Source organism: Pseudoalteromonas sp. MSK9-3, assembly GCF_003590335.1.
Taxonomy (GTDB): domain Bacteria; phylum Pseudomonadota; class Gammaproteobacteria; order Enterobacterales; family Alteromonadaceae; genus Pseudoalteromonas.
The window spans coordinates 1-230,686 of record NZ_MIET01000009.1 but is presented as its reverse complement, the minus strand read 5'-3'; the positions used below and the strand labels follow the sequence as shown (position 1 = coordinate 230,686).

The following is a 230,686-nucleotide window of genomic DNA, read 5'->3' as shown; positions in this document are numbered from 1 at the left end:
CGGATATATCGTAAAAAGAGGAGCGTATCATGGTATTGACACCCCCTATAACCGCGAGATGTTTAATCAGCTATTGAAACTTCACCGCTGACATATCGCTGAGTCCGATAGACCCAGCGGTAAAGAATGTACAGCTAATTTACTCTGGTTTATACACTTTAACGTTCATAAAGCCATTCTCATGAAGGATAAGCGCTTGTAATTGACTCATCACCCCTTTTTTACAGTATAAATAGTACTCTTTGTCTTGCGGTAAATCGGCAAACTTAGTGCTTAAGCGGAAAAAAGGTAAATGCTCTACATCAACACCCTCAACCTCTAATGGGTCCGCATCTTCCTCATCAGGTGAACGAATATCAAGGATCACACCATTCTCAGGCAGTTGGCTTGCCGTTTCGGCTTCTTTAACTTCTTCTTTGGCTTCTGTCTCAATCTCTCTAATGTCTTTAACCGTTGCGTTCTTAATCACGGTATCTAACACATCAAAATCAAACTTGGCTTCTTCAGCGATAATAGTCTCAAGCTTTGCTTTAACTGTGGGCTTTTTCGAAATAACCCCACAATATTCAGGCATCGCCTCAGCCATTTCAATGGTACCAATATCACGCGCAATATTAATAATTTCAGCTTTGTCATGTTGGATCAGTGGGCGAATGATCAGCGTCTCTGTTACTCGGTCAATCACGTTCAAGTTTGCCAATGTCTGGCTTGATACTTGACCAATACTTTCACCAGTAACCAAAGCCGGAATATTTAATCGTTCGGCCACTTGGCTGCCTGCACGCATCATCATACGCTTGAGCACCACACCCATTTGCCCGTTTTCTACATTCTCCAAAATCTCAGCAACCACGGGCTCAAAATCGACCGTAATAAACTTTACTTTATGGGTAGAACTAAAACGATTCCATAAGAAATGGCTCACTTGCTTCACACCAATTTCATGTGCAGCGCCACCTAAATTGAAGAATAAGAAGTGCGTACGCGCCCCTTTTCTCATCATTTGATAGGTTGCAACACCAGAATCAAAGCCACCTGAAATAAGTGACAAAACATCTTCTTGTGTAGGTAATGGGAAGCCTGCAATGCCATAATGAGTGTGCGTTACAATATAAGCTAAGTCGCCTTTTATCTCGATTTTAACGGTCACTTCGGGTTTGCTTAGCTTGACGCGTGCGCCTTCTACATGCTGATTTAACCCACCTCCGACGTAACGCTCTACATCCGAGGAGGTAAATTCGTGGTCACCTCTACGTTTTACACGTACACAGAACGTTTTGTTTTCAATGGTGTGCCCAGCTAACTCAAGCGTGCGCTGATAAATATCATCTAAGCCCTCAAATGCCGTTTCTTGTACTTCAATAAATTGCACGATACCTGGCACGCGCTTTAAATTATCAACAAACTGACACCGTACATTTTCATCAGCACTTTGACTTTCAACCGAGATATTGTCCCAATTGTTTTTTACTTTTACATTTTCATCAATCCGACGCAAAATGATTTTGATATTTCTTTCAAGCACTTGTGTAAAGCGCTTACGAACGGACTTGCTCTTGATTGCAATCTCAGGATGCAATTTGACGATAAATTTAAGCATAGAAACAACTCTTTAGACTAGGCGAACGCGCGCCGGGACAACAGGCGCGCGATTATAGCAAACTTCTCTGCGACTAGGAAATAACCAGCTACATAAAACGATGCTATCAAGCAATACTCGGGAGTGACTCATCAGCAAGCTGCTGGTAGTGCGCCTGCAACACGCTAATCTTTTGTACACTTAAGTCGGTGCAGTAGGGTTTAAACAGCATAAGGACTTTAACAATGCCATTATAAATATCTTGTTGTTCAAGCACGCCGGTCAATCGCCTCGCTTTAACATATGGTGTCCAGAAGCTTACTGTCATTTTCAGCATATGCGCCACTTCAACAGCATCTTCATCACTAATATCAATGACCTTACTGGTTCGTAAACCAATAACAACAGAACGTACTTGCTCAAAGAGATCAGCCTGAAATGAAATATAGTCTTTTTTCAACACCTCATCTTTGGCCAAAATGTCGGTCAAGTTATCGTAAAAGAAATGGTATCGCCACATCAGTTCAAACAAGGAGTCTAAATATTTAGTCAACTGCTCTAACGGCTCAAACTCGGTATTCAAAGGTTTAAAATGCGTACTTAGATGCTCGCGATATAACGTAAAAATATTGCGAATTATGTCCTCTTTGTTTTTAAAGTGATAATACAAATTTCCTGGGCTTATCCCCAAATTGGAAGCAATATGATTGGTGGTGATCGCCCGTTCCCCATGTAAATTAAACAAAGCAATACTGGTACGAATAATTTTTTCCTTGGTATTCATATCCTGTTCTCTCTAACACGCAAATTTTTATAATGTAAGTGAATTACTACTAGCTGAGTATAGCTAAATAGAATAACTGAAAATAGCATTAATCAGTTTTAGATATAAGCAATATTACATCTAAGCAGACCAGTGAAATTTACATGGAACACTGCTACCATAGCGAAAATTCCACTGACTACACTGATTTTATGAAAGTGACCGCCTTATACCCTGGTACATTTGATCCATTAACCAATGGCCATGCTGATCTTATTAAACGCGCTGCCAAAATGTTTGATGTTGTCATCCTTGCGATTGCACATAACCCAAATAAAAAGCCGTGTTTCACATTAGATGAAAGAGTGGAGTTAGCTAAGCAAGTACTTGCTCAGCATAAGAACGTTAAAATTATTGGTTTCTCTGGGCTATTGGTCGATTTGGCTAAAGAGCAAAATGCCGAAGTATTGATCCGCGGGATCAGAGCGGTCTCTGATTTTGATTACGAATTCCAGTTGGCTAATATGAACCGTCGGTTAAACCCAAATTTAGAAAGTGTGTTTTTAACCCCTTCAGAAAGAAACTCCTTTATCTCGTCAACGCTGGTTAAAGAAGTCGCATTACATGGCGGTGATGTCAGTGAATTTGTCAGCCCCCTAGTATCCAACGCATTAAAGGAAAAATTACACGGATGAAGTACATTCCGCACGCTATTGCACTGAGTCTTGCTGCAACCACACAGGCCATCGCAAGCCCTTGGATAACCCATGATCAAGCAGCTCTCAAGCACTCTATTGATTTATTAGTAAGTCATAACATAATAAACCGCCCTGTAAATCAGTACCCCTTACTATGGCAAGGTATAGTGCAAGATTTAGCAACCATTGATGAAGCAAACCTAACACCGCAATCCCACTTTGCTTTGCAGCACTTAAAACATGCTTTACAACAAGCAAAACGGGCACAATATTCAAGTATCAAAGCACAGTATAATAGTGAGTCAGACTTACCCAATGGGTTTGGAGCACGCCATGCTTCGCGTTCTGGTTTAAATACCTATGGCATTATTACTGGCGCAAACGTGAGTGCCAAACTGAATATGAATTACACTCACGATGCACAAGACAAAAAACATGTGAATCATCATGGCAGCCACCTTGCGATACTTTACGGTAACTGGGCGCTTAGTGCTGAGAGATTAAGTTATTGGTGGGGGCCAGCCAATGAAAACGCACTGCTCCTGTCAAACAATGCGGCCCCAATGAAAGCACTGCGCTTGAGTCGGGCTAATAGCAATTATGAAGGTCCCAACTTTTTATCTTTTATTGGCCCTTGGCAAGTAACGGCAATAGCCGCTAAACAAAAACCATTACTAACACGCACCGAGGAAGGTGACTTTTGGGGAATTCGTTTATCAAGCACCCCAATTGCAGGCCTAGAGCTGGCATTTAATAGCACCCACAGTGATTTTGTATATACCCAGTTAGACCCAGTTAATAACCCTGAGCAGACAACAAAAACACGCCTAACGAGTATCGATTTTAAGTATTCAACGACTCTGAAAAACCAACCTATCTCAGTTTATGGTGAACTGGCAGGAAACAATGACAATGGTATTTCATCAAAGCATAACAGCGTCACATTGGGTACAGAAACCTTTTTTGGCGACGTTGAATCCCGCACTAAAGCCTATCTAGAATACAGTGATAGCACCACAAACTGCCAAGCTCAGCAGGTCAGCTTTCAATGTAATTTTGACAATATAGATAGCGGTTCTGATTATACTGAACGAGATCTCTGGTTAGGCGCGGCAATGGGCCCTCAAGCTAAAAGCATTACCCTTGCTGCGGATCACTATCAAATGTCAGGTGTTGGGGGATACGTAAAGCTAAAGCATATCGACTTTGAACACACACAAACCAAACGTATATTGCTGGAAGGCGGCTATCAACAAGGTTTACTCAACGGGCTCGCTAAATTAGGGGTGACTGTTTGGCAAGACGATAATGCGCAAAAAGAGAGTGACATAGAAAGTGCGGTAAAAATAAGCTGGGAGTTTCAGTTTTAGTAGCTATGTTTTAGTAGCTATATAGATAAATATCTACAGTAGCGATCCACATAATTAGAGGTACAGTGGCAGTACCTCTAATTTAAATAAACTCTGCATAAAGCAAACTTGGGCAAGATTCAACAACAATCTTTCATACCCACCAACTTTCTTCTCAGCTGATAAATACCTAAAAAATCCCTTTTCAATAAAAGTACGGCTATCATTATTCCATCCAACGTATTTACCGTATAAAAATGAATGGTCCAAAGCAACCAAGGTCCATACTCATTAGTACCCCATTTAATTACTACATCAACATGCAATATAAGAAAAAAAATGGCATTTAAGCTTAGACAGAGCACCAGGTAAAATCGACAAAAATGGCCTGCGTAACTCGTTACTCTAACAAAACGGCATAAAATTAAAATTGTAACAATATCAAAAAGGAAGTAGATTAAATTAATAGAACGATAAAATCCTGCTGGTATACTAACACTAAGGTTATGTATATTAATCGAGGATAAATATGACAAAAACATGACTAAAGACAGAAAAAAAACATCTTTACACTCAGCACGATTTACATTTGTCATTCTCACCATATTAACTAACGCAGAAAATAAGAACAAGAAAATAACAATATTGTTCATCATTTCATTTGTTAAATTATTCACATCTATAACCAGTGCAGCCAAACTAGGTATTAACATTACAGTTATCAAGTGCACCTCTTAATTTACACAAGCCCAGAAAGTCCTTACGAAGGATAAGGGATAAAACCATCATAAAATCTACTAAATTTATAATTATTGTATAAAAATCAAAAAACCACATCGGAATAGATTTAAAGTCGTAGCTAAACCAAATTTGTAATAATAAAAAAACCGACGCATTAATTGCCATACCCATTAAAAGATAAAATCGACATACCCTCCCTTCATTAGTTCTAAAATTTAAAACCTTTCCAATCAGAAACATCGTTAGGATATCAAAAACAAAGTAGACCGTAAGAAAGGTAAGTACAACACCAAAAACCACCTGATTATCTAACTGATTCAAAGGTGCTGATAATAAGTAAGATATAAACATCACAAATGATAATAGTGTGACTTCTTTTCTTCCTAAATGCCAATCACTAAAACTGCCAGAAGAGATAGAGCTTGCGAAATTAATAAGTGTGGAAATAAGAAAAAGCCATACAATCAAATAATTTAATATAAAGCTAAACATATAGTTAATTTCATCAGTTATGACATTTTGCATACAATTAACCTTACACCCACCATTTCAATAAATAAAAATTAAAAAGGCTCAATTTTGAAAAATGGAAGTAAAACGCTAAATCTTATCAAAAAAACTTTACTCTCTATTCCTTAAAATAAAATTCGTACTGAAGAAGTAAATGAAAAAAGTATAATTCAACTAAAAAACTTTTTTTTCAAAATACCACTTCCTTTAACAAGGAAAATAAAATCTTTATTTACAATCAAAACAGCAACCATCATTACATCAACAACATTAACAGCGATAGTATAAAAGCTCCAAAACCACCAGCGCTCTGTTGTTTTCATAAAGTAAAAATCAGAAAATATAAGAATATACAAAAAAGTATTAATGACAAGACCAAAAAAGACATAATAAGCTGCCACACAGAATTTTTTAGAGAAAAAATAGTGACAGAAAAGAATAGAAGAAATCGTCAGTAAATCATAAATTGCCCATTCAATATAAACCCAGACACCAATATCACTCAATGAAATAAAATGATTACTAATAAAATAAGAAACTGCCATCGCACCTGAAGTTAGCAATAAAGATAACTCTTTGCTAACTCCTGATATAAAGAAAAATAGATTTAGGAGAAACCCTAGAACCATACCAATCAGAATGATCGTGTCGAAGTGTAAACCTAGCTCTGTTAGTGTAAAAATATTGTCTTCCTAAAATACATTGTTTATCTAGGGCTTACAGTTATCCGTACAGTGCAGACCGCCGCCGCCTCGAGCCCCCGATACTGTGCGTAAAATATTGATATCTAAAACCTTACCAGAAAACGTTTTATTTTTACTAGTGCTTTGCGATGAGTTTCTACTTTTTAATAACGCTTTAATTACTTTTATCATGATCTTTCCTCAGTTTCGATGCCCGTTTCATGGCACTCCATGCCCGAAGTGTCAAAAAACCAATACCATTGAAATTAAGCAAAGACCAAGCCAAAATGTTAAAAAAATTAACACTTTGGTTAAAAAGCAAAAAACAATACCGATAAATGGTATAATACTATATAACTTACAATTACTTTAGCTACGCAACATACCGACAAGATATGAAATTACTAGCTTTAGAGGTTAACATATACTCCATTGCCACCTCATCACAATTGTCTTTTCTTAAACACAATTCACAATCTTTCATTACCTTTTCAGGTAAACTCTCTTTAGTGCAGTCAGTAAACCCCTGCTTTGTAAAAAAACCTGGCACTCTAGTTAACACTATGATCCGATGAAGCGCTAACCTTTTCGCTTTACACAACAAATAATCAACCAGTTGCTGCCCTTGCCCCTTTGCACTCACCTCAGGATTTATCCCTAATGAACGGATCTCCGCTAACCCTGTATCATAAATATACAAAGAGGCACAGCCTGTGACTTTGCCGTCGACTTCTGTGACTGCAAACTCATTAATAGAGTGCACCATGTCACTTTTTGCCCGAGGTAAATTCTCACCCACTTTGGCCCAATACTGCACTAGACCCGCGATTGCCTCGACATCATTTAAGGTTGCGTCCCTTACCGTAATTTGGCGTTTTTTTTTCGCTGTCTTAATCGCACCACTTACTTGCGGCAAAGATGTGCCACCTAATGCTTGCCGGGCGGCAATACATGCGTCAATTTCTAAAACAGGATATACATCTTCTTCTATCACACTGCATACAGCTTTAAACTCATCTAGCGCCAGTTGCTCTAGATTTACTTGCTTTTCAATCGCAATCTGTACTAACTGGCCAACAATGTGGTGTCCTTCTCGAAAAGGGATCCCCTTCGCAACTAAATAATCAGCAAGCTCGGTTGCATTAGCGTGTCCACCTTGGGCTGCAGATAAAGTACGTTCAGCGTTCACCTTTAAGCCTTTTAAACACGCTTGCGCCATATGAATGCATGCTAACCACGTTGGCATGGCATCAAACAGCCCTTCTTTGTCTTCTTGCATATCTTTATTATAAGCAAGAGGTAACGCTTTTAGGGTCATCATCATGGCACTAAATGCACCAAACACACGCCCTGTTTTACCTCGGATCAATTCAAGGGCATCTGGGTTTTTCTTCTGCGGCATTAATGAAGAACCCGATGTAACATTATCTGCAAGCTCTATGAACCCTGCTTCGCCGGAGTTATAAAAAATTAAATCCTCGGCAAAACGAGATAAATGGATCATAGAAATACTCGCACAGCTTAATAATTCAACCACAAAATCCCTGTCAGAAACTGCATCCAGGCTATTGCGTGATGCCTCACTGAAGCCGAGTTCGCTCGCAAGCGCATTGCGATCAATTGGGTACGCGGTACCTGCTAACGCACCACTGCCAAGAGGGCAAACATTTAAACGTTTGATTGCATCTGTCAAACGCGATTCATCGCGCTCTAACATCTCTACGTAGGCCATGCACCAATGACTAAAGAGTACCGGTTGAGCTCGCTGTAAATGCGTGTAGCCTGGTAAAATGGTTCCTAACTCACGCTCAGCAGTGGCAATAAATTCCGCTTTCAATTCGCCAATAGCACTTAAAATCTGTTCTGCGGTTTGGCGGCTCCATAACCGAAAATCAGTTGCGACCTGATCATTACGACTGCGACCTGTATGCAACTTTTTGGCAAGAGCACCCACTTTCTCAATCAGCATTGCTTCCACATACGAATGAATATCTTCATACCCCGCAGTCGCGACACTTTGTGGACTTTCCTCCACCTCAATAAGTAACTGTTGCAGCGCAACTACCAATTCATGGTGCTCTATATCAGATAAAACATCTACTTGCTTCAGTGCCCCAGCCCATGCAATCGAACCAATAATATCTTGCTCTGCCATTTGATAATCAAATGGCAGAGAATCATTAAATTGTTTAAATGCAGCGTCAGGGCCTGTTGAAAACCGGCCACCCCATAATGCCATCTCTACTCTCCGAACTCAGTACTATTAACTCAACTACTTAGACTTCTTGTTTAAAGTTGCGATTCTGCTAGATAACGAAAACAATCGAATAAACCCTTCTGCATGCGATTGGTCATAAACGTCATCATCACCAAATGTGGCAAAATCTTCACTGTATAAACTATTGACCGATTGTTTTTGCACGGCGTGTACTTGACCTTTATAAAGCTTCAATACCACCTCGCCCGTTGCCAATTCGCAAAGCGCTTCAGCACCGGCTAAAATAGACGCTTTTAGTGGTGTAAACCAACGTCCGTCATAAACTAAATGTGCAAACTCATTCCCCAGTGTCTCTTTCCATTTACGACTTGATTTATCTAAAATGAGTTCATCAATCGCCTGTAATGCAGCCATCATGACCGTACCACCTGGGGTTTCATAACAACCACGAGACTTCATACCAACCAAACGATTCTCGACAATATCTACGCGCCCAACACCATGAGGGGCTGCAATATTATTAAGCTGGACCAGACAGTTGTAGGGGCTATAACGCTCGCCATTTACAGCTACTATTTGGCCTTTTTCGACAGAAACAGAAACAAACTCAGGGGTATCCGGCGCTTCTTCAGGAGAATTTGTCATAGTCCATACTTGATCACTCGGTTGATTCCAAGGATCTTCAAGCTCGCCACCTTCATGAGAAATATGCCATGCATTGGCATCACGACTATAAATCTTTGTGGCTGATGCAGCACATGGAATATCACGCTCAGCGAGGTAGTCGAGTAAAGACTCTCTGCTGGTCAAATCCCACTCTCGCCATGGTGCAATCACCTCAAGATCAGGTGCTAAAGCAGCAAAACAGGCTTCAAAACGAACTTGATCATTCCCTTTACCAGTACAACCATGCGACAGTGCATCAGCACCCACTTTGCGCGCAATTTCAACTTGTGCTTTGGCAATGATAGGTCTTGCCATCGAAGTACCGAGTAAATAAGTGCCTTCATAAATAGCACCCGTTTGTAAGGTAGGGTAAATATAATCGCTGACCATTTCTTCTTTAAGGTCGACGATGTGACACTCAGATGCGCCAGATGTAATGGCTTTTTCTTCCACACCCGCAAGCTCATCGTCGCCCTGACCTACATCAGCAACAAATGCGACGACTTCACACCCGTAAGTTTCTTTTAGCCATGGTACAATTGCTGAAGTGTCTAACCCGCCAGAGTATGCCAGTACGATTTTTTTAAATTTATTCATGATTTTCCTTACACATAATTTGGATTTAACAACGATACCAATAGTGCATTTTGTGCATGCATCCGGTTTTCGGCTTGTTGAATTATTTTTGAATACTTTCCATCCATCACTTCAGACGTGATCTCGTATTCACGGTGAGCGGGTTGGCAATGTAAAACACTGTTCGCGCCAGTTTGCTCAACTAACGCTTTATTAATTTGATAGGGCATAAAAGTCTGTTTTACTTGTTCAAGCGGTGTGCTATCCCCCATAGACACCCACGTATCGGCATATAACACATTAGAGCCCGCAGCAGCCTCCACACGGTCACTGATCAATACTGACGCACCATTAACTGCAGCAATTTGTTCTGCCTGCTTAACAATTTGCGCATCAGGTGAATACCCTTTGGGGCACACAACCACAAAGTCAGTGCCAAGTGTGGCAGCCAATAACATCAATGAATGCGTTACATTATTACCGGCACCTATAAAAGCGAGTTTAAGCTGACTCACATCACCATACACTTCTTTGAGTGTTAAAAAGTCAGCCAATGCCTGACAGGGGTGATATAAGTCACATAAACTATTCACGATTGGGATCGAGGCGTTTTCAGACAGTGTCTTCAGTGTACTGTGTTGATTTACACGCGCCACCAAGCAATCAGCCCAAGTTGATATGTTTAGTGCGAAATCTTGCACCGACTCACGATTACCCATTGCGCCATTTTGTTGGTCTAAATAAACAGCATGTCCGCCCAATTTATTTATGCCAATATCAAATGATAAGCGGGTCCGTAAACTTGGCTTTTCAAATAAAGTCACCACAGATTGGCCAGCTAAGGCTTGGCTGTATTCTTGCGGCTGCTGTTTTATGTTCAGTGCTAAATCAAGCAAAGTTAATGCTTGACTCTTATCTAGCTCAAGGCCAGTTAAAAAATGTGTCATCGTCATCACTATTCCTAAGGTGTAATTTTTGTTCCAACATGTTCCCCATTAACTAGGGCTGCTAGGTTTTGTGGCTTTTGCCAACTTGAGATATACACCCCTCGTCGTAAATGTTGGGCTGCGCGAAGGCTGGTCTTCACTTTGACCTCCATTCCGCCCACGATGACTCCTGTTGCTATAAGTTGTTCAATTTCATGTTCATCTAATTGATGCAGCGATTTTTTTTCAGCATCTAGTACGGCTTCTACATCTGTCATAAAAATCAGTTCAGCGTTTAGTTCACTAGCAATGGCTGCTGCCGCTTCATCAGCATTTACATTAAACAACTGCCCGTCATTTCCAATACCAATGGAGCTAACAACAGGTAACTTCCCCATTGACAGTAGTTCTGGTAGAACGCTGTAACCACCAGTGCCACACTCGCCAACCTGTGCCAAAGCTTTCAGTTTTTGCGTGGTGGTTATGCCTGCTTCATATAAACTACAACCGAAAGGTTGCAAATTTGCGACAATCGCTTGCGCCATAAGCTGCTTATTAGCACACCCTGCAAGTGCACCAATAATATAAGGCATTTGCTCTTTAGGACTTATCCGTAATCCCTGATGTTTTGCACTCGCAAAACCAGCATCGCTAAGCCAGCGATCAACTAAGGCACCACCGCCATGTACCAGCACAAATTGATTTTCTTCCGAATCGGATATGATCTCGGCCATTTTTAAAAACAACTCGCTCGCAGCTTCCTCGGTATTTAAAACGGCGCCCCCCACTTTGATAACCCAGGTTTTCATCAACACACTCCTTTTAAGCCAACGTAGCTGGGCTTTTTATTGACAATATTCATACATTGTAAAGCTTGTCCTGCTGCGCCTTTGAGTAAATTGTCGATAGCAACAACCACAATGAGCTGCTCACCTTGCTGCTGCCAACCAATATCAACATAAGGCTGCTTAACCACACCTTTAATCGTCGGGATCGTGCTGCCTTTTAAGCGAATTAACGGCTCATCCGCTAACACTTGATAAGCCTTCTCTATATCTTCACTACGTGTGCCCGGCTTCAAAGTAAGATAGATGGTTTCTAAAATCCCGCGAGGAAAGTTACCTAAGTGAGGTGTAAACAACACGGGGTGATCTAAATATTGCGCTATTTCAGGGGTATGACGATGTGTAAATAAGCCATAGGGGGCCAACGATACTTCACAAAAGTGCGTCGCAATATTGGCTTTCCTGCCCGCCCCTGTAACACCCGATACGGCATTAATGATCACTTGTTCGTCGGTGAGTAAATTGGCATCTTTTAAAGGTTTGAGAGCATTCAGTGCTGCTGTAGGATAACAGCCAGCCACAGCGATTAACTGTGCATTAGCGATATCTTGAGCATACCATTCAGCCAAGCCATATTGCGCCTGTTCGAGCCACTGCGCATAGGGATGCTCAAAGCCATAATATGTATCGTAGTCACTGGTTTTTGCCAAACGATATCCACCTGACAAATCAAAGACCTTTTTGCCCAAAGCTAAAAATTTTGGGGCTAATTCTACGCTTACTTTATGATCGGTACACAAGCAGACATAATCCGCTTGTTGTTCAATAACTGAAAAAGCCTCTTCAGTTAACGGTAATAAAAGGGTGTCGAGCAAACCCGTGTGTTCTGGATACAACTCGCTCAATAACTTGTCTTTATCCAGACTTTGCTCCGACACATAACAACCCTCTAGGGAGAAATGGGGGTGTTTGGCGACTAAACTGGCAAGCTCTGCGCCACTATATCCACTGGCGCCAATAATCACTACATTCATCATTTTGCTACTTACTCTTAATTATCAATTGCATTTTTATACTTACTGTGGAATTAAATAGTGAATGTATATCGTCGCATGCCAGCCTCTGAAATATATTTATGCTAAAAAAGTGAATTGATATTCATCTTAAACACCTTTACATTGTTATGCAATTACTTTGAATAAATATTTTGGAAAAAATAATGCAAAACCCCAGTTTTTTATCTATGTACACACAATTGATCGCAAGTCCTTCCATTAGTGCATTAGATGAGTCGCTGAATATGAGCAACCTCAGCACCATCAACTTATTGGCAAGCTGGTGCGAAAATTTAGGGTTTACCATAGAGATAACAGAATTAGTGAGTGCACCTGGGAAATACAACTTACTGGCTAAACGTGGCGCCGGTGAAGGCGGGCTTATGTTAGCGGGGCACACTGACACTGTGCCATTTGATGATAGCCAATGGAGCCAAGACCCTTTTAGTCTTGAAATCAAAGATAATAAGTTTTATGGGCTAGGTACTATTGATATGAAAGGCTTTTTTGCCTTTGTAATTGATGCAATAAGTGAGTTCGATCTCAGTAAGCAAACCCAACCTATCTTAATTCTTGCAACTGCGGATGAAGAAACCACGATGGCGGGGGCACAAGAAATAGCCAAACACCCGACCCTAAAGCCTGCGCGCTGTATCATAGGAGAACCGACCGATATGACACCGGTTTTTATGCATAAAGGCCATATGACATCAGCAATTCGTATTGTAGGACGCTCTGGCCATAGCTCAGATCCTGAGCGGGGGTTGAATGCCATAGAGATCATGCACACTGTGATTGCAAAATTGTTGCAACTAAAAGAAGAACTAAAGAATAAATATTCAATCGAGCATTTTGCAATACCTTACCCAACACTCAACTTAGGTCATATTCATGGCGGTGATAACGCCAACAGAATTTGTGGCTGTTGTGAGTTACATATAGACATCCGGCCACTGCCAGGACTTAGTATTCAAGAGCTGCAGCTCTTACTGCTCAATGCAATTAAACCCATTAACGATGAGTTTCCTAACAGTGTATCTGTTGTTGATATGCATGAGCCTATACCCGCTTTTAGTGGTTCAAATGATAATGCACTCGTCAAACTCGCAGAAAAAATATCAGAAGAACAAGCTGTCGCTGTCAATTATTGCACTGAAGCACCTTTTATACAGCAACTTGGTTGCGAAACCATAGTCATGGGGCCCGGCTCAATTAAACAAGCGCATCAGCCTGATGAATACCTCGCAATGGAAAAAATAGAACCGTCGAAAAAAATCATCAGCCAACTTATTCAAAGTTGTTGCTTTGCATAAAGGCGCTAAAACAGCGCTTGTATTTGACGAAATACAAGCGCTTTAAATTGAGGAAGTTACCTCTTAATGGCGCCTTAAATAGGAGAGCCCGGTGGGGTTTTTATTGCTTTGTAATTCACTGGCCACTGCCCAGATACTAAGAAGTACTGCACTTGTTCAGATAAAAACTGCTTAAATGCACTCTCCCCTTTAGAAACATCATTAAATAACCCTGATTGCGTGTAATCCCCCACTAATTGAGTTAAGTAAAAGCGTAGCTGCGCCTGCACTTCTGGGTCTACTTGGTCGCTAATGCTCAAGTCTGCCAGCTTTTTCGCGGTTAAAAACTGCACACGTTGCGCTAGCTTCTTACCCATTACCTGCTGTTCTTTATTATCAAATACGTGGCTGTACGTTTGGCTAAGTAAATCATCTAGACTGAAGGCACTCGGTGATCTCGCACCTTGCTGCGAAATTCGATTCAGTCGTTGTGAATTGAAAAGTAATTTTAAAGTATGGTTGACTGACACTTCAGGCAATGCCATTGCATCAAATGTTAAACCTGTGCGCCCGTATACACTTTCACGTGTCTTTGACTCACCGTACGCCTTAGGCGGCAAGATTGCTAATATTGATTCTGGTATCTGTAATGCACTGACCTCTAAGGTTGCTAGCATGGCAGCTAATGCTTGCTGCTGCTGCGCTTTTGGTACTACCTGTGCACCTTTTACAGGCTGCTCACCACGCACTTCATAGTCATAATCAACCCCACCAATTAGTTTAACCGCAGACTCAACCTGAAAACGATGGAATAAGTACAATGGTACTAACTTTTCTTCAAGCTGAGACAACGCTTCTCCACGTTTTAAATTAGTGATCCCAAACGTACTCAAAGCCTGCTTTCGTACATCGAGTACGCGTAATAGCTCCGCGGATGGATCGTTACCGTTGTCCCACAAGTGTGCCGTTGGATGCGCACCACCTTGTGCTCTTGCATCTCTATCGGAAATAAACTCCAGCCCTTGCGCTCGATTATCTGCCAATATCGCTGCTAATGCTTGCGCTTCATCGCTGGCACCAAAGTCACTATATCCATACTTTACGACTTGCTTATCCCAATCTCCCATACCCTTGGCATAGCCTTGGGTAATATCGAGTTTGCCTTGGCCATCGAAGCCAACCAATGGGTGAGGGTAATCCATCACTGATGCACGTTCTTTTGCTGAAGCAGAGAAATTATGCGCAATCCCCAATGTATGACCAATCTCATGCGCGCTTAATTGACGAATGCGATCAAGTGCCATGGCATGCAAGTTTTTAGTCACTTCGTCCCCTTTGACAAAGGGCGCAGCCAAAGCTTGGGCAATAAGAATATCTTGACGAACACGCAACGAGCCTAACGTAACGTGACCTTTAATGATCTCCCCAGTTCGCGGATCAATAACAGAAGCACCATATGACCAGCCACGCGTTGCTCGATGCACCCATTGGATCACGTTATAACGAATATCCATAGGATCAGCATGCGCTGGCAACATTTTTACTTGAAACGCATTCTTATAGCCTGCCGCCACAAACGCCTCATCCCACCACTGCGCACCTTCTAATAAGGCTGTTTTAACCGGCTCAGGAACACCAGGGTCTAAATAATAAATAATCGGTTTAACTGGCTCACTTACGGCCTGTGTCGGATCTTTTTTCGCTAAACGGTGGCGAGGAATATAGCGCACAAACATCGACTCACTCAAAGGGGCAGAGTAATCTTTATGTTCAATGCTCCAAAAACCTGACTGTGGGTGGAACTTGCGAGGCGTGTAATTACTATCCGGCAGCCTCACTAAAGAGTGATGCTGATGCACCGTTAAGACATGAGGGTCTGCGCTGACTTGACGTACATACTCGCCAGGGTTTTTGCCTTTAAATGTGAGTAATGCTTCTAACTCGGTATTATCAACAAATGCTTTTGAACGCGGCATAAACACCGCACTTCTTGCGCTATCTAAGCTAAAGTTACCTTGCTTTCGCGCCGCTAATGTACGGCTTACACCATGTACATCCGTCAATAAATAAGGGGTGTAATCGACAAGCACACTGTCATTGTCTTCTGCCACTACCTTAAAACCATGCAATACACTCGACGCAAACGCCTCTTTTACGCTTTGCTGTTCGGCCGCGTTGTTTGAGCTTGCTTGATAATACGTATTTAGCGCTCGCAGCATCACTTTGTCACCAAAGCGTTCAAACTGCACCATGTACGTACCGCCTAATTGCCCACGATCTAGGCCAATATCATTTGAACCAACCCCGTATGGCAAGCTATGCTGTAATAAGAATGGCTGTTTAAACTTATCTACATCTAAGTAAATTTTGCCACTGTGGTTATCGGCAAAAAATGAATAATAGCCGGGAAAGTGATTAAGTTTGTCAGTAAACTCATCAATAGACTTAATTGCTGCGTGCGCTTGAGTTATCATAGCGCCTAGCAAAGTGCAGAGAATATAAGGGAGTAACCTAGACTTTTGCATATTCTTACCTTTGTTATTAGAGGTTTTAATGGTCGTAATGCACCTAGTATATAAAATTGTATACAAAGTTCAGCCATTTTAAGACGAAATTCAGCGCGGTTGTTGTTGTCTCTCACATAAATAAGCAACAACCAAAACGTTATCAGGATCAAAAATTATGCGTAGACTGCCCCCGGTGTTAATTGAAGATGGTTGCTCTAGAGAATTACTTTCACTTATTCGTACTATCTTAGCGGCATGTAAAGAAATTTCTTTTCGTGTTGGTCAAGGCGCACTCTCTGGCGTATTGGGCTCAACACTGGATGAGAATATCCAGGGTGAGACTCAAAAGAAGTTAGATGTTTTATCAAATCAACTGCTAAAAGACATTTTACTGGAGTCTGGATACGTCAAAGCCATCGCATCCGAAGAAGAAGATTATACGGTCGCCGGTAACCCTGATGCCGATTATATCGTGGCTTTTGATCCCCTAGATGGCTCATCAAATACCGATATTAACTCTTTAGTTGGCACCATTTTCTCAATTATGGCCGCGCCCAAAGAGGCTGACCCTGCCGACCCTGCTATTTTCATGCAGCCTGGCCACCAGCAAGTTGCTGCCGGCTATGTTTTATATGGCCCGTGCACTACACTTGCACTGACGATTGGTAAGGGTACCCGCATCTTTACCCTTGATAAAACACATGGCAGTTTCTTACTGACAGAAGAGTTTGCCAAAATTCCTGAAGACACACAGGAGTACGCAATTAACGCGTCAAATCAGCGCCATTGGCAACCGGCAATGCAAAACTACATCAATGATTTACAGGCTGGAAGTACTGGCCCGCGAGCAAAAGACTTCAATATGCGCTGGATCGCCGCCATGGTAGGTGATGTGCATAGGGTATTATGCCGCGGTGGTATTTTCACTTATCCTACAGATACGAAAAACCCTGAAAAGCCATACAAATTGCGTTTACTTTATGAAGCTAACCCAATGGCAATGCTCGTCGAGCAGGCCGGTGGCATCGCCCATACTGGTGAGCAACGTATTATGGATATTGCACCAGATGCAATCCACCAACGTGTTGCGGTGATTTTAGGTTCTAAGAATGAAGTAGAAACCTGCCTAAATTACCACAAGTAATTCAGTCTGTTAAAGCTAGTTGAACCGTAGTGTGTGCTGCTATTCAACTAGCTAAGATATGCTTAACTCTGAGCTTTTATATCCATTAACCAATCTGACAATGCTATTTCCCTCCCCACCAAGGCGACTCTTGATAAACCCCAGTCTTGTTGTAACCAATCACATAATGTGTTCGCCAATTGTTGCTCAAGCTGTAACTCTTTTTCATCAAGCCAAAAGTAAAGCTCGCAATCAAATTCAATACTGCGACTCGCATCGACATAAACACTGCCAATACAGGCTCCAGAGAGTATTTTGAACACACTAAATGCAAACGCCTCCCGTTGCTCAAACTCACTTTGATGGTGGGCCAAAGACGCCGTGTTTTCTGCTAATGTCATGTCTGCTTTTGGCCAATTCATTATACCCTTAAAAAAAGCTCGCAGCCTAACCTGGTTGCGCATCACGACCTCGTAGTCCTGTAACGCCACACTTGGCTCTAGCATTACCAGCTTAAAGGTCGCATCCTCGTACTCATCGAACACCGCTCTAGGGCGTAACACACTCATTATCACCGCTTTATGTATCCCTCTATTTAGTTGTCAATCAAGGCTAACAGCTTGCTCACTTTATCCATTGTGAGTACTCCCATTTGCTCTGGGTTGGCTAACGCATAAAGCGCCCCTTCAACCTGTGTATGATCAATATCACCTCTAATTTCTAATAAGTTTGCCCATAACTCTAAATCATCACAGTCTATTTCTAATGATAAAACACGTTGTAATACCGAGCTTAAATCGGCATTCGTTACCGTATAAACTATCTGGCTTTGCTCAAATTGCAACAAAGCTGAAAAGGCATCATTTCGCTGTTCGCTAAAGCCAACCACGGCTTTAATAGCCTCAATATGGGTGAATGTGTTAGTCATTATTAAGTTACCGATATTATTAGATCAAAAAAATCCATCTTCTTTGAACATTAAAACCATTTACGTAAAAACCTAAAAAGCGAGATGTGTTAGTATGCTTCACTTTTGTTTGTTCAGCCTCAGGATATCACCGTATGCTCTGTCATCACTGCCAGCAAATACTCACTTGTAGCAATAGTGAACAATGCTGGTGCATGGACATTCCTAATATTATGCCATTACAAACAGATAAAGGCTGCCTTTGCCGCACCTGTTTAATATCATCTATTCGCCAAAAAATTGAAAACATGGCAAACCAGCCGATCCGCCAGCAGTTAAAGTTGGCAAAACAATACGCCCACTCAAACTCTTTTATTGAAGGGCTTGATTACGACATGGAAGAAGGCTTTATGGTGATGACTCGATGGGCTCATTTAAAACGTGGAAAATGCTGTGGTAATAATTGCCGGCATTGCCCTTACTCAGCACGCTAACTGGCTCGTAAAAGCGCATTGAGAGAATTATCCGGTTCTTTGATATGGCCACATCCCATCATGTAACTGTACAATTCCTCCTCTGAGGTGCAAGCAATATTAATATTGGCCACCAAGCGCCCTTTCGATAACACCATTGCGCGATCACAGACTTCACGAATAAAGGGCATATCATGACTGACCAATAACACAGTTACTCCCTGTGCGCTTATAGTACGAATCACCTCTTGTAATTGCGCCATTTGACTCATACCCAATGCACTACTAGGCTCATCCATCACCACTACTTGAGCGCCAAAATGAATGGCTCGAGCAACCGCAATTAACTGGCGTTCTCCCGCAGATAAATGCTTAACTAAACGGTCTAATTCACGAAATTCACACCCTAGTCGCTCCAATGCACGCCCCGTCAAAAAACGCATTAACCTTTTATCTAACCAGCCCAACATTTTTAAAATTAAATTATCATGATGTAACTCACGACCTAGAAAAAAGTTACTCACCACATCCAATTCATCAATGAGGCCAAAGTTTTGGTGAACTGCTTCAATACCAAGCTTTCTGGCATCTAAAGGACTTAATATTTGCATGGTTTGGTTTTGCCTAACAATATACCCACTATCCATCGTCAGCATACCCGTCAAACATTTAACTAAAGTCGACTTCCCTGCACCGTTGTGCCCTAAAACGGCAATGACCTCCCCTTCATTGGCACTAAATGAAATATCATCAAGCACTTTACAGCCATGTAAGGACTTACTTAATCCAGTAACTGAAATAGCATGTTGCGCAAGTATGTCACTTAGCATTATTTAGCTCCTTATGCACTAAAGTGATAACCATAACCAATACCAGTCCTTTGACGATTAATTGTGTGTTAATAGTAAAACCCAGTAATATTAGGCCATTATTCAGTAAGCCAATTAATAAGGCACCACAGATCACACCCATTACTCGCATTTGGCTTCCTACTAAATGCGTACTACCAATAGCCACCGCGATAAATACATTCAATAAATCAAATTCACCTAACGCATAACGCGCACTTTGCATCCTACCTGCATACAATAACCCTGCAAATGCAGCAAACAACGAGCACATGACTAACGCTAATATACGAATTTTCACCGGACTTATAGTCAGTTGAAGGGCATTTTCTGGTGATTTACCAACGGCTAAAAGATGCCGCCCTAATGTCAAACAATGGACAATTAACCAAGCAACTAACGCCAAAATTGCCACCCAATATAATGAAGTGGGAATGCCCATAAACAGCTCAGAGCCAAACAACATAACAAAGTGCTCATTGGTAATAGGGATAGACTCTAAGCCACTAATTGAACGCGCTATACCTATCATGATACTCATCGTACCTAATGTTACTAACAAGGATGATGTTTTAAGGTACTCAATTAATAGTCCATTGATAACCCCAGCAAAAAGGCCAACACTGAGCGCACCAAAAATAGCAAATACCATGTGAACTTCACGCAATAACAGCCCACAAACAACCGCAGACAAGGACACCACAGCCCCTATAGATACATCAATATGGCGCACTGATAACGCAAAAGATAACCCCAATGCCATCACCATCACCGGAGCTGTTTGACGAATTATGTTGATAAAATTGGCACTGCTAAAAAACCCGGTGTCACGTAACAGAACAGCAAAAATCATCGTCATAACAAATAATAGATAATAAACGAACCACTCTTTTTTTCGTAATAAAGGGTTGAGTGTTCGCCAAGATAAATTTCGTTTCATTCGCAGACCTGCTTTACACTCACAATACACTGTAAGTCATAAGGTAAATTACTGTGAAACGCCAAAGGCCAAACAGTTGCCAGATTGTCTTTAGTCACTAAATCATACTCTGTTGAATTGGCTAGTAGGCCTACATTTCCTTGTTGCTCGTTAATTGCGGTCATAGCCATCGCCACCCCAATGTCATATGGCCTATCAGATACAACGGCATACATATTTCCGCCTTGTGCCATGTCCAATAAAGTGCTTATTCCCAAATCATGACTCACGACTTTTACATTCTTACGGCCCATCAAACGTAATGCTTCAATAACACCTTCAGCCGCTTTTTCCCATGAAACATAAATCGCATCAATGTTTGGCTGCTTAAGTAACATAGCCATGGCAACTGCGCTGGTATCTTGCTCTTGAACAAACCCCTGTTTGGCAACCACTGTAATACCTTGATACGCGTCCAGCGTATCTAAGAATGCACTGTCTCTGTGATTCGTAATAAAGTACTCAGCCTCATGAAAAATCACCCCAACATTGCCTTTATGCGCCACAGCCATATCTATCAACTGCGCAGCCGCACGTCCCATTGCTTGCGTATCCACAGAAATAAACCCGGCAAAATTTTTATGCGCTTTGAGTGACTCGATGGGATTACTCAACAACACTAATTTAGTTCCCGCATCGAGTAACTGCCGATAACCAGAATAGGTTGCAACACTATCAACACTTAAAGACAACACCATCGTAGGACTCAAAGCATCGATGCTTTCTAAGTCAGCCAATTGCTTAACTGGATCGTACTGTGCATCAGTGATGGCAACCACTTCTATGTTGAACCGCGCAAACGTCGCTAACGCACCCCGTGTCACAGCGTCAGTCCATGGGCTACTACTGTGCCATGCCAACGCCGCGGTCTGTTTATTCTGTAGCACAGGTATCACTTGCGCATTCACACTATTAACGACCACCGATATAACGGCTAAACAAGCATAGAACCCTGCCTGAATTAACTTTCTAACACTATGCTGCATATGAAAAAAATATGTATAAAATTTGATACCTAGTGTTATGTATTCAGTCACTTAAATCAATCTGTTTTACTTATTAATTTTTTATTATATTTTTCTGTGCTTTAAAATAGAATATCGTAGTAAACTTTTAGACTATTAAATTCGATATCGATACACAACTCAATGACAGGTTCAGGCTCTTGAAAGGTTCTAATGCAAAACAAAGCAAATTACTAAATTTACGGTTAGTACTCTCACAAATTGTAACGTTAGGGCCACTTTCACGCGCTGATATCGCACGTAACACCCAGCTGACTAAACAAACCATTACCAATATTGTTGATGCACTACTGACTCACAACCTCGTGTCTGAAACTGGTATTAAAAAAGTAGCTGGCGCAGGAAAGCCTTCAACCATGTTGTGCTTAAATCCAAATGCGGGCTATACCTTGGCCATTAGAGTCATAGAGAATGACTATGAAATCGGGCTGTTTAAACTAAATGGCCACTGTATAAATAAGTCCAGCCATACGTCACAGGCAATGACATTAATACAAGACATATGCGCATATTCTGAACAGTTACTACATGACTCATCAATAGATAAGTCCTCTATTTTGGGTGCCGGACTGATTGTGCAAAACAATCAATTAGCCCCTCTCGATGCGCATCAGTTTGCAAAAGACATTCAGACAACCTTAGCCAGTAAAATACGCTTACCTGTTGCACTGAGTAACTGCGCCTCTGCATGCGCCTCATACCAATTATTATTCGGTGAAGCCCGAGAGCTAGACAGTTTCGTATATGCTCACATTGGCGAGCGTATTGAGGCCGCCACTGTGTATGAAAGAAAAGTACTACTTGGGCAAAATGGGATCACGGGTGCATTGGGTGAGCTGTTCATTACTCCGGATCTCACCGCAAAAAAATCGACTCCAGGTCGATTAAATGACTTTTCGTCACTCGGGGCTTTACGCAAAGTATTAAAACAGCCACAGTGCAGCCATCAGGCATTAATCGCACAGCAAAACAGCGATAATAAAAAAATACCTCTTTGGTTAACTCAAGCACAAGAACCGTTGAGAGTCGCTATTCATACTATTGAGTCGCTGCTGAATCCGCAAACAATCATTATTGGCGGTGACACATCTGATTGGTTGTTAGACTCGCTGCTTTCACAATTACGGCCTTTTATTCCGTCTATCTCGCAGCACGGAGAGCGTAAAGTTATTCGTGTGATCAAAGCTCCTGATGTCGCCAATATCGCTTTAAAGGGGTGTTCAACTCTGCCATTGCAAGCTGCGCTAGACCCGAATAGTACAAACACATTAGAAATTACACCGCAACTTGCCTTATCAGAATTACAAACTCTGATCTACCCTTCATAACAGTGAATGGGGAGTTCGCCACTGAGTGCCGAATTCCCCCACTCACTCCATGAGCCATCGTAAACGGATAAATCACGGTACCCACATTCATCCGCAGCAAGCGCCAATATGCATGCCGTCACACCTGAACCACAGCTAAACTGTAAGCTTTTGTCTGTGCACTCCAATCGATTAAAAATAATGTGTAATTCAGCTAAAGGTCGAACTAACCCCCTTTCCGATAATAAAGCGCTGTAATGTAAATTTTTGCTGTTAGGAATGTGACCACCACGCATATCTATTCTAGGCTCGGGCTCACGTCCAGAGAAACGTAGCGGGCTGCGTGCATCAAGTAACAAACAATCACTGTCAGATATAGAGTTAAGCACCTTTTCTTTGTCAATAAAATACGTTCTGGTTATATCAGGTTGCGCTATAAAGTCACCAATTTCGTTTATTTTGCTATATGCTTGCTGAGTTGCATAGCCGCACCGTATCCACTCTGGTAAGCCCCCATCCATAATAAAAACCTGTTCAAACCCCATGCTTTTTAACATCCACCAAGCCCTCGCTGCTGAAAAAAGCCCTCTATCGTCATACACCACTATGGTATCAGTTTGGTTCACACCTAATTGACGCATGTGAGACTGAAATTGGTATTGATCACACATCATATTAGACAGTGCCGTATTCTCTTCAGACAAAGCGTAACTTATATCAAAGCGTTGCGCCCCTTTAACAATTGTAAAAGGCTTATAAGGCTCATCTTGTCCTGGTTTCACAATCCCCGCATCAAACACCATAACACTCTCTAAATGCTTTGCTACCCATGCACAACTTTTCAAGTTTTTCATAAAAGCTCTATGTTATAATTTAACTTCAGATATCATGTACTGTAATATTAAATCGAATAAAAACAGTAATAAACTTACTCATTGCTATGAAAATAATAAACCCGAATCACATTACAGGCCCACTATTAGTCGTGTTACCTAAATTTATTGGGGATGTTATTAATACCCTCCCTGCACTTGAGTTACTGAGTAAGTTATACCCCGAGCAACATATTTATTTACTCGCTCGTCCCCATTTAATCGAATTATTGCAAAAGACAACCATCCCAAATATAAAAATTATTGAAGACAATCGATATAAAAAAGGTCAAAAACAGTCGTTATGGCACTTAGCCAGCCTACTTAAAGGTTATCGTTTTTCATTTGCATTACTGATGAGGGGCTCCCTACGAGAAGCTATTTTATGTAAGCTTACAGGTATTCAGCATGTCATAGGATATGCGCAAAATTTACGTTCAGGTTTTCTCAGTCATGCACTCAAACTCAACCCATGCCATCATTATATTCATCGCTACTGTAGGTTAGTGAATGACACACATGGGCAACCGTTCGATACTTATTCAGCACCGAAATTGCGTTCTAGTCCTCTAAAGAGTCCTTTGCCTGACAACTCGACATTAAAGATCGGGTTATATTTTGGTGGTCAAAATAAAGGGAGCCGTCATTATCCAAAAGAACTTGCTCAACAAGTAATTACACAGCTTACCAAACAACTTCAGTGCCAATTTTATGTTTTTGGAGATCAGAGCGAAAGTCAAGATAACGCATGTTTACAACATGCTCACTACCATCATGAGATCCAAGTAACAGACCTCAGTGGTAAAACAACCTTACCCATACTTATTGATAGCATTGCGGTAATGGATTTAATGATAAGCATTGATTCTGGGCCTATGCATATGGCCTGTGCCGTCGGTACTCCATGTATTGCATTGATCGGTTTTGGTACATCACCTTGGTCTATTGTTGAACCTAAAAATGATAATTTCATTGCCATTAGAAATAATAGTACCAGTCTCATTGAGTCAAACATTATTACCTCAATTACGCCACATAGTATTGTTAAAGCAGGGCAAGCGTTACTAAAGCGTTAACATTCCCAATCTTCCATCCTTTTTGGTATTATCTATCAAATTTATTTTACGTAGTATCGATATGTCACTACCAATTTTTGTTATTAATATGAAGAGCAGCGCCGAGCGTTGGCAGAAAACTCATAGCAGACTGCATAGCTTAGGCTTAGAGTGTGTGAGATTTGAAGCAACCGTAGGAAAATCACTGAGCGAAGCTGAAATCTCAACATGGTATGATGCTGACGCTAATTTACGTAAACACCATAGAAATATGACTCCAGGCGAAATAGGTTGCTACATTAGCCATATGCGTGTGTGGCAGCATATACACAATAAAAATATTCCAGCGGCTATCATTTTAGAAGATGACCTAATCATTGAGGAACATCTCAGTAAAACAATCGACCAATTAAACATGCTCAACAACTGGGATATGATCAAGTTATCTGATAATCGAGCAAACCCTTTTATTGAAAGTTTCACTTTAGCCACACCACTAACACTAGGCAATTACTTTAAGGTCCCCAATGGGACCCAAGGCTATGCTATTAGCTTATCTGGCGCTAAAAAGCTTTTACAACGTAAACCTTTTTTCAGACCTGTAGACGTTGATATCCAATTTCATAGTGAAGTAAATCTAAATTTAGTCGGAATTAAGCCATACCCTCTCAGTGAAGACCTCTCTTTTATAAGCGAAATTGCAAACGCGAATGCTGGGGCTCATTCTAATAGAAGCACCTTTTTACGAAATGCTAAACACCGAATAGCCATGTATTTACAACGTAAAAAAATCTCTGGAGATTTGAGCAAAGTCATTAAATCTCGATGATTTTACTGCGTAATGGGGCGAGTTTAGCGAGTACTTTATTTTGTATTTGATAAGGGATATGTGCATCAGTCATCACATTGATGAATAATTCAACCACCAGATTGAAATCTCGTTCATTAATATTCATCCCTGTGTGTATTTGCACCATTGAATCGCCGTTATATTCACAGGGTCCCTCTAATAAAGCACACATATGATTAATAAAGCCAGCTCTAAAGTGCGATATATTACTGTCTGAAAAGTAATGAATAATTTGTGAGTTAGCCCCGATCCGTAGAATAAACGCATCTATAACGTGTTCAATTTTGGCCTGACCACCAAATTGTTGGTATAACGAATTACGCTTATGAAGCGTCTGACACCCAAATAGACTTATGAGAGTAATGCATAAGGTCACGCTTCTAAAAAAACGTTGCATCAGCTTAAAAGTACCCCGTAATTGACACATACACCCCTTTTTGTGATTTAGACCTAGCGATTGAGCCAAAATTTAACCAAGCAGCGGTCACTGTCATCGATTTATTAGGAAACCAAGCCAAAAAAGCAGTACGCCAATGTGATTCCCCAAGCCCAAGGTTTTGAGATTTTTCTTTAAATTCATAGCCAACGGCCATATGTGGAGTCAGGAAAATTGCAGAACTTGCTTCAAAGTGCCAACGGCTCGAGTGCTCAGGCCCTCCATAACCTAACAAACCATTTTGATTCGCTTCACTATATCGCGTAGTCACATTCCAAAACCAGTGATACCCTGCGATCGCGCCTAATTGTAACTTACTTACTGCGAAATAAAGATCATTGCCTTGCGATTCAGATGCGCCCAGCTGCTGGGCAACTGCATCATCAGACAATGACTTGTGCATAACTCCCACGCTCATTTGCGGCCAACGGCTATAAACAACATCACCATACAATCGTACTTTCATACCCAATACAGACTGCTTGATCATCGTATCCGTCGCGACTACCGGAAAAGCTTGTTCAGCAACACTGAGTTCTAACCTATCGAATAAATTAAGCTGCGCTCCGCATACATTCAGACGATAATCACTGAGCGCCGCGCCACTACAAAACGCACTCCCTCCCCACTCATCGTCACTTGCATAATTCGATAATTGCGCCCAAGGCACTATTCCGCCACCAGCACTGCCATCAATTGATGAAGTGCCCGGTGTGGCCAATAGCTTACCTTCAGCAGCCTTCGCTTCTATAAAAAGCCCAAACAGTAAGGTAACGTATTTAGCCCACCTCATGATAACGGCCCAACCACTTGGAAAAATCCGCGGCAGCTAAAGGACGGCTCAAATGATAACCTTGGGCATAATCACATTTCATCTGCTCTAATAAATCCAGTGATGGTTGATTTTCTACGCCTTCAGCAACCACACAAAACCCTAATTGATGCCCTAAAGTGATTGTAGAGTGAACAATACACTGATCTTGATGAGACTCGTCCAATTTTAAAATAAAGACTTTATCCAGTTTCAATTCGTCAATAGGTAACATTTTCAAACGCCCTAACGAAGTTTGGCCCACACCATAATCATCTAAAGAAATCATCACTCCTAACGATTTAAGTGCTTTTAACACCGCAATGCCTTTCGCCTCATTCTCAATCATATCTCGCTCGGTTAGCTCAATGGTGATGAGATTCGCTGGCACATTATTATCAGCTAATATCCGCTTCAAATGCGGTAAAAAACCATCGTCGGCAATATCTTGTGCAGATACATTAATGGCTGCTTTCATTGTCAAACCTTGTGATAACCATTCACTCACTTGCATCACAACAGTGCCGACTACCCATTGAGTTAATTCAACGATTAACCCTGACTGCTCCGCTAAATCAATGAATAACTCGGGCGAGACCCAATCCCCGTTACTGCGTTTCCAACGAATGAGTGACTCTACTTTATCGATTTGTTGATTATTTAAATTGAGCTTAGGCTGGTACGTCATAAATAATTGCCCATCATCGGCAATCAAGGCTTGTTTAAGTTCATCAATGATCTGTAATCGTTCTAGGTGTTCTTCATCTTCGCCATCTTGATAATAGTAAACTTCATCACCCGCATGCGCTGCAGTATCGACCGCTATTAATGCTCTACGGATCAAATCATCAGGGGTCTGTGCTTGTTCAGGATAGCAAACCACACCGACGCTAAAACGCAGGGTAATATCAAGCCCTTGAATGGTATAGCAATCAGTCAGCAAGCTCAGTAATTGAGTTACACACGCCTGCTTCGTGCTGCCAGGCTTTGCTGATAACACCGTTAAAAATTCATCCCCTCCCAAGCGTGCATTAAACCCTTTCATTGCTTCTGTGACACTTTTCATCCGCTCAGCTACAGCCTGAATACAACTGTCACCAACTCGCGGTCCTAACTTATCATTGATATGACGCAAACCTTTAATATCAATGGCCACTAAGTAAAATTGTTCAGAACCAGATAAATGCTTGCTTAATAAATCCAACGCAGCAGAACGGTTATAAAATCCAGTAAGGTTATCGTGACGTGCTTGAAAACGAATTTGCTTCTCACGCGTTTGAATGTCTTCACCCATCTCGTGGAATGCATCCACCAGTTCACAAATTTCTTTACTGGGTTTGGTCTCAGTAAGCGTGGCCAAATAATTACCTTGTGCGAACTGCTTCGCCATCACCGTAAGTTGTTGAAGCGGTGTCGTTAAGTTATTTGCCAATATACCGCTGGCAATAAAACCTAAAACAATCGTACCGCAAGATAACAGAATAATGGTGAGAACCAATTGGTCAAACTCTTGGTAATGACGACTCAAATCAGCACTTAATACCACACTGATCGGGTTACTTTCTAACGCGGCTAAAGGTACCTCTGCACTAATAAATACCGGATGTTCTTTAAACCAACGGTTAATTCTTTGGCCATGAATGTACCCCAATAAATCTTGCTCAGACGGATATTCCATTATAGAGCTGGCTTTCAAACCACTGGCATGGCCAATAAAGCTCATTTCCATACTGGTGAGGTCTTTTAGTTCCAATGCAACGGTTTCATCAATAGCAAAACCGACAATGCTAAATGCAATTGTTCTAGGTGCTTTTATAGGTAGAATAATGGCTTGATAGAGTTTGCCGCTGATCACAATGAAAGTCGAACGTTCACCATTTGCCAGTAAGTCTTTCATCAACGCACGGCTATCATCAGGGAGCACAATATCAGCTTGATTTGCCGATATCATCTTGCCACGTACATCAAGCAACAGCATTAAATCTGCGTCAATACGCTGACTGTGGTTGTATAACACACTGCGAATGGTATCAGCATCTCGGGTTGCAACAGCTTGTTTAAACCCAAAATCAGCCGTCAATACAGTGGCCGCGGTCACCAATAAACGTTCTTTGGCTTTTAAATACTGCTGGTAAACATTCTGTGCCACTTTTAAATCTTGCTGAACCTGTCTTTCGTTAAAATGGCTAGTCGACCACCAAAAGCTCACTAAACTTGCCATTGAGGTCAGTAAAACCAAGCCCACACACAATAAAATGATACGGTTTTTTAAACTAGTGCCCATGATGTTCCTTAAATACTTCACCAAAGGTGTTACGCGGTAAAGGTACTGACGTTGTAATTATTATTTTTTGATGTCGCTGCCGAATAGGCCAGTTGAACTCAATACGCTCACTAATATCTCGCGCTTGCCTTTCATGCCATACAGTATAACGCTGTGTAAAATCAGGCAGTTCTATATTACCCAGCGCATTACTCACATAAACTGATTGACTATCAGCCACATAAATATAGCCAACCATCGAATCATGAATATTGCAACCTAACACAACTATCCCACTTTGTTCAAAATTGATGGGGGCTTTAGGCGTACCTGCATATAATTTTAGCTCAAAGGGCTTTGTTTTTGAAAAAGAGTAAACATGATGACGAATATCATCACTATTGGGAAACCGCACAGCTTGCCCTTTATTAATGGTTAATAACCGAGGAGAAAAACGCTTACCCACTTGATCCATAACGGCAATTGTAGTGTCTGCGGCCATGGCAATGTCATGCTCTATCTCCACCACAGCACCTTGTAATGGTTGACCGTTTTGATCTGTTATCTGTAGTGTTTTTGCACACACATGCGCAGCCGTAAGACTGATAAAACACAAAATAATAACAGTACGAGTAACAAACATGAAAGGCTGACCTTGCCATCAGAGTTTTACTTTATAACCCTAAGTAAAAGTGACAGGTAGCTTAATTGCAAGGTATTTGCGAGATAACGCCCAATAAACAACTTAAATTACTGTTTATTGGGCAAATACCATACGTTTGACTGGCTTTATTTCTCGGTAATTAATCCGTAATCACGGTCTAGGATCGCAATCACTTCAGCACGGGGATCAGCAGGAATAGTCAATTGATTACCCACTATTTTACTGGCAATACCGACATAGGTATCAGATACCGACATCAACACATCTACAGGCAGTTTATAGCCATGAGCAAGCGCTTCACGCTCAGTCATGCGATCTTTATTAAGTAGCACATCGCTGTCTGGCACGTTATTAATTAATAATTGTCGGAAACCTTCTTTTGAATTTTCAACAATCTTACCATCACGGTACGCTGGGCCATCCCAGATCCGACTTGAATCTGGCGTGCCAACCTCGTCGATATAAATCAACTTTTGGCTGCCATCTTGCTGCTCGACATAACCAAACTCAAACTTGGTATCCACAAAGATTTGATCGAGCTTAGCCAATTCCTTGCTAATAAGTGCAAAGCCTTCGCTAAGTAGCTGCTCATATTTAGCAACATCTTGCTCAGAATTAAAATTGAATGCAGCTAAGTTATCAGTAATATTTTTACGGGTAATATTCACATCATCAACGGCTGGTACATCTGCAACACCCGTAATGATCCCCTTAGTTGAAGGCGTGATCAAAACATCATCTAGCTTTTGATTCGCTTCTAGACCTTCAGGTAAACCAATACCACAGAAATTACGCACACCTTTGCTATAGTCACGCCACATACTACCCGTAATGTACTGACGAGCGATCGCTTCGACTTTAACTGTACTGGCTTTTCTTACGATCCACACATATGGGTGTGGAATATCAACAATATGATTGCCAGCAAGGCCTGCGTCATCGAATAACTTAAACCAATGCGCTGCCACACTGTTTAAGGCAATACCTTTTCCTGGTACACCATTTAAACCATTCTCACCTTGCCAAATGCAATCAAAAGCAGAGATACGATCTGAAATAACCATAATCGCTAATTCAGTTCCATGGGGTACATCGTACTTTTTATCTGCAATTAAACGGGCGCTGTCTGCATCAGTTAACCAATATACTGAACGCACCTTACCGCTATGTACTGCACCTTTGGTGCGAATTGGCAGATCATCATTTACATCTAAAACTTTGTAGCTACTCATTATTACTCCAAGGCCGGATGCACCTTGCTAAAGGGCACAAAAATATGAGGGGGTTAGGAGGCGCTATAATAAGCTTTTAGGGCTTAAATCACAATCTATAGCCGAAAAGTTCGTACGAAAATACAGCCACTAAACAGAATTCCATCAGGTTGGTGTTTCATCGCCAAAAGTCGGCATTTAAACCAAACTCGGTGTTGCTAAGATGAAAACTGTAATACTATCTCATTGACATTAGCCCGCTTGGTTTCATTATGATCACAATCACAGACCTTATTCATACTTGGCCTACCCAGTCTCACCCAACGCTCAACATTAAAGCGTTGCATATCGACAAAGGGGAGCGCGTTTTCTTGCATGGCCCAAGCGGTTGCGGAAAATCGACTTTACTCGGCTTGCTCGCCGGTATCAATGCGCTGCAATCAGGCCAAATAAAAATCTTAAATACCGATTTATCCACAATAAAAAATGCCCATAAAGACCGCTTCAGAGCTGATCACATTGGCACTATATTTCAAAGTTTTAACTTGCTTCCTTACTTAAACCCCCTCGAAAATGTGACGCTAGGGTGTGAGTTTTCTAAACAACGACGTAAACGTTTGACTGACAAAAAAACCGATATGACAACCGAAGCCACCCGGCTTTTAAAAGCGCTCGGATTAAATGACTCTCAGCTCACGCAACACGTGTCAAAGCTCAGTATAGGTCAACAACAGCGTGTTGCCGCCGCCAGAGCACTTATCGGCGAACCTGAACTTATCATTGCCGATGAACCCACATCATCACTGGATGAAGATAGCCGTCATGCCTTCATCGAAACACTATTTAATCAAGCTGGTGATTATCAAGCCAGCGTGTTGTTTGTAAGCCATGATAAGAGCCTTGCTTCATTATTTGATCGTCAGATCAGTTTGTTAGATATTAATGGGGTATGACATGACATTGCTTAAACTCGCTATAAAAAGTACCTTAAACCGTAAAGCCAGCGTGTTACTTACACTTTGCACCATCGCAATCAGCGTCATGTTATTGTTAAGCATCGAACGTGTCAGACACGATGCAAAAAGCAGTTTTAGTAATACAATTTCAGGCACAGATTTAATTGTTGGCGCCCGCACAGGAGATATTCAACTACTGCTATCTAGTGTTTTTCGCATTGGACATACCAACAATGCCGTTTCATGGAAAAGTTACCTAGATATCAAAGAAAGAAAAGGAGTTGCCTGGACCATCCCTATCAGTCTAGGTGATAGTCATAAAGGGCATGCTGTACTTGGCACTGATGCAACGTACTTCACACACTATCGCTACGGAAAAAAGCAACACTTGGCGTTTCAAAACGGTCGAGCTTTTCATAACGCTCAAGAGGTGGTACTTGGCAGCGACGTAGCCAACAAGCTGCATTATCATATCGGGCAGCAAATTGTCATATCTCATGGTATGGGCAATACCAGTTTTCATCATCATGATGATAACCCAATGACCATTGTCGGTATATTAGCGCCAACTGGAACCCCTGTAGACAAAACACTGCATATTCCTTTAATTGCTGTCGATGCAATGCATAAGCCAAGCCATACACAACCGATGATGATTGGCAAAAAACCACAACAAAACGACCACGCACAACATCAACATGCGGAGGATCACAACTCGCATCATAACGAACATGATGAACATGATGAACATGATGAACATGATGAACATGGCCACCCTCATGGCACGCTTGACTCCGAGCCTAGCGATTTAGTCGGTTCTCCAAACCAAATAACCGCCTTTTTAATGGGCTTTGACTCTCCGTTATATACATTGCAAGTCAGACGTAATATCAACATGTATAAAGCTGAGCCTTTGCTGGCCATTATGCCGGGTCTTACTCTTCGAGAGTTATGGGAAATGCTCGATATTGTAGAAAAAATCCTACTCTTATTTTCTATCGTCGTGGTACTCGTAAGCTTATTGGGTATGTTAACAACGTTACTTGCCACACTCAGTCAGCGCCGCAGAGAATTGGCTATTTTGCGCTCCGTAGGTGCACGACCCATTCATATATTCGCCTTAATGAGCAGTGAAGCCATTCTCATCACCTTTATGGGTTGTTTAGCTGGGTGCTTCTTATTTTATGGACTACTGTTCACCGCCAACCCGCTATTGCAAAGCCAATTTGGCATCAGCTTAACCATTGGCTGGCTGTCAAACTATGAACTCACGCTGTTAGGCGTTATTATGTCCGCCGGTACGTTAATGGGGTTGCTCCCCGCTGCCAGAGCCTATTTTTATTCACTGGCTGATGGCATGAGCATTAAAATTTAGGAGTACAATAAATAACATGCGATTTTTTACCTTAATACTGCTCGCTGCAATGAGCTTTTTTGGCCATACCGCAGCCCCAAAAGAGATTTTTTGGGACGATTTAGTGCCTAAAGGACACGTACAGATCAGTAACCAAGATGCTGCCAGTCATGATGGCGCAGATCAAAACTGGGTGCAGCCTGATTTGAATGCCCCCGTCGTAAAAAGTTTAGACGGGCAGTCCGTCAGCCTACCCGGGTTTGTCGTACCGCTCGAAGGTGATAACGAGATCATCACTGAGTTCTTATTAGTACCTTACTTTGGCGCTTGTATTCATGTGCCGCCACCACCACCGAATCAAATTGTGCATGTAAAAATTAAAAATGGCGTCCCTATTGATAGCCTTTATGATGCCATAACAGTTACTGGCACAATTAAAGTAGAAACATGGAAAGGTGAATTAGCGCAAACAGGCTACACCATGCAGGCCGTCGGCGTGGCGCCTTTCGAGCTATAAACCAAACATGTCATAAATAGTTTAATAAACAGTGCAGTAAAAATAACGTATTACTGCACTGTTTTATCATTCTGGACGAGTGATTTTAAAAACATCCCCCAAACTTGCATACTCACCACCACCCAATCGTGCGATCGGATCTAGCGCGAGTGCATCCACCTTACTACGTCCTTTACTGTCCATTTCCACAATATCATCGTCAATGTACGCATGTGTCACTTGTACAAACATCAGCTTCATGGGTAGTTCGCCCATTTCAACCACTTTATGTAGCTTGCATGCAAACGCCACTTTACATTGCGCAACTCTGGGTAAAGCTGAACCTGAAAAATCGGTAAGCGTTAAATCCAGTGAGTCCAATTCAGATTGGTCGTTAGGTAAAGTTGCTGCTGATAAGGTAACTTCATCCGCTAAACGACTGTCCGCAATATGAATAACCACCTCTTCTGTGGCTTCAACATTTAATGCAGAATCTTTATATTCACCACAGGGCTTTACCCCAACCGCATACATCAACAAAGCAGGATCGGAACTGACTGCTGTGAAATACGAAAATGGCGCTAAATTCAATGTACCTTTTTTATTTTTAGATAATACCCATGCAACAGGGCGAGGTACCACAGTTTGCGTTAATGTATGGTATACCCTATTTGCAGACAAACTCTCGAAATCAAGGATCATAAAACACTCTGAATAGACATTTAAAATAACAATTTAATATAACAATCACGAATATACTTTACCTACGCAACTTACATCACACTAGGTCGCGAACCCATCAGGCATGGTTGTTTGATGGCCATTTACTGATAGTTTTTTAATGATTTTCTCTTCATTTGGATAGGCTTCAATCAGTGCATCAGCCACCCCTGCAGTAAAACAACTGCCGGTAAAACCAGGTGCCATTGTGCAACCAAATAATGCATACTGGCCGCCTTCAACTAAACAGCCCCCCTGCCACACTCCCGCAGGAATGCGATATTGGCAAACCTGTCCATTGGCAAAATCAGCACCCAGCACCACTTGCTCAGAGCGACCATCAGGGTATAAAAGGGTCAATTCGAGTGGGTCGCCACCGTAAAAGTGCCACACTTCGTCAAAGGTCAGCTTATGAAAACACGACACGCTGGTTAAGCTGTCACAATATAGTCCAATCATTGCCGTACCAACGGGTTCACCAAGTATATTATTGCAACTAGAACGCCATGTACTTTTAAATAACGTACTTTCAACAGGCAAACGTTCAAACCGATAATGCCGTAATACCGCCATTACCTGTGGCGTAATAGGTTGATGTTTAAAATGCACCAGTTCACACACATCGACAATTGCATCACGATTTAACACACCATAAATATGTGCAAACAGATCTGTTGAATTCATACTGAGTGACGGTGCTTCATAACGCACCTCAGCATCAAGTAAAGTTGGGTCAATCACCAATAAAGATAACGCGCTCTGATCAGTAAAAAATTGGCTAACAACGTCATCAACTTGGTGATATTCACAAGCATGAATAAAGCCTTCTTGTGTTAACGATGCTGGCGCATAGCTTTCATTCGACACAATGGCTGGCGTGTCAGCCGATGGTACAATCACAAATAGCGCATTAATGTGTGCCATGACTTTTCCTTCATTAGACATCAATAAAGGCCATATCATGGCATTAAATCACTCAGTAGAATATGGTTTTTTCTACCGAGTGATAAACTACATACCCTTCTTACTTTTAAGTAAGTTCCCGCTAGCTTGAGTTATTTACTGTCTTTACCTGGGTAATGGATGACGACAGGCTCAGAGTAATTCGGCGCATGGTCGTAGCTAAATACACCATAGTACTTACTCAAATCTGCATTACCAAAGTTATCCAATGTATACGTATCAGGCCCACCATACAGCTTCACGCCATCAAATGGAGAGCGAGGTGGATGAAAGCGATTTCTAACCACAAAACACCCCACTAAATCACCGCTATCAGGATTATCCCACATGAGTTTTACCACCCCATTTTCGACTTGAGTTTGCAAGTTAGTCGGCGCTGGTAATGGCTCATTACGCCGTTCAATATAGTTAATATTGAGCGTTGCAGCCTGCTCTGCATGACAGTCAGCCCAATTCACTAAAGCATTACTTGCTTGAGACTCTGCCGTCGCACGAATAATAAAGTAATAAGGCGTTTGTGCTTTATGCAAACGTGCTAATTCTTGTAAAGAATAACTATCAAAAATAAAGTTGTGCGCGCTGCGCTCTTTGAGTTGCTCATTGCTGACTTCATAGCCAATATATTCGATTTTTTGCCGCTGCTTTACATGTTTAAAGTCAACATCTTTAAGCTCAACCAACTCAACAGTAAAGCGGACATCTTTCGCTGACGACAAACTATTGCGGCTATACAAGGTTAAACAGGCCTGAGTAAACACGGTTCTCAGCGGGTCGAGCTGCTGTAAATGCTCAAATGCTAATTGTCCATAAACAATATTACCTTGAGTATCAAACCCTGAGGCCAATTTATCATTCACGACTTTGTCTTGATAAATGGTATTACATGAAGAAACCGCCAGCGCCACCGTTTGTTCTGGCAGCTGATAAATCAATTCTAAATTAGGACGGTAATGCAAGCCGCTGCCAAACGGGCCATAGCCGATGTCAAACTGCATGACTTGAGAGTCATTGCCCAATGGTAGCGTGTTTGGCCCTTGTAAGCGCAGTAGTAAAGTTTTGTCACTGAGTAACTTATTTAACAATGCACGTTCTACACCGTTAAATACCCACTTCAGCCAAATACCTTGAGTCATCTTGTCTGATTCGATAGTTTGACCCAAAGTATGTAGCGGTGTCGCGTCAATAATCTTATTAAAGTCGTAAATATCATCAATTTGAGATGAATCTAAAATTGAGATTGACCACTCGCCATATTTTTCTATTTTGGTGGCAACCCGATTCATTGGGTATAAAAAAAACTGCGCGGTTTCAATACTTGAGCCCTCAGGAATGGTGCTTAAATCATACGCAACGACTCCCAAGCTGACTCCTCGGTTTTTATCAACACCAATAAACATTGAATTATAACCAAAATGCTCTTTGTTCTTCGCACTAAAATTTTGCGACAAGTAACCAACTTGTTCCCTCGCAGGAAACAGCGTACGCCCACATTGATGCGTTGCTAATGTGGTTTTTAAACGCAGTTCAGGCCGAAAAGGTGATTTAATTTTAGTGACTTTGTCTACGGCGCGAATATTATAAAAATAAAAATGACCACTGTTTAACTGAGTATCAATAAAGGTCTGTGACTTAGTGATCGCCACTAAGTTTTCTTCCGTGCATGGACTTTTATTGTGCTCACTACGATAGACTTCAAAATAAATATCATCACGCTGCTCATACTGCCACTGTAATTCAACCGTGTCATGAGTCACTTTTCCAATGGTAAAATCTAACACCCTACTAGGCGCCAGTGGAGAGTAGTTTATCGCTTCACTTAATGCATGCACAACTGCAGGAATGTTCTCTGCCACACTTTGCGACATATTCTTCATATAATCAGGAATATTGCGGGTGCCTACTTCGACTACTGTAGCGATAATCCCCTTGCGATAGTAATATTCCCTGCCACTGCCATGGATCAACTGAGCAGGCGGCTTACCGCGATGAATACCATATTGTCGCCCTGTAACTTTGCGAATTTCATTATTCATATTGGCACACAGTACATTTAAATCCGTGCCTTCAATTTCTACTTCATGATTAAACTTATGCGCCGGAAAAAACACATTACCTTGTGAATGGTAATCTAACGCGATACGAATGTTGTCATGTGATTCAACAAAGTCTCTAATCGCACACGTTTCTGGTTCAGAAAACGCATGTGGGCCGCCATAGGTATTCATATGCGTGTTCTGATTACGCATAAACTTCGCATCAAAATTTCGGTTTAAATCCACACCAAAAGTACCATCACCATTATTGCGACGGTTTTTACGCCAAAACGAAAAGTGATTACGAGAATATTCAAACCCATCAGGGTTCAAACACGGCACCATATAGAGGGTATTTCGCGTAAGTGCAGTTTGTAACTTAGGATTAAAGCGGTAGTTGTCGATCACATACTCTATAAACTTAATCGCCAACTCATTGCCTATCCATTCTCGGGCATGAATTGATCCTGTGTAAAGTAAAGCAGGCTTATCATCAGCATATGTCACATCTAGTGAGACAGTCACAAGCATTATTGGCCGCTCTTCCCAAGTTTGACCAATACTTTGTAAGCGAATCAAATGCGGATGTTCACTCATGGCTCGCTGCAAAAAATCAATGGTATCTTGATATGAAGCGTATTGAATTTTCATAGTGTTCCCTAAAAACTAAAAGAAGCAGTAAGACAAAAAAGCCCTGTCTAATGACACGACTTTTCTGTGGCAACTTGCTGCCAATGCGACACAATTTTTTGTAGCTTTTTGTCTTTTAGATTTTTCACCACACACAGTTTTTCTGGCTCGGTATTCAATACATCCACCACGCCATGCGCACCAAATGTTTGCATGATCTCATCGATCATTTTGCCGCCAATCCCCTTTACTTGACCTAATATTGTCCGGATCTGTCCATCTGAGTAATCATGTAACGACTGCGAATTATCGTTGGCCGCTTCATCGCCACCAGCAACGCTTTGCAATATTGGTTTTGCCATATTTTCTGAACCTTTGAGTATAAAATTGTCTTGTAAATTCCATACTTCACTTGGCCACTCTTCCTGAGATAAATATTCAGTATCTAGGATAGGGTATTGCTGTTCATTCAACTGAGTAAACATTTCCCCACAATCTTGACTCGGTGTATAACGAGAAAAACCAATATGGCGCATTGTACGCAATAAACTAGGGTTAATTTTGCCTAGCTCTTCCCAGTTATAGAGTGGAATATGAGGTAATGCAAAACGACCGTCCCCCAGTAACCACATCAAATATTGCCCGATCCAATCACGAATATACGGGAAAGCAGCAAATGCCGTTGCACATTCTAAAATACGTAACTTACCATCTTTACCCAGTGCAATATCGCATGCCCAATACTCTGCATTTGCAGCCTTAGAAGTACGAATTGCCAACTCTAATACCGAATGTGGGATAGCTTGATAATCCATACTGCCACCTTGACTCGTATTAGTTAGCCACTCTCCCTCTGGAGGTCTGCGCCAAAATGCGCATACTGGTTTATGACCAATCAACATTACCCGAATATCGGCTTCCATCGGCACAAAATCTTGTACATACACCGGGTAATAACGCTTTTCACCTAATAATTGCTGAGCTTGCTCTGCGTTATCAACTTTATGGACGAAATAGCCACCGTAGTTAGATGGCCCATAAGATCGTTTAATGATCTTTGGATACTTGGCTTTAGCCAAATAGTTTTGCGCCTTTTCTGGAATATAAAAAATCTCGGTATGAGGGGTCGGCAAATCGTATTTTCGACAAAAGTGGGTGACATTTTCTTTTGATTTATTAGAAAACTGACTGTCTACTGATGGCAAAAAACGCACTTCAGGTAATGCCCGTGCTATTTCACGAAATGCTTCATAGGCAGTCGCGGGGATATTACCAATTAACACATCGATTTTCTTCTTTTTTACTTCCCTGATAAAACGCGCTTTATCATCGCCCCAGTGATAGGTTACTTGTTCGATTTTATCAGGCCAACCCTTAAAGTTAGACTTATCAAAAAAGCGCAGTACGTAATCTAAGTATAATAATCCAATTTTGGGTAATGGTGATTTTACAGTCATTTTTAGGCCACCTTGGCTGAATGAAGTGCGAGTTTGCGTTGTACCGTGCTGTCGATTAAATCGACCATGGCATCGAGTTTGCTCTGATTAAAATTGATCCCCAACGCCTCTTGCTCTGGCGTTGCAAATGCTGGAATGGTATTCACTTCTAGTACCACATATTCTTCTTTGTCTCGGTCATAGATGAGATCGACCCCTGCGATTTCCAGTCCCAGTAATTGCGTTGCTTTAATCGCTAAATCAATCACCTCCTGACCTGGCTCACGAATAAATACCGAGCCACCACTGGTAATATTCGTTTTCCAATCATCCTTTGGCGCTTTGCGGCCATAACAGCCCACACATTTACCATCGACAATATCAATACGGTAATCCGTATTGTCATAATTAATAAAACGTTCTACATAAAAATATCTCAGATCGGTGCGACTCAAAAATGGCAGCAACATATCAAGTGCCTGTTCACTATCAATTTTGACAATGCCGACCCCGCCCCACCCATCGGTTGGTTTGTATACTAACTTGCCGCCAAAGTCTCTAATCGCCGCTTTGAGTCCATCGATATCATTTTTATGGCATAAACGGTAATCCGCAGTGGCAATGCCGTGACTACTCAATAAATGTGCAGTGCGAAATTTATCTTCCGCCAATGAAAAAGCATTAAAATTATTTAAGGTAGGAATAGTTTGGCTAAGCACTTGATATAAATACAACTGATATTGAGTCTGCTGCCCTGCGTTGTAACTTAAGAATGCATCGAGTTGCTCCATAGCCACACCATTACACACAATCTCACCCCCTTGTGCGCGTGCATCACGTAAATTTAACCCGGTACTGGTTTGGATCCCGCGTTCAGCCAATGCATGAACCAGTTTGCGTTCGATGGCTGAGCCACCGCCATTTTCATACATCCAAATACCAACATGAGGTGCTGTCACAATTTTCTCCTTGGTGAGCTGCATAGTTTTTAAACTGAGCGCTAATTTAAAAGGATCTGTATGACATATTTTTGACCAAAAGCCACAGACAAAATTTGTTCATAAAAGCTTCACTTAAATGCAACTGGATCTAGCGAGGATCGGTAATAACAAAACTCAGGGAATCGATAATGACACAGTTAAATTTTGACGAGTTAGCAGCACTGATCCGCTGCAACTCACACAGTAAGAATAAAGTGAATGTTGACCAACATGGTGAGCAGATGATTGAGTTATTAGCGCCCCTTGGTTTTTCATTAACGCGCTACCAAAGAGATGACATTGGCGATCATTTACTCTTTCACACGCCCAAACAAGCCGGTCGAAAAGTCCTGTTACTCGGTCACCTAGATACCGTATTCCCTGAAGGTACATTCACTCAGTTTCAACAGGACAGTGAATGGGTATATGGGCCTGGAGTATGCGATATGAAAGGAGGGAACTTTGTTGCACTCAATGCCTTGAGAGAACTCCGTAAGCAATGTGGCCCCTTATATAATGTTGATTTTTTACTGGTTAGTGATGAGGAAATTGGCAGTGATGACAGCCAAGCTTTAACCAGTGAATTGGCCAAAAATTACGATGCCTGCTTAGTCTTTGAGGCCGCAGGGAAAGACCATGAAGTCGTCGTAGCCAGAAAAGGCATAGCAACATTTGATATTACAGTGACAGGCAAAGCCGCCCATGCGGGAAATCATTACAGTGACGGTATTGATGCCAATTTTGCCCTTGCCAATTTACTTCTGGAAATGACGAGCCTAACAAACCTTAAACTGGGCAGTACCGTGAATGTCGGCAAAATTTCTGGCGGTCTGGGTGCTAATACCATTTCGCCTAAGGCTAATATGCTAGTCGAGGCACGTTTTACAACACAAACAGAACAACAACGCTTGCTAAAAGGCATCGAAAATATCTGCTTGGCGATTGAGATCACCGGTGTTGAAATTACCATCAGTGGTGGATTACAACGTCCAGTGATGGCACCTACGCCACCGCAAGCGCAATTACTTGAAGAGATAGCTGAGATTTTACAGCATGATCTGCCCGTCGAACATCGTGGCGGCGTCTCTGATGCGAATACCGTATCAGCTGCAGGTATACCTACTCTGGATGGTTTTGGCCCTTATGGAGACGGCGACCATACTATGCATGAGCGCGCACTTAAATCTAGCTTTGAGCTGAGAGTGGCACAGGTCACTCGTATTCTTGCTGCGTGGTGCCATGACAAAGACGTGGCAACAAACACCCACGCCGCCTCGGCGCTTGCGCCTTCAACTTAACAGCCCCTAAGCATCATTTTTGGCATTGACTGCAAAATATGGTGCTGCGCTGCCCTAATCGCACTTCTTGTAAAATCGTTTCACAGCTCATACACGGCTGACCTTTGCGACCATAAACCAATAATTGCTGTGCAAAATAACCCGGCTTGCCATCTGATTGCGAAAAGTCTTTTAGCGTAGTGCCCCCCTGCTCTATTGCTGCTGCTAAGGTGTCTTTAATGATAGGAGTCAAAAGTTGGAAACGTTTCAATGATACCTTGCCTGACTCTTTCTGCGGATGGATCCCCGCTTTAAACAGTGACTCATTAGCATAAATATTCCCTACGCCTACCACGACATGGTTATCCATAATAAACTGCTTTATTGCGACCTTTTTACCACGTGAACGTTCATACAAGTGCACAGCAGTAAAGTCATCGGTTAATGGTTCAGGCCCAAGTTTACTAAACAATGTATGATCACAGTCAGGTGCTTGCCACAAACATGCGCCAAACCGACGCGCATCATTTAATCGCAGCGCCTTACCATTGGCAAAATGAAACTCCACATGGTCATGCTTTTTTAATGGCTCTTCAATGGGCACAATTCGTAAATGACCTGACATCCCCAAATGTAAAATAACGCTGCCTATTTCGGTATCTAACAATAAATATTTAGCTCGACGACGCACATTCGTGATTTTGAGCGTTTCAATGGTTTTAACCTCATCAGGTACAGGCCAGCGGAGTCGCGTATTATGAATAAGCACCTTATCCACAACTTGCTCAGTAATATGGGGTTTTATGCCTAAACGGCTCACTTCTACTTCTGGTAATTCAGGCATTGTGTTCTCTGTAATATATTGTTAGACCTATCACTGTTGTGACTGGCCAATATCTAAAGGTAAAAATAGTGTTTGGGCTAATTCCTTGGGCACATGCAACCAAAGCTGCTGCTGCTTATCAAACAGATAGTATTGCCCTTGTTCGAGATATAGCTGATAACTGACGGGTAATTCCTGCCCTGCCAGCCAAAAGCGCGCAACGGTAAGGGCTTTGTCCGCATTTAAAGTCACATCAGCCACCTCTAACTTTACTGCTAACCAATCATTGACCAGCGCCTGCACTTGCTCTGGTTTTGCTTGCCAAGGTCCATCTATACGCCACGATGTGCCAATTCGCTCAATTTTATAGCCAGGGAATGCCAATGTAAGCACAAAGCTTTGCTCTGGCAGTAATTGCTGAGGCCCACTGACTTCGTTGCTAGGGTTTAATTTATGATGCACCCCATTGAGAAAAAAAATCATTAGTAGCATCGAAAAAATGACGACGTTATTCCACGCTTTACGACTAAGGCCCATTAACTTTCCTTTAAAAAATGATGTCTGCAGTGTAGCCATATTTAACCACACAAACAAACATCACAGACTCAATCGAGCACACCTTAATACGTTAATGTACTACCGTCACAATAGCTCAGCGCCTGCCAAGCATCATAAGGACCGGCCTCATCAGGCTGAAAATTGTAACTCCAATGTTTGGCTTGATAAATAATGCCTTGAAACGATACGCGCTCCCCTACTTGTGCGTAAGCATGCTCACTTTGCCATGGTGACGCAGCGCACCTACCAAGCCGATAGCCCACAGTAAATGGTAGACGCAATTGCCGGCCGAAATCCGCCGGTAATTGGTGAATATCATCGATATCATGGATAGCAATACTCCCTTTTCCTTTGCGCTGATTTAAAAAAGGAAAAGCCAGCCCATCTTTCGCTGAATCATTCACTTCTAATGTATAGCAGCCCACTGGCATATCTAAATCTAACATGTGCTCAGCTGAAGCATTAAATTGTGACCACTGCCTTAGCGCTTCGCCTTTGCTGTTTTTAATCGTCACACTTGTTTCATCAGCAAACTTACCACTCAGCAAATGTAATTGCGCAGAGTCACTGATCGATAACGGCGCTTCAATGCGACTATAAATAACGTTATTACTGTCAATTTCATCTTGTGCTATTGTTGCGCGTACCATCATGTTCGCTTTCTCTGGTGAGAAAATCCCCCAAAAACGAGCTGGTAACTGCACCACTTGTCGTTCGTTTGGGTGTAATACGCCTTGCCAAGTAAATTGGTGTTGTTGAGTGACACCATAGGTGAATTCAATGTGATTAATGACCGTCTGACCTTGGTTTCGTACCGCAACAGTAACATCTGCACAACTTTGATTAAGGCGACTATCAATATCACTATTTGGGGTAAGGATCTGCTCAACAGCCAAATCAGTATCAACTGTAATAGCATCATATGTGGTCAACACTGCACTCACAATATATCTTGGCGCATCTGAGCCGTACTGAGAAGGTTGCCAACTAAAATTTTGCCAATCAATATCTAACGTCGATTGAGGTTGCTGGGTATCAAGGCTATAGGTGAAAGGTTCAACGATTTCACCTGGGCACCAATTCGCCCGCGCATAAATATAAGTACCACCTTGAGGAAAAGTCGCACTCTGGTCACAATCCGTGCGCCATAAGGCCGTACGTTCAACTAAATGCGCATTGTATACCACATCAAAATAACGCTCACACCACTCACCACATAGCTGCGCTTGCTGAGCTGGATTATCATACGACAACGCATGACCATGGGCCGAGACAATGACCTTTAACTCAGCCTCCATATCATCAACGGTAAACGTGAGATCCTTTTTAGGCAAGTAGTGAGCAAATTCATTGGTCGTTTTATAAGGCCAACCAGCTGGCTGAGAATAATAGACTGGGATAACGCGATGCACCTTGCGCGTTACTGCACCTCGCGCTAGCAACTTAGCACTAAAGCCAAACGCGGATTTTTTTGCGCCCCACCCACCATAATGAGCATTGAGCACTCCTTCACCTTTTAACACCGGTGCTAAATGCGAAATATCAAAAAGATATTTTCGACTCCAAGTGCGATCAAACCCATGCATCCCTCTTTGCATATACCCAGCATACGGTGTAATTAAACGCCCTAGTTCATAGCGTTCACCCTCTTTTAACCATTCAAAACGAACGGTGTAGTCCCAATCGCTGCACCCTTGGGCAGCGCAACCGAGTTCTACTTCTAAGAACTGCTGTTGTTCAAGGTTTGCCTCACTGGGCAACGCGATGGCGTAGCTATGATCACCATGTTGTGTAAATGATTGATAAGATATGAGTTCTGTTTGTGAGGCTGCATGTAACGCAAGCACCTTGTGCGAGCACATTGCCAGTATGCTGTAAAACAGGGCATATTTAATTAATGTCATCCTTTATCCTTGTTAACAAAAAGTAACAAGGATACCCTCAAATCATAAAAATACCATTAAAGTCACGCCACTAAAAAGGCGCAAAACGGCGCTCCATACTCGCTATATGTCTATTAGCTAGCACTTATGTCTAATTTAACGATACAAAGCTATTTTATTACCAACATAGTTTGATAGAATATTGGCCAAAATTTAAGGAGCTCCGTCCATGGCAATGTATGTAGTGGGTCATAAGATCCCAGATTCAGATTCTATTTGTGGCGCAATTGCACTTGCGTATTTAAAAAACCAAATTGGCGAAGCCGCCGTTCCAACACGTCTTGGTGATGTTTCTCCTGAAACACAATTTATCCTTGACCGTTTTGGCTTTGACGCGCCGGAGTTAAAACTGAGCTACGCGGGCGAAGAAGTTTATATTGTTGATCATACTGAAAAGACACAAGCGCCAGATGATATTGACGAAGCAACTATCGTTGGCGTAGTTGATCACCACAAACTTGGTGACTTAACGACGTCAACACCATTAGAGTGTTGGATCCGTCCAGTAGGCTGTAGTAACACCATTATCAAGATGATGTACGACTTTTACAGCGTCGAAATCCCTAAAGATATCGCAGGCTTAATGTTATGTGCAATCTTAAGCGACACCGTTATTTTTAAATCACCAACCTGTACGACGGCTGACATTAAATGTGTTGAAGCATTGGCTGAAATAGCAGGTGTTGCTGATGTAAAAGAACTTGGCATGGATATGTTTAAAGTAAAGTCTGCGGTTGAGGGCACACCCGCTCGTGACCTAGTAATGCGTGACTTTAAAGACTTCAATATGAATGGCAAACTCGTTGGTATTGGCCAATTAGAAGTTATCGACTTGTCTGTATTTGACGATATTAAAGCTGATTTAGAAGCCGATATTGCGAAATTGAAAGAAGAAGGTGGCCGCCACTCTGTATTGTTACTGCTTACCGATATCATGAAAGAAGGGTCACAAATGTTGATCGCATCTGATGATGAAAGCATTATTGAAACAGCGTACAAAGTAACGCCAGAGCAAAGTCGTATATGGCTAGATGGCGTGCTAAGCCGTAAAAAGCAAGTAGTACCGCCTCTACAAGATGCATTTGCTTAAATAGCCCATGTACCATAAAAAACCGAAGCGATTGCTTCGGTTTTTTGTTAGTGTCATTAAATGCCTATAATTTTGATTGAGCCAGGTATTCTTGCTGTACATACTCAAGTACTCGATACCGCAAACCACCAACACGCTTTACAGCAGCTCACCTTACCAACAGGGTCAGCTCACCTGAGCACGCCTACCACTGAAGGTATACGAAGTTACCGCGATACCGCAATCATACTCAAAGAAAATGTGCCTCACCAACTCACCATGCACTCAGGTTGGGTCATACTTATCGAGCCTACAAGTCGGGTGGGTTTACAAGTGAGCGCTATGCTTGCTGGGCGAGAAACACGCTCGCTGAGCATACCTGATACGCCCGACGAATTTAGTCATCTGCCGACCCTACTTGGGCTATTTAACTTACGCTACCAGCAGAAAATTCATCACTATGACCCACGGATCAGCCAACTGCTTAAACACCTCGATCAATGCTTCGCTGGTACCTGTATTAAGCCTGATCACTGGTTAGCCAAAGACATTGCTCAACAACTTAGTCTCTCGCAAAGTCGGTTTTTACATTTATTCAAAGAAAATATGGGGTTACCATGGCGCGCATATCTCCTATGGCGCCGACTCATTTGCGCTATCACGGCATTGAAGGCAGGCCACAATGCAACACAAGCCGCCTATATAGCTGGGTTTTCCGATAGCGCCCATTTAAGCCGCACGTTTAAAAACCACTTTGGTATTACATTACAAAAATTGACCTCATTAAATAACAAGTAATATTTGTCAGACCCATTTGAGTTCCACCTTAGATTAAAGACATACACTTTAATCGCCTGTATTGAGCAGCCCATATCTTCTCCTGCGATAGCCAGTTTATTCAATTATTGAATTTAAAGTTCAGGCAAAGTACCTCTATTAACTCAGAGGAAAAATACCATGCAACAGTATTTACTAAATACCCGTTTATTAAACTATACCCATCATCACGTTCAAACATTGATCACACAAAAACAGTGGTTGTCACTTAACCCACAGCAAGCGCTCACAGCAATTTATAATTTCGTGATGGATGATATAAAATTTGCTTACAGCAGCGAAGATACGCTCAACGCATCAACAGTTTTGCGCCAAGGCTATGGTCAGTGTAATACCAAAGGTACATTACTTATGGCGCTATTAAGAGGCGTCGGGATCCCTTGTCGATTACAAGGGTTCACCATCAGTAATGACTTAAAACGGGGTGTTATGCCGAGATGGGTTCTTGCGTTAGCACCGGCTCAGATCATTCACAGTTGGGTCGAAGTATACCTCGATGGTACTTGGTTAGAATTAGAAGGCTATATTATTGATAATGCGTATTTAAGTGCAGTTCAATCCCGGTTTAAAACACACCATGGTCGCTTTATTGGGTATGGGATAGCCACTCCCTGCTTACAAAAACCCAAAAATCAATTTCACGGGCAAAGTACATATATTCAGCGTGAGAGCATTATTGCCTCCCTTGGGTACTTTGCGGATCCTGATAGCTTCTACCAGCAGCATCGCAATCTATCCGGTGCTAAAAAGTGGTTATATAAATATCTACTACGCCATATAATTAACCAGCGAATCGTTAAGATCAGACATTCAATGACGTAACTTGCAAAATTGAAGTCATTAAATAACCTCAGCTCTGGATAAGCGAATTTGCCCAATAAAGCTATTTTTCTCACTCTCGGCGTTGCTTTCATTTGTAATAGCTCGCTATTACTGCATAAAAGCGCCTTGATATTGAGCAAAATATCATCATTGGATGGTACGAAGTTTGTTTTCAAAACATTTTCTATTCCAAAACCCTTATCCAAACCTGAGGTTAAATATAAGGAAATACAGAATGTCACATACAATAAAAATGCAAAGGTTAGCAATATTCTTCGCAACAATAGCCATATTACCTTTACTCATTTTGCTCTGTGCAGAGCTCACGTCAACCATACTACAGTGTACCGTCAAGGAGGTTTTACCTACTGATTGCAGACTGTTTAATTATGATATAGGCATGATACTCGCAGTCGCTTATACAGCAGGGTGGGCGATATTATTAACACTACCAACAGCAGGTTTAGGTGCGTATATCCGTTACATTAGATCGCTTAACTCGAATGACTCCTAAGTAAATCACACTCTCTAACTTTGATACACATAGTCATGCACGCTACGCTCACTCATAAAAAATGGCGCTCAATGGCGCCATTTTATCAGTAAGAAAAACGCGCTTATTTATTACGGTTTTCTTTTGTAAATGCTCTTAGCTTGCGTTTTTGCGACAGCGTCATCTTATTCGTACGACCTGAGAATGGGTTATCCCCTTCTCTGAATTCAATCTTAATCGGTGTACCCATGATATTCAGCGCTTTACGATAATAATTCATCAAATAACGCTTATAGCTATCAGGTAAATCGTGTACTTGGTTACCGTGTATCACGATCCTTGGTGGGTTATAACCCCCAGCGTGAGCATACTTGAGCTTCACGCGGCGACCACGTACCAAGGGGGGTTGGTGATCGGCTTGTGCCATATCCATAATACGGCGCAGCATCGCAGTACTGATCCGCTTAGTCGCAGAAGCATAGGCTTCATCCACTGACTCAAACAAATGACCAACACCAGTGCCATGCAATGCTGAAATAAAATGCAAGCGTGCAAAATCAATGAAGCCCAAACGGCGGTCAAGTTCGGTCTTAATACGATCTTTTACGTAATCATCAAGACCATCCCACTTATTAACCGCAATCACCAATGAACGACCCGCGTTTAATGCAAAGCCTAGTAAACTTAAGTCTTGATCAGAGATCCCTTCACGGGCATCCACCACAATCAACACGACGTTGGCATCTTCAATGGCCTTCAATGTTTTGATTACAGAAAACTTCTCAACAACATCACTGACTTTCTTGCGTTTACGAACACCTGCAGTGTCAATTAAGACATATTCACGTTCATTACGCGTCATTGGAATATAAACTGAATCTCGGGTTGTACCAGGCATGTCATACACAATCACCCGCTCTTCACCCAAAATACGGTTGGTTAATGTCGATTTACCCACATTTGGACGCCCAATAATGGCAAGTTTAACTGGCTTGTCTTCAAACCCAGTCTTACCATCTTCGTGCGCGCCCTCTTCACCTTCTAGGTAAAGTTCAGCTAAGTCTGCATCATCTTGTGCAAGTTCATCTTCTTCAGCGGCTAATTCAGCAATAACAGGCTGTAACGTCAGGTCTAACAGCTGGGTAATACCACGACCATGCGCAGCGGCGATTTGATACACCTCACCGATGGCCAGTTGATAAAACTCAGCACAGTTCGAGTCTGCATCGATACCATCTGTTTTATTCGCAACAAGAAAACACTTCTTTTGTTGTTTACGAAGGTGCTGTGCAATAGCCTGATCCGCGGCGTTCATACCCGCTCTGGCATCCACCAAAAACAAGACGATATCAGCTTCTTCAATCGCTAACAGCGACTGTTCAGCCATCTCGGTTTCAATGCCTTCTTCAGAGCCATCAATACCGCCAGTATCCACTACGATAAACTCATATCCATCGTAACTGGCTTGGCCATATTTACGGTCACGTGTAAGACCTGGGAAATCCGCTACCAACGCGTCACGAGTACGTGTTAAACGGTTAAATAGCGTGGATTTACCCACATTAGGTCGCCCGACAAGAGCGATCACAGGAAGCATAGACTACCTCTTTAATAAACAACAAAAGGCTTCGCAAAGCGAAGCCTTAACAAACTTAATAATAACTAAGTGTTATGGAATTTTAACGGCGCTAACTTCACCATCTCGGGTGTATAAAATTAGCTTGTCGCCAGCAACCACAGGTTCTACAAAGAAACCTGAACTATCAAAACTCTCTCTTGATACCAGCTGACCACTTTGTTTATCTAACCAATGTAAGTTACCTTCTTGGTCCCCTACCACTAAATAATCCCCAGCGACTGTTGGCGTGGTTAAATACCATCCGCGCAATGCTGGTTGGCTCCAACGCTCAATACCTGAGTCTTTATCTAGTGCATAAACAACACCTTCGCTATCTACAATATAGATGGAATTCAATTCAATGCTAAAATCTCGGTAACTGCTATATTCGCGTTTCCAAATAACATTACCATTTCGTACATCTACAGCGGCTAAATTACCATTGTAAGCAATAGCATATACGTTCGAGCCACTGACAATCGGCTTGGTATCAACATCCACTAATCGCTCAAATTCTGACGCACCTTTTGCTAGCGCAACATCAGCACTCCAAGCAGAATAACCATTTTCAGCAATTAAGACCGACAGTTTACCACTTTCTTCACCGAACAGCACACCACCATTTGCACTTGTTGGCGAGCTTAACCCACGCAGTGTTAACGCTGGTACTTCTTGCTCGTGACGCCAACGCTCTTCACCTGTATCTGGGTGTAATGCTAATAATTTACCTGAGCCTAAGTTCACGTAAATCAAACCATCCCCAGCAGCCGGAGAAGATAACGCTTCACCAGGCACTGATTTACGCCAAACAATCTCACCAGATTCACGATCTAACGCAATGACTTCACCATGCTCAGAGCCAATATATACCTTGCCGAATGCTTGTAAAATACCGCCAGAAAGCTTTGCACCATCACTGTCTTCCCAAGGCCAAAATGCTTGGTTTTCCCGTGTTTCAGTTTCCCACAATGTGTTACCCGTATTAATGTCTAGGGCTCTTACTTCACCATTGCGTTCAGCGACAAACACTTTGTCTTCATACACAGTTGGTGTTAAGCGAGAAAAGTAATGCTCAACGCCACTTCCTATACTTTCTTGCCATGCAATCTGAGTCTCAAATTGATTATTGATTTCAGGCAGAACTAAAACATCTTCATCGTCGTCACTCGACGAACACCCACTCAACAACGACGCCATACATAACGCCAAAGTGGCTAAACTAAGCTGTTTCATGTTAGCTCCTTATGCTGCAGGCTGTGCAGTGGCTAAATCATCTAGCTTGTTTTGCAATAACGTATTATTTGCATCTTCACTGGCGCTAACCGCCGCTTGATAATGTGTACGAGCTGACTGTTTATCACCTTTTTCGAGGTACACGTCACCTTTAATTTCAGAGACTTGTGCATTAAAACTGGCCGGCATTGGTGTATTTAACGTTGCTAATGCTTCGTCTAACTTCTTTTCTGTTAGTTGAATGCGCGCCAAACGTGTTAACGCTGTTGCTTTAAGTTCAGGGTTTTTAACTGTATCCGCAGCAAAACGTAGTTTTTCCGTCGCAACACTATACTGCTGCTTATCAACCGCTTCTTTTGCGGCAACAAATGCTGCTAATACCGCATAATTTGAATCACTATTATTGGCAATGAACGACTCAGCACTGGCTAACACTTCTTCGCCTTCTACAATTTCACTATAAGCGTTAGAAGCAGCCTCTGCGTTAGTGATCTGACTTTGGTTATACGCTTTCCAACCATATAAACCACCTAACCCAAGCACAATACCTAAAGCCAATGAGACACCATTGTCTCGGAAAAACTGCTTGATTGCTTCTGCTTGTTGTTCTTCTGTTGAATAAATTTCCATTGTTACCTCTTATTCAGCCAAGTCTGCAAGTAAGGTTTTCACCTCTGCAATAGACAAGGTCACTTGTTCTTTTTGTTCGCGAAGATACTTAACGGTTACTTTACCTTCAGCCAATTCATCTTCACCTAAGATTAAAGCAACTAAAGCATCACTTTTATCAGCACGTTTTAATTGTTTTTTGAAATTGCCGCCACCAGCATGCACCATAACACGTAATCCAGTTACGTCGCTACGTAGTTCCTCAGCAATCACCGGGGCTTGAATACTGGCTTTTTCACCCATAGCAGCCACATATACATCGGCATTACGGCGAATATCACCCACGCGGTCTAACTCTTGCAACATAAGCACTAAACGCTCTAGCCCCATTGCAAAACCAACGGCTGGGGTTGCTTTGCCGCCGAGTTGCTCAACTAAGCCATCATAACGACCACCAGCACAGACAGTGCCTTGTGCACCTAAGCTGTCTGTAACCCATTCAAATACGGTGCGGTTATAATAATCTAAGCCACGTACCAGCTTTTCATTAACCTGGTATTCGACGCCAGCGGCATCTAAACGTTCACATAAATTTGCAAAATGTGCTTGAGACTCTTCATCTAAGTGTTCCGATAGCTTCGGTGCATTCACCAAAATTGCTTGAACATCAGGGTTTTTACTGTCTAATACACGCAATGGATTTGAATGCATACGGCGCTTACTGTCTTCATCTAAGTGTTCAATATGCTGCTCTAAAAACGCCACCAGTGCATCTCGGTATTCAGCACGCGCTTCATTTGAACCCAGAGAGTTAAGCTCCAAGCGCACGTGATCCATAATACCAAATGCTTGCCACAAACGTGCGGTTAATAAAATAACTTCTGCATCAATGTCTGCACTCGCCATGCCAAAGGTTTCAACACCAAACTGATGGAATTGACGGTAACGGCCTTTTTGTGGACGCTCATGACGGAACATAGGACCCATGTACCATAAACGCTGTTCTTGGTTGTAAAGCAAACCATTTTGGTTGCCCGCTCGCACACATACGGCGGTGCCTTCAGGTCGTAATGTAAGACTATCACCACTACGATCTTCAAAAGTGTACATTTCTTTTTCAACGATATCGGTTACTTCACCAATAGAGCGCTTAAATAAATCAGTAGATTCAACAACAGGAAAACGGATCTCTTGATATCCATAAGACGCCACCGTTTGACGTAATGTTTGCTCTACTTTCTGCCAAATCTGTGTAGTACCTGGCAGACAATCGTTCATTCCACGAACTGCCTGAATTTGTTTCGCCACTGAAAATCCTAACTAATAATTATTAAAACTGATACGAGCACGATAAACGCACAATAATGCGTTGAAAATTAATCGCTCATTATACCGTGCTCGCTTAAAACGTAAACGACTCTAAACCGATAATCCGTGTATGAACCGTTTCACTACTGTATTTATTCGACTATTTTGATATCTATCGCTGGCTGCGCTTCTTTTTTAGCGACAAAGTCACGCACTTGCGCTTCCAATTGCTCAACAATATTATCATTGTCGATACGCATTTTTTGACGTTCGCCATTAATATAAAGCCCAGAACGACGATTTGCACCGGCCAGTCCGATATCACTAATCAAAGCTTCACCAGGCCCATTCACAACACACCCAATGACTGAAACAGACATCGGTGTCACGATGTCTTCTAAGCGCTCTTCAAGTTGGTTCATAGTATTTACAACATCAAACTCTTGACGTGAACAACTTGGACACGCAATAAAGTTTATGCCTCGCGAACGAATACGCAGTGATTTTAAAATATCAAAGCCCACTTTAATTTCTTGGACGGGATCAGCTGCCAAAGACACACGCAATGTATCTCCAATCCCTTCGGCTAGCAGCATGCCAAGGCCAACAGCTGACTTCACTGAGCCCGACCTAAAACCACCGGCTTCCGTGATCCCTAAATGCAATGGCTGATCAATTTCTTTCGCTAACAAGCGATAAGCACCCACAGCAAGAAATACATCAGACGCTTTCACTGACACTTTAAACTGATCAAACTTCAAACGCTGTAATATTTCAACGTGGCGCATCGCAGACTCGAGTAACGCTTCAGGTGTCGGCTCGCCGTACTTTTCTTGTAAATCACGCTCTAGCGATCCGCCATTAACCCCAATACGAATAGGAATATCACGTTCACCCGCCGCATCAACCACTGCGCGTATTCTGTCTTCACTGCCAATATTTCCCGGATTAATACGCAGACAATCCGCACCATACTCCGCCACCTTAAGCGCAATGCGGTAGTCAAAATGAATGTCTGTTACCAATGGAATATCAACTTGCTCTTTTATACTCTTAAAGGCTTCAGCTGCGTCCATCGTCGGCACAGAGACACGTACAATATCGGCCCCCGCATCTTGTATCGCTTGAATTTGTGCGACCGTTGCGTCAATGTCCATGGTATTGGTGTTCGTCATTGATTGCACCGCAATCGGCGCACCATCACCAATAGGCACATTGCCTACATTAATTCGGGTCGATTTTCTGCGTTTAATAGGAGATTCTGAAAACATGACGGTTACTCTACTAACGGTAATTTAAATTTTGCTAATCGGTTTTTCGGTAGGGCGGTCAAATCAATTAATTTGCCATCTAACTCAACCTCTACCATCAAATGCTTGTTAAGTACGACTGAAAATGGCGCTTCCCCTTGTACAGTCATAGTATATCCAGCTTTTTTAACACCAAACGCAACACGCTCTTGCGTCGCATCAAAAATCTCAACCCAACTGTCATCGCTAAAGCGCATCACTATGGTACTTAAGCCAGTTGCGTTGTCGGCCTCACTGACGGTATTTACCGGCTCAATCGTAACAGTCTGTGGTATTGACTCAATTGTCGCAGGGGCCTCAACTGTCACCTGCTCAGTTTGCCCAAGTTCAGCGGACTCAGTCACAACCGCGTCCGACGTACCTTGCTCTGCAACTATGGTTTCTAAGACTGGTTTTTCTGCTGTACTCGCCACTAACGTATTCGCTACCTCAGGCGTTGACACGGTTGTACTTGACTGCCACCACCAAATCCCCGGTGCACCAAGGATGATCACTAAAATAACGTAACTGATGATCATTAAACGGTTATCACTGGCTTCTTTTTCTGTGCGACGCGAGAAGCTTTGCATATGCTTGGTTGTCACTTGTACTTCTGGTGTTTTAAATAAAGTCAGCGTATCTTCCACTGGTAAACCCAGTACGGCACAATAACTTTTTAAATAGCCACGCACAAAAGTCAGCGGCCCGAGTTTATTATAATCATCTTGCTCCAACTGACGGATCTGCTGCGGGCTGAGCTTTAAGCGCTCCGCCACTTCATCAACAGATAATTCAGCAGCTTCACGCGCTACTTGTAATGCACGTCCTAAAGACGGGGATATTTCTTCTGTTTCGATTGATTCTTGATTCATAAAACGTAACTATTAGGATCTACAATAAGTAAACTGTGGCCTTCAGTTAAGGCCACATCAGGTGTCAATTTGTTCCATCGCATTAAATCATCGATCTGCAATCCATGCTGAGTCGCTATATTCAGTAAAGTATCATCAGATCGTATGTTGTGCGTGATCTGAGGATTATTTAAAAAGACCTTTTGCCCCGCTGACACTTTGTCAGACGCTTTAAGGTTATTCCAAACTAACAATTTAGCCATTTTAATGTCATAACGAACCGACAAGCTAAATAAGTTTTCGGCTACCTTCACAATGTGAAAAGGCACATTAGGGGGGATTACTTCACCATTGAGTAATGGCATGTGTCGTTGTGCTATATTATTTTGTTCAGTCGAGAGCTCCGTATTAAAGGTCGGAGTATTAAACGTGCTCGGCTCTGAAAACACGACCTCGGTTGGATCTGTCTTATAAAACTGTACGACACTCTCTGAAGGTCCACTTTTGTCCACACTGTCACCAAATGATATCACTCTCACTTCATCATCGACTACGTTATTACTTACCGTGTCACTTACATCTACAGCCTCCACATTACGCACCTCATCATCAGGTTCTACTGCTTTTTTGGGTTGCGGTATTGTAATCGTGGCAGGTGAACTCGATGTGAACTGTGTTGGCTCTTGACGTAAAGAAACACTATCAGTATTCGCGGTTAACGCGGCTTTTTTAAAAGTTGCTGGCTTTGCTAAACTGGGCGCTTTTTTACGCGTAATTTTTATCTTTGGCTGGCTCACCACATGTGTTGTGTCAGTTTGCGTAATTTGTTTGATTTGTGCCTGACGGTATTGCTCTTTTAACTTTTCAAACTCAGAGCGCTTCAACTCATCTCGCAACACCAAAGATGCCTGACGTGAACTCGGGTAGTTCTGTATCAGGGTATCTGATAACGTTTGTGCTTGTTGTAAATGCCCCATGCGCTGATGCAATAAATGTTCTAGCAACAAGGCACGCGCCGACATAAAGCCGCGCTCTTTATATACCTTTAAAACACCTTCAGCTTGATGTAAGTCACTTTTTGCATAAAACAAAGCAGCCAAAGCAATCAGTGCTGAAGGCCGTCTGCCATTATGTTGCACTGCACTTTCTAAATACTCTAATGCGAGGGCAAATTTATCTTGTTTTACCGCACACAGCGCCAAGTTTTCGTAACTTTGAGCAACACGCAGGTAACTGGGAATACTAATCGCTTTTAAAAGCTGCTCTGACGCCCCATCGAAGTCCTCAATGCGGCACAAAAACGTACCATAATTATTCAACGCATTGGGATCGTTAGGGTTAAGAGAAAGTGCGGTTAAATAGGCCTTTTTTGCCCATTGCGGTTCACCTACTTGTTCATAATAATAAGCTAGCGCATAGTGGACTTCTGGTAACTCTGGCGCAAAAGAAGCGGCTCGTTCTAAATTGAATTTTGCTTGTGTGGTGTTACCGGCATTAAGGTATTGCAACGCTAATGCGATTCGAGTTTTCGCTGCGTCTTGATTATTAACTGTATTTTTAGCACTGGGGTTATTACGTGTAACAGAGCTCGTTTCAGTCACACACCCTGAAAGAAAAAGCAAAACCACAGATAATATTAAGCAAGAACGCATGCACCACCCATTATGTAAGAACATCGAGCCTCTATATTACCTAAAAGCCCTTATGTTTCATCTGTTTTTTAGACAAAAGGGCTTTTATAAACTGATTTACTTAACTGGCCTTAACAGAAACCGCAATGGCGTTATCTTCACGCATTTGCTTTTTAGCTAAACGTTTCGTTCTATCAACAACGTCACCGACTAATTGACCACATGCTGCATCAATATCATCACCACGAGTACGGCGTACAATACAGGTTAACCCTGCTGCTTGTAATACTTTAGAAAAGCGATCAATACGGCTGTTACTTGAACGACCATACTCATTGCCTGGGAATGGGTTAAATGGGATCAGATTAATTTTTGACGGTGTCCCTTTTAATACTTTCACGAGCTCATGGGCTTGATCTGTACTGTCGTTAATACCTTGCAACATAACATATTCAATGGTGACATCTTTATTCGCTTTAGAGCCATCAATATAACGACGACACGCAGCTAAAAACTCTTCAATTGGGTACTTTTTATTAATCGGTACCAACACATCACGTAAATCATTTGTTGGCGCGTGCAGCGAAATGGCCAACGCAACATCAATACGCTCTTTCAAAATATCGAGAGCAGGCACCACCCCAGATGTGCTCAATGTAACTCGGCGCTTAGATAAACCAAATGCCCAATCATCCATCATCAATTCCATCGCAGGAACAACATTGTTCACGTTAAGTAGCGGTTCACCCATCCCCATCATTACTACGTTCGTCACCGGACGTTTAGTGCTGTCACCGTCATGCAAACCAATATCTTTTGCCACTCGCCATACTTGACCAATAATTTCAGATACTTTTAAGTTACGGTTAAAGCCCTGCTGAGCTGTCGAACAAAATGTACACTCTAGCGCACAGCCAACTTGTGAAGAGACACATAATGTGGCTCGGTCTTTATCTGGGATCCAGACAGTTTCAACTTCTTGACCGCCTTCGAGTACCAAAGCGTACTTAATAGTGCCATCACTGGCTTCTTGTCGAACTGAGATCTCTGGCGCAACAATCTCACAATCAGCAGATAATTTTGCTTTAAGCTTTTTATTGATATTGCTCATTTGCTCAAAATCATCAATACCAAAGTGATAAATCCATTTCATCACCTGATCTGCACGAAACGGTTTCTCTCCGTACGATGCAAAAAGTTCGCGCATCCCCTCGCGATTTAGATCAAGTAAGTTAATTTTTTTCTCAGTAGTGGCCATGAAACAACCTCAATTCAGGTGACGGTATAACAACGATAAGGTAGCCGTGCATTGTACAAAAAACAGGCAAACTTAACAATCATTGTTGATTGCTTTGCAAAAGGTTCATACCTAAGACTGACTAAACATTTTGCAAAACAGACTTTAAATAGAGACAAAAAAAGGGCTCGAAAGCCCTTCTTTCCTTTGCTTACGCTCGATATTAACGAGTACGTGGGCAAAGCTCTTCTTCAGCGAAGAAGTAAGCGATTTCACGTGCAGCAGACTCTGGAGCATCTGAACCGTGTACCGCATTTTCATCGATGCTGTCTGCGTAGTCAGCACGTAAAGTACCAGCTAGTGCTTCAGCAGGGTTAGTAGCACCCATGATTTCACGGTTTTTAAGTACTGCGTTCTCACCTTCAAGAACCTGAACCATTACTGGACCAGACGTCATGAAAGAAACAAGTGCGCCAAAGAAAGGACGTTCTTTGTGCTCTGCGTAGAAACCTTCAGCTTTCTCTTGAGAAAGGTGAACCATTTTAGAAGCAACGATCTTAAGACCAGCTGATTCGAAACGGTTATAGATTGCACCGATGTGGTTTTTAGCTACCGCATCAGGCTTGATGATTGAAAAAGTACGCTCTAAAGCCATCTTTTTTGCTCCAAAATAGTTTATGAATATTAACGGCCGCGAATTATACGCTTTTTGCCAGAAAAAGCCTACTAGATTCGCCCGCTATCTTGACAAGGAAAAAGAGAGACAAAGTAAATCAACAGTCAATGAAATAATGATCTGCGTCAACGAAGAACAACCAAACGCCCATTATACTGCGCCGCTTTTCACTTTCACGTCAATTTTTGACCCCAACAGCTGGCTTGAACCCAGTTCAATGATGAGGTTTATTTACTATGTTTATACCAGAACTCCTTTCACCTGCCGGTAGTATAAAGAATATGCGTTACGCTTTTGCATACGGTGCCGATGCAGTTTATGCCGGGCAACCCCGCTACAGTTTAAGAGTACGCAATAACGAGTTTGATTTAGACAATTTAGCACTGGGGATCCATGAAGCACACCAACAAAATAAAAAGCTGTATGTCGTATCCAATATTGCACCACACAATAGTAAAGTAAAAACCTACCTAAGAGACATTGAACCTGTCATTGCAATGCAGCCTGATGCATTGATCATGTCAGATCCTGGATTGATCATGCTGGTGCGAGAAAAGTGGCCTGATATGCCGATCCATTTATCTGTACAGGCCAATGCCGTCAATTTTGCGAGTGTGAAGTTTTGGGCACAACAAGGGATAGAACGGGTCATTTTGTCTCGAGAATTGTCGCTTGATGAAATTGACGAAATTCGCACTCACTGCCCAGGTACTGAACTAGAAGTATTTGTACATGGCGCATTGTGCATGGCTTACTCAGGCCGCTGTTTGCTATCGGGATACATCAATAAACGCGATCCAAATCAAGGAACTTGCACCAATGCGTGCCGCTGGGAATATGATGCAAAGCCTGCCAAAGAAAACGAAACGGGCGATCTTGTACATCAAATTGACCCCAGCGAGGTACTCCCAACACTTGGCTCTGGTGCCCCTACCAACGCTACATTTATGCTAGAAGAACCTGGCCGCCCAGGCGAATACATGCCCGCTTTTGAAGACGAGCATGGTACCTATATTATGAATTCCAAAGATTTACGTGCAGTACAATATGTGGAACAACTGACCAAAATGGGTGTGCATAGCCTTAAAATTGAGGGCAGAACCAAGTCTTTTTACTATGTTGCGCGCACGGCACAAGTCTATAGAAAAGCAATAGATGATGCCGTGGCTGGTAAACCTTTTGATCCTACATTAATGCGTACACTCGAAAATCTGGCACATCGAGGCTACACCGAAGGCTTTTTAAAACGACATGCACATCAAGATTATCAAAATTATGAGTACGGGCATTCAATCAGTGATAAACAGCAATTTGTGGGGGAAATACTGGGTAGACACGCCAACGGATTAGTTGAAATTGACGTTAAAAATAAATTTTGTACAGGCCACAGCCTTGAACTGATGACACCAAAAGGCAATATTGCCTTTAATTTGGCGCATATGGAAAACCAAAAGGGGCAGCGTATTACAGATGCAAAAGGGTCTGGTCATATTGTACAGATCCCATTACCGGAAGATATTAACTTAGAGCATGCTATTTTGATGCGTAATTTAGGTGAAAACCAAGATACGCGTAACCCATTTAAATAGGATTGAGTATGGCTTTGTTGATCAATAATAAATGCATTAACTGTGACATGTGTGATCCGGAATGTCCGAATCAAGCCATTTATTTTGGCCAAACAATATATGAGATAGACCCAGACAAGTGCACCGAGTGTGTCGGCCATTATGATTCACCTACTTGTGTAAGCGTGTGTCCCATTGATTGTATTAAACCAGATCCCAATAAACGAGAAAGCTTAGATACATTAGCTGAAAAGTATCTAGTACTCACTCAGCAGGGCTAGTGAAGTAAAGACGCTTCGTATAACTCATATAGGATATCGGTTATACGAAGCGCTCAGCATGTTAGAACTTATATTCAAAGCCTACTGCTAAATAGTCACGCTCAACTTGGTTATCACCGTCGAATGAGGTGTAAAAACCATATATCTTCGTTACTTTATTTAATTTATGGTCAATCCCCACAGAGACACCATCAATTTTATCTCCTTGATCAAAATCCATAACTTGATATTGCGCTTTAAGTGTATTGGCGCCCATCTTATAAGAAGCGCTTAATACGTAACCATCGGCTTTGTCTGAACCATCAACACGTTCTTGGGTTTGATATATTGCACCTAGCTTTACATCAGCCACTTTACCTTGCACGGTTAAACGTACTGCATCATAGCCTTTTACATCGCTGTCAGCAGATATTGCGCCATAAATGTTACTTTTCTTCAGTTTGCTGTCGCCATAAGATAATGCTGCTGAGTAACCATTCTCACCCTCAGCGTCATCCTCAGCTATAAAAGTTCCATGAACCTTAAAACCATTGAAACTGTTAGAGTTATAAGTAATTGAGTTACCTAAACGATTCTCACCTTTAAGGTGGTTTTTGATATCACCTTCAACATCGTTAAATAAATCCACTCGGCCTTGAGACAGTTTAAATACAGTGTCCTTTCGACCAATTAGGACTTCACCAAAATTACCTTTCACACCAACATATTGATTACGTGCTGTGATATTGTCTTTGTCACCTTTTGAGTCAGCGTCTGTAATATCAACTTGAAACTCAAAACGGTAGAAAACTTCTAAATTATTATCGAGCTTTTCGCCACCTTTAAACCCAAAACGTGAAGTATTACTCTTTAATTCAGTAACAGAACCTTCACCTTCATCACTCGATTGCACAGAAACGTTTGCTTTACCATACACTGTTACATCAGCTTGAGCGTTGAAAGATAGAGCACTTAATACTGATAATAAAAGCGTTGATTTAACTGGTTTCATGTTTATATTCCTCAATATCGTAACACGTAATTTTTTAGACAGGCGCAGTGTGCCAGCCCATAATGACAGAAATATTACACTCCCATTATTACGGTCAATATTTTGCCTTAAAAATGAAACCAAAATGAAACCAAAATTAAACCAAAATTAAAAAATAAATTAAAAACAAAAACTTAAATAAAAAACAAAGCATAGAAAACAACATGGTTAATTCATAAAAAAGACATTTAAGTGAAATCACATAGCGTGTTAGAGATATTTTCAACTTGTTCTGTATTTTTATGGTAAACAGCATAAATAGCGACTGGGCACTGAGCGCCCTGCGTCACATGATGTAATATGCCAGTGTCTAATTTGTGAGTGACATGCGATTTATCCATAAACATACTTCCGCCTAACGTTAATATTAAATCAAGTGCAGCCCCCCCAGTATTGGTGCTGATACGCGGTATTCCTACCTCCTTAAATTGCTTAGCATGCCACTGAGAAAATGCTGTCCCCCAGTCCACAAAGACATACTGCTCATTAAAAAAAGTTGCCATATTTTGACGGGCAACCGTACTCACAGCAATAATGGATAATGTCTGAACTTGCTTAACAACCAGCTCATCGACATCAGGTGGATCAAACATAAACGCCAAATCTAGCGAGTGATCAAGTAGTCGCTTTATGCTTTCTTGCCGTCCCTTCACCTCAGCTAATAACGCGGTATCAGGAAGCGACCTGACGATTTGATGCATTTCATTATGTAAAAAAACTTCCCACACATTGGCGGTCGCCGCCAATGTGAATTGCATAGGCTGATCACTCGTGAGCGCAACATCCGCTTTTGCACGCTGCATATCAGCTAATATTGTTTGTGCATGAGGCAATAAGCACTCACCCGATACTGTTAACTGAATATTGTTTCGCTGTCTAGAGAACAAACTCACGCCTAAACTTTGCTCTAGCTGCCGCACTCTGCAACTGACCGCTGATTGCGTGATATACAAATTATTTGCGGCACGGCCAAAATGCCGTGTTTTGACCACTTCTAAAAAAGTTTTTAGTAGCTCAATATCCACATTACCCCCTCAATAGGTGTCAAAGACGCATATAGAAACGCAGCAAAGAAACCACAGCACACATACTGTATGTAAGGGATAGATCATGAACAATCGTTTAGCGAATTTACCAAGTGCAGAGATGACGGCGTATGTACTCAAATTACCGAAAGCGAGACCAACGACTTATACCCAAATAATCGCAGGGTGAGACAAAAGGTATTCTGTAATTCAACACACTAATTACGCAAAGAATATACTTTAATACTCAGCTGTACGTGAGCAAGGCACATAAACGATAAAAATGTAGCATAACTTGCCACGACATCTCATTACCTACTTGTCATCGTATATATTTAGACTAGTATTATTACAATATAACGAAAAACAATTAGTTATAAACTTATACCTGATATTAAGCATTGCTTTTTTAACCAGATAGGTTTACAACTAGGATGTGCGTATTAGCGAATATACTAGGCTTATTTAAGTGACTCGACGAATACTTATCATTGAAGATACACCCACAATTGCCAAAGTTCAGAAGCACATCGCTGTGTCTTCTGGGTATGCTGCGGATATTGCGGGCTCACTCGCGGAAGCAAAAGCACTCGTTAGTCAAAATCAATACTTTTGCGCTGTGGTTGATTTTATCTTGCCTGACGCCCCGAATGGAGAGGCGATCCCTTGTACTATTAAGGCTGAAATACCGACGATTGTTATGACGGGTAATTTAGACAGTAAAACCCGGGAAACAGTCGAAAAATACCCTATCATTGACTACATCACCAAAGAGAATAAGCAAGCTTACCAGTATCTAAAAAGGCAGCTGCAACGTTTGCCACGTAATGAAAGCGTCCAAGTTTTAGTGGTAGACGATTCTCGCCAAACTAGGCGCTACGTAAGTGCCTTGCTAGAACGGCATAAGTATCAAGTGCTCGAAGCTGGAGATGGCCAAGAAGGTTTAGATGTATTGCAAAAACATCCAGATATCTCGGTGATAATTACAGATAATGAAATGCCCATAATGAGCGGAGTTGAGTTATGTGGAGAAATTCGTCGACTGTACAGCAACGATGATAAAGCAATTATTGGTATTTCAGGGTCTAATACGTCGCATTTATCTGCTCGATTTTTGAAAAATGGTGCCAATGACTACCTGAGAAAACCCTTTAACGCCGAGGAGTTTTATTGTCGATTAAGCCAAAACGTCGATATGCTCGACAATATCGCCACCATTAGATTACAAGCAAACACGGACTACTTGACGAAATTACCAAACCGCCGGTATTTCTTCGAACAAACGACAAAAACGCTAAAGTCACGAGCTGTGAAACAACAAAATAGTACGCTCGCGATGATTGATATTGATCACTTCAAAAGTATCAATGACCAATATGGCCACGATGCAGGGGATGACGTACTCAGCGCCCTTGCATTAACGTTTAATAAGTTTTTTGAGCATGATTTGGAAGCTAGATTAGGCGGCGAAGAATTTGCAATTTTCTTTCAACAAGGTTCTATTGAAGACAATCTAGAGCAATTAGAGCTATTTAGGCAGTATTTAGACTCAAATAGTGAGTCGTTAACTCCACATAAAATTCACTTCACCATCTCCATCGGCTTTGTTTCTATGGTAGAGCAAAAAATTGATGCGTTACTCAAGGCTGCAGATGTAAAACTGTATGATGCAAAAGAGCAAGGCAGAAACAGAATTATAAATTAAAGGCCACTTGTTTGGCCCTTAATTTATAAGCTATTCCATACCCACTACTTTGAAGCGCGATAAGTGTCCCAGCTAAACAAAGCAAGTGCAGTCCAAATACACGCAAACGTTAAAATTCGCTCAGTTGTAAATGTTTCGCCATAAAGCACAACGGCCAAAACAAACATAATACTGGGACCAATATATTGAAATAAGCCTAACGTTGAATAAGGTAACCGTTTCGCTGCCGCAATAAAACACAACAAAGGTAACGTCGTCACAATACCGGCACTTATCAATAATACATTAATTAAGTCCGTATTATTCACCATGTTGGTTGTGGCTGAGGGTTCACTCACCGACCAATAAATCAATGCTGCTGGTAACAAAATAGCCGCTTCAAGTAATAAACCAGGGATCGACTCCACAGGCATTTTTTTACGTAGCAATCCGTAAATTGCAAACGAGGTGGCTAGTGAAAACGCAATCACAGGGAATGAACCAAAACTAAGCACCTGTAAAGTAACACCAACAAATGCCATGCCTACTGCCACTTTTTGCCATAGACGTAAACGCTCAGATAAAAACAGCACACCCAAAAGCACATTCAATAGAGGATTAATATAATATCCTAAACTTGCATCAAGCATATGCCCATTGTTAACGGCCCAAATAAACAGTCCCCAATTAAAACCTAACAAGCTAGAGCTTAAGCACAGCAATAAAATTAATTTTGGCTGTTTAATGACAGGTGCGATTTTATGCCACTGTTGAGTTACCGCTATGATCAAAGCCAGAAATAGCACTGACCACACAATACGATGCGTTAAAATTTCGAGGGCATTTATCTGGTCGAGCTGTTTGAAATAAATAGGGGCAAGTCCCCACATTAAGAAGGCAAGTACTGCATAAAGATAGCCTTGGTTATTATTACTATTTGGCATATTCAATGATACCGGATGCAAAGAGGCCAGCATTATACGTGCTAATTATGAAATAATGCACTGGCAAACGGTAAATTCACTAGCCAACTAAGTAAGTACCTGTTCCAAAAGCAATTTGAGTGCCTTGGTCATTATGTAATTCCATTCTACATACGCACACTTTATTGCCTGAACGGATCAAGCTCGCACTCGCAACAAAATAATCACCTCGGCCAGGCCTTAAAAAGTCTGTTCTAATATCAATGGTTCCCAAGGTTGCTAGTTTTTTTGGGACGCCTTGCAGTTCACTTTCAGCCAGTTTATTAACAATAGATGCAGCTGCTAACATTCCCCCAACATTATCGAGCACAGCTGAAATAACACCACCATGCAAAATTTTCTGTGATGGGTTACCAATAAAATTATCTTGCCATGGCATTTCAATTTCGGCGCGCTCGGCATCTAAATGGCGAACCGTGATACCGAGAAATTGATTAAATGGCATTTGTTTAACAAATATGTTGGCTACGGTACTAATTACTTGTGATTTATCCATACTCACCTCAAACTCATCTGACCAGATAAAGCTACGCTGGTTCGCTACTTTTTTCAAGTCAGGAAAGTTACAGACAAGGCGCTAAAAAACCTCTAAAATGCCCCTCGATGGATACTCTTGCACATACTCAACACAACGCGGACTCTGTACTAAAAAATATTTTTGGTTACAGTGAATTTCGAGATGGTCAAAAAGCGGTGATCGATGCTGCTTTAGCGCGCCAAGACAGCTTAGTACTACTGCCTACAGGCGGTGGTAAATCACTGTGTTATCAAGTCCCTGCATTGGTACTTGATGGGATCACTGTGGTGGTATCTCCGCTCATTTCACTCATGCAAGACCAGGTAGCGCAATTACAAGCATTAGGGGTCAGTGCTGAGTTTATAAATAACAGCGTACCTCGAGAACAACAGCATGCTATATATCAACGAGTCCATGATGGCGATGTAAAGCTACTCTATGTTGCCCCAGAAAAAATACTGCAGTACGAATTTATTGAGCGCCTGCATCATTTGCCGGTCAGTTTGTTCGCGATAGACGAAGCGCACTGCGTATCGCACTGGGGACATGACTTTAGACCACATTATTGCCGCTTGAGCGAATTAAAACAGCACTTTCCAGCGATCCCCATGATGGCATTAACTGCGACAGCAGATACTGCCACTCGCTATGATATCGTCAACCAGCTGAGTTTACAGAACCCATATATCCATACTGGTAGTTTTGATAGACCGAATATTCGCTACACTATTGAAGAAAAGTTTAAACCCCTATCGCAATTAATGCGGTATTTAAAAGAGCAACAGAATCAAAGCGGTATTATTTATTGCACCAGCCGTAAACGCGTTGATGAAATATCAGAAAAACTCGCTGATGCAGGCTTTAATGCCGCGGCCTATCATGCAGGCATGAGTAATGAACAAAGGCAATTTGTGCAAAGCGCCTTTGCGCGTGATGATATTCATATTGTCGTCGCCACCGTAGCGTTTGGTATGGGGATCAACAAACCCAATGTGCGCTTTGTATTACATTATGATATTCCAAAAAGTATTGAAGCTTACTATCAAGAAACCGGCAGAGCAGGCCGTGATGGTTTAGCCGCTGAAGCCATCATGTACTTCGACCCTGCAGACATAGGCAGAGTGAAACGCTTTTTTGAAGACATCGAAGACGAGCAGCGCCGACGTGTTGAAGAACAGCGCTTTAATGCGATGGCCAGTTTTGCAGAAGCGCAGACTTGCCGACGTCAAATATTACTCAACTATTTTAGTGAATATCAACGAGAGCCTTGCGGCAACTGTGATATTTGTCTCAACCCGCCAAAACGATTTGATGGCACTTTAGTCGCACAGCAGGCACTTTCTTGCGTCTATCGCGCCGAACAACGGTTTGGCTTAGGCTATATTGTTGATGTGTTAAGAGGGGCAAACACCAGTCGCATTCGAGATAATCAACATCACGAATTGAGCACCTATGGACTCGGCAAAGACAAAAGTAATGAATTTTGGTTAAGTGTCTTACGACAATTGATCCATCATGGTCTCTTAACCCAAGACATCACGCAAGGTGCAAGTTTAAAGCTCACCGAAGCAGCCCGTTCGGTTTTAAAAGGTGAATATGCACTGCAATTAGCAGAGCCGCGTTTACAAGCTAAGCACGTATATCAGGATAAATTAGCCCAATTTAATTATGATAAGAAACTCTTCGCCAAATTACGTAGCCTGCGTAAGCAGCTCGCTGATGAAGATGATGTACCTCCTTATGTAGTATTTAACGATAAAACCCTTGCAGAAATGGCCCAATTAACACCAACAACCGATGGCGAATTTCTTTCTGTATCTGGTGTTGGCTTTACCAAACTCAGTAAATACGGCGCGCCTTTTATGCAACTGATCCGCAACTACCTAGCCACAAGTTAAATATATCCAGAGCTACTTATGACCAACATAACACTAGATCCAATCCATCATGTCTTATTAATTACGCCTACTGAGCTCCCTGAGGCAGACGAGTTTTTATTCTGGGCTAAACTATTTTTACACCAACCTGATATTGCTATCGTAGAAGAGCTTGAAGGTGCAGATCGCCACCAAACCCGCTTCAGTTATGAAAATAGTACATTTAATATTAACTTTGAACACTATACAGACAGTATATGGATAGCCCCTGAAGGCGCAGGATCACAAGAGCAACTCATTAATTTATCTAAATATTTACTAACAAGTTTCCAATAATCAGATAGACTTAAATAATCAACTGTCGTATATATCTCGATAGTACTATTTATTGCTGATCATTTTGGAGTGCTATAAACGTGAGTATAAAAACACAAATAACGCTCATATTATGCTGTTTTTGCTCTTTCTTAAGTTATAGCGCCCCCTCAGTGCTTGACCACCCTCATACAGAAGCGTGTGCAAATCAAACACAGGTTACCAATAATGATATCACCCTCACTCGGCAGCTTGACGCCAATACAGATTTACCTAAAGAGGGACAAGACAAAACAATTTCACACATTAAACTAGCGCAATTAAATGTGTTTGATACCAGTATTCCCGCAGAAAATAACCCGGTATTTCGCTTTGCCAATCGAGCGCATATAACCACTGAACCGACGGTCATAATGACATTGTTGTTATTCTCAGAAGGGGATGAATACTCAATCAAAAAAATTATAGAGTCTGAGCGTCTACTGCGAAAACAAAGCTATTTGTATGATGCACGCGTCTATGCAGATGAAAACTGCGAAGGCAATATCACAGTCACGGTGGTGACCCGAGATTTGTGGACGCTGCTACCAGATTTAAGCTTTAGCCGCAGCGGCGGAGAAAATTCATCACGAATTGGCTTTCGTGAAAGTAATTTATTCGGTTGGGGTAAGCGCCTTTCTCTCACTCATACAAAAGATCAAGACCGCTCTGGTTATCTCTTTGTCTATGATGATCCTAATATTATGTCTACCCGTTATCGAAGCCGACTCGAATACGCTGATAATGATGATGGTGAGCGTCACTATGTAGGCGTGAGTTATCCTTTTTTCTCTACTGATACACCTTATAGCTATGGTTTTTTAAACTTTAACGACAAACGCACAGAATCACTTTATGAAGATGGCGAAACAGTTTCTGAGTTTTCCCAACAAACTGAAGTCAGTAAAGTCTATTTTGGCCATGCTCAACAGCTCACTAATAACTGGACACAGCGACTCACGGTGGGTTATCACTATGAGCAACAAACATTTAATCCACTTCTAAAAACAACTTTGCCATTGGCACATAATCGCACCTTGAGTTACCCCTATATCCAAACTCAGTGGTTAGAAGATAAATTTATAAAAGTACGTAACTTTGACTCCATATATCGTACTGAAGATTTAAATTTAGGTTGGGATATTAATGCCCTATTGGGCTACTCAGATAAAAGCCTAAGCGATGATGATAACCACCTTATTTATCAGTTCTCGGCTAATAAAGCACACTATACCTCAGATCATAGCTTGTGGCGTATTAACCTCTCTTTTTCAGGCCAATGGAATAGCCAAGACAACACAGCGAGAAACCTCATTACGCAACTTGGCGCACAATATTATTTAAATACCAGTATTCAAGACTCATGGTATGCCAATGTACAACTCAGGTTTGCTAAAAACCTTACGGCGGATCAACAACTGACCTTAGGTGGCGAAACTGGCCTAAGAGGCTTTCCTGTTAACTACCAGCATGGCAGTAAAAGCGTTTTAGTTAATATCGAACGCAGATACTATTGGGAGTATGACCTCTTACAATTATTCAAAGTAGGCGGCGCGGTGTATTTTGATATTGGCCGAATTAGAGGCAATACATTAGTACACAGTGACCCTAATTATTTAAAGAACATTGGCGCAGGCCTGAGACTTGCTCCCAGCAGGGCAAATGCAGGGTTAGTCTTACACTTAGATGTAGCAGCCCCCATTAATGGCCCTGATAATATAGATAACGTACAATGGTTGTTTACCGTCAAAAATCGTTTTTAAATTTCATCCCCTTTACTAAAATAGAGTGCATTACTTGAATTATATCGTGTCGATAGTCGATTTCATCTCAGCCCAATACCGCCTTGTGATCACTCTGGTTGTGATATTACTTTTTCCTATTTCAATACGCTTATGCAAGCAGTTACTCTCTCACTTAACAAAAGGAAAAATTGATAGTCACCGTCAACAACGTGCTGAACTACTCATACGCATTATTGTGGCCTTATTACTCACCTGCTTGCTACTGGTATTTTGGGGCATTGAACTTAAAGGACTACTCGTACTTGGCTCTTCATTATTTGCGATGTTAGGTGTCGCGTTATTTGCTGGCTGGTCATTGCTAAGTAATTTGACCTCATTTTTAATTATGTTCATTCAGAATGATTGCCGTATTGGATCATGGGTGCGCATTATTGATGGAGCAAACCATATCGAGGGGCGTATTACTGAAATGGGGTTGATGCATGTTGCATTACAGCACCTTGATGGTCACAAAGTCATTTACCCCAATAACTTGTTTGTTACTCGGCCTGTAATGATATTAGAGAAGGCCCCTGTAAAAGTAAAAGAAATGCCTATTAAACGGCCTTTAGGTCCAAAAGTACCAAAGTGATCCAAGCCCTCTTCATATAAACCAGTTAAAAACTTAGCCTGAGTAGAATAACGAAGTGCAGAGACAGTACACATCTAAAATTATGATACTGTTAAAAACAAAAAACCCAGCCGAAGCTGGGTTTTTGATATTCTTTCAAAAGCAAAATTACTTGATTTTTGCTTCTTTGAAAATCACGTGTTTACGAACCTTAGGATCGAACTTTTTGATTTCCATTTTTTCAGGCATGTTACGCTTGTTCTTGTCGGTAGTGTAGAAATAACCAGTACCAGCAGTAGAAACTAAACGGATCTTATCACGCATATCCCAGCTCCTTAAACTTTTTCGCCGCGAGCACGGATTTCAGTAAGAACCGCGTCGATGCCTTTTTTATCGATAATACGCATACCTTTAGTAGTAGTACGTAATGAAACGAAACGTTTTTCGCTTTCAACCCAGAAACGGTGTGTTTGTAGGTTAGGTAGGAAGCGACGCTTAGTAGCGTTGCGCGCGTGTGAACGGTGATTACCAACCACTGGACGCTTACCTGTAACTTGACAGACTTTAGACATGTCTATGTATCTCCAATAACTTCGCTCGAGCTTAATTTTCCCTTGGACATTACTGTGGCCCCAGGGTAAATCAGAGGGCGCTCTTTATACAGCATATACAGGTAGAGATCAAGGATCTGATCCTATCTAATCAGCTCATGTGTAAATTTGATAGCGGCCAATTATAATGATCGAATGCCCTTAGGGAAAGTAAAAACTGCATTTAAATTAAACTATTTTGTAAAAATGCGCGCAAAGCGATGTTTTTTACAACTTTACCTAGGTAAACACGCTAAATTAGCCCTCGTTGTGCAAAAGACACGCACCGCTCAGCTGCAACAATGAGGTGATCAAGTACATTTATATCAACCAAAGCTAAAGCATTTTGTAATTTTTTCGTAATTATTTTGTCTGCTTGACTTGGTTCAGCCAACCCACTGGGGTGATTATGTGCAAAGATGACAGCAGCGGCATTGTGTTTGAGTGCTGCTTTGACAACTTCTCTGGGGTAAACCGAAGCACTATTAATAGTACCTGTAAACAACACTTCATCTGTGATCAATCGATTTTGATTATCTAAATACAACACCATGAACACCTCATGCCCTAAACCCCTCAACTGAATTGTCAAATAATCATTGACTGCATCGGGCGATGTAAAAATAGTATCGCGGTGACATTGCTCTTTTAAATAGCGCTTACTTAATTCTAAAACAGCCTGTAATTGAACATATTTTGCTTCACCTAATCCCTTATAAGCTGAGAACTCTGTAAGACTTGCATTGAACAAGTTATGAAGAGAGTGATTTTGTTTCAGTAGTGAGTCCGCCAGCTCTACCGCATTCATCCCCGTCACACCCGTACGAAGAAAAATCGCTAGCAACTCAGCATCTGTGAGCATACTTGGCCCTTGTTTAAGTAACTTTTCTCGTGGCCGACTCTGTTTAGGTAACACATTTAGCTGCATTTTCTATCCTTAGTGGTGCATCCATGTAGTTATTAAAGTGTAGTCACTCATTGTGCGTTTTTAAAATCTGTATTTACCCTATCTAAACAGGGTGGCTTTGGTGTGGTATCTTTAGCACCAAACAAACTTTCTTCATCAATGGTGTGTCTAAATATGAGCCAACCTGTCAAAAATATTGTGTTAGGTATAAGCGGTGGCATTGCAGCCTATAAATGTGCAGAACTGGTAAGGCGACTGACAGAACGCGGTTGTAAAGTGAAAGTTGTCATGACTGAATCAGCTAAACACTTTATCACCCCGCTCACCATGCAAGCTGTTTCCGGTGAAATGGTCGCAGACTCTTTACTAGACCCAAGTGCTGAAGCTGCCATGGGCCATATAGAATTTGCAAAATGGGCTGATTTAATTTTAGTGGCTCCGGCCAGCTGCAACATCCTCGCCAAAATGGCACACGGAATAGCGGACGACCTACTCACCACTTTATTGTTAGCAACGCCTGCTAAAGTTGCTGTCGCCCCCGCTATGAACCAACAAATGTATGCCCACCCAGCGACACAAGCAAACATCGCGACGTTACGTGCCCGTGATATTGCCATTTGGGGCCCAGGTAAAGGCGAGCAAGCATGTGGTGATGTGGGTGCAGGCAGAATGTTAGAACCTCTTGAGCTTGTAGAGCGATGTTTAGCACCAGTACAAGCCCCTATTCTACATGGAAAAACAGTCACAATCACAGCGGGGCCAACTCGAGAACCTTTAGATCCTGTTCGCTACATAAGTAATCACAGCTCAGGGAAAATGGGTTTTGCATTAGCAAAAGCCGCGCTTGAACTCGGCGCAACCGTCAACCTGATAAGTGGCCCAGTTTCACTCTCTGCACCCGAAGGGGCAACGCTATTCCCTATTGAAAGTGCAAGAGACATGTTAAATGCGGCACTACAACTAGCACCCCAATCAGATGTATTTATTGGCTGTGCAGCCGTCGCTGATTACAGAGCCGCGACCATTGCAGAACACAAAATCAAAAAGCAAGGCGATGAAATAACCCTCACGATGGTAAAAAACCCAGACGTGATTGCACACGTTGCCGAGCTTAAAAAAAATAGGCCATACACAGTCGGCTTTGCAGCTGAAACACAAGATATCCAACAGTACGCACAAGCCAAACTCAAAAACAAGAATTTGGATATGATCTGCGCCAATGATGTGTCCGTAGAAGGATTAGGTTTCAACGCAAATGATAATGCCTTGTCCCTTTTTTGGTCTGATGATTGCCTGAATTTACCCACAACGAGCAAGCAACAATTAGCAATGCAAGTCATGCACGCGTTATCTAAACGTCTTAATTAACCGCGCGGGAAAAAGCTAGCACCAAACTGAATAAAACATTAACATAAGACCCCGAGTACTGGTGTAAGCAGCTTGGGGTTTGCACTGACCATAATAATGATAAATAAAGGAAGGTACATGCCAGCGACTAAACGTAGTAACCGCAAAGAGCAAATTTTGCAGTCTCTTGCACAGATGTTAGAAACAAGCCCGGGGCAACGTATCACAACGGCAAAGTTGGCAGCTGAAGTTGGCGTATCAGAAGCAGCGCTATATCGACACTTTCCAAGTAAGGCCCGTATGTTTGAAGGCTTGATAGAGTTCATCGAAAATACCCTACTTTCACGTATTAACCTGATTTTAGATAATGAAAAAGAAACACAAAATCGTATCTATAACATTTTGGTTTTATTACTCACTTTTGCTCAAAAGAACCCAGGTATCACACGAATTTTAACAGGCGATGCGCTTCAAGGTGAACAAGAAAGACTCAGAGAGCGCGTGCAAGGTCTATTCGAAAAATTAGAAACGCAATTTAAGCAAGTTTTACGAGAGCGAAAACTCCGTGAAGGGAAAGCTTTTTCAACCGATGAAGCAGCATTGGCTAATTTTTTCTTAGCCTATGTCGAAGGGAAAATGAACCAATTTGTACGCAGTGACTTCACCGCTTTACCTAGCCAACAATTTGAAATGCAATGGAAAGAGCTACAAAAGGTTTGGTTGATTTAAAGAAGCATTCACGCTCAGCAGAGTGAGTATTGCTCACTCCAATACACTAAATTGTCGTCTAATAAAAATTTGCTGAGGTATAACGCCTATCATCTACTGTAATGTTGTTTATCCGTTTAACACATGCACTAAACGCACAACACTTCTTTACCCTCGCTAAAAGTGCTAAAACTCTCTTAAAGCTTCACACTCTAAGAACAATCAACATGATCAAATTAACATCATTGGCCATGACCAGCTTACTGCTGAGTAACGCGGTACATAGCCAACAGTCACTTGAATTTAAAGACGTATTCGATTTTAGCTATGCGAATAACACGCAGCTTTCAGAAAATGGCGCGATATTATCGTTTTCAGCTGCACCATACAGAGGCGACCCCGTAGGTCACGTTTATACGCTTGATAATAATACATTACTTGCCCAGGTCGAGCGCGGTATCAAACCAGCAATTGCCAAAAATGCCACTTGGGTTGCTTTTACACAAAGCCCCAGTTTATTAAAAAAAGAAACGGCAACCAAAAAAGAAAAAAAGCAACTGACCAATAATTTAGTACTGGTTAATACTAAGACGCAAAAGCAGCTATCGTTTTCAAATGTCAAAGATTATCAGCTCTCCAATGATGGCAGTTGGCTAACTTACCGAGAGCAACTTGAGCCAGAAAAAAAGACCAACGCCAATGAGTCAAAATCTCATATTGGCGCAGATAAGAAAGACAAGCATTATCCGCTCGTCATTGTTAATTTAGCGAACAACCAAACTCACCGCATTGAACAAGTAGGTGAATATGCACTAAGCCCAAACAATCATGGGGTTATTTTTGCGCAAAGTAGCGACGATGGCAGCAAAAACCAAATAGGGTTTTTCGACCTCGATTCACAGATAAAAAGTAGCCTTTTTGAAGAACCTGGGGTTACTCTCAGCCAAGCGCTCTGGCATCCCACAAGCCCAACAGTCGCATTTAATATGGGTAATTATATCAATGATGATGTTAGGCGCAGAGATTATAAAGTGACGCTTTGGGATGCACACGACAATAAGCTGACCTATATAGATAACCCCAAAGGGTGGTTTAGCGCAAAAACCGCTAAACTCGTCTGGTCAGAAAGCGGAGAACGTTTATATTTTCAAAACCGTCCGTTGCTTGAAAACAAAGCCCCTGAACTAAAATACTCAGACAAAAAATCCCTGTCCGATTACGATACTATTCGCGCCCAAAAAGGCTTAAAAGTATGGCACAACGCAGACCCAGAGATTAAACCAAGAGAAATTAAAACATGGAAAGAGACTAACAAGCATCGTCATTATCACGCTGTTTACCATATAAATAGTCAACATGTTGCACAGCTTTCGACCCCTCAAGTCAAAAATTTAACGTTACATACCGAAGCACAATACTTACTTGGCAGTGATAATACAGCACATTTAAAAGAGGTAATGTATAACGGTTTTTTCCAAGATTATTATGCAATCAATGTACAAAATGGTAATAAGACAACCATTACCACACATACTCGTTTTAAACCGACCCTATCACCTACAGGTAACCATGCAGCTTATTTTGAAGATAAGCAGATCTGGTTAAAAGATTTAGCAACCCAACAGCAAGTTTCACTCACCAACAAAATTGATACTGCGATTTTTGCTGATGATAAACATGATTACCCCAAAGAGCAAAGCAGTTACCGATTTGCTGGTTGGCAAGTCGATGGCAGTACCTTATATGCTTATAGCAAACACGACATTTGGGCATTTGATGTAACCACAGCACAAGCAACACGGTTAACCAATGGTCAAGCTACCAACACGCAATATCGCGTACGCAAGCTAAACAAAACAGCGACGGGTTATACACCAGAGCAAACCCTCGTACTCAGCGCCCACAATTTAAATAATAAACAAACCCATATTGCGACCTTATCCTTAAAAGACAATACAGTACGCACCGTACTCAAAGATGCAGCGCGATTTGATGTAGTAAAACGCGCAAAACACAGCGATAAGCTACTATTTACAAAGCAAAGTTATCATGAATTTCCCGATTTTTGGCAAGTGAGCAGTGATTTTAAAAACCCACAGAAAATTACGGATCTTAACCCCCAAGTAAGCCAATTTGCATGGGGTCAAAAGCCTGAATTAGTACAATATAAAGGTCATGATGGGGAAGACTTACAAGGCGTATTGATTAAGCCAGCTGGATACAAAAAAGGCGACAAGTTACCAGTGGTTATATACTTCTACCGTTATATGAGCCAGCGTATGTATGACTTTCCTAAAATGGAATTAAATCATCGCCCTAACTTCCCTATGTTTACGTCAAATGGCTATGCACTATTTTTACCTGACATTCGATTTGAAATCGGTAAACCAGGACCATCTTCAACACAAACAATGATTAATGCGGCACAAAAACTCATCGATATTGGCGTTGCACATCCAGATAAAATTGGCTTACAGGGCCATTCATGGGCTGGCTACCAAAGTGCCTACATGATCACACAAACTGATATGTTCAAAGCCATTGTTTCTGGCGCGCCAGTAACTAATATGACGTCAGCTTACAGTGGAATTCGTTTGAAATCGGGCCTCGCACGACAGTTTCAGTATGAAACCGGACAAAGTCGTATCGGTAAGCCTTTGCATAAAGCACTCGACCTTTATATTGAAAACTCTCCGGTATTTTTTGCCGATAAAGTAAATACGCCTATTTTAATGATGTTTGGTGATAAAGACGGTGCCGTGCCTTGGCAAGAAGGCATTCAATATTATTTGGCATTAAGACGATTAGATAAGGATGCGATCTTATTACAATACGAAGGCGAGCCTCATCATCTTAAAAAATTCCCTAATCAACTCGATTTTTCAATTCGCATGATGGAATATTTTGATTTTCATTTAAAAGGCGAACAACCAAAAGAGTGGATCACCAAAGGACAAGCTTACACAAAAGAATAAACAGTAAGGGCTTAGCTCGGCCAAAGTCGAGAAAAGCAACTAGTTTAAGCTTATGTAATCCAAAAAGTACTTTAGCTAACGCTAAGGTACTTTTTTATTTCCTGCATCTGTAATTCTGGCTTCTATGTGCCTGAAGGTTTAAAATACGCGCTTACATTCATTTTCATCAGTAGGTAAGCACGCCTACTCTTTCATTTGGCGGTTTAGTATGACTGAAACAGCACGCGGTAATTTATTTATATTATCAGCACCTTCCGGTGCGGGTAAGTCTAGTCTCATCAATGCATTACTCAATATTCATGATGATATAAAAGTCTCCGTTTCTCATACCACCAGAAATCCTAGACCAGGCGAGCAAAATGCTGAGCATTATCACTTTGTCGATGTTGAGCAGTTTAAAAGCCTAATTGAAAAAAATGACTTTTTCGAGTGGGCACAAGTTTTTGATAACTATTACGGTACATCGAAAGCGGCTATTGAGAACCAACTAGCTCAAGGTATTGATGTATTTTTAGATATCGATTGGCAAGGTGCACAGCAAGTACGAAAACTTGTACCTGATGTTAAAACTATCTTTATTTTACCGCCATCTCGTGCTGAATTAGAGCAGCGTTTAAATAACCGAGGGCAAGACTCGCAAGAGGTGATTGCAGATAGAATGGCACAAGCCAAATCTGAAAGCTCACACTATGCTGAGTTTGACTATGTGCTGGTCAATGATGACTTTGATACCACGTTAAAACAGCTTGAGAGTATTGTACTTGCAGCTAGATTGGAACTCCGTGCACAGAAAGTACGTCATCATCCCCTCATTTGCGATCTTTTAAACTAAAATCGAGATAAATTTTAACCACCCACTTGGCGAAATGGCTCGTGTGCAGTAAACTAGCCTTTTGGAAATGAATAACTTTGGAGTGCTTCGATGGCTCGCGTAACTGTAGAAGATGCAGTAGATGCAATTGGTAACCGTTTTGATTTAATCTTGGTAGCAGCGCGTCGCGCTCGTCAAATCGCTGTAGGTGGTAAAGATCCTATGGTTGATCCTGAAAACGACAAACCAACGGTTATTGCTTTGCGTGAAATTGAAAAAGGCTTGGTAGACAGCTCATCTCTTGATCTAATCGATCGTGAAGAGCAACAAAACCAAGAAGCAGCTGAACTTGCAGCTGTAGCAGCAATTGTTGGCGGAAACAGCTAATAAACTGCAAATAAAATACGACAATGCCAGCACCTTTTGCTGGCATTGCTGTTTTTAACAGCGTTAAATTACGCATGTTACTTTGGATCCCTCATACTTTTATTTATGTAATCGCCATAAAGTCCCAACTAGCCGTTGGTTTATCTTGAAATTCATCGTATATTCGTAACATATCTATTACTTCACTGGAACATCGGAGTGTGAATGTACCTTTTTGAAGGCCTAAAAAAGAAAATCTCTGAGTACTTACCGCCTGCCGACGTTGAGCTAGTACAAAAAGCATATGTCGTTGCGCGCGAAGCTCATGAAGGACAGACGCGCTCAAGTGGCGAACCTTATATCACCCACCCTGTTGAAGTGACGCAGATATTAGCAGGTATGAAGCTTGACCATGAAACACTCATGGCAGCGCTAATGCACGACGTGATTGAAGACACTGACTTTAGCCAACAAGATTTAGCAGAGATCTTTGGTAGTACCGTTGCTGAACTGGTTGAAGGGGTTAGTAAGCTAGATAAATTAAGCTTTAAAGATAAAAAAGAATTCCAAGCTGAAAACTATCGAAAAATGATCATGGCGATGACACAAGATATTCGTGTGATCTTAATCAAGCTGGCAGATAGAACCCATAACATGCGAACACTGGGTGCGCTGCGCCCAGACAAACGACGCCGCATTGCCCGTGAGACACTAGAAATATTCGCACCGATCGCCAATCGTTTAGGTATTCACGATATAAAAAACGAATTAGAAGATTTGGGTTTTCAAGCACTCTACCCAATGCGACACCGCGCGCTAAAATCTGAAGTCGCCAAAGCCCGCGGCAACCGCAAAGAAGTGATCAGCAATATACAAACAGAAATTGAATCCCGCCTAAGGGAATCTGGCATAGAAGCCTCTGTCAGCGGACGCGAGAAGCACCTTTATAGTATTTACCGAAAAATGCTCAATAAAGAACTTTTATTCACAGAAGTCATGGATATTTATGCATTTCGGATCAATGTAAATAGCATGGATACGTGCTACCGCGTGCTTGGGGTCGCTCATAACCTTTATAAACCCATTGAAACACGCTTTAAAGACTATATTGCTGTGCCTAAGACGAATGGCTATCAATCGCTGCATACCTCATTAGTCGGCCCACACGGGATCCCCGTAGAGATCCAAATTCGTACACTCGATATGGATCAAATGGCTGATATGGGTGTTGCTGCGCATTGGATGTATAAGAAATCAGGTGACAGTGCAGGCAACACAGCACAACAACGAGCTCGTCAATGGATGCAAAGCTTGCTTGAGCTGCAACAAAGCGCAGGGTCTTCGTTTGAATTTGTAGAAAACGTTAAAACAGAACTGTTTCCAGAAGAGATTTATGTCTTCACGCCTGACGGCCGTATTGTTGAACTCCCAATGGGTGCAACCGCCGTCGACTTTGCCTATGCGGTTCATACTGATGTGGGTGATACCTGTGTCGGTGCGCGCGTTAACCGCAAGCCATATCCATTGAGCAAAGCACTCGATACAGGCCAAACAGTAGAAGTTATTACCAGCTCTGGCGCACATCCGAACGCGACATGGTTAAACTTCATCGTGACCGGTAAAGCACGTTTAGGCGTGCGAAACTACCTGAAGAGCCAACATCAAGAAGAAGCCATATTACTTGGTCGTCGACTTCTAGATTCCGCTCTCGGCGAACAAAAGCTCGATGATATAGCCACTGAACAAGTCGATTTAGTGCTCGAAGAACAGAACTTATCAACATTACTTGAATTACTTGTCGAGATCGGCAGCGGTAATATCATGAGCGTACTGGTGGCAAAACGACTATTACAAGCGGATGAAGGATTAGAAAACATAGCACAACAAGCCAAAGCTGCCATAATTGGTACAGAAGGCATGTTGGTTAATTACTCAAAATGCTGCCGACCTGTGCCTGGCGATGCAATCACAGCTTATGTGAGCCAAGGTAAAGGCCTAACTGTTCATCGTCAAGAGTGTAAAAACATTAAAGGTTGGCAGAATGAACGTTCAAAATATGTCATTGTAAAATGGGAAGATAACCCAGAAAAAGAATATATCGCCGCCTTACGAGTCGAAATTATTAATCACCAAGGTGCGCTCGCGAAACTTACTAACGTAGTTGCAACTACCAACGCGAATATTGTTGAAATTGCGACTGATGAAAAAGAAAGTAATTTATACATAATAGACTTAGGCGTTACAGTAAAAGATAGGGTGCATGTTGCCAACATCATGCGCCGCATCCGTGTTATGCCTGATGTACAACGTGTATACCGAAAAAAGTAGGACACTCAATAAAATGAATAAAGTTATTATCTCAACAGATCAAGCACCCGCTGCAATTGGTACGTACAACCAAGCAGTTAAAGTAGGCACCGCGGTGTATTTATCAGGCCAAATACCACTTGTACCTGAAACAATGGAAGTTATTTCAGAAGACTTTGCAGCACAAGCACAGCAAGTGTTTAAAAATCTCACCGCTGTGTGTGAAGCAGCAGGTGGCCAATTGCAAGATATGGTGAAAGTAAATATTTTCCTCACCGATTTAAGTAATTTTGCAACGGTAAACGACATTATGAGTCAGCACTTTGCCACTCCTTACCCTGCGAGAGCCGCAATTGGTGTCCGTGAGTTGCCAAAAGGCGTACAAATTGAAATTGATGGGATCATGGAATTACCCTCAACCAATTAATCGTTAGATTAACGAAAAGCCCACCTTTTGGTGGGTTTTTTATTGTTGGAACTTTGACCTTAAGCACTTGACTACATACTATTAATTAAGCACTCTGTGAATATCATGTGATTTGTTCAAAGTTTGAACGTATTGTCACAAAAATAATAGTAAAGGAAGATACTCGTGTTTAAATTGGCACATAATGGCAATATCCTTCTTAATGTTGCGGAGCTTAATCCGCCAAGCGCTGCTTTTATTGTAGAAGCACTCGAGCGCTCGCCTTATGCCGACTGTGAAATAAACCATGAATCAATCAAAGCACATTTTACCAACGACTTCCCTGAACAACAGCTTGTCGTAGCAAAACAGCACGATGCGACATTTACTGTTGAAGTATCAGAGGACCAAATGCAAGCCATTGGCAAGCTCACTTGCGCAAGAGGTGGCAAGGCAATCAGTATTGAAGATGCGAAAAAAGAAATTGTAAAAGCAGGTGTCAGTCGTGGTTACAAGCAGATATATCTCGAACAAGTCTTAAAAAAACAGCTTGAGCTTGAAGCTGGAACGGAAACCTCCGGTGTCGTAGCTCAGGGCCGCCCGCCAGTAGATGGGCAACCCGCTAAACTATTACAGCATGTGCAAACAGTTAAAGAGCGCCTGAAGCAACCCAAATTACGAGAAGATGGCACTGTGGATATGCGTGACTTTGGCGCTTTATCGAGTGTCGCACCAGGTACAGTGCTTATCACGCAACGCCCCGCGACACCTGGAAAAGAAGGCTTTACTGTCGTAGGTGATTCTCTTATTCCTATTCCCGGAGAATCATTCCAGCTGATTGCTGGAGAAGGCACGCAAATATCTCCTGCTAACCCGTTAGAATTAGTAGCAACCATCGCAGGCTGCCCATCGACTATTCAAAATGGCATGCGAGTAGATGATGTCTTTACCATAGGTGAAGTTAATGTACGCAGTGGCCATGTAGACTTTAACGGCAGTGTTATTGTAACGCACAGTGTGGCACCCGGCATGAAAGTAAAAGCCAAAGGCGATATAACCGTCATGGGCTCTGTCGAATCCGGAGAGTTAATTAGCGGGGGTAATATTGAAGTCAAGCAAGCAGTTATTGGACACTTAGATCATAAAAATAATGATGAAGGCCTCACTTGTCGTTTAGTTGCCGCGGGTGATATTCACCTTTCTCATGGCCAATACACTTACCTAGAAGCAAACAACGTGTTTATTGACCGACAAAGCAACCATTGTGATATAAAAGCAAATCAACTGATCCAAGTAGGCATTGATGAGCAACCCAAAGGCAAGCTTATTGGCGGAGAAATACTCGACGCACAAATGGTCATTGCAGGGGTAATAGGCAGTGATTCTGGCGCAAAAATGTGTATTTACCTTGCGCGTAGCGGCATGAAGATCACACAAGAATCAGACAGCTGTTTAAAAGCATTGAGTCAGACTGACGACCAACTAGGGACATTACAGCAAGCGATTGAAAAAGCAGATATGCTTAAAGACTTAGACAAGAAAAAGCAATTGATGGCAAAAATTGGCGCAACGCAGCAACACTACTGTCAACAAGCGGAAGAGTTAGAGCAACAACTCTCTCAACTAGAGCTAAACTTACATGACTTATTAGAACGCACTAAGCTCACCGCTAACCAAACATTAAATCCTGGGGTCGAAATTCATATTTTCGATCGTGTTTACAAAACTCAACGCAGTTACCCGCCCTGTCATGCAAGTTTACAAGATGGAAAAATAGAAATCGACTTCAAAACAAGCTAATTAATTTATCCAGCAAAGAAAATGTAAGGCATTGTCTATAGTGCCTTTATTTATTTTTACATATATTCACTTAACTGTTTAGTTAGAAAAAATGCGCTTTTATCTTCGATACAACTCAAACCAATATTCAAAAGAACCATCGGTAATACCACCCTACTCGAGAGAATAAAATATTTAAAAACAAAACATTAAAATGCATAGAGCAATCATTTACACACTGCGATTTATACATTACTCAGAAGCCAAATTGACATCTAGATAACACTCTCTCCCAACGACCCAAGTAAAATGTTAAATTTAAATTAACCACTTGTAATATACATGTGGTGCAGGTATGTTCAATTTCGCCAGAGCGGTTGTTACCAATTTAGCAGCATGAGTGACATTCTTGGCAACGCTTTTCGTACCGTAAAAACAATGAAATAGACCAAATTTAGTTAAGGGTGTATTTCATCGCTAATCGGTATTAATCGCGCTTGCAGTATAAGCGTTTAACTTATTACATAAGGACAATGTCAGATCATGAAAACTTTTTTACTTTCAAAAATAGCTGTATCCGTAATTGCATTATCAGCATTTTCAGCGAATGCAGCACCAATGGCTCATGAAGAAAAAGATATCACAAGCCATTTCAGCACCGATACTCAACTTAAATACAATCTGTATGCAGATAACCAAGATTCAAAACTTGTATGGTATGTGCCCAAGGAAGGCCAAATTGCCATAAATGGCGCAAGTACAGCGACCCCTAGACCTCGTTTTTCTGTGGTTTCTCGTATGAGCCCTTATGGTATTTGGGCTGGTCAAGAACAAGCTGTTATTGGTGGTGCATTTGATACGACGGGTAACCGTGGTGCATTACTAAAACTAGAGCAAGAAGCTCGTTCATTAGGCTGGAGAGTGTCTCCTGCACCAGCATCAAAATCTAAAACTCGCTTTATGTTAAGTGATATATACTTTACTGGGCAAGGTCGCGCACAAGTTCAATGTGAGAACAAAACAGGTGAGTTCAATGGTATTCCATTCACTATTCCTGAGTGTTCAGCGCTTAACGATGATGGTGAGTGGATAAAAACAGATGTAATCGCAAGCTTCCAAGCAACATCACCGTCAGGTAGAAGTTCAGTATCTACATATATTCCTTTTCAGGCAGTAACAACCCCAACTGTTACATATGAAATCCGTCAATTAATGGACTCGGGCTCTAACTGGGATGCGCATATTCAAGCAACCACTGAGTGGGAACTAACAACACACGCTAAAACACAAGTTGCCCGTATTAACATTGAATGGGCACGTGTATTTGAGCAAGCCAGCACGTACTTTGCTGTTCACTTTAATTCGTGTGTTGAAGCTGAAGTTCAAACATTCTTCCGCCGCTTACTAGACAACCAAAATGGCGAAAGTGGTATTACTATTCAGTACCGCCAACCTAATGGTACTTACTCAGATAACCCAACGAACATTGAACAATTTGATATGGCTGTACAATCACTGTATCAATCAGTTCGTGATGAGCTATTTGTTGAGCTACGTGACTTTGGACAATCTCAACTAGGTAATGTCAGCACTGAGCCAAGTGGTGCTGTATTTACGATGCGCGCAAACTATGAAAAGTTAATCTTCCGCCGTAATGAATCTCGTTACCTGACATGGAACCCAGGTTCAAAAATCAGCAATGCATTAACTAACATGACTATCCAATGTACAAAAGGTGGCTTCGGACTACCTGTATCTTGGGACATGGATGATGCTGCATGCCGTGACATCGTAGGTCAGTAAGACTGATATTACCGGCTTAATTTAGGTTAAGCCGGTATTCTAGGAGTGTATTATGAACATATTAACTAAACTATCTGCGGCTGCACTATTGGTGTCTAGTTTTACATCCTCAGCAGTCACGCTAGGTGATCTTGATTTCAGCAAGTTGCAAAATACCAATCAGGGCCTAGTGTTCGTTCCCGTTAAAAATACAACCATTAATTCTGGGGTATTTTGGTATACAGAATTAGCACAAACGGTATCCCCTATTATCAAGCTTAACCCTTATTTTAATAAAATAACGTTAAGAGCATTCCCAGAAGCACATCAAAACGGTGCTTACAATGGGTTTGTAAATACCGAAAATGCACGCGATCTCAGACAAAACTTATTGCCGAGCGATGCTCAGGTATGTGCACCCAATTCAGCACTTATCGCCAAACTTTCTGAACTTGAAATTAGCTATGAATTTACACCACGCGTTGGCAGCTACCCAGGTCTATGCTGGTTAGACATAAAATACTTTACCGGTGATCAAGCACCTAGAGAGCAGGAGTTACTCAGCTTTTTAAATAATAATCAAGCAATTGAGCATTATTACCAAATAGGTGGCAGTGCAAAACCAGCTGTATATATTGATACACCACAGATTATTGCTGATTTAGTCGCCGAGGGATTACTCACACAACAACCCTCTAAGGTTGATCATCTAACCAACGAATATACAGGGAACTTCTACTCTGTGGCATTTGCATCCAGCCACTTACCAGCCACTTACTTTAGAAGCGATTACACAAATCAGTCTCAACTTACTGCAACTGACTGGACCAAGTTCATGGAGTTAGTTTCTATAGACTTAGACGGCTCACTGTCTCTGCCAGAAAGCGCAGCTGCGACTGTCGTTGAAATTGAACCTGCTATTCCAGGTACAGCTTTAATTGAAGTAGACACAAGAGCTACACATACAGGTCTATAATGTCTATTCGAATATTATTAACGCTTGTGCTGTTGTATTGCACTCGCGTTTTTTCTGAAACAGGTGCCGTTCAAGAGTGTATAGGTTGCCATACTGAACAACGGCATGAACCGATAGCAAGATTTAGCAACGGATTTGGACAGTGGTCTGACTTGCAATGTGTTGGATGCCACACAGAAATTGATGAAGTCAGTCAGACGTTTACTTCTGGAGTACATGACTCTAGATATTTAAGCCTACCTGTTACCGACAAACGATTGAAGTCAATGAAGAAGTACCCCCTCCCCTATCTAAAAGCCCCGCTGAATATTAGCAAGGAACCGCAACGCTTAAATCAAATCGGATTAATCCGTTTTCTACGTCGCCCACCAGGGCACTGTAAAGCACCGAATAGCTGTGCACCGCCGATGATGATGGTCTATCCAGAAATTTCACTTAGTGATCTAGCGCCATTAAAATTGAACCTCAGTAAAGAGCCTATATCTTCTAAACTAATTGATATAAAAGCAGGTGAAGCATTATTCACACAACGTTGTAGTACCTGTCACAGTAATGACAAAGCTCCATATGATGACGTTGCTTTATCATTATTTTCCCATAAGAACATTGCCTCTTTTCATGTAAAGAAGCCACAAGAAGTCAATGAAAAAGTATTGGACCTGACTCTTAGTTCTCTCGAAGCAACACAGTTGCAGGCTTACTTTATGCGTCAACGAAATCAACGAGAACAACAGCTAGAGCGCGCTATACCTCTCATTCAAAAGGACTGGCAGGCCATTGCAAAAAAAACGGTCAGTTATCGAGAAAGAATCTACCTTTGGAATGACTTTTGGCGTGATGGTGGGTGCGTGCACTGCCATGGTATTGAAGGAAGAGCAAAAAATAAGTTTGATGTCTCACATGCTGGTTTAACAAAATACTTGAGTAAATACAAAGGCCAGCAGATCTATACTCGCTTAAAAATAAAACATTTAGAAACTAAATTTGGTGTCAGTGCAGGCACACCGGGAATGCCAATGACAGGCTCCCCTATGCCAACGCCACTCATTCAACTCATAGGAAGTTGGCTAAAAAGTGGGTGCCAAAACATACAAGGAACTCAGTTATGTCCAGAAAAACCTTAATATGCATACTGTGCATTTTTTACAGCATCGTATTTAGTAATACAGTGCTATCAACTCCCGTCAACCCACAAGTCAAAGACATTGCGGGGCACTTCTCGGTTGACATACAAACGCAATTCTCTTTATTTGCTGACTCCCGTGACCGTCGGCTTGTTTGGTATATACCTAAGTCAGCAACAATCAAAAATAATGGTGGTCGCCCTGCACTCAATGTCACTTCAGATATCATTACCAGCGGACCTTTTAAAGACTTAACATCCATTAATTTTGCCGGTACTTTTACTACAATGAGCTCAATATCAGGCTACACGCGCTTAAAATTTGAAGCGTCTGCAAAAGGCTTTTATGTTCGCCCAGCCATCGCCACATCTGCAAATACACAAGTGCTTCTTTCTGGGTTTATGCTCGATAATAATGGTGATCTCAATGTGGAATGCAGCGAGGTTACATGGAATACACCTTCGGGGCCTGTCGTGATCCCAGTCTGTAAAGCACAAGACAGCCATGGACAATGGCATGAAATTGACTTTGTTAGCCAGTTTAATAGCACGCTTGCACAGCATGGTAGTGTCATACAATCACTGCCATTTTCTGGCACAACCCTACCTGGCTGGGAATTTTATATTAGTTCACTACTGCAAACGGGTTCTAACTGGGATGGGATATTACAAATGGCCATTGACTGGGAGCTCCCGACTCATACGACCGTAACAGATGCTAAATATGCAGTTAATTGGCGTACTCTCACCAATTATATTCGCTCACAAATTCGTGCTTATCGCTGGCGTTTAACCTTACCACAAGTACTCAACATCCTAAAAAATGCCGTACGTTATAGAAAAGGGATCTATACCTCTTATAACAACAATGGCCAATGGAGCAGCGTTCCTGCTTCTGATTTTCAAAAGTACTGGATAGAAAATAGAATCATACACAAATTACGCCGTCATTTATTCGTGGCAATAACCCCTCGTCATTTAACCTATAAAGAAAAAATGAAAATATTTGATGTGCCCAGAGACATTTATTTACCCACTCAAGTCGAATTCAATAGTAAATGGGGCCACGAAGCGACACGAGACTTTCGCAGCATTGAAGACAGATATACAGAAATGGACGCTCGCATGAAGCTTATTTGCCCTGAGCCACGCGTAGGTGGAAAAGTACTACCTGAGTGTAATTACGAACCAACACCTAGACCAATTATCACTCCTCCCATTTTTAATGGCGCTTATTATATACTAAAGAGTAATTACTTTTGGTTGATGCAAAATGTAACTTCTCATTTTACATTGAGTCATACTGACATTGAACATGTATCCGCAACAACCTTGTTAGGCATTGATTGCATCATGGGTGATATTGATATGCCACTTATTTATCTCAATGACCCTGCCTGTAATTAAAACTCAATCATTAAGGAAAAATGATGAAAAATAGAGTGCGCTGTTTATTATCTATACCAGTTACGCTGTGTCTGGGTTGCGGAGGAGGGAGTAGCTCAAATCAACCGACTCCTACCACGCCACCACAAAACAACACTTATACGCTCAATATTGCCGTATCTGGAAGTGAAGGTGTATTTGACGTTAAATGGTTTGAAAAAGAATATCAAGTGACGCATGGCGATACGTTAACAGCCTCGTCAACACAATATCAACCTCCGATACTGTTGAATAAACCTGACAATACTCACTGTGATATGACTCATACTCAAGATTCTAATTCACGTTATTCTTGGGCATTTGAGTGCAGCAAGCAATATGTATGGACATTAAACGTTATTTTAAACAACCTCGAAGACGCCATCACATTTGACTGGCTTAATGAAGAGCGCACACTCAATCAGTCCACAACACTCACTGGCACAAGTACTGAATTTAGCGCGCCCAAAAATATTCAACTCACTAATAACCAATGCACAACCTCTACCAATCTTATCAGTGAGTTAAAATACAATTTCATTGTTGATTGCCCTAGTCATTCTCCGACATTAACGATAGATCAAAGGCTACCTTACCCTGTGACTATTAAGCTCGGTAATGAGGAATTCACTGTGCAAAATACCGGAGGATATGCACTGCCCAATCTCAATCATATTGATGATGTGCAACTAAGTCATATCGCTGGGCCTGCTCACTGTGATATTGATACAGTCGGCAACTCACTTAATCTAACATTGGTCTGTGATGAGTTCTCATTAGTTAACCACCAAAACTCTATTCAGCTCATAAGTAACAGCACAGAGACGCAGCACCTCCAAGCCACGACTGGCGTGAATTCTCAAGTATTCTATACCGACCATTCACTCTTCATTTTGTCTGATACAACACTATATGAAGTAATATTAGACAACGGCAAAGTCACTGAATTAACCCCCAAATTAGCAGACATCATTGCTATTAAAACCCACCAAGGTGTATTACACGCACTTAAAGATGATGGTTTGTATCAATATCAACAAGCTGCGTGGTCTAAGCTGCAACCTTTTACCACTCCTCTGCTCCCTATGCTGCATGACTCTGGCGAACTACTCTCTGTTGTTAGTGAAGTACAATCTGGACAATATGCAGTGTTTCAACGCAAAAATAACCGCCCCTCAGGTGCCGTCCCATTACCTGAGACACTGTCTAAGCACACAGGCTTGGGCACCATTTATGCACAAGATATCGCTCTATTAACGTTTTGGGATCAACAAAACCGATTAGGATATCTACCAAACTTTATAACAACATTGCCAGTTGTAGACTACCTCGCGGTGGATACGCCAGTGACTGCATGGCAGCAAACAGCGCAAAGCCAAAGACTGGTCGCTATTTTAGATGGCCAACTTAAACTCTTTAAGGAAATAACAGCAGGAAACATGGGCTGGGAAAGTCAGTTTAATACCTCTGCTGACGCTCTGTTTAGTTTAGGTCGCTCGTTGTGGCTGGGTACACAGCATCAATCTAATATCATTGAAATAAGTGAGGTATTACTCGACGGTAGCGCATTAACCGATTTAATAGCACTAAGCGGTGTTACTCATCCATTTTACGCACGACCAATACTATCTACTGATGAGCAGATGATCTCTTTGTTACCTATTCAAGAAAAGTTTGGTTGGATACTACTTTGGCAACCTAATCAAGCTCACTCAGCTGACGGTACTATTTGGTTAAGTAATGGTATTGAACTTGTAAAAGTAAATACTAACCAACCTCTGACAGCTCTTGAGAGTTTAACTGTAAAAGCGATTGGTGATAGCATCGCAGTCATAGCTGAAGAGAACGGTGTACTTAGACTTGTCAAAAAATAACTGAGTGTGCGCTGTTAAGTATTATTAACAGCGCACGCTATTCTTTTACTTCAAGAGTCCATCTACTTCATCAATAATGCTTTTCGGCCACACTCCCACTTGCACTTGCGCAATATGTTGCTTTTGTAATAACAGCATCACTAAACGAGACTGACCAATGCCGCCACCTATTGTTTGCGGCATGTCACCTGCAAGTAATTGCTGATGCCAATCATGCTCTAAGCGTGCGCTGTCATCGGTTATTTTTAATTGGCGCTGCAATGCCTCAGGGCATACGCGAATACCCATCGAGGAAATCTCGAAAGCATCTTCCAAAACAGGGTTCCATACCAAAATATCTCCATTTAACCCCTTGTATTGATCACAGGTTGGCGTCGACCAATCATCGTAATCTGGCGCACGAACATCATGAATTTTTCCATCACCTAGCTCACCACCAATGCCAATTAAAAATACCGCGCCATACTCCTGAGCAATGGCTTTTTCTCGCTGTTTGGCAGTAAAATCAGGGTACATCTGACGTAATTCTTCACTGTGAATAAACGTGATCGATTCAGGTAAAAACGGCGTCAATCCAAACTCACTCGCAACGCCCTGCTCTGTATGTTTAATAGCTTGATATAACTGCCTCACCGTTTGCTTTAAACCCGCTAGAGAGCGCTCAGCTTGAGTACAAATTACTTTTTCCCAATCCCATTGGTCAACATAAACAGAGTGAATCGGGGACAGACTATCTTCATCTGGACGCAATGCTTTCATATGCGTGTATAAACCTTCACCAACAGTAAAGTCATAATCAGCCAGTGTTTTACGTTTCCACTTAGCCAATGAATGCACCACTTCAAACTCAGCACCTGCAATCGCTTTGACCTTTACTGACACCGCTTTTTCAGTGCCACTTAAATTGTCTTGGATACCGTCGCCCACTTTTGCCAAAATCGGCGCTTGTACTTCCATCAGTCCCAAGCGCTGCTCTAGTTGTTCTGAAAATAGGCGTTTAACGCTGCTAATTTGTTGCTGTGTCTGTTGATAAGTTGCTTTCATAATCGGACCTCGTTCCCAATGTAAACCTGTTGAATTTTATTGCCTTGCGCTTCAAGGCTTAAACTCATCGTCAACAAAAACAAACAATAAATCAATATGCATCAACAAAAATAACAAAAGGCTATATTTTTATCTAAAAAAAGACGGTATATTTTAACGAATCAATAAAACATCATGGAAAACACCTTGGATAATTATCAAATCGATAATCTCGATAAATCCATTTTGAATGCCTTAATGGAAAATGCCAGAGCCCCCTATGCAGAATTGGCCAAACGCTTCAATGTCAGTGCAGGAACTATTCATGTACGTGTCGAAAAAATGAAACAAGCTGGGATCATGCAAGGCACTCGTGTCACCATTGATGCGAAAAAATTAGGCTATGATGTATGCTGCTTTATTGGGGTTAACTTAAAACATGCCCGAGATTACCCCGACACCATTGCACAACTAGAAAACTTTGAAGAAGTAGTTGAAGCCTACTACACCACGGGGAACTACAGTATTTTTATCAAAGTAATGACCCGTTCAATCGAGCACTTACAAGATGTATTGATCAATAAAATTCAAACAATTGAGGCCATTCAATCCACCGAAACATTGATCTCATTGCAAAATCCTATCGCCCGTGAAGTTACCCCATAATTTCGGTATAATCGGCAAAATTTTGATTCTGTGAGCAGTATAACGATGGACAATAAACGCTACCATCGCGTGAAGCGCGTCTTAGATAGGCGACAAACTGATTTAACCGTCTGTTTAGATGAGGTACATAAACATCATAACCTATCAGCAATCGTGCGCACTGCTGATGCAGTCGGGTGTCACCATGTTCATGCTGTTTGGCCACAAGAGCAACGTCGCTTAACCAACAATACCTCTGGTGGCAGTAAAAACTGGGTAGAAACCCATATGCACGATGACATTCATGATGCCGTCGGCGCCATTAGAGCACAAAACCCAGACATTCAAATACTGGCTACTAACCTCAGCGACAGTGCGGTCGATTTCAGGGAAATTGATTACACCAAGCCTACCGCAATTATCGTCGGTCAAGAGCGTACGGGTATATCAGATGATGCTTTGGCACATGCCGATCAACATATCGTGATCCCGATGGAAGGCATGGTGCAATCGTTAAATGTATCGGTGGCTGCTGCACTCATTTTATATGAAGCACAAAGACAACGAGAAGCCGCTGGCTGTTATCAACGTAATGATATGCTTGATGAAAGCATTAAACATCGCTTATTGTTTGAAGGCTGTCACCCAATTATCGCAGAGCGCTGTGTGGAAAAAGGTTTACCTTACCCTGAGCTAGATGACGATGGCGAAATTGTCGCAGATGAGATCTTTTGGAACACGCTTAAGTTTAGCACCCCCAAATAAAGAACAAGGAAAAGTATGTCGAGCCCTACTCTATCAAGTTACCCAATCACTGAGTTAAAAGGTGTCGGCCCTAAAGTGGCTGAAAAACTGGCTAAGTTAGGTATTCGTAGTGTCCAAGACATGCTTTTTCATTTACCGCTACGCTACGAAGACCGTGCCAGAACCTACTCAATCGCACAATTGAGTGCCCATAGCCATGTGAGCATCGAAGCGGAAATAGAACATGCACAAATTACCATTGGCAAACGTCGCATGTTGGTTTGCCAAGTCAATGATGGTACGGGTCGTTTAACGCTGCGGTTTTTTAACTTTAACGCCGCACAAAAAAATGCCATGGCGACGGGAAAAATCATTCGGTGTTTTGGTGAAGTACGCAGGGGCCGCACAGGCTTTGAAATGGCACACCCTGAATACAGTATTAGAGAGTGTCAAAGTGAACCATTAGACCCAGAACTAAGCACCTTAACAGCGGTTTACCCGACCACTGAAGGGTTGAAGCAACTCAGTATTCGCTCTATCGCTAATAAAGCTCTGGCCCTATTAGAAAAGTATCAAATAGAAGAGTACTTACCCAGTCAATATCGCCCCTCACAGCTGAGTGTCACTGAGGCGGTACTTCTGCTACATAGGCCGCCGCAAGACATTAACCTCACCGAACTTGAACTAGGGCAACATCCTGCCCAGCAGCGTCTAGCATTTGAAGAGTTGCTGGCACAAAACCTCAGTTTGTTACAGTTAAGGCAAAAAGGCCAAGCCGTTAAAGCAGTGCCTTTACCACCAACGAATACATTCGAACCCCTATTTTTAGCTGAGTTGCCTTTTTCACCTACCAATGCACAAAGCCGTGTTGTGGCAGAAATTAAACAAGATTTACAACAGCCATTTCCGATGATGCGACTCGTGCAAGGCGATGTTGGTTCTGGTAAAACCTTGGTTGCAGCACTCGCAGCACTCACCGCGATTGCCAAAGGGTATCAAGTGGCCTTAATGGCCCCCACCGAGATACTGTCAGAGCAACATGGTATTAACTTTACCGCCTGGTTTACTCAACTTGGTATTGAAGTGGTTTGGCTCGGCGGTAAAACCAAGGGTAAAGAGCGTGAAAGAGTACTTGAGCAAATTAGTTCTGGTAAAGCGCAAATGGTCATTGGTACCCATGCATTATTTCAAGAACAAGTGCAATTTTATAACCTTGCATTGATCATCATTGATGAACAACATCGTTTTGGTGTTCATCAACGACTCTCATTACGAGAGAAAGGGAAATTTAATGACTGTTACCCCCACCAGCTGGTCATGACTGCGACGCCAATTCCTCGTACCTTGGCAATGACCGCGTATGCCGACTTAGAAACCTCAGTTATTGATGAACTGCCCCCAGGGCGAACCCCTATCATGACGGTCGCAGTGCCTGATACACGCCGAGAGCAAGTCATCGAGCGTGTTAAAAAAGCCTGTGTAGACGATAACCGCCAAGTATATTGGGTCTGCACACTCATTGATGAATCAGAAGCATTACAATGCCAAGCTGCTGAAGATACCGCACAACAGCTCACTGAGTTATTGCCTGAACTCAAAATTGCCTTAGTGCACGGCAGAATGAAAGCCAAAGAAAAACAAGAGATCATGGCAGCCTTTAAACGCGGTGACACACACGTTTTAGTGGCGACCACGGTTATAGAGGTCGGTGTAGATGTCCCAAACGCCAGCCTAATTATAATCGAAAACCCAGAAAGGCTAGGGTTAGCACAGTTGCACCAATTACGTGGTCGAGTTGGCCGAGGGGCCATCGCATCCCACTGCCTACTTTTGTATCATGCTCCTTTGTCTGTCACGGCACAAAAGCGCTTAGGCGTGTTACGTGATAGTAATGACGGGTTTGTTATTGCTGAGCGTGATTTAGAAATTCGCGGCCCAGGAGAAGTACTTGGGACTAAACAAACTGGCCTTGCTGAATTTAAAATTGCCGATTTAAACCGCGACAAAGCCTTGTTGAATCAGGTACGCCCACTGGCATTTACGCTGATGAAAAGCCACCCTGATATGATTGAGCCCTTAGTCAGACGTTGGCTTGGTGCCAAATCTGAACTGGCCATGGCATAACCACGTTACTTAAAATGAAACCATCAAAAATGAAAGCCCCAACATGGGGCTTTGTTTGAACTGTCTACCTACAAAAATACGCTTATGCGCTATAGCCTTGTGGATTGCCACTTTGCCAGCGCCAAGTATCTTGCATCATCACGTCAATACCACGCTCAGCTTGCCAGTTAAGTTCTTTACGAGCCTTCTCTGGTGCTGCATAGCATGCCGCGATATCACCTTCTCTGCGCGGTGAAATCGTATAAGGCACCGCTTTATCTGACGCGGTTTCAAATGCCTGCACCATTTGTAACACGGAATAGCCATTGCCAGTGCCTAAATTATAAATATGCACGCCACTATGACGGCTTATGTGTGTCAGCGCTTTTAAATGCCCTAAAGCCAAATCAACTACGTGAATGTAATCGCGCACGCCCGTGCCATCCACCGTGTCATAGTCGTTGCCAAACACCCCTAAGCTTTCTAGCTTACCTACGGCAACTTGTGCAATATACGGCAGCAAATTATTTGGGATCCCATTCGGGTCTTCACCAATGCGTCCAGATTCATGTGCCCCAACGGGGTTAAAGTAACGCAATATAGCAAAGGCCCAGCGCGGGTCTGACTTCGCTACATCTTGTAAAACCATTTCAACCATTAATTTAGACGTACCATAGGGGTTAGTCGTGCCCCCCACGGGGAAATCTTCGCGAATTGGTAAACTCGCAGGATCGCCATATACCGTTGCCGACGAACTAAACACCAACTTAAATACGCCAGCATCACGCATCGCATTTAGTAACGTTAATGTGCCCTGTACGTTGGTTTGATAATACTCAACAGGCTTACGAACAGACTCACCTACCGCCTTTAAACCTGCAAAATGAATAACCTGATCAATCGTATGCTGTTGAAAAACGTTATCTAGAAAGGCTTTATCTAAAATATCGCCTTGATGAAATACCACGTCTTTACCCGTAATATCTTTAACGCGGGTGAGCGACTCTGAAGATGAATTACACAGGTTATCTACCACCACAACCTGCTCACCTTCATTCAAAAGCTCTAAAACAGTATGTGATCCAATATATCCTGCACCACCTGTCACTAAAATAGCCATACCTTGCCTTATCTTTATCATTCATGATACTTGCTGCGTATTTTAGACAACAAGCCAGCTTTTTTCAGCAATAATTAACGCGTACTGCAAACAAATGCCAACTTCCCTGCATGGTAACTCAGCCGCGATATCTGTGTGTTGCAATATTGGGTTAAATTCATCCACTGTGATACCGCTTTAGGAGAAGTGATAGAACGCGTATAAATACGATTATTCACCGCGTAGGCAACGGTGTCATCATCTAACCAGGTGTAATCTCGCACAGGTTTTGGTAACACAAACTGTGATGTCACCAATTCTGTTTTTGGTGAATAAGTTGCCAGCCATAGCTGATTGTTTTTATTGTAAGTAAATGAATAAACCTGCTTGGCTTTATTAAACGCTAAGCTTCTATCAATGTCTTTGGCAACTAACTTAGGTAAATGGCCATTGGTATCTGTGAAGTGCAGTTCATGTGGCGTGCCCAACACAAATAACATCACATCTTGCTGTTCACCCCACACGTGATAACCCACAGGATCTATATGTGCCAATAAAGGCGCTGCTTTGCGAGTGCTATCAAATGGATAAAACCAAAGCCGCTGCTTACCTGTACTTTCAACCACAATGGTTGATAGGCCGTCATCGTGAGGGTATAAAGTCGGTGAATATTCCGAGACGGGGGAATTGGTCAGGTTACGCGTTTGCTGCGTGGTAAAGTCATAGAAAAACAAATCTGTTTGACTGCCCTCTTGAGTGCTTAACTCTTTGGTAAAATACACGCCGCCATCGGTTGTAAGTGGCTGATTATGGTAACTATCATCCGATGTAATGGCTTTCACTTTAACACCTTGCGGCGTTTTTTCAGCCACAAACAATTGACTACTTGGCATGGCTGAAATGGCATGAATACTGGTAAATGTACACCACAGCGTGCTGATAAAAACTAGAACCTTCATAATATTCCCTGTCTTTTTTTGCCTATGATAACCACTTGCTAAACAAAGCACAAAGCTTGCTATCTTGCCGGCATCAGGTAACATCAATTTCACAAACGTTCCCAATTACTGAGATCATGAGGCGAATATGTCGCAAAAACATCCGATAATAGCCATTACAGGTAGCTCTGGTGCAGGAACAACGACCACCACCAATGCTATCAAACATATCTTTCGTAGTCTTGACGCCAATGCTGCATTGATTGAAGGGGACAGCTTTCATCGTTATACCCGCCCAGAAATGGATAAGCTCAAACGTGAAGCATTACAAGAAGGCAAACACATCAGCTACTTTGGCAAAGAAGCCAATGACTTTTGTGCGCTAGAGGAGCTCTTTGACAATTATGGTCAGCTCGGTGAAGGCCGTGTTCGCCGGTATTTGCATACTTTTGATGATGCCGTTCCGTATAATCAGCTACCCGGCACATTTACTCCCTACCAGCAGCTTGATAAAAATACCGATGTGCTTTTTTATGAGGGCCTTCATGGAGGGGTAGTAACACAAGAGCATGACGTTGCTAAACACGTCGATTTACTTATCGGTATGGTGCCAATTATCAATCTTGAATGGATCCAAAAAATGATCCGTGACACCAACGAACGCGGTCATTCACGCGAAGCCGTGATGAGCTCGATTGTACGCAGTATGGATGATTACATTACCCACATCACCCCCCAATTCTCACGTACCCATATCAACTTTCAACGAGTGCCGACAGTCGACACGTCAAACCCATTTAGCGCTAAAGATATTCCCTCTTTAGATGAAAGCTTTGTGGTGATCCGCTTTCGCGGTATCGACGACGTTAACTTCCCCTATTACCTGCAAATGATAGAAGGCAGCTTTATGTCAAGAATGAATACCCTTGTCGTACCGGGTGGGAAAATGGGCTTAGCAATGGAGCTGGTATTAACCCCGCTTATCAAAGATCTATTACTCAAAAAACGCGCTTTAGAAAGCATGATGCAGGTCGACTTACCTATTTAACCTCAGCTCTGGATAAGCGAATTTGCCCAATAAAGCTATTTTTCTCACTCTCGGCGTTGCTTTCATTTGTAATAGCCCGCTATTACTGCATAAAATCGCCTTGATATTGAGCAAAATATCATCATTGGATTGTAGTTAAGTTTGTTTTCAAAACACTTTCTATTCCAAAACCCTTATCCAAACCGGAGGTTATTTAACTTGCGGGCAAATAACACCAAGCTTACACTGTTTGCTCTTTTGTACAGCACGAGATTTCAATGACACAGTTAAGCATCTTAGTCGGCTCGCAAAACCCAATAAAAATAAATGCTGCAAAGCAGGTTTTTAGCAATTACTTTCCTGATAAGACTATCCATTGCGAAGGGCTGCATGCGCCTTCTTTGGTGCCTGAGCAACCTTTAGGGGAAGAACAAACACGACTTGGCGCACAAAATAGAGTCGAGTATTTAATGCAACACCACAACGCAGACTATTATTGTGCAATGGAGGGCGGCGCGCATCAGTTTAGCTATGGCCCAGCAACATTTGCCTATGTCGTAATAGCAAATTCACAACACACCAGTGTAAACCGCAGCAGTAACCTGCCGCTCCCTCAAGTTATTTTCGATGCACTGATCGCAGGAGAGGAGCTTGGGCCGGTAATGGACAAAACTTTTAACACCACCAACATAAAGCAAAAAGGCGGTGCGATTGGTTTACTTACCAACAACTTAGCAACCAGAGAAAGCACCTACACACAAGCCTTGACCCTTGCTATGGCACCTTTCATTCATGCAGAACTGTTCAACAATCAATAAAGGGTACTATGAAATACACACATATTTTATTTGATGCCGATGAAACCCTGTTTAGCTTTAATGCATGCGCGGGGTTGCAAGTCATGTTCGCACAATATGGGGTCACATTTACTGCTGAGCACTTTACAGAGTATCAACAGGTCAACGCCCCACTGTGGCTAGATTATCAGGCAGGCCTTATCGATGCTAAAACATTACAAGTTACCCGCTTTTCATCGTGGGCCAACAAGCTTAATGTACCTGCGGAGCAACTCAACGAAGGGTTTTTAACGGCAATGGCTGCAATTTGTGAACCTTTACCCGGTGCACGCGAATTATTAACCCAGTTACAGGGTAAAGCCAAGCTGGGGATCATTACCAATGGGTTTGCCGCATTGCAGCAACGCAGGTTAGATCACACCGGCCTTACAGCACACTTTGAGCATTTGGTTATCTCTGAGCTGGTCGGCATTGCCAAGCCCGATCCCAAAATTTTCCAACACACTTTATCGCTGTTTGGTGAGCCAGATAAATCTAAAGTACTGATGGTCGGTGATACCCCAAGTAGCGACATTTTGGGCGCTAATCTGTTTGGTATTGACAGCTGCTGGTTGCAGCACCAGAATCAATCATGTCCAGTTGATATAAAGCCTACTTATACTGTGCGCTCATTGACTGAATTAGCCCGTTTGCTGGCTGAGGAATAGTTAGGTAACAAAAGAGAAGGAAGACGATGAGGTTAGAGTGTTCTCTAACCTCGGTATGACAACATCGATGAGTTATACCGCGTTACGTTGACGCAACACTTCAAACAAACACACTCCAGTTGCCACTGACACGTTCAAACTTGACACCGTGCCAACCATAGGAATTTTCACTAAAATATCGCAATGTTCACGGGTTAAACGGCGCATGCCATCTCCTTCCGCCCCCATGATGATTGCAATTGGACCCGTTAAGCTTGCATCAAACACATGAGTGTCTGTTTCACCCGCCGTACCAGCAACCCAAACTCCCGCCTCTTTAATATCACGCAGAGTACGAGCAAGGTTGGTAACTTGGATCAACGGTACTGTTTCTGCTGCCCCACAGGCAACTTTACGAGCCGTACCGGTTAATTTAGCTGACTTGTCTTTTGGTACGATCACACCATGGACACCCGCAGCATCAGCACTACGTAAACAAGCACCTAGGTTATGCGGATCAGTGACGCCATCTAATACTAAAAAGAAGGGGTTTTCTTCTCTGGCAATGATGTCATCTAAATCACGTTCGCTGTAAGTACGCGCCGCTTTCACATTGGCAATAATACCTTGATGTTGCTCGCCTTTTGATTTGTTATCTAATGCTTTACGCTGCATAAACTGCACCGAAATGCCAAATCTACGTGCTTCATTAATGATTGGATTTAAGCGTTTATCTTCACGCCCTTTTAATACGTAGATCTCTAAAAAGCGCTCAGGCTCTTTGTTTAAAATGGCTTCAATAGAATGAAAACCATAAATTAATTCATTACTCACTGCGTTTATGCTCCAGTGCTTTTACGTTTACGGGCGTTTTTACCAGGGCGCTTTGCTTTGGCTTTTTTGGCTTTAGGTTTTGCTTTGCCTTTAGTCACTTCAGCACTCGACGATTTCGCTTTTTTCAGCTTACCTTTCGGCGTGGTCTTTTTACCCTTACTCGGCTTTTTAGACGGCTTACTCTGCTCATCTTGCTGGTCTTTGCTGGGGATTTTACCTGCTTTTAGCTGTGAACGCACACTACTTGGCGCATGTTGTTTTGATTTAGTCTGTGGTTTTGCACGTCGACGTGCGTATCTATCAGGTACCGCCTCTCCCGCCAATACCAAGTTAACTCGACGCTCGTCTAAGCTCACAGACGCAACGGTCACAGTAAGCTTATCACCCAAACGGTAAACGGAGTGGGAGTGCTCACCAATGAGGGTATGCTTGGCCCCATCATATTGGTAGTACTCTTGCCCCAAGTTAGAAACATGAATTAAGCCATCAATTTGCAAGTCATCTAAGCGAACAAATAACCCAAAGTTGGTCACTGACGACACCACACCAGAGAATTCATCGCCTACATGATCTTGCATGTATTCACATTTGAGCCAGTCAGCCACTTCTCGGGTTGCATCATCAGCACGACGTTCAGTGGTCGAGCATTGCTCGCCTAACCTATCAACTTCATCATTTTCGTAAACATAGGCACCCGATGTTTGCTGGCCTTGGCTTGCTAATATGCCTTTAATCGCTCGATGAACCACTAAATCAGGGTAACGGCGGATAGGCGATGTAAAATGCGCATATGCAGACAACGCTAATCCATAGTGTCCAATGTTATCAGCCTGATATACGGCTTGCTTCATAGAGCGTAATAACATGGTCTGGATCAATTCTTTTTCTGGGCGATCTCCCAATTGTGCCAGTGCCGCCGTTAATTCTTTTGGCTCAGGGTCGTTAGGCAATAAACTTTCAATGCCTAAGTCATTTAAAAATTGTCTAAAGTGACTGAGTTTTTCTTGATCCGGCTCATCATGAATACGATATAGCGCGGGTGCTTCATGTTTTTCTAATAACTTAGCCGCTGACACATTGGCTAAAATCATACATTCTTCAATCAACTTATGCGCATCATTACGCACTAAGGGCACGATAGATTCAATTTTACGATGAGCGTTAAACACAAAGCGTGTTTCAACGGTTTCAAACTCTATGGCACCTCGTGTCTGACGTGCCGACTTCAATGCCATATACATTTGCTGTAAATCAATCAAATGCGGCACAACCGCGGCATATTGTTCGCGCAGTATTTCATCACCTTGCAAAATCGCATGTACTTTGGTGTAAGTGAGGCGTGCATGTGAGTTCATGATCGCTTCGCAAAAACGATAACCAGATAACTTACCCGCTTCAGAGACTGTCATCTCTGCCACCATACACAAGCGATCAACTTCTGGATTCAGTGAACACAATCCATTCGACAATACTTTAGGAAGCATCGGGATCACTTGCTCTGGAAAATACACTGAGTTACCGCGTTCAATGGCTTCTTTATCCAGTGCACTGCCTTTTGGTACATAATGAGACACATCGGCAATGGCGACCCATAGACGCCATCCACCCGACTTTTTACGTTCGCAATAAACGGCATCATCAAAGTCGCGGGCATCTTCACCATCAATGGTGACTAACGGCAGCTCGCGCAAATCAACCCGCCCGGCTTTATCTGCTTCTTCAACAAACTCACCATGTTTCGCTACTTGCTCTAACACCGCTTCTGGCCATACATGCGGAATGTCGTGATTACGCAACGCCACTTCAATTTCCATTCCTGGCGCCATGTGGTCGCCGAGCACTTCAAGTACTTTACCCACTGCATTCATTTGTCGGCTTGGACTTTGTGTGATCTCAACCTGCACCATTTGATTATGACGCGCCCCATTTTCGCTACCAGGCAATATAATAATGTCTTGGGTAAGACGCGGATCTTCTGGCACCACAACGGCCGTACCATGCTCAACGAAATAGCGCCCAACAATTGGTGCACGCTCACCCGCGAGTACTTTTATAATGCGCGCTTCTACTTTACCGCCAGAACCACGGCTTGCTGCTTTGGCTAAAACAATGTCACCGTGCAAAACCATATTCATTTGATGTTTTGCAACAAACCAGTCTTTAGGTTCGCCTTCCACCACCAAAAATCCAAAGCCATCACGATGCCCGATCACTCGACCTTTAACCAATCCATCATCGGTTGGGATCACATAACGTTTGAACTTATTGAAATGTAATTGACCGTCACGTTCCATGGCGCGCAAACGACGCTTAAAGGCTATTTGCCGCTCTGATTCGAATACATTCAAATCACTACAGAGGTGACTAAAGGTGGCCGCTTTTGCTGACACTTTTTTAATGTGCTCTAAAATAAATTCACGGCTGGGAACTGGGTTTTCGTATTTATCTTGCTCTCGGCTAAGGTAAGGATCCTGTTTTGACATTCACTATCTTGTTAATGGAGTTATGTCGTTATTTTAACCCAAAATCGAACAATGAGACAGCCGCAGACAATGAAAGTTTTATGTAGCCCAGTAGCACTGCTAACATACCGACTGGGCCAGTGCGTTTATTTGTTAAAATTTACCCGTTAAATTGATAAACCAACCTTTTGAGTCATAATCAAAATCAGTTAAATCATCTGAAAATTCAGTAAAGTTATAACCAATACCCACTTTCATATGCTCTCCCACGTGGCGATGAATGGCTGCAAGTGCGCCGCTGCGCTCGTCTTGTGCGCGTTCTACTGATAAATTACGCCATTCTAACGTCGCGTCCCAGCTATGTGCTAAATGATAATCGGCTCTAAGGACATGCAGCTGGGCAGTAGAGTCAAACCAAGGTCCCGCATCACGCCCTAATCGCACCTCTCCTGTACGCTGAGCAAACTTAGCCCCCACTCGCCAGCGCGAAGTTAATCGGTAATTCACATCAACAGACCAAACGGTACTGCGTTGCTGTGGGGTGTTATCTAAGCCAATGCCATTGAGTTGCTGTGCGGGTGCTAAATCTTCTAAATAGGTCACACTTGCCATGCCTGACCAAGGGCTTACCTCTATCGGACGATAAGCAAACCCTAGCTGAAACTCTGTAAAATCGCTGTTTAAACCGCTATTGTCGCTCTCAACATTGCTCTCGCTTATCGCTGTATCAAGACGTAGCTGCGCACGCCAATCGGGCGACAGTTTCGCAGTAAAGTTATGACGCATTAGCCAGTTTGTACGCTGCTCATCATCGGTGCTATCTTGACGATACTCTAACGCACCTGACCAGCGTAGACCTTGGTGCAAATACCCTAACCCTAACGTGACACTGTCTCGCGCCAATTGACCTTGCTCAAATAAATCTATGTCGCCATTTTCAAAGCCAACCTGCACTTGCCAACGTTCGTTAATGCTATGATCAACGCCATAAGCGTGCGTGATACCCGTTTGACGATCATCTTTTTGGAATTGTTGCTCACCATACACACTGGTTGAATCACTAAAACGATGCCGAGCGCCCGTTACCCATTGACGCTGTTGACGAGAATTGAATAAGTCATCTCCATCAGGGTCTAATTGATAATTGAGATATACATTGCCTGACGCACTGTAAGCATAATCAACCCCAGCAACAGCGGCAAAGCCTTGCTTTCCTTGAGATGTTTCGCCTTTGAGTGTGATCGCTTCAGAAATCTGAACCTCTCCCCCAAAGCCAATTCGATCATTGGCCTTTCGCGTTACTTCTTTATCGAGTGTACCTTGCACAAACCCATACGCTAACCAGTCTGTTTTAGGATTATATTGCAGTTGTAAAGCCACATCAGTGCGCTGACCTTCATCTGCTTGCCCTACCACAAGTGCATTTTCAGATGATATAGCATGTAGCTGCTCACGCTTATCCATACGGATCCCTGCGCTCACTTGCCATTGCTCAGTCAATTCATGTGCAATGTCTAGCTCAGCCGCTTGGCGATGATAACGTGCTTTCACCTTATTTTCGTCAGCTTTAAGTTTAACCTGCGTATCTTCTGTTGCTTGCCAAGTTAATAAAACCCCTGCGGTTTGTGCTTCATCAGCGTTGACTTGACCAAGTCCCGCAAAGCCTTGTTGTAGCTTTTGCCAATACACATTGACCTTGCCATCGTTATTTAACCCTAATTCGTGCCATGTAGAGGCCGCTTCAACACGTACTCCTTGTGCATTCGTTGGCGTGTCAGCAGACTGCGTATTATCAAAACTAAAGCCACCATTAAAAGTGCTTAACGCACTTGCGATACCTTGTGTTTCAGCCGCTTCAACTTTCACATAACTGTGTTCACTGTGCCGATATATCGCATCCAAACCATATAAGTTATCATCATATTCATCGAGCTTTTGCTGACGTACTGTTGCGCCGATTTGCACTTTGCCGTTTAACCATTGGCTAATACGGCCACCATAGGTCAAATTATTCAGCTGCGAAAATCCTGCGCTGTATTCATAATTGGCGATTAAATAGGTGGGGTTATTATCTAAGCTTGCGGCACGAACCAATAAATCATCAAATTCAAATGACGACAAAGGTTTGGTGAGTAATATACGCCCTTGCAAGGCATCAATATCATAGTCTTGCCCAGCCACTAATGCTCGACGTACTAACACTAACCCTGAGATTTTATCTCGTACTTCAACGGCTATTTGCTCAGAGCCAATGACAATATCTTGATGTTGAAGGTAATAAAGCGAGCCTCCAGTGGCCCTATGCGTTTCATAGGCTGGTAAGGTTTCAGCTTCAGCGACAAATAACTCGGCACCCGCGGTACTTTCACCAAACTGTGTTACATCAGCACTCACATACTTTGCCTGTAGACCGTATAAACCACGCTCTACTCGGCTTAACTCTGTATCGCTTATTTGCGTATTAAAGTTACCCCATAAAACCTGATTATCATCTTTGGCAATTTTTAAATATAGCTTACCATTACTGGGCGCATCATCTCGTGTGGTTGAGTCATCACCAAATTCACTCGGATGGGCTTGCTCTTCCAAACGCCTGAATAAGCTTTTTGGATCTTTTTGATGAATGTTCGAAAATAGCGCATTAAGGGGAGCTTCACGGGTGTCTAATCGCGCTGTGACTTGATACTCGTCTTGCCATTTTCCTGTAATGTAGCCAGCCAAACGCCCGTCAGCAAATAACTCACCATCTTTATGTTGAGTTTTATTCAGTAAATCAACCGGTCCATTATGGCTATTTTGTCCAACCGTTAAGTCAGCCATCGCTACATAAAACCAATCACTTTTTGGTAGCGCTAAATCACGGTGGATCAAAGTGCCATTACCATCATCATCCAAAACAGCCACTTCAGCACGATGAAAGCCGGAACGAACTATTTGCTGATGGACAAATTTACGCTCGCGGGTGATCGCCACCACACGACCTAAAAAGAACACATGGTGTTGCTCTGGCACTTGCTCACCATATAACGTCAGCGTGCCTCCTGCTACTTTGATACTTTGCTTTTCTAACTGAGACTTGCCGTAGCTTGTCAGTAAGTAGCCTGTTACTTTTACTGGCGCTACCGCAAATTTCGGCCGAAAGTCGGCGCTATTAAGTATTGTTTCATCAAAACGGCCGCTGTTGTCATATACTCTCAACCGGTACGCTAAGCTCATCCCTAATAAGTTACCAGGTAAACGCCACTTGCCCTCTAAATTATCATTGAGTGACACCTTACTGAGTACCTGCTGATCATCTGGGGCCATAACCAAGACTTCTGCATATTTTATAAAGCTGCTGTAGTTACTGTAACCCTTCAAATGCATCATCAAGGTATTACCCGATTGGGTTAATGCATGTTGAATACTGAGCTTAGGCAGTGCCTCAAGTGGATCGTATTTCAATTGCAGCTGCATTTTTTTAAGCGCCACATCTGCACAGCGCTGTTGATCAGCATTATTGGCGCTATCACCAGACGCAAACGGTTGCCCATCCAGCGTAATGGCCATTGCGGGCTGTGGTAACATGGGGTTGTCACATATCAACTGTCGTTGTGGCCCAGCTTGTATCACTGTTTTGGTTGTGATTTTTTCTTCAACATACACCGCTATTACTTCAACACGGCGATTTCGCGCCATGCCCGCTAAAGTGGCATTACTGGCAACTGGTTCTCGATTTGAACGCCCAACAGTGGTAGTCGCATCACTTTTTAGCCCCAATTGCTGGCGAAAGTAGGCCGCCACAATATCTGCTCGATGCTCTGACAAGCCCTGATTGGTTTTATAAATTTTCTTCGCATTCGGGCTGAGTCGTTGGCTATCGGCATGGCCAATAAAATGGAGCTTTAATTGCTTTTTACCGCGAAGCTGACCAATGATAAAGTCCATTTCTTGTTTTGTTGAACCAGTGAGAAAATGCTTACCTGATACAAAACGAATCGCAGAATCTTTCACATAATTCGCTTCTTTTGCCACTTGCTCAGTGTGTGATTGTTCCACCTCTGTTGCGCTCACTGGCGCTAATGCATGTAACACAAAATGCTTTTGCACCAATTGCTGCTCAGTATTACTGGCAACATCCGGATTACGTGCAGTGTTATTTTCTAAGCTTGCGGCATAAGCCAAATTATTTATATTGCAGCTTAACGCAATCAAAACTGAAACCGATACAGGGTTTAAAGCACTTAATTTAATCATGGGTAACCCCTTTTTTCGCGCTCTGGGGCTGCGAAAATACCGATTCGACAATTTCTTCTTCCACAGTCAAGGTGTGATCCTTATTGCTGTTTTGCCATTGCTCAACAAGCCATTCTTTTAGATGCGCAACACGCTGTTGCGCTATCTCATAACCTTCTTTTTTAGCATCACGGTATGCCAGTCTTATCACCACATCTGTTGATGCAACGGCATTCAGTAGTTGATTTAACTGCGCCCGATAGTTTGCTTTGATCTGTCCATTTTCAAATGCTTCAGCACTTAATTGAATACGTGCCACACGATGAATACTGGCAGCAAAATTAGCTTCCACATTTTTACCTCGCGTAAGACGCACTACTCGAGGGTTTTCTGTCGTCACCCGATACCCTGACGGTAAGCTGCGCGTATCAACTTTAATGATAAAGTTGCTACCACGACTTTGATGTGGCACATCAGCACACGCAAGGTGGTAACGACCATATTGATCGGTGGTGATCCAAAGCCCTTGTGCAGTGGCTAATTTAACGGCTGGTAAGCCGGGTTCTTGGGGATCATGAATGCCATTACGGTTCATATCATCAAATACTTGCCCAGTTAAATCACTACAGTCCATGATTGAATCTGGGATCACACGCACGGTGGCATTAGCTATATTTGAAATGCGCTTGGTATTTAAACCATTAAATTGACCACCACTAAACTCAGCCCATGCTTGGTTTACAAACTTGCCTTCACTCACACCAGCACCAACCACAACCAGTAAATCAATCAACACACTTTGCTGAGGTGACAAGGTGCGCCCATTCCAACGCAACTGACGTCCCATTTGTTGTGGTTCCATGAATTGCCCGTCAATGCGAGCACTTCCTGCGACATACTTAAACCCAGCAGGAAGCTGATCAATAAAATCAACTGGGTTAATGCTTATTTCTGCACGATTATGAATGGCAATGTGATACGGGATCAGCTCACCAATCACCACATCTTGTTTCAGTGCTTTTTTACTCACTTGCACCATACTTTCATCATAAGGATCTAATGGAATATGGTTGTTTACCACATTACCTGATGGCAGTTTTGGCTGGATGAAAAAACGGGTATAGTACTGCGTAGAGTCCATTGAGGCATAGATGCCTTGTGAATCGCTAGGACATGCCAAAGGATCATGTTTTACCGCCGCTAATGTCGGCGCGGTATTTACTTTATGTACCGTCACAGGTAATTCATGAGCACCGACTTTAAGCTGCACATCACATACCGGTAATTGCTTTGACAGGCCGCTGTAATAACCACTTGGTGAAGTCACCTCTAAACGGTATTCTCCAGCGGGCGCTTGTGCAAATAATAAAAATTGATAGAAACCATCATCCCCAGTGGTTTGTTCCACATTCGGCTGCCCCCCCACCAAATGTAAATCAGGATCAAACCCAACTGGACCTATGATCTCAATTTTTGCACCTTGTATTGGCGTACGTGAATTAACATCGTAAATCACCCCCGATGGGTCAACCGGCAGTGACTGTTCTGGCACATGCTCTCCGGCGCTGAGCACAATGTTTAAAATAGTGCCTTTGTCTGTATTGGTATCAGGATCTCCAGATACAGGAATACCGTAAATCACGCCCCCTTGAGGATGACGAAAACGTACTTCGTATACGCCAACCGGTAAACCTTCAAATTGATATTTGCCGTTTTGATCTGACTCAACCACAGCCAAAGGTTCAGAGTCTAATTCGTTAGCTTCACCATTTAATTGATCAGGTAATAACTCAACTAACCAACCAGCTTGGCCGTTACCATCATCATCAGAACGGTTATGGTTGTTGTCTTGCCACACGGCACCACTGATCGCAGCCGGATCCATTAACTGCTCGCCAAAGTTATACGCTGTTGCATCGGTAATATGACGCTCTATGATGATTTCACTGATTTGGTCATCACCAATTCTCAGCGCAACCACTCCCCCAATACTGCCAGCGGCTTCTTTACCATCCTGGGTATTGTCTGGTTGTGTTTCTGTCAACTCAAAGCCATTTTGATCTGACAGGGGTAAATTACGGATCTGATAACGACCATAACGATCTGTGGTTGCGGTACGTGACACACTTTGATTGTTTAAATCAATACCTGAAATATGAATCGCAACATCACTTAAGCCAATTTCTGAACGCTGTTGTTCACCATCATCGTTTAAATCAACATACACCGTACCGGCAATATGACTGCCACGCTCAGCAAAGTTGTACCCAATGCCATGCTCTCCCAGTCCTAGGGTTATATTTAAAAAACCATCATTTTGTACATCGCCGCCAAGAGAACCCACTTGCTCTTTTCCATCCAGCCAAGCTGTTGGATGTGTTTGAATTACCTGATAAACACCTGGGCGTAAATAGTCGAACAAAAAGACCCCTTGTTCATTACTGGTCGAGACTAATTCTACCGCTTCATTATCCGTTGTTACTCCTGACAGTGTCAGGGTAACACCACTAATACCGATAGTTTCACTGTCATCAAGCAGGCCATTTTCATCACTGTCTACCCAAACGGTGCCGCCAATTGACGCCTTTGGTAATTCAGCAAAATCGAAATACGCATAGTTTTTTGTGCCTAACAACGGAGGTGTGGTGATAATATCTTGGCCTTTAGAGTTGGCAACCAATTGTGCCATCGCCATTTCTTGGCCATCCACGTACTGCTCAGGTTGTAGCTGTTCAATCACATACCCTTGTGCTGAGCTCGGGGCTAAATCAGTAAATTGATATTCACCCAATTCATTGGTTCGTGTTTCTTGCTTAACTGCTTCACCGCGATAATCATTCCCTGATAAAGTGATCAACACCTCACTAATGGCAAGCGCTTGATATTCATTTTTATTTAATAGAGCTGGTAGTTTGGCATCATCATCCATATCAACGAATACTCTCCCTTGCAATTCAATTGCATAACGCTCAGTAAAGTTATTGTTGATTAAATTGCTGCCAGGCCATACCTGACCAAGTAAAATCACGTCAGTTTGATCACTTTGGGCAATACGCACCCCATTGACTGCGTCAAAGCTATCAGCATAATTATTAGGCTGAAGCTGACTCAATTGATAACCTTGTTCATCACTTGGCGGCAATGTATTAAATTGGTAAAAACCGCTTTCATCGGTTTGCACTGATGACTCAATAAGCTCATTACTAATGGTGAAGCCGCTTAAAGTCACTGTGACGTTCGAAATACTGCGCTCGGCTGCACTAAGCAGTGAATTATCGTCTGCATCAACAAACACAGAGCCACTCAGTTTGGACAGGGCTAATTCAGCAAATACCAAACTATCAATATCTTGTGATGCGTCGAGTGCAACAATAAACACGTCATTTTCACCGGTTTGAATTTGACCTGCAAAAGACTCAAGCCCGTCATACCAACCACTAGGCTGTACTTGCTTAATGTGATAACCACGCGCATCGCTGGCTGGCAAGCGTTCAAACATAAACTCGCCATTTTCATCGCTGGTCAAATTGCGGCTCACAACCTGTCCGTAGCGTGATGTACCTGTCAGTTTAATCTCAACATTGGCGATACCAAGTTCACCATTCTGTACCAAGCCGTCATGATTCAAATCACTTATCACCACACCACTGATGCTTGAATTAGCCTGTTCTAACTCGGTAAAAAAATAGCCATCTTGCTGAGCACTTTGTGCAACCACAATATTTACAATACGGTCGCTCTCTATGCTTGTTACACCTTGCTTGTAATCAAGGCCATCTAAATAATCCGCTGGTTGAGATTGAAGCAAGCTATAACCTGCAGAGTTCGATGCGTATAACTGCTCAAACTTAAAGTCACCCTCGCTGTTGGTAACGGCCGTTGCTTGGACAGAACGGTCAAATATATCTGCCCCTTGCAAAGTCACAGTTATATTCGCTAACCCACTGTCTGTTGCCTCAAATTGGCCATTTTGTTGTTGGTCAACAAAGACGCGCCCAGTTATTAGCGCATCATTGACAGGTGCTAACTCCGTAAACTCTGCCGTTAATACATTGCTGCCCGTTACACGCAACTGAGCAATAATATCGGTATTGTCACTGTTGCTTATTAAGCTGTCTTGCGCATAATCTTTACCATCAAAGTGATATGCAGGTTGTACTTGGGTAAGTGAATAACCCTGTGCATCAGACGCATAAAGTTGTGTAAATGACGTTCTGCCTTGACTATCTGTTAGCGCACTGAGATTTACATTTTCACCCAGTATATTCTTACCCGATAAAGAGACTTTTGTATTCGCCAAAGCGGAATCTATCGTATCCAACTGCCCATTTTGATTTTGATCTGCAAATACAATGACATTGATAGCACTGTCGTTAGCAGGTAATTGTTCGGTTAAATCAACATGTGTCGTACTTGAAGTGGCAACACTGACTGTAACGACATCGTCAGGGTTGGTTTGTTTGCTATTATTCAGGTAATCTGCACCATCAACATATACATCAGACTGTGTATGAGTAAGTCGGTATCCCGCCGTATTCGCCGCATATAGCTGTGAAAACTCAAACTGACCCTGACTATCTGATGTCGTACTCAATGATACTTCATTATCAAATAAATCTTTGCCAGCCAATTTAATTGCATAGCCAGAAAGCGCTTTATCATTCGTATTCAATTGACCATCTTGCGCAGCATCAACAAAAATAGTACCTGTGATTTTGGCATCATTGGCTGGTAACTGCTCAGTAAAATCTAACCGTATATGTGCTGAGTTCACCAATGCCATGTTATCGACAACATCACTTTTTTGACTATTGCTAATCGCCTTAGATGCTAAGTAGTCGATACCATCATTGTACAAGGCAGGGTGAACCTGTTTTACAGTATACCCTTGGCTATTCGAGGCAAATAAGTTATCAAATGCATAATTCCCCAACTGATCGGTAGTGGTTTTTAAATTCACCTCACGACCTAAAACATCTTGCCCTGAAAGGATCAGTTCAACGCCAGAAATATGTCTATCTAGTGACTGCTCAGTCCCATCTTGCGCGACATCAACATAAACTCGGCCACTGATCTTTGCCTCATTCTTAGGATGCTTTTCAGTAAATAAAACTGCGCCTTTCGCTAACGCAACCTGATGTAATTTAATTCCATCTTGCTCTTTAACCACAGCGCCCGATAGGTAATCTCGCCCATCTAAATAGACATCGACCTTTCCTTGCGACAGCCAATAACCGTCAGGTGAGGGCTGGCGTAACCCTGTAAATACAAACTCACCATTATTATTTGACGTTGTACTTAATTTAATATCAAAGCCAAATTCATCTTTCCCTGACAACTCGAATGTAATATTTGCTAGGCCTTTATCACCGTTACCAAATACTTTGTCTTGATTAACATCTAAAATCACTCGCCCTTCAAGCTGTAAACTTCCAGCATTGGCTTGCTCGGTAAAGAGCACCTTACTTGGTTTACCAATCTTGATGATCTTAACAACGTTTTTACCCGCATAGGTATTCTTTGTACCATCAAGGTAATCTTGGCCGTCTTCGTAACTGGGTGTATCACCTCGTGTCACCACATACCCGTCTGCATCGGGTTGGCGCAGCTTAGTAAAACTAAATGCACCATTGCTATCTGTGTTAGTGGTCAGTGACACTGCGTTGCCAAATTCGTCTTTACCGATCAGCGTGACTGTAAGGCTGGTGATCGCCAGATCTTGTGGTTCTTTAACACCATTTTGATTGCCATCAACAAACACAGCGCCTTCAACACGGGCTTCGCCTGCATTAGGTAGTTCGGTAAAGATCACCTTGCTTGGTTTACCTACCGTAGTGATCTTCACCACATTTTTACCCGCATGAGTATTCTTTATGCCATCAAGGTAATCTTGACCATCTTCATAGCTTGGCGTATCGCTTCGTGTCACCACATACCCATCAGCATTCGGTTGGCGCCAGTGCCGTAAAACTAAATGCACCATTGCTATCTGTGTTAGTGGTCAGTGACACGCCGTTGCCGAATTCATCTTTACCGCTCAGCGTGACAGCAAGGCTTATGATCGCGAGATCTTTACCTTCCTTGATGCCATTTTGATTGCCATCAACAAACACAGCGCCTTCAACACGGGCTTCGCCTGCATTAGGTAGCTCGGTAAAAATCACCTTGCTTGGTTTACCTACTGTAGCTACCTTGACTGCGTTTTTGCCCGCATAGGTGTTCTTTATACCATCAAGATAATCTTGACCGTCTTCATAGCTTGGCGTATCGCCTCGTGTCACCACATACCCATCAGCATTCGGTTGGCGCAGTGCGTCAAATTTGAATGCGCCATTACTATCGGTGTTGGTGGTCAATGACACTGCGTTGCCAAATTCATCTTTACCGCTCAGCGTGACTGCTAGGCTGGTGATCGCCAGATCTTTGCTTTCCTTGATGCCATTTTGATTGCCATCAACAAACACAGCGCCCTCAACACGGGCTTCGCCTGCATTAGGCAGTTCGGTAAAGATCACCTTGCTTGGTTTACCTACTGTAGCTACCTTGACTGCGTTTTTTCCCGCATGGGTATTCTTTATGCCATCAAGGTAATCTTGGCCGTCTTCATAGCTGGGTGTGTCTGCGCGCGTAACAAGGTAACCATCTGAATCGGGTTGGCGCAGCGCGTCAAATTTGAATGCACCATTGCTGTCGGTGTTGGTGTTCAATGACACAGCGTTGCCGAATTCATCTTTACCGCTCAGCGTGACTGCTAGGCTGGTGATCGCCAGATCTTTACCTTCCTTAACACCATTTTGATTGCCATCAACAAACACCGCGCCCTCAACACGGGCTTCGCCTGCATTAGGCAGTTCGGTAAAGATCACCTTGCTTGGTTTACCCACCTTAATGACCTTCACCGCGTTCTTACCCGCATGGGTATTCTTTATGCCATCAAGGTAATCTTGACCGTCTTCGTAACTTGGTGTGTCTGAACGCGTCACCACATACCCGTCTGCATCGGGTTGGCGCAATGCGTCAAATTTGAATGCACCATTGCTGTCGGTATTGGTGCTCAATGACACAGCATTGCCGAACTTATCTTTACCGCTCAGTGTGATTGCAAGATTGGTGATCGCCAGATCTTTACCTTCCTTTACGCCATTTTGATTGCCATCAACAAACACCGCGCCTTCAACACGGGCTTCGCCTACATTAGGCTGTTCGGTAAAGATCACCTTACTTGGTTTACCCACCGTGCTGATCTGAACTGTGTTCTTACCAGCATAGGTATTCTTGATGCCATCAAGATAATCTTGGCCGTCTTCATAACTGGGTGTGTCTGCGCGCGTCACCACATACCCGTCTGCATCGGGTTGGCGCAGCGCGTCAAATTTGAATGCACCATTGCTGTCGGTATTGGTGCTCAATGACACAGCATTGCCGAATTCGTCTTTACCGCTCAGAGTGACGGCAAGGTTGGTGATCGCCAGATCTTTACCTTCCTTAATGCCATTTTGATTGCCATCAACAAACACAGCGCCTTCAACACGGGCTTCGCCTGCATTAGGCAATTCAGTAAAGATCACTTTGCTTGGTTTACCCACCGTGGCTACCTTGACTACATTTTTCCCTGCGTACGTATTTTTCACACTATCAAGGTAATCTTGACCATCTTTATAACTGGGTGTATCTGAGCGTGTCACCACATACCCGTCGGCATCGGGTTGGCGCAGCGCCGCAAAACTAAAAGCGCCATTACTGTCGGTATTGGTGGTCAATGACACAGCATTGCCGAATTCGTCTTTACCCGTCAGTGTGACTACAAGGTTGGTGATCGCCAGATCTTGTGGTTCTTTAACACCATTTTGATTACCATCAACAAACACCGCGCCTTCAACACGGGCTTCACCAACATTAGGTAATTCAGTAAAGATCACCTTGCTTGGTTTACCCACCGTGCTGATCTGAACTGTGTTCTTACCCGCATAGGTATTCTTGATGCCATCAAGGTAATCTTGGCCGTCTTCATAGCTGGGTGTATCGCCTCGTGTCACCACATACCCGTCTGCATCCGGTTGGCGAAGCGTAGTAAAACTAAATACACCATTGCTGTCGGTGTTAGTGGTCAGTGACACGCTGTTGCCGAATTCGTCTTTACCCGTCAGTGTGACTGCAAGGTTGGTGATCGCCAGATCTTGTGATTCCTTTATGCCATTTTGATTACCATCAACAAACACAGCGCCTTCAACACGGGCTTCGCCTGCATTAGGTAGCTCGGTAAAAATCACCTTGCTTGGTTTACCTACTGTAGCTACCTTGACTGCATTTTTGCCCGCATGGGTATTCTTGATGCCATCAAGGTAATCTTGACCATCTTCATAACTGGGTGTGTCTGCGCGCGTCACCACATATCCGTCTGGATCGGGTTGGCGCAGCTTAGTAAAACTAAAGGCACCATTACTATCAGTGTTGGTGCTCAATGACACGCCGTTGCCGAACTCGTCTTTACCGCTCAGCGTGACAGCAAGGTTGGTGATCGCCAGATCTTGTGATTCCTTTATACCATTTTGGTTACCATCAACAAACACAGCGCCTTCAACACGGGCTTCGCCAACATTAGGTAATTCAGTAAAGATCACCTTGCTTGGTTTACCCACCGTGCTGATCTTAACTGTGTTCTTACCTGCGTATGTATTCTTTACACCATCAAGGTAATCTTGACCGTCTTTATAACTGGGTGTGTCTGAGCGTGTCACCACATACCCGTCGGCATCGGGTTGGCGCAGCGCCGTAAAACTAAAGGCACCATTACTATCAGTGTTGGTGCTCAATGACACTGCATTGCCGAATTCATCTTTACCGCTCAGCGTTACCGTTAGGTTGGTGATCGCCAGATCTTGTGATTCTTTAACACCATTTTGATTGCCATCGACAAACACAGCGCCTTCAACACGGGCTTCGCCAGCATTAGGTAGCTCGGTAAAGATCACCTTGCTTGGTTTAACTACTGTAGCTACCTTGACTGCGTTTTTACCCGCATGGGTATTCTTGATGCCATCAAGGTAATCTTGGCCGTCTTCATAGCTGGGTGTGTCTGCGCGTGTCACCACATACCCGTCGGCATCGGGTTTCACTGCAAGGTTGGTGATCGCCAGATCTTTGCTTTCCTTGATGCCATTTTGATTGCCATCGACAAACACAGCGCCTTCAACACGGGCTTCGCCAGCATTAGGTAGCTCGGTAAAGATCACCTTGCTTGGTTTACCTACCGTAGTGATCTTCACCACGTTCTTACCCGCATGGGTATTCTTGATGCCATCAAGGTAATCTTGGCCGTCTTCATAGCTGGGTGTGTCTGCGCGTGTCAACACATACCCGTCGGCATCGGGTTGGCGCAGCGCCGTAAAACTAAAGGCACCATTACTATCAGTGTTGGTGCTCAATGACACGCTGTTGCCGAATTCGTCTTTACCGGTAAGCTTCACTGCAAGGTTGGTGATCGCCAGATCTTGTGATTCTTTAACACCATTTTGATTGCCATCGACAAACACAGCGCCTTCAACACGGGCTTCACCAACATTAGGTAATTCAGTAAAGATCACCTTACTCGGTTTACCTACCGTAGTGATCTTCACCACATTTTTACCCGCATGGGTATTCTTTATGCCATCAAGGTAATCTTGACCGTCTTCATAGCTGGGTGTGTCTGCGCGCGTCACCACATACCCGTCTGCATCGGGTTGGCGCAGCGCGTCAAATTTGAATGCACCATTGCTGTCGGTATTGGTGGTCAATGACACAGCATTGCCGAACTTATCTTTACCGGTAAGCGTTACCGCTAGGTTGGTGATCGCCAGATCTTGTGATTCCTTTACGCCATTTTGATTGCCATCAACAAACACAGAACCTTCAACACTTGCGTCACCTGCAAGTAACGTTTCAGCAAATAAGTTTCCAGACGATGATTGATTTGCAGTAAGCGTAATATTACTGATCACATCACTGTTGTTGCTTCCAGATATAATGCTGTTATTGCGACTATCAAACCCATCTTGATAACCCGATAATTGACTTTGCTTAGACTGTTTTAACTGATAAGTGCCTGCTGATAAATCTTCAAATACAAATTCGCCGCTAGTGCCGGTATTTTTTAACAGCGGGCCAATGTTTTTACCTGTGCTCTCGGTACCACTTAATTCAATAGTGATACCTGAAATCCCTGAGTCTGTTGCCGCTTGCAATACACCATCATTATTCGCATCGAAGAACACCTGCCCAGAAATATTTCCTTTACTCAATGGAAGTGTGAGGTCATCTCGGTTATTGCTAGAATTAACATCAAACCCTTTGGTTTCAATCCATGCATCGTTGTATAAAGTGTTACCGGCAGGCACTGATATTAGTTTAACGGGGATGGTCGCTGTTAAAGATTGCCCTTTTGCGATGGTATCGACAGTACACCTCACCCGGGTTTTCGCACTCGATTCGCCCGATTTAATCGCTTGGTCAGTCACACAACGTCCACCAGCAATTGAAGGTGTGCCAGCCAATTCAAGATCATGGCTTAAATAATCATAAATGATATTATCTGCGGCATCACCAGGACCCGCATTTCCCACATCAAGAAAGTAATTAAAGACGCTGCCCACAGCGACTTTGCTCAGTGAAGCCCGTTTTATTAAAGATAAATCAACAGCAACTCGAATAGAGGTTTGCTCTGCTTCACTATTGTTTGCAGCAATGGGATCATTTTCATTAGAGAAAATACGTGCTGTGGTCGCACTCACTTCACCGGTTGTTTTTGGTCGAGATAACACTTTAAAATAAAGATATCGCGTATAAATATTATCCTCAGAGCCATATCTATTTTCGCGTAATTCAAACTCAGCCAAATCATTCCCTGAGTTTTCAGGTCCTTTACAGGTAATGGTATGAGCAGAAGAAATCACTGTATTTATACTATTACATCGCGCTTGTGCCACCGTACAACCAGTTTTTGCACTCCCATCACATAAAAACTGTAGCTGTTTATCAGCACCTGATGGTGTCATGGTAAAATCGTAACCTACACCACTGGCAACCGATAAGTCGCCGGTATTATCAAATAAATATTCAAGATCAACTTTATACACGAGTACATTATCTAATGAACCCGGAAACGCACGAGGAGCCGGATACCATGCCACAGGATCCGTAACATCGTTATTTTCAATTTTTAAGTTCGCGTTTCGCACATTAACTTGTAATGAACTTAACTGGGTGTTGTTATCCTTATTTATATCATTATCAATATTGGCAGCGGTAATGTTAGAAGTACTGGCTAATATCCAACTTTTTCTGTCATGGTAACTTTTTGGTCGCAGCTTAATCGTGACTGTTTGAACTTCATTCCCACTCAAAGTGCCAATCGAACAACTCAGTACATTACTGGCATTAAAGGTACATATATTCGCTTGTCCTGCCCGCGAGAATACACTACTTATAAATTGAAACGTTCTCCCAGATGGCGGCGTAAAGGTATGCTTTAGCACCACGTCAGTTGCTGTAGTGGCACTCATATTTGACACTTCAAGTGTTAATAGAGCCTCATCGCCACTTAAAATAGGTGCAGTTGCGTAAGAAGCGAGGGTAACACCAACATCAAACTTCGGTACAACCGATACAGATACATTGCTTTTATTATTACTGGTATCTGTATCAACATGAGTGGAAGAACTGACCTCAACGAGGTTATTTAAATTGCCATTGACGGTAACGACGGGTCGACTCACCTGCATGGTTAAAATTAACTTGTCGCCGACTTTAAACTGTTGGCTACTACCTAGCCGACAAGTTATGGTGCTTACGGTATCTTGGTACTGACCCGCATCACTCCTTGCACAACTAAATGTTGCGCCAAGCTGGCTACTGGCGCTCGCTGCAAAGCGAATACCGGTTTCAACGTTGCCCTTTTTTGCCTTAAATGTACCCGCAAAAGTATCTTTAATTAATAACGCACTAAGCCCATCACCAGTGACAGTGTCACCACTGACATTCTCTACCACAATTTGATAACTTAGCTCACTCTGCGCCGCAGATAATTGACTAAGATTGGCTGTTTTAGTGACTTTTAAATCTGCAGACACCGCTGAGCGGATTGTTGCTGACTGCTGAGCACTGCCCGGCAGCCCATTATGATCCGTCACGGTTGCGGTATTCTTCAAATCCCCTAGCTGTTTTGCATTAGTGGTAATGGTAAGCAATGAGGGCGGACTGGCTTTGGTGACTGGGATCCCTTGCCAACTACCAGAGCTCGACTTTTGATACAAACACGTAACTGTCCCCCCAAGCCCCTCTCCTGAATGACTACAATGCCAGTTTTCACCATAACTTCCGGTTGCGACAAAAGACTCTCCACTGGCGAGTACATCAACAACTTTCAATGTGCCTTGTGTGGGTTTATCAGCATCATTAGACACCGTCACTGTGATTGCACTACTAATATTCTCTCCTCGACTAACCAAACTGGTATTGTTTGTAGTCGATGCAAATTTATGCTTAGAAATTGTAAGCGTCATAGGGTTTACAGGCGCGTTACCCCACCCTTCATAGGTTGCAGTTAAATCCGTTGCTAATGCGCTATGCTTCACCACAGCAATATTTCTGGGTCGTTCTGTTGTATAAGGGCTACGAGCCGTGATCACCACTTCAGCATTTGAACTAACACTGATATCCCCTATACATTTCACCTCATCAGGACCTTGTTGTGGACACGTCCAACTATCGCTATTATTACTTTTGATCACAGTCACTGATTCAGCTTTATAGCCATTAAGCAATGTATCAGACACTTCTACACCGACTGCCTTCGCACCGCCTGAGTTGGTTACTTTGATCTTAAATTCAAAGCGTTTCCCCATGTAGTTTTTATTGTCCCATTGCAAATTACTCGACTTAGTGACACTCAGTGCGGGTTGCGCTCCAACCGTTTTAAACACGGCAGAAGCTGCCACCGACTCATTACTACTGTCGTTTGAATCAAAAACAATATTGGCACGATTGGTAACACTGGCATTAGAGACCGACGCCTTTACCTTGGCTACGATCGTGGCACTTATACTATTGTTAGCCGCTAACTGCGCTGTGTTTGGCGTACACACAACCTGACTGCCTGCAGCCTGGTAATTACAATTAAAAGCTGTTGAAGAGTAACTGACAAAATCGACACTATCAGGTAATGCATCAGTCAATGTTTTTACCGTCAAAGTTTGTGCTGAAGCATTGCGTGCAGTTAATAAAAAAGTGAGGGTGTCATTAGCATAATATTCTGATTTTGCTGAACTAATAGACTTAGTCAAGGTCATCTTTGCGGCAGTGCTTTTGACAATTTTGATTTGTGCACTGGCGGTGTTATTCGCTTGATTGCGATCAGTAAGATTCGCCGATATCAACGCACTGTTTGTGTACGTTGCCTCGGTATTAGGTGCTTTAGCAGTAACTTTGAGCGTATCGCTCACTCCTGAGGCAACTGCCGTTTTATCACAGGTGATTTTAGGTTGAGCTCCAGCCATATTAACAGAGCAACTCCAACCACTGGCTTGCGACACTGCCACATCACTGACTCCTGCGGCGAGTGTTAAAACAAATTGTGCAGAAGAAACCGTGTTTGGTCCATTATTCTTCGCCACAATCTGATATTGGTGCGCTTCATTTGGCGTTAACGAAAGAGGCCCCCAATATGAAGGCGTACCATTACTTTTTAACGCTTTCAGTTCTACTGCCACATCAGCATGTTCTTTAACTTGATTGCTTACACTGGCTTGATTATCCGCGCTATTAATTTCTGCCGTTGCACTGCTTACACTGGATGTCGCGGTTACCGTACCACTGCCTAACTGAGATAACTTTGCTTTGATCACCAACGATTGTGATGCACCCACTGCAAGCTTACTTAAGCTACAGGTTAAAGTTTGTGAGCCGCTACATGACCAACCATTACTATTACTCACCGACGCTTCAACCCAAGTTGCATAACTGGGTAGCACATGCTTTACGGCAACGTTCGTTGCCTCATCTGGTCCATTGTTGGCAATGTTTAGGATGTAGGTATAGGTTTCATTAATATAGACTTGTTGAGGCTCTGAGCGTAAAGATACAATTTTTAAGTCAGTACCCGCCACAATAGAGGTATTCTGGGTTTCTGCGTTATTTTGTAATTTGCTAGCATCTTCATTAGACGCCGAAACAGATACCTCGGAAGCAATCGTTTGCGCAGTATCTTTACTGGTCTTTATCGTAAATTGAACACGTTTTCGTTTATCAAGTGCATCAGTACCATCAATACTGGCCCAATTGCACTCGAGACGGCTTTGACCTGCATTAAACTTGCAGACAGCGCTGTCACTCGAAATAAAAGAAGTGGTGGCAGGAATAGGAAAAACCAGTTGAACATTATTAGCAACATCTTGCTCAACGTTTTCAAAGTCGACTTGAAAGCGTATTTGTGCGCCGCGCGGTACCTTAGTATCTAGGTCAATAAAGGTAGATATTTGCAAATCCACCGCAAATACCTGAACACTGACAAGTATCAACCACAATGCACAAAATAATCTCTTCAAGTTAACTACCCCTAGATACTACATATTTTGAACACATTTATGTGTTTCAATTTAAAGTACGAAAAACGGCGTAGATTTTATTGATTACAGGTACTGTAATCCAGTGTAATTTTGCGTTTTTGTGGATATTTTCAAGAAAAGAATAAGGCTTTAGAATAAAAGCCCTACTTAAGGCGTGAGTATATTATTTATGCTACAACTTTTGAGTGAATAGTTTGCAACGCCATCACGCTCTCTTTTGCGAAACTGTGTAATGCCTGCCAATGGATCGTTTGTCCTTGCTGAAGCTGCTCACTTGCCAGTCTCAGCTCATCACTCAAAGCAGCCATGCCGAGTAAGTGGCTTTCTTGCGCCAATTGCAGTAACTTCTCGTATAAAATATCGGTTGCTTTAATATCCGCCAACCCCTGTAACTGTGCAAACTCATAATCAAATGTATCAGATAAATACATCAATTTAGTCGTCAAGAACTTCCCGTCGAGGGAGCTACTCAATTGACGCAGTACCTCTTCATTGACTAAATGTTCGTCTAATATTTGCGTACTCTGTGCGGCACACACTTGCTCTAGTACAGCAACCAGCGTTTTAGGTGACACCGGCTTGCTAATACAATAGGTAATACCATGGCGTAAGTAAGTTTGTTGGGCCGTTTCATCGGCATCACCTGTCAGTGCAATCACCGTAGGAGAGCTGGGTAATGTCATAGTGCTTAATTCATCGACAAACCAAGATAAACCATGACCATCAGGTAAATGCATATCAAGCAAAATAATATCAAATGCGCGTTTGGTTACCTTGCTTGTGGCTTGAGCTAAATCATGCGCAAATTCAAAGGTAGTACCCAACTCTTCCAAGTAATGCTTTAAGACTTCTCGATTTAATGCATTATCTTCGACGACCAAAATACTACAGGCTAACCCGCCTTGCTGATGGTGGGTGTATCTCGCTGTGGGTGCATTCACTTTGCTCGTTTGCACTTCCCCCTCTCGTAGTAGTAATTCAAAAAAGAACTCAGTACCACGCCCTATTTCACTGCGTACGCGAAGCTCCCCTTTCATATTTTCTAGCAACTGCTTACACAAAGACAAGCCAAGCCCAGCACCTTGCGCCACACTTTGCTCTGATGCAACGGTTACAAATGGCTCAAAGATAGTCACTAAATCAGCGTCATTTAAACCCACCCCTGTATCTGATACGTAAAACTGTACACTGTGGTAGTGACTACCAACACTCTCGGACTTTATGGTAACCACCACACTGCCATCAAGTGTGTATTTAATCGCATTTGACAGTAAATTCTTTAAAATAAGAGTAAGCGCTTCTTTATCGACTAAGCAATCTTGTGCCATTAACGATGTCGTATCTAAACTCACATCCAGTTTTTTTTGTTCCGCCAACGGCGAGAGTAAATCGACTATCTCTTGGCATACATTGGCAATGTTAACTGCAGTGAGTTCTTGCGGTTTTGTTTCGCCTTTCGCTTGCAACAACACTTGGTTTGCCAGATCTGATAAAGACATCGCAGCCCCCGCGATAATGTCACATAGCTCCGCATGTTTTTTCGGCTCTCTTGGAATACTTTTGAGCATCTCAGCATGCCCGACAATGGCATTCAGTGGGGTTCTTAATTCATGACTAAGTAATGTGAGATAACGGCCTTTTAATAGTGACGCTTGCTCGGCAGCCTGCTTAGTTTGTTCCACCTGTTCAGCGCGTCGACCACTACACAGTAAGCTTAAAGAAAAGCACAACAACAAAGGAATTGCGATAACCGCAATGGTAAAAATTTGATTACTCATGTTATTGGTTAAGAGACTATCTGAGGGTTTATACGCTCCCAGCATAAATAGCCGTAGCGTGAAAATACTGAGCATACCCACACAGGCAAGCAGAAAGCTCCAACGAGCAATGCTTGCTTCCGTTAACTCACTGACTTTACTTTGAAATAATGCTCTAATACACAGCCCTAATGACAACGCCCAAATAGTGTAGTTAAGCACCACTCGTACGATGAAATGCGGTTCAAAAAAAGTGAACCACACAAAGCCTAAAATATGAACGGTAGATAACACGACCCAGGGCCAGTATTTTGATTTAATTTGAAAAAATTGCTCAGTTCCCAGCGCTAAAAAAATAAGCCCAGCCAAAATCAATTGATTTGCTACAAAAATACGCCAAAAATCACTCAGCTGTGGCTGTGAAATAAGCACACATGCCACGGCAACCAAGGTCACAAACAACATCCATTGCTTAGTGCCAGCAAGTGTTCGATGAATTAACCAATTCAACAGCATAAACACCCCGCACACCGATGTGGTAAGTGCTAATACAGGCATGAGGAGTTTTGGCTCTAACATCGTAACCTTTACTTAATAATGATTTAGGATGACTATACTATCAAAAACCGACCCAATAAAAAGCCTTTTTTGTTAAAAGAAATTTGATCCCAGTTAACATTATTAGTGAATTTAACCCTTATTAATTGCTTACAACCAGCCTTTTTGTTTCGCAATACGCGCTGCATCCACACGATTACTGGCGTTTAGTTTTGCTATTGCATCAGATAAATAATTCCTTATGGTACCTTCACTTAAGTATAAACTTTTCGCTATTTCAGCTGTTTTATACCCTTCACCTGCAAGTCGTAATGCCTTTCTTTCTTTTTCTGTTAACGGATCTGTATCATCTAGTGCTGACAATGCTAATTCAGGGTCAATGACTTTTTTACCACACACCACCTGTTTGAGCGTGCGAATTAAGTACTCACTGGGCGCTTCTTTTAATACAAACCCTCTCGCCCCTCCAGCTAATGCCCTACGAATATATCCGGCACGAGAAAAAGTCGTCATGATAACCGTCTGACATGTCTCGTGTGCCTGCGATACATGCTCTAACAGTTCTAACCCTGTCATGTTTGGCATTTCAATGTCTGTTAGAACGATATCAGGGATCACCGATTGCAACAGCTGCTTTGCCTCTGCTCCATCGGCAGCCTCAGCCACCACCTCAATGTCATGATCTAAGCTTAATAAAGCACTAATCGCCCCTCTAACCAATGCTTGGTCTTCCACAACCATCACTTTAATCACACCCGCTCCTCCCGCAGCTTTACGGTCACAGAAAATCCCGTACTCGTGTCAATTATTACAGTTGCCCCTAGTGCTTCAGCTCGTTCTATCAAACCAGTTAACCCGTTGCCATACTTGAACTGGTCCACATGCCCATCATCGAAAATACGCATATATACAGTGTCTATTTGACCTATTTCAATCGAGACATGCTTACCATCACTGTGGCGCAAAATATTAGTCACAAGCTCTTTAGCAATAAAACACAATGTGCTTTCATGTTCTGCTTTTAAGTCCACTGCATCTAGCTGTTGCTCGACGTTAAACTGCGCATCAATTAAACGCTGCTCGAGTAAATTGATTTGTGCATATAGTCCCATCTGTTTTAATCCAGAGACCGCTTCGCGCACTTCACTTAATAAATCTCTTGCTAGTTCAGCTACCTGCTGCGATTCTGAGACTGCTTTTTGCTGTAACCCTGCATCATGTAATTTGCTGGCCAGTTCTGCCTTTAATGCTATTGAAGACAAAGAGTGTCCCAACGTATCATGTAAATCCCTCGCAATTCTCTCTCGTTCGGCAATTGCTGCAAGTTGCTCTAATTTCTCTTGGCTAGTGTGGTGTGCAATTTGATGTAAACGTTCTTGGCGCTCAAATACACCAAAACTAAATAAGCCAATACTAATGAGTAAAGCCGGCGCCCAAAAGTACAGCGGGTTGCTCGTGATCAAATACTGGCTACAGAGGTACATGATGAACAACATGATACCTAACATAAAAAAGCTATACGGACGACGGTAATTAAAGCCACATAGTGGCGCTATATAGCCAAACAAAGTGCTGGTTCCAGGCGTTACCAAGGATCCTGCTGAAGTCACGATAAGCATCAAAATAATTGTAAGCGTGGCATCATCGCCTTGTTTAAACACCGCAACACAGTACAAGGCGATAAAACAACTGTAGATAGCCACCTGTAACCCTAGGTCATGTAAGCTAAGCACATCCCAAAGACTAAACATCGGAAAAAAGTAAAATAGCGAAAAAATCAATGGCCCAATGCTTCTTAGAATTTTGTGCTGTTCAGCCAGTGCTAAATGTTTGATCACCGAGTGTGCTGCCATATGTGTAAAATTAACCTTGAGATACAGACAAGCAAAGATAGCAAAAATAGCAACAAACATTTAGTGACAAAGGTCACAAGGTTAGTGTTAAACTAAATAAAAAAGGTAGGCCACTCACATGCGAGCCGAGCAATCCTCTTTGCTATATTTACATATCGCCGTTTTATTATTCGGTGGTACCGCTCTTTTTTCAAAACTCATCGATTTATCAGCATTAGACATTACCGTATACCGAACGGCAGTGGCCTTCGTCGCACTTATACTCTTGCTAACATTACAACGAAAGAAAATTGCCTTACAGACCTCAAAAGACTATTTAATCGCTATTTTATTGGGTGTTGTTGTTGGCTTGCATTGGGTGACCTATTTTGCGGGAATGCAAATGGCAGGCATAGCCATTGGCATTATCGCTTTTTTCACTTACCCAGTTATAACGGTCTTTTTAGAACCCTTTTTCACGCAAAAGCAATTAAAACGCAAAGATATAATATGTGCTGTTGTCGTACTCACAGGTATATACCTACTCATACCTGAGGCCAGTTTAGGCAACCAAGTTACATTAGGCATCATAACGGGCGTGAGTTCGGGCGCTTTATTTTCGCTACGAAATTTACTGCAAAAAAGATACTTTTCCCATTATGGTGGCCCTCAAACCATGCTATATCAAACACTCGTAGCCAGCCTCATGCTATGTGCCTTTGTCACCGTTCCCCCCAGCGCTCTTTCACAGTCTCACCTTGGTTTGATTTTACTTGCTGGCATCGTCTTTACCGCGTTACCTCATGCACTTTTTGCCAGTAGCTTACGACATTTGTCAGCAACGACCGCGGGGTTAATTTCTTGCTTACAGCCCTTGTATGCAACCCTGTTGGCCTTTATGCTATTGGCAGAAAAACCCAGTATAGTAACCTTGATAGGGGGGTTACTTGTTGTTAGCACTGCTTTTTTTGAAACTTGGTCTGTTACAAGGAATAAAGCCTAATGCATATATTTGCTCACCGTGGTGCCAGTGGTAATTACCCAGAAAACACCTTAAGCGCAATTGATGCCGCTCTACAAGCTCAGGTCGATGGCATTGAATTAGACGTCCAAAGTTGCCAAGATGACTTTGTCATTATTCATGATACTTGGCTGGACCGCACCACGAATGGCCAAGGTAAAATCAATACCACTTCCCTTGAAAAAGTACAGTCTTTTGATGCCGGTAATGGACAGTACATACCGAGTTTACAGCAAGCCTTAACCGCCGTGGGTCAACACATTCTCATAAACCTTGAGCTCAAGCATACATTTAGCTTAGACAAGTTTGTTACCTGCATTGAACAGAATATCCATGATGCCACCTTGTCACGTGACCAATTACTTATCTCATCTTTCGACCACCACCAATTACTGTGGTTAAAACAGCAATTGCCTTGGATTAAAATCGGCGCACTCACAGCATCTATTCCACTGCAGTATGCGCAATTTGCTCAGCAATTAAATGCCTATAGTGTTCATATCGATAAAAATTTTATAAATCATGAATATGTACATGACGCAAAGCAAAGAGGTTTAAAGGTTTATGCCTACACAGTCGATAAGCAGCAAGACATCGAAGACATGCAGCTGCTTGGTGTAGATGGTATTTTTACTAACTTTCCATGTTATGCAAAAATGATTTTGTCGCGTTAACTGAATAAATAATTCACACTGTTCTATGATTAAATAAAATGGCACAGTGAAGAGCCTAAAATGGGTCTATACATGAGTATATATAATCAAATTGAACAATCTTTTTTCTTTACCCTATCACGTAAAATATTTGGCAATTTAAGCTTTGTATTTTCGTTTCAGTTACTCACTTTATTTTGGTTGTATGCGGAACTCAGCGAAAAAGAACAAGGCTTAGGTTGGTTTTGGCTGATGGCATTTGGCGCCGTCGCTGGCTTTATTTTCACATTATTTTATATGCGGTTTTTAATCGTGAGACCAGTCAGGGCAATGCGCGATGCGTTAAAACAAATTAACCGCAAAGATGGCGATCTCAACGCTAAACTGCCCCACTTTACTTACGATGAATTTAGAGAATTGAGCGAGCAATACAATACGTTTACCAGTAATTTAAGTAAGCTTCTTGCCAGCACGTATAACAGTGCGCAAACCGCTGCAAACAGCAACCAAGATGTGACACAATCAATGCAGCAAACCGCGGAGTTTGGTGCACAACAATTGCATATTAGCGACTCTATTATTGCCGCCAGCGATCAAGTCACACACAGCCTACAAAGTATCGTGGGTAATACCGATCAAGTATACCAAGCCAATACCGAGAGCTTACAATTTGTAAAAGCGTCTTCTACCTCATTGGCAAAATTGGTCGATGAAGTAAAGCAAATCACCGCATTACTTGGTAAGTTCTCTACGACTGTTTCAGGATTAAAAGAAAACAGCGAAAACATTCGCAGTATCCTCAAAATGGTTGAAGAGTTTTCAGACCAAACTAATTTACTGGCTTTAAACGCTGCAATTGAAGCAGCAAGAGCCGGAGAAGCTGGGCGCGGCTTTGCCGTTGTGGCCGATGAAGTCAGAAGTTTATCAGTCAAAGTCAATGAAGCGACACGTCAAATTAGCGATTTCATCAATCAAATGAATACCCTAGTGGGTGAAACAAACCAAGAGTCAGAACAGCTGATTGATCACTCCAAAGGTGCCGAACAAGCCATCAGCACAACCTCTCAAGGGTTTACGGATATGAGTCGAGAGTTTGAGCGTAATCAAGCACAATTAGAAGACATCGTCAGTGCGGTGCATCAGTTAGAGGCCACACAAAATAATACACACCAAACAGTGCAGCAGATCGTCGAACTGGGCCAGCAATCTAAAACACAAATTGATGATGCTGTAAATCACTGCCAACAAGCGCAACTTTTAACAAAAACAACGCAAGATGAATTAAAACGTTTCGTATAATTTTCTACCTTTACAAGTTTGATATAGCGCTATGCGCGCGCTATATCAAACGCTATCACTTCTTTAATTGCGCTTTTGCCTGTAGCCAGCATCACAAGCCTATCAACACCCAACGCAACGCCTGAACATGCAGGTAAACCATGCGCTAAGGCTTCTAAAAAGTGTCGATCCATATCAACTGGATTTAGACCCAACTCAACCCTTAATTGGTTGTCTTGTGCAAAACGTGCTGCTTGCTCAGTCGCATCTGTGAGCTCATTAAAGCCATTAGCCAACTCCATGCCTTTATAATACAACTCAAAACGCCCAGCGACGCGTGTATCCTCTGAATTGAGTTTTGCCAATGCAGCCTGCGAGGCAGGAAAATGATAAACAAAACAAGGCGCATGTTGACCAATTTTAGGCTCAATCTCCATACAAAATAATAGCTGTAACAAGGTGTCTCGCTGTGTTTCGGCCTCGGCAATATCACCGTACCCATATTTAATAGCTTCACTTTTGAGTTCATCTAGGCTGGCTGACAGCGGATCAATCGCCAACACATCCATAAACACTTGCTGGTACGAAATAGACGTACATGGCTGACAGTCTAAAATATGCATCATTAATTCACTTAATTCAGCCATCAGTGCAAACTCATCAAAATCAGGACGATACCACTCAAGCATAGTGAACTCTGGATTATGATGCTTTCCCGACTCTTCATTTCGAAATGCTTTGGCAATTTGGTAAATGGCACCACTGCCGGCAGCCAGTAAACGCTTCATGGCAAACTCAGGGGAGGTTTGCAGATATAACGGCAAGCCTGCGCTATTTCCTGGCCCAACGAACTCTGTTGAAAAAGTGGCTAAGTGCACATCGGTTACGCTCGCGGCACATAAGCTCGGTGTTTCAACTTCCATCACGTCACGTTCCGCAAAGAAAGTCCTAATTTTGTGCAAAATCACCGCCCGTTGGCGCAATGTGACTATCTCACCGCTTGGGGCCCACAATTGTTCAGACATAATGCCCTCTTTTATTACAGCCATAAAAAATCCCAGTCAAAGCTGGGATTTTTAATACTAATACAGTGTATTACTTTACACGACCTTGGTATTCAGACGTACGCGTATCAACTTTAATTACTTCGCCAATTTGCACGAACAATGGTACACGTACCACAGCGCCGGTAATAAGCGTAGCAGGTTTACCACCTGTACCCGCTGTATCACCTTTAAGACCAGGATCTGTTTCAGTGATCTCTAGTTCTACAAAGTTTGGCGGTGCTACAGCAATTGGGCTGCCGTTCCACAATGTAATCGTACATACATCGTTTTCTACTAACCACTTCACATTTTCGCCCACTGCTTTTTCATCAGCAGCGATTTGCTCAAATGTTTCATTGTTCATGAAATGCCAGAACTCACCATCTGTATAAAGATACGCAAGATCAGTATCCATTACATCAGCACCTTCCACTGAATCGCCAGATTTAAAGGTTTTTTCTAATACCTTACCTGAGATCAATTTACGGATCTTAACACGGTTAAACGCCTGACCTTTACCAGGTTTAACCATTTCATTTTCTAAGATGGCACATGGTTCACCATCTAACATAATTTTTAAGCCGCCCTTGAACTCGTTGGTGCTATAATTCGCCATCGTATCCTCTAACTGTCTTTTTCGAGTAGTAAACTTGCTAATGATACAAACAAATGAAGTAAATTTGCAGAGCAACTGGCAAAAAGAATTGGCAAATGTCGTCACAAACCCAGAAACACTAGTAAAAATGCTAGGTTTGGCAGCTTATTTTAGTGAAAGTGACCTACAAGCTAGACGTTTGTTTCCAGTACGAGTGCCATTGCCCTTTATAAAAAAAATGAAATATGGTGATCCTAACGATCCCTTGTTGCTTCAAGTCATGCCTCTTCATAAGGAATTTTTAGCCAAAGCAGGCTTTAATAAAGACCCGTTAGATGAGCAAGACAGCGCGCAACCAGGTTTATTGCACAAATACCGTTCGCGCATTTTACTGATGCTGAAAACTGGCTGCGCGGTAAATTGTCGTTATTGTTTCAGGCGTCATTTCCCTTATCAAGAAAACCAATTAAATAAGCGGTCCTTACTTGAAAGCATCGACTATCTCAAAGCACATCCGCAAATCAATGAAGTGATTTTCAGTGGGGGCGATCCACTTATGGCAAAAGATGACGCCATTGAATGGATAATAGATGAATTAGAGAAGTTACCCCAGTTAAAGCGCATTAGAATACACAGCCGCTTACCTGTGGTGATCCCTAGCCGAATTACACGCCAGCTTTGTCAACGCCTTGCCAATAGCCCATTAAAAGTGATTTTCGTTAATCATATTAATCATGCTAACGAAATTGATGACGATTTTATCAAAGCCATGACCATGCTCAAAAGTGCCAACGTCACTTTGTTAAATCAAAGCGTGTTACTCAAAGGGGTGAACGACACCAGTTCAGTCCAAGTGGCATTAAGCGAACGTCTATTTGAAGCTGATATTTTGCCTTACTACTTGCACCTGCTAGATAAGGTCGAAGGCGCAAGCCATTTTGACATTGAAGAATCTCAAGCACGGGCTATTGTCGCGGGTATGCTGGACGCATTACCTGGCTTTCTGATACCCAAATTAGTGAGAGAAATCGGTGGCAAAACAAGCAAGACACCGATTGATTTACAGCTGGGGTAATAAACACTAACGCGACGTTAAACGTAAACGTTAATGTTATTACCTAAACTTGCTGTGGTTGACTTTGCAGGGCTTTGTGCGCCAGCACTAGACCCTGCGGCTTCAATCAAAGCAAGCGCTGCTTTCCCATCTGCTTGCTGTTGCTTTTTGGCCAAAGAAGCGCTGTAAACCTCGCCACTTGGACCTGCACCAGACATCGCAGGTAGGTTATTTCCAGAAATATTCATAAGCATATACCTGACTTTTTAAATGAATCCACGTAGAATATCGGCCGTTTAAGCAACAACTTTAGGAAAAATATGCACGCTGTTATTGAAAAGCTCAACGAGAACTTAAAAGTAGTTTATCGTCAGGCACTTGATGCTGACAAAAAATTAGACGAGTTGCAGCAGCAAGGTCACGGTAAATTCAAAGCGCTATTTACTGAAGACGCGGGTTTTACGTTCGACGCGAAACGTTTCAAACCTTACGTATTAGATGTTGCAGCGGATGTTGAAGCATTAAGCCATAACGAAGAACTTGATCAGCAAAAACTTACTTTAGCGGTTACTAAGCTACAAAACCTATTGAAGTTACTTGCCACTTTTAAGTAACCACTATCAATCGCTTAATGTCGTAAAAGGCCGTAAGGCCTTTTCATTTCCTTCCCCCTATTCAGTCAATCAACCCCTGTCAAAATAAACACTTCATTAACAATTTGACGTGTTTATTTGTAATCATAAAATATCCTTCTACGCTATGAGGGGTATATCAATTTTTATTTTCAGGGAAAGACTATGCAACGTCGAAAGCATTGGCGCTTCTCGGTCCGGATCACTGTGGTTACCCTTTTTGCCGTGGTTTGCAGCATTGTTGCAGCCCTAACTGTTTCTCTACAGTACTACAATAGTATTGCGCAACTAGAGCAGCAAACGGTTCAGCAGTTTGATCAATTTGCTACGAGTGCAAAGCAAACAATTCACCAAAACGATTTAGCCGCAAGTAGAATGGTTGACATGTTGGCGCTCATGCCAAAAGTCGAACAGCTTAATAATGAACAAAAGCTGCGTATTCTTGCTGATCTCATTGCGACTAACCCCTCAGTTGAAGGGATCTACTTTGCAAACAACTATGGTGACTTTTTCGAGGTCATTAATTTAAAAAATACAGCACTGAAAGAAAGCTACCGCGCATCAGAAAATGACGCTTGGGTTATCATGAATATCGATGGTAAATCTAGCCCGAATCAACGGGAATTGTCCTTTTTCAATGCCTCTTTTGAATTGAGTGCATCACGCGTAGAGCCAACCAGTTATAATCCTACAAAACGCCCCTGGTATATCAATGCCAGTAACGTGAGTCAGCGTAGTACCCCATACTTATTCCAATATACACAAGTGCCAGGGGTTACGTACTCTAGAAAGTTGCACAGTCAACGCGGCGTGATTGGGTTAGATATTCCTTTACATGCCCTTGCCGGTAGCTTGGAACGACAGGTAAAGGGGTTTGCTGGAGAGGCTTACTTAATAAAGCCGCAAGGTGACATCATTGCCACCAACCGTCTAGATAACAAAGCCCGTATGGTGCCCTTGCAACCTCTACAGCTCACCCTAGAGCAAAAAGAGATCATAGCTAGGCATTCTCCATTAACCATATCAAATGAAACCGATTGGTTCCCAGTTGATTATGCCGTGTCTGGCGAACCCAACGGCTATGCCGTAGAGGTCATGCGGCAAGTCGCCACATTATTACAACTCGATGTAGAGTTTATCAATGGCTATAGTTGGTCTGAATTCACCAACCGCTTTGAACAAGGCAATATACATGCTTTAAACGCAACCTTTGATAACAAAGAAAACCAAAATAAAGGGTTGCTAAGTAACGCCTATGGTCATCTTAAATTTGCTTTAATTTGGCCTAACAACGCAACACATATTGCTTCAATTGCACAGTTGAATAACAAAACGCTCGCCATAGCAGAAGGCTGGTCTGTTATTCAGCCGATCCGTGATGCTTACCCAAATATAAATATCTTAGAAGTAGAGACGACCATTGATGTGGTCCATGCTGTATTAAACGGTCAAGCTGATGCGGGTATCGAAAGCGATATTATTGTGCGTAACTTATTAAATGAATATGCACTGAGCGGATTAAAAATCAGTAACGAGTTTTCGTTTGCTCGCGTCAAAGTTCGCTCATCTATTCATTTATTACTGGCAAACAACAAATCAGAACTCATGCCACTCATTAACTTAGCCATTGATACCTTAAGTAATGCATATTTAGCTCAGTTAGAATCCAAGTGGCTCAATGAAGCTACCAATAGTCACGAAATTGGCCGAATTATACCGTATCTGCCATATATTAAAAATATGGACAACACTCAATTTGGCACACTTCATCACTTTACAGATAACACAAAACAGAAGCTGATCTATGTTGATAAGCTACAAAGTGCAATGTCGTCAGAGCAACTTATCGTGTTTGTTATTGATCAACAGACCTTATTTTCCCCCGTTTACGACAGTGTGACCACCAGCAGCCTTATTACTTTATTGGTGGTTGCCATGTTGCTGCCTCTGACATGGCTTTGCGCTTCCCCGATAGTGAAACCCATTACAGAATTATTGGCAATGACCTATCATATTCGTGCCCATGATTATGCCGATGTTAAAGTCATTCCCAGTAAGGTCATTGAAGTAAAGCGCCTGTCACTCGCTATGAAACGGATGGCCGATGAACTAAAGCGTCACGAGTATGCGCAGCGTAATTTAATTGATGCCATTATTAAACTTATCGCTCAAGCCATCGATGAAAAGTCTCGCTATACAGCAGGTCATTGCAAACGAGTGCCTGAACTTGGGGAAATGCTCGCGCAAGCGGCATGTGATAGTAATAACTCAGCATTCAAACATTTTTCTTTTGATAATGAACAGCAATGGCGTGAATTTAAGACCGCGGCCTGGCTACATGATTGTGGTAAAATCACTACGCCGGAACACATTGTTGATAAAGGTTCTAAGCTTGAATGTATTTATAATCGTATTCATGAAGTGAGAATGCGTTTTGAAGTCTTGTATCGTGACGCACAGATACACTACCTCACCCAAATCGCAGCTCACCCCGAGCAAACCGAAAAACTCTCAAACGAAAAGCAGGCGACACAGCAAAAATTATTTGATGACTTTGCTTTAATCGCCAAAGCCAATATTGGTGGCGAATATATGTCTGAAGAAGCCAAAGCACATGTCCGTGTCATTGCATCACAAACATGGGTCCGTTACTTTGATGACAGTTTAGGGTTATCTCCACTTGAGGAATTACGCTACTCACAACATCAACATCCCGCTATTCCCACTGAGGAACCGCTATTGGCTGATAAAGCAATGCATATCGTGCAACGTTATGAAGCGTATCATTGCCCTGAACACTTCGATATAAAAATGCCAGTGCCTGAGAATCTTGCCAATCGGGGGGAAATATACAATCTTTGTATTTCACGTGGTACATTAACCGCTGAAGACAGATTTAAAATCAATGAGCATATTATTAGTACCATAAAAATACTCGACAGTGTGCCCTTCCCCCCTGAGCTTGCGAAAGTGCCCCGTATTGCGTCAACACACCATGAAACGATGCGTGGAGATGGCTACCCAAGACAATTGAATGGTGAAGCGTTATCAATACCGGAGCGTATTTTAGCGCTTGCCGATATTTTTGAAGCATTAACAGCCGCAGATAGGCCCTATAAAAAAGCAAAACCACTCAGTGTTGCACTGAAAATATTACATAAGATGGCAATAGATGAGCATATTGATTTAGATGTGTTTGAGCTATTTATACAAAGTGGTGTTTACCTAGAATACGCTCAACGGTTTTTACCAGCAGAACAAATTGACGACATAGATATTTCGCAGTTTTTTATGGCTGCGGACTCACCAAAAAAAGTCGTAAGTATGGCACGTTAATAAAAGGCATGTAACAAAAAAGGGTAAATCCAATAGAGGGCTACCCTTTTTATATGTCAGTAAAATTAAGATTTAGGGATAACTGCATCTATGTGCTCATCAAACCAATCTTTTAATAAACGCTTATCAAAATAGAAAGCTTCATCGCGCCCCATGCTGATCCTATCCATAAAGCTCAAATCTTTAATTACTTTCTTATCTGCTTGCGCCAGCACCTTTCCCGATTTATCTGTAAGCGTGTAGCTAAGCTTCATCCGAGGGAAGTGAATAGATTTGATAATACGAATATCATGCATATTAAAGCGTACATCACCAGCAAGATCGATGTCTTCAAACGTTAAATCCAGTTTATAACCTGCTGGCACATCTGCCATCAACTTTTGTATGTGCTTTTCAAACTGCTTTGCGATACGTTTATGATAGCTACTTTTAGACTCATTAGCCGGTCTTACGTCTCGGTAATCATTAAAATCTAACCACTTCACAGATGCTTCACCGGCATTTGCAAGAAATGGGGTACACACCATCAATATTACTAGGTTTAGTTTATTCATTTTCTATACTCCGATTAATGTTTACACAGTTAGTTTGACCCGTTTTGGCTGAACAAAATCTTAATTCCCGACACCTTTACCAGCCTTTACTTCGAGTTACACTTAACTACACATTAGTTCGCAATCCATATCATTGCTGTTGTAATATATACTCTACAGCACGCGTTAGCTGATTATCTGTCCCTTCAACGATAGACTTTCTACTAATTGGCACAGCCATATCAGGTTGTATCCCCACACCAATGAGTGATGAGCCATCATTTTGCGTAACTTGTAATCCAGTATATATAAATGTAACACCGCCATTATCAGGCCCAGAAAAAACGGATTGCACCTGAATATTACCGTTAATACCAGCGGTCGCTTCACCCATAATAGGTAGCCCTGCATTCTGTATATAGGCTAAAGCATGTTCATTTTGACTAATACTGTCTCTAGAAGCCAATACAACGATTGGCTTATCAATAACCTCCCCGGTGGGCTGAATGAATTGAAACACGCGTTGTACATTGCTTCGAAATTGATTTGGTGCCCGTTGCCAATGTTCATACATAGGCGCACTGCTTATTTCCTGAGACGAGAACCAACCTAAAGCATGTAACCACGCAAAAAAGTCTTCAGGGTAATGGCGTAAATCAATAACAATACCTTTTGCAGATGATAACTGCTCTCTCACTTGCGATAAAGCAGACTGAGAGAGCTTATAAAGTACTAAGTGATGAACTCCCTCATCCAACACTTTATGCATATAGTCGTATCTGTGTACAAGTCTATTCCCAGTATATCTTTGCGCCATAGCAGAAATAGGAAGAGGCTTAAATAGCACAGTATAAGTCGTCCCATCCATTTTTTTTAAGGTCGCTTCTATTTGCGTGTCATCTCGTCTGAGAAAAAGCGATTTTAAGCTCCGATATTTTGCATTATGCTCTGATGTCAAAATCACTTGAGCGTTACGCTCTATCACTTGCTCAATAGGTTCATTATCAATTGTTACTAATTCATCCCCTAACTCAACAAGATTAAGTGCATCAGGATGAATTCGTGTGATTATTGCTTTACCTTCAACGATATAGGGTCTAAATGGCAATATCCACTCAAAACTCCTACTTGGCGATATATGTCTAGGCAAATGTATAGAGATATGCTGATCTTGAAGCAGATTCATAGACGTAAAAATGGTCTGCCAGATGTCTTGCGGGTCCTCCAACAAGCATGCTGAGAGCATCTCTTTGTGCTCAGGCTTCCAGTTAACGTCCACTTCTGAAAAGTATGGCCAAAAATGTTGGATTTCAGCCCAAATATGACTCGCAGCTGCCATACATAACTCAGTTTCATCAATGGAATGAGACATGTCATACGTATCATAACCATTATATGTGCTTCCATGTGATGACTCATGCTCATTTAAATACAGTGGAATATGCAGAGGCTCATTATACAAGTGTGTTGTGTAAAACCACTCTTGTGCATGACGACTATCACCTTGTAAGCTTTTATAAGTGCCTCTAATCAACTTTCGAGTAAACACCGAATCATCTGAACTGCTATTAGCCAACCAACTCGATACCCGAGATTCTTCGCTTGGTTCATTAGGTATAGCAACCCCTAATGATATATGAGGAGCAATTGAGTGTAGTATTTGGAAAGACTCAGCTAAACGCTCCTGCTTACTCATTTGACTCAACTTGACGATAGCCTCAGCTATAAACACATCCCAATGGGTATTTGCCACAGAATCACTGGGGTAGAAAAACCGGATCTGCTGGGCCACTTCAACAAAACTGACTATGTCATCTTGCAACGAAGAGGAGTAAGTTATCTCTGGCTTACTCTGTAATTCGACTACTGGAGGACTTGTCGTTATTGGCACTTCAGACTGTTCTAGTAGTCCTGCTGTTTCACTACCGGAGCCACATGCACTGAGTAGATAAACGGTTACAAGGTAGCTTAATATCCTTTTCCACATAAATTTTCCTTTTTATTGTAATAGGTTAAACATCATCAAAAATACCTAATAAAGGAAACTTGTAAAGAGGAGAATGATTTTTATACAGTGCAAATAAACTTAAACGAAAAGTAAGCGAAGCACTTAAGACATATCCTTTGATTTATTTTTTGACTTGCTCTTTTTGGTACTCAGTACTCTCGGCATTGCGAAATAAAAAAGGTAGTCACCTCAGTGACTACCTTTTACTTAATGAAACTAATGCTTAATGAGACTAAGCTTGCTTGTACGGTAAGCTAAAAAAGAGTGCATACAATACTGGGATAACACCAAGGGTAAGTACGGTTGAAAACAACAGCCCTCCCATAATACTCAATGCCATCGGCTCCCACATCTCGCCCCCACCTAAATATAAAGGCACTAGCCCCAACACGGTGGTGGCAGTGGTTAATAAGATAGGTCGCATTCTGGCTTGTGCCGCATTTACAATGGCTTCAATCGGTGAATCGGGTAAATCATCTAATTCAATTTTGATACGCTCTAACAACACAATGGCATTGTTTATTACGATCCCCGCCAAAGAGATCACCCCTAGCAATGTCATAAAACCAAAGAACGATTGCCCAATTAATAGCCCAGCGACAACCCCAATAAATCCAAGTGGGATTGTTGCGAGTACCATGGCAGATTTACGAATTGAGTTGAATTGACCAATCAGCAAAATGACGATGATCAACACCGCAATGGGCAACTTATCGGCTATCGACTGATTTGCTTTGCCTGATGACTCAGCTTCACCACCTAATTCATAACCATAACCCAATGGCCATTGCTGTTTTTGTTCATCTAACCAGGGCGTTATTGCTGCAAATCCTTCACTGGCAGTGATCCCATCAACTTGTGCGCCTACCACAACCGACTTTAACCTATCGCGACGGAATATCTGCGCGTTTTCCCATACCACTTTGATATCTGCAACTTGTTTAAGTGGCACCGAACTGCCAGAGGATTGCGAGTAAACCACCATTGCCTCTAACTTACTAATATCTTGTCTGTCGGCAGCAATAGAGCGCAGTGTAACCGGAATAATGTCGTCACCTTCACGGTATTGTGTTAGCTCCAAACCACTTAAGCCCGTTTGCAAGGACGTTGCTATATCTTTACTCGACACACCGGCTCTGCGAGCTCGAGTTTGATTAATGTCTATCTGTAGCTTTTTAATCGGTAAACCCCAATCATCACTTATAGACTTTAACCCTTGCGTTTCACGCATCTTTTCTTTCAATTGCGCCACGATTTTCATTACTTCAGCGGTGTCACTGCCAGCAATTCTAAATTCAACAGGATTAGCAATCGGCGCGCCGTTTTCTATTTTTCGCTGCTTAAGGAGCAAATCTGGGTGGCGTGCTAACGCATACTCCTCGATATCAGCCATCACATCATCAATTATCTGATAAGACGTAACCGACACTATCATTAAGGCATAGTTTGAACTGGTTGACTCCGGTGTATGTGTTAACAAAAAGCGCGGACCACCATTGCCAATATAACTCACCCACTGTGTTACGCCCGTCTCACGCTCACCTGTCACTTGCAGCTGAGTTTGGAAGTATTCTTCCATATCTTTAACAAGGGCTTCTGTGGTCTGCAAACGTGTGCCGACTGGCAGCTCCAATTCAACCTTAAAATAATCTCTATCAGAAGGAGGAAAGAACAAATTAGGGATAAGCTTTAGACCTTGAACCGCCAAAACTAACATACCTATGCACACCGCAACGGTTAACCACCTAAATTTTAATAAGGTATACAAAATAGTCCTGTAACTTTGATACATGCTCCCAGCATACTCATCACTATTTTGCTTCACATTCACTTTAGTAAAGTATACACAGAGCATGGGGATCATTGTCATCGCCAATAACCATGAACACAGTAAAGTGATGGTGACTACTTTAAAGAGCGAGGCCGTGTATTCGCCCGTTGATGATTCAGCAAGAAATATAGGCAAAAATGCAGCGCCCGTAGTAAGCGATGAAACCAGTAACGGCACCTTTAACTCATTGGCAGAATCAACCGCAGCATCAATGGCTTTTTTCCCTTTCTCCATTTGTACCATGATGTTTTCAGACATCACAATCCCGTTATCAACAAGCATGCCCAATGCAATGATCAACGCTGCCAATGAAATTTGGTCGATAGAAATATCAAAAAATGACATCACCAAAACACCACATACCATACTCATCGGGATCAAACTGGCGACAATCAAACCGGTGCGTAACCCTAAACTAAACAGCATCACCACTGTCACCACTAATATCGCTTGAACTAGGTTTGAGACAAAGTCGCTGACTTTTTGTTCTACTTCTTGTGGCAAGAACGAAAGGAGCTTAAATTCAACACCAATTGGGTAAACACTCTCTAAATAGCGAATACTTTCCAGTACCTGCTCCCCTAACGCTAAATTATTACCACCAGCTCGCATAGAAATAGCAAGCGTTAGCCCCGTATCAGAGCCAACACGCACTTTGCTTTTAGCAGGATCAACATAATCTCTGTACACTTTTGCTATATCTGTCAGTAAAATAACTTGATCGCTGCCGGGGATGTTGATGATGGTTTGTGCTATGTCTTCTACTGATTCAAAATTACCACTAGGCTCAAGTGCTAATGTTTCATCATCGATATATAATGAACCGCCGGGATTAACAATGTTACGCGCTGCCAGCTGATCTTTAAGCTGGTTCGCTGATAAACCCAGTGATGCTAACCGCGTATTCTCAAACTCAATAAACACGCGTTGCTCTTGTGCCCCATAAATATCAACTTTTGCCGCTTCAGGTAAGCGTAAAAATGCATCTCGAACTTGCTCAGCTACCTCTTCCATTTCTCGGTAGCTATAGCCGTCCGCGGTTAAGCCAACGACAATACCAAACACATCACCAAACTCATCATTTACAATGGGCGTTTGTGCCCCATTTGGTAAATCATTTTCAATACTCTGAATTTTACGCCGTAAATTATCCCAAATAGGCCGCATATCTTTATAGCTTTCTTTTATATTCACACTCACGATAGACACACCTGTTTTAGAGGTGCTGGTGACAAAATCAAGCTCTGGGATCTGCTGGGCAACTTTTTCTATTTGATCTGTTACTAACTCTTCAACTCTTTGTGGGCTCGCGCCAGGAAAGTGCGTAACTACTTGCGCTGTACGAATTATAAAACCCGGGTCATAATCTTTGGGCATATTGTTAAATGCCGACAGCCCAAATAACAATAAAGCCGCAAAGACAACCCAAGCTGTTCGATTATTTTCTAATGCTAAGCGGGTAATATTCACTATGCGCCCCCATTAAATTTTACAACTTGCCCTTCTGTCACCTTGCTCATACCTGCAGTGACAACATGTGCGCCTTCATTCAAACCCGATAAAACAGTAAAGCCAAACGGCGTAATATCACCCACCACCAGCGGCGTTTTCGTAATTTGACCTTTCCCAGCGTCAAGGGGATTTACCGTCCAAACAAAGTTCCCACTGGCATTTTTAAGAACCGCTTTTATAGGCACATAAATTTGGCTTTGTTGACCTTGTTGTGCGCTGGCACGCACACGAGCTGTCATACCCGGTAAAATATTGTAGCCCGCTGGTGGTTGCATACCTAACGTGACTTCATAGGCCTTAGTGACTTCGTCAGCCTGTGTGCTCACTTCAACAAAACTCAATGGAAATTGCTTCCCTTTTATTGCGGCGAACTCGGCATAAATTTGCTTTGGCGCCTCTTTAGAGACATGTACCATCATACTTTCAGGTATATTCACCTTTAAGTTAATACGCTCAATGTCTTGTAACGTAACAATAGTTTGCTTCGCTTGTACCTCTTCAAATTTTTCTATGTGGGTACGAGCCACAACACCATTGAAAGAGGCATGTAACTGGGTATAGGCTAAATTATTACGTGCAGTGGCTAGCTTGCTTTTCGCACTGGCAAACTGTGCTTTAAGCTGATCATAATCTGCTTGCGAAATAGTCCCTGATGTGATCAATTGCTCTGCTCGGCCAAAGTCTGCTTTGGCTTTATCAAACGCGGCTTGCGATTCATCAAGGGCGAGTTTGTAATTTGTGTTATCTAGTTCAGCGATCACATCACCTTGTGATACATTTTTACCTTGCTTAACTAATAAAGAGACAACTTCACCAGCAACTTTAAAAGACAGATCAGCAGAGTTTGCTGCATCTACTACAGCAGGAAACTCTTGCATAGGTCCACCGCTATTTGCGACAATTGTTAAGGTACGCACAGGGCGTAAAGTAGGCTCTTCACTAACCGATTGGTTTTGTTCACTACACGCACTTAGCAGTGTTAATAAAATGCCGGAAAACAGAAAGGGTTTGCTACGTTTGTAATTCATATTGGGCTCCTAATTTTTCGCCATTTTATTGTTCGTCATACCTGTCACAAAATTGTTGATCCAAATATCAAGTATTGCCTTCACAGCCTCAACATTCTCTGCACCATTTGCTTTAACCACTGACTCCAACTGCTTGCTCGCTGTCATCATAAATACCGGTTGTACCCCATTTCCCATATAAAAAGCGGACTCTAAAGACACCGAGGTAACCGCTTCTGTTTGCTCTGTTGCTGCTAAGTAAGCTGTTTTTCCTGCATTATAGACGAGCTTAACTGGCACAAAATCACGCACATCTAATGATGTTTCCTGAAAATCGATATTCGTAAATGCCCCTTTAATCGTCAGTACTTGATCGTTCAGCGTAACTGGCTTATTTGTAACCACTTGATAATAAGACGATAACTTCTTTTTTAACTGAGACTGCATATAATTACTTAGCCGAACAATATGCGACTGATTAACCGATAAAAACTCTGCATTGTCATTCGCTGTTAGCCAAACTTCAAATTTGGGTAAGTAAATAGTGCTAATTTGTTGTAGCTGCGCTTTATCAAATTGGGCTGAGCGATACAGTAAGGTATCTGGATATTCATCGCTTGGTTTTAATAATTCATAATTATCTAAAAACCCTGTTTTCGTATGTTGCAATGAACTACACGCACTCATAAAAAAACACAGCATAAGAGTACATAAAGTACGGCTAGATGGCATAAAATAAGCTCCATTTAAATACAGAAAAACACAGACGCTACAAACACATTGATATCGCTATAATACAAATAATACATGCACTAAAATGCTAATAAATGTAATCGCGTAAGCTAAATTGTAAATATAAAGCTAAGTTAGGAGAAAAAGGGAAAGAAGTCTACGTTAACGTTAAGATTAGTTCGAGACTCATCATTATTTTTAAAGCCTCATCATAAATACATTGATTTGTTTATCTATATAAAGCAGTAACGCCGAGCTACTACTTTATAATTACTTGATTAGTAGATAAAACTAATCTCCTATTACGGCGTGATCACACAAGGTTGACCTGGGCCAGGAGAACTAAAACAATCTATTGAGCATTGTTGTGATTCTTGAGGTGGACAACGGTATGACGCGTAGCTACTACCGCCAGCGATGTTTGGTGTCATGTCTTGTGCTAAAGCTGACTGATCATTTGTTAATGTTTTTAATTGTGTTTTTTTTAATTTAATTTTCATTCTTGTTATTCCTTTATTATGTACTTGGATATGAAAACTTTCATATCCAAGTACATAAAGTACCCATAAAAAATACATAACACAACAAAAAACATACAAACAGTTTAAAAAAACATCTCAGCATAAGAAATTACAGTCTTCAGAAGCTGAAAAATACACCATTCAAAGCTCTGACATTTAATACGACCTGATCATATATAAAAATTTATAGCTCGTATAACTATATGCTTACCTGAAAATAATTAACCTATTCTAGTCTAAAAAGCAGCCCTACCCGAGCTGCCTAAACCTTAGCAAATGACTTAACAGATACCGGTGATATTACAAACTTAATCAGGGCCTGGTGCCGAAAAGCAATCGGCTGAACAAGTTTGTGATTCAACTGGACAGCGATAAGATTGGTAACTGCTACCATCGGCAATATTCGGTGTAATATGATCTGCAATTGCAGTGCTATCTTTGGTCAAGGTTTTTAATTGCGTTTTTGCACGCCCATATTCCATCCGAATGGGGAGCGTATGATAGTCATTAAAGGATACTACGACAGTGATATCGCCACAAAATCAGTGTCTCTAATAGCACTAGGAAACGACCCGTCCATTATTGAACACTCCAACGTCGGAGAAGCAAATGCTGTGCAACAGCCTCATGGAGAATTGATAGCCTACCGTTCTGAAAGCTCTGGTGAAGAGCTAATTTGGTTAACTGATGGGATAATCCCCCCCGAAAAATAATAGAGCCGTCGTATAAGGCGATACTATCGAATGTAAAAAAGCCCAAGCGAAAGCTTAGGCTCTTTTACATGTAGTAAGTGTCTTGTCCTGAAATGTGTTTACACATATAGGACTTATTTTATGAAGAGCACTAAAACTAAAGGCATTAAGCGTACTCAACGAGACTATACATTAGGCTTTAAATTATCCATTGTTGAGCTAGTAGAAAAAGGCGAATTCACGTATAAGCAAGCGCAAAGTCATTACGGCATTCAAGGTCGTAGTACCGTTCTGGTATGGCTGCGAAAACATGGTAAATTAGATTGGTCTAAATCAACTTATATAACCGACATGCCTAAATCGAAAGAAACCCCAGCACAAAAAATTAAACGTTTAGAGCGTGAGATAGAAGACTTACGCCTAAAGGATTTAATCAAAGATGAAATGATTAATATAATGGATGAAGAATATGGAGCGGGCTTGCGAAAAAAGTACATATCCGAGCTATCACGCGCACAAAAGAAAAACAGCAAGTAAAACTTGCTTCGTTATGCCGTGCATATGGCATAACGCGACAAGGTTACTATCAAGCTATACGCAGGATAGGTGCTCGGAATAAAGCATTGGAGCCAGTCAAGGAATTAGTGATGTATTGGAGGCAATTCATGCCTCGTATTGGTGGGAAGAAACTTTACCTGATGATAAAGCCAGAACTGCAAGAGCGTGGTATTAAACTAGGCCCTGATTGTTTTTTTGATTATTTGAGAGAGCATGACTTTCTTGTAAAACCAAAGAAAAATTATACTAAAACAACAAATAGTAACCATTGGATGCGCAAGCATCCCAATTTACTAAAAGAATACACGCCTACAGTGGCCGAGGAAGTCTTCGTTAGTGACATTACCTACGTAAAGTCAGCGCAAGGCGTACATTACCTATCGTTAGTCACTGATGCTTATAGTCGAAAAATAATGGGTTATGAGCTGAGTGATGAAATGAAAGCAACCGATGTAGTCAAAGCATTGGAAATGACGATTAAGCAACGCGTATATAAACGTAATGCCATTCATCACTCAGATAGAGGTTTACAGTATTGCTCTGAAGTATATCAAAATACGCTATTAAAAGAGGGGATTAGGCCATCGATGACCGATAGGTATGACTGTTATCAAAACGCATTAGCAGAGCGTATTAACGGGATATTAAAGCAAGAGTTTCTATTGTATAAATGTTGCAACATCGCAGAGTTAAAACAGCTCGTTGAAGAATCGATATTTATATACAATGAAATACGACCGCACTTAAGTTTGGATATGAAAACACCAAATCAAGTGCATAAAAAAGACCTGGCGCTTTCGCACCAAGTCTTTCATTAAAACCGTCAACCTATTTCAGGACGGGACAAAGACGTAAAATAACTGACTAAAAGACAGCTGTCCCTGAGCCTATTCACGATAAACTTACCAGTTTATCTCTACATAATATGATTCATTTGATAACCAGATGCTTACCCGCTCTACATTGGCTGCAAATAAAGTCAGGGCTTGTTTCAATTTTTTTTCTTCAACCTCATGACTATTAAATACCACACTCACACTTGAAAGTTCTTGTTCACTACTAACTTTCATCGCGTTTGAGATGCGGTTAGTAATTTCATCAATCTGCATATCACATTCTCATCAGTAAACTGTACTTTAAAATCGCTGCTCTAAGAAACCTATTATAGGCACAATTCAAATCCAGCGACACTAAGTTACTAAGTTACTAAGTTCATTACTACCGATTTTTTCATTTTCAGCAATAAAGTTAATATTTTACCTTTTCGAAATAGCGCTTCCCAAAGCCATCACTCTTATTTTTATCAAATTGTGTAGAGCGATACATTAACGTATCTGGATATTCATCATTTAGCTTTAATAATTCATAGCTGTCTAAGAAGCCGGTTTTTGTATGCTGTAACGCTGAATCACTCAAAATAGAGAAAGTATGATACCCCCCATAAACACCACACTTTATAGACAACTCATTCTCCCAAATAAAACCCACCCCCAGCTCAAACGATGTGAAAGGGTCTTAATTTATTGATTGAATCTGGATTTAATTAAGTTTCTAGCTAAAGAGGGCAATATAAGCTCACTACTTTGGCCCTAAATTAAGACATCGTTCATATAAAACCAATTAAGGTACAAGTGAATTTAACTTACATCAACCAACAGTATGAATCGGCCAGTCTTCTCTAGACACTTAATTGCTTTATAATTATGTGTACTAAGGAGAAAAAATGTCTCACCGATTTACAGCAGAATTTAAAATACAAGCGGTGAAACAAGTTACTGAGCACTGTTATTCGGTGGCAAGCGTCGTGTAGCCAAGCTGATGAAGCTAGAAGGCATAAAGGCACAAGTCGGTTATAGAAAACACAAAGGACATTACAGCGGCAAACCAGCAATTGTCGCAGATAACGTGCTAAATAGGCAGTTTACTGTTACTACACCCAACAGGTACTGGGTAACAGACATTACCTACATTCGAACCCAAGAAGGCTGGCTCTAGCAAGCTCTGACATATTCGATTATATCGAAATGTTTTATAACTCTAGACGCAAGCATGGTGAGGCGAATAATATGCCTCCACTGGCTTATGAAAAGTTAGAAGAATTCAAGCAAAGATCTTTCTAGTAAAGACTGGTCGATTCAGAAGATCACTTTAAATATCGATTTTTATGGCAGCTTAATTCAATAAAAACTGTTTTGAACACGATCCCCCCCACTATTTCTCGGATACACCGTTGCATAATCCATTTCGTTAACAGAGGTTTCGATTAACCATTAACTATTTTTTATATAAGGAGTATGCAAATGAACACCGATAAAATCCCAATGGCAATTGAGTCAGCTCGCAGAATTCAAAGTACCATAGCCAAACAAAGTGGCGGAAAAATTGTTAAGAGCTGCCTCGCTACTAAAGCTTTAAGTTCAATGGCTAAAAACAATGGAATCGTATAATTATGGAGCAACATGATATCGACAATCGAGCTAAACAATTAGACCCCGAAAATGATACCTATTGGCAAAGCCGAGGTGAAGATAAGCGTCCTGACGATTGGCAAGAACAATTAAATAACGAGTAGTATGATTTTTCTTCATTGTTCTAGAGAGCTAAGATATCTATATCGATGGCTCTCTTCTTTCAAGTTCAGCTTTTAAATTAACTCGGTAGTAATTAGGGATATTCGACAATACCTTCTTAATAACGATCTCTAAATCTACTTGTTTACAATTTTCTTTTTGAGCTTGACCCAATAACTCACTTACGAGCCTATCTATGCCCATTGCTATTTTGCACATTTCAAAAGTTAAACTGCCACTTTTTTTCTCAGCATATTCATCTATATTTCTCAAAAACGCTTTTAGTTTTTTATTACTAGGCAGGTTTTTGCCGTTTCGCCAGTCCTTAAGTTGTTTATACTGTTTATCTTCTTTTGATTCTCCAAATTCGCCAGGCTCAGCTTCATTTATTTCAATAAAACTTGCCAGTTTACGAAAGCTTGTTGCACTGGCTAATTGGGATAAAGCATCCTTAAACTCTTTTAATATACCAGCGAAACACGTTCTTATGTCATCTTGTGTTGCATAAGCATTTATCGCTTTAGTGATCATACCCAGATCATTTTCAATTTTATCTTGATCTGTTCCATATCTTATACGACAACCGATCTCAAAATGTGTTATCGCTTCCAAATAAAAGTCATAAAAGAGATAAAGATAACACTCGATGAAATCTAACGTTTGCTGCTGAGTTAACTTTCCTCTTTGTTGGTGCTTTAACATTAGCTCAATAATGTTTTCACTAATATCATGTGGTATATAAGGGTTTTTCACCCATAATGATTGTTGAGCTGCCCATGCAGCAGCAATATCATTAGGTTTTAATTTTCCAGCTTTAACATCTTTTTGTACACGTAAAATTAAATCGTCTTCGGTACTACAGCGCTTTTCAATAAAGCTAAATAAGGGGGTGAATTCATCTTTTTTTTCACTATGATAACTTACCCTAAAACCGCTTATCGTTGAAAGCCAACCTCCAGCATTAGATCCTGCTCTATTACTTTTTATAACCCGAGTCATGACTTTTTTACTAGCTAATTTCTCCCAAGGAAAAGGAATATCTTTCAGCCAGTTCATTATTTTGCTTACAGTTCTTAAGCCAACACCTTGTTTAAAAATGGCATATTTATTGGTGGTAGATATTTTTAATGGTTTTTCAAAATACGATTCGAGCAAATCTATGAGTTGCTTTTGATTCGAAATAACACCCAATAGTTCTTGTACTTTACTTATAGGTGGCAAATAAAATGACATTGATTTGATATCACTAATTTTTACTTTATTTTGCTGATCTACACTACCAATTAAGTCCTTATGGAACTTATCAGTTATAGATCGATTTAGATCTAAAGTATTCTCACGTTTTTCTTTCATAAGGTATACACTTCAAAATTACATTTATGTTAATAATACAAGATAGCACTAGGTAACACTGTGAAATTCAACGTGTGGTTAATTATCGCGTTTGAGTGCCTCTCCATACTTTTTATGCCATTGTTCTTATATGGCCCTACCCTAGCTTTTTTGTGTTTTTCCATTTCAAAACAGCGTTATCACTTAACTAAATATTGCCGTCTTCACTCAGAATTAAAGCATGATTACAGGACAACCAATTTCTAATTATCTTCTTCACTGCAAAGCACAGGTAAGAGCATTTGATGGTCACGCAAAGCCTAAGTGTTCAATGGTTTAGGAAACAGCATAAATACGTACGAGGCAAACAGTGCCTATTAAAACCAGTTCTATGCAAACACGCTAACATGACTCGCAACTCACCTCGGCGTAACATTGAAGACAAATATGCAACTATTGAATCCAAAATGTTAGTATTATATAATACTCTTTTACTTGTAATACTCACACAATTTAAGGAATTAATAATGAAAGTGTTTGTTTATATCTTTATCGCTCTATCCCTACTCTTTTCTAACATTGCTCTATCATCAACAGCTAAGTCTATTGATGGGTTAGAAATTAAAGAAGAGCTATTAAAGGTTAAAGCCGTCGAATATGGATTTGATATTGATGTAAATGGTCAATCTATAGGTAAAGCGACGACTCAGCTAGCTGTTGGTGTACCAGCAACAATTACCTTTTTAGATGAAAATAAAAACGAAACTTACCGCATTAGATTAACAGCCGCATTTCATGAAAAGGAATCTACTATTTTCCCTATGGTTAGCCATACAGTACAAGAGAACGCTGGTGGCTCTTGGGTAGAGCTATTAAACGCTGATGTTGCTTATCGTAATGATATCGAAGGGTCAATTATACTTTTCGGAGAAAACTCTACTGAAGTAGCTATTAAAGGAAAAACTTCAACAATCCAAGTTGACCGAAGTGTCATTCAAAAGTTAACTAACATGAGTTGTGATGACAAGCCGTCATTAACTGATGAAATAAGCGACGTGGGGATTTTAGCATCATCAGGTGATTGCTGTGGTGGTGTGTGTTCTACAGGTCAATATTATAAGTGTTGTGGAGCTATTACTTGTTGTGCGTGCGATGCTGGTTGTTGTAGTACAATGCGTTGATATTTGTTCAATCAAAGAATATGTTGTTACTCTCTTTAATAAATATTGGTCAAAATGCAATCACATTCTAAAAACAATTTAATCTGAGTTAAATTGTTTGAAAGGATGTTAACTTGTTCAGTAAATCTCAGGGTTGTTAAGCACAACTCTGAGTATTCTTAGTATCGGTAGTTAAATCAGACTAATACATATTTCAGAATGAAACCCAATGCTTGACACTTTCGATTTAACGTTGGGTTTCATATTTTTAGCAGAGATTTAGGACTAATGAGGGTACTGCTCACTAATTTACGCGGAGAATTAGAGCCCGTTGACGATGTACATGAAAAAGCTTATTCATTTTGTATTGAAACAGCTCTGGTTTAACGAACGTATCAACAACTTAAAAATTCAACGCGTGTTTATGCAAATTATTAACTGTCGCGCTTAAGTACTTTTTTGTTGTTCTTGCATCACTGTGTCACTTCATTTTTGCCAATGCGAATAAATCACAACCTCCTTCAAACAGCAAAGAAACAACTTCGCCCCAGTGATGGATTAATACTTTCTAGTGGTCATATTTACCACTCATAAAGCCATTTGGCTTATCTTTGCGTGAGACAATACACAGGAGCTAGCGGTCATTTTCATGGTACAAACCCAAACTGTAATACTCGCACCAACGACTTATCAGCTTTCCTTAAAACTCGCAGGTAACGATTCACCGTTGAGATGCTTACATTCGGTAAAATTGTAACTCTACCCAATTTAGTGCAGCTCTTTTGTAGAATTTTATGCAGCCTCAAGATAACTAATTGGTGTCATATCACCAAGTGAATCATGGGGTCGTTCATAATTATAAATATCTAACCATTCATCTGTGATTTCACGTACTTCTTGTAGTGACTCAAACAAGTATAAATCTAGCACTTCTTCACGGTAACTTCGGTTAAACCTTTCCACAAAGCCATTTTGATAAGGGCTACCAAGTTTTATAAACTCTAGCTTAATACTGTTTTCCATCGCCCACGTTTCAAGCATAGTGGAAGTAAACTCTGGGCCATTATCTACTCTAATTTGTTTTGGTTTGCCGCGCCAAGCAATGATCTGTTTTAGTGTCCTAATTACTCTCTCAGCCGTTAAACTGGTATCAACTTCAATCGCTAATGCTTGTCGATTGAAGTCATCAAGTACATTCAATGTTCTGAACCGATGTCCATAGCTTAATGCATCACTCATAAAGTCCATTGACTAAGATTCGTTATGTTCTGCTGGGGCACTTAACGGTTCTGGCGCTCTCGTTGGTACACGGCGTTTTCCTTTACGTCTTAAGTTGAGTTTAAGCATGTTGTAAACACGTTCATGTTGTGGTCAACTAATTCCGGACAGTGAATTAAGTTTTTCTTCTGCTACTGCAGGGGCTTTCATATCATTATGACTATGCGGCCTGCTCCAGTTGTAATAGTTCATCAAATAAAAGCTAATATCTTGCTCTGCTTCCTTAAATGAGTTGTAGCCCGTACTTGGAACCCATTCTGTTTTGAGGCTTCTGAATACGCGCTCCATCGGGGAATTATCCCAACAATTACCTCTGCGGCTCATGCTTTGTGTTATTTGATAACGCCATAACCTTTGCCTGAATTTTGTTGAACTATACTGACTGCCTTGATCCGAATGGAACATAACCCCTCTAGGTTTGCCTCTTTGTTCATATGCTCTATCTAATGCTTTGATAGTTAGGGCTGTATCTGGCTTTTCTGACATGGCCCAGCCAATAGCCCGCCTTGCATATAAATCAATTACTACTGCTAAATACGACCACTTCTGACCAGTCCAAATATACGTAATATCTCCACACCATACTTGATTTGGGCTATGCACATCGAACTCTCGATTTAACTGGTTTGGTATATCAGGCCGTTCATTCACCGCCACTTTATATGCGTGTGGCCCCGGTTGTTTTGATATCAGTTGCATATCACGCATCAGTCGTCTGACTTTGAATAAACCAACATCAATACCTAAATCTGCAAGCATTGCTAAGAGTGTGCGACTTCCAGCAGAGCCACGACTAAGCTTAAAGCAAGCATTTAACTGCGCTCTGAGTTCAACCTCATTAGCGTCAATTGTGTTACGGCGGTTTTTGTAGTCATAAAAACTTGAACGAGCAACATCAAAGACACTGCAGACCACCTCTACCGATTCTTGCTCACTTAATTGGTCTATTAACGAATATTGTTCATTTCTTCTGACATTAAGAGAGCTGTAGCCTTTTTTAGTATTGATTTCTCTCGTTCTAAACGATTGATTCTGGCTTCAAGTTCTTGAATCTTTTGTTGCTCTGGAGTCAAAGCTTTGGCATTAGGTGTTTCACCATTTCGCTCAAGTTCAAGTTGTTGAACCCAGCGCCTTAAAGCCGTTTCTCCAACATCTAATGAACGACATGCTTCTTGAAGTGAATAGCCTTGGTCTAAAACTAAACAAGCGGCTTCAAGTTTGAATTCTTTACTAAATGTTCTGCGTTTTTTTGCCATCGGACACCTCTGATTGAGTGGTAATGATACCACCTAAAATAGTGTCCGGAATTATTGAACTACAACATCAACACGCTTCTTATTCCAAGGTTTACCCTTGTTGCGAAGCCTTTTAAATAGTTTGGGCAGCCCCCATCTTTGGTGACGTTCGACCAATGCTAGCAATGCGTCGATAACTTCATGATCTGATGGCCGTTTATGTTTGTAATAAAAAACTGAGCGGCTTAGCCCAGCCACTTCACAAGCAAATGCGACGCTGACGTTAAATTGAGTTCTCAAATGCTCAACCCAAGCTATGCGTCTACTTGTCTTTACAGCTTTTTTGCAATGATATCCTCAAGCATCGAGTGCTTTAAGCTCAGCGTTGCAAACATATCTTTTAGCTTACGATTTTCTTCTTCAAGTTCTTTAAGGCGTTTAACATCAGACGCTTCCATACCACCATATTTTGAGCGCCATTTGTAAAATGTGCTTTGGCCGATGCCATGTTTACGGCAAATTTCAGGCACTGGAATACCTGATTCAGCTTCTTTGATCATGCTGACAATTTGAGTTTCGGTAAACTTGCTTTTTCTCATCGTAAATTTTCCTATCTTAGTTAATGGAAAATTCTACTTATGAACTGTTTCATTTTTTGGGGGAGTTACATTGTGAAACGAGCCGAACAGTTTATGAAAAGTAAAACCCCCGTAAAACAATGCTTTACGGGGGTTTGAAACGTTATGAGTTCCTATAGGAGGATGATTACATCATGCCGCCCATTCCACCCATGCCGCCCATGCCGCCCATATCTGGTGCTGCTGGTGCTGATTCTTGTGGAATTTCTGCAACCATTGCTTCAGTGGTGATCATAAGACCCGCAATCGATGCTGCAAATTGTAGTGCAGAGCGAGTTACTTTAGTTGGGTCAAGAATACCCATTGCAATCATATCGCTGTATTCACCGTTTGCTGCGTTGTAACCATAGTTACCTTCACCACCTTTAACGTTGTTTACAACAACAGAGGCTTCATCACCCGCATTTGATACGATTTGACGAAGTGGTGCTTCCATCGCACGAAGCGCTACTTTAATACCGTGGTTTTGATCTTCGTTGTCACCTAGTAGTTCTGTAAGCTTATTCGCTACACGTACTAGCGCAACACCACCACCTGGTACCACACCTTCTTCAACCGCTGCGCGTGTTGCATGTAATGCATCTTCTACGCGGTCTTTTTTCTCTTTCATTTCAACTTCAGTTGCTGCACCAACTTTAATTACTGCAACACCGCCAGCAAGTTTCGCCATGCGCTCTTGAAGCTTTTCTTTGTCGTAGTCTGACGTTGCTTCTTCAATTTGTGCTTTAATTTGTGAAACACGACCGTCAATTCCGTCTTGCTCACCCGCACCATCAATGATTGTTGTGTCATCTTTGGTGATCACTACGCGCTTAGCAGTACCTAAGTCTTCAATTGTTGATTTCTCAAGCTCTAGACCAATCTCTTCAGAGATAACTGTACCACCAGTTAGAGTTGCGATGTCTTGTAGCATTGCTTTACGACGGTCACCAAAGCCTGGTGCTTTAACCGCTGCAACTTTAACAATACCACGCATGTTATTTACAACGAGCGTTGCCAGTGCTTCACCTTCAAGATCTTCAGCAATAATAAGTAATGGCTTACTTGTTTTAGCAACCGCTTCTAATGTAGGAAGTAATTCACGGATATTAGAGATTTTCTTATCAACTAAAAGGATAAGTGGGCTATCTAACTCAACAGCGCCTTTTTCTGCGTTGTTGATGAAGTAAGGAGAAAGGTAACCACGGTCAAACTGCATACCTTCAACAACATCTAGTTCATTTTCTAGAGATTGACCTTCTTCTACTGTGATAACGCCAGACTCACGGCCTACACGCTCCATTGCATTGGCAATGATTTCACCAATTTCTTTATCTGAGTTTGCAGAGATAGTACCTACCTGAGCAATGGCTTTCGTATCTGCACATGGCACTGATAATGTTTTAAGCTCAGCTACCGCAGCAATAACTGCTTTATCGATACCGCGCTTAAGGTCCATTGGGTTCATACCCGCAGCAACGGCTTTTAAGCCTTCGTTTACGATAGACTGTGCCAATACTGTCGCTGTCGTTGTACCGTCACCCGCTGCATCATTTGCTTTAGATGCAACTTCTTTTACCATTTGTGCACCCATGTTCTCAAACTTGTCTTCAAGTTCGATCTCTTTTGCAACAGATACACCATCTTTAGTGATCACTGGTGCGCCAAATGACTTATCTAAAATAACGTTACGGCCTTTAGGACCTAAAGTTACACGTACTGCGTTCGCTAGCGTGTTTACACCCGCAAGCATCTTTGTGCGTGCGTCGTTTGCAAAGAATACTTCTTTTGCTGCCATGATTAAATTCCTCTAAATTTGAATGCTTTGAAAGTTGAAAAGTAGGATTAGCCTACAATGCCTAAGATGTTGTCTTCACGCATGATCAGGTACTCTTGACCTTCGATCTTTTCAGTTTTTTCAACGTAAGAACCAAACAGGACTGTGTCGCCTGTTTTTACTTCTAGTGCTCTTACTTCGCCATTGTCTAAAACACGGCCGTTACCTACAGCAACCACTTCACCGCGTGTTGATTTTTCTGCAGCAGAGCCAGTTAATACAATACCACCAGCAGATTTTGTTTCTTCTTCAAGACGCTTGATGATTACACGGTCATGTAAAGGACGAATATTCATAAAATTTGTTCTCCTAACAGTTTCTGCATATACAGAAAAAAAGTTAATTTTCAGTTGCCATCATTAATGGGGATGGCATTTTTAAAACCCAAGTAAAAATTGTAATTTTTTTAATCTTTTCGCTGATACTCACCTTCAATGGTGCTTGATTGCTCTTGCACACTCTCGGTTTTATCAAACTGTGATTGTGGTCGCTCGAATGGGTTTTGTTGCGCGTGATGTGAAAAACCACCTTGCTGAGCCGACATTTTGGCATGCATTTGTGCACCCATTTGCTTAACCAAGGCATTTGCCAAATGCACTCGAATAGCAGGTGTTAATAACATAAAACCGATTGCATCAGTCATGATCCCGGGCGTCATCAATAAAACACCGGCAATGATCACGCACAAACCACTAAACAATTCACTGGCTGGCATTTGCCCTTGCGCCATTTGCCCTTGTACATTGGTAAATGCACTGAGACCTTGCTTTTTGACCAACTTAGCACCAATGACCGCAGTCAGCACGACCAATGCAATGGTTGCAAAGCCACCGATAAAATCACTGACTTGGATTAATAAAGCTATTTCTATAATTGGAATGACAATAAACAGCACAAATAAAATACGAAACATACTTTCTCCTAACGCTTATGAAAGATAAATATGGGTGATCAGGTCTCATTTCAAGCCAGCGCAATCCGCTTGGGAATTTTGAGTCAATCCGCTACTATGATCTTGATTTAAATTTCACACATATGATGTCTGTATGATGCCACAATTGTGAGGTTGTTTTAACAAAATGCGCTTATCAGCGCACGTTACTATGTAGACTCACTATATATGTAACTAAAACCACCGTCTGCGGGAACAAACAGCGGGCGATGCGGTCTGCCTAACTAGGCGTAAATAACCTCAGGTTTGGATAAAGGTTTTGGAATAGAAAATGTTTTGAAAACAAACTTAACTACAATCCAATGATGATATTTTGCTCAATACCAAGGCGCTTTTATGCAGTAATAGCGGGCTATTACAAATGAAAGCAACGCCGAGAGTGAGAAAAATAGCTTTATTGGGCAAATTCGCTTATCCAGAGTTGAGGTTAAATAGTAAGTAATACATAAGGGAACAACAATACTGTTGTTCATACACAGTCAGATTATATCAACGCTTAGCCATTACGGTACATAAACTAAGCGGCGATTTCTGATATAAATGAGGTACTCAATTAATGAGATTGTTGGTTTTTCTTTTTTCTTTATTGTGGCTAAGCCCTATACATGCAAGCAACAATGTACTCGATAGCTTGCTTGCACCTAAACAAGACACTTTTTTACCCGTTGATGAAGCATTCAAGTTTGATTTTGATCAACAAGGTAACATTCTATTTATTGGCTGGGACATCGAGCCTGGGTATTACATCTATCAAAAAAAGCTGGAGATCATCGCCAAAGAAGCAGAGATAAAAATACCAGACTTCGCCGACGGTGAAATCATCGAAGATGAATTCTTTGGTAAAACCCCTGTGTATTTTGATTCATTTTCTGTGGTATCAAAACTGAGTGATATAAAAGATGATGCCGTTGTGAAAGTGCGTTACCAAGGCTGCGCAGAAGCAGGGCTTTGCTATCCGCCGGAAGTGATCACAATACCTTTAACTAAACTGGTAAATACAAATGCTGAAACCAGCACAGGTAATAATAGCGCTCCAGTTGCCCAAGATACCACCACGATAGGTGGAGAAAATAAAGAATTATCGTTCGCTGAACAACTTGCACAACAAAGCTTTTTGACGAATTTAGCTATTTTCTTTGCTGTTGGGGTTGGCTTAGCCTTTACGCCTTGTGTGTTCCCCATGTTCCCTATCCTTTCGAGCCTCATTGCGGGTCAACAAGGGTTATCGACCAAAAAAGCGTTTCGCTTATCATTTGTTTATATTCAAGGTATGGCGGTTACCTATGCGGCGCTGGGCTTAGTTGTTGCTGCTCTGGGCGGCCAAGTGCAAGGGTATATTCAACACCCAGCTGTACTAATTAGCTTTAGTTTACTGTTTGTACTCCTCGCTATGTCGATGTTTGGCTGGTACGAAATAAAGCTGCCTAGCAGCATGATGAATAAGCTGACCTCTGTTAGCAATAAGCAACAAGGTGGCAGCTACTTTGGCGTATTTTCTATGGGTGTATTATCTGGCTTAATTGCATCTCCTTGTACTACAGCGCCCTTATCGGCGGCACTGCTTTACGTTGCTCAAAGCGGTGACTATGTTGTCGGTGGTGTTACCTTATATGTATTGAGCTTGGGTATGGGGTTACCTTTATTACTACTCGGCACATCAGGTGGTAAGTTACTACCCAAAGCGGGTGGTTGGATGGAGCAAGTTAAAACCCTCTTCGGATTTATCATGCTTGTGGTACCCCTTATATTACTTGAACGTATTTTAGACTTTGACACTATTTTACTACTGGCTGCAGGCTTGATGGCTGCTACAGCGCTGTATTTACATTATTGGCAAAGCACGCAAACCGCGGGTAAACTGAAAACGTTATTATGGGCCAGCGCAAGCGTATTGCTATTAGTCAGCGCACTGACTACTAAGCATGTATTGCTACCGAATCAAAACACCACCGTACAGTCTACTGATGCAGTCAGTAAGAAAGAGTTTAACCTGATAGCAGACCTTGCAGCGCTGAAAACAGCCACCAATGAGGCCAACGACAATGGTCAAATTGCCATGGTTGATTTATACGCTGACTGGTGCGTTGCCTGTAAAGAGTTTGAAAAATATAGCTTCCCAGCAGAGAACGTCCAAGCTGAGTTTAAACATTTCTCACTATTGAAACTTGATCTAACCGAAACAAACGAGACCAGCATTGAGATCATGGAAGAATATACGGTGTTTGGTCTGCCGAGCATTTTATTTTTTGATAAACAAGGCAATGAGGTGCCCGAGCTTAGAGTCACCGGCTTTTTAGATGCCGACGATTTTGCCGCTCACCTTCAAAAAGTCCGTACCGCTCTTCAATAAAGTCGAATAAAGAAGAGAAAGGGTCACTTTCTCTTCTTTTCACTTATTTTCATTCATTTCTAATACCTGCTCATTAGACCAGTATTTTGCTGCTATTTACCTCGAACTCTCTATAATAGTCTGCGAACGTGAGAAAAAGTTGCTATTTCTTGTTGAACAGCTTAAGTTAACTTATAGAACAAGCTAAATTACTCGTTAGTTTAATATTTAAGGGAATTTCACGCATTATGTCTACACAGTTAAAGATTTTAGTCTTAAATGGGCCTAACTTAAACATGTTAGGACGCCGCGAACCAAATAAGTACGGTACGCAGACACTTGATGACATTATGCAACCCTTAACTAACTACGCACAGCAACATAATGTGACACTCACTCATCTGCAGAGCAACAGCGAAGCAGAGCTTATAAATGCAATTCATGATGGATGGCAAAAAATAGATGCCATTATCATTAACCCTGCGGCGTTTACGCACACCAGTATAGCGCTACGCGATGCATTATTAAGTGTTTCTATACCCTTTTATGAAGTGCATATCACCAATGTGTATGCACGAGAACCCTTTCGCCATAAATCTTATTTCTCAGATGTGGCGCAAGGCGTTATATGTGGATTAGGCGCAATGGGCTATCAAGCAGCGTTAACAGCTGCAATTAGCACATTGCACAGCGAAAATAACTCAAATTAACTAACAGGCGGGTCATTGTATGGATATTCGCAAGATCAAAAAACTTATCGAATTAGTAGAAGAATCAGGCATTGCAGAACTAGAGATCACCGAAGGTGAAGAATCAGTACGCATTAATCGTTACAGTAATGCACCTGTCGTGGCTGCACCACAGCAGTTCGCAGCGCCTTTAGCGCCAGCACCTGCGGCAGCAGCTCCAGCTCCAGAAGCGCCTGTAGCAGCTGCACCAGCAGCACCGGCTGGCCATCAAGTACTTTCTCCAATGGTTGGTACTTTTTATACAGCAGCTTCGCCAGAAGCACCAGCCTATGTAGAAGTTGGCTCTAAAGTAAATGTTGGCGACACGCTATGTATCGTTGAAGCAATGAAAATGATGAACCAAATCGAAGCTGACAAAGCGGGTGTGGTTAAAGCGATCCTAGTAGCAAATGGCGAACCAATTGAATTCGACCAACCGCTATTCATCATCGAATAATCACGCACTTTTAGAAGGCAAACGCTATGTTAGATAAAGTAGTCATTGCAAACCGAGGTGAGATTGCACTTCGCGTATTGCGTGCCTGCAAGGAACTTGGGATCAAAACTGTCGCTGTGCATTCAACAGCAGACCGTGATCTTAAGCACGTCTTGCTTGCAGATGAAACCATTTGTATCGGTAAACCAGCAGCAACTGAAAGCTACTTAGATATTCCACGTATTATTGCAGCCGCAGAAGTAACCGATGCTGTTGCTATTCACCCAGGATACGGCTTTTTATCAGAAAATGCCGATTTTGCAGACCAAGTTGAGCAAAGTGGCTTTATTTTCATCGGCCCTACAGGCGACACAATTCGAATCATGGGTGACAAAGTTGCCGCTATTGAAGCGATGCGTAAAGCGGGTGTACCGTGTGTACCTGGTTCTGACGGCCCATTAACAGAAGATCAAGATCGCAACGTACAAATTGCGAAGCGTATTGGTTACCCAGTTATCATCAAAGCCGCTGGTGGTGGTGGTGGTCGTGGTATGCGTGTTGTGCGCAGCGAAGCTGAGCTTATTGACTCAATCGCGTTAACACAGCAAGAAGCAAAGCAGTTCTTTGGTAATGGCATGGTCTACATGGAGAAATTCCTAGAAAACCCACGCCATATTGAAGTTCAGGTATTAGCCGATGGCCAAGGTAATGCTGTTCACTTAGGTGAGCGTGACTGCTCTATGCAACGTCGTCACCAAAAAGTGGTTGAAGAAGCGCCTGCGCCGGGTATTACTGAAGAAATGCGTAAGTTTATCGGTGAACGCTGTACCCGTGCATGTATTGAAATTGGTTATCGCGGTGCGGGAACATTTGAGTTCTTGTATGAGAATGGCGAGTTCTATTTCATTGAAATGAATACTCGAATTCAGGTTGAGCACCCTGTTACTGAAATGGTAACTGGTGTCGACTTAATTAAAGAACAGCTGAAAATCGCAGCGGGACAACCTTTGTCATTCACGCAAGATGACGTGGTGATCAGAGGTCACGCTGTTGAGTGTCGTATTAACGCTGAAGACCCAGATTCATTCATTCCATCACCAGGTAAAATCACCCGATTCCATCCTGCTGGCGGTTTAGGCATTCGCTGGGACAGCCATATTTACGCTGATTACACAGTCCCTCCTCATTATGATTCAATGATTGGTAAATTAATCACTTACGGTGAAAACCGTGATGTGGCTATTGCACGTGCACGTAATGCGTTAAATGAACTTGTTATCGACGGGATCAAAACCAATACGCCACTGCATAAGAAAATTCTTGCTGATGAAAACTTCCATAATGGTGGCACAAATATCCACTATTTAGAGAAAAAATTGGGTATTGCCTAATTACATCACAAATCAAAAAGTCGGCTCATAGCCGACTTTTTTGTTTTAAATATAGGTATTCCACTAAAATAGAAGAAAAATTAACCGTTTGATTTACAGATAGTTAAATTTATGACATTTCCTAGTGACAAGGCTTTTAAAAGTTTTTATACTGCATCCCGCTTGCTAATACTTTCAAGCAAAAATTCAATATGACATTTCTTATCATATTGCTGATGGCCCCTTAGCTCAGTTGGTTAGAGCACACGACTCATAATCGTTAGGTCCCCAGTTCGAGTCTGGGAGGGGCCACCATTTCAATCGTTAGTTTCTTTGTTACAATAATCTCACGTCGTAAAATATTGCAGGTTTAAGCGATTTAACAACCAATTCGTATTATGCATTACTACTGCTAACCGAGCATACCTCCGCACCATATAAGCTGAATGTTATTAAAGCCAATGTTGAGAACATTTCCGACCGATAAATAAATGGTTTGATAAGAGCAAGCGCTGAGTAAAACATTAACAAGATCAATTAGGCAGATAAGATCCGGTAAGCGATAACATGTTTGGAGCGACCCTTTAGACTACATACGGCCTCATTTATAGTAAAACTGTTCTTATGATCTTAGAAATGGAGGCCAAATCAGTTGCTCGGCTTTGCGCCTCTGCTTTTCCTATCCCTTGAATAGCTTCATAATCATCTAAGAAAAACGCACTATCATATTGCTGGGTGGTTTGGCTTTTCACATACACTAATACGTAGCAATACGTGGAGATATGATCTAAAGCTCGAAAAAAATCAATATCTACCGCTGAAATTGTGGGCTTAACTTGGTTTTTTATGTCATTTATAAACACATGTTTTATGTAGACAGAGCGTGTTTTTAATGTGTATTTTGAGACATCTTCTACTGCGTGACCTGTCACCTTTTCTGTTTTTACATCATCAATCAGTAGCCAGTGTGGCGAAGGTGTGTTGCTCTGTAACGCTTGCTCAATGCCCATATCAATATTCGCATAACGACGATAATTAGGCCTGTGAGCTAAATTATGAAACCAGCATTTCAATTTTATCTGTGCATCTTGAAACATAACCACCTCCCAATGCTTTTTCGAACCTAATTTCTCGTCTATTTGCGTTAGTAGTCATAATTTGTACATAAATTTAGGACAAAGCACGCAACTATTACCCTGTAAAACTATACTCCGAACAATATAAATATGTTCATACTCGGTAAATTCGCCTAAAAATATAGATGCAAATGCCATAGATAAATGTTCAACGAGCGATACAAGTCACGAATATACTAATGAGACCTTCAGCGACATCCTATCAAGCCTGTCTGGTTCACTTTCTAACGCCATTGAGAACATTATTGAATCTCTCACTAAAACTCGCACATTTGCACTGATTCACTTACAATGTGATCCTATCCATAGCAACGGTGCTATATAGCGATACGATTCTACTTTGTTGACTTAATAATAATTTTTATCAACACAAGACTATTAAAAAGAATATGTTAGTATTGCTAAGCAGTGTAAGGATTTAAATTATGAATATTGAATTATTGGTAAGTAAAGCTAAGCAAGTTTGTGATAACAAAGGAGCCCGTTTTACACCAATTCGTGAAAAAGTGTTTCGCCTTTTAGCGAGTAAACAAGGTGGCGTTGGCGCATATGACTTGCTAGAAGAGCTAAAGCTTACAGAAGCAGGTGCCAAGCCGGCCACGATTTACCGCGCACTCGACTTTTTATCTGAACTGGGGTTCATTCATAAAATCGAAAGTGCCAATGCTTTTATGCTCTGCCATCACTTTGATCACATTCACCCAGTTCAGCTATTGATCTGTGATACATGTGGCCATGTTGATGAATTGCACTCTAGTATTATTTCTCATGAATTAAATAACTTAGCAGCAGAGAAAGGGTTTATTGTCAGTGCACAAACCATAGAAGCTCATGGTCAATGCGAAAAATGCAAACAGTAGAGGCAACAGCCTTTAAAAAGCACTACACTGATATATTAGCAAAGTGCATTATTAAATAAAAAAGAACAAGGGAACCACTAATGAAGGTAGAGTTCATCAATCCTTTTTTGGCGTCTTTAATTAACGTGCTATCGACAATGGCGCAAACAGAACTGACTCCAGGGAAGCCAAAGGTCAAAAAAGACGAAGTTGCTCGTGGTGATGTATCCGGCTTAATCGGTATGGTGGGTCCACAAACTAAAGGCTCATTTTCCATTTCTTTTGACGAGAGCCTAGCACTGACCATTATGGAACGAATGCTTGGCGAACGCCCTGATGGCATCAATGAAGAAGTAACTGATATGGTTGGGGAAATAACCAACATGGTGACTGGTGGTGCAAAAAACCTGTTAGGTGAAAAAGGTTATGACTTTGAAATGGCCACGCCTATTGTCGTCTCTGGTACTGGGCACACCATTACCCACAAATGTGATGGCGCAAAATTAATGATGCCGTTCACTTCTGAAGATGGCAACGCACACATAGAGGTTAGCTTCGATACCCTATGAGCTGGCAACAAGCAATGATAAAACTCTCGGCCAAGCGCCGAGGTTTTCACCTTATTGATAGGGAAATACTGCAACATCTACCACAGATAAAAGAGTACCAAGTCGGCTTGTTGCATTTATTCCTCCAACACACCTCCGCTAGCTTAACGATTAATGAAAACGCTGATCCTACTGTTCGCATGGATTTAGAAAGTCATTTTAATCATTTTGTACCTGAACGTCAGGCGTATTATAAGCATGACTATGAAGGAGATGACGATATGCCTGCGCACATTAAATCGAGTACCTTAGGCTGTGAATTAACGATCCCGATAAAACAAGGCCAATTACAGTTAGGAACTTGGCAAGGCATTTATTTAGGTGAGCATAGAGATCATGCTTCAAGCCGATGTGTTATAGCAACACTACAAGGCGCCAAAAACTAAATGGGTGTTTTACGTTACGAAATATATTGATAACCCACGCGTGGTGTAACATTACAAAGCAACTCATACGCAATGGTATCTGCACACTCTGCTATCTCCTCTACCGCTAAATTTGGCCCCCACATTTCAACTTCATCGCCCACGGCTATTTGCTCACTATTCTCACCAATATCAACCGTGATCATGTCCATCGACACGCTGCCCACAATACCATAACGATGTCCTTTAATGACGACTGGAGTACCGTGTTTGGCATGTCGTGGGTAGCCATCTCCGTAACCCATGGCAACTATGGCAAGCTTAGTAGGTTGGTTACTTTGCCATCGGCCACCATAACCCACTTGTTCTCCTGCGGGTATATCGCGTATTGCAATCACTTTAGTCGTTAAACGCATAACCGGTTTCAGACCGTGATCAACACCCTGGTAATGTAGCATGGGTGATACTCCGTAGATCATTAGTCCTGGACGGATCCAATCACAGTGGCTCTCAGTCCAACCTAAAATCCCCGCAGAATTAGCTAAACAAAGCTGCTCATTATGATCATTAGTGAGCTGTTTAAATGCCGTAATTTGATTTTGCGTACGGGCGTTGTTTAGATCATCTGCACATGGAAAGTGGGTCATCAAATTCACGGCACTGTGTGTATTTTTACTCGCTTTTAAACGACGATAAAACCCCGCCAACTGCCCAGGTTCAATCCCTAAACGGTGCATGCCAGTATCAACCTTTAACCACGTAGCAATCGGTGCATCAAGTTCTGCAGATTCTAACATCGCTAATTGGTTTTCATCATGAATGATAGTTTGGAAGTTATTGGCCAGTAAAATCGGTAAATCACTTTTATTGAAAAAGCCCTCAAGCAGGACTATGGGCTTTGTCACCCCTCCCGCACGTAGAGCCAATGCTTCATCAATGCGTGCGACAGCAAAGGCATCTGCTGTAGTCAGGTGCTGCGCAATCGTCACTAAACCATGGCCATACGCATTCGCTTTGAGTACCGCCATCACTTTGCTGTGAGGGGCTAGCTGTTTGGTCTTTGACAAATTGTATGACAAAGCCACTAAATCAATTTTAGCAATCGCAAGTCTCATAATGCTCCACTACTACGCGATGCGCCAGCTTGGTACTTTAAACTTTAGTACTCGTCGTCTACAGCTGGCCCAGTATAATTATCGAATCGAGAGTATTGCCCTTGGAAAGTTAACCTAACCTTACCAATTGGCCCGTTACGCTGCTTTCCGATGATAATTTCTGCCACCCCTTTATCCATACTGTCTTCGTTATACACTTCATCACGATAAATAAACATGATCAAATCGGCATCCTGCTCAATAGAGCCTGATTCACGTAAATCAGAGTTGATTGGTCGTTTATCTGCACGTTGCTCTAGGGTACGGTTAAGCTGTGATAACGCGACTACAGGGCATTGTAACTCTTTCGCTAGCGCTTTTAAGGAACGAGATATTTCTGCTATCTCTAATGTACGATTGTCAGACAATGATGGCACACGCATTAACTGTAAATAATCAACCATGATCATGCTGATCCCCCCATGGTCACGGGCAATACGCCGAGCACGTGAACGCACATCTGTTGGGGTTAGACCTGATGCGTCATCTACGTACATTTTCCCTTTTTCCATGAGTAGCCCCATGGTGGAAGACAATCGTGCCCAGTCATCATCATCAAGCTGACCTGTACGTACTTTAGTTTGGTTAATACGACCCAACGACGCCAACATCCTCATCATGATCTGTTCCGACGGCATCTCCAGTGAATAAATAAGGACCGGCTTGTCTTGAGTCATCGCAGCATGCTCAGCAAGGTTCATCGCAAAGGTAGTTTTACCCATTGATGGACGTGCGGCAACAATGATCAAGTCTGATGGCTGTAGACCTGTGGTCATTTTATCTAAATCAGTATAACCAGAGCTTACCCCAGTAATGCCATCTTGCGGTGACTGATACAATTCTTCTATTTTATCAACCGTTTTTTCTAAGATGTTATGCAAGCTTTGTGGGCCTTCACTACTCTTGGTACGTTGCTCTGCTATTTTAAATACTTTACTCTCAGCCAAGTCTAATAACTCATGACTATCTCGACCTTCTGGATTAAAACCCGCTTCAGCAATCTCATTGGCGACTCCAATCATTTCACGCACCACGGCACGCTCTCGCACGATATTTGCGTATGCATCAATATTGGCCGCACTGGGCGTGTTTTTCGCAATTTCTGCTAAATAGGCAAATCCACCTACCATTGCAAGTTGGTTGTTCTTTTCCAAGTTCTCAGAAATGGTAATTAAGTCAATTGGTTCACTAAGCTCAACCAACTTTTCCATCGCTTCAAAAATAAGCTTGTGAGTACGAGTATAAAAATCTTGTGCTACGACATGCTCCGCAACCCTGTCAAACGCTTGGTTATCTAGCATTAAGCCACCTAAAACAGATTGCTCTGCTTCGATGGAGTGAGGAGGGACCTTTAACGAGTCGACTTGAAGATCTGGTTTAGACATAGCACTACAGTTTTTGCGAATAAGGCTGACATTTTAGCTTTTTGGCAGGTAACTGCAAAGGAATATATAGTGTATCTTTAAAGTGTGTGCCGCTACGCTTTGGGTAACGGCACAAAGCACATTAGTTTTTCTTTATCTCTATACGACCGCTGACAGTGTCAATCTCAACATCTGCTTGGCCACCATTTAAAATAAACTCAAGTTCTCTAGAAGGGCCATATTTCGCTTTTTTTGCTTTATGTTCACTTAAGTCATTAAAAATATTTCCGCCAGAGTGGGCATCAATATCAAAACGGGCTGATACATCACGAGGCAAAAATAGCTGTACATCGCCACTAACAGTGTCCATATTAATGCTCGCGTTGCCCCCCATTTTTTCCACGCGGATATCAATCTCGCCATTCACCGTGTTTAAACGCAAATCTTCCAGCTCTTTTATTTTGAACTCAACTTCGCCATTGACATTTTCGAGCCTAATATCAGTTGCACTCGTATTACTTTCGATATCGCCATTCACTGCATTAAAGCGTAATTTTCCAGATGAATTGTGATCGTTGATCTCACCATTAACGGTTTCAAAGCGAATATTCCCTGCTAAATCGGTTGCATCTACATCGCCATTAACAGTCTCCAATGCGATTTTCCCTGTTAACTTTGTTGCTTTAACATTGCCATTCACCGTCTTTAACTGTGCACCCGCTGAAAAATCTGTCGCTGATACATTAACATTTACGCCTTCAAAGCTCAGTTCACTGGTCTTAGGCATATAAATAGTTAAAGTCGAACCATCACCTCCACCATAATTCCACCCTCGTGTACGCTTTGGCATTTTTACGGTAAATTCAGTAACAGACCCTTGCGTCTCTAAAGTATAGCCTTGTGCTTTATCATCTAACGTACCTGTTACCTTAAACGCATTTTTATCCCACGATTTTATCGTTACATCACCACGTTGATTTTCGATCAGTATCTTGCCGTCTTTTGGCACCTCAACCTGCTGGTCAATTTTATCCCCCGCCAACGCTGCCAAAGGCAATAATGCGATACTCGCTACTATATTTTTCATTCTGTTCTCCTAAATTTGCTGCCAACGAGGCTCATGAACCTTGTTAATTAAATCCAATTGTTGCTGATATACTTGCGCTAACATCTTTAATAATGCGGCGTTTTCAGGATCATTTTGCAGTGCTAGCTTCACTGCTTGCTCGGCGTTCTCTAGTTCCTGTAATTGTACTTGCCAATCATTGACTATCGCCGGCTGCGCATCGTATTTTACTAACAAAACATGCTTTTGCTGTTCAAAAAAATGACTCATAGACGCCATGGTGTCATGGTGAGGTTGTTTGACTACAACTTGCCACGCAACCAAACCAGCCATAAAGCAGGCCGCAATACCCGTAACTTTTGGCCAATATGAGACGTTTGTAGCGTTCGTCACCTCGCCATCAATTGCCCGCTCAATACCCGGCCACAAATCCTTATCAGGCGCAATTTCACTAGCCTCAGCAATTGATTGAGAAACAAATGTATCAAAATCAGGTTTATTCATTGTCATACCACTCCATTAACAGCTGCCTAGCACGATGATATTGTGATTTACTTGACCCGACAGCCATTGAGAGCATCGTCGCTATCTCCTCGTGTCTATAGCCTTCAATTGCATGAAGCACAAACACCATGCGAGCTCGCTCAGGTAGGCGTACTATCAGTTTATCTAACCCATTTAAGCCTTTACATAACGCCACACTGCTTTCATCCATCCCCGCACCTTCAATGCTTACGACTTTTTGTAACCAATTTTTGTGCTGTCGAAGGTAACTGATAGCAATATTACTCGTAACACTATGCAGCCATGTTGTAAATTTTGACTGACCTTTAAACTGAGTAATTTTATGCCATAACTGCACAAACACTTCTTGTGTCACATCCTCGGCATAATCTTTATCAGCGAGCAATCGCAAGCACAGCGCATATACCCGCTTATGATGCTCACGATATAACTGTGCAAATGCAGCTTGATCACCTTTTTGAGCACCGCGTATCACAGCGTCACTGGAACCATCATCTGATGTTTTCGAGAATGCCTGCTGGGCATCAATTAACATTATCTTGTTCCCTTTATTATTATCAGACTAGCTTGATATAAATGAGCATTACTTTCAAGTTACTAAGTTAGACGTCGTAAAGAGATAAAAAGGTTTAAAGGCGATTTATATTTTTTTAAAGTTAAGGAAGTTGATTAGTAAGGAGAGACGAGCCTATTTAACCTCAGGTTTGGATAAGGGTTTTGGAATAGAAAATATTTTGAAAACAAACTTAACTATAATCCAATGATGATATTTCACTCAATATCAAGGCGCTTTTATGCAGTAATAGCGGGCTATTACAAATGAAAGCAACGCCGAGAGTGAGAAAAATAGCTTTATTGGGCAAATTCGCTAAATTCGCTGATTCCGAGCTGAGGTTATTTAGTAAATTAAATTATTTAAGCACAATATTGCTTAATGTCAGAGCGTACCTCTTATCACATAAATGTAAAAGCAAGAGTAATGACACCATGGCTATTTGCTAGAAGCGTCAGCATTACTCACCGGTGATGCCTCAGCATGTTTATAAGACCAGCCTAAAAAGTTTAACTGTGCTTGATTCCCTGTTTTGCCAGTACCTATTCTCGATGTTTTCAGTATTTCATCAAAGTGTACGCCGCTGCCACCAGAAGAGTTAATCACCGCACCTCGTACAGAACCATATAGCTGGCCGCTACCCGAGAGCTGAATGGATGTCAGTGGTGCATAAATAGAGGCATAGAGATCCGCAGCGCCATTGACAATAATGCCATCAGCCTGATCATAAGATGAATAGATGCTAAAGACCATGTGCTCTGTTTTAGCGATGCCTTCTTTTTCGGTAATAATTTGTGCACTTGCACCAAAGTTTGTCTTACCTGTGACAAAGACCGTCAAAGTAGAGTCTTCTTTGATAGTAATTGTTGTATGCCCAGATAAAGTAAAGTCCCCGTCAACTAACCAAATGACATCGCCACCATTAATCCCTGCGTCAATAACGATCTCTCCATCACTGCCTAGGTTAAAGTTTTTCATACCAAATACATATTCAGTATCAACATCACTGTATCCATGTTGTTGTTTTACGATATCAAAAATATATATGTCGTGCGGTTTTGCGGTCCAAAAACCTTCATCTCGCGTACTTTGCGTAAAGAAGCCTCGTTGTGGTGAAAAAGTATACTTCTCTTGGGCTCCTACTGAAAAGTCAGTATATTCAGTAACATCCCCTAGCACATCAGTCATATTCAAAGGCAGTGCTAACGGATCGCACTCTTTATCAGGGTTGTTTGGATCATAATCAGGAGAGCTGGGATCATAGACTTTTACTGGCGCTACTACTTCTTCTACGGCGGGATCAAATTGGTAAATTTCATCCGAGTAATGTACACCATTTTGAGTAAAAGCCGCATCATTTGGAAATGACCCAACGCCACCATAGCGAATATCAAGTTCACTCGCACTCACATTCGCTATATCACTGCCCCAGTTCATCGTCACATCGCCGTGCGCACGCACATACCCTGACACAGTGCCACCACGATGCATCACAAAACCACGAGACAATACATTGCCGACAACACGAACACCACTACCTGAAGAGATATCTACACCAGTGTTCGATTGAATATTACCGATAACCGGAGAAGACCCCTTTAAATACACAATGCCTGATGCTTTTACATCCCCTTTAATGGGCGAGTGGCCATTTATGACTACATCTGAATCACCAATCACGGTGTTAACATCGCCATTATTGGTTTTCGTTTCTTCATAGGTGCCTTTTGAAGAATCATAGCTATCTACCGAACCACTGCCGGATAAATTAACCCCTTTACAGCCGGTGACTGCGTTAGCAAATAATGACTCTTCTACTGCTGGCAAATATTGAAATTGTGCAACCAAGTAGCTGTTCGCATCTTGGTTATAGCGTGAACCATGACTCCGGATCTCAATAATATTGCCACTTGGGTTGGTCACCGTGGTACTATATTGCGCACCACTAACAAGGTCATTGGCTTCCTTAGCATGCTGTCCGTGGGTTGCGAGTAATTGGGCTATTGACATACTTGGCGAGCCCGTCACTCCATTTTTAATTGCGGTGATACTTTCTATGACGCCTTTTTCAGCTTGCAGTCTTGCATTAAGCTCTTTTTGAAAGTTACCCGTTAAGCGCTCTTGAACAATACTTTCTTGCAAGGTTCCAAACACCACAACACTGGCCATGGTGCTTAACAGCATAACTTTGATTAAGGTGAAACCGTGCTGACTCTTCATCATATTCACGCTAAAACTGACCAATTATCGGTCGGGTAACTGCAATATCAATATCAATACCATTTTCAAATAAATCAGGAACATTATCAGGCGTTATCGTAATACGAACCAATCTATCCGAATATAAAATGTCAAAACTCAGAGTATTAACCCCTTTAAGTAAATTAACTGTCACCGTATCACCTCCTGCTGTAGGAGTAATAGCGCACACTAGAAACCCATTCACCAATGTATAGTCTTCAGTATAATCAAATATTGGCGCATCACCATGGCATGATATGGAGCCACTGCTTTGATATACGCTCAGTTGAGCTAATCCATTAGAAACAACTGGGGAGACATTCGTTTGCTTGATACTGCGGGTAAACACCTGACTTGTATAGCGCACCACCTCTTGCGCATGAGATAGCTCTTGAGTCACCACAATAGTACTTTTTATCGCTGAATACGACATACTCACACCAGCAAGCAAAAACATCCCTGCGGCCATAGCAACCATTAGTTCAAGTAACGTATACCCCTTCATTTTAATATCGTACACCCACTTTCTGGCTGTGATGAGGTTGCTGGTATATTAGGTGGTAGTGGTATATAACTGGTATTTAAGCTGACCTGATCAGTTATATTATACGTTGTTTTATCTGATTCAAGCGTGCGTTTATCTACCCAATTGACTGTAAACGTCATTTCTGTTGATTGAACCACATTCGTAGGGTTTGCAGAAGGAGTAATCACAATAGGCTGCAATGTATAACGATGTGAAATAGACAAATCAGGGCTCAAAAAGGCCATAAATGCAGGCGATGTGACATTAATATTATTTGTTTGTACTTCACACCATCGTACCCATAAACGTTCTATTGCATTTTGCCCTTGTATTAAGGAGATTGTGTAATCAAAGCTATTATTAGCAAATTGTAATGATTTTAATTGCGTCGCAGCAAGGCCTAACAAGGCAAGTCCAGCAATAAGCATAGACACCATGACTTCTAGCAGCGAAAAACCATTCTTTCTCATGCGCAATTGTTCACAGCCTTATCAACCCAGCTTTGACCACTTTGTAAAATACATAAACGTAAATCTGTCGTACTATTATCTTTATCTGTTACTAAGATATTACTGGCCAAGTTTAGTTCCCCTGTGGAGCGAACAATTCGCTCAACCAAGCCTACATCTATACTTTCATGCAACGGTTCAAAACGCTTCAGCGTAACAACAACATCATTACGTGTAGCTTGTACCAACCAACTATTCTCATCTTGAGTAAGTGTAATGGTTTCAACACGTTTAACTGCTTCACTCCGCGCAAATTTATAAACAGCACTTAAGTGGTTAGCGCTCGTTGTTAAGCGGTCTTGTTTAATGAAAGCTGCAAATGAGGGCGCTGCCAAGCTAGCTAATACCGCGATAATGGTTACTGTAATAAGTAACTCGATTAACGTAAAACCCTGAGTTTTTTTAAATTTACCAACAATCATTGTCTACTGCCCCTTTTATACCTTGGTGGTTAAGCGTTAACGTACCGCACTTATCTGTGATTTGCGGCCCTCCTGTTTTAGGCTTTGCCGACAATAAAAATGCCAGACTACGGAAGTCCCCAGCGCCCTCAGGCTTTTCTAAGTTCACGTAAATAAAGTCATATTCACTGTCTGTTTGCGTTGGCGAAAAGCTGCTGGCATCAGGGTAGCCCCCATTTCGAGAATAAATACGCTCTAAAATGGCCGCAACTTGCAGCATGTTTTGCTGTGCTTCAGAGCGGCGACTCTCTTGAACATACTGAAAATAAGAAGGCAAGGCCAAACTGCCAAGCACAGCAACAATCAACACCGAGATAAGTAACTCAGTTAAGGTAAACCCTTTTAATGAACGTATTTGCACATAAACTCCAAAACAAATGATAACGCTGTCATAAAACCAATAACAGGAACAAGTATAGACTGAGTTGTATTTTGTTAATACTTATTTATTAACCAAATTATCACATTCAGCATATATTTAAAAATTATGACGAGCCCAATCTAAATCAATAAAATGAGCATAATGCTCTTATTAAGAACTTAAACGGTTATGTACATCCTGTGTAGCCATCTTTTTGTTGTTATAACAACCGATTTTTACACTGAAAATATGAATTGTTTTTATTTTTCAGGGGAAGGAAACTAAAAAGCCGCACATTGGCATGCACGGCTTTGCTTAATAAAGATTAAGCTTCAGCAATAACGATTACTTTAATAGTAGCTGTTACGTCTGAATGTACTGCGATTGCAACGTCAAATTCGCCAGTCTCACGGATAGTACCTAGAGGTAGACGAACTTCTGACTTAGCAACTTCAACACCAACAGCTGAGATAGCGTCAGCGATGTCGCGAGTACCGATAGAACCGAATAGCTTACCTTCGTCACCAGCTTTAGATACTAAAGTAACTTCAGCTAATGCTTCAAGTTTGTCAGCGCGCGCTTGAGCCGCAACTAACCCTTCAGCGATTTTCGCTTCTAGTTCAGCACGACGTGCTTCGAAAGTTTCGATATTTGCTTTAGTCGCAGGAACCGCTCTACCCTTCGGGAATAAGAAGTTACGTGCGAAGCCAGATTTAACTGCAACCTGGTCACCTAGGCCACCTAGGTTAGCGATCTTGTCTAGTAGAATAACTTGCATATCTCTACACCTTTTAAAAACTGTTAATCCGCTGCTTACTTATGTAAGTCAGTGTATGGAAGAAGGGCTAAGTAGCGAGCACGCTTGATAGCAGTTGCTAGCTGGCGCTGGTATTTAGCGCTAGTACCTGTAATACGGCTAGGTACGATTTTGCCACTTTCTGTTACATAGTTTCTAAGAGTAGCTAGATCTTTATAATCGATTTGTTGTACGCCTTCCGCTTTAAAACGGCAGAACTTACGACGTCTGAAATAACGTGCCATGAGTAATTCCTCAATTAATTCTTTCAATATGTTGTGCATGTAACACAAGTTGACTCAAACCACTTCGGCTTTCGTGACGGTTTAGAAAACCGCGGACTTGTATTGCCTGCCCAACGTATAAATGCTGAGTTTGATCCTGGAATGATTCCCCGCTAGCAACCACTTGAAGTCGAACATAACTATTACGGTTAAGATCAGCTTCAATTTGCATTGATTTATGTTCAAGAACAAAAATGCAATGTGGAATACCAGCAGGACTTTGACTAAATTTGGGTGTTTTACAAATCATGCCCGAAAGCACATATTGATTTGTATACAGGTCAGCCTGTTGTTGCACCGCAAACCCTCAGTCAATATCCAGAGTCAATAACGATTAAGCAGTAGCTGCTTCTTTTTTCTCTTCTCTTACAAGAGGAGATGCTTCAGTTACAGCAGTTTTAGTACGCATAACTAAGTTACGAAGTACTGCATCGTTGTAGCGGAAAGAAGTTTCAAGCTCGTTGATTACTTCAGTTGTTGCTTCAACGTTCATAAGAACATAGTGTGCTTTATGAAGCTTTTCGATTGGGTATGCCAATTGACGACGGCCCCAGTCTTCAAGACGGTGAATAGTGCCACCAGCTTCAGTGATAGAACCAGTATAACGCTCGATCATACCAGGTACTTGCTCACTTTGATCTGGGTGAACCATGAATACGATTTCGTAATGACGCATGGATATTCCTTACGGTTAATATAGCCTTGTCCCGTTTCGGCCAGTCGGGGTAAGGCAAGGAACTAAATATGATAGCCGAAATGAGCGCGTATTTTACGCGTAGATTGAAAAATACGCAATAAGATTTTTTAGGAAATTAGCAATGCTAAAAGAAGGAAATATAAAACAAGAAGATAAAAAAGATTGGAGCGGCACACGAGGCTCGAACTCGTGACCTCGACCTTGGCAAGGTCGCGCTCTACCAACTGAGCTAGTGCCGCATCGCAGATCTGACCGGGTCAGATAAATATGAAATTGGAGCGGCACACGAGGCTCGAACTCGTGACCTCGACCTTGGCAAGGTCGCGCTCTACCAACTGAGCTAGTGCCGCATCACAATGTGTAAGTTAAAAAATTTGGAGCGGCACACGAGGCTCGAACTCGTGACCTCGACCTTGGCAAGGTCGCGCTCTACCAACTGAGCTAGTGCCGCTTTATAACTTACGCGCTTAAGTCTGGTATAAAAAACCCCGCAAGGCTTCTCGTCTTAAGCGGGGCAGGATTTTACAAGATAAAAAAAGCTTTGCAAGCACTTTTTTACAGATTAAAGAATTTTTGTTGGTATACCTTTAATTCCATAATTGAGTCTTTGATGTCATCCAAAGCAAGGTGTGAGCTTTTTTTCGTCACATCTTTCAGTAATTCAGGCTTCCAACGTCGTGCCAACTCTTTCACTGTACTCACATCTAAATTGCGATAATGAAAATACGCTTCAAGTTCTGGCATATATTTATTTAAAAATCGACGATCTTGACCAATTGAATTACCACACATTGGTGATTTAGCTGGCGGTACCCATGCTTTCAAAAAATCTAATGTTTGTTTAATGGCATCTTCTTCAGTGAACTTGCTTACTTTACAGCGCGCAGTTAACCCAGAACGGCCGTGCTGGTTTGTACACCACTCGTCCATACCATCAAGGAGCTCATCACTTTGATGAACCGCGATTACTGGCCCTTCAGCCAATATATTTAAGTCGCCATCAGTGATCACTGTGGCTATTTCTAGTATTTTATCTGTTTTTGGTTCTAACCCCGTCATTTCGAGATCAAGCCAAATCAAATTTGATTCATTAAAAGACATAAACTACCTTAGCGGTACTTTCCTTTAGATCCAGTGCAATAAGATATATCATATTAGCTTCATCAGTTGACCTAAAGCTTTTTTTTAAAAAGCGGGGCATTTAATTGAGTTATAGACCAATTACATGCGGCTCACAAAACAAACAGTACATTAATAGGCAAATTTAAACAAATTTCCTGTTGTGAACGAAAGATCAAAGTGAACATGGCAAAACAAAAGAAACTTAGTAAAGGCCAATCCAGACGGATAAGCGCCAACCACCAAAAACGTTTGCATAAAGCTAAACAGCAAAAAGCAGACACAACAGATACGACATGGCAGGCCGATAATTTAGGCCCAACCGAATCTGCTGTGGTACTCAGCCGTTTTGGTCAACATGCCGATATTGAAACGCACAATGGTGAAGTCTTACGCTGTAATATTCGCCGTACCGTATCAAACTTAGTCTGTGGTGATGAAGTGATATTTCGTCGCGCAAAAGTCAGCGAAGGTGATTTGGCCGGCGTAATTGAAGCAACAGAAGAGCGTCGTAGTCAACTCACTCGCCCCGACTTTTATGATGGCATTAAAGTCGTTGCGGCCAATATTGATCAAATATTAATGGTTTCTGCTGTCTTACCTGAGTTTACACCGCAAATTATCGACCGTTATTTGGTTGCCTGTGAAGATATGGGTATTGAGCCTATTTTAGTACTCAATAAAATTGATTTACTCGATGACGAAGGACTACAGATCATCGAAGAGGTCCTCGATATTTATCGCGAGTTAGGATATAAAGTTTTGCTGGTGAGTAATAAATCAAAGCAAGGCATTGATGAACTAAAACAGCAGCTTGTAGATAAAAACAGTATCTTCGTTGGCCAATCTGGTGTGGGTAAGTCGACTTTGGTGAACACGGTTTTACCCAATGCAGATATTCTGACGAAACAAGTGTCAGAAAACAGCGGGCTAGGTCAGCACACCACCACGGTTTCTCGACTACATCATTTGCCATCAGGCGGTAATCTCATTGATTCACCGGGTATTCGCGAATTTGGTTTATGGCACCTTGATGTTGAACGTGTGACTTTTTGTTTTAAAGAGTTTAGAGAGTATATCGGCGGATGCCGCTTTAGAGACTGTAAACATTTGAACGACCCAGGTTGCTTGTTAATTGAAGCGGTTGAGCAAGGAAAAATCAGCCAATTACGTTTTGATAGCTATCATCGCATACTTGAGTCCATGGCTGATGGCCGAGCAGGCGCTAGAGCACCGCGCGTCTAAGCGCAAACTAAAAGTATGTTAGACTAATTCAAATTTTTTAGGAATCGTAAAGTGAACTTGGATAAATTTAAAATTGCCATGCAATATGCTATGCCAAAGCATGCCATATCACGCCTTGTCGGTAAACTTGCTGCAGCACAAGCGGGCGCATTAACCACACAGTTAATTAAACTTTTCATCAAGCAATACAAAATTAATATGCGTGAAGCGTTATATGAAGATCCCGCTCATTATAAAACCTTCAATGAGTTTTTTACTCGCCCGTTAAAGCCGGGGATCCGCCCCCTTGCAGAAGAGGAGCATATCGTTGCTCATCCGGTTGATGGTGCAATTAGCCAATTAGGCGATGTCGTTGATGGACAAATTATTCAAGCTAAAGGCCACGATTACAGCCTACAAACCTTGCTTGGTGGTAAAGAAGAAGATGTTTCGCCTTTTTTAGGCGGCAAATTTGCTTGTATTTACCTTGCTCCAAAAGATTACCACCGTATTCACATGCCGGTTGATGGCGTGCTAAAACGCATGATTTATGTGCCTGGTGACTTATTTTCGGTCAACCCACTAACAGCACAAAATGTCCCAAATTTATTTGCTCGTAATGAACGCGTTGTGGCCATTTTTGATACTGCCATGGGCCCATTAGCCATGGTTTTGGTTGGCGCAACAATAGTCGCCAGTATTGAAACCATTTGGGCGGGCACAGTAACTCCCCCTGCTGGTAAAGACGTATTTAGTTGGGATTACCCTGAGAGTGGCACAAATGCCGTTCATTTGAAAAAAGGCGAAGAAATGGGTCGCTTTAAATTAGGCTCAACGGTTATTTTAGCCTGGGGTGCCAATGAAGCTGATTTCTTAGAAGGCGAGCTGCCTGAAACAATCACTCGTATGGGTACTCCGTTTGCCCAAAGAGTGTCTGCTTAAAAACCGCTGTTCTTTATAAAAAAAAGCCTGCAAAACGCAGGCTTTTTTTAACGATATCGTCAGCGCCCGACAGTCACCCACAATTGTGACATTCAGGGTCAACATGCAACTGAAATTCTCGTACAGAGAGCCCCATCGCCTCAACTTGCCGCATACCACTACCGGATACGTGTCCCAGTAGCATATTCACCGCCAATAATGCCTGCATCGACCCTATCATGCCCAGTAAGGGCCCTAATACGCCAAAGTTATCGCAATTGAGTGGCGCGTCATGATCATTTTGCGGAAATACACATGCGTAACATGCTGATGGTCGCCTAAAATCAAAATGCATCACTTGACCTTGCGTACCAATTGCGGCACCAGATATCAAAATGATGTGGTGCTTAGAACAAAAGCGATTCAATAAATAACGCGTTTGATAATTATCACTACAATCTAGCACGACATCAGGAAAGCCGATGTGCTGCATCATATTGTCTGCATCAATGCGCGCATTAATTGGCTGCACATCAATCTGGTTGTTCAAACTGGCTAACACTTTACTCGCCGCTTTTGTTTTTTCCTGCCCTAAGTGATTTACCTTGTATAAAATTTGCCGCTGTAGATTAGACAAATCAACTTCGTCGTTATCAATAAAGGTTAATTTACCAATACCCGCTGCGGCCAAATACAGTAGGGCAGGACTCCCTAGCCCACCACAGCCGACAACACACACATGGGCATTCTTTAACGCCAACTGTCCCTCTAAACCAACTTCACTGAGCAGTAAATGCCGGCTATAACGGATCTGTTCTTTCTCTGTTAATACCAGCGGCTCGTCGTTCAAAGAAGAGCGTGCTCCGGTGCTAGATTCAACCATTGATCATAACTTGTAATTGCGAGATAGCGGCTTCATAGTCATCGGCTTCAGTAATGGCTCGTACCACAGCAACACTACCCACTCCAGTATCGGCAACTTGTGCAGCACGCGTTAAATCTATCCCCCCAATCGCGACTGTCGGGTAGCTATCACGCATCAAAGGGACAAAATGCTGTAACTTCTCTAAGCCTTGAATTTGCCCTGTCATATCTTTGGTCGTAGTTGGGTAAATAGCACCAAACGCTAAATAGCTAGGCCGATAGTTATGCGCACGAACCATTTCATAAAAGCCATGTGTTGAGACGCCTAAACACAGTCCAGCGGCCTGAATGGCTGCTAAATTGGCTTTATCTAAGTCCTCTTGGCCTAAATGCACGCCATATGCGCCGTGCTGAATAGCTAACTGCCAATGATCATTAATAAAGACACGCCCTTGGTATTTTTTGCCTAAGGTAATCGCCGTTTCAATATCCTGCTCTAAGGTCGGTGACTGAGCGTCTTTAACGCGCAACTGTACTGTTGGCACACCCGCAGCCAAACACTTTTCGACCCAATCGAGCGTATCAACGACAGCATATAAGCCTAGCTCCCCTCCGGTACTGGCAAACCCCGCTGAAAAGTTAAATTCAGAGGGTGTTTCCAACTCAAGTTCATCGCCTAGCCAGCTTCCAGCTTCTATTACTTGCGGAAAGTACTGTAACTCTTCAGGAAAAGACGTATGAGCAACAGGCCCTATTCCTTCACCATAGCGCCTACCAATATTCAGTCCCTTGTTGATATAGGCTTTACCCAAAATAAACGCATCTTTAAGTGGATAGCCTTTGGCTAAGCAAGCGGCAATAACAGACGAGAGACTACACCCAGTACCATGAGTATGCGGCGTCACAACTGCTTCATTACCTAACCAATATGCTTCTTGCTCAGCTGACAAAGCAAAATCGACACAATACCCTTTTGGAAAGTCCCAATGCCCCCCTTTAATAACAACCGCTTTAGCCCCAAAAGACTGTAACTTTTGTGCCGCTTCTTTTACTGCACTGGGGCCGATTAAATACACGCCTGTCAGCAGCTGCGTTTCATGGGTATTCGGTGTGATCACATCAACCAAAGGCAATAAGTGGGTTTTCAGAGCATCAACCGTATCTTCTTCTGTTAATAAATCACCACTGGTGGCGATTGCCACCGGATCATAAACAACAACAGGCGGCTCTGACCATGTTTGCTTATAATGCCTTAAATGCTCAGCAACCAATTGAATTTGTTGTACGTTTGCCAACATACCAATTTTTATTACTTTGGCTGGCATATCGTGAATAAGCGCTTGTAGTTGAGACTCAATGACACCCGTTGACATGGCGTTTAGTGCTTCTACCCCTAAACTGTTTTGCGCCGTTAGCGCTGTTATCACAGTACAAGCATGCACATTAAAGCTTTGCATTGCTTTTATATCCGCTTGAATACCTGCTCCACCGCCCGAATCCGATCCAGCGATACTCCATACAACATCAGCCACAAAGACTCCTTAAAATTATTCACATTCAATGTTTATAGTCTCGCGTTTAAACCGAAACTATTGGTGCCAAAATGGCATCCCCATTGTTGGGGTTGAAGGTGCTGCCACCTCTTTTTCTGGCATCGCTTGTGCCACATAAGCTGCACGCCCTGCACTCACAGCATGCGAAAAGGCAGTCGCCATCGATACAGGGCAACCCGCCCCAGCAATCGCGGAGTTTAATAGCACCGCATCGTACCCCATTTCTAACGCTTGGCAAGCGTGTGATGGCAAACCGAGCCCGGCATCCACAATCAATGTCATGTCAGGTAACCGCTCACGAATGGTTGTTAAATTATAGGGGTTTAATAGCCCTTTACCTGTGCCAATAGGCGCTCCCCATGGCATCAATACTTCACAACCTAATGCAGCCAAGCGTTGGCATAAAACCAGGTCATCGGTGCAATAAGGTAAAACCTTAAAACCATCATTTAACAATATCTCAGTCGCTTCTAATAAAGCAATTGGATCGGGCTGTAGATTATATTCGTCGCCGATCAGTTCTAATTTGATCCAATCAGTGGCAAACACTTCGCGGCACATCTTCGCCAAGGTCACGACTTCTTTTACACTGTGGCACCCTGCGGTATTAGGCAACACAGTCAACCCTGTATCTTTGATCAACTGCCAAAAATCCTCTCCGGCAGCAACCGAATTTTGTCGACGTAATGACACAGTCACAATTTGCGAACCAGCCGCTACAATTGATTCTTGCATAATTTTGGGTGATGGATACAGCGCAGAGCCGATCAGTAAACGATTAGAGAATGTCTCTCCATAAATAGTTAAAGGGGTATTTTCGCGCATACATCACCCACCTTGGATCGGAGAAAGTAGATCAATGCTATCTCCCGCTTTTAACTCTGTGTCAGCACACTGGCTACGCGGTACAAATTCTCCATTAACCGCCACCGCAAAAGGTTCTTTCGCCCCTTTAGCCACAATAAATTCTCGTAAGTTTGGCGTATTCAATTGTGTTGTTTCGCCATTAAAAACTACATTCATAACAACCCTTTACTAAGTGCTTCAGAAACCACAGCAGGCGCAAGTAAATAACCATGTCGGTACAGCCCATTAATACGGATCACATTCCCATTGCGTTCAATACGCGGTCTATTATCGCTGAATGCAGGTCTTAACCCTGCGTTTATTGCCATAACCCTGGCCTCAGCAAAGCCACTGTGAACGGTATAGGCTGCAGACAGTAATTCTAAGGTAGAGCGCACGGTAATAGGGCCGTTATCTTGTGATTCAATCTCGGTTGCTCCTATTACAAACTCATGATTTGGTTTAGGTGCAATATAAATTGGATAGCGCGGGTGCATTAATCTCACAGGTCTATTAAGCTCAACTTCTGGCGCATAGACCCGTGCAACTTCGCCTCTAACACCACGCAGATCTGACGACTCAGTTTGTGCGCCAAGCCCACGACAATCAATCACCCAATCAAACTGTTGTCCATCAATAAGCACAGGCTCATTTGGCGTTGTTGAAAGCTCAATCTGATGATTAAAATTAAATTGCACGTCGCTTTTTTGCAAATAAGCAAAACTCGACCGATAAAAAGCTAGGTTATCTAGTTGACCTTCGCAAGGTAAATACAAACCTTGATGAAAGCGCCCCTCTAACTCTGGCTCTAAGTCATGAATTTGTGTACTGCCCACTGTATGCGCAGTGTGACCTTCCAAAGGTTTCAAACGCTGTGAAAAGCTATTCAGATCACCCTTATCTTGTGTATGCGCCACAACCAATGTGCCTGCTTGTTGAAAAAAAACAGGATCAGGTAATTTTGCCAACAAGCTCGGCCACATCGCCATTGATTGAAGGCCTAACTGGGCTAAATCCGCTTCACAAATGACCGACTCAGCCAATGGTGCCAACATCGCTGCTGCTAATGCACCAGCACTATTACTCGCATGTTCATCACTGGCTTCATAAACACTCAGGTACGCTTTATCATGCAACATCAACGCAGTAACACGCCCCACTAGCCCAAACCCTAAAATCGCGACTTTTGATTTGTTCATCATAATGCCTTATTTATACGTGACTGTGGTATACCTAAGGCAAGTTAGTGCATTACATGTACTCGCTTGCCATTAGTTAATAATGAGGAGGTGTGACTCCTCACATCAAACGCATCACATTAGACTGCTTTATGATAAATCTCTGAGCCGGTGCTTTTAAACTCTTCTGATTTAGCTTTCATTTCAGCTTCCACGTCCACCATTTTTATTTCAATGGCGTCACCCACATTATTTGGGTCAATACCTCGTGACTCTAAATCTTTAGCATAATCTCGCACTTCTTGGGTAATTTTCATTGAACAGAACTTAGGTCCACACATAGAACAAAAGTGTGCAACTTTGCCAGATTCTTGTGGCAAGGTTTCATCATGATATTCACGTGCACGATCTGGGTCTAAACCTAGGTTAAACTGATCATACCAACGGAACTCAAAACGCGCTTTAGATAAGGCATTATCGCGTACTTGTGCGCCAGGGTGACCTTTTGCCAAATCCGCCGCATGTGCAGCAATCTTATAGGTGATCAAGCCTTCTTTTACATCTTCTTTATTCGGTAAGCCTAGGTGCTCTTTTGGTGTTACATAACATAACATCGCACAGCCATACCAAGCGATTTGTGCAGCACCAATCCCTGACGTAAAGTGGTCATAACCAGGTGCAATATCGGTGGTCAAAGGGCCTAAGGTATAAAACGGGGCTTCATGACAATGCTCAAGCTGCTCTTTCATGTTTTCTTCAATCATATGCATTGGTACGTGACCTGGGCCTTCAATGAACACCTGTACGTCATGTTTCCAAGCCAATTGAGTCAGCTCACCTAATGTGCGTAGCTCTGAAAATTGTGCATCATCGTTAGCATCAGCAATCGAACCTGGGCGCAAACCATCACCTAAAGAAAAACACACATCATACTGCTTCATGATTTCACAGATATCTTCAAAATGGGTGTATAAGAAGTTTTCTTTGTGATGCGCTAAACACCACTTCGCCATGATAGAGCCACCACGTGACACAATCCCCGTCACACGCTTTGCCGTCATTGGTACATAACGCAACAATACGCCCGCATGAATCGTGAAGTAATCCACACCCTGCTCAGCTTGTTCAATCAAAGTGTCACGGAAAATTTCCCACGTAAGATCTTCTGCAACACCATTTACTTTTTCCAACGCTTGGTAGATAGGTACGGTCCCGATTGGTACAGGTGAATTACGTACAACCCATTCACGTGTTTCATGGATATAGCGCCCTGTAGACAGGTCCATAACCGTATCTGCACCCCAACGTGTAGACCAAACTAGCTTTTCAACTTCTTCTTCAATTGATGAAGTCACCGAAGAGTTACCTATATTGGCGTTTACTTTAACCAAAAAGTTACGGCCAACAATCATCGGCTCTGATTCAGGGTGATTGATGTTATTTGGCAAAATGGCACGGCCACGGGCAATTTCATCGCGAACAAATTCAGGGGTAATAAATTCAGGGATTGACGCACCGAACGAGTTGCCTTTGTGCTGTTCAGCCAAAATTTCTTCACGTAGTTTTGCACGGCCCATGTTCTCGCGGATCGCGACATATTCCATTTCAGGCGTCACTATACCTTGGCGTGCATAGTACATCTGCGTCACGTTTTTGCCCGGCTTTGCACAGCGAATTTTTGGTAAATGCTCAAAACGTAAGTGATCAAGCCCTTCATCAGCCATACGCTGCTGTGAGAACTGCGAAGTCACTGACTCAAGCCACTGTGTATCTTTACGCGCGTCTATCCAAGCTTGTCTAAACTTTGGTAGTCCCTCTCGCACATTTAATTCAAAATCTGGATCTGTGTAAGGGCCTGATGTGTCATACACTCGAATTGGCTCATTTTTTTCATACACTGGGTTTTCTTCTGTACCACCAACAAAACTATCTGTTTGAGTGATTTCACGCATACCAACGCGCACACCCGGTGCATCGCCATCAACATATACTTTATGAGAACTAGGAAAAGGTTGGCCGGTTAAGTTATAAATATACTCAGATGCTGCTGCACGAGTTTCACGACGGGACGGCTTGCTACTATTGTTTGACATGACTTGCCTCATTATTAGTTAAGGTGTCTTGTCAGAACTCCAATAAAGGAGCGAGATGAGGTTGCCCTCAGAAGATCTAAATTACGACACTTAAACAATGTAATAATTTATGGCAGCCTACAAACAGTACGTTTGTAATTAAGGCAGCTTGTTCCCTACGCAGGTGTTAGCCTGATCAGGTTCACGGATCCCGCACGAATGCGATCTCAGCCCAAAGGGCACTCCGACAAGTAACGAATTAGAGACGAGTCTACTTAAGATGTGCTCAGCCTGCAACCGAAATGACAGATTTAAACGTTAAACGTGGCTGTCCACTAAAAATCAATGTGCCCTTTTCTATTTTTGCAGGTACGCCAATTTCCAGCATATTCAATAGCATTTGCTCAACCTTGTTCACGGGTTCATCACACAACTTTCTGGTCATGCCCATGTCGCGTACAAATAACTGGCCTTCTTCGATTTTGCCCAAACCAAAGAAACGATTACACCCCGAGAATCCATTTACCTGCAATGCTTCAATAAAACGCAAAGATACCGGTGAGTCGACAATAACGTCTTGCCCTATCTGCGTAAGCTGCCACTGTGTGTATTTTAGTTGCTCACTATTTACCGTCCCTGTTGATGAACATCCGACCAAAAAAGCGCCCAATGCGCATAAAAACATGCTGATTTTCATGGTAAACCAAATAAAACTGAATTATGCCAATTATACACCGTTATCAGATGCTAATTATGGAAAAAACCGACTTATTTCTCACTAAAACACTTAAAGTTAATCAAAAAGGCAGCTTATTTCCTCTGCTAGGTACGGTCGACTGTGTTCATTCACCGACGTCCAGGTGATCACCGCGTTAAGCATCAACTTGCCATCTGCTTTGCGCACAATTTTCTGTAAAAATTGAGATTTTAATTTACTCACACGTTCCGCTTTTACCTCAACAGTAAACATGTCTCCGGGCTTAAGTGAACTTTTATAATCAACCTCAGACCGGATCACGACTAAGTTAACATTACGGGCAGCAAGCTCAGCAAAGTCTACCCCTTTAGACAGTAAAAATTCATGTCGAGCATGCTCTAAATAATTAAAGTACACACTGTTGTTCACTATTCCCTGTAAATCACACTCATAGTCACGTACTTTTAAATCTACCGAAAATGTCACTGCCGACCTCCAAAATAGCTATTTCCGCATTTTATAGCATATTTCTAGATGATAATGATTCTAAGTTGCTAGTCATTTGCTAAAATGTGGGCAATTCACACGGAATCACTTAAAAATATGAATAAGCTAAAACTCTCTTGCCTTGCTACAGCATTACTCCCATTACTTGCACAGCCTGCTTTTGCTGATGATAAATCTATCGAAACAATCGAAGTCACAGGTGACTTTCATAAAGAACGCATACTTACACTCAGTGCCAGTGCGTCGGTATTTGATCAAAAAACCGTAAACGCACGGGGCGCCGCGTATTTAGATGAAATTCTCAATAACGCAGCCAATGTGAACTTTACCGCAGGCGCATCTCGTGGCCGCTTTATTCAGATCCGCGGTGTCGGCTTACGCTCTCAATTTGTTGACCCTATCACTCCGAGTGTTGGTCTGTTAATTGATGGCATTAATTATTCAGGGCTTGGTGGTAGCGCATTATTATTTGATATTGATCAAGTAGCTATATATCGCGGCCCTCAAGGTACACGTTTTGGCGCTGACGCCATGGCGGGCATGATTGACATGCAATCAAACATGCCAACGACAGAGCATGCGCTAAACCTAAAGTTAGGCGCAAGCAATTATAATGGAAAAGAAGCTGGAATAGCCGCGAGCACAGCGATTACCGATGATACTTCAGCTAGAGCTAGCTTTTTCAAGAAACGCTCCGACGGCTATGTTGAAACGCTATATGCTAACGACCCAACCAACCAACAAGATGAACAAGTGGCGCGTTTAAAAGTCCACACGCTCTGGAGTGATACTCTAAAGACCGAACTGGTTGCACACAACATCGACATTGATAACGGCTATGATGGTTTCACACTCGATAACAGCCGTAATAGTGTGGCCGATGCGCCAGGAAAAGATAACCAAAAAAGTAATGCCGTCGCACTTAGTGCACAATATAGCGGCAGCGAACTGTTTAATTTAGACATTACTACCACGCATTTAAATGCTGACACGCTCTACAGCTATGATGAAGACTGGGTCTGTAATGATACGACACAACCAGTATTATGCGCACCAGGCCTGCACCCATACAGTTATAGCTCAAAAGACAGCTACGCTCGCGATCATCAGCGCGGTACCTTTGAGTTTAAATTATCAGGTAAAAATAATGATTGGGTAACCGGGTTATTTGCACAACGTCGCGACGTAGAGCTTACCCGCGTATATACATATAACGATAACGCTTTTAACTCTCATAATAGTGTGAGCCAAATTGCTTTGTATGGCCAAAAGATAACAACCATTGCTGAAAACCTGTCACTGATCACGGGTATTCGTGCAGAGCGATATAGTACAGATTACTTTGATAATAATCAGATCACCAACAAAGCCGATGACACTATGTGGGGCGCAAAGGTCGCGCTAGAATATCAAGTGGTGCCACGTACGATGATTTATACCAGCTTATCACGTGGTTATAAAATCGGGGGAGTCAATGGCGAAGCGCTTGCTAAGGCAAATGATGAAGGGTTAAATATTCCCGCAGACAACTTTACGTTTGCCCCTGAGTACCTTTGGAATGCAGAGTTTGGCGTAAAAGGACAATCTGAAGATAAGCGTCATATATTAAGCTTAAGTGCATTTTATATGCATCGTGATGACATGCAGCTCAAGGCATGGCAAGTACAAGATCAGCAATTTGCCGGCTATATTGCCAATGCAAGTCAAGGACGTAATTACGGTTTAGAGCTAGAAGGTAGCTTGCAATACACTGACAGCTTAAGCTTTACCTATAGTGCCGGTTATCTTGATACGAAAATTGAAGACTTTGTGACGCAAAGCGGCATAGATCAAAATGGTAGGGAGCAGGCGCAAGCACCACGGTATCAATATGCCATTCGAGCTAACTATTTCTTTAGCGATAACCTAGAAGGTCAAATTGGTATCGAAGGTAAAGATGACTATTATCACTCAGATAGTCACAATGCCCAAGCTGATAGCCAAAACTTACTTAACGCAAGTCTCAGTTATTATGGTGAGAATTGGACACTGACTGCATGGGGACGTAACTTAGCTGACCGTGATGTTCCGGTAAGAGGATTTAGGTTTGGTAATAATGCATTAAAGGATTATACAACTGAAACGTTTGTACAGTATGGCGAACCACGCGTTGCAGGGCTAACCTTTAGCTACCAACTGTAAAGTGACAATAAAAAAGCGCTCTATCTAATGAGCGCTTTCTTTATGAGTCACACAATGAGTCAGTACCTAACGCTTATTCTACGTCAGGTAAGTTACGGCCATAAAATACTTCTTGAATTTCACGGTTCAAACGAGTGCGGATCTCTTCTTCTTCTTCATTGCTTAAATCATCGGTCGTAATACCAAACAAATACGTATTAAGATCGGTTTCTTTGAGCATCATTTTGGTGTGAAAGAGGTTCTCTTGATATACGTTCACATCGACCATTTGGTATGCTTCTTTGGTATCTTCGCTCATGTAATTTTGAATTGAGTGAATAGCATGATCAATGTAATGCTTCACACCACTGATATCTCGAGTAAAACCACGTACACGATAATCAATAGTAACCACATCAGACTCTAAAGAGTGAATTAAAAAGTTCAGCGCTTTTAGTGGTGAAATAACACCACAGGTCGACACTTCAATATCCGCTCTAAACGTGCATATGCCGTCATTTGGGTGCGCTTCAGGGTAAGTATGCACACAGATGTGACTTTTATCTAAATGCGCGACCACAGATTCAGGTAAAGGTCCGGGTGTTTCATTGCTATCGAAAGTCTGCTGCTCTACTGGCTCTTCCGAAACCAATATTGTTACACTGGCCCCTTGAGGATCATAATCTTGGCGAGCTATATTGAGCACATTCGCACCAATAATATCTACGACGTCTTTTAAAATATCAGTTAATCGATCAGCACTATATTGCTCATCAATATACTCTAAATATTCTTTACGCTGTTGCTCTGTTTTAGCATAACAAATATCGTAAATACTAAAGCTTAAACTCTTAGTTAAGTTGTTAAAGCCATGGAGTTTAATTTTATCAAAGGGCTTGTTCACGATAGACAACCTATAAACTGTAAATCTGCGATGCAGAACGAAAAGTTCGCGGATTTTATACGAAAATTGGACTATGAAAAAGTGTTATTTTACATCGCTTGCTATGACTTCATGACTATGCGTAATTTCTACTGCTTTATCAAGCATTAACGCAACAGAACAATACTTTTCAGCTGACAATTGAACTGCCCTAGCCAAGTGTTTTTCTGAAACGTCAGTGCCCGTTACCACAAAGTGTAGATTCATTTTCGTAAATACTCTAGGTGCAGACTCTGCGCGCTCACTGGTCAACTTTACTTCAACGTTTTCGATTTGTTGTTTTGCTTTTTTTAGAATGCTCACCACATCAACAGAAGAACAACAGCCTGCTGACATTAACACCATCTCCATTGGGCTGGGTGCTGCACTGTCTGACCCTGTATCAAACACCACATTATGTCCTGATTCTGAACGTCCGATAAACGTATCGCCTTCTACCCACTTAACACTTGCTTGCATACTACTACCTCGTTATAAAGCATAACACCGCCCTATAGGCGGTGTTATAAAAAATTATGTGCTGCTGGTTACAGTGTCTGCTTAAACAGCTGAATCGAACAAGTTCTTCACTAAGCCAGCAAACTCTTCGATGAATGCATTTTGCTCTTGCGTCACGCGCTGATCGGTAACACTAGATAGCACTTCTTGTAAGTCATATACAATGCCATCTACTTCACGCACAATCAAGCTACGTTGCTCTGTCGTTAATTCTGTGTGTTGTTCACAAATACGGATCACATTTTCAGCAATCACATCTTCGATCAGCTCCATCACCGTTGGTGCGCTAGGAATAATTTCTCCTGGCTTTTCAAATAAGGCTAAATTTTGCGTTAAGTACATGACTAGTTCATCATACCCGTGCTTATCTAACACCATACTTTGCTCACCTGATTCTATCAAAGATATCTCCTATTGATTTAAGCAGAAACTCATGTCTATTGCTACTTTTGTAGCGTCAACAAGGACAAAAAAGCAGCCGAAGCTGCTTTTTATCATTCTAAAGACTTGGATAATACGGTAATTTATTCCGCTAACCAAGCTTACCAGTACCTTTAATCGATATTTAGGCCTGGGCTCAAAGTGCCTGGCAGAGAAACCTTTTCAAGCTCCACTGAAGCAACAGGGTATGCACAGTAATCAGCGGCATAATATGCACTTGCTCTGTGGTTACCCGATGCACCAATACCACCAAATGGTGCTGCGCTTGAAGCCCCCGTAATTGGGCGGTTCCAATTCACAATACCCGCTCGAATGCGACGTAAGAAATAGTCATAATCAGCTTCGCTATCGCTTAGAAGACCAGCAGATAAACCAAAGCTTGTATCATTTGCTTTTTCTATTGCGGCATCAAAGTCATCAAAACGGAATACTTTGAGTAATGGACCAAAATGCTCGTCATCTGGGAAATCAACAACGTTAGAGCACTCTAAAATACCCGGTGTTACAAAACCAGTCCCTTCAGTATGCGTCAGCTCAATTAGTGCTTCTGCACCCAAATCAAGTAACTGTTGTTGCGCTGCAACCATACCAGAAGCTGCCTGTGATGAGATCATCGACCCCATGAAAGGCTGATCAGCTTCATCAAAGTTACCCACTTTAATGGCTTTAGTTGCACGAATAAGGTGTGCCAATATTTCATCACCTTGCGCACCTGTTGGTAAAAATAACTTACGCGCACACGTACAACGTTGACCACTAGAGATAAATGCAGACTGAATAATGTCATGCACAACCGCTTTTGTGTCTGTCGCACCTTTAACGATTAATGGATTATTTCCACCCATTTCTAACGCTAAGATTTTACCTGGCTGACCTGCGTATTGCTCATGCAAAATATGCCCCGTACGTGAAGAGCCAGTAAAGAACAAACCATCTATCCCTTTATGAGATGCTAATGCTTTACCTGTTTCCACTTCACCTTGTACTAGGTTGATCACACCGGCTGGTAAACCCGCTTCTAACCAATACTTGAGTGTTAACTCTGCAACTTGTGGTGTTAACTCTGACGGTTTAAAAATCACCGTGTTACCTGCTAGTAGCGCTGGTACTATATGACCATTAGGTAAATGACCTGGGAAATTATAAGGTCCAAACACAGCCACTACACCATGCGCTTTATGGCGAATAACAGCACGCCCTACTGGCATTGCGTTTTCGACTGTGCCCGTTCTTTCCTGATATGCTTTCTCAGAAATAGCAATTTTACCCACCATGGCACCCGCTTCAGTGCGCGTTTCCCACAATGGTTTGCCCGTTTCTTGTGCAATCGCAACAGCAAGCTCTTCACTATTTGCTTTAAGTACTTCAGCAAAACGCTTTACGATGGCCAAACGCTCTGAAAAGTCTAAATCACTCCAGCTAAAGAATGCTTGACGCGCAGAATTAACCGCAGTGTCTACTTGTGCTGCTGACGCAGCATTTGCAGTCCATATCACGTCGTTATTAGCTGGGTTTACTGAATTAAATTCACCACCTAGACCAGCTACCCATTCGCCATTAATTAATTGAGCAGGATGTGTTGTCATAATTAGTCCCTACAAATTAGAGTGTTGCGATGCTGACTGTGTCACCATCAACGATGTTTAGTGCATTAGCAACGTCAGCCCCAATGATAACTTCATTGCTGTCGCTATCAATATGAAGATCTGCAACCGTTGCGCGATATCCGGCTAGTTTATCATTGGCAATCATCACAGGGAAACCACCTGTGCAACTTCCAACCTTAACTACCTTTTGCTGCGAACCTCGCACAGTGCGAATATTGTCGACTTTTGCTTCAACAGTGGGTCCTGCGTCAAAAATATCCACGTAACCATTAAAAGTGAAGCCTTCACTTTTCAATAACTCAATGGCTGGGCGAGTATTATCATGTACTTGGCCTATCACCTCTTGAGCTGCTTTACTCAATAGGTTGACATAAATAGGGTACTTAGGCATTAACTCTGCAATAAAGACTTTTTGCCCTATGCCAGTTAAATAATCGGCTGTTGGGAAATCCATTGAAAAGAAATGCTCCTCTAGCCACTGCCAAAATGGGCTTTGTCCAGAATCGTCAGATACACCGCGCATTTCAGCAATCACGGTATCGGCGAATCGCTGTTGATGCTGTTTTATAAACATAAAACGTGATTTAGATAACAGCTTGCCATTTAAGCCTTTACGGTAACCACCTTTTAAAAACAAAGTACATAATTCTGTTGCACCAGTGTAATCGTTACAAAGCGTCAAAATATCCACTGCTTTATAAACATCAAGCGTACGTGAAGAGTGGATCACCTTACTCAAATGATAATGATAAAAAGCATCATCGAGACCAACCGCAGCTTCAATCGCACTAGTCCCTACAACTTCTCCGGTTTCACTATCTTCAAGGACAAACAAATATCCCTCATCAGAAGGTACATCCGTTTGCTTTTCAAATGACGCCTCTGAGCGCGCAATTTTGTTCTGCAAAAGCTCTTCATTAATAGGTAATGAAGTAAAACCATGCCCAGATTCATGAGCAATGTTTAAAAGCGCTGGATAGTCGCTTTTTTGGATTGGGCGAAGGATCATCATGAGCCCGCTTACTCCTCAAATAAAAACACGTGACGTTAGACTGGGGCCAAATATAGTCGGCCCCAATAAGAATTAGGCGTTATTAGCAACAACACTGGCTACCGCTTTTTCAAAGCGTGCCATACCTTCGCGGATGTCCGCCTCAGGAATAACAAGTGATGGCGTGAAACGCACCACATCTGCACCTGCAACTAATGACATAACGCCTTCTTGCGTTGCAGCCACTAAGAATTCTTTAGCACGGCCTTTATATTGCTCTGACACTACGCCACCTAACAATAGACCTTTACCACGAATTTCACTGAACACATTGTGCTTATCATTAATGGCCGTTAATAATTCACGGAACAATGCTTCTTTAGCTTTAACGCCCGTAAGCACTTCTTCGGTATTCACCGTGTCAAAAGCAGCTTCAGCAACAGCACATGCCAACGGATTACCGCCGTATGTTGAACCATGTGTGCCAATCTTAAGATGTTTTGCGATATCGGTTGTCGTGATCATGGCACCAATAGGAAAACCACCGCCTAACGCTTTAGCCGTTGTTAAAATATCCGGTGTCACGTCTAAACCTTGGTATGCATATAAATCGCCTGTACGGCCTACACCCGTTTGCACTTCATCAAAAATTAACAGCGCATTGTGCTTAGTACAAAGGTCACGCACACCTTTAACAAACTCAGCATTAGGAGACACAATACCGCCTTCTCCTTGCAGAGGTTCCATCATAACCGCACAAGTGTTATCTGAAATAAGCGCTTCGAATGCCGCCAAATCATTGTAGTCACAATGTGCAATATCACCAGGCTTTGGACCAAAGCCATCTGAGTATGCTGCTTGACCACCCACTGTTACCGTGAAGAAAGTACGACCATGGAAACCTTTATTAAATGAGATAATTTGTGACTTTTGCTCACCATGATTATCAAGTGCAAAGCGACGGGCTAGCTTTAATGCCGCTTCATTTGCTTCAGCACCTGAGTTTGCGAAATACACTTTATCTGCAAATGTCGCATCTACCAGCTTTTTAGCTAAACGCAGTGATGGTTCATTGGTCATCACGTTAGACAAATGCCAAATTTTTTCGCCTTGCTCTTTCAGCGCACTCACCAAAGCAGGATGACAATGGCCTAAACAATTTACCGCAATACCACCGGCAAAGTCGATGAACTCACGTCCGTCTTGATCCCATACTCGAGAGCCTTCGCCTTTCACTGGAATAATAGCTGATGGGGCGTAATTAGGTACCATTACTTGGTCAAATAGTTCACGATTAATAGTCATTTCTTTTCCTCATTTGGTTGAGTACAGCACGCTATATTGTGGATTAAAAAGCAAGAAACTTCATAGCTAATGTGCTCAAAAATCATCACATGGTGCAAAATTCATTCGGTTATTATTCCAGAAAAACAGGCAAAAGTCTCTTATAAGACTTACGCACAGGCCCTATTATGCAAGGGATTGGGGTAAACTTTCATCGTCAGTGAATAACTATCTACTGGAAAGTTTGACGATCCTATAAGCTATAACGTCATCGTAGAGAGTAGGCAAAAATCAAGCGTGAATGAATAGTCGCAAAAAAACTTTGCTTAATTTTTATAAAATTGTCAGTTGTAGGCTCTGAAAAGCACATTTAGCCAGTATTTTTTGCTCTTCTTGCGACAGGCCCAAATGCAAAAACCACACTTGTGCTTCATCTGGTTCAATAAGCTGGCTATCCTTTAATGATAAATATTGCGCGTAGCCATGCGCTTTACGCACAACCTCAGTCAGAGGTAAAGGGTCTGTGACATTCTTTGTCGTAGTCGGTAAATAGCCAGCTGTAAATTCTTCCATAGCGGCATTAAAGGGCAAATATCGAAATGCCATCTTTTCAATTAGCGTACGCGATAGAGTGGGCGCACGTTCTAACAATAGATGCCTTAAAAATAAGGGATCAGGACCCAGTTCCAGCAAAGCAGTGTGTAAATCTTTATGACTTTTATCGCGCGCAATACGTACTTTTTCTTGCCAAACCTTTTCAAAAGTATGTAGATATAGTCGCGTAAGTGCAATCTTCCCGGCATCAACAAGCATCCCCAATGTAAACGCATGCTGCTCTTTCACACCATATAAAGGTGCAAGTTCCTTTGCTGCAATCGCCGTTGACATACTCATATCACGTAATTTGCGCTTTAACAGAGGGAAAGGTTCTGTTGAATGCGGCATCCAATGGCGCATAGCAAACGTTGGGATCACCATCTGTAAGTTTTCTAGCCCCAAATATCTGAGCGCTAAAGCAGGCGTATCTACTTTGATTGCAGTGCCCTTAGCACTTTGCTTGCGGTATTGAGGTAGATTGACCAATGATACTAAATCTCGCCCCAACCAAGGTAAATCGTTAACTAATGGCTCTAATCGGCCAATAGATGCTGACTTTACGGCTAATAAATCGAGTATCGTAGGCACAGAATCTTGAATGCCAACGACTTCATGATAAATATTATCAATATCTGCAATTTGTGATTCAATTGAAGACTCAATGATTTGATGTAAGTGAATGCTCGCTTTTGCAATATACTTATGATGACTTGTGCTGGTTTCCTGACGTTTTGCCGCAGCCGCAATTTCCACCTCGAGCATGGTGCGTTGTGCTATTTTCTCGCCATAATTAATTTCAAGCGTATGAATATAGCCAATTTGCTGCTGAGCAAAGTTATGGCTGATTAATAAATCATGTGCTCGTTCCGCAAGAGCTTGAGCGATTCTAACCTGCTTAGTGTCTTCTGTCATATATGGATAATTTCGCTTTTAGCATGATACATTTATAGATTAGAAGCGCCTGAGAAAGTTATCAAGTAATGCTAAACCTTCCTCAGTCAAAATCGCTTCTGGGTGAAACTGCACACCTTCCAGTGCCAAGTCATGATGAGATAGACCCATGATTTCATCTACCTCATTATGATCATCTACTGTCCATGCAGTGACTTTAAGCATGTCAGGTAATGTGGATTTATCAACAATTAATGAATGATATCGGCACACCGTTAATGGATCTGGAAGCCCAGCAAACACGCCTTCATCACCATGGCGTATGACGCTGGTTTTGCCATGCATCACTTGACGCGCTCGGCGCACTGTAGCCCCTAATGCTTGAGCAATACTCTGATGTCCTAAACATATGCCCAAAATGGGGTAAACCCCTTTGAGCTGCTCAACAACACTAAGCGATATCCCAGCCTCATCAGGTGTACAAGGGCCCGGAGACAACACAATATGCTTTGGGTTTAACGCTTTGATTTCTGCAATAGATAGTTCATCATTGCGCTTAACTAACACCTCTTGGTCTAAACGCTGAAAATACTGCACCAAGTTGTACGTAAATGAATCATAGTTATCTATCATCAACAGCATTCAGTTATTACTCTTTCAATCATTTTTCTATTCTTTATTAGAAGGTGTATCGTTAAAAAATATAGCTATTCAACCTGTTACAACACAATGGCCTCGCCTAGCTTGGCCAACACATACTACGATTATCATTTATGACGATATTAACGCCAACACCCTTCTATTCTTACTCTGGCGTATTTTAAAGCATTATCAGTATTGATGTAACAATTTTAAACAATGATCCCCGCGAGTTTCATGCCACAAAGTGTAAAATAGCCAATATAACCCAGTCGAAAACCAGCCACCTCACAACACAAACAAAACAGGAACGCCCTTTAATAATAAGCCATACAGGCTACCAAAGTAAAAAAACAGTTAAAAAACACAACTAAATGTATATTAAATATCAATTTGGCCCGAAATTTGCTAAAAGCATTTATTTCTATTGCACTATTTGTTAGAGTGCGCGCGTCCTCATCCTGTAGGACATCCTGTTGATGATGTATCTCTCGCAAGAGGATACACCGTATTGATAGCTTCTCCCCAGATTGCTATACCGGCTCACTGTTATTGGTGGGCCGTGTTTTTCTGCTACATTTATGACATACCATAGGTTTTTTAACGACTTTCCACACTCTCTCCATCCTTGCGTGATAATATGGTTCTTTCCTCCGTATGAAATAGGACATCATAGTGTTAAAACCTTTACTGATCGCACTGAGCATATTCTCTACTAATGCATTCGCTACATGGCAACTAGATAATAGCAAAAGCGACTTAAGCTTTACGTCTATTAAAAAAGCACAAATCGCTGAAAATCATCACTTTGGTAAACTCGAAGGCCAGATAGATAAGGAAGGTACATTACAATTTAGTATCGACCTAAGCAGTGTAGAGTCGATGATCCCTATTCGTAATCAACGTATGCAAACGATGCTTTTTGAAGTTGCAAAATTTCCAAAAGCCCATGTCAGTGCCGATGTGTCAACACACTTAATGTCATTGAAAAATGGCACGCAGCAGCTAAAAAATGTAAAAGCGACTTTAGACTTACATGGTCAGCAGCAAACGTTCATCATGGATTTAGTTGTTAATAAACATAATAACCAGCTACAGGTGAGCCCTGTACGTGCAATATTAATTAATGCTGCCTCATATAAGCTGACTCAAGGCATTGAAGCACTTAGAAAAGTAGCTGGGTTAGATCGCATCGCGACCACTGTTCCTGTCACATTTAGCCTGGTCTTTAATGAACACACTAAATGATCTAATTGCGGCGCTAACAACGCCGCATGCGCCCACCGAACAGTGGCATTCAGGCACCTGTGGATTAATAGACATTTCGATTGATAGCCAAGCCAAGTGGTACCACCATGGCAGCGAGATCACACGTATTGGTCTACTTAAGCTTTTTGCATCGGTATTAAGCTACACTAATGGCACTTATACACTTACCACACCTTCTGAACAATGTGAGATTGACGTTCAAGATGTGCCATTTTTAATTACCGCTTGGCACACACACCCTGTAGATATCGGTTCGGTCATTATTTGTGAAGATAACTTAGGACGCCATTGGCCACTCTGTGAACAATTCCCGCTAGAAGTCAAAGAGTATCAAGGGCAACCAGTGCCTTATTTGGTGCTGTCTCATGGTCTCACAGCGAGAATACAGCGAAATGTTTACTATCAATGGGCTGAAGTTGCTGAGCAAGATATACAGGGGGCATATCTTCTCTCAGCAAATAATAAATACTATTTAACTTAACGTAACGGCGCGCGCCGAAACCACTAAGATCATGCTTGGTCTTGTGTTGGCTCTTCTTTTACAAATGGCCCCAAATACCAATCATCTAACTTCCAGCCTAATTCATTCAGGCCAATCCCTTTTAGAGATGAAAATGCATGCACCGTAATATCGGCATCAAGTTCAGCCAGCTTTCTGCGCACTTGTAGCACTTCAGCTTTACGCTTACCTTGTTTTAACTTATCGGCTTTAGTGAGTAACGCAAGGATTGGAATTTTGCTATCTACAGCCCAATTGATCAGATCCATATCTAAATCTTTTAGAGGATGGCGTATATCCATTAATACTACCAATCCCTTTAAGCTTTTACGCTTTTGAAGGTACTCACCCAAAGAACGCTGCCACTTTTTCTTCATTTCGATAGGCACCTTAGCAAACCCATAGCCAGGTAAATCAATTAAACGCTTCTGCTCATCAAGCTCAAAAGTGTTTATTAACTGCGTTCGTCCAGGGGTTTTACTTGTGCGCGCTAATTTTTGATCCGTTAATGCATTTAGTGCACTAGACTTACCCGCATTAGAGCGACCAGCAAAAGCTACTTCAATACCTTCATCTAAAGGCAGCTTTGAAATATCAGGGGCACTGGTAATAAAACTAGCAGTGTTATATTTAATACGAGATTTGAGCACGCGCTCTCCTACAAAAACAAAATAGCAATGACGGCTATAGTTTATATCAGATAGCCGCTACGCAAAAGTAAACATTTAGTATTGGGGCATGATAAAAACCGTCATTTCGTGCCGTACAAACTTAATCTAAGTCAAAACCTCATAATTTATAGGTCTAATATGAGTAGAAAACGTGCCAGAGAATTCAATATCGTGTAGAATGTAAAAATTGCAATGTAAAGATAGAGTTTGTTTACTCAAGCTACACGAAAAGTACTTTTCGAGTCGCCTGAGTTTTAGATTACAGGGTCGGAAACAGAGAATTTACCATGAAAAAAATAGCATTAACTTTAACAGTGTTGCTTGGTACGTTGTCAGCAAGCAACGCAACAGCATTTGATGGCGACGCCGAAGCGGGTAAAGCAAAGTCTGCAACATGTGCAGCGTGTCACGGCCCAGATGGCAATGCACCTGTTAATATTTATCCAAAAATTGCGGGCCAGCACGCCGATTATGTCTATAAGCAATTAAAGGAATTTAAACTTGGTATGACATCAGGCGGTAGTGAAGGTCGTATGGATCCTGTCATGAGTGGAATGGCTATGCCATTATCAGATCAAGACATGAAAGACCTAGCTGCGTACTTCGCCACTTTAAACATGAGTGCAGGTACAACGCCAGAAGATGTCATTGAAGTGGGGCAAAAACTATATCGTGCAGGTGATGCAGAACGAGGCATTCCGTCATGTGCCGCGTGTCATGGCCCACGTGGTAATGGTACATCACTTGCAAAATTCCCGAAGATTTCATTCCAACATCCAGAATATATCAAAGCACAGCTTGAAAAGTTCCGTGATGGTAGTCGTAACAACGACATGAATGGCATGATGGGCGATATTGCGAAAAAGCTCACAGATAAAGACATCGAAGTTTTATCAAAATACTTGGGTGGCTTGCACTAATCAGTAGCGACTAAAGTTGTATTCAACACTTTGATGTACTGATAAAAAAATAGTATTTGTGTAAAAAAGGTAGCCAACGGCTACCTTTTTTTATTTCTGCGACTCTACGATATATCTCAAAAACCTTGTAAGACATTTGCCATATCACTTTGTGCGTTTTAACTTATTTTCATCCTGTTATTTTTTGTAAACTATTGTAATTAATAAACTTTAATTTTACTCATACAAACGAGAGTAAGAATTTTGTTATTAATTAGTTGTAACTAATTCAATAAAGCGTAGATTAATTGCTGTCGCCAAGGCAAAACAATAAAAGGGACAAGTCGATAAGGAAGCGTAGGTGACAAGATTGATATCGGATGGATATCACCATAAAGGAAATAACAATAAAGCGTCAAAGAAGACCGACAATAATAAATGCATGGAAGTTTAATAATAAAAACAATATGGAAAGAAGCAAGGAAGTAAAAATAAAAACAAAACGGATGACAACATAATAAAAATAACAAAGACTTAAATAGTCGAAGGGAGAAGTGTCCAGATTGTGACGCTCAGATTAGCAGGCGGTAGAGAGTCATCTCTACCGTCTTTTTATTTATGGATTGTTTGATTACTGTTACAATACCCGCCCTAATTTATTTCCAAGAGTTTTTTCGTGCAACCGGTCTCTAATTGCAACTTATGCGAATCGAATAATGTGAGCCACTATCATAGTGATAAACGCCGTGATTACTGGCAGTGTTCACAGTGCGATTTAGTTTTTGTCGGAGCGCACCAACACATCAGTGCAGCACAAGAAAAAGCAATTTACGATACTCACGAGAATGCCTTAGAAGATCTAGGCTATAGGCATTTCTTATCACGTGTAAGTGAACCGCTACTCCCTCGGCTCAAACCGAAAAGTAACGGATTAGACTTTGGCTGTGGACCTGGGCCACTACTAGCTAAAATGTTCACCGAAGCAGGTCATAACATGGCTGTGTATGACCTATACTACGCAAACGATATGTCTGTATTCAACGACGCATACGATTTTATTACATGCACTGAGGTCATTGAGCACTTAGCACACCCTCAGCAAATATTAACACAGCTATTCACCCTATTAAAAAGTGGTGCACCACTGACAATCATGACCAAGTTGGTTATTGACGTGGATCGTTTCGCAAATTGGCACTATAAAAATGATATGACCCATATCTCATTTTTTAGCCGTAAGACATTTAAATATATCGCAGCACACTATCGCTGCGAGCTCGAATTTATTGGCAGTGATGTCATTATCCTAACTAAACCTATCGCGCCAAAGGCGTTGAGTGAAGAAATACTATGACCAGAGAGAAAAAGAATCGTAAAGTAGCGCCGAGCAATGGGCCGGCTAGATTGAGCAAAGATAAATTACGTGAATTGCGTGCTATTAAAGAACAGCGCACTAAAAAGCATAAAGGTGCAAAGCCAGGGTCGCGTAATGCTCAAGAAGCGAAAATAGAGACTCCAAGTTCTGAAGCCAATAAAAACAGAGATAAGCGTATCGGTAGTAAAAAGCCCGTAGCACTTACATCAGAACACGTAAAACCAGCGATAGAAGAGCCTAAGTTACAACGCCATTTAGCGCCGCAAGTTGAGTTAAAGAAAGTCAAAGATACTTTAACACCTGAGCAAGAGCTAAATCAGCTAGAGAACGATGAACGCTTGATGGCCTTATTAGACCGTCATGAGCGAGGCGAATTACTCACAGGTAAAGATGCAAAGTTCTTCAACCGTTCAATAGCACGTCACCAGCAGCTTTGTGAGATGTTAGGTATCGATGATGAATTTGAAGAACAAGAAGTCATTGAAGATGATCCATTGTCATCATTTATGAGTAATGACCTAGCTGATGAATGGCTAGATGATGACGAGGAAAAGTAATGGCATTAACTTGGGTAATCGCGATAATAATAGGTGCAGCCATTATCGCCGGTTTATCTTTTTACGCGGGTAAACTGCTCTGGCAATTAAAAGCACAAAAAGCACAAATTGAAAAAAAGCAGGTTGAGCAACAAGCAAAGCTTAAAGAGGCACGTCAAACACGTAATGCAAAGCTTGCTGATAGCATTAACCTGATTGCACGCGCAATGAAAGAAAAGCAGTGTGAGTACTCTGAGGGCTGCTTAAGAATATGGGTACTTATCTCACAGTATAGCTTTGATAAAGAAATTTCATTATCAGACACCTATCCTGGGGTATATCAGATGTATGAAGAAGTAAAAGATATGCCAACCCATGAGAGTCGTAAAAAGTATTCAAAAAAAGAAATTTTTAAAATGGATAAGCAGCGGTGGCGTGCAGAAGAACGTCTTGAAAATGCCATAATGACTGATTGTGAAAAGCTCGCTAGTGAATTCCAAGCACTTCCAAGCAGTCAGAATGTAGTTTTTCAATAACCACAGCAAAACACACTAACAAAAAAACCGATAGCAGCTGAACTACTATCGGTTTTTTCTTTTAACACTAAAAATTAATGTGCTTGTTCCCAGTTTTTACCATGATCTGCTTCAACAATTAAAGGCACATCTAAAGACACTGCATCAGACATCAATTCACAGATTTTATTGCTAAACTCCGCCACTTTGTCAGCAGAGATCTCAAATACCAATTCATCGTGTACCTGCATAAGCAGCTGAATATCATCACGTGATTGTGTTTGTAGCCAAGCCGATACATCTAACATGGCCTTTTTAATAATATCTGCCGCGGTGCCTTGCATTGGCGCATTTATCGCAGCGCGTTCCGCAGCTTTGCGTCGTGCACCATTACGTGCGTTGATATCAGGTAAATGTAAACGACGACCGTACAAAGTTTCAACATAGCCTTTATCAGCAGCTGCTTCACGCGTACATTCCATATACTCAAGCACTCCGGGGAATCGTTCGAAATACTTATCCATATAATGTTGCGCTTCATTGCGAGGAATATCCAATTGTCGTGCTAAACCAAACGCACTCATGCCATAAATAAGTCCAAAGTTAACGGCTTTGGCTTTACGACGCATATCAGTAGTTACATCGTCTAACTCAACTGAAAAAACTTCCGACGCAGTGGCACTGTGAACATCCTTACCTTGCTCAAAGGCATTTAATAAACCTGTGTCTTGAGATAAATGCGCCATAATACGCAGTTCTATTTGGCTATAATCCGCTGCCAAAATCACTTTATCTGCTTGGGTTACAAATGCTTGTCGAATGCGACGACCTGACTCATTTCGAATGGGGATATTCTGTAAATTCGGATCACTGGAGCTTAAGCGTCCAGTGGCGGTCACAGCTTGGTGATAAGAGGTGTGTACGCGACCTGTCTGATCATTTACCAACTTAGGTAATTTATCAGTATAAGTTGACTTTAATTTTGCTAAACCACGGTGCTCAATTATCAGTTTTGGTAGCGGATAATCATGAGCAAGTTCTTGCAATACTTCTTCGGCAGTGGACGGCGCACCTTTTGGCGTTTTCTTAATAATTGGTAAGCCTTGCTTTTCAAACAATATCGCCTGTAACTGCTTTGTTGAGCTTAGATTAAACTCTTCACCAGCCAACTCAAATGCTGACTTTTCGATTTCAGTCAGTCTCGCAGCAATCTCAACACTTTGATGTGCCAACATATCACTGTCTATTTGCACACCAGTACGCTCTATATCAGACAATACGCTCAACAAAGGCAGCTCAATGTCGTTAAAGACCGATAGCAATGTCGCATGCTCTTCTAACAATGGCCACAAATGTAAATGCAGTCTCAATGTAATATCTGCATCTTCTGCTGCATACGGTCCAGCTTTGTCTAACTCAATTTGGTTAAAAGTCAGCTGAGACTTGCCTTTTCCTGCAATTTCTTCAAAAGAGATATTTTTATGGCCTAAATATTTTAGTGCCAGCGAGTCCATATCATGGCGCGTGCCAACACTGTTTAAAACATAAGACTCCAGCATGGTGTCATAGGCAATACCATTAAGTTCAAGACCTGCTCTTGCTAGAACACTTTTATCGTACTTTAAATTTTGACCCACTTTTTTGATACTGCTGTCAGCTAATATTTCACCCATTTTTTCAAAAACCATCGCTTTATCGAGCTGCTCTGGCGCACCCATATAGTCATGTGCAATAGGTAAGTATGCCGCTTCACCAGGCTCTACCGCAAAGCTCATACCAACGAGATCCGCTTGCATATAATCCAGACTCGTGGTTTCTGTATCAAATGCGACTAACTCTGCAGATTTGAGTTTGTCTAACCATACATCAAACTGTGCTTGCGTTAAGATCGTTTCGTAATTTGCTTCAATCGCAGGTGCTGACGGCGTAGGATCTGCTTGCTTTATTACAGGTGCTGCAGCGCCATCTAATAAATCCGCTAACCAACGTTTAAACTCACACTCAGCAAATAACTCGATTAAACGATCTTTATTTGTCTCAGTGATAGCAAAAGTATTTAAATCTTGCTCTACTTCCACATCTAATTTGATCGTTGCTAATTCATATGACAGTGTTAATTGCGCTTGATGCTCTTCCAGCTTTTTCGCCATGGTTTTTGAACCACGAAAGCCTAAACCAGCTATTTGATCTAAGTTAGCATATAAATTATCAATAGAACCCAAGCCTTGCAGCATCGCTAAGGCTGTTTTTTCGCCCACCCCAGGGACTCCTGGGATATTATCGACCTTGTCTCCCATCAACGCTAAATAATCAATGATCAATTCAGGTGCAACGCCAAACTTATCGACGACACCTGGGGGATCCAAAATAGTGTCGGTCATGGTATTGATAAGCGTAACATGATCATCAACCAATTGAGCCATGTCTTTATCGCCTGTGCTGATCAGTACATGACGCTTTTGTCCTGATGCAATTTTAGCAAAAGTGCCAATCACATCATCGGCTTCAACCCCGCTAATACAAACCAAAGGTAAGCCCATGGCTTTAATGATTTCATGTATTGGTTCAATTTGCGTGCGCAGATCATCAGGCATTGGCGGACGATTTGCTTTATATTCGCTATACATTTCATTTCTGAATGTTGGGCCTTTCGCATCAAAAACAACCACCATGTGACTTGGACTATATTGCTTCAACAAGCTTTTCAGCATGTTTATCACGCCATATATGGCCCCTGTCGCTTCCCCTTTAGAATTCGTTAAGTGTGGCGGTGAATGATAAGCACGAAAGAGGTAAGACGAGCCATCAACCAAGATCAAAGGATTTTCTGGGATCTGAGACATAATAAGGAGGATCCTAAGTGAGCTTCAATAAAAACATCATAAGCATGCCATATGGCTAACTATAAGACGAGGAGTAATACACAGGTAATTTGTCATAGATTTATAGAGTAAACTGTGGATAACTTTGTAGATAAACACAGAAAATCGCAACCGACATAAATTAAAACGCCGATCGTGAAACTTAAGTGTTTGATAATAAAAAGAGAATACAAGTTCTTTTTTATTCTTATAAATCGATAAAATGTGGAAAAACATTTCTGTGTTGCAAAAATATTAGAACACTCCGTTCAAAAATCAAGCTGCTATTTTCAAGCGGGAGGGTATACTACCACAAACGATCTCAGATCACAGAAGATCCTTTATAATATTTTTATCTGTCGCTACACTACTCCAAGCATAAGCCCTTTATTATTTGACTAAACGAGACTATCTCATGAAAAAAATTGCGATCATTATCAGTGGTTGTGGTGTATTCGATGGTGCAGAAATCCACGAAACCGTCTTAACCATGCTTCACATCGAACAACTTGGTGCTCAATACCAATGTTTTGCACCCGATCAAACCCAGCATCATGTTATCAATCACCTTACTGGCGAAGAACAACAAGACTCACGTAACATATTAATTGAAGCTGCGCGTATCGCTCGTGGTGACATTCACGACTTAGCCACTCTTAACGTCGATGAATTTGACGCACTGGTTGTTCCTGGAGGTTTTGGTGTCGCGAAAAACCTCAGTGACTTTGCCTTCAAAGGCTCAGACTCTAAAATATTAGACACCTTTAAAGAAACTTGCCAAAGTTTTTCTATACAAAAAAAGCCCATTGCATATTTATGTATTGCGCCTGCTTTAATAGGCCACATTCACCCCAGCGGAACCGTTGCCACAATTGGTAATGATACGGATACAGCCACAGCCGCTGAGGCACTCGGCATAAAACATGTGGCGTGTTCTGCAACCAATATTGTCGTCGATTCCCAGAACAAAGTGGTGAGTACACCTGCTTATATGTTGGCTAATTCGATTTCAGAAGCCTCTCAGGGTATTGCCAAAGCAATTGAGCAACTGATTGATATGGCATAACGTCCCACAGATAAATAGATCAATCATGTGCTTTGTTGCGACAGCGCAAGAAAATGACTTTTTTGTCGTGATATAAGTAAGTTTACGTTTTATAAATGAGTAGGTGGCGTTATAATTGCTAAAAATTCCGTCATCTATCGTGATTGATCACGTCACAACCGAAGTGGGCAAGACAAATGAAAAAACTTTCAGCAGCACTTTTACTGCTATCTACAACAGCAATAGCGCAACCTTACGACAATGCTTTAACTGAAGAAGCAATTAAAAAACGCTTAGCTCCAGTTGGAACTGTGTATTTAGCTGGTGCAGCACCTGTTGAAGTTGTCCCAAGTGGCCCTCGCTCTGGTGAGCAAGTTTATCAAGCTTCATGCTTTGCCTGTCATGGTACTGGCGCGCTTGGCGCACCAAAAACAACGGATGAATGGGCAACACGATTAACAAAAGGGCGCGATGTGTTGATCGATCATGCTATCAACGGTTTTAATGCAATGCCACCACGTGGTACGTGTATGGACTGCTCTGATGAAGAAATTACAGCTGCCATTGACTTCATGACAGCAAAGTAATTTTTTGAGCTGAGGATCCTGAGATCTTCAGCTCTTTCCTTGTTTGCTTTCATTCTTCAAAATTTATCATGAAGATTGCCTTGACCCCTGTTGATAAAAATGAAAATATACGATTAATATTCGTGCAAATAATAATAATTTTGGGTTAAATCATTGGAAGATCCCGCAGCACTACTGCGCAAGCTTACTCGTAAAAACCACAAACTCGAGTCCTTGTTAAGAAAGTACAAACAAAACAACCACTTACAACACGCTCTTATTCTATTATCTGAGCAAGCAAGTACGGTTGCTGAATTAACGCTGCTATACCCAGCTATCCACGATATTCTTGTTCAACACCTTCCCTGTAAAAGCTTTTATGTTGTTCTGCAAAATCAATTCTCTCAAGCACTAGAATTATCTTATTTCGTAGATGAAAAAGATGGTATTGCTGTGCCGTTACATGAAGCACACCATTTTTCACAAGGCGTAACTGGACACGTGTTTAGAGAAGGAAAAACACTCTATTTAACACTCGATGAAATGCGCGAGCAAGCCGAATTGGGGGTATTTAAAGCGCTGGGTAGTCCCGCTGAACACTGGGTTGGAGTACCTATTTATCGTGAAAAGACCATTATTGGCGTCATGGTATCTCAAAGCTATCAAAAAGAGCAAAGCTATAGTGAACAACAAATAGAGCTGCTCGAAGTGATGTCACTCTATTTGGCGACGGCAATAGAGCGAGTAAAAAAACGAGAATTACTTGAATCAGAAGTGAAAATTCGTACTCGTGCTTTAATGCAAAGCAACGAAGCGTTAAATAAAGAAATTGATCAAAGAAAGCGCGCATTAGAGCGGCAACAGATCCTCTTCAAGATCTCTGAATTAGCGACACAATTCAACGATATTGACGAGGTCTATCAGCAAGTTCACCATATCATCCGTTCAATCACATTTGCCGATAACCTATTTATTGCCCTATATGATAAAAATACAGGATGGCTCAGCTTTCCTTATTGTGTTGATGAAGTCTCTGATTATAAACCTCGACCTTTCGCCAAAGGGTATAGCGAGTTAGTCATTAGTACCGAGCAGAGTCAGCTTATTGATATTGAAAGAGCACAGGCTTTGGTAGATAGTCAGATTGTGGTGCGATCTAAACACTATAAGCTACAAAAGTTCGCAACCAGCTGGATGGGCGCACCACTTAAGACCGCCAATGGAGTGATAGGGCTTATCGCATGCCAAGCATATGATCATAAATATGAATTTAATTATGATGATATGGAACTCATTTCATTTGTGTCAAACCAAATCGCCTCTGTTTTACAAACCCATTTAGCAAATCAAGCACTCAAAGCCAGCCATTCGCAACTAGAGCATAGAGTTGCAGAAAAAACCAAAGCACTACAACAGTCCAATATGCACTTACAAATGCAAATTGAAGAGCGAAAAAAGATTGAACAACAGCTATATCATGACGCACATCATGACTCACTCACCAGCTTGCCCAATCGAAGCCTTTTCCTGACCCAATTAGAAAAAACACTGAAACAGTTTCAACGCTATCCGGAACACAACTTCGCAGTGCTTTTTATTGATCTTGATAAATTCAAACGGATCAATGATGAGCTTGGCCATCAAGCGGGTGATCAGTTTTTAATTTGGGTTGCACAAGCTTTTTCTGAGTGTATACGCGAACATGATTTGCTGGCCAGACTAGCTGGGGATGAGTTTGTTATTTTGCTCGATCATTTAAGTGATCGACAGCAAGCGGAAGATGTGGCTAAACGTATTATCAAAGTGATGCAACAGCCCTTCTGTATGAAAGGAGTATGTATGCAAAGTGGTGCCAGTATAGGTATCACCTACAGCAATAAACACTACCATAACACAGATGAAATTATTCGTGATGCTGATGCCGCCATGTACTATGCAAAAAATGCAGGGAGAGGTCGCTATGAGTTTTATCACCCATTATTGACGGTCGGCACCGGTAATCATAAAACACCGGAATATCATCATTTAAGTGCACTGCCAACCCATTTTAGAGGCACCGATATTAGTGATTTAACACTCGCCAGTGATGATATAACCATGCTGGAAGCATTTGGTGAGCACCCAGTTTTAGGCAGTACTAGTTTTGATATATTGAAAAAATTTGCGGCCGAGAAAGCAGAGCATATAGCCATCGAATTGCAGTTGTTAGAACAAGCACTGCAATTAGCGAGTGTACCGGGGAAAGATTTATTACTTGCCTGCTCCACAATTTTATTAGAACAACAAGTCTTTACGCAATTATGTGAAAAGTTAGCCAATCAACCTCACTCGCTGTGCTTACTGTTTGAGGAAACGGACATTCGTTATGCCTCCAATCAACAGCAAGAAAATCTAAACGAACTTACCAATCTAGGCTATACAATTGGTATCAATGACTTTGCTAAAGATCGATGCGATCTGACTCTACTCAGTCAAATCCCCTTTACTTATGTTTTATTAAGCTCAACCTTTAGCAAAAGGGTACTACAGCAGACCAGTTACGAAGCGCAGTTAAAAGGCATATTAGCCGTCACACAATTGCAGAATATGCAGATCATTGCCAAAGGACCTGCTATTTTAAACTTTAGAAGTTTACTTGAAAGCCATGGCCTAACGCGATTCTTTGGCAAGCAGCACAATATAGATCAGATACAGACCACTCCTATTTCAGAGCGGGATACCCGCCCTGAGTCAGAAAAACTAACGTTTTAACATTGCCCTTAAGTTAGCAACTCGTGCCTGCCCTTGTTCCATGCGCTCATTTTGAGACGCAACGGTTTTCTTTTTCCCCTCATATTGTAAATCGTCTTGCGGCAGCTCTAATACAAAGCGACTTAACTCTGGGCTAGACACATCGCCAAACTGACGACGGTTTTTCGCATAGGTCATTGTTAATGTCTCTTGTGCTCGTGTTATTCCTACATAAGCCAAACGACGCTCTTCTTCTACATTCTCTTCATCAATGCTAGTTTGATGCGGTAGAAAACCTTCTTCCATCCCCACCATAAAAACATGAGGGTATTCCAACCCTTTCGAGGCATGTAACGTCAGTAGTTGAACCGCGTCACTGTCATCTTCTTCTTCGTTGCGCTCCAACATATCCCGTAATGTGAGCTTACTTACGACCTCTGGTAATGTCATCGGCGGGTTATCCGCGTCGCCAGTTAACATATCTGTGATCCATTTATACAGCTCAGAGACATTTTTCATCCGCATTTCAGCCGCTTTCGGGCTTGGTGACGACTCATATAAATACGCTTCATAATTAATTTCGCGTACCATATCTTTAACCGCTTCCAATGTATCTCCGCGAACAGCTCGATCTGATAGCTCAACAACCCAACGGGCAAAGCCCATCAATGCATTGTAACCCCGTCCAGCTAAACGCTGTGTCAGCTCTGAGTCAAAACAAGCGGCAAATAAGCCAATATGGCGCTCATTGGCCAAGCTACCTAACTTTTCGAGCGTTACAGGCCCGATTTCCCTGCGTGGCGTATTCACGACACGAAGGAATGCATTATCATCATCCTGATTCACCAACAACCGTAAGTAAGCCATAATGTCTTTAATTTCGCTGCGTGAGAAAAACGACATACCGCCACTAATTTTATAAGGAATACGGTTGCTCATCAGTGACTTTTCAAATACCCGAGCCTGATGATTACCGCGATACAAAATAGCATAATCGCGATAACTGGTGCGTTTCATAAATTTATGCGAGATAATTTCCGCTACCACACGCTCAGCTTCATGCTCTTCATCTCGGGTAGCAATCACACGAATGGGCTCTCCCATTTCTAACTCACTAAACAGCTGCTTTTCAAATTCATGTGGGTTATTTGCGATCAGAATATTGGCCGCTTTTAGCACCCGTTTCACACTGCGATAGTTTTGTTCCAACTTAATGAGTTTTAAACCCGGAAAGTCTTTGGAAAGTAGTACTAAGTTTTGTGGCTTAGCACCGCGCCATGAATAAATGGACTGATCGTCATCCCCTACCACCGTAAAGCGAGCTCGCTCCCCAACTAGCAATTTAACCAGTTGATACTGGCTGGTATTGGTATCTTGATATTCGTCTACCAATAAATAACGAAAACGACTTTGCCAACGCTCCCTTACGGCTGCATTTTGGCCCAATAAAAGGGTTGGGATCATAATTAAATCATCAAAGTCTAATGCATTATAAGCACGTAATTGAATTTGATACCGGGCATAAAGCTGAGCAAACAACGCTTTTTGCGGCTCCCGTGCGTCTTGTATTGCCCGCTCTGGTAAAATGAGCTCATTTTTCCAATTACCAATCTGCATTTTCAGCAAATTAAGTAAATCTTTGTCTTTTTCTAACTCTTTTTCTGTTAGGTCACTTAATAGCTGGTTGGTATCTTGATCGTCCAGCAATGAAAAGCCAGGCTTGTAACCCAAAGTTTTAAGTTCTTTTTTGATTACCTCTAAGCCCAGCGTGTGAAACGTAGAAACCCATAACCCTTTAGACTCTTTTTTTCCGAGAGTCTGTAGTACCCGTTCTCGCATTTCTTTTGCAGCTTTATTGGTAAATGTCACCGCTGCAATATTTTTAGCCTGATATTCACACTCTTGGACTAAATACGCGATTTTATTCGTTATCACACGAGTTTTACCTGATCCTGCTCCAGCCAAGACCAAACATGGTCCACTTATATATTTTACTGCTTCGTCTTGTTTTGGATTCAGTTTCATTATCGTGCTTATTAAATACCATCAATGACCGCATTTTAACGTAAACCGTACTATGCGCCTAGCCGCTATACTCACTTAACCTTCAGTATCAGATGTGCTTTGTATATACTGCTTCGGTGTCATTGAAAACTGCTTTTTAAAACATGCACTAAAATAGGCAGGAGAATTAAATCCAACCTCATGAGATACCTGAGATATACTGCTTCCCTGACGTAACATGGGCAGAGATTGAAATAGTCTATATTGACGGATGTATTCATTCGGTGTGACAGCAGCAACCGACGTTAACTTACGATGTAACTGCCGCTCGCTTAGCGCTACCTTTTTTGCAAGCTGAGAAACTGACAATGACGCATCTGAGTACAGGCAGTTGAGCACTTTATCTACTTTAGCAATAAACAGCACTGCTGCACTATCAACACCTTTAAAGAGACTGAGCAACGCGTTTTCACCATCTCACATAATGAGAACCTGGTTAACCACCATACTGAAATACATCAACGTTTCAGTAATAACAGTAAGATCTACCTAAACGATTGGTATAACTTATCTAACAAATCAGATTCCCTTGATAGTCAAGACCTTACCGACCACTTAGAGAATTCTGGTTATTTGTTCAGTGAAGAACCAAGCATTGCTTTTTCTTCATGGTTTAAAAGACTGACTGATGACAGTTTAGCCAACCGTGTTACCACTGAGCGAAATCACCTTAATGAATGGGTAAAATATACGTATGCAAGTGATGGTACACATGTAAAACAATGCAGTACTGACGGTGAAAAATGGCTACGTTGTAATTAATCAAGGCTGAGTGAAGTGAATGGCTATACGCCAGTCACTTCACTATTTTGTTCTGTGATCATTTGCTACTATACCAATAAGCAACTTTTATAGGTAATGATGATGATTAACCCAGCAAAAATTGAAGAAATTGCGAAACAGATCTCAAGCAATATGCCACAAGGCGTAAAAAACTTAGCAGATACATTTGAATCAAAAACCAAACAAGCCATTCAAAATAAACTGGCTGAAATGGATTTTGTCAGCAGAGAAGAGTTTGATATTCAAAGTAAAGTACTAATCAGGACACGAGAGAAGCTTGCTGAGCTTGAAGCCAAAGTCGCTGAAATAGAAGCCAAGCTAGACAGCGACAAACACGCAGAATAAGGCTATTCAGCGTAACGGTCTTTGACCTGTGTAATCGCCAGAGCATATTGATCCGCTATTTGCTCTGGTTTAGCCGCTCGAGCATTGAGCTCGTGTAATAGCCCATCTGCCAGCCCATATACCCAACCATGAATCGTTAAATTTTGTCCGCGTCGCCATGCATCTTGCACAATATTGGTTTGGCAAACATTGCGCACTTGGTCGATAACATTCAACTCACATAATGCGTCACACTGTTTTTGCACAGCTATATTATCAATGATACTTTGGTGTTTCTCTTTTACGTCTGCAACATGGCGCAACCAATTGTCTATTAACCCAAAACGCGCTTCATCAAGCACTGCTTGGACGCCACCACAGCCATAATGACCAACAACCATAATGTGCTTTACTTTCAGTACTTCAACTGCGTACTGCATCACCGACAAACAATTATGATCAGTATGCACCACCACATTTGCCACATTACGGTGCACAAATAGCTCACCCGGCATTAAATCTACAATTTCATTCGCAGGTACACGTGAATCAGAACAGCCAATCCATAAATATTCTGGTTTTTGCTGACCTAACAGCTTTTTAAAGTAATCAGGATCTCTCGCTCGTTCGCGTTCAGCCCATTGCTGGTTATTTTCTAATAAGTGGTCGAGCGTACACATCACAGATGTTCCTCTATTTATTGTCGGGTAGCTTGGATTAAGACGTTCCTTGGGGTGAGCTGCTTTTCACAAAACTCACTCAGGCTGACATCATACCCAGCTTGCTGCAAATATAAACCCCTATCAAGCACTAACCATATTTCTAATGCCCGACGAAAAACATGCCTGACTAATTCAATCCGGTCTGTTACCCGCTTGCGTTGCTCCCCTTGCTCTAAATAAGAGGCATAATCAATATCTGAGGGTAAGGTGATGTCTTTTTGTGCTGCTGCCCAACAACAGAAAGATGAAAAGTCACCAGAAAATATGCTTTTGTTAACTGACGGCACACTAATATATTCTGTCGACCCAGTACAATCGCGGCGCAGTGCATCAAACCCTAAACGCCAAGTTACCTCTTTTCGCCTCACAGTTGCGATGCGTGGCGCGGCCGTCACGGTTTCTTGTAACGCCAGCTTCATATCACTGTGACTCAAGTGTAATGCACTGTGCTTAGCTGCCTCACTCATTGGTTGATAAGTCGACTCAGTAAATAAATGGTAACAACACGGCGAGAGGCTTATTTTTTCACATTTGTGCTCTGTTGCTCTATGCATAAACGTTTGATGCAGAGCACCGCACGCATGCAGTGCAACGGCATGCTGTTGTGGTTTAAAATAAGCGTTTGTATTGTCAGTAAGCACGTTTGCACAGCTAAACTGGACGTTTAGTTCTTGCTGTTTTGCACTATGAGCGCCCTGCTCACACAAAGCCGACTGCAATTCAATACTATGAACAGATGGCGCTCCTAAATGCGCCATTAAACGCCCTAAATGACCTTTACCTGCACACCACTCTAACACCGGTAATTGCTGCTCAGGGACATGGCTCACAAAATCTTGCAGCTGTGTTAATTTGCGGCCTTTTATCCCATTACTTAACCAAAATGGTAGGACTGACCTTGTTTTTTCGTTATAAGGCAATGCTGTCAACCCAGCAAGTAAATCAACACCAGGTATGTAATCGGAAAACACATCATATAACCGAGTTTGGTCTGCATCGAGGCGTGCTACTTCAGCATCATCCAAGCTCAACAAAAATTGGTTTAATTGCACACTAAACGGTAACGTTAAATGGTCAAACGCCACACGCTGCCAAAAGTCCCGCGTGTTAGTTAGACACGTATCTAATTGTTGAAATTGAGAAAGTAATGACATGAACCACAACACATAAAATAAAACGCTATTCTACCGTGTTTTCGTCTTTATAGGGCAGTTGTTGAATACGATATTTTCGCTTGTGGAAAAACATCAGATAACCATACATAGGCAGAGATAATATGGTTAGTATACAAGCTAACACTAACATCCAAGACCATGCATCCTCTGTAGGTTCTCGTGTGCGATGATACATAAAGGTGGATTTAATACCTTCCCATTGCGTTAAATCTAAACTGTATAATTGCGCGATCCATTGCCAGCGTGTCTCTGACATACTGCCAATAGGCACGCCAGAATGCGTAATATAAACAGCAAGCTCATCGGCTTCAAAGCTCAGCTGCTCCTTCGTCTTGTGACGAGCATATTTCTCATGGATCACTTCAATACTATGCTGAATATTCAACAATGCATAGCGCCAACCTTTTAAGCTCGCCTGTTTAAACCTCTCCACGACATCAGGCTTTTGCGACAGCATATTTTCACTGGTAAATAAAATATCACCATACACATTTAGTCCGTATTGCTTGGGGCAGATCTGCCGAGTTTCGACCCCTTGCTGCTGCATTTTATATGGCTCATTGGTCACATAAACTTGGAGTGCATCAAACACACCGCGTTTAAAATCTGCCAGTGGATTGAGTCCAGCATACGTGGGTAAATCTGTTATGTTTATTCCCGCTCGCGCGAGCATAACGGTGAGCTCAGCACTTTCATCTTTACCTAAGTGACTGACTTTTTTACCTACGAAGTCTTCTGGCGTGTAAATATCGCTGCTTTCTTTCACCATCCAGCAATACGGTGACGATTGAAATATGGCAGCCATTGCCACTAAGGGCTTACCCTGCATCTTCGCTTGTAATATGCCTGAGTGCGTCACGCCAAACTGGGCTTGACCTGATAGTACTTTAAAATGTGTATCCGGATTACCGGGATTCGCAGGTAAAATACTCACCTTAAGCCCAGCATCTTTATAAAAACCTTGTTCTGCCGCCATATAATAGCCAGCGAACTGAAATTGATGTGTCCACTTTAATTGCAATACAACGGGCTCAAGTGCACTGACACTTGAGCTACATAGTGTGAATAAAAGAAATAAACCTAGTCGAACCCTATTCATATACGCTTGTTACTTTCCCAGTAAATTGCCGCTATTAACTATAGGAAAGCAAACTGTATTTGCCAATTACCCGACCTTACGCGCCTCTTCAAAAGGCGCTTGTAAATACTGGCTAAAGCAAGGATTGTTCGTTTCATCTTGGTAAGCATAACCAAGCTGTGACAGATGTTCATCAAATTTCCCATAATCACTCGGAGCAATATCAAAGGCAGCAAGCACATTACCTTCTGCCGCACCATGATTTCGATAATGGAATAACGTGATATTCCAATTACACCCCAACGTATCTAGGAATCGAGCAAGGGCTCCAGGATATTCCGGAAACTCAAAGCGTAATAATCGCTCTTGCAGTTCAACTGGAGGCTTACCGCCAACCATGTATCGAATATGTAATTTTGCCAGCTCATTATCAGAAAGGTCTGTAAGTAAATACCCCTTTCGCTCTAATGTGCCTTTGACATCATCTAGTTCAACTTGCCCGCCGCGCAAACCCACCCCCACAAAAATCTGGGCTTTGTCCTCGCCAGCATAGCGATAATTAAACTCGGTAATTGCACGACCTTCTAAATCGTGACAAAACTGTTTAAAACTGCCTTTCTCTTCGGCAATAGTCACTCCAAATAAAGCCTCATTTTTGGCCCCAAGTGCAGTACGCTCAGCAATGTAACGTAAGCGGTCAAAATTCAAATTAGCACCCGACAGTACCGCGGCTAACGTCAGTCCAGCACGCTTACTTTGCGCACTCCATTTTTTAATACCTGCAACCGATAACGCCCCCGAAGGTTCTGCAATCGCTCGAGTTTCAACAAAAATATCTTGTACGGCAGCACAAATTTCATCTGAGCTTACCGTCACAACTTCATCACAAAACTTTTGTGCCAAACGGAACGTTTCGGTGCCAATCACCTTAACAGCAACCCCGTCAGCAAAGCTGCCTACTTGTGGCAGCGTAACGGGCTCTCCCGCATCTAAAGCAGCTTTTAAACACGCACTTTCCTGCGCTTCGACCCCGATAATCTTGATATCAGGACGCAGTGACTTAATATAAACCGCCATACCCGCAAGCAAGCCCCCTCCGCCCACAGGAATAAAGACCGCGTCTAATTCATTTACTTGCTGCATTAACTCGCGTGCTACCGTCCCTTGACCGATAATAACGTCTTTATCGTCAAAAGGAGGTACAAATACCGCCTGAGTTTGTTCAGTTAATATATGCGCATGCGCTTTTGCCTCATCAAAATTGTGCCCGTGCAAAACAACCTGGGCGCCAAAATTACGCACCGCATTGACTTTTATTTCAGGGGTTGTCACTGGCATAACAATGGTTGCTTGATGACCCAAATGTGCCGCACTTAGCGCCACACCTTGCGCATGATTACCTGCAGACGCAGTGACAACTTGGCTACCAACAGGAAGCTGCTGTAACTTATGATATGCGCCACGCAATTTAAAAGAATAAACCGGTTGCTGGTCTTCACGTTTGAGCCAGATTTTTTGTCCCAAACGCTCTGAAAGTGCGCGCATTTCACTTAATTCAGTCACCTTAACTAACGGTGACATATCAGCTTGAATGATGGCACGAAAATAATCTAGCTCTTGTGAAACCATAGTTAGCTTAGCTCCTCTAACTTAGCTAAGTCACGCACAGCACCTTTATCCGCACTGGTTGCCAATAGCGCATATGCTTTCAATGCTGGACTCACAACACGCTGTCGATCCAACGGTTTATAGGCGTCCTTTCCACGTGCCAATTGCTTGTCACGACGCGCTTGTAATTGCGTATCATCAAGCAATAAATGAATACCTCGATTATAGATATCAATATGGATCAAGTCGCCATTTTCGACTAAAGCCAACGCTCCACCACTTGCCGCCTCAGGTGAAGCATGGCCTATTGATAAACCAGATGTTCCACCAGAAAAACGCCCATCAGTGAGTAGCGCACAGTCTCTATCTAACCCCATTGATTTTAAATAGCTGGTTGGATACAACATCTCTTGCATACCAGGGCCACCTTTAGGCCCTTCATAACGGATAACGATGACATCGCCTTTTTTAATCTCACCAGCCAAAATACTATCTACTGCATCATCTTGAGACTCAAAAACCACTGCAGGGCCTGTAAAATCAAGCATTTCGTCAACCACACCGGCACTTTTAACGATACAGCCATCGGGGGTTAAGTTACCCGATAACACAGCTAAGCCGCCATCTTGTCGAAATGCATGTTCAATACTGCGTATACAACCATTCTCTCGGTCGAGATCCAATGTATCCCAGCGATATGCCTGGCTCATACCTTTGGTCGTACGGATCCCCGCAGGACCGGCACGAAAGAAGGTTTGTGCCTTTTCATTATTGTGATCTGTTGCATCCCAACGCGTTATCACTTCGCCTAATGTACCGCCCGCAACATGGCCTACCGTTAAATCTAAACGATCCCCTTTCGCTAATTCATTCAACATACTCATCATGCCACCAGCACGATGCACATCTTCAATGTGATACTGCTGAGTTGCTGGTGCAACTTTGCATAAGAATGGTGTTTTGCGAGAAAGCTCATCGATATGACTCATGTCAAAATCAACACCACCCTCTTGAGCCGCTGCCAATAAATGTAATACCGTATTTGATGAGCCACCCATTGCTATATCTAAGGTCATCGCATTCATAAAAGCTGCTCTATTGGCGATATTTCTGGGCAGTACCGCGTCATTATCCTTTTGATAATACTCATTGCACAAAGCGACGATACGCTTACCTGCGGCTTCATATAATTGCTGACGATCTTTGTGAGTTGCCAACGTTGTACCATTACCCGGAAGTGCCAATCCAAGCGCTTCCAATAAACAATTCATTGAGTTAGCAGTAAACATACCAGAGCATGAACCACATGTTGGGCAGGCCGAACGCTCAACCTGCTCCGAATCTGCATCACTTACGGTTGGATCAGCGCCTTTTACCATGGCATCGACTAAGTCTAACTTAATATCGATGTCTGCTAGACGCGTTTTTCCTGCCTCCATCGGGCCACCTGATACAAAAATAACTGGGATATTTAATCGTAGTGCCGCCAATAACATACCAGGGGTGATTTTATCGCAGTTGGAAATACAGACCATCGCATCAGCGCAGTGCGCATTAACCATATACTCCACTGAATCAGCAATGAGATCTCGTGATGGCAATGAATACAACATGCCGCCATGCCCCATCGCAATACCATCATCAATGGCAATAGTATTAAACTCTCTAGGTACACCACCTGCATCACGAATGGTATCAGCCATTAAGTCACTCAGCTGATTAAGGTGCACATGACCAGGTACAAATTGCGTATAAGAATTGACGACCGCAACAATTGGCTTTTCAAAGTCACTATCCGTCATGCCTGTTGCACGCCACAGCGCTCTGGCGCCAGCTCGTTTTCTACCTTCTGTTGTCGTTTTACTTCTTAACTTGGCCATGTTAAACCCCTTCATGTTATGCGTCGCTACTTTATATAGCGCCGTCTTTTCCTCATTCCCAAAAAAGCCACCTGATTGTGGCTCCCTATGTTCTATGCCTGATTGACGTACTCTAACCAACCATTATTATCGTCAGCTTGCCCTTTCACTAAATCAAAATACGCCTTTTGTAGCTCTTCAGTAATAGGGCCTCGCTTCCCATCTCCCACTTGGATTTGGTCTACACTGCGAACCGGAACAACCTCAGCAGCGGTGCCCGTCATAAAGAACTCATCTGCTAAATAGAGTGCTTCACGCGCAATTGATTCTTCTCGTACTTCATATCCTCTAGCACGAGCAAGCTCCATAATGGTGTCACGCGTCAAACCCGGTAAAATACACGCAGTTGTCGGCGGTGTGTAAAGTACCCCTTTTTTGATAACGAATAGATTTTCTCCGGCACCTTCACTTAAGCACCCATTAACATCTAGCGCGATCCCTTCAACATACCCATTGCGCTTTGCTTCACCAGAAATAAGCTGTGAAGACAAATAGTTACCACCTGCTTTTGCTGCCGTCGGCATGGTATTTGGTGCTAAACGATTCCAAGAAGAAATACATACATCAACGCCCTCAGCTAAACTGTCATCACCTAAATAGGCACCCCACTGCATTGCGGCAACCGTCACATCAGCAAGGTGTGATTTCGGGTTTAAACCCAGCCCTACATTACCTAAAAATGCAAATGGACGAATGTAGGCATCTTTAAAGCCATTTTCACGCACAGCATCTTTACATGCCTGAATAATTTGCTCTGGAGTGAATGGGATCTCCATGCGGTAAATTTTTGCTGAGTCGTATAAACGCTGAATATGATCCGTTAAACGAAAGATTGCCGGGCCATTTGGCGTATCATAGGCGCGTATCCCTTCGAACACAGAGCTGCCATAATGTAATGCATGGCTAAGTACATGAGTCGTTGCTTGCTCGTAAGGGATCATCTCGCCGTTGTGCCAAATTAATTCCGAAGTTTTAGTCATTTGTAATACCTTGTTCTTTTCTTAATAATTAGGTTTAAATAGCCTGTTGCTGTCGTGTGTGCAAATTAACCTGTTGCACCTCAACCAGCTTACTCAGTTGTGTCGTTAATAGATAGATAGGCTTGTCACTGTCTACCGTCATTTTGACGTGAAACAAATCGTCGTGGCCCTCCAACTCTAATTGGGTTAAATGAAATCCACGATGACGCGCCACTCTTAAAAAGCGCTCAACGGCGATACTTTGGTTTTTAACTGCCACTGTTAATTGGTGTTTCATTGCGCTTTCTCCGTCATCATTTCATCATTTGCGGCCCCAGGTGGTACCAAAGGCCAAACGTTTTCTTTGTCATCTATACAGGCATGAATAATATAAGGCCCTGTAGAATTCACTAATGCATCAATAGCATCATCAACTTCGTTTGCATGAGTAATTGTTTGACCCGGTATACCAAACACCGCGGCCAACTGCACAAAATCAGGGTTATCAGATAAGTTTGTCTCGCTATAACGCCCGTCAAAAAATAACTGCTGCCATTGACGTACCATGCCAAGGCGTTGATTATCTAGTATCACTATTTTTACGGGTAAATTGTTACGGCGAATCGTAGCCAGTTCTTGAATATTCATCATGATTGAACCGTCGCCAGAAACCGTTATGACCATGTTCTGTGGCCGTGCGATTTGTGCACCTATGGCTGCAGGCAAACCAAACCCCATTGTTCCAGCACCACCACTGCTGAGGTGATTACTCGGATGCGTAAACTTCATATGCTGTGCAACCCACATTTGATGTTGACCAACATCGCAGCACACCACGCCATCACGAGGCATTTTTCTACTGAGTTCTTTTAATAAATATGGGGCAAATACTTTTTCACCCGGGTAATCATACCGCCACGCATGTGTTGTTTTTAGCTCCATGACGGTGTTTAACCACTGTGCGTTAGTAACAAAGCAACCCAATGCTGGAATAGATGTTTTTAAATCGGCAATTAATGACGCTGCCGCAGGCTTACGCTTTCCGACTTCCGCAGGGTCTATGTCTAAATGTATCACCTTCGCTTTTGCTGCAAACTTAGCTAAATTACCCGTCACTCGGTCATCAAACCGTGCGCCAATACACACCAGTAAATCACACTCTTGTACTGCAATATTTGCTGCTTGCCCACCGTGCATACCCAACATTCCCAAGTCATATTCGTACTCAGGTAACACGCTCCCCAATGCCTTTAATGTTGAAACAGCTGGCATATGAGTTTTGTTTAAAAATTGCATCAATTCAGCTTGCGCATCCGCACTTTGTACGCCCCCGCCGACATAAGCCACAGGACGCTGAGCTTCAGACAATAACGCTTCTGCTGTTTGCACTTCGCAGCTTAATAGCTCAGGAAAAGACTCTTCTCTTGCCAACCAAGGTTTAAAAGGGGCTTGTGCCAACTGAATGTCTTTAGGGATATCAACCAATACAGGTCCTGGTCTACCAGACAGAGCCAAGTGCATCGCTTCTTGTAGAATTTCTGCCAAATCTTCAGCACGTTCAACCATGTAACTGTGTTTCGTGCATGACAGAGACATCCCCAAAACATCAACTTCTTGAAACGCATCAGAGCCAATAGCGGCAGTGGGCACCTGCCCAGTTATCGCGAGCAAAGGCACCGAATCCATCATGGCATCGGCAAGTGAAGTCACTAGATTTGTCGCGCCAGGGCCTGAAGTTGCAAAACAAACGCCAAGTTTGCCAGTACTGCGCGCATACCCCACGGCTGCAAACCCAGCCCCTTGCTCATGACGAGTCAAATAATGTTTTACAGGCGCACCGTAGAGTGCATCGTAGATCGGCATAATCGCGCCGCCTGGATAACCAAAGACTTCTTGAACGCCATGTTTGGCAAGTAAGTCGATAAGTAATTGTGCGCCTGTCATCGTGTTCCCCATTCCCAATCTTTTTAATGATTTCTAAAAATTTAACCCTAAAACCAAGAAGCCCCCCGAACTTTTCAGTGCGGGGGGCTTCTCGTTGATACTTTTTAAAGCACTAACTCGCCCCCGCGGTAATAATAATCACCACGTTGATAATCACGACTAGAGTTAGTGCTGTTGTTAACATATTCAGTATCACCAAATTAAATTATTGCTTGTAAGTGCGCGCTTATTCACAGCGTGCCTTGCTCTTTTTCTATTAGTAACCCGAAGTACAATGTAAGTCAACCATAAAAACAATGCTTTAAAAGCACTAAAAAAACCAATAAAAGATATATATATTCAATAACATCAAATAAAAGAATAAATAAACCTTAATTTTATCTTTCCTTTCGTTTTTAAAGTGTTCATATTTTATTTACAACACTTTTCATTCAACGAAAAAATCATATGAAATTTTTATGATTTGCCTAATAGATTGATTATGATGTTTATCAGCTATCAATTATTAAGGATAACCATGCCAAAATCTATTACTCAGCTGAGTGCTCTTTGCCTCATCTTGTGCTTGTCACTATTTAGCCGATTAGGGTACGCAGCGCCCGCGCTCTATAAGGTAGAAAAAGCTGGGGTCACATCTTACCTACTGGGGACTGTGCATGTTGGCGATCACTCAATGGCAGGGTTAAGCCCACGGATCATATCAGCCATAGACGCCACCAGCGCGCTAGTCGTAGAAGTAAATATCAACGCACTAAGTCCCAGTGAGATTCAGCGTCGCTCTAGCCCTTTTATGCTTTTAACGCCACCCAAGAGTCTAAAAAACCAGATCAGCTCTCATAATTACACACGACTTACAGACTACTTAGCCAAGAAAAACATTAGCATTGACCTATTTAGCCAATTTGCACCTTGGGCGGTTATGGTCACGATATTACAAATGGAATATCAAAAATTAGGATTCAAAGATGATTTTGGTATTGATAAACAAGTGATCAACTATGCGCAAAATAAAGCAATGCCAATTATTGAACTAGAGACCCTAGAGCAACAGTTAACTATGTTCAACCACCTCAGCACACACGGCGATCACATGTTGACGGAAACATTTAAACAAATGGGTGATATAGAGCATCACTTCCTCGATTTAATTCATGCCTGGAAAAAAGGCGATATGGCCGCCTTAAGTCAATATTATAAATTGAGTTTTGATGACAGTGAGTACGGTCAATTTAGTGAAAAAGTGATGCTTATAGAACGTAACAATAACTGGATAAAGCAACTAAGTAGCCAGCTTGTAAAGCAGCCTTTATTTATTGCGGTGGGAGCCCTCCACTTACCAGAAAAGCACGGTTTACTTATCCAACTTCAACAACAAGGATTTACGGTTAACAAAATGCTGTAACGCATCCCCCTCTAAGAAGGCTGCGTATAGCGATACTTTTTAGGGGGCAGTTCAAGCAAAAGATTATTTTTCAACTTGTTTAAACCATTACTGAATTGCCTGCGTCAAATAGATATAACACCCTCAATAAGGATGCATATTATGAAAAGATTTTTACTTTTGACTGCCGCTGCTGCAAGCTTATCTCTCAATGTATTGGCAAACGAAAGCCATACGATTAAACAGAGTTTTGCTGCACATAGTAACCAGCAACTTGAGATTGACTTTCCTGTTGGGCGCTTAGACATGACAAGCTACGATGGTGATAAGATTGAAGTGTCAATCCGATTAGAAGTACAACAAAATGACAGCTGGTTTAATAGTAACGTAAACCTTGATGAAATAACGCTTGATCACCACACTAAAAGCGACACTCTGTCACTTAAAATTACTGAAAAAGATTTAAAACAATATTGGCAAGTTAAAGTTCCCAGCTCTATGCAATTAGACATAGAAGTGGGCGTTGGTAATGTGAAAATTTCAGAACTCGCCAATTCGGCAGATATTGAGGTCGGGGTAGGCAAAGTGAGCATTGATACTAACGAGGCGGATTTTAAGTCTATATCCCTCGAGTCTGGAGTTGGCACTACCAGCGTCAAAGGCCTGATAAATACAGCAACGCAGCATAAAAAAACAACCCGTTCAGAAACACATTACACGGGTCAGGGCAGCCATAATATTGAGGTTGAGGTCGGCGTTGGCAACATTCAAGTTCGTCATTAAATTAACCCTACCTGCTCAAGCGCTGTGCGTACTGACTTTTCGTCCAATGGTTTTAGAACCATAGTATTCGCACCTAGCGCTTTAGCACGCTCTAGTTCTTGTGCCTCACTATTAGCAGTCACTACAATGATGGGCTCTTTTAAGTTTAAAGAGTTACGTATGTGTTCAATGGCTTGAAAACCATCCATAATCGGCATATTTAAATCCATAAAAATAACATCATAGCGATTTGTACTTAAGTCATCTATTGCAGCAAGCCCATGCTCTACATGATTAACTGCGATAGAAAACCCCTGTAGTACCTTAGTAATAATTTGTGCATTGAGTGGATTATCTTCAACGAGTAGCCCTGTAATTTTTTTCTCGGTAACACGTTGTTCAGGCGACGTTTCTACCATGTAAATAGGTAGTTTTACATGGACTGAAGTTCCTGATTTTTGCCCTTTTTCAAACTGAATCCCCCCTCCCATTGCATCCAACAACCATTTACAACGCACTAACCCCAACTGCAATCCTTGATAATGAGTGTCACTCACATTGGTCGAGAAAGGGGATGTTCCACTAAAGCCACACCCTGTGTCTTCAATCGTTACTAATAGAGTTGAATGACTATCATCTAAACAGGCCTTTAATATCACTGAACCTTGTTCAGTAAATTTAACTGCATTATCGATAAGCTGACCAATAACCCAAGCCAAGTGGTCATGGTCACAGGCTACATTTAACGATTTATCAAACCCAAATTCCGTCACTAAATTCACACCTTTGCTTTTTGCTTCAAGTTGATAAGGTGAAATAGCTTGCAGTAAGGTTTTGGTCATTTCATCCGGGATAACACTGACAGGAATGTCCCCTTTCTCCCAGCGACTGAACTCCTGAATTGCATTTAATTGATTGACTAACTGTTTCGCAGATACTTCAACTTGTAACAATTGCTCTTTTTTACCGTCTTGGCGATACAAATTTAAAAAGCCTAATATCGCTTGCAATGGAGTTCTTAATTCATGACTTGCACGTGCTAAAAAATGTGTTTTCATTGCCAACGCGTGCTGCGTCTCTTGCTTTTGTTGTTCTAAAGAGTCAATAACTCGCTTTACTTGTCTTTCCATTGGTTGAAATATATAAACAACTTCGAGCCAAAGTAAAACGATTGCACTCACCCAAAACACAAATTCAAACGTGCGAGTTAATTCCACTTTTCGATTCGCGGCTTGCTCAAAAAGCTTCACTGCTTGGTCTAGGTGTAGTAGCAATGTTTGTGCATCACTCGCTATTGTATAGGCAATCTCTGTATTAAACTCACCTTGTTCATACAGAGCTATAAAATCTTTACTTCGCTTATCTAAATACACTGGGGAGGTAAAATAGAGCATGGTTAAACCTGTCGTTAAAAACTCATATTCGCCCGATTTTTCACGCAAAATAAATTGATGATTCATTAAGAATGACACCACACTTTTATCTAATTCAGCTATCAGTGATTGCGTTGATTTTCCTTCTTGTTGAAATAACACGACCTGATTAATATCCAACGCAATTTTTTGCGATAGCATACGTTGCATACCCGCCCGGTTTATCAGCTCTGCATCTTGTTGTTTTTGTTCAAGCAGAAATTGCATTGCTGCCGCTGCCAATGTTACTAAGATAGCCATAACTAGTACTGCAATAACATATCGGCTGCGCATCGATTTAATAATTTGACGCATCTAGACCACCTATTTTGTTGTCTATAAGTGTAGTGTAAAAAATATAAAACTCACGTAGGTTCACTTGACACCTAGATGGCTAAAATGTTTCAATGCGTGCTCACCCTATTTGAGGGCCAGTGTTATACCCCTGTGTATGACCCTGGTCTAGGGCTGGAAGAGGTGCGTTATTCAGGTAACTGTATTGAGGAGAGCAAACTCCAATGACATGCAGTGAGGGGAAGTAACGCCGAGAAACAGTGATTATTTGTTTGGTCACTATTTCGGGCGACTGGGTTGAATCCCAGCGACTGTCACCAATTGCTTTGTGAATTAACGAAGCAAGTAAGTTTGGTGGAGAGCTTCTGGTCTTAAAATAATAAGGCCACTTGCCTTGTCATTTTTAAGTCCATTGCTCTTCGAATTTTAACTGTTCGAAGTTTGGGCTCCTTCCTTAACTCCGAACAAGATATAAGTTCGGTAGAGATGAAATCACAATACGATTTATCCAACTATCCCTTATGGACAGCTTTGGTTACGCCTTTTGACGCGAATAATCAAGTTGACTATGACATATTACGCACTTTGGTGTGTGAACAAGCACAAGCAAACAATGGCATTCTGCTCCTTGGTAGCACAGGTGAAGGTCTTGCGCTTACAACAGAAGAGCATCAACACATTGTAAAGTATGTCTGTGCTCTAAACCTAAACGTCCCCTTGATGGTCGCTGTCGGTGGCGCCAATTTGCAAGAACAAATCGCGTGGGTCGAGTTTTGTAACACTCAGCCAATTCATGCCTTTTTACTCGGCTCTCCACTTTATGCAAAGCCAGGTATCGTTGGACAAACTCACTGGTTTGATGCATTACTTAGCGCCTCAGATCTGCCGTGTATGCTCTATAACGTCCCAGGTCGCAGCGCAATTGCTATTGACCCTCAAGTACTCCAAAACCTAACGCACCACACTAATTTATGGGCGCTGAAAGAAGCCAGTGGTGACATTGCCGTATTTGAAGCATTCCGTAAAGCCGCGCCACAATTGGCTATTTATAGCGGTGATGATGGCTTAATGCCTTATTTTGCACAAGCAGGCGCAGCGGGCCTTGTTTCTGTCGCAGCCAATGCATGGCCCCAACAAACGGCTGAGTTTGTGCGTCGTTCACTGGCAGGGACTTTCCCAAACCTGTTTACTACTTGGACCGATGCGGTTGATAGCCTATTTGCAGTCGCTAACCCTATACCGGTTAAAGTACTGATGCATGCACAAGGCAAACTCAATACGCCGAATTTACGCCCCCCTTTAACGCACTTGGAGCTGCCTTGTACTCAGGCAATTAACAGTGCAAACACCACAATTTTATCTTGGAATTAAGGCAGTTATTATGAGCTGGTTAGAACTACTAAACAATTTAGAAAATGGCACTGTGCGTGCTGCAACGCAAGACGAGCAAGGCAATTGGCATGCTAACATCGAAGTAAAGCAAGGGATCTTAGAAGCCTTTAAAAACGGCAACAACACGGAATTCCCGGGTGGTTTTGTTGATAAGCATAACCTTGCACCACAGGGGTTTGCCGCTGATGCTGGTGTACGTATGGTGCCAGGCGGCAGCAGTGTTCGTCGCGGTGCACACGTCGCTTCTGGTACTATCATCATGCCACCAGCTTATGTGAATATCGGTGCTTACATTGGTGAAGGGACTATGGTCGATAGCCATGCATTGGTTGGTTCATGCGCACAAGTTGGTAAAAATGTTCATTTAAGTGCCGCGGTGCAACTAGGTGGCGTGCTTGAGCCAATTGGCGCAAGCCCAGTTGTTATTGAAGACGACGCATTCATCGGTGCTGGCTGCGTTATCGTTGAAGGCGTTGTTGTGAAAAAAGGCGCTGTACTTGCACCTGGCGTACGTTTATCAGCAACCATTCCTGTCTATGACTGTATCAACGAACGTCAATTAGACAAAGGTGAAGCCATTCCAGAAAATGCCATTGTTATTCCTGGTTCTCGCCCGTCATCAAGTGAATGGGGCCGTGAGCAAGGCTTAAGCATGTCATGTGCGCTTATCGTAAAATATCGTGATGAACAAAGCGACGCGTCTCTAGAGTTAGAAGAGGTATTACGATAATGTCTTTTTTGAGCACACCATTGCGTCAAACGATTACTGAGTTAACCGAACAAGAGCATACCCCGTTTTTTGTTTATGACTTAGATGGCTTACTGTCACACCTAAAACCACTCACAGAGCAATCTGTTGTAAAGTTATGGTATGCAGTTAAAGCGAATCCTTTATCGAAGGTGATCCAAACCATAGATAAAGCAGGGTTTGATTTCGATGTGGCCAGTAGCGGTGAACTTGATCAAGTTTTACGTCAAGACATCGATGCAAGCCGAGTGCTCAATACGGGTCCTGCCAAATCAAAAAGGCAGATCCAGCACTTTCTGTCACAAGGGGTACGTACCTTTGTGGCAGAAAGCCACAATCAAGTTCAGTGGCTCAATGAGGCAGCAACAGAGCACGATATCCAACTACGTATTTTACTTAGAGTACAATTACGTTGGCCTGAAGGTGAAAAAAACCCACTCGGTGGTGATAGCTTAACGCCGTTTGGTTTAGGCACTGAGCAGTGGCAATCACTACAATTAGATACATACCCAGCACTTAATTTTGTTGGCCTACATATTTTCCAATGGGGCAACATGCTGTGTACAGAAAAACTAGCACAGCTGTGGACACAAATGGTGCCGCCACTTAAGGCACTGGCTGAAGACCTAGGCTTTACATTAGAAATATTAGACTTAGGCGGTGGCTTAGGGATCCCTTATTCTGAAAACGACGACCAATTAACTTGGTCAGCATTAATTGATGCACTTGCGCAAATTAAAGCGTCAGCCGGTGTCACTGAGTTATGGATGGAACTTGGACGATATGCTGTAGGCGAGTTTGGTCATTATGCTAACCCTGTCGTAGAACAAAAACAAAACTACAATGAGCATCAACTTATCGTATCAGGTGGTATCAATCATCTATTGCGTCCAGCTGTAACTACCCAGGCGTTCCCATGCACACTATTGCGCAACTCCAGTGCCATTACACACAGCTATTTAATTCATGGACCATTGTGCACTGCGCTTGACCACTTAGGGCGCCATACTTTGCCCAGTGATGTTAACGAGCAAGACTGGTTAGTCTTCAGTCAGTGCGGCGCCTATGGCTTCACCGAAAGTATGCCGTATTTCTTATGTCATGAATTACCTGCGGAATATGTAATTGAACACGGTGAAGTGAGCCAAGTTCGAGCCATGCAAAATGCCAGTGATTATTTAAGATAGAGTATTCGAAATGAACAAGATTACCCATGAAGACATTCAAGTTGGTGAAATAGCAAATGGACTGCCATTAACGATCCCTGTGTATCGTTTAAAAGGCGATGGCACAGGCCCACGCGTTTATATCCAAGCTAATATGCATGGCGCTGAAGTGCAAGGTAATGCCGTAATCTATCAATTATTAGAGCAATTACAGCATCAAACCTTAGCCAGTGATATTACATTAGTGCCATACGCCAACCCAATTGGGTGTAATCAAAAATCAGGGGAATTTACTCTGGGGCGCTTTGATCCAATTACAGGTACCAATTGGAATCGCATGTATCATAGTCATCTATCATTAGTTGATAGCTTTGTGGCGGAATACCTTGATAGTCCTTTAACAGAAATCAAAGAGCAATTCTCCGCTGCGTTGGTACAAGCAACTCAGACCCTGCTTGATGGACCAGCCTATAGCATCAATACAGGTAAGCGCATTGCACTCAACCTACAATGCTTGGCTCATGAAGCCGATATTGTATTGGATTTACACACTGGGCCAATTTCATCTAAGCACCTATATTGCCCAGAATATGCAAAGGCAAGCGCCTGTTATTTTAATATTCCACATGTACTGCTCATCCCCAATGACTTTGATGGTGCACTCGATGAAGCGTGTTTTTGTCCTTGGTGGGCATTAAGTGACGCCTATAAAAAGCAAGGGCGAGATGTTCCCGTGTTAGTTGAGGCATTTACGGTTGAACTCGGCTCTCAAGAAAAGATTGATTTAACCGAAGCAAAAGCAGATGCCGTAAGCCTGCTTAGCTATTTAAGCCATAAAGAAGCAGTGTTAGATTCACCATTTAAACCACAAAAAATGACCCGTTACGCTTGTATGCTGCAAGATTATCTTGCTTACTATGCGCCAATGGGGGGCATGGTTGAATACACTGCGGCACTGGGCAGCCATATAAAAGCGGGCGATACTATCGCGAATATCTTGCGTATGGAACGTTATTTATCAGAGCAACCTTTACACAGTATCACTTTAGATCAAGATGCCATCGCCATCTTGCATTTTGCGTCAGCAAGTGTCAATCAAGGGACAGAATTGTATAAGTTCTTTACCAACTACTTTGAGTTATAGCTCAGTAATATATTGCGTGAGAGTAAGCAGAGCACACTTTGCTTGCTAAGGAATGGCGGTTTCTGCCGCCACCCTTTTTAACTTAACCATTGTATATCGGCTGTTCATCTATTACATAACCCATCAGTTATTCATCCTCATTTAACACAAAGCTGTGTATACTTATCGCTTCAATAATACTCAACGAAACAACACACTATGGAACTGCGTTCATTTGTTTTTGGCACTTTACTTTCAGGGCTTTCATTCACTGCGTTTGCCGAAACGCCAAACAATCAGGATGAAATTGATCTCGTTAAGCAATGTATACTCAATGAAATTATTGGCGGTGATAAAAACCAAACGGTCGAACAATTAAGAACTCGCTGCGCGAAGCTTGATGCAGCCAAACAGCTCAGCTCTTTAGATAAGCGTGTTGCGCGTGAGCGAGTGAGTGAAAAAAACCGCAATGTACTGACGCCGCATCATCGCAATTATATTTTACCTGTTTCTTATATTAGTAGTCCGAATAACCGCCCCTTCGATGGCCTAAAAGACATTGACCAAGAAGCTGGTGAGCCATTAGATAACTTTGAAGTTAAATACCAGCTTTCACTCAAAGTCCCCATTTACAATAACTTCTCCGATAGCGACCAAGCCATCTATATGGGTTTCACTTTGCAGTCTTATTGGCAGTTTTATAACAAAGATATTTCTTCGCCTTTTCGTGAAACAAATTATGAGCCTGAATTATTCTGGATAAATTTTTTAGATGATGAGAATGTACTGTGGGGCGACGAAATGGCCGTGGTACTGGGTATTTCGCATCAATCAAATGGTAGAAGCCAACCAAATTCACGCTCTTGGAATCGCTTATATGCCAACTTCATATGGGAAAATAATGGCTTTGTGTTTAGTTTTAAGCCTTGGTATCGACTTCCTGAAGATGATAAGCCGACACCTTTAGATGCAAAAGGTGACGATAACCCCGATATTCACAAATACATGGGTTACTTTGAATTCAGTGGCGTATACCGTTATGAAGAACATGAGTTTGGTTTTATGACTCGAAATAATCTCAATAGTGATAATCGCGGTGCGATACAGTTAGATTGGTCATTCCCTATCTGGGGTAGACTGCGTGGTTACGCACAGTACTTCAACGGATATGGAGAAAGCTTGATTGATTATGATGCCGACATCCAACGTTTTGGGGTAGGTATACTTCTAACTGATATTTTATAACTCAAACAAGTGCTCTTACGTACTAAAGCGTCAGAATTACAGCGTTTTAGTACGTACCCTTCTTAAACGCAGCGTTTATCGCTCACCATTGATAAAATAGCTCAGCAAATATATAACCGATACAATACGTTCAGAATAAGAAGAGAATACAATTCTTTGCTCATGGCTATGTTGATCCCAACTTTAGCTCCACAACCAGCTCAGAACACTTTTAAGAGCTTAAAAACTGAAACTCTCCTCACTCTCCAATTCACACCCTTTTGCAGCCCATCGATGTTTGGCTTCAAAATTAGCCCCTTTAGAGTTAACAAAACATCACCACACATACCTGAGAGAAAGGAGCCTTTCCTCGCGCAGGAAAGCTTGGAATACATTGGTTAAAGGTATTAATAAATCTAAGAATCTATACGCTGAAAACTGAGTGACCATATAATTTAAATTAGTGTAATACCAATCTGCATAAAGATTAGGTCAATTTTATCCAATCTCTTGAGCACATCTTTCTAACTCTCTCAGGAACTGAAATGAATTTGTTCCATGCTTTTGAAACTTGCTCAACAATATCTTCATAACCCTTAAATGTACGATTGGATAAACAGTGCTGACGGAGCCAACTCCAAACTTGTTCTATTGGATTTAATTCAGGTGAATATGGTGGTAGTTTGATCAACGTGACATTATTATACCAATCTGCATAAAGATTAAGTCAATTTTATCCAATCTCTTAAGCACATCTTTCTAACTCTCTCAGGAACTGAAATGAATTTGTTCCATGCTTTTGAAACTTGCCCAACAATATCTTCATAACCCTTAAATGTACGATTGGATAAATAGTGCTGACGGAGCCAACTCCAAACTTGTTCTATT

General features: G+C 42.1%; 203 protein-coding genes, 4 tRNA genes, 3 pseudogenes and 2 riboswitches (1 of these 212 cut by a window edge). Of the genes and pseudogenes, 83 read left to right on the top strand and 127 right to left on the bottom strand.

Translation table 11 applies throughout. The features are described from left to right. Window positions 1-91, top strand: partial view of a ketopantoate reductase family protein gene (locus BGP78_RS03165; protein ID WP_182912207.1) — the final stretch only. The gene continues 812 nt to the left of window position 1, outside the view; the window shows 91 of its 903 coding nt (coding positions 813-903); the start codon falls outside the window, past its left edge; its stop codon occupies window positions 89-91. Window positions 92-139: 48 nt separating this feature from the next. On the opposite strand, the gene thiI is transcribed toward BGP78_RS03165, so the two are convergent. Both thiI and BGP78_RS03155 read right to left on the bottom strand, forming a co-directional pair. Continuing rightward, complete coding sequence (thiI, locus tag BGP78_RS03160) at window positions 140-1,600, bottom strand: tRNA uracil 4-sulfurtransferase ThiI (RefSeq protein WP_119860033.1); 1,461 nt, start codon at window positions 1,598-1,600, stop codon at window positions 140-142. A gap of 106 nt (window positions 1,601-1,706) precedes the next feature. After that, entirely contained in the window at window positions 1,707-2,363 is a 657-nt protein-coding gene (locus tag BGP78_RS03155) for a TetR/AcrR family transcriptional regulator (protein ID WP_119860032.1), read from the bottom strand. Between the two features lie 191 nt (window positions 2,364-2,554). Between BGP78_RS03155 and coaD the strand changes: the two genes are divergently transcribed. Together coaD and BGP78_RS03145 are read left to right on the top strand one after the other, a co-directional pair. Continuing rightward, the gene (gene coaD / locus BGP78_RS03150) at window positions 2,555-3,037 is read left to right on the top strand and encodes a pantetheine-phosphate adenylyltransferase (protein WP_119860031.1); all 483 of its coding nucleotides are present in this window, start codon (window positions 2,555-2,557) and stop codon (window positions 3,035-3,037) included. Next, complete coding sequence (locus BGP78_RS03145; RefSeq protein ID WP_119860030.1) at window positions 3,034-4,410, top strand: capsule assembly Wzi family protein; 1,377 nt, start codon at window positions 3,034-3,036, stop codon at window positions 4,408-4,410. Before coaD ends, BGP78_RS03145 begins: the two co-directional genes overlap by 4 nt. A 119-nt stretch (window positions 4,411-4,529) precedes the next feature. Here BGP78_RS03145 and BGP78_RS03140 read toward each other — a convergent pair whose 3' ends face one another. The 9 genes from BGP78_RS03140 to argC form a co-directional block, all read right to left on the bottom strand. Then, a complete protein-coding gene (locus tag BGP78_RS03140) occupies window positions 4,530-5,114 on the bottom strand; it encodes a hypothetical protein (RefSeq protein WP_182912206.1) in 585 nt (194 codons plus the stop codon). After that, window positions 5,089-5,655, bottom strand: coding sequence for a hypothetical protein (locus BGP78_RS03135; protein WP_119860028.1), 567 nt, complete (start codon window positions 5,653-5,655; stop codon window positions 5,089-5,091). Before BGP78_RS03135 ends, BGP78_RS03140 begins: the two co-directional genes overlap by 26 nt. Before the next feature lie 155 nt (window positions 5,656-5,810). After that, window positions 5,811-6,203, bottom strand: coding sequence for a hypothetical protein (locus BGP78_RS03130; protein ID WP_182912205.1), 393 nt, complete (start codon window positions 6,201-6,203; stop codon window positions 5,811-5,813). A gap of 147 nt (window positions 6,204-6,350) precedes the next feature. Beyond that, entirely contained in the window at window positions 6,351-6,515 is a 165-nt protein-coding gene (locus tag BGP78_RS22585) for a hypothetical protein (RefSeq protein WP_182912204.1), read from the bottom strand. 181 nt (window positions 6,516-6,696) lie between these two features. Then, on the bottom strand, window positions 6,697-8,562 hold the full coding sequence (argH, locus tag BGP78_RS03125) for an argininosuccinate lyase (protein WP_119860026.1): 1,866 nt from the start codon (window positions 8,560-8,562) through the stop codon (window positions 6,697-6,699). A gap of 33 nt (window positions 8,563-8,595) precedes the next feature. Further along, the gene (locus BGP78_RS03120) at window positions 8,596-9,804 is read right to left on the bottom strand and encodes an argininosuccinate synthase (protein ID WP_119860025.1); all 1,209 of its coding nucleotides are present in this window, start codon (window positions 9,802-9,804) and stop codon (window positions 8,596-8,598) included. 8 nt (window positions 9,805-9,812) lie between these two features. Then, window positions 9,813-10,736 carry an ornithine carbamoyltransferase gene (locus BGP78_RS03115; protein ID WP_404936033.1) on the bottom strand — a complete coding sequence of 308 codons (924 nt, stop codon included), beginning with the start codon at window positions 10,734-10,736 and terminating at the stop codon, window positions 9,813-9,815. Window positions 10,737-10,744: 8 nt separating this feature from the next. Continuing rightward, the gene (gene argB / locus BGP78_RS03110) at window positions 10,745-11,524 is read right to left on the bottom strand and encodes an acetylglutamate kinase (RefSeq protein ID WP_119860024.1); all 780 of its coding nucleotides are present in this window, start codon (window positions 11,522-11,524) and stop codon (window positions 10,745-10,747) included. After that, complete coding sequence (gene argC / locus BGP78_RS03105) at window positions 11,518-12,528, bottom strand: N-acetyl-gamma-glutamyl-phosphate reductase (protein ID WP_119860084.1); 1,011 nt, start codon at window positions 12,526-12,528, stop codon at window positions 11,518-11,520. The genes argB and argC overlap by 7 nt, the downstream gene beginning before the upstream one ends. Before the next feature lie 185 nt (window positions 12,529-12,713). Between argC and argE the strand changes: the two genes are divergently transcribed. Further along, entirely contained in the window at window positions 12,714-13,862 is a 1,149-nt protein-coding gene (gene argE, locus BGP78_RS03100; RefSeq protein WP_119860023.1) for an acetylornithine deacetylase, read from the top strand. A 74-nt stretch (window positions 13,863-13,936) separates the two neighbouring features. Here the strand turns inward: argE and BGP78_RS03095 are convergent, their stop codons facing one another. Continuing rightward, window positions 13,937-16,366: a zinc-dependent metalloprotease gene (locus tag BGP78_RS03095; RefSeq protein WP_119860022.1), complete on the bottom strand. Its 2,430-nt coding sequence runs from the start codon at window positions 16,364-16,366 to the stop codon at window positions 13,937-13,939. A 157-nt stretch (window positions 16,367-16,523) separates the two neighbouring features. On the opposite strand from BGP78_RS03095, the gene BGP78_RS03090 reads away from it, so the two are divergent. Next, window positions 16,524-17,492 (top strand): class 1 fructose-bisphosphatase, encoded by a 969-nt coding sequence (locus BGP78_RS03090; RefSeq protein ID WP_119860021.1) that lies wholly within the window; start codon window positions 16,524-16,526, stop codon window positions 17,490-17,492. A 62-nt stretch (window positions 17,493-17,554) separates the two neighbouring features. Here the strand turns inward: BGP78_RS03090 and BGP78_RS03085 are convergent, their stop codons facing one another. Beyond that, complete coding sequence (locus BGP78_RS03085) at window positions 17,555-18,040, bottom strand: hypothetical protein (RefSeq protein WP_119860020.1); 486 nt, start codon at window positions 18,038-18,040, stop codon at window positions 17,555-17,557. A 26-nt stretch (window positions 18,041-18,066) separates the two neighbouring features. Further along, the gene (locus BGP78_RS03080; RefSeq protein WP_119860019.1) at window positions 18,067-18,399 is read right to left on the bottom strand and encodes a hypothetical protein; all 333 of its coding nucleotides are present in this window, start codon (window positions 18,397-18,399) and stop codon (window positions 18,067-18,069) included. A 194-nt stretch (window positions 18,400-18,593) separates the two neighbouring features. On the opposite strand from BGP78_RS03080, the gene BGP78_RS03075 reads away from it, so the two are divergent. Then, a complete protein-coding gene (locus BGP78_RS03075; RefSeq protein WP_119860018.1) occupies window positions 18,594-18,872 on the top strand; it encodes a DUF5522 domain-containing protein in 279 nt (92 codons plus the stop codon). Here BGP78_RS03075 and BGP78_RS03070 read toward each other — a convergent pair. From BGP78_RS03070 to BGP78_RS03060, 3 genes are read right to left on the bottom strand one after another with little or no spacing between them, the layout of a single operon-like run. Further along, window positions 18,869-19,681, bottom strand: coding sequence for an ATP-binding cassette domain-containing protein (locus tag BGP78_RS03070; protein WP_119860017.1), 813 nt, complete (start codon window positions 19,679-19,681; stop codon window positions 18,869-18,871). The genes BGP78_RS03075 and BGP78_RS03070 overlap by 4 nt on opposite strands. Next, entirely contained in the window at window positions 19,671-20,639 is a 969-nt protein-coding gene (locus BGP78_RS03065) for an ABC transporter permease (protein WP_119860016.1), read from the bottom strand. Before BGP78_RS03065 ends, BGP78_RS03070 begins: the two co-directional genes overlap by 11 nt. After that, entirely contained in the window at window positions 20,636-21,664 is a 1,029-nt protein-coding gene (locus tag BGP78_RS03060) for a substrate-binding domain-containing protein (RefSeq protein WP_259386133.1), read from the bottom strand. The genes BGP78_RS03065 and BGP78_RS03060 overlap by 4 nt, the downstream gene beginning before the upstream one ends. A 179-nt stretch (window positions 21,665-21,843) precedes the next feature. Between BGP78_RS03060 and BGP78_RS03055 the strand changes: the two genes are divergently transcribed. Further along, window positions 21,844-23,031 (top strand): ROK family transcriptional regulator, encoded by a 1,188-nt coding sequence (locus BGP78_RS03055; protein WP_259386132.1) that lies wholly within the window; start codon window positions 21,844-21,846, stop codon window positions 23,029-23,031. Here BGP78_RS03055 and BGP78_RS03050 read toward each other — a convergent pair. Continuing rightward, a complete protein-coding gene (locus BGP78_RS03050) occupies window positions 23,019-23,864 on the bottom strand; it encodes a sulfurtransferase (protein WP_119860014.1) in 846 nt (281 codons plus the stop codon). The genes BGP78_RS03055 and BGP78_RS03050 overlap by 13 nt on opposite strands. Window positions 23,865-23,950: 86 nt before the next feature. On the opposite strand from BGP78_RS03050, the gene BGP78_RS03045 reads away from it, so the two are divergent. Further along, on the top strand, window positions 23,951-24,958 hold the full coding sequence (locus BGP78_RS03045; protein WP_119860013.1) for a glycosyltransferase family 9 protein: 1,008 nt from the start codon (window positions 23,951-23,953) through the stop codon (window positions 24,956-24,958). 61 nt (window positions 24,959-25,019) lie between these two features. After that, complete coding sequence (locus BGP78_RS03040; protein WP_119860082.1) at window positions 25,020-25,766, top strand: glycosyltransferase family 25 protein; 747 nt, start codon at window positions 25,020-25,022, stop codon at window positions 25,764-25,766. Here the strand turns inward: BGP78_RS03040 and BGP78_RS03035 are convergent. From BGP78_RS03035 to BGP78_RS03015, 5 genes are all read right to left on the bottom strand, one after another. Continuing rightward, entirely contained in the window at window positions 25,753-26,214 is a 462-nt protein-coding gene (locus tag BGP78_RS03035) for a group 1 truncated hemoglobin (RefSeq protein WP_259386130.1), read from the bottom strand. The two genes, BGP78_RS03040 and BGP78_RS03035, sit on opposite strands and share 14 nt — an antisense overlap. Next, window positions 26,189-27,016 (bottom strand): DUF3034 family protein, encoded by an 828-nt coding sequence (locus tag BGP78_RS03030; protein WP_119860012.1) that lies wholly within the window; start codon window positions 27,014-27,016, stop codon window positions 26,189-26,191. The genes BGP78_RS03035 and BGP78_RS03030 overlap by 26 nt, the downstream gene beginning before the upstream one ends. After that, window positions 27,003-29,318, bottom strand: coding sequence for an EAL domain-containing protein (locus BGP78_RS03025; protein ID WP_119860011.1), 2,316 nt, complete (start codon window positions 29,316-29,318; stop codon window positions 27,003-27,005). Before BGP78_RS03025 ends, BGP78_RS03030 begins: the two co-directional genes overlap by 14 nt. Next, window positions 29,308-29,940 (bottom strand): methylamine utilization protein, encoded by a 633-nt coding sequence (locus tag BGP78_RS03020; RefSeq protein WP_259386129.1) that lies wholly within the window; start codon window positions 29,938-29,940, stop codon window positions 29,308-29,310. Before BGP78_RS03020 ends, BGP78_RS03025 begins: the two co-directional genes overlap by 11 nt. 146 nt (window positions 29,941-30,086) lie before the next feature. Further along, complete coding sequence (locus tag BGP78_RS03015) at window positions 30,087-31,193, bottom strand: phosphoribosylaminoimidazolesuccinocarboxamide synthase (RefSeq protein WP_119860010.1); 1,107 nt, start codon at window positions 31,191-31,193, stop codon at window positions 30,087-30,089. 251 nt (window positions 31,194-31,444) lie between these two features. Between BGP78_RS03015 and BGP78_RS03010 the strand changes: the two genes are divergently transcribed. The 3 genes from BGP78_RS03010 to BGP78_RS03000 are packed head-to-tail and all read left to right on the top strand — an operon-like array spanning window position 31,445 to window position 33,999. After that, entirely contained in the window at window positions 31,445-32,125 is a 681-nt protein-coding gene (locus BGP78_RS03010) for an ABC transporter ATP-binding protein (RefSeq protein WP_119860009.1), read from the top strand. Window position 32,126: 1 nt separating this feature from the next. Beyond that, window positions 32,127-33,503: an FtsX-like permease family protein gene (locus BGP78_RS03005; RefSeq protein WP_119860008.1), complete on the top strand. Its 1,377-nt coding sequence runs from the start codon at window positions 32,127-32,129 to the stop codon at window positions 33,501-33,503. 16 nt (window positions 33,504-33,519) lie between these two features. Then, window positions 33,520-33,999 (top strand): DUF3299 domain-containing protein, encoded by a 480-nt coding sequence (locus tag BGP78_RS03000; protein WP_119860007.1) that lies wholly within the window; start codon window positions 33,520-33,522, stop codon window positions 33,997-33,999. Window positions 34,000-34,065: 66 nt separating this feature from the next. On the opposite strand, the gene BGP78_RS02995 is transcribed toward BGP78_RS03000, so the two are convergent. The 5 genes from BGP78_RS02995 to BGP78_RS02975 form a co-directional block, all read right to left on the bottom strand. Continuing rightward, on the bottom strand, window positions 34,066-34,680 hold the full coding sequence (locus tag BGP78_RS02995; RefSeq protein WP_119860006.1) for a flavin reductase family protein: 615 nt from the start codon (window positions 34,678-34,680) through the stop codon (window positions 34,066-34,068). Window positions 34,681-34,761: 81 nt separating this feature from the next. Beyond that, entirely contained in the window at window positions 34,762-35,622 is an 861-nt protein-coding gene (locus BGP78_RS02990; RefSeq protein WP_119860005.1) for a cupin domain-containing protein, read from the bottom strand. Window positions 35,623-35,753: 131 nt separating this feature from the next. After that, window positions 35,754-38,345: a M14 family zinc carboxypeptidase gene (locus BGP78_RS02985; protein ID WP_119860004.1), complete on the bottom strand. Its 2,592-nt coding sequence runs from the start codon at window positions 38,343-38,345 to the stop codon at window positions 35,754-35,756. A 47-nt stretch (window positions 38,346-38,392) separates the two neighbouring features. Continuing rightward, window positions 38,393-39,781 (bottom strand): RimK family alpha-L-glutamate ligase, encoded by a 1,389-nt coding sequence (locus BGP78_RS02980; RefSeq protein ID WP_119860003.1) that lies wholly within the window; start codon window positions 39,779-39,781, stop codon window positions 38,393-38,395. 2 nt (window positions 39,782-39,783) lie between these two features. Beyond that, window positions 39,784-40,719: a RimK family alpha-L-glutamate ligase gene (locus BGP78_RS02975; protein WP_119860002.1), complete on the bottom strand. Its 936-nt coding sequence runs from the start codon at window positions 40,717-40,719 to the stop codon at window positions 39,784-39,786. Between the two features lie 170 nt (window positions 40,720-40,889). On the opposite strand from BGP78_RS02975, the gene BGP78_RS02970 reads away from it, so the two are divergent. Next, window positions 40,890-42,038, top strand: coding sequence for a M20 family metallopeptidase (locus BGP78_RS02970; protein WP_119860001.1), 1,149 nt, complete (start codon window positions 40,890-40,892; stop codon window positions 42,036-42,038). Window positions 42,039-42,051: 13 nt separating this feature from the next. Here the strand turns inward: BGP78_RS02970 and mutM are convergent, their stop codons facing one another. From mutM to BGP78_RS02955, 3 genes are all read right to left on the bottom strand, one after another. Continuing rightward, window positions 42,052-42,861, bottom strand: coding sequence for a bifunctional DNA-formamidopyrimidine glycosylase/DNA-(apurinic or apyrimidinic site) lyase (gene mutM / locus BGP78_RS02965; RefSeq protein ID WP_119860000.1), 810 nt, complete (start codon window positions 42,859-42,861; stop codon window positions 42,052-42,054). A gap of 30 nt (window positions 42,862-42,891) precedes the next feature. Then, complete coding sequence (locus BGP78_RS02960; RefSeq protein WP_119859999.1) at window positions 42,892-43,377, bottom strand: hypothetical protein; 486 nt, start codon at window positions 43,375-43,377, stop codon at window positions 42,892-42,894. An 83-nt stretch (window positions 43,378-43,460) separates the two neighbouring features. Then, the gene (locus BGP78_RS02955; RefSeq protein ID WP_119859998.1) at window positions 43,461-45,302 is read right to left on the bottom strand and encodes a peptide-N-glycosidase F-related protein; all 1,842 of its coding nucleotides are present in this window, start codon (window positions 45,300-45,302) and stop codon (window positions 43,461-43,463) included. 208 nt (window positions 45,303-45,510) lie between these two features. On the opposite strand from BGP78_RS02955, the gene BGP78_RS02950 reads away from it, so the two are divergent. From BGP78_RS02950 to BGP78_RS02935, 4 genes are all read left to right on the top strand, one after another. Next, on the top strand, window positions 45,511-46,431 hold the full coding sequence (locus BGP78_RS02950; RefSeq protein ID WP_119859997.1) for a manganese-dependent inorganic pyrophosphatase: 921 nt from the start codon (window positions 45,511-45,513) through the stop codon (window positions 46,429-46,431). A gap of 60 nt (window positions 46,432-46,491) precedes the next feature. Further along, window positions 46,492-47,208: a helix-turn-helix domain-containing protein gene (locus BGP78_RS02945; RefSeq protein WP_119859996.1), complete on the top strand. Its 717-nt coding sequence runs from the start codon at window positions 46,492-46,494 to the stop codon at window positions 47,206-47,208. A gap of 159 nt (window positions 47,209-47,367) precedes the next feature. Further along, window positions 47,368-48,069: a transglutaminase family protein gene (locus BGP78_RS02940; RefSeq protein ID WP_119859995.1), complete on the top strand. Its 702-nt coding sequence runs from the start codon at window positions 47,368-47,370 to the stop codon at window positions 48,067-48,069. A 235-nt stretch (window positions 48,070-48,304) separates the two neighbouring features. Continuing rightward, window positions 48,305-48,583, top strand: a complete 279-nt coding sequence (locus BGP78_RS02935; protein WP_119859994.1) for a hypothetical protein — start codon at window positions 48,305-48,307, stop codon at window positions 48,581-48,583. Window positions 48,584-48,686: 103 nt separating this feature from the next. On the opposite strand, the gene der is transcribed toward BGP78_RS02935, so the two are convergent. The 9 genes from der to ndk all read right to left on the bottom strand — a co-directional run bounded on the left by der (window position 48,687) and on the right by ndk (window position 58,993). Next, a complete protein-coding gene (der, locus tag BGP78_RS02930; RefSeq protein WP_010364174.1) occupies window positions 48,687-50,159 on the bottom strand; it encodes a ribosome biogenesis GTPase Der in 1,473 nt (490 codons plus the stop codon). A 72-nt stretch (window positions 50,160-50,231) separates the two neighbouring features. Beyond that, the gene (gene bamB / locus BGP78_RS02925) at window positions 50,232-51,413 is read right to left on the bottom strand and encodes an outer membrane protein assembly factor BamB (protein ID WP_119859993.1); all 1,182 of its coding nucleotides are present in this window, start codon (window positions 51,411-51,413) and stop codon (window positions 50,232-50,234) included. A 9-nt stretch (window positions 51,414-51,422) separates the two neighbouring features. Then, on the bottom strand, window positions 51,423-52,043 hold the full coding sequence (locus BGP78_RS02920; protein WP_119859992.1) for a tetratricopeptide repeat protein: 621 nt from the start codon (window positions 52,041-52,043) through the stop codon (window positions 51,423-51,425). A 9-nt stretch (window positions 52,044-52,052) separates the two neighbouring features. Then, window positions 52,053-53,330 (bottom strand): histidine--tRNA ligase, encoded by a 1,278-nt coding sequence (gene hisS, locus BGP78_RS02915; RefSeq protein ID WP_119859991.1) that lies wholly within the window; start codon window positions 53,328-53,330, stop codon window positions 52,053-52,055. Between the two features lie 152 nt (window positions 53,331-53,482). Continuing rightward, the gene (gene ispG / locus BGP78_RS02910; protein ID WP_119859990.1) at window positions 53,483-54,601 is read right to left on the bottom strand and encodes a flavodoxin-dependent (E)-4-hydroxy-3-methylbut-2-enyl-diphosphate synthase; all 1,119 of its coding nucleotides are present in this window, start codon (window positions 54,599-54,601) and stop codon (window positions 53,483-53,485) included. A 5-nt stretch (window positions 54,602-54,606) separates the two neighbouring features. Continuing rightward, the gene (locus BGP78_RS02905; RefSeq protein WP_119859989.1) at window positions 54,607-55,491 is read right to left on the bottom strand and encodes a RodZ domain-containing protein; all 885 of its coding nucleotides are present in this window, start codon (window positions 55,489-55,491) and stop codon (window positions 54,607-54,609) included. Then, entirely contained in the window at window positions 55,488-57,122 is a 1,635-nt protein-coding gene (gene pilW, locus BGP78_RS02900) for a type IV pilus biogenesis/stability protein PilW (RefSeq protein ID WP_119860079.1), read from the bottom strand. The genes BGP78_RS02905 and pilW overlap by 4 nt, the downstream gene beginning before the upstream one ends. A gap of 100 nt (window positions 57,123-57,222) precedes the next feature. Beyond that, entirely contained in the window at window positions 57,223-58,359 is a 1,137-nt protein-coding gene (locus tag BGP78_RS02895; protein ID WP_010364188.1) for a bifunctional tRNA (adenosine(37)-C2)-methyltransferase TrmG/ribosomal RNA large subunit methyltransferase RlmN, read from the bottom strand. Window positions 58,360-58,561: 202 nt separating this feature from the next. After that, window positions 58,562-58,993, bottom strand: coding sequence for a nucleoside-diphosphate kinase (gene ndk / locus BGP78_RS02890; protein WP_010364190.1), 432 nt, complete (start codon window positions 58,991-58,993; stop codon window positions 58,562-58,564). A 257-nt stretch (window positions 58,994-59,250) separates the two neighbouring features. On the opposite strand from ndk, the gene yegQ reads away from it, so the two are divergent. Together yegQ and BGP78_RS02880 are read left to right on the top strand one after the other, a co-directional pair. Further along, complete coding sequence (gene yegQ / locus BGP78_RS02885; RefSeq protein ID WP_119859988.1) at window positions 59,251-60,603, top strand: tRNA 5-hydroxyuridine modification protein YegQ; 1,353 nt, start codon at window positions 59,251-59,253, stop codon at window positions 60,601-60,603. An 8-nt stretch (window positions 60,604-60,611) separates the two neighbouring features. Then, window positions 60,612-60,863, top strand: a complete 252-nt coding sequence (locus BGP78_RS02880) for a YfhL family 4Fe-4S dicluster ferredoxin (RefSeq protein ID WP_119859987.1) — start codon at window positions 60,612-60,614, stop codon at window positions 60,861-60,863. A 61-nt stretch (window positions 60,864-60,924) separates the two neighbouring features. Here the strand turns inward: BGP78_RS02880 and BGP78_RS02875 are convergent, their stop codons facing one another. Both BGP78_RS02875 and BGP78_RS02870 read right to left on the bottom strand, forming a co-directional pair. Beyond that, window positions 60,925-61,854 carry a porin gene (locus BGP78_RS02875; RefSeq protein WP_119859986.1) on the bottom strand — a complete coding sequence of 310 codons (930 nt, stop codon included), beginning with the start codon at window positions 61,852-61,854 and terminating at the stop codon, window positions 60,925-60,927. Window positions 61,855-62,081: 227 nt separating this feature from the next. Then, window positions 62,082-62,918 (bottom strand): LysR family transcriptional regulator, encoded by an 837-nt coding sequence (locus tag BGP78_RS02870; protein ID WP_119859985.1) that lies wholly within the window; start codon window positions 62,916-62,918, stop codon window positions 62,082-62,084. 469 nt (window positions 62,919-63,387) lie between these two features. Between BGP78_RS02870 and BGP78_RS02865 the strand changes: the two genes are divergently transcribed. Continuing rightward, window positions 63,388-64,623, top strand: coding sequence for a response regulator (locus BGP78_RS02865; protein ID WP_119859984.1), 1,236 nt, complete (start codon window positions 63,388-63,390; stop codon window positions 64,621-64,623). A gap of 44 nt (window positions 64,624-64,667) precedes the next feature. Here BGP78_RS02865 and rarD read toward each other — a convergent pair whose 3' ends face one another. Both rarD and BGP78_RS02855 read right to left on the bottom strand, forming a co-directional pair. Next, on the bottom strand, window positions 64,668-65,546 hold the full coding sequence (rarD, locus tag BGP78_RS02860) for an EamA family transporter RarD (RefSeq protein ID WP_119860078.1): 879 nt from the start codon (window positions 65,544-65,546) through the stop codon (window positions 64,668-64,670). A 79-nt stretch (window positions 65,547-65,625) separates the two neighbouring features. Then, window positions 65,626-66,081 carry a thioesterase family protein gene (locus tag BGP78_RS02855; RefSeq protein WP_119860077.1) on the bottom strand — a complete coding sequence of 152 codons (456 nt, stop codon included), beginning with the start codon at window positions 66,079-66,081 and terminating at the stop codon, window positions 65,626-65,628. Window positions 66,082-66,188: 107 nt separating this feature from the next. Here BGP78_RS02855 and recQ point away from each other — a divergent pair, with 107 nt between their 5' ends. The 4 genes from recQ (at window position 66,189) to BGP78_RS02835 (ending at window position 70,709) form a co-directional block, all read left to right on the top strand. Continuing rightward, on the top strand, window positions 66,189-68,000 hold the full coding sequence (gene recQ, locus BGP78_RS02850; protein ID WP_119859983.1) for a DNA helicase RecQ: 1,812 nt from the start codon (window positions 66,189-66,191) through the stop codon (window positions 67,998-68,000). A gap of 18 nt (window positions 68,001-68,018) precedes the next feature. Next, window positions 68,019-68,315, top strand: coding sequence for a DUF3630 family protein (locus tag BGP78_RS02845; protein ID WP_119859982.1), 297 nt, complete (start codon window positions 68,019-68,021; stop codon window positions 68,313-68,315). Between the two features lie 74 nt (window positions 68,316-68,389). Further along, the gene (locus BGP78_RS02840) at window positions 68,390-70,096 is read left to right on the top strand and encodes a hypothetical protein (protein ID WP_119859981.1); all 1,707 of its coding nucleotides are present in this window, start codon (window positions 68,390-68,392) and stop codon (window positions 70,094-70,096) included. Between the two features lie 46 nt (window positions 70,097-70,142). Beyond that, window positions 70,143-70,709 (top strand): mechanosensitive ion channel domain-containing protein, encoded by a 567-nt coding sequence (locus BGP78_RS02835; RefSeq protein WP_119860076.1) that lies wholly within the window; start codon window positions 70,143-70,145, stop codon window positions 70,707-70,709. A 147-nt stretch (window positions 70,710-70,856) separates the two neighbouring features. Here BGP78_RS02835 and rpmG read toward each other — a convergent pair whose 3' ends face one another. From rpmG to radC, 3 genes are all read right to left on the bottom strand, one after another. Further along, window positions 70,857-71,012 (bottom strand): 50S ribosomal protein L33, encoded by a 156-nt coding sequence (gene rpmG / locus BGP78_RS02830; RefSeq protein WP_010364212.1) that lies wholly within the window; start codon window positions 71,010-71,012, stop codon window positions 70,857-70,859. A gap of 11 nt (window positions 71,013-71,023) precedes the next feature. Continuing rightward, window positions 71,024-71,260 carry a 50S ribosomal protein L28 gene (gene rpmB / locus BGP78_RS02825; protein WP_010364213.1) on the bottom strand — a complete coding sequence of 79 codons (237 nt, stop codon included), beginning with the start codon at window positions 71,258-71,260 and terminating at the stop codon, window positions 71,024-71,026. Window positions 71,261-71,531: 271 nt separating this feature from the next. Next, window positions 71,532-72,206, bottom strand: a complete 675-nt coding sequence (radC, locus tag BGP78_RS02820) for a DNA repair protein RadC (RefSeq protein ID WP_119859980.1) — start codon at window positions 72,204-72,206, stop codon at window positions 71,532-71,534. Between the two features lie 153 nt (window positions 72,207-72,359). Here radC and coaBC point away from each other — a divergent pair, with 153 nt between their 5' ends. From coaBC to BGP78_RS02755, 13 genes are all read left to right on the top strand, one after another. Next, window positions 72,360-73,553 carry a bifunctional phosphopantothenoylcysteine decarboxylase/phosphopantothenate--cysteine ligase CoaBC gene (coaBC, locus tag BGP78_RS02815; RefSeq protein WP_182912203.1) on the top strand — a complete coding sequence of 398 codons (1,194 nt, stop codon included), beginning with the start codon at window positions 72,360-72,362 and terminating at the stop codon, window positions 73,551-73,553. Between the two features lie 117 nt (window positions 73,554-73,670). After that, on the top strand, window positions 73,671-74,261 hold the full coding sequence (gene slmA / locus BGP78_RS02810; RefSeq protein ID WP_119859979.1) for a nucleoid occlusion factor SlmA: 591 nt from the start codon (window positions 73,671-73,673) through the stop codon (window positions 74,259-74,261). A gap of 206 nt (window positions 74,262-74,467) precedes the next feature. Then, window positions 74,468-77,215 (top strand): prolyl oligopeptidase family serine peptidase, encoded by a 2,748-nt coding sequence (locus BGP78_RS02805; RefSeq protein ID WP_119859978.1) that lies wholly within the window; start codon window positions 74,468-74,470, stop codon window positions 77,213-77,215. A 208-nt stretch (window positions 77,216-77,423) separates the two neighbouring features. Beyond that, on the top strand, window positions 77,424-78,047 hold the full coding sequence (gmk, locus tag BGP78_RS02800) for a guanylate kinase (RefSeq protein ID WP_119859977.1): 624 nt from the start codon (window positions 77,424-77,426) through the stop codon (window positions 78,045-78,047). Window positions 78,048-78,137: 90 nt separating this feature from the next. Beyond that, complete coding sequence (gene rpoZ, locus BGP78_RS02795) at window positions 78,138-78,413, top strand: DNA-directed RNA polymerase subunit omega (protein WP_010364220.1); 276 nt, start codon at window positions 78,138-78,140, stop codon at window positions 78,411-78,413. 204 nt (window positions 78,414-78,617) lie between these two features. Beyond that, a complete protein-coding gene (spoT, locus tag BGP78_RS02790; RefSeq protein ID WP_119859976.1) occupies window positions 78,618-80,720 on the top strand; it encodes a bifunctional GTP diphosphokinase/guanosine-3',5'-bis pyrophosphate 3'-pyrophosphohydrolase in 2,103 nt (700 codons plus the stop codon). Window positions 80,721-80,733: 13 nt separating this feature from the next. After that, complete coding sequence (locus tag BGP78_RS02785) at window positions 80,734-81,126, top strand: RidA family protein (protein WP_119859975.1); 393 nt, start codon at window positions 80,734-80,736, stop codon at window positions 81,124-81,126. A 165-nt stretch (window positions 81,127-81,291) separates the two neighbouring features. Continuing rightward, the gene (locus BGP78_RS02780; RefSeq protein ID WP_119859974.1) at window positions 81,292-82,905 is read left to right on the top strand and encodes a DUF342 domain-containing protein; all 1,614 of its coding nucleotides are present in this window, start codon (window positions 81,292-81,294) and stop codon (window positions 82,903-82,905) included. Between the two features lie 522 nt (window positions 82,906-83,427). Then, a complete protein-coding gene (locus tag BGP78_RS02775; protein ID WP_119859973.1) occupies window positions 83,428-84,687 on the top strand; it encodes a hypothetical protein in 1,260 nt (419 codons plus the stop codon). A gap of 52 nt (window positions 84,688-84,739) precedes the next feature. Further along, window positions 84,740-85,642 (top strand): hypothetical protein, encoded by a 903-nt coding sequence (locus tag BGP78_RS02770; protein ID WP_119859972.1) that lies wholly within the window; start codon window positions 84,740-84,742, stop codon window positions 85,640-85,642. Continuing rightward, window positions 85,642-86,766: a hypothetical protein gene (locus BGP78_RS02765; protein WP_119859971.1), complete on the top strand. Its 1,125-nt coding sequence runs from the start codon at window positions 85,642-85,644 to the stop codon at window positions 86,764-86,766. Before BGP78_RS02770 ends, BGP78_RS02765 begins: the two co-directional genes overlap by 1 nt. Next, window positions 86,748-88,172: a hypothetical protein gene (locus BGP78_RS02760; RefSeq protein ID WP_119859970.1), complete on the top strand. Its 1,425-nt coding sequence runs from the start codon at window positions 86,748-86,750 to the stop codon at window positions 88,170-88,172. Before BGP78_RS02765 ends, BGP78_RS02760 begins: the two co-directional genes overlap by 19 nt. A 23-nt stretch (window positions 88,173-88,195) precedes the next feature. After that, entirely contained in the window at window positions 88,196-90,064 is a 1,869-nt protein-coding gene (locus BGP78_RS02755) for a hypothetical protein (RefSeq protein WP_119859969.1), read from the top strand. Window positions 90,065-90,109: 45 nt separating this feature from the next. Here the strand turns inward: BGP78_RS02755 and asnA are convergent, their stop codons facing one another. Further along, on the bottom strand, window positions 90,110-91,108 hold the full coding sequence (asnA, locus tag BGP78_RS02750; RefSeq protein ID WP_119859968.1) for an aspartate--ammonia ligase: 999 nt from the start codon (window positions 91,106-91,108) through the stop codon (window positions 90,110-90,112). A gap of 186 nt (window positions 91,109-91,294) precedes the next feature. On the opposite strand from asnA, the gene asnC reads away from it, so the two are divergent. The 3 genes from asnC to recG are packed head-to-tail and all read left to right on the top strand — an operon-like array spanning window position 91,295 to window position 94,600. After that, window positions 91,295-91,753 carry a transcriptional regulator AsnC gene (asnC, locus tag BGP78_RS02745; RefSeq protein ID WP_010366590.1) on the top strand — a complete coding sequence of 153 codons (459 nt, stop codon included), beginning with the start codon at window positions 91,295-91,297 and terminating at the stop codon, window positions 91,751-91,753. Window positions 91,754-91,798: 45 nt separating this feature from the next. Continuing rightward, window positions 91,799-92,497, top strand: coding sequence for a tRNA (guanosine(18)-2'-O)-methyltransferase TrmH (gene trmH / locus BGP78_RS02740; RefSeq protein ID WP_119859967.1), 699 nt, complete (start codon window positions 91,799-91,801; stop codon window positions 92,495-92,497). 15 nt (window positions 92,498-92,512) lie between these two features. Then, window positions 92,513-94,600, top strand: a complete 2,088-nt coding sequence (gene recG, locus BGP78_RS02735; RefSeq protein ID WP_119859966.1) for an ATP-dependent DNA helicase RecG — start codon at window positions 92,513-92,515, stop codon at window positions 94,598-94,600. 82 nt (window positions 94,601-94,682) lie between these two features. On the opposite strand, the gene galE is transcribed toward recG, so the two are convergent. Beyond that, window positions 94,683-95,699 (bottom strand): UDP-glucose 4-epimerase GalE, encoded by a 1,017-nt coding sequence (gene galE, locus BGP78_RS02730; RefSeq protein WP_119859965.1) that lies wholly within the window; start codon window positions 95,697-95,699, stop codon window positions 94,683-94,685. 74 nt (window positions 95,700-95,773) lie between these two features. Beyond that, window positions 95,774-96,637, bottom strand: coding sequence for a hypothetical protein (locus tag BGP78_RS02725; RefSeq protein ID WP_259386117.1), 864 nt, complete (start codon window positions 96,635-96,637; stop codon window positions 95,774-95,776). Between the two features lie 127 nt (window positions 96,638-96,764). Here BGP78_RS02725 and BGP78_RS02720 point away from each other — a divergent pair, with 127 nt between their 5' ends. The 3 genes from BGP78_RS02720 to yjjG all read left to right on the top strand — a co-directional run bounded on the left by BGP78_RS02720 (window position 96,765) and on the right by yjjG (window position 99,147). After that, window positions 96,765-97,664, top strand: coding sequence for a phosphoribulokinase (locus tag BGP78_RS02720; RefSeq protein ID WP_119859964.1), 900 nt, complete (start codon window positions 96,765-96,767; stop codon window positions 97,662-97,664). 257 nt (window positions 97,665-97,921) lie between these two features. After that, window positions 97,922-98,461 carry an inosine/xanthosine triphosphatase gene (yjjX, locus tag BGP78_RS02715; RefSeq protein WP_119859963.1) on the top strand — a complete coding sequence of 180 codons (540 nt, stop codon included), beginning with the start codon at window positions 97,922-97,924 and terminating at the stop codon, window positions 98,459-98,461. 8 nt (window positions 98,462-98,469) lie between these two features. Continuing rightward, on the top strand, window positions 98,470-99,147 hold the full coding sequence (yjjG, locus tag BGP78_RS02710; RefSeq protein WP_119859962.1) for a pyrimidine 5'-nucleotidase: 678 nt from the start codon (window positions 98,470-98,472) through the stop codon (window positions 99,145-99,147). 72 nt (window positions 99,148-99,219) lie between these two features. On the opposite strand, the gene rlmB is transcribed toward yjjG, so the two are convergent. From rlmB to BGP78_RS02670, 8 genes are all read right to left on the bottom strand, one after another. Beyond that, complete coding sequence (rlmB, locus tag BGP78_RS02705; RefSeq protein ID WP_119859961.1) at window positions 99,220-99,960, bottom strand: 23S rRNA (guanosine(2251)-2'-O)-methyltransferase RlmB; 741 nt, start codon at window positions 99,958-99,960, stop codon at window positions 99,220-99,222. A 5-nt stretch (window positions 99,961-99,965) separates the two neighbouring features. Continuing rightward, a complete protein-coding gene (rnr, locus tag BGP78_RS02700; RefSeq protein ID WP_119859960.1) occupies window positions 99,966-102,443 on the bottom strand; it encodes a ribonuclease R in 2,478 nt (825 codons plus the stop codon). Window positions 102,444-102,575: 132 nt separating this feature from the next. After that, a complete protein-coding gene (locus BGP78_RS02695; protein ID WP_119859959.1) occupies window positions 102,576-106,658 on the bottom strand; it encodes an OmpA family protein in 4,083 nt (1,360 codons plus the stop codon). Further along, a complete protein-coding gene (locus BGP78_RS02690) occupies window positions 106,651-112,620 on the bottom strand; it encodes an SdrD B-like domain-containing protein (protein WP_119859958.1) in 5,970 nt (1,989 codons plus the stop codon). Before BGP78_RS02690 ends, BGP78_RS02695 begins: the two co-directional genes overlap by 8 nt. After that, the gene (locus BGP78_RS02685; protein WP_119859957.1) at window positions 112,577-121,216 is read right to left on the bottom strand and encodes an SdrD B-like domain-containing protein; all 8,640 of its coding nucleotides are present in this window, start codon (window positions 121,214-121,216) and stop codon (window positions 112,577-112,579) included. The genes BGP78_RS02690 and BGP78_RS02685 overlap by 44 nt, the downstream gene beginning before the upstream one ends. Window positions 121,217-121,404: 188 nt before the next feature. Next, window positions 121,405-123,573: a hybrid sensor histidine kinase/response regulator gene (locus BGP78_RS02680; protein ID WP_119859956.1), complete on the bottom strand. Its 2,169-nt coding sequence runs from the start codon at window positions 123,571-123,573 to the stop codon at window positions 121,405-121,407. A gap of 129 nt (window positions 123,574-123,702) precedes the next feature. Beyond that, window positions 123,703-124,305, bottom strand: a complete 603-nt coding sequence (locus BGP78_RS02675; RefSeq protein WP_119859955.1) for a DNA-binding response regulator — start codon at window positions 124,303-124,305, stop codon at window positions 123,703-123,705. After that, window positions 124,302-125,405: a sensor histidine kinase gene (locus BGP78_RS02670; RefSeq protein ID WP_182912202.1), complete on the bottom strand. Its 1,104-nt coding sequence runs from the start codon at window positions 125,403-125,405 to the stop codon at window positions 124,302-124,304. The genes BGP78_RS02675 and BGP78_RS02670 overlap by 4 nt, the downstream gene beginning before the upstream one ends. A 118-nt stretch (window positions 125,406-125,523) precedes the next feature. On the opposite strand from BGP78_RS02670, the gene BGP78_RS02665 reads away from it, so the two are divergent. The 3 genes from BGP78_RS02665 to BGP78_RS02655 all read left to right on the top strand — a co-directional run bounded on the left by BGP78_RS02665 (window position 125,524) and on the right by BGP78_RS02655 (window position 128,357). Further along, window positions 125,524-126,387, top strand: a complete 864-nt coding sequence (locus BGP78_RS02665; protein WP_119859953.1) for a DMT family transporter — start codon at window positions 125,524-125,526, stop codon at window positions 126,385-126,387. Next, window positions 126,387-127,079, top strand: coding sequence for a glycerophosphodiester phosphodiesterase family protein (locus tag BGP78_RS02660; RefSeq protein ID WP_119859952.1), 693 nt, complete (start codon window positions 126,387-126,389; stop codon window positions 127,077-127,079). The genes BGP78_RS02665 and BGP78_RS02660 overlap by 1 nt, the downstream gene beginning before the upstream one ends. Before the next feature lie 72 nt (window positions 127,080-127,151). Then, window positions 127,152-128,357 (top strand): methyl-accepting chemotaxis protein, encoded by a 1,206-nt coding sequence (locus BGP78_RS02655; RefSeq protein ID WP_119860073.1) that lies wholly within the window; start codon window positions 127,152-127,154, stop codon window positions 128,355-128,357. 29 nt (window positions 128,358-128,386) lie between these two features. Here the strand turns inward: BGP78_RS02655 and epmA are convergent, their stop codons facing one another. Both epmA and efp read right to left on the bottom strand, forming a co-directional pair. Beyond that, window positions 128,387-129,361 carry an elongation factor P--(R)-beta-lysine ligase gene (gene epmA, locus BGP78_RS02650; RefSeq protein ID WP_119859951.1) on the bottom strand — a complete coding sequence of 325 codons (975 nt, stop codon included), beginning with the start codon at window positions 129,359-129,361 and terminating at the stop codon, window positions 128,387-128,389. Between the two features lie 70 nt (window positions 129,362-129,431). Next, window positions 129,432-129,998 carry an elongation factor P gene (gene efp, locus BGP78_RS02645; protein WP_010366624.1) on the bottom strand — a complete coding sequence of 189 codons (567 nt, stop codon included), beginning with the start codon at window positions 129,996-129,998 and terminating at the stop codon, window positions 129,432-129,434. Between the two features lie 40 nt (window positions 129,999-130,038). On the opposite strand from efp, the gene epmB reads away from it, so the two are divergent. Then, window positions 130,039-131,052 carry an EF-P beta-lysylation protein EpmB gene (epmB, locus tag BGP78_RS02640; protein ID WP_119859950.1) on the top strand — a complete coding sequence of 338 codons (1,014 nt, stop codon included), beginning with the start codon at window positions 130,039-130,041 and terminating at the stop codon, window positions 131,050-131,052. Window positions 131,053-131,069: 17 nt separating this feature from the next. On the opposite strand, the gene BGP78_RS02635 is transcribed toward epmB, so the two are convergent. Continuing rightward, on the bottom strand, window positions 131,070-131,279 hold the full coding sequence (locus tag BGP78_RS02635; RefSeq protein WP_119859949.1) for a hypothetical protein: 210 nt from the start codon (window positions 131,277-131,279) through the stop codon (window positions 131,070-131,072). Between the two features lie 72 nt (window positions 131,280-131,351). Here BGP78_RS02635 and BGP78_RS02630 point away from each other — a divergent pair, with 72 nt between their 5' ends. Together BGP78_RS02630 and BGP78_RS02625 are read left to right on the top strand one after the other, a co-directional pair. Continuing rightward, window positions 131,352-131,645: a prephenate dehydrogenase gene (locus BGP78_RS02630; protein ID WP_119859948.1), complete on the top strand. Its 294-nt coding sequence runs from the start codon at window positions 131,352-131,354 to the stop codon at window positions 131,643-131,645. Window positions 131,646-131,828: 183 nt separating this feature from the next. Beyond that, window positions 131,829-134,999, top strand: coding sequence for an HD domain-containing phosphohydrolase (locus BGP78_RS02625; RefSeq protein WP_119859947.1), 3,171 nt, complete (start codon window positions 131,829-131,831; stop codon window positions 134,997-134,999). Between the two features lie 65 nt (window positions 135,000-135,064). Here the strand turns inward: BGP78_RS02625 and BGP78_RS02620 are convergent, their stop codons facing one another. From BGP78_RS02620 to BGP78_RS22580, 7 genes are all read right to left on the bottom strand, one after another. Continuing rightward, entirely contained in the window at window positions 135,065-135,553 is a 489-nt protein-coding gene (locus BGP78_RS02620; RefSeq protein ID WP_119859946.1) for a DUF3016 domain-containing protein, read from the bottom strand. Window positions 135,554-135,683: 130 nt separating this feature from the next. Next, a complete protein-coding gene (locus BGP78_RS02615; RefSeq protein ID WP_119859945.1) occupies window positions 135,684-137,519 on the bottom strand; it encodes a S41 family peptidase in 1,836 nt (611 codons plus the stop codon). 253 nt (window positions 137,520-137,772) lie between these two features. After that, a complete protein-coding gene (locus tag BGP78_RS02610) occupies window positions 137,773-140,841 on the bottom strand; it encodes an efflux RND transporter permease subunit (RefSeq protein ID WP_119859944.1) in 3,069 nt (1,022 codons plus the stop codon). Continuing rightward, complete coding sequence (locus BGP78_RS02605; protein ID WP_119859943.1) at window positions 140,841-141,911, bottom strand: efflux RND transporter periplasmic adaptor subunit; 1,071 nt, start codon at window positions 141,909-141,911, stop codon at window positions 140,841-140,843. The genes BGP78_RS02610 and BGP78_RS02605 overlap by 1 nt, the downstream gene beginning before the upstream one ends. Window positions 141,912-141,920: 9 nt before the next feature. Then, window positions 141,921-142,622 carry a DUF3313 family protein gene (locus BGP78_RS02600; protein ID WP_119859942.1) on the bottom strand — a complete coding sequence of 234 codons (702 nt, stop codon included), beginning with the start codon at window positions 142,620-142,622 and terminating at the stop codon, window positions 141,921-141,923. 302 nt (window positions 142,623-142,924) lie between these two features. Beyond that, a complete protein-coding gene (locus BGP78_RS02595; protein ID WP_119859941.1) occupies window positions 142,925-143,122 on the bottom strand; it encodes a hypothetical protein in 198 nt (65 codons plus the stop codon). Between the two features lie 329 nt (window positions 143,123-143,451). Continuing rightward, complete coding sequence (locus BGP78_RS22580; RefSeq protein ID WP_182912200.1) at window positions 143,452-143,625, bottom strand: hypothetical protein; 174 nt, start codon at window positions 143,623-143,625, stop codon at window positions 143,452-143,454. A 15-nt stretch (window positions 143,626-143,640) separates the two neighbouring features. Here BGP78_RS22580 and BGP78_RS02590 point away from each other — a divergent pair, with 15 nt between their 5' ends. Both BGP78_RS02590 and BGP78_RS02585 read left to right on the top strand, forming a co-directional pair. Continuing rightward, window positions 143,641-143,856: a hypothetical protein gene (locus tag BGP78_RS02590; RefSeq protein ID WP_119859940.1), complete on the top strand. Its 216-nt coding sequence runs from the start codon at window positions 143,641-143,643 to the stop codon at window positions 143,854-143,856. Window positions 143,857-143,976: 120 nt separating this feature from the next. Continuing rightward, a protein-coding gene (locus BGP78_RS02585; protein WP_119859939.1) for an IS3 family transposase occupies window positions 143,977-145,211 on the top strand; the annotation gives its coding sequence in 2 pieces (ribosomal slippage) (window positions 143,977-144,328 and window positions 144,328-145,211; 1,236 coding nt in all). An 84-nt stretch (window positions 145,212-145,295) separates the two neighbouring features. On the opposite strand, the gene BGP78_RS02580 is transcribed toward BGP78_RS02585, so the two are convergent. Beyond that, window positions 145,296-145,502, bottom strand: a complete 207-nt coding sequence (locus BGP78_RS02580) for a hypothetical protein (protein WP_119859938.1) — start codon at window positions 145,500-145,502, stop codon at window positions 145,296-145,298. Between the two features lie 139 nt (window positions 145,503-145,641). Next, window positions 145,642-145,857, bottom strand: coding sequence for a hypothetical protein (locus BGP78_RS02575; RefSeq protein ID WP_147386055.1), 216 nt, complete (start codon window positions 145,855-145,857; stop codon window positions 145,642-145,644). A 330-nt stretch (window positions 145,858-146,187) separates the two neighbouring features. On the opposite strand from BGP78_RS02575, the pseudogene BGP78_RS22830 reads away from it, so the two are divergent. The 3 genes and pseudogenes from BGP78_RS22830 to BGP78_RS22825 all read left to right on the top strand — a co-directional run. Beyond that, window positions 146,188-146,385, top strand: a pseudogene (locus BGP78_RS22830) (IS3 family transposase); the annotation flags it as partial. Between the two features lie 308 nt (window positions 146,386-146,693). After that, window positions 146,694-146,840: a hypothetical protein gene (locus BGP78_RS22575; RefSeq protein ID WP_182912199.1), complete on the top strand. Its 147-nt coding sequence runs from the start codon at window positions 146,694-146,696 to the stop codon at window positions 146,838-146,840. A gap of 2 nt (window positions 146,841-146,842) precedes the next feature. Beyond that, the gene (locus BGP78_RS22825) at window positions 146,843-146,965 is read left to right on the top strand and encodes a hypothetical protein (protein WP_259386114.1); all 123 of its coding nucleotides are present in this window, start codon (window positions 146,843-146,845) and stop codon (window positions 146,963-146,965) included. Between the two features lie 37 nt (window positions 146,966-147,002). On the opposite strand, the gene BGP78_RS02570 is transcribed toward BGP78_RS22825, so the two are convergent. Continuing rightward, window positions 147,003-148,316, bottom strand: a complete 1,314-nt coding sequence (locus BGP78_RS02570; protein ID WP_119859936.1) for a hypothetical protein — start codon at window positions 148,314-148,316, stop codon at window positions 147,003-147,005. A gap of 506 nt (window positions 148,317-148,822) precedes the next feature. Here BGP78_RS02570 and BGP78_RS02565 point away from each other — a divergent pair. After that, window positions 148,823-149,476 carry a hypothetical protein gene (locus BGP78_RS02565; protein ID WP_119859935.1) on the top strand — a complete coding sequence of 218 codons (654 nt, stop codon included), beginning with the start codon at window positions 148,823-148,825 and terminating at the stop codon, window positions 149,474-149,476. Between the two features lie 771 nt (window positions 149,477-150,247). On the opposite strand, the pseudogene BGP78_RS02560 reads toward BGP78_RS02565, so the two are convergent. The 7 genes and pseudogenes from BGP78_RS02560 to BGP78_RS02535 form a co-directional block, all read right to left on the bottom strand. Then, a pseudogene (locus BGP78_RS02560) lies at window positions 150,248-150,820 on the bottom strand (IS3 family transposase); the annotation flags it as partial. 6 nt (window positions 150,821-150,826) lie between these two features. After that, window positions 150,827-151,989, bottom strand: a protein-coding gene (locus BGP78_RS02555) for an IS3 family transposase (RefSeq protein ID WP_119859933.1) whose coding sequence is annotated in 2 segments (ribosomal slippage) — window positions 150,827-151,734 and window positions 151,734-151,989 — 1,164 coding nt in all. Because the reading frame shifts where the segments join, the coding sequence is not laid out codon by codon here. A 51-nt stretch (window positions 151,990-152,040) separates the two neighbouring features. Then, window positions 152,041-152,268: a hypothetical protein gene (locus BGP78_RS22530; protein ID WP_147386054.1), complete on the bottom strand. Its 228-nt coding sequence runs from the start codon at window positions 152,266-152,268 to the stop codon at window positions 152,041-152,043. A 32-nt stretch (window positions 152,269-152,300) separates the two neighbouring features. Next, complete coding sequence (locus tag BGP78_RS02550) at window positions 152,301-152,567, bottom strand: transposase (RefSeq protein ID WP_119859932.1); 267 nt, start codon at window positions 152,565-152,567, stop codon at window positions 152,301-152,303. 166 nt (window positions 152,568-152,733) lie between these two features. Continuing rightward, the gene (gene groL / locus BGP78_RS02545; protein ID WP_119859931.1) at window positions 152,734-154,383 is read right to left on the bottom strand and encodes a chaperonin GroEL; all 1,650 of its coding nucleotides are present in this window, start codon (window positions 154,381-154,383) and stop codon (window positions 152,734-152,736) included. Between the two features lie 47 nt (window positions 154,384-154,430). Then, window positions 154,431-154,718 carry a co-chaperone GroES gene (locus BGP78_RS02540; protein WP_010365634.1) on the bottom strand — a complete coding sequence of 96 codons (288 nt, stop codon included), beginning with the start codon at window positions 154,716-154,718 and terminating at the stop codon, window positions 154,431-154,433. Window positions 154,719-154,828: 110 nt separating this feature from the next. Next, window positions 154,829-155,335, bottom strand: coding sequence for an FxsA family protein (locus BGP78_RS02535; RefSeq protein WP_119859930.1), 507 nt, complete (start codon window positions 155,333-155,335; stop codon window positions 154,829-154,831). 595 nt (window positions 155,336-155,930) lie between these two features. Between BGP78_RS02535 and BGP78_RS02530 the strand changes: the two genes are divergently transcribed. The 5 genes from BGP78_RS02530 to BGP78_RS02510 all read left to right on the top strand — a co-directional run bounded on the left by BGP78_RS02530 (window position 155,931) and on the right by BGP78_RS02510 (window position 160,552). Further along, window positions 155,931-157,724, top strand: coding sequence for a protein-disulfide reductase DsbD (locus tag BGP78_RS02530; RefSeq protein ID WP_119859929.1), 1,794 nt, complete (start codon window positions 155,931-155,933; stop codon window positions 157,722-157,724). Window positions 157,725-157,951: 227 nt separating this feature from the next. Beyond that, window positions 157,952-158,413 (top strand): type II 3-dehydroquinate dehydratase, encoded by a 462-nt coding sequence (gene aroQ / locus BGP78_RS02525; protein WP_119859928.1) that lies wholly within the window; start codon window positions 157,952-157,954, stop codon window positions 158,411-158,413. Window positions 158,414-158,432: 19 nt separating this feature from the next. After that, window positions 158,433-158,888, top strand: a complete 456-nt coding sequence (accB, locus tag BGP78_RS02520; RefSeq protein ID WP_119859927.1) for an acetyl-CoA carboxylase biotin carboxyl carrier protein — start codon at window positions 158,433-158,435, stop codon at window positions 158,886-158,888. Window positions 158,889-158,914: 26 nt separating this feature from the next. Then, entirely contained in the window at window positions 158,915-160,258 is a 1,344-nt protein-coding gene (gene accC / locus BGP78_RS02515) for an acetyl-CoA carboxylase biotin carboxylase subunit (RefSeq protein ID WP_119859926.1), read from the top strand. A gap of 217 nt (window positions 160,259-160,475) precedes the next feature. Then, a tRNA-Ile gene (locus BGP78_RS02510) sits at window positions 160,476-160,552 on the top strand. 290 nt (window positions 160,553-160,842) lie between these two features. Here BGP78_RS02510 and BGP78_RS02505 read toward each other — a convergent pair. After that, window positions 160,843-161,334 carry a hypothetical protein gene (locus tag BGP78_RS02505; protein ID WP_119859925.1) on the bottom strand — a complete coding sequence of 164 codons (492 nt, stop codon included), beginning with the start codon at window positions 161,332-161,334 and terminating at the stop codon, window positions 160,843-160,845. 464 nt (window positions 161,335-161,798) lie between these two features. Between BGP78_RS02505 and BGP78_RS02500 the strand changes: the two genes are divergently transcribed. From BGP78_RS02500 to BGP78_RS02490, 3 genes are all read left to right on the top strand, one after another. Continuing rightward, on the top strand, window positions 161,799-162,233 hold the full coding sequence (locus BGP78_RS02500; protein ID WP_119859924.1) for a transcriptional repressor: 435 nt from the start codon (window positions 161,799-161,801) through the stop codon (window positions 162,231-162,233). 80 nt (window positions 162,234-162,313) lie between these two features. Next, a complete protein-coding gene (locus BGP78_RS02495) occupies window positions 162,314-162,781 on the top strand; it encodes a chemotaxis protein CheX (RefSeq protein WP_010365617.1) in 468 nt (155 codons plus the stop codon). Further along, the gene (locus BGP78_RS02490; RefSeq protein ID WP_119859923.1) at window positions 162,778-163,206 is read left to right on the top strand and encodes a secondary thiamine-phosphate synthase enzyme YjbQ; all 429 of its coding nucleotides are present in this window, start codon (window positions 162,778-162,780) and stop codon (window positions 163,204-163,206) included. The genes BGP78_RS02495 and BGP78_RS02490 overlap by 4 nt, the downstream gene beginning before the upstream one ends. Window positions 163,207-163,220: 14 nt before the next feature. Here the strand turns inward: BGP78_RS02490 and alr are convergent, their stop codons facing one another. The 18 genes from alr to orn form a co-directional block, all read right to left on the bottom strand. Beyond that, on the bottom strand, window positions 163,221-164,300 hold the full coding sequence (alr, locus tag BGP78_RS02485; RefSeq protein ID WP_119859922.1) for an alanine racemase: 1,080 nt from the start codon (window positions 164,298-164,300) through the stop codon (window positions 163,221-163,223). Window positions 164,301-164,344: 44 nt separating this feature from the next. Beyond that, window positions 164,345-165,724, bottom strand: coding sequence for a replicative DNA helicase (gene dnaB, locus BGP78_RS02480; protein WP_119859921.1), 1,380 nt, complete (start codon window positions 165,722-165,724; stop codon window positions 164,345-164,347). Between the two features lie 121 nt (window positions 165,725-165,845). Further along, on the bottom strand, window positions 165,846-166,790 hold the full coding sequence (locus tag BGP78_RS02475; RefSeq protein ID WP_119859920.1) for a DUF4097 family beta strand repeat-containing protein: 945 nt from the start codon (window positions 166,788-166,790) through the stop codon (window positions 165,846-165,848). 9 nt (window positions 166,791-166,799) lie between these two features. After that, window positions 166,800-167,273, bottom strand: coding sequence for a hypothetical protein (locus tag BGP78_RS02470; RefSeq protein WP_119859919.1), 474 nt, complete (start codon window positions 167,271-167,273; stop codon window positions 166,800-166,802). Further along, the gene (locus tag BGP78_RS02465; RefSeq protein WP_119859918.1) at window positions 167,266-167,829 is read right to left on the bottom strand and encodes an RNA polymerase sigma factor; all 564 of its coding nucleotides are present in this window, start codon (window positions 167,827-167,829) and stop codon (window positions 167,266-167,268) included. Before BGP78_RS02465 ends, BGP78_RS02470 begins: the two co-directional genes overlap by 8 nt. Window positions 167,830-168,285: 456 nt before the next feature. Beyond that, on the bottom strand, window positions 168,286-170,070 hold the full coding sequence (locus BGP78_RS02460) for a polymer-forming cytoskeletal protein (RefSeq protein WP_259386112.1): 1,785 nt from the start codon (window positions 170,068-170,070) through the stop codon (window positions 168,286-168,288). Between the two features lie 7 nt (window positions 170,071-170,077). Further along, window positions 170,078-170,593: a PilW family protein gene (locus BGP78_RS02455; protein WP_119859917.1), complete on the bottom strand. Its 516-nt coding sequence runs from the start codon at window positions 170,591-170,593 to the stop codon at window positions 170,078-170,080. Beyond that, window positions 170,590-171,084, bottom strand: a complete 495-nt coding sequence (locus BGP78_RS02450) for a prepilin-type N-terminal cleavage/methylation domain-containing protein (RefSeq protein ID WP_259386109.1) — start codon at window positions 171,082-171,084, stop codon at window positions 170,590-170,592. The genes BGP78_RS02455 and BGP78_RS02450 overlap by 4 nt, the downstream gene beginning before the upstream one ends. Beyond that, the gene (locus BGP78_RS02445; protein ID WP_119859915.1) at window positions 171,081-171,545 is read right to left on the bottom strand and encodes a GspH/FimT family pseudopilin; all 465 of its coding nucleotides are present in this window, start codon (window positions 171,543-171,545) and stop codon (window positions 171,081-171,083) included. The genes BGP78_RS02450 and BGP78_RS02445 overlap by 4 nt, the downstream gene beginning before the upstream one ends. Further along, on the bottom strand, window positions 171,532-171,945 hold the full coding sequence (locus BGP78_RS02440; RefSeq protein ID WP_249348601.1) for a type IV pilin protein: 414 nt from the start codon (window positions 171,943-171,945) through the stop codon (window positions 171,532-171,534). The genes BGP78_RS02445 and BGP78_RS02440 overlap by 14 nt, the downstream gene beginning before the upstream one ends. Window positions 171,946-172,270: 325 nt before the next feature. Continuing rightward, entirely contained in the window at window positions 172,271-172,723 is a 453-nt protein-coding gene (gene rplI, locus BGP78_RS02435) for a 50S ribosomal protein L9 (RefSeq protein WP_010365594.1), read from the bottom strand. A 35-nt stretch (window positions 172,724-172,758) separates the two neighbouring features. After that, window positions 172,759-172,986: a 30S ribosomal protein S18 gene (rpsR, locus tag BGP78_RS02430; RefSeq protein ID WP_002962753.1), complete on the bottom strand. Its 228-nt coding sequence runs from the start codon at window positions 172,984-172,986 to the stop codon at window positions 172,759-172,761. Window positions 172,987-172,996: 10 nt separating this feature from the next. Beyond that, window positions 172,997-173,323, bottom strand: a complete 327-nt coding sequence (gene priB / locus BGP78_RS02425; RefSeq protein ID WP_010365572.1) for a primosomal replication protein N — start codon at window positions 173,321-173,323, stop codon at window positions 172,997-172,999. Between the two features lie 36 nt (window positions 173,324-173,359). Continuing rightward, complete coding sequence (gene rpsF, locus BGP78_RS02420; RefSeq protein WP_010365570.1) at window positions 173,360-173,701, bottom strand: 30S ribosomal protein S6; 342 nt, start codon at window positions 173,699-173,701, stop codon at window positions 173,360-173,362. 184 nt (window positions 173,702-173,885) lie between these two features. Further along, window positions 173,886-173,961: transfer RNA gene (locus BGP78_RS02415), tRNA-Gly, on the bottom strand. Between the two features lie 35 nt (window positions 173,962-173,996). Further along, window positions 173,997-174,072 (bottom strand) — tRNA-Gly (locus tag BGP78_RS02410). 25 nt (window positions 174,073-174,097) lie between these two features. Continuing rightward, window positions 174,098-174,173: transfer RNA gene (locus BGP78_RS02405), tRNA-Gly, on the bottom strand. A gap of 104 nt (window positions 174,174-174,277) precedes the next feature. Continuing rightward, the gene (orn, locus tag BGP78_RS02400; RefSeq protein ID WP_119859914.1) at window positions 174,278-174,823 is read right to left on the bottom strand and encodes an oligoribonuclease; all 546 of its coding nucleotides are present in this window, start codon (window positions 174,821-174,823) and stop codon (window positions 174,278-174,280) included. A 204-nt stretch (window positions 174,824-175,027) separates the two neighbouring features. Between orn and rsgA the strand changes: the two genes are divergently transcribed. Then, entirely contained in the window at window positions 175,028-176,086 is a 1,059-nt protein-coding gene (rsgA, locus tag BGP78_RS02395; protein WP_119859913.1) for a small ribosomal subunit biogenesis GTPase RsgA, read from the top strand. 51 nt (window positions 176,087-176,137) lie between these two features. After that, entirely contained in the window at window positions 176,138-177,007 is an 870-nt protein-coding gene (gene asd, locus BGP78_RS02390; protein WP_119859912.1) for an archaetidylserine decarboxylase, read from the top strand. 73 nt (window positions 177,008-177,080) lie between these two features. Here asd and BGP78_RS02385 read toward each other — a convergent pair whose 3' ends face one another. The 8 genes from BGP78_RS02385 to BGP78_RS02350 form a co-directional block, all read right to left on the bottom strand. Next, window positions 177,081-177,869, bottom strand: a complete 789-nt coding sequence (locus BGP78_RS02385; protein WP_119859911.1) for a HesA/MoeB/ThiF family protein — start codon at window positions 177,867-177,869, stop codon at window positions 177,081-177,083. Further along, the gene (gene thiE / locus BGP78_RS02380) at window positions 177,862-179,382 is read right to left on the bottom strand and encodes a thiamine phosphate synthase (protein WP_119859910.1); all 1,521 of its coding nucleotides are present in this window, start codon (window positions 179,380-179,382) and stop codon (window positions 177,862-177,864) included. The genes BGP78_RS02385 and thiE overlap by 8 nt, the downstream gene beginning before the upstream one ends. A gap of 57 nt (window positions 179,383-179,439) precedes the next feature. After that, entirely contained in the window at window positions 179,440-180,228 is a 789-nt protein-coding gene (locus BGP78_RS02375; RefSeq protein WP_119859909.1) for a thiazole synthase, read from the bottom strand. A gap of 3 nt (window positions 180,229-180,231) precedes the next feature. After that, window positions 180,232-180,426, bottom strand: a complete 195-nt coding sequence (gene thiS / locus BGP78_RS02370) for a sulfur carrier protein ThiS (protein ID WP_119859908.1) — start codon at window positions 180,424-180,426, stop codon at window positions 180,232-180,234. Continuing rightward, window positions 180,423-181,451 (bottom strand): FAD-dependent oxidoreductase, encoded by a 1,029-nt coding sequence (locus BGP78_RS02365; RefSeq protein ID WP_119859907.1) that lies wholly within the window; start codon window positions 181,449-181,451, stop codon window positions 180,423-180,425. The genes thiS and BGP78_RS02365 overlap by 4 nt, the downstream gene beginning before the upstream one ends. A 116-nt stretch (window positions 181,452-181,567) precedes the next feature. Next, window positions 181,568-183,520, bottom strand: a complete 1,953-nt coding sequence (thiC, locus tag BGP78_RS02360) for a phosphomethylpyrimidine synthase ThiC (protein ID WP_119859906.1) — start codon at window positions 183,518-183,520, stop codon at window positions 181,568-181,570. Between the two features lie 135 nt (window positions 183,521-183,655). After that, window positions 183,656-183,756: riboswitch (TPP riboswitch) on the bottom strand. A gap of 29 nt (window positions 183,757-183,785) precedes the next feature. After that, a complete protein-coding gene (locus BGP78_RS02355) occupies window positions 183,786-184,196 on the bottom strand; it encodes an META domain-containing protein (RefSeq protein ID WP_119859905.1) in 411 nt (136 codons plus the stop codon). Between the two features lie 96 nt (window positions 184,197-184,292). Continuing rightward, window positions 184,293-184,682, bottom strand: a complete 390-nt coding sequence (locus BGP78_RS02350) for a thioesterase family protein (protein ID WP_119859904.1) — start codon at window positions 184,680-184,682, stop codon at window positions 184,293-184,295. 117 nt (window positions 184,683-184,799) lie between these two features. Between BGP78_RS02350 and BGP78_RS02345 the strand changes: the two genes are divergently transcribed. Further along, a complete protein-coding gene (locus BGP78_RS02345) occupies window positions 184,800-186,884 on the top strand; it encodes a TonB-dependent receptor (protein ID WP_119859903.1) in 2,085 nt (694 codons plus the stop codon). A gap of 73 nt (window positions 186,885-186,957) precedes the next feature. Here the strand turns inward: BGP78_RS02345 and speD are convergent, their stop codons facing one another. From speD to BGP78_RS02305, 8 genes are all read right to left on the bottom strand, one after another. Then, window positions 186,958-187,767, bottom strand: a complete 810-nt coding sequence (gene speD, locus BGP78_RS02340; protein WP_119859902.1) for an adenosylmethionine decarboxylase — start codon at window positions 187,765-187,767, stop codon at window positions 186,958-186,960. Window positions 187,768-187,851: 84 nt separating this feature from the next. After that, window positions 187,852-188,265 (bottom strand): OsmC family protein, encoded by a 414-nt coding sequence (locus BGP78_RS02335; protein ID WP_119859901.1) that lies wholly within the window; start codon window positions 188,263-188,265, stop codon window positions 187,852-187,854. Window positions 188,266-188,346: 81 nt separating this feature from the next. Further along, on the bottom strand, window positions 188,347-188,682 hold the full coding sequence (locus BGP78_RS02330; protein WP_119860070.1) for a DUF3802 family protein: 336 nt from the start codon (window positions 188,680-188,682) through the stop codon (window positions 188,347-188,349). Between the two features lie 176 nt (window positions 188,683-188,858). Beyond that, on the bottom strand, window positions 188,859-190,331 hold the full coding sequence (gene astD, locus BGP78_RS02325) for a succinylglutamate-semialdehyde dehydrogenase (protein WP_119859900.1): 1,473 nt from the start codon (window positions 190,329-190,331) through the stop codon (window positions 188,859-188,861). Between the two features lie 16 nt (window positions 190,332-190,347). Beyond that, entirely contained in the window at window positions 190,348-191,364 is a 1,017-nt protein-coding gene (gene astA, locus BGP78_RS02320; protein WP_119859899.1) for an arginine N-succinyltransferase, read from the bottom strand. A gap of 72 nt (window positions 191,365-191,436) precedes the next feature. Next, on the bottom strand, window positions 191,437-192,648 hold the full coding sequence (locus tag BGP78_RS02315) for an aspartate aminotransferase family protein (protein ID WP_119859898.1): 1,212 nt from the start codon (window positions 192,646-192,648) through the stop codon (window positions 191,437-191,439). Window positions 192,649-192,960: 312 nt separating this feature from the next. Further along, window positions 192,961-194,136, bottom strand: a complete 1,176-nt coding sequence (locus tag BGP78_RS02310; RefSeq protein ID WP_119859897.1) for an HDOD domain-containing protein — start codon at window positions 194,134-194,136, stop codon at window positions 192,961-192,963. Between the two features lie 39 nt (window positions 194,137-194,175). Further along, complete coding sequence (locus tag BGP78_RS02305; RefSeq protein ID WP_119859896.1) at window positions 194,176-194,757, bottom strand: aminodeoxychorismate/anthranilate synthase component II; 582 nt, start codon at window positions 194,755-194,757, stop codon at window positions 194,176-194,178. A gap of 672 nt (window positions 194,758-195,429) precedes the next feature. On the opposite strand from BGP78_RS02305, the gene BGP78_RS02300 reads away from it, so the two are divergent. Both BGP78_RS02300 and BGP78_RS02295 read left to right on the top strand, forming a co-directional pair. After that, window positions 195,430-196,002 carry a YceI family protein gene (locus BGP78_RS02300; RefSeq protein WP_119859895.1) on the top strand — a complete coding sequence of 191 codons (573 nt, stop codon included), beginning with the start codon at window positions 195,430-195,432 and terminating at the stop codon, window positions 196,000-196,002. Next, window positions 195,986-196,504 (top strand): DUF1285 domain-containing protein, encoded by a 519-nt coding sequence (locus BGP78_RS02295; protein ID WP_119859894.1) that lies wholly within the window; start codon window positions 195,986-195,988, stop codon window positions 196,502-196,504. The genes BGP78_RS02300 and BGP78_RS02295 overlap by 17 nt, the downstream gene beginning before the upstream one ends. Before the next feature lie 29 nt (window positions 196,505-196,533). Here the strand turns inward: BGP78_RS02295 and yihA are convergent, their stop codons facing one another. Further along, the gene (gene yihA, locus BGP78_RS02290; protein ID WP_119859893.1) at window positions 196,534-197,172 is read right to left on the bottom strand and encodes a ribosome biogenesis GTP-binding protein YihA/YsxC; all 639 of its coding nucleotides are present in this window, start codon (window positions 197,170-197,172) and stop codon (window positions 196,534-196,536) included. 308 nt (window positions 197,173-197,480) lie between these two features. Here yihA and BGP78_RS02285 point away from each other — a divergent pair, with 308 nt between their 5' ends. The 4 genes from BGP78_RS02285 (at window position 197,481) to BGP78_RS02270 (ending at window position 200,539) form a co-directional block, all read left to right on the top strand. Next, window positions 197,481-198,113, top strand: coding sequence for a cytochrome c (locus tag BGP78_RS02285; RefSeq protein ID WP_119859892.1), 633 nt, complete (start codon window positions 197,481-197,483; stop codon window positions 198,111-198,113). Window positions 198,114-198,768: 655 nt separating this feature from the next. Continuing rightward, on the top strand, window positions 198,769-199,446 hold the full coding sequence (locus tag BGP78_RS02280; RefSeq protein ID WP_119859891.1) for a class I SAM-dependent methyltransferase: 678 nt from the start codon (window positions 198,769-198,771) through the stop codon (window positions 199,444-199,446). Next, window positions 199,443-200,024 (top strand): Der GTPase-activating protein YihI, encoded by a 582-nt coding sequence (gene yihI, locus BGP78_RS02275; RefSeq protein ID WP_119859890.1) that lies wholly within the window; start codon window positions 199,443-199,445, stop codon window positions 200,022-200,024. The genes BGP78_RS02280 and yihI overlap by 4 nt, the downstream gene beginning before the upstream one ends. Further along, entirely contained in the window at window positions 200,024-200,539 is a 516-nt protein-coding gene (locus BGP78_RS02270) for a DUF2489 domain-containing protein (RefSeq protein WP_119859889.1), read from the top strand. Before yihI ends, BGP78_RS02270 begins: the two co-directional genes overlap by 1 nt. A gap of 74 nt (window positions 200,540-200,613) precedes the next feature. Here the strand turns inward: BGP78_RS02270 and polA are convergent, their stop codons facing one another. After that, window positions 200,614-203,361, bottom strand: coding sequence for a DNA polymerase I (gene polA, locus BGP78_RS02265; RefSeq protein WP_119859888.1), 2,748 nt, complete (start codon window positions 203,359-203,361; stop codon window positions 200,614-200,616). A 433-nt stretch (window positions 203,362-203,794) separates the two neighbouring features. Between polA and elbB the strand changes: the two genes are divergently transcribed. From elbB to BGP78_RS02250, 3 genes are all read left to right on the top strand, one after another. Beyond that, entirely contained in the window at window positions 203,795-204,445 is a 651-nt protein-coding gene (gene elbB / locus BGP78_RS02260) for an isoprenoid biosynthesis glyoxalase ElbB (protein ID WP_119859887.1), read from the top strand. Window positions 204,446-204,621: 176 nt separating this feature from the next. Then, on the top strand, window positions 204,622-205,011 hold the full coding sequence (locus tag BGP78_RS02255; RefSeq protein WP_119859886.1) for a cytochrome c5 family protein: 390 nt from the start codon (window positions 204,622-204,624) through the stop codon (window positions 205,009-205,011). A 153-nt stretch (window positions 205,012-205,164) separates the two neighbouring features. Then, the gene (locus BGP78_RS02250; RefSeq protein WP_119859885.1) at window positions 205,165-207,741 is read left to right on the top strand and encodes a diguanylate cyclase domain-containing protein; all 2,577 of its coding nucleotides are present in this window, start codon (window positions 205,165-205,167) and stop codon (window positions 207,739-207,741) included. Here BGP78_RS02250 and rep read toward each other — a convergent pair. Further along, entirely contained in the window at window positions 207,730-209,745 is a 2,016-nt protein-coding gene (gene rep, locus BGP78_RS02245; protein WP_119859884.1) for a DNA helicase Rep, read from the bottom strand. The two genes, BGP78_RS02250 and rep, sit on opposite strands and share 12 nt — an antisense overlap. A 75-nt stretch (window positions 209,746-209,820) precedes the next feature. Next, the gene (locus BGP78_RS02240; RefSeq protein WP_119859883.1) at window positions 209,821-210,186 is read right to left on the bottom strand and encodes an AraC family transcriptional regulator; all 366 of its coding nucleotides are present in this window, start codon (window positions 210,184-210,186) and stop codon (window positions 209,821-209,823) included. Between the two features lie 462 nt (window positions 210,187-210,648). Here BGP78_RS02240 and BGP78_RS02230 point away from each other — a divergent pair, with 462 nt between their 5' ends. Beyond that, complete coding sequence (locus tag BGP78_RS02230; RefSeq protein WP_119859881.1) at window positions 210,649-210,912, top strand: ubiquinone biosynthesis accessory factor UbiK; 264 nt, start codon at window positions 210,649-210,651, stop codon at window positions 210,910-210,912. 2 nt (window positions 210,913-210,914) lie between these two features. Here BGP78_RS02230 and can read toward each other — a convergent pair whose 3' ends face one another. From can to ilvG, 8 genes are all read right to left on the bottom strand, one after another. Next, a complete protein-coding gene (gene can / locus BGP78_RS02225) occupies window positions 210,915-211,571 on the bottom strand; it encodes a carbonate dehydratase (protein WP_119859880.1) in 657 nt (218 codons plus the stop codon). A 17-nt stretch (window positions 211,572-211,588) separates the two neighbouring features. Continuing rightward, window positions 211,589-212,767 carry a methyltransferase gene (locus tag BGP78_RS02220; RefSeq protein WP_119859879.1) on the bottom strand — a complete coding sequence of 393 codons (1,179 nt, stop codon included), beginning with the start codon at window positions 212,765-212,767 and terminating at the stop codon, window positions 211,589-211,591. A gap of 25 nt (window positions 212,768-212,792) precedes the next feature. Next, window positions 212,793-213,887 carry an ABC transporter substrate-binding protein gene (locus BGP78_RS02215; protein WP_119859878.1) on the bottom strand — a complete coding sequence of 365 codons (1,095 nt, stop codon included), beginning with the start codon at window positions 213,885-213,887 and terminating at the stop codon, window positions 212,793-212,795. A gap of 66 nt (window positions 213,888-213,953) precedes the next feature. Next, complete coding sequence (gene ilvA / locus BGP78_RS02210; RefSeq protein WP_119859877.1) at window positions 213,954-215,495, bottom strand: threonine ammonia-lyase, biosynthetic; 1,542 nt, start codon at window positions 215,493-215,495, stop codon at window positions 213,954-213,956. Window positions 215,496-215,497: 2 nt separating this feature from the next. After that, complete coding sequence (gene ilvD / locus BGP78_RS02205) at window positions 215,498-217,354, bottom strand: dihydroxy-acid dehydratase (protein ID WP_119859876.1); 1,857 nt, start codon at window positions 217,352-217,354, stop codon at window positions 215,498-215,500. Window positions 217,355-217,446: 92 nt separating this feature from the next. Further along, window positions 217,447-218,373, bottom strand: a complete 927-nt coding sequence (locus BGP78_RS02200; RefSeq protein WP_119859875.1) for a branched-chain amino acid transaminase — start codon at window positions 218,371-218,373, stop codon at window positions 217,447-217,449. A 34-nt stretch (window positions 218,374-218,407) separates the two neighbouring features. After that, window positions 218,408-218,650 carry an acetolactate synthase 2 small subunit gene (gene ilvM / locus BGP78_RS02195; protein WP_119859874.1) on the bottom strand — a complete coding sequence of 81 codons (243 nt, stop codon included), beginning with the start codon at window positions 218,648-218,650 and terminating at the stop codon, window positions 218,408-218,410. After that, window positions 218,647-220,296, bottom strand: a complete 1,650-nt coding sequence (gene ilvG, locus BGP78_RS02190; RefSeq protein WP_119859873.1) for an acetolactate synthase 2 catalytic subunit — start codon at window positions 220,294-220,296, stop codon at window positions 218,647-218,649. The genes ilvM and ilvG overlap by 4 nt, the downstream gene beginning before the upstream one ends. A 517-nt stretch (window positions 220,297-220,813) precedes the next feature. Between ilvG and BGP78_RS02185 the strand changes: the two genes are divergently transcribed. Further along, on the top strand, window positions 220,814-221,698 hold the full coding sequence (locus tag BGP78_RS02185) for a TraB/GumN family protein (protein ID WP_119859872.1): 885 nt from the start codon (window positions 220,814-220,816) through the stop codon (window positions 221,696-221,698). A gap of 141 nt (window positions 221,699-221,839) precedes the next feature. Continuing rightward, entirely contained in the window at window positions 221,840-222,460 is a 621-nt protein-coding gene (locus BGP78_RS02180) for a hypothetical protein (RefSeq protein ID WP_119859871.1), read from the top strand. Here the strand turns inward: BGP78_RS02180 and BGP78_RS02175 are convergent. Beyond that, on the bottom strand, window positions 222,457-224,166 hold the full coding sequence (locus tag BGP78_RS02175) for a response regulator (protein ID WP_119859870.1): 1,710 nt from the start codon (window positions 224,164-224,166) through the stop codon (window positions 222,457-222,459). The genes BGP78_RS02180 and BGP78_RS02175 overlap by 4 nt on opposite strands. Window positions 224,167-224,315: 149 nt before the next feature. After that, a riboswitch (Lysine riboswitch) is annotated at window positions 224,316-224,518 on the top strand. 113 nt (window positions 224,519-224,631) lie between these two features. On the opposite strand from BGP78_RS02175, the gene dapA reads away from it, so the two are divergent. The 5 genes from dapA to BGP78_RS02150 all read left to right on the top strand — a co-directional run bounded on the left by dapA (window position 224,632) and on the right by BGP78_RS02150 (window position 229,819). Beyond that, the gene (dapA, locus tag BGP78_RS02170) at window positions 224,632-225,516 is read left to right on the top strand and encodes a 4-hydroxy-tetrahydrodipicolinate synthase (protein WP_119859869.1); all 885 of its coding nucleotides are present in this window, start codon (window positions 224,632-224,634) and stop codon (window positions 225,514-225,516) included. 10 nt (window positions 225,517-225,526) lie between these two features. Further along, complete coding sequence (locus BGP78_RS02165) at window positions 225,527-226,267, top strand: 2,3,4,5-tetrahydropyridine-2,6-dicarboxylate N-succinyltransferase (protein WP_010367060.1); 741 nt, start codon at window positions 225,527-225,529, stop codon at window positions 226,265-226,267. Further along, window positions 226,267-227,472 (top strand): PLP-dependent decarboxylase, encoded by a 1,206-nt coding sequence (locus tag BGP78_RS02160; protein ID WP_119859868.1) that lies wholly within the window; start codon window positions 226,267-226,269, stop codon window positions 227,470-227,472. The genes BGP78_RS02165 and BGP78_RS02160 overlap by 1 nt, the downstream gene beginning before the upstream one ends. Before the next feature lie 10 nt (window positions 227,473-227,482). After that, a complete protein-coding gene (locus BGP78_RS02155) occupies window positions 227,483-228,595 on the top strand; it encodes a succinylglutamate desuccinylase/aspartoacylase family protein (protein ID WP_119859867.1) in 1,113 nt (370 codons plus the stop codon). A gap of 198 nt (window positions 228,596-228,793) precedes the next feature. Then, on the top strand, window positions 228,794-229,819 hold the full coding sequence (locus tag BGP78_RS02150) for a phospholipase A (protein WP_119859866.1): 1,026 nt from the start codon (window positions 228,794-228,796) through the stop codon (window positions 229,817-229,819). 466 nt (window positions 229,820-230,285) lie between these two features. Here the strand turns inward: BGP78_RS02150 and BGP78_RS02145 are convergent. Next, window positions 230,286-230,513: pseudogene (locus BGP78_RS02145) on the bottom strand (transposase); the annotation flags it as partial. Window positions 230,514-230,686: the final 173 nt, after the last annotated feature.

Excerpts from the sequence above, each read along its gene's own strand:
- thiI (WP_119860033.1), bottom strand. The coding sequence starts at position 1,600 with ATGCTTAAATTTATCGTCAAATTGCATCCTGAGATTGCAATCAAGAGC.
- BGP78_RS03155 (WP_119860032.1), bottom strand. The coding sequence starts at position 2,363 with ATGAATACCAAGGAAAAAATTATTCGTACCAGTATTGCTTTGTTTAAT.
- coaD (WP_119860031.1), top strand. The coding sequence starts at position 2,555 with ATGAAAGTGACCGCCTTATACCCTGGTACATTTGATCCATTAACCAAT.
- BGP78_RS03145 (WP_119860030.1), top strand. The coding sequence starts at position 3,034 with ATGAAGTACATTCCGCACGCTATTGCACTGAGTCTTGCTGCAACCACA.
- BGP78_RS03135 (WP_119860028.1), bottom strand. The coding sequence starts at position 5,655 with ATGCAAAATGTCATAACTGATGAAATTAACTATATGTTTAGCTTTATA.
- BGP78_RS22585 (WP_182912204.1), bottom strand. The coding sequence starts at position 6,515 with ATGATAAAAGTAATTAAAGCGTTATTAAAAAGTAGAAACTCATCGCAA.
- argH (WP_119860026.1), bottom strand. The coding sequence starts at position 8,562 with ATGGCATTATGGGGTGGCCGGTTTTCAACAGGCCCTGACGCTGCATTT.
- BGP78_RS03120 (WP_119860025.1), bottom strand. The coding sequence starts at position 9,804 with ATGAATAAATTTAAAAAAATCGTACTGGCATACTCTGGCGGGTTAGAC.
- BGP78_RS03115 (WP_404936033.1), bottom strand. The coding sequence starts at position 10,736 with ATGACGATGACACATTTTTTAACTGGCCTTGAGCTAGATAAGAGTCAA.
- argC (WP_119860084.1), bottom strand. The coding sequence starts at position 12,528 with ATGAATGTAGTGATTATTGGCGCCAGTGGATATAGTGGCGCAGAGCTT.
- argE (WP_119860023.1), top strand. The coding sequence starts at position 12,714 with ATGCAAAACCCCAGTTTTTTATCTATGTACACACAATTGATCGCAAGT.
- BGP78_RS03095 (WP_119860022.1), bottom strand. The coding sequence starts at position 16,366 with ATGCAAAAGTCTAGGTTACTCCCTTATATTCTCTGCACTTTGCTAGGC.
- BGP78_RS03090 (WP_119860021.1), top strand. The coding sequence starts at position 16,524 with ATGCGTAGACTGCCCCCGGTGTTAATTGAAGATGGTTGCTCTAGAGAA.
- BGP78_RS03085 (WP_119860020.1), bottom strand. The coding sequence starts at position 18,040 with ATGAGTGTGTTACGCCCTAGAGCGGTGTTCGATGAGTACGAGGATGCG.
- BGP78_RS03080 (WP_119860019.1), bottom strand. The coding sequence starts at position 18,399 with ATGACTAACACATTCACCCATATTGAGGCTATTAAAGCCGTGGTTGGC.
- BGP78_RS03075 (WP_119860018.1), top strand. The coding sequence starts at position 18,594 with ATGGACATTCCTAATATTATGCCATTACAAACAGATAAAGGCTGCCTT.
- BGP78_RS03070 (WP_119860017.1), bottom strand. The coding sequence starts at position 19,681 with ATGCTAAGTGACATACTTGCGCAACATGCTATTTCAGTTACTGGATTA.
- BGP78_RS03065 (WP_119860016.1), bottom strand. The coding sequence starts at position 20,639 with ATGAAACGAAATTTATCTTGGCGAACACTCAACCCTTTATTACGAAAA.
- BGP78_RS03060 (WP_259386133.1), bottom strand. The coding sequence starts at position 21,664 with ATGCAGCATAGTGTTAGAAAGTTAATTCAGGCAGGGTTCTATGCTTGT.
- BGP78_RS03050 (WP_119860014.1), bottom strand. The coding sequence starts at position 23,864 with ATGAAAAACTTGAAAAGTTGTGCATGGGTAGCAAAGCATTTAGAGAGT.
- BGP78_RS03045 (WP_119860013.1), top strand. The coding sequence starts at position 23,951 with ATGAAAATAATAAACCCGAATCACATTACAGGCCCACTATTAGTCGTG.
- BGP78_RS03040 (WP_119860082.1), top strand. The coding sequence starts at position 25,020 with ATGTCACTACCAATTTTTGTTATTAATATGAAGAGCAGCGCCGAGCGT.
- BGP78_RS03035 (WP_259386130.1), bottom strand. The coding sequence starts at position 26,214 with ATGTGTCAATTACGGGGTACTTTTAAGCTGATGCAACGTTTTTTTAGA.
- BGP78_RS03030 (WP_119860012.1), bottom strand. The coding sequence starts at position 27,016 with ATGAGGTGGGCTAAATACGTTACCTTACTGTTTGGGCTTTTTATAGAA.
- BGP78_RS03025 (WP_119860011.1), bottom strand. The coding sequence starts at position 29,318 with ATGGGCACTAGTTTAAAAAACCGTATCATTTTATTGTGTGTGGGCTTG.
- BGP78_RS03020 (WP_259386129.1), bottom strand. The coding sequence starts at position 29,940 with ATGTTTGTTACTCGTACTGTTATTATTTTGTGTTTTATCAGTCTTACG.
- BGP78_RS03015 (WP_119860010.1), bottom strand. The coding sequence starts at position 31,193 with ATGAGTAGCTACAAAGTTTTAGATGTAAATGATGATCTGCCAATTCGC.
- BGP78_RS03010 (WP_119860009.1), top strand. The coding sequence starts at position 31,445 with ATGATCACAATCACAGACCTTATTCATACTTGGCCTACCCAGTCTCAC.
- BGP78_RS03005 (WP_119860008.1), top strand. The coding sequence starts at position 32,127 with ATGACATTGCTTAAACTCGCTATAAAAAGTACCTTAAACCGTAAAGCC.
- BGP78_RS03000 (WP_119860007.1), top strand. The coding sequence starts at position 33,520 with ATGCGATTTTTTACCTTAATACTGCTCGCTGCAATGAGCTTTTTTGGC.
- BGP78_RS02995 (WP_119860006.1), bottom strand. The coding sequence starts at position 34,680 with ATGATCCTTGATTTCGAGAGTTTGTCTGCAAATAGGGTATACCATACA.
- BGP78_RS02990 (WP_119860005.1), bottom strand. The coding sequence starts at position 35,622 with ATGGCACACATTAATGCGCTATTTGTGATTGTACCATCGGCTGACACG.
- BGP78_RS02985 (WP_119860004.1), bottom strand. The coding sequence starts at position 38,345 with ATGAAAATTCAATACGCTTCATATCAAGATACCATTGATTTTTTGCAG.
- BGP78_RS02980 (WP_119860003.1), bottom strand. The coding sequence starts at position 39,781 with ATGACTGTAAAATCACCATTACCCAAAATTGGATTATTATACTTAGAT.
- BGP78_RS02970 (WP_119860001.1), top strand. The coding sequence starts at position 40,890 with ATGACACAGTTAAATTTTGACGAGTTAGCAGCACTGATCCGCTGCAAC.
- mutM (WP_119860000.1), bottom strand. The coding sequence starts at position 42,861 with ATGCCTGAATTACCAGAAGTAGAAGTGAGCCGTTTAGGCATAAAACCC.
- BGP78_RS02960 (WP_119859999.1), bottom strand. The coding sequence starts at position 43,377 with ATGGGCCTTAGTCGTAAAGCGTGGAATAACGTCGTCATTTTTTCGATG.
- BGP78_RS02955 (WP_119859998.1), bottom strand. The coding sequence starts at position 45,302 with ATGACATTAATTAAATATGCCCTGTTTTACAGCATACTGGCAATGTGC.
- BGP78_RS02950 (WP_119859997.1), top strand. The coding sequence starts at position 45,511 with ATGGCAATGTATGTAGTGGGTCATAAGATCCCAGATTCAGATTCTATT.
- BGP78_RS02945 (WP_119859996.1), top strand. The coding sequence starts at position 46,492 with ATGCCTATAATTTTGATTGAGCCAGGTATTCTTGCTGTACATACTCAA.
- BGP78_RS02940 (WP_119859995.1), top strand. The coding sequence starts at position 47,368 with ATGCAACAGTATTTACTAAATACCCGTTTATTAAACTATACCCATCAT.
- BGP78_RS02935 (WP_119859994.1), top strand. The coding sequence starts at position 48,305 with ATGTCACATACAATAAAAATGCAAAGGTTAGCAATATTCTTCGCAACA.
- der (WP_010364174.1), bottom strand. The coding sequence starts at position 50,159 with ATGCTTCCTGTGATCGCTCTTGTCGGGCGACCTAATGTGGGTAAATCC.
- bamB (WP_119859993.1), bottom strand. The coding sequence starts at position 51,413 with ATGAAACAGCTTAGTTTAGCCACTTTGGCGTTATGTATGGCGTCGTTG.
- BGP78_RS02920 (WP_119859992.1), bottom strand. The coding sequence starts at position 52,043 with ATGGAAATTTATTCAACAGAAGAACAACAAGCAGAAGCAATCAAGCAG.
- ispG (WP_119859990.1), bottom strand. The coding sequence starts at position 54,601 with ATGTTTTCAGAATCTCCTATTAAACGCAGAAAATCGACCCGAATTAAT.
- BGP78_RS02905 (WP_119859989.1), bottom strand. The coding sequence starts at position 55,491 with ATGAATCAAGAATCAATCGAAACAGAAGAAATATCCCCGTCTTTAGGA.
- pilW (WP_119860079.1), bottom strand. The coding sequence starts at position 57,122 with ATGCGTTCTTGCTTAATATTATCTGTGGTTTTGCTTTTTCTTTCAGGG.
- BGP78_RS02895 (WP_010364188.1), bottom strand. The coding sequence starts at position 58,359 with ATGGCCACTACTGAGAAAAAAATTAACTTACTTGATCTAAATCGCGAG.
- ndk (WP_010364190.1), bottom strand. The coding sequence starts at position 58,993 with ATGGCTTTAGAGCGTACTTTTTCAATCATCAAGCCTGATGCGGTAGCT.
- yegQ (WP_119859988.1), top strand. The coding sequence starts at position 59,251 with ATGTTTATACCAGAACTCCTTTCACCTGCCGGTAGTATAAAGAATATG.
- BGP78_RS02880 (WP_119859987.1), top strand. The coding sequence starts at position 60,612 with ATGGCTTTGTTGATCAATAATAAATGCATTAACTGTGACATGTGTGAT.
- BGP78_RS02875 (WP_119859986.1), bottom strand. The coding sequence starts at position 61,854 with ATGAAACCAGTTAAATCAACGCTTTTATTATCAGTATTAAGTGCTCTA.
- rarD (WP_119860078.1), bottom strand. The coding sequence starts at position 65,546 with ATGCCAAATAGTAATAATAACCAAGGCTATCTTTATGCAGTACTTGCC.
- BGP78_RS02855 (WP_119860077.1), bottom strand. The coding sequence starts at position 66,081 with ATGGATAAATCACAAGTAATTAGTACCGTAGCCAACATATTTGTTAAA.
- recQ (WP_119859983.1), top strand. The coding sequence starts at position 66,189 with ATGGATACTCTTGCACATACTCAACACAACGCGGACTCTGTACTAAAA.
- BGP78_RS02845 (WP_119859982.1), top strand. The coding sequence starts at position 68,019 with ATGACCAACATAACACTAGATCCAATCCATCATGTCTTATTAATTACG.
- rpmG (WP_010364212.1), bottom strand. The coding sequence starts at position 71,012 with ATGCGTGATAAGATCCGTTTAGTTTCTACTGCTGGTACTGGTTATTTC.
- rpmB (WP_010364213.1), bottom strand. The coding sequence starts at position 71,260 with ATGTCTAAAGTCTGTCAAGTTACAGGTAAGCGTCCAGTGGTTGGTAAT.
- radC (WP_119859980.1), bottom strand. The coding sequence starts at position 72,206 with ATGCAGCTAAATGTGTTACCTAAACAGAGTCGGCCACGAGAAAAGTTA.
- coaBC (WP_182912203.1), top strand. The coding sequence starts at position 72,360 with ATGAGCCAACCTGTCAAAAATATTGTGTTAGGTATAAGCGGTGGCATT.
- slmA (WP_119859979.1), top strand. The coding sequence starts at position 73,671 with ATGCCAGCGACTAAACGTAGTAACCGCAAAGAGCAAATTTTGCAGTCT.
- BGP78_RS02805 (WP_119859978.1), top strand. The coding sequence starts at position 74,468 with ATGATCAAATTAACATCATTGGCCATGACCAGCTTACTGCTGAGTAAC.
- gmk (WP_119859977.1), top strand. The coding sequence starts at position 77,424 with ATGACTGAAACAGCACGCGGTAATTTATTTATATTATCAGCACCTTCC.
- rpoZ (WP_010364220.1), top strand. The coding sequence starts at position 78,138 with ATGGCTCGCGTAACTGTAGAAGATGCAGTAGATGCAATTGGTAACCGT.
- spoT (WP_119859976.1), top strand. The coding sequence starts at position 78,618 with ATGTACCTTTTTGAAGGCCTAAAAAAGAAAATCTCTGAGTACTTACCG.
- BGP78_RS02785 (WP_119859975.1), top strand. The coding sequence starts at position 80,734 with ATGAATAAAGTTATTATCTCAACAGATCAAGCACCCGCTGCAATTGGT.
- BGP78_RS02775 (WP_119859973.1), top strand. The coding sequence starts at position 83,428 with ATGAAAACTTTTTTACTTTCAAAAATAGCTGTATCCGTAATTGCATTA.
- BGP78_RS02770 (WP_119859972.1), top strand. The coding sequence starts at position 84,740 with ATGAACATATTAACTAAACTATCTGCGGCTGCACTATTGGTGTCTAGT.
- BGP78_RS02765 (WP_119859971.1), top strand. The coding sequence starts at position 85,642 with ATGTCTATTCGAATATTATTAACGCTTGTGCTGTTGTATTGCACTCGC.
- BGP78_RS02760 (WP_119859970.1), top strand. The coding sequence starts at position 86,748 with ATGTCCAGAAAAACCTTAATATGCATACTGTGCATTTTTTACAGCATC.
- BGP78_RS02755 (WP_119859969.1), top strand. The coding sequence starts at position 88,196 with ATGAAAAATAGAGTGCGCTGTTTATTATCTATACCAGTTACGCTGTGT.
- asnA (WP_119859968.1), bottom strand. The coding sequence starts at position 91,108 with ATGAAAGCAACTTATCAACAGACACAGCAACAAATTAGCAGCGTTAAA.
- trmH (WP_119859967.1), top strand. The coding sequence starts at position 91,799 with ATGGACAATAAACGCTACCATCGCGTGAAGCGCGTCTTAGATAGGCGA.
- recG (WP_119859966.1), top strand. The coding sequence starts at position 92,513 with ATGTCGAGCCCTACTCTATCAAGTTACCCAATCACTGAGTTAAAAGGT.
- galE (WP_119859965.1), bottom strand. The coding sequence starts at position 95,699 with ATGGCTATTTTAGTGACAGGTGGTGCAGGATATATTGGATCACATACT.
- BGP78_RS02725 (WP_259386117.1), bottom strand. The coding sequence starts at position 96,637 with ATGAAGGTTCTAGTTTTTATCAGCACGCTGTGGTGTACATTTACCAGT.
- BGP78_RS02720 (WP_119859964.1), top strand. The coding sequence starts at position 96,765 with ATGTCGCAAAAACATCCGATAATAGCCATTACAGGTAGCTCTGGTGCA.
- yjjX (WP_119859963.1), top strand. The coding sequence starts at position 97,922 with ATGACACAGTTAAGCATCTTAGTCGGCTCGCAAAACCCAATAAAAATA.
- yjjG (WP_119859962.1), top strand. The coding sequence starts at position 98,470 with ATGAAATACACACATATTTTATTTGATGCCGATGAAACCCTGTTTAGC.
- rnr (WP_119859960.1), bottom strand. The coding sequence starts at position 102,443 with ATGTCAAAACAGGATCCTTACCTTAGCCGAGAGCAAGATAAATACGAA.
- BGP78_RS02695 (WP_119859959.1), bottom strand. The coding sequence starts at position 106,658 with ATGATTAAATTAAGTGCTTTAAACCCTGTATCGGTTTCAGTTTTGATT.
- BGP78_RS02690 (WP_119859958.1), bottom strand. The coding sequence starts at position 112,620 with ATGGTGCATTTAGTTTTACGGCACTGGCGCCAACCGAATGCTGATGGG.
- BGP78_RS02680 (WP_119859956.1), bottom strand. The coding sequence starts at position 123,573 with ATGTTAGAGCCAAAACTCCTCATGCCTGTATTAGCACTTACCACATCG.
- BGP78_RS02670 (WP_182912202.1), bottom strand. The coding sequence starts at position 125,405 with ATGGCAGCACACTCGGTGATCAAACATTTAGCACTGGCTGAACAGCAC.
- BGP78_RS02665 (WP_119859953.1), top strand. The coding sequence starts at position 125,524 with ATGCGAGCCGAGCAATCCTCTTTGCTATATTTACATATCGCCGTTTTA.
- BGP78_RS02660 (WP_119859952.1), top strand. The coding sequence starts at position 126,387 with ATGCATATATTTGCTCACCGTGGTGCCAGTGGTAATTACCCAGAAAAC.
- BGP78_RS02655 (WP_119860073.1), top strand. The coding sequence starts at position 127,152 with ATGAGTATATATAATCAAATTGAACAATCTTTTTTCTTTACCCTATCA.
- epmA (WP_119859951.1), bottom strand. The coding sequence starts at position 129,361 with ATGTCTGAACAATTGTGGGCCCCAAGCGGTGAGATAGTCACATTGCGC.
- efp (WP_010366624.1), bottom strand. The coding sequence starts at position 129,998 with ATGGCGAATTATAGCACCAACGAGTTCAAGGGCGGCTTAAAAATTATG.
- epmB (WP_119859950.1), top strand. The coding sequence starts at position 130,039 with ATGATACAAACAAATGAAGTAAATTTGCAGAGCAACTGGCAAAAAGAA.
- BGP78_RS02635 (WP_119859949.1), bottom strand. The coding sequence starts at position 131,279 with ATGAATATTTCTGGAAATAACCTACCTGCGATGTCTGGTGCAGGTCCA.
- BGP78_RS02630 (WP_119859948.1), top strand. The coding sequence starts at position 131,352 with ATGCACGCTGTTATTGAAAAGCTCAACGAGAACTTAAAAGTAGTTTAT.
- BGP78_RS02625 (WP_119859947.1), top strand. The coding sequence starts at position 131,829 with ATGCAACGTCGAAAGCATTGGCGCTTCTCGGTCCGGATCACTGTGGTT.
- BGP78_RS02620 (WP_119859946.1), bottom strand. The coding sequence starts at position 135,553 with ATGAATAAACTAAACCTAGTAATATTGATGGTGTGTACCCCATTTCTT.
- BGP78_RS02615 (WP_119859945.1), bottom strand. The coding sequence starts at position 137,519 with ATGTGGAAAAGGATATTAAGCTACCTTGTAACCGTTTATCTACTCAGT.
- BGP78_RS02605 (WP_119859943.1), bottom strand. The coding sequence starts at position 141,911 with ATGAATTACAAACGTAGCAAACCCTTTCTGTTTTCCGGCATTTTATTA.
- BGP78_RS02600 (WP_119859942.1), bottom strand. The coding sequence starts at position 142,622 with ATGCCATCTAGCCGTACTTTATGTACTCTTATGCTGTGTTTTTTTATG.
- BGP78_RS02595 (WP_119859941.1), bottom strand. The coding sequence starts at position 143,122 with ATGAAAATTAAATTAAAAAAAACACAATTAAAAACATTAACAAATGAT.
- BGP78_RS22580 (WP_182912200.1), bottom strand. The coding sequence starts at position 143,625 with ATGGAATATGGGCGTGCAAAAACGCAATTAAAAACCTTGACCAAAGAT.
- BGP78_RS02590 (WP_119859940.1), top strand. The coding sequence starts at position 143,641 with ATGATAGTCATTAAAGGATACTACGACAGTGATATCGCCACAAAATCA.
- BGP78_RS02580 (WP_119859938.1), bottom strand. The coding sequence starts at position 145,502 with ATGCAGATTGATGAAATTACTAACCGCATCTCAAACGCGATGAAAGTT.
- BGP78_RS22575 (WP_182912199.1), top strand. The coding sequence starts at position 146,694 with ATGAACACCGATAAAATCCCAATGGCAATTGAGTCAGCTCGCAGAATT.
- BGP78_RS22825 (WP_259386114.1), top strand. The coding sequence starts at position 146,843 with ATGGAGCAACATGATATCGACAATCGAGCTAAACAATTAGACCCCGAA.
- BGP78_RS02570 (WP_119859936.1), bottom strand. The coding sequence starts at position 148,316 with ATGAAAGAAAAACGTGAGAATACTTTAGATCTAAATCGATCTATAACT.
- BGP78_RS02565 (WP_119859935.1), top strand. The coding sequence starts at position 148,823 with ATGAAAGTGTTTGTTTATATCTTTATCGCTCTATCCCTACTCTTTTCT.
- BGP78_RS02550 (WP_119859932.1), bottom strand. The coding sequence starts at position 152,567 with ATGAGAAAAAGCAAGTTTACCGAAACTCAAATTGTCAGCATGATCAAA.
- groL (WP_119859931.1), bottom strand. The coding sequence starts at position 154,383 with ATGGCAGCAAAAGAAGTATTCTTTGCAAACGACGCACGCACAAAGATG.
- BGP78_RS02540 (WP_010365634.1), bottom strand. The coding sequence starts at position 154,718 with ATGAATATTCGTCCTTTACATGACCGTGTAATCATCAAGCGTCTTGAA.
- BGP78_RS02535 (WP_119859930.1), bottom strand. The coding sequence starts at position 155,335 with ATGTTTCGTATTTTATTTGTGCTGTTTATTGTCATTCCAATTATAGAA.
- BGP78_RS02530 (WP_119859929.1), top strand. The coding sequence starts at position 155,931 with ATGAGATTGTTGGTTTTTCTTTTTTCTTTATTGTGGCTAAGCCCTATA.
- aroQ (WP_119859928.1), top strand. The coding sequence starts at position 157,952 with ATGTCTACACAGTTAAAGATTTTAGTCTTAAATGGGCCTAACTTAAAC.
- accB (WP_119859927.1), top strand. The coding sequence starts at position 158,433 with ATGGATATTCGCAAGATCAAAAAACTTATCGAATTAGTAGAAGAATCA.
- accC (WP_119859926.1), top strand. The coding sequence starts at position 158,915 with ATGTTAGATAAAGTAGTCATTGCAAACCGAGGTGAGATTGCACTTCGC.
- BGP78_RS02505 (WP_119859925.1), bottom strand. The coding sequence starts at position 161,334 with ATGTTTCAAGATGCACAGATAAAATTGAAATGCTGGTTTCATAATTTA.
- BGP78_RS02500 (WP_119859924.1), top strand. The coding sequence starts at position 161,799 with ATGAATATTGAATTATTGGTAAGTAAAGCTAAGCAAGTTTGTGATAAC.
- BGP78_RS02495 (WP_010365617.1), top strand. The coding sequence starts at position 162,314 with ATGAAGGTAGAGTTCATCAATCCTTTTTTGGCGTCTTTAATTAACGTG.
- BGP78_RS02490 (WP_119859923.1), top strand. The coding sequence starts at position 162,778 with ATGAGCTGGCAACAAGCAATGATAAAACTCTCGGCCAAGCGCCGAGGT.
- alr (WP_119859922.1), bottom strand. The coding sequence starts at position 164,300 with ATGAGACTTGCGATTGCTAAAATTGATTTAGTGGCTTTGTCATACAAT.
- dnaB (WP_119859921.1), bottom strand. The coding sequence starts at position 165,724 with ATGTCTAAACCAGATCTTCAAGTCGACTCGTTAAAGGTCCCTCCTCAC.
- BGP78_RS02475 (WP_119859920.1), bottom strand. The coding sequence starts at position 166,790 with ATGAAAAATATAGTAGCGAGTATCGCATTATTGCCTTTGGCAGCGTTG.
- BGP78_RS02470 (WP_119859919.1), bottom strand. The coding sequence starts at position 167,273 with ATGAATAAACCTGATTTTGATACATTTGTTTCTCAATCAATTGCTGAG.
- BGP78_RS02465 (WP_119859918.1), bottom strand. The coding sequence starts at position 167,829 with ATGTTAATTGATGCCCAGCAGGCATTCTCGAAAACATCAGATGATGGT.
- BGP78_RS02460 (WP_259386112.1), bottom strand. The coding sequence starts at position 170,070 with ATGATGAAGAGTCAGCACGGTTTCACCTTAATCAAAGTTATGCTGTTA.
- BGP78_RS02455 (WP_119859917.1), bottom strand. The coding sequence starts at position 170,593 with ATGAAGGGGTATACGTTACTTGAACTAATGGTTGCTATGGCCGCAGGG.
- BGP78_RS02450 (WP_259386109.1), bottom strand. The coding sequence starts at position 171,084 with ATGAGAAAGAATGGTTTTTCGCTGCTAGAAGTCATGGTGTCTATGCTT.
- BGP78_RS02445 (WP_119859915.1), bottom strand. The coding sequence starts at position 171,545 with ATGATTGTTGGTAAATTTAAAAAAACTCAGGGTTTTACGTTAATCGAG.
- rplI (WP_010365594.1), bottom strand. The coding sequence starts at position 172,723 with ATGCAAGTTATTCTACTAGACAAGATCGCTAACCTAGGTGGCCTAGGT.
- rpsR (WP_002962753.1), bottom strand. The coding sequence starts at position 172,986 with ATGGCACGTTATTTCAGACGTCGTAAGTTCTGCCGTTTTAAAGCGGAA.
- rpsF (WP_010365570.1), bottom strand. The coding sequence starts at position 173,701 with ATGCGTCATTACGAAATCGTATTCATGGTTCACCCAGATCAAAGTGAG.
- orn (WP_119859914.1), bottom strand. The coding sequence starts at position 174,823 with ATGTCTTTTAATGAATCAAATTTGATTTGGCTTGATCTCGAAATGACG.
- rsgA (WP_119859913.1), top strand. The coding sequence starts at position 175,028 with ATGGCAAAACAAAAGAAACTTAGTAAAGGCCAATCCAGACGGATAAGC.
- BGP78_RS02385 (WP_119859911.1), bottom strand. The coding sequence starts at position 177,869 with ATGGTTGAATCTAGCACCGGAGCACGCTCTTCTTTGAACGACGAGCCG.
- BGP78_RS02375 (WP_119859909.1), bottom strand. The coding sequence starts at position 180,228 with ATGCGCGAAAATACCCCTTTAACTATTTATGGAGAGACATTCTCTAAT.
- thiS (WP_119859908.1), bottom strand. The coding sequence starts at position 180,426 with ATGAATGTAGTTTTTAATGGCGAAACAACACAATTGAATACGCCAAAC.
- BGP78_RS02365 (WP_119859907.1), bottom strand. The coding sequence starts at position 181,451 with ATGATGAACAAATCAAAAGTCGCGATTTTAGGGTTTGGGCTAGTGGGG.
- thiC (WP_119859906.1), bottom strand. The coding sequence starts at position 183,520 with ATGTCAAACAATAGTAGCAAGCCGTCCCGTCGTGAAACTCGTGCAGCA.
- BGP78_RS02355 (WP_119859905.1), bottom strand. The coding sequence starts at position 184,196 with ATGAAAATCAGCATGTTTTTATGCGCATTGGGCGCTTTTTTGGTCGGA.
- BGP78_RS02345 (WP_119859903.1), top strand. The coding sequence starts at position 184,800 with ATGAATAAGCTAAAACTCTCTTGCCTTGCTACAGCATTACTCCCATTA.
- BGP78_RS02335 (WP_119859901.1), bottom strand. The coding sequence starts at position 188,265 with ATGCAAGCAAGTGTTAAGTGGGTAGAAGGCGATACGTTTATCGGACGT.
- BGP78_RS02330 (WP_119860070.1), bottom strand. The coding sequence starts at position 188,682 with ATGGTGTTAGATAAGCACGGGTATGATGAACTAGTCATGTACTTAACG.
- astD (WP_119859900.1), bottom strand. The coding sequence starts at position 190,331 with ATGACAACACATCCTGCTCAATTAATTAATGGCGAATGGGTAGCTGGT.
- astA (WP_119859899.1), bottom strand. The coding sequence starts at position 191,364 with ATGATGATCCTTCGCCCAATCCAAAAAAGCGACTATCCAGCGCTTTTA.
- BGP78_RS02315 (WP_119859898.1), bottom strand. The coding sequence starts at position 192,648 with ATGACTATTAATCGTGAACTATTTGACCAAGTAATGGTACCTAATTAC.
- BGP78_RS02310 (WP_119859897.1), bottom strand. The coding sequence starts at position 194,136 with ATGACAGAAGACACTAAGCAGGTTAGAATCGCTCAAGCTCTTGCGGAA.
- BGP78_RS02305 (WP_119859896.1), bottom strand. The coding sequence starts at position 194,757 with ATGCTGTTGATGATAGATAACTATGATTCATTTACGTACAACTTGGTG.
- BGP78_RS02295 (WP_119859894.1), top strand. The coding sequence starts at position 195,986 with ATGAACACACTAAATGATCTAATTGCGGCGCTAACAACGCCGCATGCG.
- BGP78_RS02285 (WP_119859892.1), top strand. The coding sequence starts at position 197,481 with ATGAAAAAAATAGCATTAACTTTAACAGTGTTGCTTGGTACGTTGTCA.
- yihI (WP_119859890.1), top strand. The coding sequence starts at position 199,443 with ATGACCAGAGAGAAAAAGAATCGTAAAGTAGCGCCGAGCAATGGGCCG.
- BGP78_RS02270 (WP_119859889.1), top strand. The coding sequence starts at position 200,024 with ATGGCATTAACTTGGGTAATCGCGATAATAATAGGTGCAGCCATTATC.
- polA (WP_119859888.1), bottom strand. The coding sequence starts at position 203,361 with ATGTCTCAGATCCCAGAAAATCCTTTGATCTTGGTTGATGGCTCGTCT.
- elbB (WP_119859887.1), top strand. The coding sequence starts at position 203,795 with ATGAAAAAAATTGCGATCATTATCAGTGGTTGTGGTGTATTCGATGGT.
- BGP78_RS02255 (WP_119859886.1), top strand. The coding sequence starts at position 204,622 with ATGAAAAAACTTTCAGCAGCACTTTTACTGCTATCTACAACAGCAATA.
- rep (WP_119859884.1), bottom strand. The coding sequence starts at position 209,745 with ATGAAACTGAATCCAAAACAAGACGAAGCAGTAAAATATATAAGTGGA.
- BGP78_RS02230 (WP_119859881.1), top strand. The coding sequence starts at position 210,649 with ATGATTAACCCAGCAAAAATTGAAGAAATTGCGAAACAGATCTCAAGC.
- can (WP_119859880.1), bottom strand. The coding sequence starts at position 211,571 with ATGTGTACGCTCGACCACTTATTAGAAAATAACCAGCAATGGGCTGAA.
- BGP78_RS02220 (WP_119859879.1), bottom strand. The coding sequence starts at position 212,767 with ATGTCATTACTTTCTCAATTTCAACAATTAGATACGTGTCTAACTAAC.
- BGP78_RS02215 (WP_119859878.1), bottom strand. The coding sequence starts at position 213,887 with ATGAATAGGGTTCGACTAGGTTTATTTCTTTTATTCACACTATGTAGC.
- ilvA (WP_119859877.1), bottom strand. The coding sequence starts at position 215,495 with ATGGTTTCACAAGAGCTAGATTATTTTCGTGCCATCATTCAAGCTGAT.
- ilvD (WP_119859876.1), bottom strand. The coding sequence starts at position 217,354 with ATGGCCAAGTTAAGAAGTAAAACGACAACAGAAGGTAGAAAACGAGCT.
- BGP78_RS02200 (WP_119859875.1), bottom strand. The coding sequence starts at position 218,373 with ATGACTAAAACTTCGGAATTAATTTGGCACAACGGCGAGATGATCCCT.
- ilvM (WP_119859874.1), bottom strand. The coding sequence starts at position 218,650 with ATGAAACACCAATTAACAGTGGCAGTTAAAAACCAAAGTATCGCCGTT.
- ilvG (WP_119859873.1), bottom strand. The coding sequence starts at position 220,296 with ATGACAGGCGCACAATTACTTATCGACTTACTTGCCAAACATGGCGTT.
- BGP78_RS02185 (WP_119859872.1), top strand. The coding sequence starts at position 220,814 with ATGCCAAAATCTATTACTCAGCTGAGTGCTCTTTGCCTCATCTTGTGC.
- BGP78_RS02180 (WP_119859871.1), top strand. The coding sequence starts at position 221,840 with ATGAAAAGATTTTTACTTTTGACTGCCGCTGCTGCAAGCTTATCTCTC.
- BGP78_RS02175 (WP_119859870.1), bottom strand. The coding sequence starts at position 224,166 with ATGCGTCAAATTATTAAATCGATGCGCAGCCGATATGTTATTGCAGTA.
- dapA (WP_119859869.1), top strand. The coding sequence starts at position 224,632 with ATGAAATCACAATACGATTTATCCAACTATCCCTTATGGACAGCTTTG.
- BGP78_RS02165 (WP_010367060.1), top strand. The coding sequence starts at position 225,527 with ATGAGCTGGTTAGAACTACTAAACAATTTAGAAAATGGCACTGTGCGT.
- BGP78_RS02160 (WP_119859868.1), top strand. The coding sequence starts at position 226,267 with ATGTCTTTTTTGAGCACACCATTGCGTCAAACGATTACTGAGTTAACC.
- BGP78_RS02155 (WP_119859867.1), top strand. The coding sequence starts at position 227,483 with ATGAACAAGATTACCCATGAAGACATTCAAGTTGGTGAAATAGCAAAT.
- BGP78_RS02150 (WP_119859866.1), top strand. The coding sequence starts at position 228,794 with ATGGAACTGCGTTCATTTGTTTTTGGCACTTTACTTTCAGGGCTTTCA.